Origin of the sequence: Pseudomonas extremorientalis, from assembly GCF_024584605.1 — a bacterium.
GTDB lineage: Bacteria > Pseudomonadota > Gammaproteobacteria > Pseudomonadales > Pseudomonadaceae > Aquipseudomonas > Aquipseudomonas extremorientalis.
In genome coordinates this window covers 4929818-5158865 of sequence record NZ_CP089519.1, presented here as the reverse complement: position 1 = coordinate 5158865, position 229048 = coordinate 4929818, and the positions used below count along the sequence as shown (strand labels likewise).

General features: G+C 60.6%; 220 protein-coding genes, 1 tRNA gene and 5 pseudogenes (2 of these 226 cut by a window edge). 126 read left to right on the top strand and 100 right to left on the bottom strand.

The window, feature by feature from the left end:
• Both LUU92_RS23280 and gap read right to left on the bottom strand, forming a co-directional pair.
• Positions 1–379, bottom strand: partial view of an RNA polymerase sigma factor gene (locus LUU92_RS23280; protein WP_016975497.1) — the 5' portion only. It extends 140 nt beyond the left edge of the window; the window shows 379 of its 519 coding nt (coding positions 1–379); the start codon lies at positions 377–379; its stop codon lies beyond the left edge, outside the window.
• A gap of 151 nt (positions 380–530) precedes the next feature.
• Positions 531–1532, bottom strand: a complete 1002-nt coding sequence (gene gap, locus LUU92_RS23275) for a type I glyceraldehyde-3-phosphate dehydrogenase (RefSeq protein WP_257102702.1) — start codon at positions 1530–1532, stop codon at positions 531–533.
• 221 nt (positions 1533–1753) lie between these two features.
• Here gap and edd point away from each other — a divergent pair, with 221 nt between their 5' ends.
• The 4 genes from edd to LUU92_RS23255 all read left to right on the top strand — a co-directional run bounded on the left by edd (position 1754) and on the right by LUU92_RS23255 (position 6826).
• Positions 1754–3580 carry a phosphogluconate dehydratase gene (gene edd / locus LUU92_RS23270; protein WP_071489320.1) on the top strand — a complete coding sequence of 609 codons (1827 nt, stop codon included), beginning with the start codon at positions 1754–1756 and terminating at the stop codon, positions 3578–3580.
• Positions 3577–4533 (top strand): glucokinase, encoded by a 957-nt coding sequence (locus tag LUU92_RS23265; RefSeq protein WP_071489321.1) that lies wholly within the window; start codon positions 3577–3579, stop codon positions 4531–4533. The genes edd and LUU92_RS23265 overlap by 4 nt, the downstream gene beginning before the upstream one ends.
• Before the next feature lie 99 nt (positions 4534–4632).
• Positions 4633–5367 carry a response regulator gene (locus LUU92_RS23260; protein ID WP_058423302.1) on the top strand — a complete coding sequence of 245 codons (735 nt, stop codon included), beginning with the start codon at positions 4633–4635 and terminating at the stop codon, positions 5365–5367.
• Positions 5357–6826, top strand: coding sequence for an ATP-binding protein (locus tag LUU92_RS23255; RefSeq protein WP_071489322.1), 1470 nt, complete (start codon positions 5357–5359; stop codon positions 6824–6826). The genes LUU92_RS23260 and LUU92_RS23255 overlap by 11 nt, the downstream gene beginning before the upstream one ends.
• A gap of 59 nt (positions 6827–6885) precedes the next feature.
• Here the strand turns inward: LUU92_RS23255 and LUU92_RS23250 are convergent, their stop codons facing one another.
• Entirely contained in the window at positions 6886–7815 is a 930-nt protein-coding gene (locus LUU92_RS23250) for an AraC family transcriptional regulator (RefSeq protein ID WP_222540357.1), read from the bottom strand.
• A 327-nt stretch (positions 7816–8142) separates the two neighbouring features.
• Between LUU92_RS23250 and LUU92_RS23245 the strand changes: the two genes are divergently transcribed.
• Both LUU92_RS23245 and LUU92_RS23240 read left to right on the top strand, forming a co-directional pair.
• Positions 8143–8484 carry an antibiotic biosynthesis monooxygenase family protein gene (locus tag LUU92_RS23245; RefSeq protein ID WP_010208042.1) on the top strand — a complete coding sequence of 114 codons (342 nt, stop codon included), beginning with the start codon at positions 8143–8145 and terminating at the stop codon, positions 8482–8484.
• Between the two features lie 9 nt (positions 8485–8493).
• Positions 8494–8772 (top strand): hypothetical protein, encoded by a 279-nt coding sequence (locus LUU92_RS23240; protein WP_083351504.1) that lies wholly within the window; start codon positions 8494–8496, stop codon positions 8770–8772.
• A 125-nt stretch (positions 8773–8897) separates the two neighbouring features.
• Here LUU92_RS23240 and LUU92_RS23235 read toward each other — a convergent pair whose 3' ends face one another.
• On the bottom strand, positions 8898–9530 hold the full coding sequence (locus LUU92_RS23235) for a flavin reductase family protein (protein ID WP_092246825.1): 633 nt from the start codon (positions 9528–9530) through the stop codon (positions 8898–8900).
• A gap of 160 nt (positions 9531–9690) precedes the next feature.
• Between LUU92_RS23235 and LUU92_RS23230 the strand changes: the two genes are divergently transcribed.
• Positions 9691–10446, top strand: a complete 756-nt coding sequence (locus LUU92_RS23230) for a COG4705 family protein (RefSeq protein ID WP_071489326.1) — start codon at positions 9691–9693, stop codon at positions 10444–10446.
• Between the two features lie 53 nt (positions 10447–10499).
• On the opposite strand, the gene LUU92_RS23225 is transcribed toward LUU92_RS23230, so the two are convergent.
• The 4 genes from LUU92_RS23225 to LUU92_RS23210 all read right to left on the bottom strand — a co-directional run bounded on the left by LUU92_RS23225 (position 10500) and on the right by LUU92_RS23210 (position 16908).
• The gene (locus tag LUU92_RS23225; RefSeq protein WP_257102701.1) at positions 10500–11819 is read right to left on the bottom strand and encodes an MFS transporter; all 1320 of its coding nucleotides are present in this window, start codon (positions 11817–11819) and stop codon (positions 10500–10502) included.
• A 284-nt stretch (positions 11820–12103) separates the two neighbouring features.
• Positions 12104–13429: a two-component system response regulator MifR gene (gene mifR / locus LUU92_RS23220; protein ID WP_071489328.1), complete on the bottom strand. Its 1326-nt coding sequence runs from the start codon at positions 13427–13429 to the stop codon at positions 12104–12106.
• Positions 13423–15189 (bottom strand): two-component system sensor histidine kinase MifS, encoded by a 1767-nt coding sequence (locus LUU92_RS23215; protein ID WP_257102700.1) that lies wholly within the window; start codon positions 15187–15189, stop codon positions 13423–13425. Before LUU92_RS23215 ends, mifR begins: the two co-directional genes overlap by 7 nt.
• A gap of 195 nt (positions 15190–15384) precedes the next feature.
• Positions 15385–16908, bottom strand: a complete 1524-nt coding sequence (locus LUU92_RS23210; protein WP_027605509.1) for a fumarate hydratase — start codon at positions 16906–16908, stop codon at positions 15385–15387.
• Positions 16909–17124: 216 nt separating this feature from the next.
• Between LUU92_RS23210 and LUU92_RS23205 the strand changes: the two genes are divergently transcribed.
• Both LUU92_RS23205 and LUU92_RS23200 read left to right on the top strand, forming a co-directional pair.
• Positions 17125–18057 carry an iron-sulfur-binding ferredoxin reductase gene (locus LUU92_RS23205; RefSeq protein ID WP_071489330.1) on the top strand — a complete coding sequence of 311 codons (933 nt, stop codon included), beginning with the start codon at positions 17125–17127 and terminating at the stop codon, positions 18055–18057.
• 30 nt (positions 18058–18087) lie between these two features.
• Positions 18088–18837, top strand: coding sequence for an enoyl-CoA hydratase (locus LUU92_RS23200; RefSeq protein ID WP_257102699.1), 750 nt, complete (start codon positions 18088–18090; stop codon positions 18835–18837).
• A 161-nt stretch (positions 18838–18998) separates the two neighbouring features.
• Here LUU92_RS23200 and pyk read toward each other — a convergent pair whose 3' ends face one another.
• Complete coding sequence (gene pyk, locus LUU92_RS23195; RefSeq protein ID WP_071489332.1) at positions 18999–20450, bottom strand: pyruvate kinase; 1452 nt, start codon at positions 20448–20450, stop codon at positions 18999–19001.
• 173 nt (positions 20451–20623) lie between these two features.
• Here pyk and LUU92_RS23190 point away from each other — a divergent pair, with 173 nt between their 5' ends.
• A complete protein-coding gene (locus LUU92_RS23190) occupies positions 20624–20998 on the top strand; it encodes a tol-pal system YbgF family protein (RefSeq protein ID WP_071489333.1) in 375 nt (124 codons plus the stop codon).
• A gap of 224 nt (positions 20999–21222) precedes the next feature.
• A complete protein-coding gene (locus LUU92_RS23185; RefSeq protein WP_071489334.1) occupies positions 21223–21582 on the top strand; it encodes a PilZ domain-containing protein in 360 nt (119 codons plus the stop codon).
• 76 nt (positions 21583–21658) lie between these two features.
• On the opposite strand, the gene LUU92_RS23180 is transcribed toward LUU92_RS23185, so the two are convergent.
• The 6 genes from LUU92_RS23180 to LUU92_RS23155 are packed head-to-tail and all read right to left on the bottom strand — an operon-like array spanning position 21659 to position 28341.
• Positions 21659–22990: a DUF58 domain-containing protein gene (locus LUU92_RS23180; protein WP_257102698.1), complete on the bottom strand. Its 1332-nt coding sequence runs from the start codon at positions 22988–22990 to the stop codon at positions 21659–21661.
• A 7-nt stretch (positions 22991–22997) separates the two neighbouring features.
• The gene (locus tag LUU92_RS23175) at positions 22998–23993 is read right to left on the bottom strand and encodes an AAA family ATPase (protein ID WP_071489518.1); all 996 of its coding nucleotides are present in this window, start codon (positions 23991–23993) and stop codon (positions 22998–23000) included.
• Positions 23990–25159, bottom strand: a complete 1170-nt coding sequence (locus LUU92_RS23170; RefSeq protein ID WP_257102697.1) for a DUF4350 domain-containing protein — start codon at positions 25157–25159, stop codon at positions 23990–23992. The genes LUU92_RS23175 and LUU92_RS23170 overlap by 4 nt, the downstream gene beginning before the upstream one ends.
• Entirely contained in the window at positions 25156–26685 is a 1530-nt protein-coding gene (locus LUU92_RS23165) for a DUF4129 domain-containing protein (RefSeq protein ID WP_071489372.1), read from the bottom strand. The genes LUU92_RS23170 and LUU92_RS23165 overlap by 4 nt, the downstream gene beginning before the upstream one ends.
• Positions 26672–27652, bottom strand: a complete 981-nt coding sequence (locus LUU92_RS23160) for a stage II sporulation protein M (protein ID WP_257102696.1) — start codon at positions 27650–27652, stop codon at positions 26672–26674. The genes LUU92_RS23165 and LUU92_RS23160 overlap by 14 nt, the downstream gene beginning before the upstream one ends.
• Positions 27649–28341, bottom strand: coding sequence for an RDD family protein (locus LUU92_RS23155; protein WP_257102695.1), 693 nt, complete (start codon positions 28339–28341; stop codon positions 27649–27651). The genes LUU92_RS23160 and LUU92_RS23155 overlap by 4 nt, the downstream gene beginning before the upstream one ends.
• Positions 28342–28508: 167 nt before the next feature.
• On the opposite strand from LUU92_RS23155, the gene sbcB reads away from it, so the two are divergent.
• The gene (gene sbcB, locus LUU92_RS23150; RefSeq protein WP_257102694.1) at positions 28509–29936 is read left to right on the top strand and encodes an exodeoxyribonuclease I; all 1428 of its coding nucleotides are present in this window, start codon (positions 28509–28511) and stop codon (positions 29934–29936) included.
• Positions 29937–30024: 88 nt separating this feature from the next.
• Here sbcB and mvaT read toward each other — a convergent pair whose 3' ends face one another.
• On the bottom strand, positions 30025–30399 hold the full coding sequence (mvaT, locus tag LUU92_RS23145) for a histone-like nucleoid-structuring protein MvaT (RefSeq protein ID WP_016970296.1): 375 nt from the start codon (positions 30397–30399) through the stop codon (positions 30025–30027).
• Positions 30400–30751: 352 nt separating this feature from the next.
• On the opposite strand from mvaT, the gene purU reads away from it, so the two are divergent.
• Together purU and LUU92_RS23135 are read left to right on the top strand one after the other, a co-directional pair.
• The gene (gene purU, locus LUU92_RS23140) at positions 30752–31600 is read left to right on the top strand and encodes a formyltetrahydrofolate deformylase (protein ID WP_071489376.1); all 849 of its coding nucleotides are present in this window, start codon (positions 30752–30754) and stop codon (positions 31598–31600) included.
• A gap of 86 nt (positions 31601–31686) precedes the next feature.
• Positions 31687–31857: a hypothetical protein gene (locus LUU92_RS23135; protein WP_165447918.1), complete on the top strand. Its 171-nt coding sequence runs from the start codon at positions 31687–31689 to the stop codon at positions 31855–31857.
• Here LUU92_RS23135 and LUU92_RS29310 read toward each other — a convergent pair whose 3' ends face one another.
• Complete coding sequence (locus LUU92_RS29310; protein ID WP_371322068.1) at positions 31858–32622, bottom strand: methyl-accepting chemotaxis protein; 765 nt, start codon at positions 32620–32622, stop codon at positions 31858–31860.
• A 93-nt stretch (positions 32623–32715) separates the two neighbouring features.
• Positions 32716–33747 (bottom strand): annotated as a pseudogene (locus LUU92_RS29305) (HAMP domain-containing protein); the annotation flags it as partial.
• A 204-nt stretch (positions 33748–33951) separates the two neighbouring features.
• Here LUU92_RS29305 and LUU92_RS23125 point away from each other — a divergent pair.
• Positions 33952–35430 (top strand): helicase HerA-like domain-containing protein, encoded by a 1479-nt coding sequence (locus LUU92_RS23125; RefSeq protein ID WP_071489523.1) that lies wholly within the window; start codon positions 33952–33954, stop codon positions 35428–35430.
• 4 nt (positions 35431–35434) lie between these two features.
• Here LUU92_RS23125 and LUU92_RS23120 read toward each other — a convergent pair whose 3' ends face one another.
• On the bottom strand, positions 35435–35890 hold the full coding sequence (locus LUU92_RS23120; protein ID WP_071489378.1) for a DUF721 domain-containing protein: 456 nt from the start codon (positions 35888–35890) through the stop codon (positions 35435–35437).
• Positions 35891–36193: 303 nt separating this feature from the next.
• Here LUU92_RS23120 and secA point away from each other — a divergent pair, with 303 nt between their 5' ends.
• From secA to LUU92_RS23105, 3 genes are all read left to right on the top strand, one after another.
• Positions 36194–38929, top strand: coding sequence for a preprotein translocase subunit SecA (gene secA / locus LUU92_RS23115; protein WP_071489379.1), 2736 nt, complete (start codon positions 36194–36196; stop codon positions 38927–38929).
• Between the two features lie 123 nt (positions 38930–39052).
• Positions 39053–40270 carry a bifunctional glutamate N-acetyltransferase/amino-acid acetyltransferase ArgJ gene (gene argJ, locus LUU92_RS23110; protein ID WP_071489380.1) on the top strand — a complete coding sequence of 406 codons (1218 nt, stop codon included), beginning with the start codon at positions 39053–39055 and terminating at the stop codon, positions 40268–40270.
• Positions 40271–40283: 13 nt separating this feature from the next.
• Positions 40284–41228, top strand: a complete 945-nt coding sequence (locus tag LUU92_RS23105) for a Nudix family hydrolase (protein WP_071489381.1) — start codon at positions 40284–40286, stop codon at positions 41226–41228.
• Positions 41229–41355: 127 nt separating this feature from the next.
• On the opposite strand, the gene LUU92_RS23100 is transcribed toward LUU92_RS23105, so the two are convergent.
• From LUU92_RS23100 to LUU92_RS23090, 3 genes are read right to left on the bottom strand one after another with little or no spacing between them, the layout of a single operon-like run.
• Positions 41356–41934, bottom strand: coding sequence for a cob(I)yrinic acid a,c-diamide adenosyltransferase (locus LUU92_RS23100; protein ID WP_071489382.1), 579 nt, complete (start codon positions 41932–41934; stop codon positions 41356–41358).
• A 2-nt stretch (positions 41935–41936) separates the two neighbouring features.
• Entirely contained in the window at positions 41937–43973 is a 2037-nt protein-coding gene (locus LUU92_RS23095) for a sensor histidine kinase (protein WP_071489383.1), read from the bottom strand.
• Positions 43974–44019: 46 nt separating this feature from the next.
• Complete coding sequence (locus tag LUU92_RS23090; RefSeq protein ID WP_257102693.1) at positions 44020–44937, bottom strand: putative 2-dehydropantoate 2-reductase; 918 nt, start codon at positions 44935–44937, stop codon at positions 44020–44022.
• 123 nt (positions 44938–45060) lie between these two features.
• Between LUU92_RS23090 and LUU92_RS23085 the strand changes: the two genes are divergently transcribed.
• Complete coding sequence (locus tag LUU92_RS23085) at positions 45061–45546, top strand: YajQ family cyclic di-GMP-binding protein (RefSeq protein WP_071489385.1); 486 nt, start codon at positions 45061–45063, stop codon at positions 45544–45546.
• Between the two features lie 135 nt (positions 45547–45681).
• On the top strand, positions 45682–46524 hold the full coding sequence (locus tag LUU92_RS23080) for a mechanosensitive ion channel family protein (protein ID WP_092246869.1): 843 nt from the start codon (positions 45682–45684) through the stop codon (positions 46522–46524).
• Positions 46525–46718: 194 nt separating this feature from the next.
• Here the strand turns inward: LUU92_RS23080 and LUU92_RS23075 are convergent, their stop codons facing one another.
• On the bottom strand, positions 46719–48017 hold the full coding sequence (locus LUU92_RS23075; RefSeq protein WP_257102692.1) for an OprD family porin: 1299 nt from the start codon (positions 48015–48017) through the stop codon (positions 46719–46721).
• Positions 48018–48762: 745 nt separating this feature from the next.
• Here LUU92_RS23075 and LUU92_RS23070 point away from each other — a divergent pair.
• Together LUU92_RS23070 and LUU92_RS23065 are read left to right on the top strand one after the other, a co-directional pair.
• Positions 48763–49188 carry an HIT domain-containing protein gene (locus tag LUU92_RS23070; RefSeq protein ID WP_071489388.1) on the top strand — a complete coding sequence of 142 codons (426 nt, stop codon included), beginning with the start codon at positions 48763–48765 and terminating at the stop codon, positions 49186–49188.
• 3 nt (positions 49189–49191) lie between these two features.
• Positions 49192–49398 carry a SlyX family protein gene (locus tag LUU92_RS23065; RefSeq protein WP_015885618.1) on the top strand — a complete coding sequence of 69 codons (207 nt, stop codon included), beginning with the start codon at positions 49192–49194 and terminating at the stop codon, positions 49396–49398.
• A gap of 68 nt (positions 49399–49466) precedes the next feature.
• Here LUU92_RS23065 and LUU92_RS29050 read toward each other — a convergent pair whose 3' ends face one another.
• The gene (locus tag LUU92_RS29050) at positions 49467–50069 is read right to left on the bottom strand and encodes a cold-shock protein (protein WP_058423272.1); all 603 of its coding nucleotides are present in this window, start codon (positions 50067–50069) and stop codon (positions 49467–49469) included.
• A 414-nt stretch (positions 50070–50483) separates the two neighbouring features.
• On the opposite strand from LUU92_RS29050, the gene LUU92_RS23055 reads away from it, so the two are divergent.
• From LUU92_RS23055 to nadA, 20 genes are all read left to right on the top strand, one after another.
• Positions 50484–50957 carry a Dps family protein gene (locus tag LUU92_RS23055; RefSeq protein WP_071489389.1) on the top strand — a complete coding sequence of 158 codons (474 nt, stop codon included), beginning with the start codon at positions 50484–50486 and terminating at the stop codon, positions 50955–50957.
• A 180-nt stretch (positions 50958–51137) separates the two neighbouring features.
• Complete coding sequence (locus LUU92_RS23050) at positions 51138–51482, top strand: ribbon-helix-helix domain-containing protein (RefSeq protein ID WP_092246880.1); 345 nt, start codon at positions 51138–51140, stop codon at positions 51480–51482.
• A gap of 163 nt (positions 51483–51645) precedes the next feature.
• The gene (locus tag LUU92_RS23045) at positions 51646–51867 is read left to right on the top strand and encodes an FmdB family zinc ribbon protein (protein WP_003209804.1); all 222 of its coding nucleotides are present in this window, start codon (positions 51646–51648) and stop codon (positions 51865–51867) included.
• A gap of 107 nt (positions 51868–51974) precedes the next feature.
• On the top strand, positions 51975–53750 hold the full coding sequence (aspS, locus tag LUU92_RS23040; RefSeq protein WP_071489391.1) for an aspartate--tRNA ligase: 1776 nt from the start codon (positions 51975–51977) through the stop codon (positions 53748–53750).
• Between the two features lie 136 nt (positions 53751–53886).
• Complete coding sequence (locus LUU92_RS23035) at positions 53887–54633, top strand: YebC/PmpR family DNA-binding transcriptional regulator (protein ID WP_071489392.1); 747 nt, start codon at positions 53887–53889, stop codon at positions 54631–54633.
• Positions 54634–54790: 157 nt separating this feature from the next.
• The gene (gene ruvC / locus LUU92_RS23030) at positions 54791–55315 is read left to right on the top strand and encodes a crossover junction endodeoxyribonuclease RuvC (protein WP_016975450.1); all 525 of its coding nucleotides are present in this window, start codon (positions 54791–54793) and stop codon (positions 55313–55315) included.
• Positions 55316–55381: 66 nt separating this feature from the next.
• Positions 55382–55993 (top strand): Holliday junction branch migration protein RuvA, encoded by a 612-nt coding sequence (ruvA, locus tag LUU92_RS23025; protein ID WP_003175802.1) that lies wholly within the window; start codon positions 55382–55384, stop codon positions 55991–55993.
• Complete coding sequence (gene ruvB, locus LUU92_RS23020; RefSeq protein WP_003193867.1) at positions 55994–57052, top strand: Holliday junction branch migration DNA helicase RuvB; 1059 nt, start codon at positions 55994–55996, stop codon at positions 57050–57052.
• Positions 57053–57191: 139 nt separating this feature from the next.
• Positions 57192–57647, top strand: coding sequence for a tol-pal system-associated acyl-CoA thioesterase (ybgC, locus tag LUU92_RS23015; protein WP_025854760.1), 456 nt, complete (start codon positions 57192–57194; stop codon positions 57645–57647).
• A 1-nt stretch (position 57648) separates the two neighbouring features.
• Positions 57649–58344 carry a protein TolQ gene (gene tolQ / locus LUU92_RS23010; RefSeq protein ID WP_015885609.1) on the top strand — a complete coding sequence of 232 codons (696 nt, stop codon included), beginning with the start codon at positions 57649–57651 and terminating at the stop codon, positions 58342–58344.
• Between the two features lie 23 nt (positions 58345–58367).
• Entirely contained in the window at positions 58368–58820 is a 453-nt protein-coding gene (gene tolR / locus LUU92_RS23005) for a protein TolR (protein ID WP_161793227.1), read from the top strand.
• Positions 58820–59893 (top strand): cell envelope integrity protein TolA, encoded by a 1074-nt coding sequence (tolA, locus tag LUU92_RS23000; RefSeq protein ID WP_034109149.1) that lies wholly within the window; start codon positions 58820–58822, stop codon positions 59891–59893. Before tolR ends, tolA begins: the two co-directional genes overlap by 1 nt.
• A gap of 17 nt (positions 59894–59910) precedes the next feature.
• Positions 59911–61191, top strand: a complete 1281-nt coding sequence (tolB, locus tag LUU92_RS22995; protein WP_071489395.1) for a Tol-Pal system beta propeller repeat protein TolB — start codon at positions 59911–59913, stop codon at positions 61189–61191.
• Positions 61192–61246: 55 nt separating this feature from the next.
• Positions 61247–61747 carry a peptidoglycan-associated lipoprotein Pal gene (gene pal / locus LUU92_RS22990; RefSeq protein ID WP_003209827.1) on the top strand — a complete coding sequence of 167 codons (501 nt, stop codon included), beginning with the start codon at positions 61247–61249 and terminating at the stop codon, positions 61745–61747.
• Between the two features lie 6 nt (positions 61748–61753).
• Positions 61754–62584, top strand: coding sequence for a tol-pal system protein YbgF (gene ybgF / locus LUU92_RS22985; RefSeq protein WP_058423266.1), 831 nt, complete (start codon positions 61754–61756; stop codon positions 62582–62584).
• 166 nt (positions 62585–62750) lie between these two features.
• Complete coding sequence (gene queE, locus LUU92_RS22980) at positions 62751–63398, top strand: 7-carboxy-7-deazaguanine synthase QueE (protein ID WP_058423265.1); 648 nt, start codon at positions 62751–62753, stop codon at positions 63396–63398.
• Positions 63399–63414: 16 nt separating this feature from the next.
• Positions 63415–64089, top strand: a complete 675-nt coding sequence (gene queC, locus LUU92_RS22975; protein ID WP_257103876.1) for a 7-cyano-7-deazaguanine synthase QueC — start codon at positions 63415–63417, stop codon at positions 64087–64089.
• Between the two features lie 63 nt (positions 64090–64152).
• Positions 64153–64228 (top strand) — tRNA-Lys (locus LUU92_RS22970).
• 318 nt (positions 64229–64546) lie between these two features.
• Positions 64547–65833 carry an OmpP1/FadL family transporter gene (locus LUU92_RS22965; protein WP_257102691.1) on the top strand — a complete coding sequence of 429 codons (1287 nt, stop codon included), beginning with the start codon at positions 64547–64549 and terminating at the stop codon, positions 65831–65833.
• Between the two features lie 241 nt (positions 65834–66074).
• Positions 66075–67133, top strand: a complete 1059-nt coding sequence (nadA, locus tag LUU92_RS22960) for a quinolinate synthase NadA (protein WP_060754176.1) — start codon at positions 66075–66077, stop codon at positions 67131–67133.
• A 4-nt stretch (positions 67134–67137) separates the two neighbouring features.
• Here the strand turns inward: nadA and LUU92_RS22955 are convergent, their stop codons facing one another.
• The 12 genes from LUU92_RS22955 to arcD (LUU92_RS22900) form a co-directional block, all read right to left on the bottom strand.
• Entirely contained in the window at positions 67138–67626 is a 489-nt protein-coding gene (locus tag LUU92_RS22955; protein WP_071489399.1) for an RDD family protein, read from the bottom strand.
• Between the two features lie 96 nt (positions 67627–67722).
• A complete protein-coding gene (locus tag LUU92_RS22950; protein WP_071489400.1) occupies positions 67723–67938 on the bottom strand; it encodes a cold-shock protein in 216 nt (71 codons plus the stop codon).
• Positions 67939–68330: 392 nt separating this feature from the next.
• Positions 68331–69455, bottom strand: coding sequence for a glycine cleavage system aminomethyltransferase GcvT (gene gcvT, locus LUU92_RS22945; RefSeq protein ID WP_071489401.1), 1125 nt, complete (start codon positions 69453–69455; stop codon positions 68331–68333).
• 39 nt (positions 69456–69494) lie between these two features.
• Positions 69495–70871 carry an L-serine ammonia-lyase gene (locus LUU92_RS22940; protein ID WP_257102690.1) on the bottom strand — a complete coding sequence of 459 codons (1377 nt, stop codon included), beginning with the start codon at positions 70869–70871 and terminating at the stop codon, positions 69495–69497.
• Between the two features lie 160 nt (positions 70872–71031).
• Positions 71032–73872, bottom strand: coding sequence for an aminomethyl-transferring glycine dehydrogenase (gene gcvP, locus LUU92_RS22935; RefSeq protein ID WP_257102689.1), 2841 nt, complete (start codon positions 73870–73872; stop codon positions 71032–71034).
• Positions 73873–73882: 10 nt separating this feature from the next.
• A complete protein-coding gene (gene gcvH / locus LUU92_RS22930) occupies positions 73883–74266 on the bottom strand; it encodes a glycine cleavage system protein GcvH (RefSeq protein WP_010208126.1) in 384 nt (127 codons plus the stop codon).
• Between the two features lie 368 nt (positions 74267–74634).
• Positions 74635–76146, bottom strand: a complete 1512-nt coding sequence (gene gcsR / locus LUU92_RS22925) for a transcriptional regulator GcsR (protein ID WP_071489404.1) — start codon at positions 76144–76146, stop codon at positions 74635–74637.
• A 111-nt stretch (positions 76147–76257) separates the two neighbouring features.
• The gene (locus tag LUU92_RS22920) at positions 76258–76620 is read right to left on the bottom strand and encodes a DUF5064 family protein (protein ID WP_058423256.1); all 363 of its coding nucleotides are present in this window, start codon (positions 76618–76620) and stop codon (positions 76258–76260) included.
• Between the two features lie 18 nt (positions 76621–76638).
• Positions 76639–77568 (bottom strand): carbamate kinase, encoded by a 930-nt coding sequence (gene arcC, locus LUU92_RS22915; protein WP_071489405.1) that lies wholly within the window; start codon positions 77566–77568, stop codon positions 76639–76641.
• 156 nt (positions 77569–77724) lie between these two features.
• Positions 77725–78735: an ornithine carbamoyltransferase gene (locus LUU92_RS22910; protein WP_058423254.1), complete on the bottom strand. Its 1011-nt coding sequence runs from the start codon at positions 78733–78735 to the stop codon at positions 77725–77727.
• 12 nt (positions 78736–78747) lie between these two features.
• Positions 78748–80004 carry an arginine deiminase gene (gene arcA, locus LUU92_RS22905; RefSeq protein ID WP_071489406.1) on the bottom strand — a complete coding sequence of 419 codons (1257 nt, stop codon included), beginning with the start codon at positions 80002–80004 and terminating at the stop codon, positions 78748–78750.
• Positions 80005–80024: 20 nt separating this feature from the next.
• The gene (gene arcD / locus LUU92_RS22900) at positions 80025–81452 is read right to left on the bottom strand and encodes an arginine-ornithine antiporter (RefSeq protein ID WP_071489407.1); all 1428 of its coding nucleotides are present in this window, start codon (positions 81450–81452) and stop codon (positions 80025–80027) included.
• Positions 81453–81888: 436 nt separating this feature from the next.
• Here arcD (LUU92_RS22900) and arcD (LUU92_RS22895) point away from each other — a divergent pair, with 436 nt between their 5' ends.
• Both arcD (LUU92_RS22895) and LUU92_RS22890 read left to right on the top strand, forming a co-directional pair.
• Complete coding sequence (gene arcD / locus LUU92_RS22895) at positions 81889–83316, top strand: arginine-ornithine antiporter (RefSeq protein ID WP_071489408.1); 1428 nt, start codon at positions 81889–81891, stop codon at positions 83314–83316.
• Positions 83313–84176 carry a DNA-3-methyladenine glycosylase family protein gene (locus tag LUU92_RS22890; RefSeq protein ID WP_257102688.1) on the top strand — a complete coding sequence of 288 codons (864 nt, stop codon included), beginning with the start codon at positions 83313–83315 and terminating at the stop codon, positions 84174–84176. The genes arcD (LUU92_RS22895) and LUU92_RS22890 overlap by 4 nt, the downstream gene beginning before the upstream one ends.
• A gap of 115 nt (positions 84177–84291) precedes the next feature.
• Here the strand turns inward: LUU92_RS22890 and LUU92_RS22885 are convergent, their stop codons facing one another.
• From LUU92_RS22885 to LUU92_RS22875, 3 genes are all read right to left on the bottom strand, one after another.
• Positions 84292–85641, bottom strand: a complete 1350-nt coding sequence (locus LUU92_RS22885) for a CoA transferase (RefSeq protein ID WP_257102687.1) — start codon at positions 85639–85641, stop codon at positions 84292–84294.
• Between the two features lie 40 nt (positions 85642–85681).
• Positions 85682–87025, bottom strand: a complete 1344-nt coding sequence (locus LUU92_RS22880) for a sensor histidine kinase (RefSeq protein WP_071489411.1) — start codon at positions 87023–87025, stop codon at positions 85682–85684.
• A gap of 68 nt (positions 87026–87093) precedes the next feature.
• Positions 87094–87558 (bottom strand): LTXXQ domain protein, encoded by a 465-nt coding sequence (locus LUU92_RS22875; protein ID WP_071489412.1) that lies wholly within the window; start codon positions 87556–87558, stop codon positions 87094–87096.
• A gap of 356 nt (positions 87559–87914) precedes the next feature.
• Here LUU92_RS22875 and LUU92_RS22870 point away from each other — a divergent pair, with 356 nt between their 5' ends.
• On the top strand, positions 87915–88397 hold the full coding sequence (locus LUU92_RS22870) for an ImmA/IrrE family metallo-endopeptidase (protein ID WP_071489413.1): 483 nt from the start codon (positions 87915–87917) through the stop codon (positions 88395–88397).
• Entirely contained in the window at positions 88394–88810 is a 417-nt protein-coding gene (locus tag LUU92_RS22865; protein WP_071489414.1) for a hypothetical protein, read from the top strand. Before LUU92_RS22870 ends, LUU92_RS22865 begins: the two co-directional genes overlap by 4 nt.
• Positions 88811–88867: 57 nt before the next feature.
• On the opposite strand, the gene LUU92_RS22860 is transcribed toward LUU92_RS22865, so the two are convergent.
• From LUU92_RS22860 to LUU92_RS22845, 4 genes are all read right to left on the bottom strand, one after another.
• The gene (locus tag LUU92_RS22860; RefSeq protein WP_071489415.1) at positions 88868–89545 is read right to left on the bottom strand and encodes a response regulator transcription factor; all 678 of its coding nucleotides are present in this window, start codon (positions 89543–89545) and stop codon (positions 88868–88870) included.
• A 7-nt stretch (positions 89546–89552) separates the two neighbouring features.
• Entirely contained in the window at positions 89553–89960 is a 408-nt protein-coding gene (locus tag LUU92_RS22855) for an SH3 domain-containing protein (protein ID WP_071489416.1), read from the bottom strand.
• A gap of 106 nt (positions 89961–90066) precedes the next feature.
• Positions 90067–90366: a YciI family protein gene (locus LUU92_RS22850; protein ID WP_071489417.1), complete on the bottom strand. Its 300-nt coding sequence runs from the start codon at positions 90364–90366 to the stop codon at positions 90067–90069.
• 1 nt (position 90367) lies between these two features.
• On the bottom strand, positions 90368–90964 hold the full coding sequence (locus LUU92_RS22845; protein ID WP_071489418.1) for a septation protein A: 597 nt from the start codon (positions 90962–90964) through the stop codon (positions 90368–90370).
• Positions 90965–91051: 87 nt separating this feature from the next.
• Here LUU92_RS22845 and LUU92_RS22840 point away from each other — a divergent pair, with 87 nt between their 5' ends.
• The 5 genes from LUU92_RS22840 (at position 91052) to rluB (ending at position 95706) form a co-directional block, all read left to right on the top strand.
• Positions 91052–91915, top strand: a complete 864-nt coding sequence (locus LUU92_RS22840; protein WP_071489419.1) for a PHP domain-containing protein — start codon at positions 91052–91054, stop codon at positions 91913–91915.
• 13 nt (positions 91916–91928) lie between these two features.
• Complete coding sequence (locus LUU92_RS22835) at positions 91929–92558, top strand: L-threonylcarbamoyladenylate synthase (RefSeq protein ID WP_016975422.1); 630 nt, start codon at positions 91929–91931, stop codon at positions 92556–92558.
• Positions 92559–93377, top strand: a complete 819-nt coding sequence (locus LUU92_RS22830; RefSeq protein ID WP_028617720.1) for a segregation and condensation protein A — start codon at positions 92559–92561, stop codon at positions 93375–93377.
• A 12-nt stretch (positions 93378–93389) separates the two neighbouring features.
• Complete coding sequence (gene scpB, locus LUU92_RS22825) at positions 93390–94307, top strand: SMC-Scp complex subunit ScpB (RefSeq protein WP_071489421.1); 918 nt, start codon at positions 93390–93392, stop codon at positions 94305–94307.
• A gap of 187 nt (positions 94308–94494) precedes the next feature.
• Positions 94495–95706: a 23S rRNA pseudouridine(2605) synthase RluB gene (rluB, locus tag LUU92_RS22820; protein WP_010208149.1), complete on the top strand. Its 1212-nt coding sequence runs from the start codon at positions 94495–94497 to the stop codon at positions 95704–95706.
• 193 nt (positions 95707–95899) lie between these two features.
• Here the strand turns inward: rluB and LUU92_RS22815 are convergent, their stop codons facing one another.
• Both LUU92_RS22815 and LUU92_RS22810 read right to left on the bottom strand, forming a co-directional pair.
• Positions 95900–96859, bottom strand: a complete 960-nt coding sequence (locus tag LUU92_RS22815) for a CgnE/CgnB domain-containing protein (RefSeq protein WP_071489422.1) — start codon at positions 96857–96859, stop codon at positions 95900–95902.
• Between the two features lie 73 nt (positions 96860–96932).
• Complete coding sequence (locus tag LUU92_RS22810) at positions 96933–97070, bottom strand: hypothetical protein (protein ID WP_163034543.1); 138 nt, start codon at positions 97068–97070, stop codon at positions 96933–96935.
• A 638-nt stretch (positions 97071–97708) separates the two neighbouring features.
• On the opposite strand from LUU92_RS22810, the gene LUU92_RS22805 reads away from it, so the two are divergent.
• From LUU92_RS22805 to arfB, 3 genes are all read left to right on the top strand, one after another.
• Entirely contained in the window at positions 97709–99130 is a 1422-nt protein-coding gene (locus LUU92_RS22805; RefSeq protein WP_257102686.1) for an amino acid permease, read from the top strand.
• 101 nt (positions 99131–99231) lie between these two features.
• A complete protein-coding gene (locus tag LUU92_RS22800; protein ID WP_071489424.1) occupies positions 99232–99915 on the top strand; it encodes a pentapeptide repeat-containing protein in 684 nt (227 codons plus the stop codon).
• Positions 99916–99927: 12 nt separating this feature from the next.
• On the top strand, positions 99928–100341 hold the full coding sequence (gene arfB / locus LUU92_RS22795; RefSeq protein ID WP_071489425.1) for an alternative ribosome rescue aminoacyl-tRNA hydrolase ArfB: 414 nt from the start codon (positions 99928–99930) through the stop codon (positions 100339–100341).
• Here arfB and LUU92_RS22790 read toward each other — a convergent pair.
• From LUU92_RS22790 to LUU92_RS22775, 4 genes are all read right to left on the bottom strand, one after another.
• Positions 100338–101534 (bottom strand): MFS transporter, encoded by a 1197-nt coding sequence (locus tag LUU92_RS22790; protein WP_071489426.1) that lies wholly within the window; start codon positions 101532–101534, stop codon positions 100338–100340. The two genes, arfB and LUU92_RS22790, sit on opposite strands and share 4 nt — an antisense overlap.
• A 104-nt stretch (positions 101535–101638) precedes the next feature.
• Positions 101639–101821, bottom strand: a complete 183-nt coding sequence (locus LUU92_RS22785) for a hypothetical protein (RefSeq protein WP_071489427.1) — start codon at positions 101819–101821, stop codon at positions 101639–101641.
• A gap of 73 nt (positions 101822–101894) precedes the next feature.
• The gene (locus tag LUU92_RS22780) at positions 101895–102026 is read right to left on the bottom strand and encodes a hypothetical protein (protein ID WP_257102685.1); all 132 of its coding nucleotides are present in this window, start codon (positions 102024–102026) and stop codon (positions 101895–101897) included.
• 147 nt (positions 102027–102173) lie between these two features.
• Complete coding sequence (locus LUU92_RS22775; RefSeq protein ID WP_071489429.1) at positions 102174–102485, bottom strand: Mpo1-like protein; 312 nt, start codon at positions 102483–102485, stop codon at positions 102174–102176.
• Between the two features lie 160 nt (positions 102486–102645).
• Between LUU92_RS22775 and LUU92_RS22770 the strand changes: the two genes are divergently transcribed.
• Positions 102646–103704, top strand: coding sequence for an AraC family transcriptional regulator (locus LUU92_RS22770; protein ID WP_071489430.1), 1059 nt, complete (start codon positions 102646–102648; stop codon positions 103702–103704).
• Here the strand turns inward: LUU92_RS22770 and LUU92_RS22765 are convergent.
• From LUU92_RS22765 to LUU92_RS22735, 7 genes are all read right to left on the bottom strand, one after another.
• Positions 103661–105115 (bottom strand): TrkH family potassium uptake protein, encoded by a 1455-nt coding sequence (locus tag LUU92_RS22765; protein ID WP_071489431.1) that lies wholly within the window; start codon positions 105113–105115, stop codon positions 103661–103663. The genes LUU92_RS22770 and LUU92_RS22765 overlap by 44 nt on opposite strands.
• A 176-nt stretch (positions 105116–105291) precedes the next feature.
• Positions 105292–106635 (bottom strand): imelysin family protein, encoded by a 1344-nt coding sequence (locus tag LUU92_RS22760; RefSeq protein ID WP_071489432.1) that lies wholly within the window; start codon positions 106633–106635, stop codon positions 105292–105294.
• A gap of 128 nt (positions 106636–106763) precedes the next feature.
• A complete protein-coding gene (locus LUU92_RS22755; RefSeq protein ID WP_257102684.1) occupies positions 106764–108815 on the bottom strand; it encodes a putative bifunctional diguanylate cyclase/phosphodiesterase in 2052 nt (683 codons plus the stop codon).
• Between the two features lie 160 nt (positions 108816–108975).
• Positions 108976–109191 (bottom strand): hypothetical protein, encoded by a 216-nt coding sequence (locus LUU92_RS22750; RefSeq protein ID WP_071489434.1) that lies wholly within the window; start codon positions 109189–109191, stop codon positions 108976–108978.
• Between the two features lie 129 nt (positions 109192–109320).
• On the bottom strand, positions 109321–109917 hold the full coding sequence (locus LUU92_RS22745; RefSeq protein ID WP_003212997.1) for a superoxide dismutase: 597 nt from the start codon (positions 109915–109917) through the stop codon (positions 109321–109323).
• A 178-nt stretch (positions 109918–110095) separates the two neighbouring features.
• Positions 110096–110695 (bottom strand): LysE/ArgO family amino acid transporter, encoded by a 600-nt coding sequence (locus LUU92_RS22740; RefSeq protein WP_092246970.1) that lies wholly within the window; start codon positions 110693–110695, stop codon positions 110096–110098.
• A gap of 5 nt (positions 110696–110700) precedes the next feature.
• Positions 110701–111102 carry an ACT domain-containing protein gene (locus tag LUU92_RS22735; protein WP_071489436.1) on the bottom strand — a complete coding sequence of 134 codons (402 nt, stop codon included), beginning with the start codon at positions 111100–111102 and terminating at the stop codon, positions 110701–110703.
• Positions 111103–111200: 98 nt separating this feature from the next.
• Between LUU92_RS22735 and LUU92_RS22730 the strand changes: the two genes are divergently transcribed.
• The 10 genes from LUU92_RS22730 (at position 111201) to LUU92_RS22685 (ending at position 122240) form a co-directional block, all read left to right on the top strand.
• The gene (locus LUU92_RS22730; RefSeq protein ID WP_071489437.1) at positions 111201–112094 is read left to right on the top strand and encodes a LysR family transcriptional regulator ArgP; all 894 of its coding nucleotides are present in this window, start codon (positions 111201–111203) and stop codon (positions 112092–112094) included.
• A gap of 52 nt (positions 112095–112146) precedes the next feature.
• Positions 112147–113145: an NAD-dependent epimerase/dehydratase family protein gene (locus LUU92_RS22725; RefSeq protein ID WP_071489438.1), complete on the top strand. Its 999-nt coding sequence runs from the start codon at positions 112147–112149 to the stop codon at positions 113143–113145.
• Between the two features lie 114 nt (positions 113146–113259).
• Complete coding sequence (locus LUU92_RS22720) at positions 113260–114105, top strand: ATPase (RefSeq protein WP_257102683.1); 846 nt, start codon at positions 113260–113262, stop codon at positions 114103–114105.
• Positions 114106–114220: 115 nt separating this feature from the next.
• Complete coding sequence (locus tag LUU92_RS22715) at positions 114221–115480, top strand: D-mannose isomerase (RefSeq protein WP_222540333.1); 1260 nt, start codon at positions 114221–114223, stop codon at positions 115478–115480.
• A 104-nt stretch (positions 115481–115584) separates the two neighbouring features.
• Positions 115585–116871: an ABC transporter substrate-binding protein gene (locus LUU92_RS22710; protein ID WP_257102682.1), complete on the top strand. Its 1287-nt coding sequence runs from the start codon at positions 115585–115587 to the stop codon at positions 116869–116871.
• An 80-nt stretch (positions 116872–116951) separates the two neighbouring features.
• A complete protein-coding gene (locus LUU92_RS22705) occupies positions 116952–117860 on the top strand; it encodes a carbohydrate ABC transporter permease (protein ID WP_071489442.1) in 909 nt (302 codons plus the stop codon).
• Complete coding sequence (locus tag LUU92_RS22700; RefSeq protein ID WP_102591868.1) at positions 117853–118698, top strand: carbohydrate ABC transporter permease; 846 nt, start codon at positions 117853–117855, stop codon at positions 118696–118698. The genes LUU92_RS22705 and LUU92_RS22700 overlap by 8 nt, the downstream gene beginning before the upstream one ends.
• A gap of 2 nt (positions 118699–118700) precedes the next feature.
• Positions 118701–119861: an ABC transporter ATP-binding protein gene (locus LUU92_RS22695; protein WP_071489444.1), complete on the top strand. Its 1161-nt coding sequence runs from the start codon at positions 118701–118703 to the stop codon at positions 119859–119861.
• Positions 119862–119945: 84 nt separating this feature from the next.
• Positions 119946–121292: a carbohydrate porin gene (locus LUU92_RS22690; RefSeq protein WP_257102681.1), complete on the top strand. Its 1347-nt coding sequence runs from the start codon at positions 119946–119948 to the stop codon at positions 121290–121292.
• Positions 121293–121394: 102 nt separating this feature from the next.
• Entirely contained in the window at positions 121395–122240 is an 846-nt protein-coding gene (locus LUU92_RS22685; RefSeq protein ID WP_071489446.1) for a D-hexose-6-phosphate mutarotase, read from the top strand.
• A 123-nt stretch (positions 122241–122363) separates the two neighbouring features.
• Here LUU92_RS22685 and LUU92_RS22680 read toward each other — a convergent pair whose 3' ends face one another.
• On the bottom strand, positions 122364–123224 hold the full coding sequence (locus LUU92_RS22680) for a MurR/RpiR family transcriptional regulator (RefSeq protein WP_170856097.1): 861 nt from the start codon (positions 123222–123224) through the stop codon (positions 122364–122366).
• Positions 123225–123442: 218 nt separating this feature from the next.
• Here LUU92_RS22680 and zwf point away from each other — a divergent pair, with 218 nt between their 5' ends.
• From zwf to LUU92_RS22665, 3 genes are read left to right on the top strand one after another with little or no spacing between them, the layout of a single operon-like run.
• On the top strand, positions 123443–124909 hold the full coding sequence (gene zwf / locus LUU92_RS22675) for a glucose-6-phosphate dehydrogenase (RefSeq protein WP_071489447.1): 1467 nt from the start codon (positions 123443–123445) through the stop codon (positions 124907–124909).
• On the top strand, positions 124896–125609 hold the full coding sequence (pgl, locus tag LUU92_RS22670; protein WP_071489448.1) for a 6-phosphogluconolactonase: 714 nt from the start codon (positions 124896–124898) through the stop codon (positions 125607–125609). Before zwf ends, pgl begins: the two co-directional genes overlap by 14 nt.
• Positions 125610–125626: 17 nt before the next feature.
• Entirely contained in the window at positions 125627–126292 is a 666-nt protein-coding gene (locus tag LUU92_RS22665; RefSeq protein WP_026013852.1) for a bifunctional 4-hydroxy-2-oxoglutarate aldolase/2-dehydro-3-deoxy-phosphogluconate aldolase, read from the top strand.
• A 94-nt stretch (positions 126293–126386) separates the two neighbouring features.
• Here LUU92_RS22665 and LUU92_RS22660 read toward each other — a convergent pair whose 3' ends face one another.
• Positions 126387–127562 carry an aminotransferase class V-fold PLP-dependent enzyme gene (locus LUU92_RS22660; RefSeq protein ID WP_257102680.1) on the bottom strand — a complete coding sequence of 392 codons (1176 nt, stop codon included), beginning with the start codon at positions 127560–127562 and terminating at the stop codon, positions 126387–126389.
• 9 nt (positions 127563–127571) lie between these two features.
• Positions 127572–127808: a DUF3820 family protein gene (locus LUU92_RS22655; protein WP_010208204.1), complete on the bottom strand. Its 237-nt coding sequence runs from the start codon at positions 127806–127808 to the stop codon at positions 127572–127574.
• A 205-nt stretch (positions 127809–128013) separates the two neighbouring features.
• On the opposite strand from LUU92_RS22655, the gene LUU92_RS22650 reads away from it, so the two are divergent.
• Complete coding sequence (locus LUU92_RS22650; RefSeq protein ID WP_010208206.1) at positions 128014–128481, top strand: ferritin-like domain-containing protein; 468 nt, start codon at positions 128014–128016, stop codon at positions 128479–128481.
• Between the two features lie 63 nt (positions 128482–128544).
• Here LUU92_RS22650 and LUU92_RS22645 read toward each other — a convergent pair whose 3' ends face one another.
• Positions 128545–129015, bottom strand: coding sequence for a MaoC family dehydratase (locus LUU92_RS22645; RefSeq protein ID WP_010208208.1), 471 nt, complete (start codon positions 129013–129015; stop codon positions 128545–128547).
• A 57-nt stretch (positions 129016–129072) separates the two neighbouring features.
• Positions 129073–130017: an alpha/beta hydrolase gene (locus LUU92_RS22640; RefSeq protein ID WP_222540328.1), complete on the bottom strand. Its 945-nt coding sequence runs from the start codon at positions 130015–130017 to the stop codon at positions 129073–129075.
• 254 nt (positions 130018–130271) lie between these two features.
• Between LUU92_RS22640 and fadD2 the strand changes: the two genes are divergently transcribed.
• The 10 genes from fadD2 (at position 130272) to LUU92_RS22590 (ending at position 141344) form a co-directional block, all read left to right on the top strand.
• Positions 130272–131960 (top strand): long-chain-fatty-acid--CoA ligase FadD2, encoded by a 1689-nt coding sequence (fadD2, locus tag LUU92_RS22635; protein ID WP_071489451.1) that lies wholly within the window; start codon positions 130272–130274, stop codon positions 131958–131960.
• A 395-nt stretch (positions 131961–132355) separates the two neighbouring features.
• Positions 132356–134047, top strand: coding sequence for a long-chain-fatty-acid--CoA ligase FadD1 (gene fadD1, locus LUU92_RS22630; protein ID WP_071489452.1), 1692 nt, complete (start codon positions 132356–132358; stop codon positions 134045–134047).
• 307 nt (positions 134048–134354) lie between these two features.
• Positions 134355–134591, top strand: a complete 237-nt coding sequence (locus LUU92_RS22625; protein WP_071489453.1) for a hypothetical protein — start codon at positions 134355–134357, stop codon at positions 134589–134591.
• Positions 134592–134659: 68 nt separating this feature from the next.
• On the top strand, positions 134660–135868 hold the full coding sequence (locus tag LUU92_RS22620) for a YcaO-like family protein (RefSeq protein WP_306459257.1): 1209 nt from the start codon (positions 134660–134662) through the stop codon (positions 135866–135868).
• 13 nt (positions 135869–135881) lie between these two features.
• Positions 135882–136550: a TfuA-like protein gene (locus LUU92_RS22615; RefSeq protein ID WP_257102678.1), complete on the top strand. Its 669-nt coding sequence runs from the start codon at positions 135882–135884 to the stop codon at positions 136548–136550.
• Positions 136551–136557: 7 nt separating this feature from the next.
• Positions 136558–137364 carry an aKG-HExxH-type peptide beta-hydroxylase gene (locus tag LUU92_RS22610; RefSeq protein WP_257102677.1) on the top strand — a complete coding sequence of 269 codons (807 nt, stop codon included), beginning with the start codon at positions 136558–136560 and terminating at the stop codon, positions 137362–137364.
• Complete coding sequence (locus tag LUU92_RS22605) at positions 137325–137600, top strand: MoaD/ThiS family protein (RefSeq protein ID WP_222540325.1); 276 nt, start codon at positions 137325–137327, stop codon at positions 137598–137600. The genes LUU92_RS22610 and LUU92_RS22605 overlap by 40 nt, the downstream gene beginning before the upstream one ends.
• A gap of 1 nt (position 137601) precedes the next feature.
• Entirely contained in the window at positions 137602–138765 is a 1164-nt protein-coding gene (locus LUU92_RS22600; RefSeq protein WP_071489458.1) for a ThiF family adenylyltransferase, read from the top strand.
• Positions 138762–140081, top strand: a complete 1320-nt coding sequence (locus LUU92_RS22595) for an MFS transporter (protein WP_071489459.1) — start codon at positions 138762–138764, stop codon at positions 140079–140081. The genes LUU92_RS22600 and LUU92_RS22595 overlap by 4 nt, the downstream gene beginning before the upstream one ends.
• Before the next feature lie 12 nt (positions 140082–140093).
• Complete coding sequence (locus tag LUU92_RS22590) at positions 140094–141344, top strand: cupin-like domain-containing protein (protein WP_257102676.1); 1251 nt, start codon at positions 140094–140096, stop codon at positions 141342–141344.
• A gap of 44 nt (positions 141345–141388) precedes the next feature.
• Here LUU92_RS22590 and LUU92_RS22585 read toward each other — a convergent pair whose 3' ends face one another.
• On the bottom strand, positions 141389–142105 hold the full coding sequence (locus LUU92_RS22585; RefSeq protein ID WP_257102675.1) for an autoinducer binding domain-containing protein: 717 nt from the start codon (positions 142103–142105) through the stop codon (positions 141389–141391).
• Between the two features lie 148 nt (positions 142106–142253).
• Complete coding sequence (locus LUU92_RS22580) at positions 142254–142631, bottom strand: hypothetical protein (protein WP_016973105.1); 378 nt, start codon at positions 142629–142631, stop codon at positions 142254–142256.
• 200 nt (positions 142632–142831) lie between these two features.
• On the opposite strand from LUU92_RS22580, the gene LUU92_RS22575 reads away from it, so the two are divergent.
• The 3 genes from LUU92_RS22575 to def all read left to right on the top strand — a co-directional run bounded on the left by LUU92_RS22575 (position 142832) and on the right by def (position 144683).
• Positions 142832–143017 (top strand): CsbD family protein, encoded by a 186-nt coding sequence (locus LUU92_RS22575; protein ID WP_071489461.1) that lies wholly within the window; start codon positions 142832–142834, stop codon positions 143015–143017.
• A 169-nt stretch (positions 143018–143186) separates the two neighbouring features.
• A complete protein-coding gene (locus LUU92_RS22570) occupies positions 143187–144140 on the top strand; it encodes a YihY/virulence factor BrkB family protein (RefSeq protein ID WP_058423207.1) in 954 nt (317 codons plus the stop codon).
• A 3-nt stretch (positions 144141–144143) separates the two neighbouring features.
• Positions 144144–144683 (top strand): peptide deformylase, encoded by a 540-nt coding sequence (def, locus tag LUU92_RS22565; protein WP_071489462.1) that lies wholly within the window; start codon positions 144144–144146, stop codon positions 144681–144683.
• 70 nt (positions 144684–144753) lie between these two features.
• Here def and LUU92_RS22560 read toward each other — a convergent pair whose 3' ends face one another.
• On the bottom strand, positions 144754–145572 hold the full coding sequence (locus LUU92_RS22560) for a class I SAM-dependent methyltransferase (protein ID WP_257102674.1): 819 nt from the start codon (positions 145570–145572) through the stop codon (positions 144754–144756).
• Positions 145573–145631: 59 nt separating this feature from the next.
• Positions 145632–146069: a GNAT family N-acetyltransferase gene (locus LUU92_RS22555; RefSeq protein WP_071489464.1), complete on the bottom strand. Its 438-nt coding sequence runs from the start codon at positions 146067–146069 to the stop codon at positions 145632–145634.
• A 301-nt stretch (positions 146070–146370) separates the two neighbouring features.
• On the opposite strand from LUU92_RS22555, the gene LUU92_RS22550 reads away from it, so the two are divergent.
• From LUU92_RS22550 to LUU92_RS22510, 9 genes are all read left to right on the top strand, one after another.
• Positions 146371–147300: a fatty acid desaturase gene (locus LUU92_RS22550; protein ID WP_257102673.1), complete on the top strand. Its 930-nt coding sequence runs from the start codon at positions 146371–146373 to the stop codon at positions 147298–147300.
• A gap of 9 nt (positions 147301–147309) precedes the next feature.
• Complete coding sequence (locus LUU92_RS22545) at positions 147310–148101, top strand: phosphate/phosphite/phosphonate ABC transporter substrate-binding protein (protein ID WP_257102672.1); 792 nt, start codon at positions 147310–147312, stop codon at positions 148099–148101.
• A gap of 108 nt (positions 148102–148209) precedes the next feature.
• Positions 148210–148719, top strand: coding sequence for a sigma-70 family RNA polymerase sigma factor (locus LUU92_RS22540; RefSeq protein ID WP_071489467.1), 510 nt, complete (start codon positions 148210–148212; stop codon positions 148717–148719).
• A complete protein-coding gene (locus LUU92_RS22535; protein ID WP_257102671.1) occupies positions 148716–149660 on the top strand; it encodes a FecR domain-containing protein in 945 nt (314 codons plus the stop codon). The genes LUU92_RS22540 and LUU92_RS22535 overlap by 4 nt, the downstream gene beginning before the upstream one ends.
• A gap of 115 nt (positions 149661–149775) precedes the next feature.
• Positions 149776–152412: a TonB-dependent receptor plug domain-containing protein gene (locus LUU92_RS22530; RefSeq protein ID WP_257102670.1), complete on the top strand. Its 2637-nt coding sequence runs from the start codon at positions 149776–149778 to the stop codon at positions 152410–152412.
• Between the two features lie 31 nt (positions 152413–152443).
• Entirely contained in the window at positions 152444–153457 is a 1014-nt protein-coding gene (locus LUU92_RS22525; RefSeq protein ID WP_071489470.1) for an ABC transporter substrate-binding protein, read from the top strand.
• Positions 153457–154383: an aliphatic sulfonate ABC transporter substrate-binding protein gene (locus LUU92_RS22520; protein WP_257102669.1), complete on the top strand. Its 927-nt coding sequence runs from the start codon at positions 153457–153459 to the stop codon at positions 154381–154383. Before LUU92_RS22525 ends, LUU92_RS22520 begins: the two co-directional genes overlap by 1 nt.
• 56 nt (positions 154384–154439) lie before the next feature.
• The gene (locus tag LUU92_RS22515) at positions 154440–155444 is read left to right on the top strand and encodes an ornithine cyclodeaminase family protein (protein WP_071489472.1); all 1005 of its coding nucleotides are present in this window, start codon (positions 154440–154442) and stop codon (positions 155442–155444) included.
• Complete coding sequence (locus LUU92_RS22510; protein WP_257102668.1) at positions 155441–156871, top strand: aromatic amino acid lyase; 1431 nt, start codon at positions 155441–155443, stop codon at positions 156869–156871. The genes LUU92_RS22515 and LUU92_RS22510 overlap by 4 nt, the downstream gene beginning before the upstream one ends.
• Here LUU92_RS22510 and gstA read toward each other — a convergent pair.
• Positions 156811–157413, bottom strand: a complete 603-nt coding sequence (gene gstA, locus LUU92_RS22505) for a glutathione transferase GstA (protein WP_093125380.1) — start codon at positions 157411–157413, stop codon at positions 156811–156813. The two genes, LUU92_RS22510 and gstA, sit on opposite strands and share 61 nt — an antisense overlap.
• Before the next feature lie 96 nt (positions 157414–157509).
• On the opposite strand from gstA, the gene LUU92_RS22500 reads away from it, so the two are divergent.
• The 3 genes and pseudogenes from LUU92_RS22500 (at position 157510) to LUU92_RS29295 (ending at position 159849) form a co-directional block, all read left to right on the top strand.
• On the top strand, positions 157510–158379 hold the full coding sequence (locus tag LUU92_RS22500) for a LysR family transcriptional regulator (protein ID WP_257102667.1): 870 nt from the start codon (positions 157510–157512) through the stop codon (positions 158377–158379).
• Between the two features lie 150 nt (positions 158380–158529).
• Positions 158530–159306, top strand: a pseudogene (locus tag LUU92_RS29300) (PAS domain-containing protein); the annotation flags it as partial.
• Positions 159280–159849, top strand: coding sequence for a methyl-accepting chemotaxis protein (locus LUU92_RS29295; protein ID WP_371322067.1), 570 nt, complete (start codon positions 159280–159282; stop codon positions 159847–159849). The pseudogene LUU92_RS29300 and the gene LUU92_RS29295, both read left to right, overlap by 27 nt.
• Before the next feature lie 39 nt (positions 159850–159888).
• Here LUU92_RS29295 and LUU92_RS22485 read toward each other — a convergent pair whose 3' ends face one another.
• From LUU92_RS22485 to gntR, 6 genes are all read right to left on the bottom strand, one after another.
• On the bottom strand, positions 159889–160386 hold the full coding sequence (locus LUU92_RS22485) for a hypothetical protein (protein ID WP_071489477.1): 498 nt from the start codon (positions 160384–160386) through the stop codon (positions 159889–159891).
• Positions 160387–160543: 157 nt separating this feature from the next.
• Positions 160544–160963, bottom strand: a complete 420-nt coding sequence (locus LUU92_RS22480) for a hypothetical protein (RefSeq protein WP_170289475.1) — start codon at positions 160961–160963, stop codon at positions 160544–160546.
• A 146-nt stretch (positions 160964–161109) separates the two neighbouring features.
• On the bottom strand, positions 161110–162519 hold the full coding sequence (locus tag LUU92_RS22475; protein WP_257102666.1) for an MFS transporter: 1410 nt from the start codon (positions 162517–162519) through the stop codon (positions 161110–161112).
• 77 nt (positions 162520–162596) lie between these two features.
• The gene (locus LUU92_RS22470; protein ID WP_071489479.1) at positions 162597–163229 is read right to left on the bottom strand and encodes a glutathione S-transferase family protein; all 633 of its coding nucleotides are present in this window, start codon (positions 163227–163229) and stop codon (positions 162597–162599) included.
• 229 nt (positions 163230–163458) lie between these two features.
• Positions 163459–163890 (bottom strand): hypothetical protein, encoded by a 432-nt coding sequence (locus tag LUU92_RS22465; protein ID WP_071489480.1) that lies wholly within the window; start codon positions 163888–163890, stop codon positions 163459–163461.
• Between the two features lie 214 nt (positions 163891–164104).
• Complete coding sequence (gene gntR, locus LUU92_RS22460) at positions 164105–165136, bottom strand: HTH-type transcriptional regulator GntR (protein ID WP_257103875.1); 1032 nt, start codon at positions 165134–165136, stop codon at positions 164105–164107.
• A 211-nt stretch (positions 165137–165347) separates the two neighbouring features.
• Between gntR and LUU92_RS22455 the strand changes: the two genes are divergently transcribed.
• Both LUU92_RS22455 and LUU92_RS22450 read left to right on the top strand, forming a co-directional pair.
• Entirely contained in the window at positions 165348–165881 is a 534-nt protein-coding gene (locus LUU92_RS22455; RefSeq protein WP_071489482.1) for a gluconokinase, read from the top strand.
• Positions 165882–165966: 85 nt separating this feature from the next.
• Positions 165967–167319: a GntP family permease gene (locus LUU92_RS22450; protein WP_058423189.1), complete on the top strand. Its 1353-nt coding sequence runs from the start codon at positions 165967–165969 to the stop codon at positions 167317–167319.
• A 139-nt stretch (positions 167320–167458) separates the two neighbouring features.
• Here LUU92_RS22450 and alaC read toward each other — a convergent pair whose 3' ends face one another.
• Complete coding sequence (gene alaC / locus LUU92_RS22445; protein ID WP_257102665.1) at positions 167459–168670, bottom strand: alanine transaminase; 1212 nt, start codon at positions 168668–168670, stop codon at positions 167459–167461.
• 196 nt (positions 168671–168866) lie between these two features.
• On the opposite strand from alaC, the gene LUU92_RS22440 reads away from it, so the two are divergent.
• Entirely contained in the window at positions 168867–169349 is a 483-nt protein-coding gene (locus LUU92_RS22440) for a GyrI-like domain-containing protein (RefSeq protein WP_071489484.1), read from the top strand.
• A 60-nt stretch (positions 169350–169409) separates the two neighbouring features.
• Here the strand turns inward: LUU92_RS22440 and LUU92_RS22435 are convergent, their stop codons facing one another.
• Complete coding sequence (locus LUU92_RS22435) at positions 169410–169910, bottom strand: GNAT family N-acetyltransferase (protein WP_257102664.1); 501 nt, start codon at positions 169908–169910, stop codon at positions 169410–169412.
• 149 nt (positions 169911–170059) lie between these two features.
• On the opposite strand from LUU92_RS22435, the gene LUU92_RS22430 reads away from it, so the two are divergent.
• From LUU92_RS22430 to LUU92_RS22420, 3 genes are read left to right on the top strand one after another with little or no spacing between them, the layout of a single operon-like run.
• The gene (locus LUU92_RS22430) at positions 170060–170479 is read left to right on the top strand and encodes a YybH family protein (protein ID WP_071489486.1); all 420 of its coding nucleotides are present in this window, start codon (positions 170060–170062) and stop codon (positions 170477–170479) included.
• Positions 170480–170521: 42 nt separating this feature from the next.
• Positions 170522–170866: a YciI family protein gene (locus tag LUU92_RS22425; protein WP_016978318.1), complete on the top strand. Its 345-nt coding sequence runs from the start codon at positions 170522–170524 to the stop codon at positions 170864–170866.
• Entirely contained in the window at positions 170863–172077 is a 1215-nt protein-coding gene (locus LUU92_RS22420; RefSeq protein WP_257102663.1) for an RNA polymerase sigma factor, read from the top strand. Before LUU92_RS22425 ends, LUU92_RS22420 begins: the two co-directional genes overlap by 4 nt.
• Before the next feature lie 6 nt (positions 172078–172083).
• Here LUU92_RS22420 and LUU92_RS22415 read toward each other — a convergent pair whose 3' ends face one another.
• Positions 172084–172938, bottom strand: coding sequence for a LysR family transcriptional regulator (locus tag LUU92_RS22415; RefSeq protein WP_071489488.1), 855 nt, complete (start codon positions 172936–172938; stop codon positions 172084–172086).
• 89 nt (positions 172939–173027) lie between these two features.
• Between LUU92_RS22415 and LUU92_RS22410 the strand changes: the two genes are divergently transcribed.
• Positions 173028–173471, top strand: a complete 444-nt coding sequence (locus tag LUU92_RS22410) for a multidrug/biocide efflux PACE transporter (protein ID WP_071489489.1) — start codon at positions 173028–173030, stop codon at positions 173469–173471.
• A 2-nt stretch (positions 173472–173473) separates the two neighbouring features.
• Here LUU92_RS22410 and LUU92_RS22405 read toward each other — a convergent pair whose 3' ends face one another.
• Entirely contained in the window at positions 173474–174232 is a 759-nt protein-coding gene (locus LUU92_RS22405; protein WP_071489490.1) for an SDR family NAD(P)-dependent oxidoreductase, read from the bottom strand.
• A gap of 106 nt (positions 174233–174338) precedes the next feature.
• On the opposite strand from LUU92_RS22405, the gene LUU92_RS22400 reads away from it, so the two are divergent.
• Positions 174339–175235: a LysR family transcriptional regulator gene (locus LUU92_RS22400; RefSeq protein WP_257102662.1), complete on the top strand. Its 897-nt coding sequence runs from the start codon at positions 174339–174341 to the stop codon at positions 175233–175235.
• On the opposite strand, the gene LUU92_RS22395 is transcribed toward LUU92_RS22400, so the two are convergent.
• Positions 175232–176149, bottom strand: coding sequence for a LysR family transcriptional regulator (locus LUU92_RS22395; RefSeq protein WP_071489492.1), 918 nt, complete (start codon positions 176147–176149; stop codon positions 175232–175234). The two genes, LUU92_RS22400 and LUU92_RS22395, sit on opposite strands and share 4 nt — an antisense overlap.
• Before the next feature lie 120 nt (positions 176150–176269).
• Between LUU92_RS22395 and LUU92_RS22390 the strand changes: the two genes are divergently transcribed.
• The 3 genes from LUU92_RS22390 to LUU92_RS22380 are packed head-to-tail and all read left to right on the top strand — an operon-like array spanning position 176270 to position 178935.
• Positions 176270–177028, top strand: a complete 759-nt coding sequence (locus tag LUU92_RS22390; RefSeq protein WP_071489493.1) for a 5-oxoprolinase subunit PxpA — start codon at positions 176270–176272, stop codon at positions 177026–177028.
• Positions 177029–177085: 57 nt separating this feature from the next.
• A complete protein-coding gene (locus LUU92_RS22385; RefSeq protein WP_071489494.1) occupies positions 177086–177964 on the top strand; it encodes a 5-oxoprolinase subunit B family protein in 879 nt (292 codons plus the stop codon).
• Entirely contained in the window at positions 177961–178935 is a 975-nt protein-coding gene (locus LUU92_RS22380) for a 5-oxoprolinase subunit C family protein (RefSeq protein ID WP_257102661.1), read from the top strand. The genes LUU92_RS22385 and LUU92_RS22380 overlap by 4 nt, the downstream gene beginning before the upstream one ends.
• Positions 178936–179062: 127 nt before the next feature.
• Here the strand turns inward: LUU92_RS22380 and LUU92_RS22375 are convergent, their stop codons facing one another.
• The gene (locus LUU92_RS22375; RefSeq protein ID WP_071489496.1) at positions 179063–180679 is read right to left on the bottom strand and encodes an inorganic phosphate transporter; all 1617 of its coding nucleotides are present in this window, start codon (positions 180677–180679) and stop codon (positions 179063–179065) included.
• A 233-nt stretch (positions 180680–180912) separates the two neighbouring features.
• Positions 180913–181935, bottom strand: coding sequence for a transporter (locus tag LUU92_RS22370; RefSeq protein ID WP_058423173.1), 1023 nt, complete (start codon positions 181933–181935; stop codon positions 180913–180915).
• Positions 181936–182198: 263 nt separating this feature from the next.
• Between LUU92_RS22370 and LUU92_RS22365 the strand changes: the two genes are divergently transcribed.
• Positions 182199–183827, top strand: a complete 1629-nt coding sequence (locus LUU92_RS22365) for a methyl-accepting chemotaxis protein (protein WP_257102660.1) — start codon at positions 182199–182201, stop codon at positions 183825–183827.
• 47 nt (positions 183828–183874) lie between these two features.
• Here LUU92_RS22365 and LUU92_RS22360 read toward each other — a convergent pair whose 3' ends face one another.
• Positions 183875–184183: a PepSY domain-containing protein gene (locus tag LUU92_RS22360; protein WP_071489498.1), complete on the bottom strand. Its 309-nt coding sequence runs from the start codon at positions 184181–184183 to the stop codon at positions 183875–183877.
• A 155-nt stretch (positions 184184–184338) separates the two neighbouring features.
• Between LUU92_RS22360 and LUU92_RS22355 the strand changes: the two genes are divergently transcribed.
• Positions 184339–185202: a sterol desaturase family protein gene (locus LUU92_RS22355; protein WP_222540306.1), complete on the top strand. Its 864-nt coding sequence runs from the start codon at positions 184339–184341 to the stop codon at positions 185200–185202.
• Here LUU92_RS22355 and LUU92_RS22350 read toward each other — a convergent pair.
• Together LUU92_RS22350 and LUU92_RS22345 are read right to left on the bottom strand one after the other, a co-directional pair.
• Positions 185194–185847 carry a helix-turn-helix domain-containing protein gene (locus LUU92_RS22350; protein WP_257102659.1) on the bottom strand — a complete coding sequence of 218 codons (654 nt, stop codon included), beginning with the start codon at positions 185845–185847 and terminating at the stop codon, positions 185194–185196. The genes LUU92_RS22355 and LUU92_RS22350 overlap by 9 nt on opposite strands.
• Positions 185848–186975, bottom strand: a complete 1128-nt coding sequence (locus LUU92_RS22345; RefSeq protein WP_071489501.1) for a glycerophosphodiester phosphodiesterase family protein — start codon at positions 186973–186975, stop codon at positions 185848–185850.
• A gap of 232 nt (positions 186976–187207) precedes the next feature.
• Here LUU92_RS22345 and LUU92_RS22340 point away from each other — a divergent pair, with 232 nt between their 5' ends.
• Positions 187208–187531 (top strand): DUF2025 family protein, encoded by a 324-nt coding sequence (locus LUU92_RS22340; protein WP_071489502.1) that lies wholly within the window; start codon positions 187208–187210, stop codon positions 187529–187531.
• Between the two features lie 169 nt (positions 187532–187700).
• Here LUU92_RS22340 and LUU92_RS22335 read toward each other — a convergent pair whose 3' ends face one another.
• Positions 187701–188396, bottom strand: coding sequence for a CTP synthase C-terminal region-related (seleno)protein (locus LUU92_RS22335; protein WP_173668594.1), 696 nt, complete (start codon positions 188394–188396; stop codon positions 187701–187703).
• An 80-nt stretch (positions 188397–188476) separates the two neighbouring features.
• On the opposite strand from LUU92_RS22335, the gene LUU92_RS22330 reads away from it, so the two are divergent.
• Complete coding sequence (locus tag LUU92_RS22330) at positions 188477–189355, top strand: LysR family transcriptional regulator (protein ID WP_071489527.1); 879 nt, start codon at positions 188477–188479, stop codon at positions 189353–189355.
• Here LUU92_RS22330 and LUU92_RS22325 read toward each other — a convergent pair.
• From LUU92_RS22325 to LUU92_RS22310, 5 genes and pseudogenes are all read right to left on the bottom strand, one after another.
• Positions 189352–189870, bottom strand: a complete 519-nt coding sequence (locus LUU92_RS22325) for a DUF1003 domain-containing protein (protein ID WP_058427265.1) — start codon at positions 189868–189870, stop codon at positions 189352–189354. The genes LUU92_RS22330 and LUU92_RS22325 overlap by 4 nt on opposite strands.
• A gap of 76 nt (positions 189871–189946) precedes the next feature.
• Positions 189947–190384 (bottom strand): annotated as a pseudogene (locus LUU92_RS29290) (methyl-accepting chemotaxis protein); the annotation flags it as partial.
• A gap of 159 nt (positions 190385–190543) precedes the next feature.
• A pseudogene (locus LUU92_RS29285) lies at positions 190544–191176 on the bottom strand (PAS domain-containing protein); the annotation flags it as partial.
• Positions 191177–191527: 351 nt separating this feature from the next.
• Positions 191528–192586 carry a diguanylate cyclase gene (locus LUU92_RS22315; protein ID WP_071489505.1) on the bottom strand — a complete coding sequence of 353 codons (1059 nt, stop codon included), beginning with the start codon at positions 192584–192586 and terminating at the stop codon, positions 191528–191530.
• Between the two features lie 191 nt (positions 192587–192777).
• Positions 192778–193404 (bottom strand): TetR/AcrR family transcriptional regulator, encoded by a 627-nt coding sequence (locus tag LUU92_RS22310; RefSeq protein ID WP_071489506.1) that lies wholly within the window; start codon positions 193402–193404, stop codon positions 192778–192780.
• Between the two features lie 123 nt (positions 193405–193527).
• On the opposite strand from LUU92_RS22310, the gene LUU92_RS22305 reads away from it, so the two are divergent.
• The 3 genes from LUU92_RS22305 to LUU92_RS22295 all read left to right on the top strand — a co-directional run bounded on the left by LUU92_RS22305 (position 193528) and on the right by LUU92_RS22295 (position 197087).
• Positions 193528–194577, top strand: a complete 1050-nt coding sequence (locus LUU92_RS22305) for an MBL fold metallo-hydrolase (protein WP_222540302.1) — start codon at positions 193528–193530, stop codon at positions 194575–194577.
• Between the two features lie 384 nt (positions 194578–194961).
• Positions 194962–195438: a hypothetical protein gene (locus LUU92_RS22300; protein WP_231999525.1), complete on the top strand. Its 477-nt coding sequence runs from the start codon at positions 194962–194964 to the stop codon at positions 195436–195438.
• Between the two features lie 110 nt (positions 195439–195548).
• Complete coding sequence (locus tag LUU92_RS22295) at positions 195549–197087, top strand: amidase family protein (RefSeq protein WP_257102657.1); 1539 nt, start codon at positions 195549–195551, stop codon at positions 197085–197087.
• Between the two features lie 158 nt (positions 197088–197245).
• On the opposite strand, the gene LUU92_RS22290 is transcribed toward LUU92_RS22295, so the two are convergent.
• The 7 genes from LUU92_RS22290 to argH all read right to left on the bottom strand — a co-directional run bounded on the left by LUU92_RS22290 (position 197246) and on the right by argH (position 204080).
• Positions 197246–197626, bottom strand: a complete 381-nt coding sequence (locus LUU92_RS22290; protein ID WP_071489508.1) for a helix-turn-helix domain-containing protein — start codon at positions 197624–197626, stop codon at positions 197246–197248.
• Between the two features lie 94 nt (positions 197627–197720).
• The gene (locus LUU92_RS22285) at positions 197721–198668 is read right to left on the bottom strand and encodes a hypothetical protein (RefSeq protein WP_257102656.1); all 948 of its coding nucleotides are present in this window, start codon (positions 198666–198668) and stop codon (positions 197721–197723) included.
• A gap of 54 nt (positions 198669–198722) precedes the next feature.
• Positions 198723–199892 carry an MFS transporter gene (locus LUU92_RS22280; protein ID WP_257102655.1) on the bottom strand — a complete coding sequence of 390 codons (1170 nt, stop codon included), beginning with the start codon at positions 199890–199892 and terminating at the stop codon, positions 198723–198725.
• A gap of 148 nt (positions 199893–200040) precedes the next feature.
• Positions 200041–200862: an ABC transporter substrate-binding protein gene (locus tag LUU92_RS22275; protein ID WP_071489511.1), complete on the bottom strand. Its 822-nt coding sequence runs from the start codon at positions 200860–200862 to the stop codon at positions 200041–200043.
• Positions 200863–200887: 25 nt separating this feature from the next.
• Positions 200888–201652, bottom strand: coding sequence for an amino acid ABC transporter ATP-binding protein (locus tag LUU92_RS22270; protein WP_010208290.1), 765 nt, complete (start codon positions 201650–201652; stop codon positions 200888–200890).
• Positions 201653–201676: 24 nt separating this feature from the next.
• Entirely contained in the window at positions 201677–202555 is an 879-nt protein-coding gene (locus tag LUU92_RS22265; protein WP_093513948.1) for an amino acid ABC transporter permease, read from the bottom strand.
• A 97-nt stretch (positions 202556–202652) separates the two neighbouring features.
• The gene (argH, locus tag LUU92_RS22260; RefSeq protein WP_257102654.1) at positions 202653–204080 is read right to left on the bottom strand and encodes an argininosuccinate lyase; all 1428 of its coding nucleotides are present in this window, start codon (positions 204078–204080) and stop codon (positions 202653–202655) included.
• A gap of 193 nt (positions 204081–204273) precedes the next feature.
• Between argH and LUU92_RS22255 the strand changes: the two genes are divergently transcribed.
• Positions 204274–205233 carry a LysR family transcriptional regulator gene (locus LUU92_RS22255; RefSeq protein ID WP_222540297.1) on the top strand — a complete coding sequence of 320 codons (960 nt, stop codon included), beginning with the start codon at positions 204274–204276 and terminating at the stop codon, positions 205231–205233.
• A gap of 188 nt (positions 205234–205421) precedes the next feature.
• Positions 205422–205625 (top strand): AbrB/MazE/SpoVT family DNA-binding domain-containing protein, encoded by a 204-nt coding sequence (locus tag LUU92_RS22250; RefSeq protein ID WP_071489515.1) that lies wholly within the window; start codon positions 205422–205424, stop codon positions 205623–205625.
• 40 nt (positions 205626–205665) lie between these two features.
• On the opposite strand, the gene LUU92_RS22245 is transcribed toward LUU92_RS22250, so the two are convergent.
• The 4 genes and pseudogenes from LUU92_RS22245 to LUU92_RS22230 form a co-directional block, all read right to left on the bottom strand.
• Positions 205666–206307, bottom strand: a complete 642-nt coding sequence (locus tag LUU92_RS22245) for an HAD-IB family hydrolase (protein WP_038846731.1) — start codon at positions 206305–206307, stop codon at positions 205666–205668.
• A 52-nt stretch (positions 206308–206359) separates the two neighbouring features.
• Positions 206360–206527, bottom strand: a pseudogene (locus LUU92_RS29280) (HNH endonuclease); the annotation flags it as partial.
• 62 nt (positions 206528–206589) lie between these two features.
• A complete protein-coding gene (locus LUU92_RS22235; RefSeq protein WP_093529834.1) occupies positions 206590–207840 on the bottom strand; it encodes a ribonucleotide-diphosphate reductase subunit beta in 1251 nt (416 codons plus the stop codon).
• Between the two features lie 552 nt (positions 207841–208392).
• Positions 208393–208662, bottom strand: coding sequence for a DUF2790 domain-containing protein (locus tag LUU92_RS22230; protein ID WP_092242420.1), 270 nt, complete (start codon positions 208660–208662; stop codon positions 208393–208395).
• Between the two features lie 413 nt (positions 208663–209075).
• Between LUU92_RS22230 and acs the strand changes: the two genes are divergently transcribed.
• From acs to LUU92_RS22195, 7 genes are all read left to right on the top strand, one after another.
• Complete coding sequence (gene acs, locus LUU92_RS22225) at positions 209076–211031, top strand: acetate--CoA ligase (RefSeq protein WP_071490555.1); 1956 nt, start codon at positions 209076–209078, stop codon at positions 211029–211031.
• 651 nt (positions 211032–211682) lie between these two features.
• Positions 211683–212468, top strand: a complete 786-nt coding sequence (aotJ, locus tag LUU92_RS22220; protein WP_092242426.1) for an L-arginine-binding protein AotJ — start codon at positions 211683–211685, stop codon at positions 212466–212468.
• Positions 212469–212560: 92 nt separating this feature from the next.
• Positions 212561–213250, top strand: coding sequence for an ABC transporter permease (locus LUU92_RS22215; protein WP_010208305.1), 690 nt, complete (start codon positions 212561–212563; stop codon positions 213248–213250).
• Positions 213247–213945, top strand: coding sequence for an ABC transporter permease (locus LUU92_RS22210; protein WP_058426872.1), 699 nt, complete (start codon positions 213247–213249; stop codon positions 213943–213945). The genes LUU92_RS22215 and LUU92_RS22210 overlap by 4 nt, the downstream gene beginning before the upstream one ends.
• Position 213946: 1 nt before the next feature.
• The gene (locus tag LUU92_RS22205; RefSeq protein WP_257102653.1) at positions 213947–215059 is read left to right on the top strand and encodes a succinylglutamate desuccinylase/aspartoacylase family protein; all 1113 of its coding nucleotides are present in this window, start codon (positions 213947–213949) and stop codon (positions 215057–215059) included.
• Positions 215060–215086: 27 nt separating this feature from the next.
• Positions 215087–215851 carry an ABC transporter ATP-binding protein gene (locus LUU92_RS22200; protein ID WP_003214336.1) on the top strand — a complete coding sequence of 255 codons (765 nt, stop codon included), beginning with the start codon at positions 215087–215089 and terminating at the stop codon, positions 215849–215851.
• A gap of 146 nt (positions 215852–215997) precedes the next feature.
• The gene (locus tag LUU92_RS22195) at positions 215998–216978 is read left to right on the top strand and encodes a GlxA family transcriptional regulator (RefSeq protein ID WP_071490552.1); all 981 of its coding nucleotides are present in this window, start codon (positions 215998–216000) and stop codon (positions 216976–216978) included.
• A 9-nt stretch (positions 216979–216987) separates the two neighbouring features.
• Here LUU92_RS22195 and LUU92_RS22190 read toward each other — a convergent pair whose 3' ends face one another.
• Positions 216988–222885, bottom strand: coding sequence for a dermonecrotic toxin domain-containing protein (locus LUU92_RS22190; RefSeq protein ID WP_257102652.1), 5898 nt, complete (start codon positions 222883–222885; stop codon positions 216988–216990).
• Positions 222886–223171: 286 nt separating this feature from the next.
• Between LUU92_RS22190 and LUU92_RS22185 the strand changes: the two genes are divergently transcribed.
• The 5 genes from LUU92_RS22185 to astB form a co-directional block, all read left to right on the top strand.
• Positions 223172–224392, top strand: a complete 1221-nt coding sequence (locus LUU92_RS22185) for an aspartate aminotransferase family protein (RefSeq protein WP_071490550.1) — start codon at positions 223172–223174, stop codon at positions 224390–224392.
• A 188-nt stretch (positions 224393–224580) separates the two neighbouring features.
• A complete protein-coding gene (gene aruF / locus LUU92_RS22180) occupies positions 224581–225600 on the top strand; it encodes an arginine/ornithine succinyltransferase subunit alpha (protein WP_003175655.1) in 1020 nt (339 codons plus the stop codon).
• Between the two features lie 51 nt (positions 225601–225651).
• Entirely contained in the window at positions 225652–226677 is a 1026-nt protein-coding gene (gene astA, locus LUU92_RS22175) for an arginine N-succinyltransferase subunit beta (RefSeq protein ID WP_222540293.1), read from the top strand.
• Positions 226674–228143: a succinylglutamate-semialdehyde dehydrogenase gene (gene astD / locus LUU92_RS22170; RefSeq protein ID WP_162276407.1), complete on the top strand. Its 1470-nt coding sequence runs from the start codon at positions 226674–226676 to the stop codon at positions 228141–228143. Before astA ends, astD begins: the two co-directional genes overlap by 4 nt.
• 84 nt (positions 228144–228227) lie before the next feature.
• A protein-coding gene (gene astB / locus LUU92_RS22165; RefSeq protein WP_257102651.1) for an N-succinylarginine dihydrolase crosses the window boundary here: on the top strand, positions 228228–229048 show its 5' portion. Its footprint extends 526 nt past the window's final position; only the first 821 of its 1347 coding nucleotides appear in the window; the start codon lies at positions 228228–228230; its stop codon lies off the right edge, out of view.

Below are 229048 nucleotides of genomic sequence, written 5' to 3'. Positions count from 1 at the left end.
AGATCTGCTGCTGGCGGGCGCTCAACTGGCCCAGGCTGACGCTCAAGGCCTCGAGCATTTGCTCGGCCTGGGTGGCATCTTCGGGCGTGCTGATGGGGGCGGCGACGCTTTGCAGGACGTCCAGCGGGACATCTTCCTGCAGCGTGCGTGCCTGGATCCTGCGCGCGCGCAGATGATCCAGCGCCAGGTTGCGCGCGGTCTGATAGACGAAGGGTTCAAGGTGATCGATCGGCCGCTCGCTGAGGGCCCGGGTGACGCGCAAGTAGGTTTCCTGCAACAGGTCCTCGGCGGTGCTGTGGTTATTGACCATCCGCTGCAAGGTGCGAAGCAGAATCACCCGTTGGGTGAGAAAGACGTGGTTGAAGCGAGATTGGCTCACAGTGCTACCAGACCGATTTGCAGTTAATGATAATGCTTATCATCAACTCAAATGGCAAGTGGCTATTTTCCTTATGCGCGACACAAACCAGTGTGGGAGGGGCAAGCCCCCTCCCACACAAGCCCCTTCACAAGGTCCCGCACAGCTCACATTACTCGGCGTTGCACAGCGCCAGGCAGTTATCCAGCATGCGGTTGGAGAAGCCCCACTCGTTGTCGTACCAGGCCAGCACTTTCAGCAATTTACCGCTGACCTTGGTGTGATTGGCATCGAAGATCGACGACAGCGGGTTGTGGTTGAAGTCACTGGAAACCAGCGGCAGGGTGTTATAGCCGAGGATCTTCGAGTGCTGGCTGGCTTCTTTGAGCAGCGCGTTGACTTCTTGCGCCGTGGCTTCTTTCTTCAGTTGTACGGTGAGGTCCACCAGCGACACGTTGATCACCGGCACCCGCACCGCCATGCCGGTCAGCTTGCCCGCCAGCTCCGGCAGCACCAGGCCTACCGCTTCGGCGGCGCCGGTCTTGCTCGGGATCATGTTCTGGGTGGCCGAACGCGCGCGGTACGGGTCGGTGTGGTAGACGTCGGTCAGGTTCTGGTCGTTGGTGTAGGCATGGATGGTGGTCATCAGGCCGCTCTCGATACCCAGCTCGCGGTGCAGTACTTGAGCCACAGGTGCCAGGCAGTTGGTGGTGCACGAGGCGTTGGAGATGATCTGGTGGGATTGACGCAGAATGTCATGGTTGACGCCGTAGACCACGGTGGCGTCCGCGCCCTTGGCCGGTGCCGAGATGATCACCTTGCGTGCGCCGGCGTTAATATGGGCGGCAGCCTTGTCACGGTCGGTGAACAGGCCGGTGCATTCGAACACCACGTCGATCTTGTGCGCGGCCCAGGGCAGGTCGGCCGGGTTGCGAATGGCACTGACGGCAATCCGGTCGCCATTGACGGTCAGGCTTTCCTGATCGTGGGCGACCTCTGCTTCGAAAGTGCCATGCACGGTGTCGTATTTGAGCAGGTGGGCATTGATCGAACTGTCGCCCAGATCATTGATGGCGACGATCTGCAAATCCTGGCGGTAGCCTTGGGTATACAGTGCGCGCAGGACATTACGGCCGATACGGCCAAAACCATTGATTGCGATACGAAGAGTCATTGGAAAGTGCCTGTCGTCGATTTGTTGTAAGAATTACAAGATTATTCGCATAAAAATAGAAAACAAGCCTTTTTAGTGGCAATATTTTGTTCAATCTACAACGAGTGACCTGAATCAACTGGTCCGATGATCCAAACGACTCCCTGCCATCCCATGCGCTGCGGGCGTTTGATCAGCATAGACACTCAGGTCGCCACATCCGTTAGCCTGGAGTTCTACACATGCATCCCCGCGTCCTTGAGGTCACCGAACGGCTTATCGCTCGCAGCCGCGCCACCCGCGAGGCTTACCTTGCGCTCATTCGCGGCGCAGCCAGCGACGGTCCGATGCGCGGCAAGCTGCAATGCGCCAACTTCGCCCACGGCGTCGCCGGTTGCGGCACTGAAGATAAAAATAGCCTGCGCATGATGAATGCCGCCAACGTGGCAATTGTTTCGTCATATAACGACATGCTCTCGGCGCACCAGCCGTACGAACATTTCCCTGAACAGATCAAGAAAGCCCTGCGTGAAGTCGGCTCGGTCGGCCAGTTCGCCGGCGGCACTCCCGCGATGTGCGACGGCGTGACCCAGGGCGAGCCCGGTATGGAGCTGAGCCTGCTCAGCCGTGAAGTCATCGCCATGTCCACGGCGGTAGCGCTGTCCCACAACATGTTCGACGCGGCCTTGATGCTGGGCATCTGCGACAAGATCGTCCCCGGCCTGATGATGGGCGCGCTGCGCTACGGCCACCTGCCGATGATCTTCGTACCGGGCGGGCCGATGCCGTCGGGCATTTCCAACAAGCAGAAGGCCGATGTGCGCCAGCGCTATGCCGAAGGCAAGGCCACCCGCGAAGAGCTGCTGGAATCGGAGATGAAGTCCTACCACAGCCCCGGCACCTGCACCTTCTACGGCACCGCCAACACCAACCAGTTGCTGATGGAAGTCATGGGCCTGCACCTGCCGGGCGCCTCGTTCGTCAACCCGTACACGCCGCTGCGTGATGCGCTGACCCGCGAAGCCGCGCACCAGGTCACGCGCCTCACCAAGGCCAACGGCAACTTCACGCCGATCGGCGAGATCGTCGACGAGAAATCCATCGTCAACTCCATCATCGCGCTCAACGCCACCGGCGGCTCCACCAACCACACCCTGCACATGCCGGCCATCGCCATGTCGGCGGGCATCATCCTCACCTGGGACGACATGGCCGACCTTTCCGAGGTGGTGCCGACCCTGTCCCACGTGTATCCCAACGGCAAGGCCGATATCAACCACTTCCAGGCGGCGGGCGGCATGTCGTTCCTGATCCGTGAACTGCTCGAAGCCGGCCTGCTCCACGAAGACGTCAACACCGTGGCCGGCAAGGGCCTGAGCCGCTACACCCAGGAACCGTTCCTGGTGGACGGCGAGCTGATCTGGCGCGACGGTCCCATTGAGAGTCTCGACGAAAGCATCCTGCGCCCGGTGGCCCGTGCGTTCTCGCCCGAGGGCGGCCTGCGCGTGATGGAAGGCAACCTGGGGCGTGGCGTGATGAAAGTCTCAGCCGTGGCCCTCGAGCACCAGATTGTCGAAGCACCCGCCGTGGTCTTCCAGGACCAGCAGGACCTGGCCGATGCGTTCAAGGCCGGCCAGTTGGAAAAAGACTTCGTCGCCGTGATGCGCTTCCAGGGCCCGCGTTCCAATGGCATGCCGGAATTGCACAAGATGACGCCGTTCCTCGGTGTGTTGCAGGACCGTGGCTTCAAGGTCGCGCTGGTAACAGACGGGCGTATGTCGGGCGCGTCGGGTAAGATCCCCGCCGCGATTCACGTCAACCCCGAAGCCCAGAGCGGCGGGCCACTGGCGCGGGTGCAGGATGGCGATATCATTCGTGTGGATGGCGTGAAGGGCACCCTGGAGCTTAAGGTGGACGCCGAAGAATTTGCAGCGCGTGCGCCTGCCACGGGCCTGTTGGGTAACAACGTGGGGGCCGGTCGCGAGCTGTTTGCATTTATGCGCTTGGCCGCAAGCTCCGCAGAGCAGGGCGCCAGCGCCTTTACCTCTGCCTTGGAGACGCTTAAGTGAAGTTAGCGCTGGTCGGTGACATCGGGGGCACCAATGCCCGTTTTGCGTTGTGGCGGGATCAGGAACTGCATTCGATCCGCGTGCATGCCACGGCGGATCATTCCAGCCCTGAGGCCGCTATCAAGGTTTACCTCAAGGAGGAAGGCCTGGAGATCGGGGACATCGGCGCGGTGTGTCTTTCCGTCGCTGGTCCGGTGAGCGGAGATGAATTTAAATTCACCAACAACCACTGGCGCCTGAGCAAGACTGCGTTTTGCAAGACATTGCAGGTGGATGATCTGCTGTTGGTCAATGATTTCTCGGCCATGGCCCTGGGCATGACCCGCCTCAAGCCCGACGAATTCCGCGTGGTCTGCGAGGGCACGCCGGAGCCGTTGCGGCCTGCGGTGGTGATCGGTCCGGGCACCGGGCTGGGTGTCGGTACTTTGCTGGACCTGGGCGGTGGCCGTTTTGCGGCGCTGCCGGGGGAGGGCGGGCACGTCGACCTGCCGCTGAGCAGCCCACGGGAAACCCAGCTGTGGCAGCACATCTACACCGAGATCGGGCATGTCAGCGCTGAAACGGCTTTGAGCGGTGGCGGGCTGCCACGTCTGTACCGGGCGATCTGTGCGGTCGACGGCCATGCGCCGGTCCTGGAAACCCCCGAAGCCATCACGGCCGCCGGCCTGGCCGGTGACCCGGTGGCGATGGAAGTGTTGGACCAGTTCAGCATCTGGCTGGGCCGCGTAGCCGGTAACAATGTGCTGACCACCGGCGGACGCGGTGGTGTGTACATCGTGGGCGGGGTGATACCGAGGTTTGCCGACTTCTTTATCCACAGCGGTTTTGCCAGGAGCTTTGCTGACAAAGGCTGCATGAGCGACTATTTCAAGGGTATTCCGGTGTGGTTGGTGACCGCGCCGTATTCCGGATTGACCGGGGCTGGCGTCGCGTTGGAGCAGGCTTTTGCATAGGGACTGATGGCCCTATCGGGGCAAACGCATTCCAATGTGGGAGGGGGCTTGCCCCCGATGAGGCCATCAATAACACCCCATAACAACAAGGAGGACCCCGTGAGCGTAATCAGTAAATCGATCCTCCTGGTCGATGACGACCAGGAAATCCGCGAATTGCTGCAGACCTACCTCAGTCGCGCCGGTTTCCAGGTGCGTGGGGTGCCGGATGGCGCGGGGTTCCGCCAGGCGATGAACGAGGCACCGTGCGACCTGGTCATCCTCGATGTGATGTTGCCGGACGAAGACGGTTTCAGCCTTTGCCGCTGGATCCGCCAGCACCCGCGCCAGGCGCAGGTGCCGATCATCATGCTCACCGCCAGTTCCGACGAGGCCGACCGTGTGATCGGCCTGGAGCTGGGCGCCGACGACTACATCGGCAAACCCTTCAGCCCTCGCGAGTTGCAAGCGCGGATCAAGGCCTTGTTGCGCCGTTGCCAGTTCGGCCAGGAGCGCAGCAGCGGCGGCGATGTGCTGGTATTCGATGAGTGGCGGCTGGATATGATCAGCCACCGTCTGTTCCATGTGGACGGCGAAGAAGTGATCCTCTCCGGCGCGGATTTTGCCCTGCTCAAATTGTTTCTCGACCACCCGCAGCAGATCCTCGACCGCGACACCATCGGCAACGCCACCCGGGGGCGTGATCTGATGCCGCTGGATCGCATCGTCGACATGGCTGTCAGCCGCCTGCGCCAACGCCTGCGCGACACCGAAAAGCCCCCTCGTCTGATCCGCACCGTGCGGGGCAGTGGTTATCAACTGGCAGCCAGCGTGGTTGCCGGCAATGTCCACTGAGCCGTTGACCGAACGCCGCCGGCGCTTCCCGGTACCGCGTTCGCTGCTGGGGCGCATGCTGCTGCTGACGCTGCTGGCGGTGCTGTTCGCCCAGGCGCTGTCCAGCGTGATCTGGGTCTCGCAATTGCGCGCCACCCAGCTCGAAGGCCTGGTCACCAGTGCCCGCAGCCTGGCGCATTCGATGACCGCCAGCGTGAGTTATTTTCGTTCGTTACCGGTGGCGTATCGGCCGCTGGTGCTCGATCAACTGCGCAGCATGGGTGGCACGCGTTTTGTGGTGACGCTCAATGATCGCCCGCTGGACATGGCCATCCTGCCGCAGACCCCGCGTAAACAGGCAGTGCTTGAAGCGGTGGATGAGGTGCTGAAGCAGACCCTGGGCGCCGATGTGCATATGTCGGTGGAGTTCGTCAGCGCCGAAGACCTGCGCATCTTCAATGCCGGCCTGAAACTCGATGAGCTGCCGCGTTCCTGGGCGCACTACGCGCTGACCCTGGAACCGGTGAACCCGCCGGTGCTGGTCACCCAGATCCAACTGGCCCAGGGCGAATGGCTGTACATCGCCTCGCTGTTGCCCGAGCCCTACACCAGCCTTGAAGAACAAGGCCTGCCGTCCCAGCAGGTGTGGTTTATCGTGCTGACCAGCGGTTTCCTGCTGCTGTTCATCGGCCTGCTGGTGCACTGGCAAAGCCGGCCGCTCAAGCGCTTGGCGCGGGCGGCGCGGGACATGTCCCTGGGCGCCGACGTGGAGCCGGTGGCCGAAGGTGGCGGCAGCGAAGTGGTGGAAGTGGGCCGTGCTTTCAACGCCATGCGTGAGCGCATCAGCCGCTACCTGACCGAGCGCAGTCAATTGTTCAGTGCGATTTCCCACGACTTGCGCACACCGATCACCCGCCTGCGCCTGCGCGTGGAACTGCTGGAAGACGAAAACCTGCAAACCAAGTTCGGCCGCGACCTGGATGAACTGGAGTTGCTGGTGAAGGGCGCGCTGCAATGCGTGAAGGACACGGATATCCACGAGAACATCGAGCCGGTGGACCTCAATCATGTGCTCGAATGCCTGGTGGAGCCTTACGTGGCACCCAACGGCAACGGCCGGGTCACGCTGGACGGTGCTGCCCTGGCGGCGTATCCGGGCAAGCCGCTGGCGCTCAAGCGCTGCATCGGCAACCTGATCGACAATGCCTTGAAGTATGGGCAGAACGCCCATCTGCACATCGAGGACGATGGCGCGGAGTTCGTCCTGCATGTGGACGACGAGGGGCCCGGCGTGCCGGAGCAGCGCCTGGAACAAGTCTTCGAGCCACACTTCCGCCTCGCCGGGCAGCAACAGGGTTACGGCTTGGGCCTGGGGATTGCGCGCAACATTGCGCACAGCCATGGCGGTGAAGTGAGTTTGCAGAATTTGCGTGAGGGTGGCTTGCGCGTGACCCTGCAGCTGCCGCGCGGATTAGACTGAACACAAGCGGTCCAGTGTGGGAGGGGGCACGCCCCTCCCACATGTTGATCGTCATTGGCTCAGATGCTCTGGCGCAACCGGGCCAGGTCACGCAACGGCGGTGCGCCAAACAATCGGCTGTATTCCCGGCTGAATTGCGATGGGCTTTCATACCCCACCCGATACCCTGCCGCCGACGCTTCCAACCCTTCGGCAATCATCAAGCGCCGTGCCTCCTGCAAGCGCAACTGCTTCTGGTATTGCAACGGGCTCATGGCGGTGATCGCCTTGAAACGGTGGTGCAAGGTCGAGACGCTCAGGTTCACTTCCTTGGCCAGGTCATCGATGCGCAGCGGTTGTTCGTAGTTGCCGTTCAACCACTTGATCGCCTGGCTGACCCGATGGCTCTGACTGTTGGCCACGGCGATTTCATACAGCCGATAGCCCTGCGGCCCACGCAATAGTCGGTAAAGAATTTCGCGGTTGATCAACGGCGCGAGCATGGTGATGTCTTTCGGCGTATCCAACAGGCGTGCCAGTCGCAGTACGGCGTCCAACAGTTGGCCATCAATGCGGTCGACGTACATGCCGCGAGAAGTCGGGCGCGATGGCACGCCCATCGGGCCAGCCTCGGCAATCAGCGCCGTGAGCTGCGCCGGATCGATATTGATGCGCACTGACAGGTTCGGGTCCTGCGGCGTGGCATCGATGATCCGCCCGGCCACCGGCATCGCTACCGAGAACACCAGGTAGTTGAGCGGGTCGTAGGCAAAGATTTCGTCGGCCAGGCGTACTTCCTTGCTGCCACTGGCGAGGATGCACAGGGCCGGTTCCACCAGCACCGGCATGAAGTCGCGCGGGGTGTTGTGGCGGTTCAGAAACAGGGTGGTGATGGCCGTACCGTAGGAACCGTCCTCCCAGGTATGCCGGTGCACGATGCTGGCCAGTTCGGCGCGCTGTTTTTCCATCTCGGCGTCGAGGGGAATGGCTGTATGTTCGGGCGACGACATGGAACGTCCTCTACTGGCTACTTCGATGGGTTCAGCTTAGCGGCGGCTTTTCAAACAGTGTTACGTCGATTCTGCACAATCCTTGCCTGATCCTGCGATACATCGTGAATCAGGCAATCGCGGCACCTGTCATCTCCCTGAAACAAGGCCTCGGGCCATGGAATAAACCTCTGTGCCAGACGTCCCTCCTACGCTTCTCGCAGGATTGTGCAATAAGCCGACAGGAATTGACTAACCGCGTGCCGACTCGCGCCGTTATCTTTGATCCTGTGGCAACACGCCCTCACAGTGCTTGCCGAGCATCACTTCTCAACGGGAGAGTCGAACATGTCCACCCCCATTCCCGCGAGCCATATGGCCTTTATCCGCGCCCGCACCGGGTGCAGCACCGAACTCGGTGCACGCTTGAGCAGTTTGATCGAACCGGGCCGCCAGGCTCAGGGTTGCCTGCAGTTCTCGTTGCAGCATTCCCAGGTTGATCCTGATGTGTGGTTGATCTCCGGTTTCTGGAGCAGCGAGCAGGCGATGAGCGCCTACTTCAACTCCCCGGCGCTGATGATCTTCACCGAGCTGTTGAACGACATGGTCGTGCGCAGCATGGACTTCCAGACCTTCACTGATGCATCCGCCGCACACGCCTACGGCGAGTACCTGCAACTCGCCGGCTGAAGGTCTAGAATGGCCGACTTTCCATTGGCCAGGACCTGCAACATGGCACGTAAACAATTTGCCCACCACGAAGCCGTATCCGCCGTAGTACCGGGTGAAGGGGGCTACAGCGCCGCCGTTGCCGTCAAGGCACTGGATGGCATGGGCGCCCCGCAGTTTCACAAGATCCTTGACGGACAGACGTTCAAGACGGCCTCCGATGCCGACGATGCAGCCACTGTGCAGCTTGAACGGCTGACGGGCGTGGACGAAGAGGGTCAACTGACCTGGGCGAGCGCCGCCAACTGAGCAACACCGACAGTCCAATGTGGGAGGGGGCTTGCCCCCGATAGCGGCGTGTCATTCAACAAAGACGTTGAATGTGCCGATTGCCATCGGGGGCAAGCCCCCTCCCATGTTTTATTGTCTTTCAGTCAGGGTTTGCTGGCGCCTGGGCGATACATCCTGAACAGGGCTTCTGGCCCCAACTGAAAGTAATCCGCCGGTCCGCCACCGCGCAGGATCGGCTCGGCGGCGGCGGTATCGTAGATGCCATCCTTGAGCAGCCACTTGGCAATGTGCACTGCGACCACCTCGCCGAGCACCAGCCAGCTCGGCACCAATGCCTTGTCGGCACGTTGCAGCTGAATGATCTGCGTCACCTTGCATTCGAACGAGACCGGGCTTTCGCCCACCCGCGGCACACCAACGATCTTCGAGGCCACCGGCGTCAGGCCGGCCAATTCAAACTCGTTCACCTCAGGTGAGACGGCAGCACAGCTCTGGTTCATCTGCTCGGCCAACGGGCGGGTGGCCAGGTTCCACACAAACTCGCCGGTCTGTTCGATGTTGTTCAGGCTGTCTTTGCGCCCGACGCTGGAAAATCCAATGATCGGCGGAATGTAGTTGAACGCATTGAAAAAACTGTAGGGCGCCAGGTTCAGGTGACCTTCGTTGTCATGGGACGAGATCCAGCCGATCGGCCGTGGACCGACGATGGCATTGAACGGGTCGTGGGGCAGACCGTGGCCGTTGGCGGGTTCGTAGAAGTGGATATCGTCAGGCATGGCCGGGGTTCCTGCAGTGGTCGTCGATGAAGTGGCCATACTATGGAATTTTCATTCATCGCCCACCTATTTTTCACAGCTCCACCGTCAGTCTGCGCCCACTGTCGACAACCCAATAAGTCGGCCTATTGAGAGACTGAGCTTTGGAGCCTTCCCCCTTATGAATAAACTTCCTCAGATCACCCTGGCGTTCTGGGTCATGAAAATCTGCGCGACCACCTTGGGCGAAACCGCCGGGGATTTGCTGTCGATGACCCTGGATGTCGGTTATGCCATCAGTTCGATGATGCTGATCAGCGTGTTCCTGATCACCTTGGTGACGCAACTGCGCTCGAAAACCTATAACCCGGTGCTGTACTGGATCGTGATTCTGTCCACTAGCACCGCAGGCACCACGATGTCGGATTTCATGGACCGCACCTTGGGGCTGGGTTATGCCACGGGCTCCATGATCCTGATCGCGATCCTGATGATCATCTTCGCGTTGTGGCACCTCAGCGGCGATTCGCTGAACGTGAACAAGGTGCAGACCTTCCGGGGTGAGTTGTTCTACTGGATGGCCATCCTGTTCTCCAACACCTTGGGCACCGCGTTGGGCGATTTCCTGGCAGATGACTCCGGGCTGGGCTTTGCTGGCGGCGCCTTGTTGATCGGCTCGGCGATTGCGGCGGTGGTGGCACTCAAATACTTCACCAGGATTTCTTCGGTGCTGTTGTTCTGGGTGGCGTTTGTACTGACCCGGCCGTTCGGCGCGACCTTGGGTGACTTCCTTACCAAGCCCCATGAAAAGGGCGGGTTGGACTTCGGCACCATCGGTTCGTCGGCAGTGTTGGCGGCGGTGTTGGTGGTGATGATTGCGGGGGCGTCGTACGCGCAGCGGCGGTACGGACGTAAGACGATAGCTGAGTTGTCCTGATTCAACCTGTGGGAGGGTTTGCCCTCTCCCACAGGGTTGACTGCAACTGACGTTTAGTCGGTGGTAATGCGCGAGTGCTTGCGGGTGTCCTTCATGGTCACGTAGACCACCAGCGACACCGCGATGCACGCCGTCACGTACCAGTAATAACCGGTTTCCATGCCGATGCTCTTGAACCACAGCGCGATATATTCAGCGGTGCCGCCGAAGATCGACACCGTCAGCGCATACGGCAGGCCCACGCCCAGGGCGCGGATTTCGGTGGGGAACAGTTCGGCTTTCACCACGGCGTTGATCGAGGTGTAGCCGCTGACGATGATCAGCGCCGCCATGATCAGGAAGAACGCGCCCCACCAGGTCTGGATGGTATGCAGGGTGGTGAGGATCGGCACGGTGAACAGCGTACCGAGTATGCCGAAGGCGATCAGGATCGGCCGCCGGCCGATTTTATCCGACAGCCCGCCGACGATGGGTTGCAGGCACATGAACAGGAACAGCGTCGCCGCCGAGATGGTGGTGGAGTCGGAAATGCTCATGCCGACGGTGTTCACCAGGTACTTCTGCATGTAGGTGGTGTAGGTGTAGAACGCCAGCGTACCGCCCATGGTCAGGCCGACCACGGTCAGCAGTTCCTTGGGGTGGCGCATCAAGGTGCGCATTGTGCTTTCCTTGGCCTTTTCCTTTTTGGTGAACGACTCGGTTTCTTCCATGCCGCGCCGCAGGTACAGCGCAACCACTGCGCAGAGTGCGCCGATGGCGAACGGGATACGCCAGCCCCAGGCATACAGTTGTTCGGTGGTCAGCAGTTGTTGCAACACGATCAGCACCGCCAGGGCGATGAGCTGGCCGGAGATCAGCGTCACGTACTGGAAGCTGGAGTAGAAACCACGACGTTGCTTGGTCGCCATCTCGCTGAGGTAAGTGGCGGAGGTGCCGTATTCGCCGCCGACCGACAGCCCCTGCAGCAAACGGGCAAATACCAGCAGGATCGGCGCACCGATACCGATGATTTCATAGCCCGGGCTCAGGGCAATCAGCAGCGAGCCGAAGCACATCAGGTAGACCGAGGCCATCAGGGCTTTTTTACGGCCGACCTTGTCGGCGTACAGGCCCATCAGCCAGCCACCGATCGGGCGCATCAGGAAGCCCACGGCGAAGATCGCGGCGGTGTTGAGCAGTTGGGCGGTGGTGTCGCCTTTGGGGAAGAAAGTCTTGGCGAAGTACAGCGAAAAAGCGGCGTAGACGTACCAGTCGTACCATTCGACCATGTTGCCGACAGAACCACTGAAAATCGATTTGATGCGGCTGGAGGTAGTGCGCTCTTTTGCCGGCGCGGCCGCCGACCCCAGAGGCAGGGCGTTGGAGTTATCCATTGAAGGATCCTTCATCTAGTTGTTTTTATGGAGCGGCGCGTGCGCAGCCTGGGTCGAGCTATAGCAGGAGCTGTGCCAGGTGTATGAAGGCCCGGAACAGAGGGGTTTGAGGATTTATTTGAGCGAAAAACCGCTGATGATTTGCAGGCGGTGGGCGGAAATCCGCTTATGGCTGTTGTTCTCATCGGGGGCAAGCCCCCTCCCACACTTGAATGTGTTCACAGATCAAAATGTGGGAGGGGGCTTGCCCCCGATAAGGCCTGGCAGTCAACGCAAAGGTTGGCCTAGAGAAACATCTCCCGCACCAACCCATGGCGCTGCATCTTCTCATTGAAGGTGCGCCGTGGCAGTTGCAGCTCGGCCAGTACCGCCTTGATATCGCCTTTGTGTCGGGTCAGCGCGGCTTTCAGGCAGTGGGCTTCGAAGGCCTCTTGCTGCGCGGCCAGGGACTGTCCGGCCTCGATGCCCTCCGGCTCCGGGTCGCCCAGGCCCAGCACCTGGCGTTCGGCGACGTTGGCCAACTCGCGCACGTTGCCCGGCCAGTCATGGCTGAGCAAGCGCCCCAACTGCGCGCCGCTCAATGGCTCGACGCTGCGGCCCAGGCGTTCGGCAGCACTTTGTGCAAAATGATCGAACAGCAACGGGATATCTTCGCGGCGCTCGCGCAGGGGCGGCAGGCGCAATTGCGCGACGTTCAATCGATACGCCAGGTCTTCGCGAAAGCGCCCGGCGCGGGCCTCTTCCAGCAGGTCCGGCTTGGTGGCGGCGATGATGCGCAGGTCCACGTGGATGCTCTGGTTGGAGCCCAGCCGCTCCAACTTCTGCTCCTGCAGCACACGCAGCAATTTCACCTGTTGGGCCAGCGGCATGCTTTCGATTTCATCGAGGAACAGCGTGCCGCCGTGGGCGTATTCCAGCTTGCCGATGCGCTTGCCCTGGGCGCCGGTGAACGCGCCGCTTTCGTGACCAAACAGCTCGGCCTCGAATAACTGTTCCGGGATCGCCGCGCAATTGAGCGCCACGAATGGCTTCTTCGCACGTGGACCAAAATCATGCAGGCAGCGCGCGACCATCTCCTTGCCACTGCCGGTCTCGCCACGGATCAGCACGTTGACCGGCAGGCTCGCCAGGTCCAGCACCTGGCGGCGCAAGGTCTGCAAACCCCGGGACACGCCCAGCAGCGTCGATTCCAATTGCGCCCGGTGGTCGGCCTGCTGATGCAGGCGACGGTTTTCCAGGATCAAGCCACGTTTGTCCAGTGCACGGCGCAGGCTGTTGAGCAGGGCGTCGGGGCTGAAGGGTTTTTCGAGGAAGTCATAGGCGCCGTCGCGCATGGCTTCGACCGCCATCGGTACATCGCCATGGCCGGTGAGCAGGATCACCGGTAAATCGGCATCACGGCGCCGCACTTCAGCCAGCAGTTCCAGACCGCTGAGACCCGGCATGCGCACGTCGCTGAGGATTACGCCGGGAAAATCCCTGGGCAGCTGCGCCAGGCATTCTTCGGCGCGGCCGAACAACTGCACTTCAAAGCCTGACAGGCTCAACCATTGCTCGACGGCCGTGCGGATGCTGGCTTCGTCATCGACCACAATCACCGCGTTCAACATAGGTCGGGCGTCTCCAGCGCGATGGGCAAGGTCAGGGTAAAGACTGCGCCGTCGCCCCGGTTACCGGCGATCAGGCGACCGCCCAATTCGTGCACGATAGCGTAGGACACCGCCAGCCCCAAGCCGAGGCCGTCTCCCACCGGCTTGGTGGTGAAGAACGGGTCGAACACGCTGCTCAGGTGTTCTTCGGCAATCCCGCCGCCGCTGTCGCTGACCGTGAGTTGCCAGAGTTGCTGGTCGGCGTGCAGGCGGATTTCCAGGCGTTTGCGCGGTTTGTCGGCCATGGCGTCGAGGGCGTTGCGTAACAGATTGATCAGCACCTGTTCCAGGCGGATCGCATCACCGCGTACCCAGGCGGGGCGGGCCAGGTCCAGCACCACGCCGATGGCCTCATCGCGCAGGCGTGCGTCGAGCAGGTGCAGGGATTGGTCGACCACCGTGGCCAAGTCCAGGCGTTCGCGCAGGCCACTCGGGCTTTTGCGCGCGAAGGTCTTGAGGTGGCCGGTGAGCGCGGCCATGCGTGTGAGCATATCGTCCAGCGGCGTTAGGGCCTGGTAAGCGTCGTCAATGCGGCCGTGATCGAGCAGCAGGCGCAAGGTGGCCAACTGCATGCGCTGGGCGGTCAGTGGCTGGTTGATTTCGTGGGCGAGGGCGGCGGACATCTGCCCCAGCGCCGCCAATTTGGCCGATTGCACCAGGCCATCCTGGGCGGTGCGCAACGCCTGGGTGCGTTCTTCCACCAGTTGCTCAAGCTCCTCGCGACTGCGCTGGCGCAAGCGGGCCAGGCGCCAGCGTTGGGTCAGGAACAGCACCAGGAACACCAGCGCCAGCCAGGAACCGGCGGCAGCGAGCCCGGCGTTGCGTTGGTCCTCAAAGGCGAATTGGGGTTTGCGCAGCAGGTGCAGGGTCCAGCCTTCGGCTTTCAGGGGCAGCGATTCCCAGATGTAGTTGGCATTGCCATCCGGGCCGTTGACGCGCATCAGGTGGCTGTTTTCGTCAAAGCGCTGCAGGGTCTGGGTTTCCAGCGCCTGCAGTTGTTTTTTGTCGTATTGGCGGGTGGCTTTCAGCTCGGCAAGGTCGTTGGCCGATAACGGTCGCAGGTTGCGATAACGCCAGCCGGGCTGGTTGGCGATAAACACGATGCCGCGCGCATCGCTGACCAGCAGCAGGTCATTGCCCTGGGCCCATTCGCGTTCGAGCTCGGGGAACTCCAGCTTGACCACCATGGCGCCGAGGAACTGCTCGTGTTCATCCAGCACGGCGCTGGAGAGGAAATACCCTGGGATGCCGGTCGTCACCCCTACCGCATAAAAACGCCCGGTGCCCTGGCTCAGGGTCTGGCTGAAGTACGGCCGGAACGCGTAGTTATGGCCCACGTAACTGCTCGGCAGGTTCCAGTTGCTGGCGGCGACCGCCAGGCCGGTGCGATCCATCAATTCCAGGGTGGAGGATTGCGCGGCCCCATTGATGCGTTCGAGCTTGCGGTTGAGCACGTCCTGGGTGGCGGCGTCCAGCGGGCCTTTCAACGCGCTGATCATTTCCGAGTCCAGCGCCAGCACGGCGGGTAGCGCACGGTAGCGTTCGATCAGGGTGTGCAACGAGCTGGCATAGAGTGCAAGTTGCTGATTGGCACGGGCGGCATCGTCCACCAGGGCCTGGCGTTCAGCGTGGCGGGTGGCCAGGGCTGCGGCCAGCAGTGCGCCAGCGATGATCAGCAGCGAGTAGAAGGTCAGGCGCAGGGCGCGCGGGATCACGATCATACGGTGATGGGTAGGCACGGTAAGGGGAGTGCACCATAGCATGCACGACGTTTATGTTGGGGCAAGCCCGCTCGCCACAACAAGCCCAGTGGTCACAGAAAGCCCAGAGGTCACAACCGCCGCGTTTTCCACAGGCCATAAAAAAGGCGACCGGGCCATGGGCCGCAGTCGCCTTTATGTTTGGAGGGGAAGCGCTTACTGCACTTCTACCGCCAGGCTTTCACTGATCTTTTTCTGCCAGATGGCAGGACCGGTGATGTGCACGGACTCGCCCTTGCTGTCGACAGCAACGGTGACCGGCATGTCTTTCACGTCGAACTCGTAGATCGCTTCCATGCCCAGTTCGGCAAACGCGACAACACGCGACTTCTTGATGGCTTGCGCCACCAGGTAAGCAGCGCCGCCGACGGCCATCAGGTACACGGCCTTGTGGTCCTTGATCGCTTCGATCGCAGTCGGGCCGCGTTCGGATTTGCCGATCATGCCCAGCAGGCCGGTTTGTTCGAGGATCTGGCGAGTGAACTTGTCCATCCGCGTAGCGGTGGTCGGGCCTGCCGGGCCAACCACTTCTTCGCGCACCGGATCAACCGGCCCGACGTAGTAGATGAAGCGACCTTTCAGGTCCACCGGCAGGCTTTCGCCCTTGTTCAGCATCTCGACCATGCGTTTGTGCGCGGCGTCGCGACCGGTGAGCATCTTGCCGTTGAGCAACACGGTTTCGCCTGGTTTCCAGCTCTGCACTTCTTCCGGGGTCAGGGTGTCGAGGTTGACGCGACGGGCCGACGGGCCGGCTTCCCAGACGATTTCCGGGTAGGCATCCAACGGTGGCGCTTCCAGCGACGCCGGGCCCGAACCGTCGAGCACGAAGTGTGCGTGGCGGGTGGCGGCGCAGTTGGGGATCATGCACACCGGCAGGGACGCGGCGTGGGTCGGGTAGTCCATGATCTTCACGTCGAGCACGGTGGTCAGGCCACCCAGGCCCTGGGCGCCGATGCCCAGTTGGTTGACCTTCTCGAACAGCTCCAGGCGCATTTCTTCGATACGGTTCTGCGGGCCGCGCTTTTTCAGCTCGTGGATGTCGATGGATTCCATCAACACTTCCTTGGCCATCACCGCAGCTTTCTCGGCGGTGCCGCCGATGCCGATACCCAGCATGCCCGGTGGGCACCAGCCGGCGCCCATGGTCGGAACGGTCTTGAGCACCCAGTCGACGATCGAGTCGGACGGGTTGAGCATGGCCATTTTCGACTTGTTCTCGGAGCCGCCGCCCTTGGCCGCCACGTCCACTTCCACGGTGTTACCCGGGACGATGGAGTAGTGGATGACCGCCGGGGTGTTGTCCTTGGTGTTTTTGCGCGCGCCTGCCGGGTCGGCGAGGATGGATGCACGCAGGACGTTTTCCGGCAGGTTGTAGGCGCGACGCACGCCTTCGTTGATCATGTCGTCCAGGCCCATGGTGGCGCCATCCCAACGCACGTCCATGCCCACGCGCACGAACACGGTGACGATACCGGTGTCCTGGCAGATCGGACGATGGCCGGTGGCGCACATGCGCGAGTTGATCAGGATCTGGGCGATGGAATCACGGGCTGCTGGCGATTCTTCGCGCAGGTAGGCTTCGTGCATGGCCTGGATGAAATCAACGGGGTGGTAGTAGGAAATGAATTGCAGGGCGTCGGCAACGCTCTGAATCAGGTCGTCTTGCTTGATCACGGTCATGAGTCGCGCTCCTCTATAAGGGAACATTCAATAAAGGTGGGCCCAGTGTTGCATCGGTCGGCTGGGGCCACCTTTCCAAGGCACGCCAAAGTGGTGCAGGCGCGACGCTAAAAAGGCGCGGCAGTATAACCCGGCGCGGTGGCCGATACACCCGACTATGGTCAAACTGTCGCAGGCATGATTCCCTGTGCGCGCCCCTTGTGATTGAGTCCTTATATGCCTGAACTGTACGTCGGCGAACACCATTGGTCGGTAGCCCCCGGCAGCAACCTGCTGGATGCCTTGAACCTGGCGGGTGTGGCCGTGCCCTACAGTTGCCGCGCCGGCAGTTGCCATGCTTGCCTGGTGCGGTGCCAGGGCGAGGTCGAAGACAAGCAGCCCGAGGCCCTGAGCCCGGCGCAGCGCCAGGACGGCTGGCGGTTGGCCTGCCAGTGTCAGGTCAGCGGCGACCTGCGGGTCGAAACGTTTGACCCGACGCGTGACGGCTTGCCGGCCCAGGTAGTGGGTGTCGATTGGCTGAACCCGAACGTGCTGCGCCTGCGCCTGCAACCAGAGCGAGGTTTGCGTTACCGGGCTGGGCAGCACCTGGTGTTGTGGGCCGGGCAAGTGGCGCGACCGTATTCCCTGGCGAGCTTGCCCCAGGAAGATCCATTCCTGGAGTTTCATCTCGATTGTCGCCTGCCCGGCGAATTCAGCGATCTTGCCCGGCAGTTGCAGGTGGGTGATCGACTGCGCCTGGGGGATTTGCGCGGCGGTGCGCTGCAATATGATCCGGACTGGCAAACACGGCCATTGTGGCTGCTGGCATCCGGCACTGGGTTGGGGCCCCTGTGGGGCGTGTTGCGTGAGGCGCTGCGCCAGGATCACCAGGGCGCCATCCGCGTCATTCACCTGGCCCATGATGCCGAAGGCCATTATCTGGCCGAGCCCTTGGCTGCGCTGGCTGCACAGCATCCCAACCTGTCGGTGGAACTGTGGACGGCGGCGCAGGTGGCCCAGGCATTGGCGCAACTGCGGCTTGTTTCGCGGCAAACGCTGGCCTTACTCTGCGGGCACCCGGCCAGCGTCGAGGCGTTTTCCAGGCGCCTGTTCCTGGCGGGATTGCCGCGTAATCAGCTGCTGGCCGATGTGTTCTTGCCCCGCGGTTGAGCGCTGAATGTTCCAGCCGCGAGATTTGCCATGACCGATGCCATCCAACAGTTGCGCGAACGCAGGGCGTTGATCCTGCAGTTCAATCGTCCCGACAAGAAGAACGCTCTGACCCGCGCCATGTACACGCAATTGGCCAATGCACTGGAGCACGCCGACGCGGATGCCGATATCCGCTGCGTGCTGATCCAGGGCAGCAGCGAGTGCTTCACGGCCGGCAACGACATCGGTGATTTTCTCGAACAGCCGCCCAGCGACCTCGACAGCCCACCGTTTCACTTCATGAAAAGCCTGCTCAACTGTCGAAAACCCGTAATTGCTGCGGTGGCGGGGTCTGCGGTGGGTATTGGTACAACCCTGCTACTGCATTGCGACCTGGTGTACATCAGCCGCGATGCGCGTTTGCGCATGCCGTTCGTCAACCTGGGGTTGTGCCCGGAGTTTGGCTCGAGCCTGATCTTGCCGAGGTTGCTGGGGCACGCAAAAGCCGCCGAACTGTTGCTGTTGGGTGAGGGATTTACCGGCGAACAGGCAGTGGCCTGGGGGCTTGCCACTGAAGCGCTGGGCAACGGCGAGGCGGCGCTGGCCAAGGCGCGGGAAGTGGCCGAACGGTTTGAGACCCTGGCGCCGGGTGCGGTGCAGGTGACCAAGCAGCTCATGAAAAGTGTGGATCGCGAGCAGTTGCGCCAGGTGATCGAGGAGGAGGGTGCCTTGTTCACCCAGCGGTTGAAGTCGCCGGAGGCGATTGCGGCGCTGTCCGCGTTTATCACCCGGCGATGAACGTGTGGTGGTTGATCGGGCTTCATCGGGGGCAAGCCCCCTCCCACCTTTGGTCGGCGGCGCGGTCAAGATGAGGTCCTTTGGCATCACACAACCGCTTCCCTGAAATGCAAAAAGCCCCGCCATTTTCATGGCGGGGCTTTTGTTTTTCAGCGTGTCACTCAGACCTGCGGGTCGCCCACGTGCAGGATCTTCATGCCATTGGTGCCACCGGTGGTGTGGTAGCTGTCGCCTTTGGTCAGGATGACCCAGTCGCCTTGCTCTACGACGCCGCGCTTGACCAACTCGTCGATTGCCTTCTGGCTGACTTCGTTCGGTGCCAGTGAAGCCGGATCAAACGGAACCGTGTACACGCCACGGAACAGCGCCGCGCGTGCCTGTGCTTCACGGTGCGGGGTGAACGCGTAGATCGGCACCGAGGAACGAATGCGCGACATGATCAACGGCGTGTAGCCACTTTCGGTCAAGGCGATGATCGCCTTTACACCGGGGAAGTGGTTGGCGGTGTACATGGCGGCCAGGGCGATGCTCTGGTCGCAGCTTTCGAACTCTTTGCCAATACGGTGGCTGGAGGTCTTGCTGGTCGGGTGCTTTTCAGCGCCGAGGCAGATACGCGCCATGGCTTGCACGGCTTCCAGCGGGTACGGGCCGGCGGCGCTTTCAGCCGAGAGCATCACGGCGTCGGTGTAGTCGAGCACGGCGTTGGCCACGTCGGACACTTCGGCACGGGTCGGCATAGGGTTCTGGATCATCGACTCCATCATCTGGGTTGCCACGATCACCGCTTTGTTGTGGCGGCGTGCGTGCAGGATGATCTTTTTCTGGATACCGATCAGCTCGGCGTCACCGATTTCCACGCCCAAGTCGCCACGGGCAACCATCACCGCGTCTGAAGCCTTGATCAGGCCGTCGAGGGTTTCGTCGTCGGCCACGGCTTCGGCGCGTTCGATCTTCGCCACCAGCCAGGCGGTACCGCCGGCTTCGTCGCGCAGTTTGCGAGCGTATTCCATGTCGGCGGCATCGCGCGGGAAGGACACGGCGAGGTAGTCCACTTCCATTTCGGCGGCGAGCTTGATGTCAGCCTTGTCTTTTTCCGTCAGGGCCGGTGCCGTCAAGCCACCGCCACGACGGTTAATGCCTTTGTGGTCGGACAGCGGGCCGCCGATGGTCACGGTGCAGATCAACTCGGTGCCGGTGGCGGTGTCGACGCGCATGACCACGCGGCCATCGTCCAGCAGCAGTTCGTCACCGACGCCGCAGTCCTTGACCAGGTCCGGGTAGTCAATACCCACGACTTGCTGGTTGCCTTCGGTCAGCGAGTGGCTGGTGGAGAAGGTGAAGGTGTCGCCGATTTTCAGCTCGATCCGCTTGTTGGCGAACTTGGCGATGCGGATTTTCGGACCTTGCAGGTCACCCAGCAGTGCCACGAAGCGGCCGTGCTTGGCAGCCAGGTCACGCACCAGCTTGGCGCGAGCCTTGTGCTCGTCCGGGGTGCCGTGGGAGAAGTTCAGACGGGCAACGTCCAAACCAGCCAGAATCAGCTGTTCGAGGACTTCCGGCGAGTTGCTGGCCGGGCCAAGGGTGGCGACGATTTTGGTACGACGGACGGACATGCACAGACTCCTGAGTTCAAGCGCTGAGGAAGGCTACTATGCTCTTTCGTTGTAGTCATTGTTCGTTTGCACTACTTATCGACGATTGCCTTGTTTTCGCTGCGGCTGGATACGAACATCCTTGAAGATTTTTAACGAGGGGTCGATACACTGCACAAGACAGGAGAACCCTCATGCGAATTTTGCTCATTGCTGCCCTGGCCGTCAGTGTTGTCGGCTGCACCCGTTGGTCGATGGACCACCATTTGAACAATGCCTACCGCGCCTACAAGGTCGGCGATTGCGAGCGTGTCACCCTGGAGTTGTCCCAGGTCGACCGTGAAAGCCGCACGCGCCGCTATGTGCAACCGGAGGTATCGATGTTGCGCGGGCAATGCCTTGAACGGCAGAAACTGTTCGTCGATGCGGTGCAGACCTATCAGTTCATCATCAATCAGTACCCGTCGAGTGAGTACGCCTATCGTGCTCGTGCGAGGCTCGATACCTTGCAGCAGTTGGGGCATTACCGCGGTGCAAGTGTCGCCCAGCCGCGTCCCGCTTCATTGTGATGATAATCGCCATTTCATAACTGGCCTGTTGCCAGTCTTGGGCTATCCTTTGAATGTTCGTTTGTACAAGTTTCTATGCAAACGAATGTGGGCCCGGACTCGGTAGCTGTTCTGGCGACGGACTATTGCCCGTTGTCTTACCGAGATCCATGGAGAGCGGGTTTTATTACTCGTTCCGAATCACTGGCACGGCCGCGTTATGGCCACTGGATGGCGATCTCACCATGTTTACCGACCGACGGATCGAGCGGCATCAGCTACCTTACTTCCTGCAAGTGTTTAACCGTCTCACCGACAAGCCCATCGGTTTTTTGGGCAATGTTTCGGAAGACGGGCTGATGTTGATCAGCCAATTGCCCATGATGGTCGACGTGGATTTCGAGCTGCGCTTGAAGATTCCGGAGGCTGACGGCACCTTTTATCCCATTGATCTCACGGCTACCTGCCTGTGGAGCCACGAAGATATCAACCCGCAGCATTACGATTCCGGGTTCAGTGTGCTGCAGGCCCCGGAGGAGTATGGGCAATTGATCAACGTCTTGTTGCATTACTTCAGTTTTGACCCCTTGCAGGCTTCGGCCTAGCTACAACGCACTGTCGACCCGGTTCAGAGGGATTTACCTCTACCGTGGTCGAGTGTGGTTTTTCAGAACGCTTTTCTCAGAAAGCGCCGGCTTTCTTCCAGCCCAGGTAGCGTGTCACCAGTGCGGGGCCCAGCTCGGATGGCAAGGTGTCCAGGACGGATAAGCCATGTGCGTTCAGGCGGTCATGCAGCTCGTCCCGTGTGTTGAGGTAGTCGATGGTGCCGCTGTAGGCCAGGGCTTCGGGCAAGGTTTGCACGGGGGTTTGACGCAGTTGGTCGAGTACCTCCTCGCGCAAGCTGGCCACCAGCACCTTATGTTGACGACTGATGCGTTTGACGGCCGTCAACAGGGCTTCATCGTCCTCGTCCCGCAGGTTACTCACCACAATGACCAAGGCTCGACGCTTCTGCCGGGCCAGCAGTTGGCTTGCCGCCGCCTGGTAATCGGCGGTCCGTCGGGTGGTGTCCAGGTCGTACACCGCATTGAGCAACAGGTTCAACTGGCTAATGCCCTTGACCGGCGCCAGGTAGCGCGATTGGTCACCGGCAAAGGTGCACAGCCCCACGGCATCGCCCTGGCGCAAGGCAACATAGCTGAGCAGCAGGCACGCATTGAGGGCGTGGTCAAAATGAGACAGTTCGTCATCCTGGCTTCGCATGCGCCGGCCGCAATCAAGCATGAACACGATTTGTTGGTCGCGCTCATCCTGGTATTCACGGGCGATGGGGGTGCGTTGTCGGGCGGTGGCTTTCCAGTCGATCTGTCGCAGGCTGTCGCCTTCGCGAAACTCACGTAGTTGATGAAATTCCAGCCCCAGACCGCGCCTTTGACGTTGACGAACGCCCAATTGGCTCAGCCAGTTGTCCACACCCAGCAGTTGGGCGCCGTAGAGCCGAGCGAAATCCGGGTAGACGCGGGTGGAATCGCTCACTTCGATAAGGCGTCGTGCCGCCCACAGCCCCATAGGGCTGGGCAGATGTATTTCGCAACGGCTGAAACTGAAATGCCCGCGCCGCAGGGGGCGAAGGCGGTAGCCCAGTTCGCTGCGTTCACCGGGATACAAGGTTATGGGTTGAGGCATGTTCTCCACGCTCAGCCCGTCGGGGGAATGATCGAATACCTGCACCGTCAGCGGCTGTGGGAAGTCGTGCTCCAGAGCCAGGCGGATTTCGCCCCAGCGTCCCAGCGCCAGGCTGCCGGGCATCTGCCGTTGTACATGCGGAGATGGACGGCGATGCAATCGTACGGCGTCCAGCATGGCCAACAGAAATAACGCCAGGAGTAATCCCCAGACGACTGAGTGCAAGGTGTCCGGTACTGTGAGCTGCAATGCTGCCGCAGTGCCCAGCAAAATGCCCATACCCAGCAATGCGCCAAGCCAGTTCAACAGCAGACGGGTCGGTTTCATGGGCGAGTCACTGCCGGGGTGCCGGAATCTGATCCAACAACTGCCGGAGCACCTGGTCGACCTCCAGCCCATCGATATCCAGCTCTGGGGCGATACGTACGCGATGACGCAGTACTGCCAGGGCGCATCCCTTGATATCGTCCGGTGTTACAAATTCACCACCGCGCAACAAGGCGCGGGCACGGGCGCCGCGGACCAGGTCGATTGAGGCGCGCGGTCCGGCACCGATCGCCAGCCCTGGCCAGCTGCGTGTAGCGCGTGCCAGGCGCACGGCATAGTCGAGCACCTGTTCATCCAGGGCAAGGTCACTGGCAACCTGCTGCAGTTGCAGCACATCTTCGGCCTGCAATACGGTGCGCAATGGGTGTACAGCCAGCATGTCGGCCCGCGACGAGCGGGTGACTTCGCGCACCATCTCCAGTTCCTGCTGCGCGTCGGGGTAATCCATGCGCACCTTGAGCATGAAGCGATCCAGTTCCGCCTCCGGCAGGGGGTATGTGCCTTCCTGTTCGATGGGATTCTGTGTCGCCAACACCATGAACGGTTGGCCGATGGGCAGCGCCTCGCCTTCGAGGGTCACCTGCCGTTCCTGCATGGCCTCGAGCAAGGCTGCCTGGGTCTTGGCTGGAGCACGGTTGATTTCATCGGCCAGCAACAAGTGGGTGAACACCGGCCCCTTGCGCAGCTTGAACTGTTCGGTATGCAGGTCATACACGGCGTGGCCTGTGACGTCGCTGGGCATCAGGTCCGGGGTGAACTGGATACGCGCGAAATCGCCCTCGAAGCAGCGTGCCAGGGCGCGCACCAGCAAGGTTTTGCCCAGCCCTGGCACGCCTTCGAGCAGCACGTGGCCACCGGCGATCAGTGCGGTCAGGACGTCTTCGATCACCGAATCCTGGCCAATCACTGCCTTGCGCAACTCAGTGCGCAGGGCTTGGGCTTGCCCACTGGCGCGTTGCAGGGCTTCACTGGTCAAGGCAGTGGTGCTTGGGAAATCACTCATAAGGCATTCCTGAGGGTTTGCAGGCACGCCACCTGTCGGCTGAAATCGGCGCTGGAAAGCCGTTTTGCCGGGAGTGGGCCAAGGGCCTGGTTGATGACGTGAGAGGGTTGGCGCGTCAGGTGTTCAAGCACGCGGCGCTGTTCTGCGTTGTCGAGGCGTTCAAAACCGGGGTGGCGGCGTCGGGCCGCACGCAAGATATCGCGTTGCAAGGCCTGCAGCAGGGTGCCCTGGCCGCTGCGCCGCAGCAGGAAATCGGCACTGGCTTTCAGGTGTTCCTGCAATTGGCGACGCGCGGGGGATGCAGGGGCCCGAATCGGGCCTTGACGCACGCCGGCCCGCCAAAGTCCCAAGGCGACGAGGGCAGTGAGTGCCACCAGGGCTTGGGGGAAATACCGCATCAGCAAGGTGAACAGGTCGTCGAAGTCGCTGTTGAACAGCAAAGTCACGGCGGTGCCCTGGTTCAGGTACCACAGCAGCCAGGCGTTGTCGTGCTTGCCGATGTTCGGGGTTTTCCACGGGTCGCTGTCCGTGATCACTGTGACGCTGCCTTCCCCAAGGTCGAGCTGCATCAGGTGGCTGGCCCTTGCGCTGTTGGCGGAGAATTGAGCCAGGTGCTTGGGGTCGGTCAGGTTGAAATCTGTGTCGAAACTGAAATAAGCCGGTGCGGTTTCATTGTCGACATAGAGTTTGGTCAGGTCCCGGGCTTTCTTGCTTGAGGGCTTTTTGAGGGAAGTGGCAGGTTCTTCAGGTTCGTCACTCAGTGTCTGGTGAATCTGCAGGCGATCGAGCAGCAGGTCACCGCTTTTGCCAGTCTCTTCATCCCACAGCGCCTCGGCGACCAGCAACAGATGGCCGCCTGACCTGGCCCACTCCAGCAACTGTTCTACCTGGCGTGGCGACATATTACTGCGCTCGCCGAGCAGCAGTAGGCTGTTGCCCTTGGAGGGCAAGGTGTCCAGCTGTTTCAGGTTATAGGCATGCTCTACGGTCAGGCCTTGTTGGCGCAGAAAGTGTTCGGCTGCCAGGTAAGGATTGGCCAGCGCCTCTGGCGAAGGACCACGATCTACCACTTCGTCATAGGGAGTCGCCTTGCTCCATACGTAGTAACCGCCCGCGCCAAGCAGGCACGCCAGTAATAACCCCACCCATCGTAATGGCCGATTCATGAATTGCTCCCTGGGCTGAACAGGGCGCGCCAATCACTGCATAGTTTCTGCTGGGCAGGCAGCGGAGGCAGGCGGTGACCATAAGCGAGGTTTTGCCAATGCCGGGTCAGTTCATCACTGAAGGCCAGCAGCTGTGGTTGCTGCAACTGGTGTACACGTGCCAGGACCTGGCCTTCGGTATCAGCGCTTTTCAATGGCAGGTTGAAATCATGCAATAACCGGCTGAGCAGGCCTCGATACAGCAGGGCGAGGGCTACCCTGGGTTGGGTGGCCCATAGCTGTTCGGCGGCGCCGGCAACGTCGTCGGGCAAGGTCTCGGTACCCAGTTCAAGACCGAACAATTGCGTGGGCAGCGGTTTGGCAACCTCTGTCTCACGCGGCCCGCGCCGGCTGACGAAGGTGTGCAACCAGTCTCGGTAACGCCACGCGAGCATGATCAGGCTGCCGATGAAAACGCCCCACAGTAGAACTTCCAAGCCTTGGGCGATGTGCTTGAAGGTATCGCTGTTGAGGTTGTCCAGCAGCGCCTTCAGCCAATCGGGAAGTCTGCCGTCACTGTGTGTTTTGTTTTTACCGGCTGGCTTTTCTTCGCCAAACCGATAACGGGTTACGGTTTCCGGGTTCTTGAAGGGCGGTTTGTCCAGCAGCGATTTGATGGATTGGCTCGCGCTCGGGGTACTCAGCGGTTTGGAGGGACTGGAAGCTTCGGCCATGACAGGAGGGCTGAGAGGCAGCAGCATCAGTCCGATCATCAATAACAACAGCGGGGCCACATTGCTCAGGCGCTGACGAAGGCGTCGGAAGACCAGCTCCAGGTCCCAGGCTTCCAATACGGTGCGACGATTAAGGTAGAGGCTGAAGCCGCATGCGACATAGATGGGTTCCCAAAATATCAGCAGCAAGACATAGAATGCGTTGCCCAGGTGCTCCAGCCATAACCCTTCCGAACTTGTCGCCAATAACAGGCGCTGCCAGTCCCAATCCATCTCGAGGTTTTGTGGGATGAACAGATAGAACAGTGCCATGCAGCCGAACCACAGGCCTATTTCCAGGTGCATTCCGATGATGGTGAGCCAGCGCGCGGCTCCGGCATTGCGTTGCTGCAACACGCCCAGGCGTTTCTGGCGTGCCGGGCCGTCCAGGCCTTCGAGTTGGCTCACCGGCATTACAAAGCTGCGGCTCAGGCTCAGCCGTCGCCAGGTCAGGCTGGCCAGCAGTTGACCCTTGAGGAGGAGCGGCCACTGGCGTACAGCGTGCTTGATAGTGGGCGTTTCACCAAACAGGGCCTTGGACAAAATGTACAGCGGCAAGCGGTCGAAGGCCGGCTTGAGCCACCAGAACAGAAATATGGCGGTGGACGGATACTGCCACAGCAGGGCTGTAAGCAAGGCGAACACAGGTACGGTGACCAATGCCCAACTGCCCATCAATAGCACGCGATGCTCCCGTGCCATCAAGGCGCCAAGATCCATGGCTTCCCAGGCAGTACGCGGCCGGATGACCACGCTGGCATCAGTCAGGCGCATGGCGATTCCTTCCCGCAAAGCCTAGGTAAGTGCCCACCAGCAGCCACAGAACAGCGCCCACCAGGTATTTGACCCACGGGGTTATCACGGTGGTGGATGACCAATAAGCCTCGATGAACGCTGCGATCAGCAGGAAAATCATGACACCGCAGAGCATTTGCACGCTCTTGCGTGCAGCCAGCCGCAATGATTCACCACGGGTCAATTGTCCCGGAGCGATCAGTGCCCACCCCAACTGCAAGCCTGCGGCCCCGGCGAGGGCGATCGCGGTCAGTTCGAATGCGCCATGGCCGATGACGAATGACCAGAAGGTCTGGCCATAGCCGATCTCGGTCAGGTGACCGGAGACCGCACCGATGATGAGGCCGTTGAAAATCAGAAAGAACACGCTGCCCAGGCCGAACACTAAACCGGCGGCAAACGTCTGGAACGCGATACCGATGTTGTGCATCACGTAGTAGCCGAACATCATCCAGTCTTCGCTCGATGCACGCTCGGCGGCGCGGCCCAGGCGGCTGGCATCAGGGTCGTACATGCCCTGCATCTCGGCCACCTGTTGCGGGCTGACGATGCTGTAGATCAGGTCGGGAAACAGGTAGACCAGCAGGGCAATACCCACCAGGCTGCCAAAGAACAGCAGGCTGGCGATCAGCACAAAACGCCACTGCTCCCGTACCAGCCGAGGAAAATCGGCGAGTACAAAGCTCAGCGCATTCGCCGCCAGTTGGCTGCGATGACGGTAGAGTTGTTGGTGGCCGCGCAGGGCCAGTTGTTGCAATGGGTCTACCAGATAGCTGCTGTAGCCGCGTTCCTGGGCCAGGGCCAAATGCTGGCACAGGCGTCGATATTGATGAGGGAAATCGGCCACGTCACCGGCCTTGGCCTGGCCTTGCTCCAGCTGTGTGAGCTGCTCGGCGAAGGCTCGCCATTGGCGCTGGTGACGGCTTTCGAAAAGGCTCTGTTTCATGCTGGCCCCAGCAGGCCACGGGCCACGCCATTGAGTTGTTCCGCAGCGCGGGCGGGGGATACCTGCAAGGGGGCGGCAAGAATCGAGGCCAATTCGTGAACGCGCTCGGTGGACAGTTCCCCCTGGCGTTCCGCGAAACCAAGGATCGCCCGTTGTTCGCTCAAATCCAGGGCGAAGGGCAGGCGCAGGGCCGTCGCTTGAGGAATCCGAGGGCGTACCAGCGGCTGTTCACGGTAGATCACCAGAGTCCCGGCGGCCAGGTCGCCCAGGCGCTTGAAATGGGGGTGCTGCAGGCAACTGATCGCGCCGAGGCAGTAGCCGAACGGCAGCATGTCGACAAACCGCAGCAGGTTGCGGATCAGTGATGCGGACCAGCCAATCGGAGTGCCGTCATCTTGTACGACACGCAACCCCATGACCTGCTTGCCGGGTGAGCAACCCTGGTTGAGCACATCGAACAGCACCATGTACCACCAACTGATCAGGAACAGCAGCAGCGCTCCCAGGCCGATACCGACGTTGCCAAGCAAGGCCAATGGCACCAGCAGAACGCCCATGACCACCGCGCGTACGCCCAGGTCGAAGGCAAAGGCGAGCATGCGCGGCACCAGGCCGGCCGGGCGCAGGGGCAGGTCGATGCCCTCCGGGGTCTCGATCTGGTAGCGGGTGTCCAATGGGGCTGACGGCATCGCGATCCTTGGCAGTGCAGAGTGGCTGGAAGACACGGATGCTAGCAGTGTCGGGGATGGAAGCAACCACTCAAGATTTTGCTGGATGTTTGTACAGTGTATTTGGTGCTGGTCGCGGACGCCTTCCAGCGCCTAGACTTTGTCGATCTTCAGTACAGGAACAGCCCGTGACCTCCATTTTCTGGTACGACTATGAAACCACCGGCATCAACCCGCGCAGCGATCGCCCTCTTCAGGTAGCCGGAATTCGTACCGACCTTGAACTCAACGAGATCGGCGCGCCGGTCAATCTCTATTGCCAGCCCAGCGACGATATCCTGCCGCACCCCATCGCCTGTGCGATCACTGGAATCACGCCCGCAATACTCGCGGAAAAAGGCTTGGCCGAGGCTGACTTCATGACTCGGGTGCACACTGAACTGGCCGTCCCGGGTACATGCGGCGCCGGTTACAACACGCTGCGGTTTGATGACGAGATGACGCGCTACAGCCTCTATCGAAATTTTTTCGACCCCTACGCACGAGAATGGCAGGGGGGTAACAGTCGCTGGGATTTGATCGACGTGGTTCGCACCGCCTACGCCCTGCGCCCGGAGGGCATCGAGTGGCCGCAGCAGGATGGGCGTGTCACGCTCAAGCTGGAGCGGCTGACCGAAGCCAATGGTATCGACCATGGCCAGGCACACGATGCGTTATCCGATGTGCGTGCCACGATTGCATTGGCTCGGCTGGTACGTGAGAAACAGCCCAAGTTGTATGAATGGCTGTTTCAACTGCGCAGCAAGCAACGGGTGATGGACCAGGTGCGTCTGCTGCAGCCGATGGTGCATATTTCCGGGCGTTTTTCTGCCGAACGTCATTACCTGGGGGTGGTGCTGCCGCTTGCATGGCACCCGCGTAATCGCAATGCATTGATTGTCTGTGACCTTGGACTCGACCCGCAGGGGCTGCTGGACCTTGATGCCGATACCTTGCGCCAGCGTCTCTACACCCGCCGTGACGATCTGGCCGACGGTGAACTGCCGGTCCCCCTCAAATTGGTGCATATCAATCGCTGCCCCGTGGTGGCGCCCATGAATGTGCTGCGCGCAGAAGATCGTGAGCGTCTGCACTTGGACATGAGTATTTATCAGGAGCGGGCGCTGCGGCTAACTGACGCACAGGAACTTTGGCGCGATAAGTTGGCGGCCATTTACGCGCACGAAGACTTCACGCCGAGTTCGGACCCTGAGCAACAGCTTTACGACGGTTTTATCGGAGACCGTGACCGGCGTTTATGTGAACAAGTCCGAACGGCTGAGCCTGCGCAATTAGCGCGCCAGCAGTGGCCTTTTGATGACGAGCGTTTGCCTGAATTATTGTTCCGCTACCGAGCGCGCAACTTCCCCGATACGTTGAACAGCGAGGAGCAACTGCGCTGGAAACTTTTCTGTCAGCAACGTTTGTCGAGCCCGGAATGGGGCGCACCGAATACCCTTGAGGCGTTTGAACAGGCTCGGCGTGAGTTCGCTATAAGTGCTACACCGTTGCAGTCCCAGGTGCTGGAGCAATGGCAGGAGTATGCGGACTCTCTAGCAACCAGAATGAATCTGTAGTCGGTTTTGCAGACTATGCAGACAATAAAAAACGCCAGCAAGCTGGCGTTTTTTATGTGTAACGGCTCAGGCGCAAGCCTGGTGAGGCTTAGCCCAGCAGGGTAGCCCAACCTTCAACTACGTCACCGCCCCACTTGGCTTTCCACTCTTTCAGCGTTTTGTGGTTGCCACCTTTTGTTTCAATCACTTCGCCGTTGTGCGGGTTTTTGTACTGTTTGACTTTGCGGGCACGCTTGGTACCGGTAGTTTTTACGGCGCCGCGTGGAGCCTTAACTTTCGACTCTGGATCCAGCAGCGCAATGATGTCACGCAGGGATTTGGAGTATTCACCCATCAGGGCGCGCAATTTACCTTCGAATTCCAGCTCGGTTTGCAGTTTGTCGTCTTGGGACAGGTTCTTCAAACGGGCTTGCAGCTCTTTGATAGCTTCTTCGGTGGCACGGTATTCGTTGATCAGAGACATGTGGACTACCTTATGTAGAGCGCTGATTGACAGGGATAGTGGCCCAATAATAGTCAGGCGGTTTGCCCAAGTAAACATTTAAGGTCGCATTTATGTGAATTACTTTGAATGTTTGTAGCAATGCTATGCATTCGAGTTAATTACCAGGGCGTAGACCCTAAGATAAATCTGCTTGAAAAGCGGGAGCAGCCCTGGCGTGGCGCAACAGCCTCATATATGGAGTGGTAAAACCATAGGCTATTAAGGGACAAGGCTGTGGGGCGATGATCAGAATAAACGTTAACGAGTACTGCAGTTTTCCTGCGCAATCGCTAGAATGGCGGCCTTTGCGAAGTTCTGGAGTTTTCCCCTAATGCGCACTTTTCGGCTGGTGATTGCTTGCCCGGACCGGGTCGGCATCGTTGCCAAAGTCAGTAACTTTCTGGCCTCCCACAACGGCTGGATCACCGAGGCGAGTCATCACTCGGACAATCTCAGCGGTTGGTTCTTCATGCGTCACGAGATTCGTGCCGATTCGCTGCCTTTTGGTCTTGATGCCTTCCGCGAAGCGTTTGCGCCGATCGCCGAAGAGTTTTCGATGACCTGGCACATCACCGACACCGAGCAGAAAAAACGCGTGGTGTTGATGGCCAGCCGCGAATCCCACTGCCTGGCCGATTTGCTGCACCGCTGGCACAGTGATGAACTGGACTGCGAGATCGCTTGCGTGATTTCCAACCACGACGACCTGCGCAGCATGGTCGAGTGGCATGGCATTCCGTATTACCACGTGCCGGTCAACCCGCAGGACAAGGAGCCGGCGTTCGCCGAGGTTTCCCGCCTGGTCAAGCAGCACGAGGCTGACGTTGTGGTGCTGGCGCGCTACATGCAGATCCTGCCGCCGGAACTGTGCCGCGAATACGCCGGCAAGGTGATCAACATTCACCACAGCTTCCTGCCGTCGTTCGTAGGGGCCAAGCCTTACCACCAGGCTTCCCTGCGGGGCGTGAAGTTGATCGGCGCGACTTGCCACTACGTCACCGAGGAGCTGGACGCCGGTCCGATCATCGAGCAGGACGTGGTGCGTGTCAGCCACAGCGACAGCATTGAAGACATGGTGCGTTTCGGTCGTGACGTCGAGAAGATGGTCCTGGCCCGAGGCCTGCGCTACCACCTGGAAGACCGCGTGCTGGTGCACGGCAACAAGACAGTGGTGTTCTGACCGACCTGTTGTGATTGAAGAATGAAGGGCCTGGGCGTTAAATCGTTCCAGGCCCTTTTTGTTTGCGCGCCTTTGAGGATTGAGCGATGAGTGATCCGTTGGACAAAGCCACGTCAAAAGCCCCCGCTACGTTGGGGGAGGGGTGTTTGAGTCGATATGACCCGGATGACCTGGACAGCGAGGACGGCACCGAATTTCCCGGTGCCGCCGAGTTGTGGGAGCAAGAGCAGGCCAGGTCCGAGCCTGAGGACTGCTGATCAAATCCGGAAACTACCGACCAATTGCTTCAACCGTGCCGCTTGTTGCTCAAGGTCGGCACATGCTCGCAGCGTGGATTGCAAGTTTTCCACCCCTTCCTGATTGAGGGTGTTGATCTCGGTAATGTCCATGTTGATCGACTCCACCACTGAAGTCTGTTCCTCAGTCGCGGTGGCGACCGACTGGTTCATGCCGTCGATCTCGCCGATGCGCTGGGTCACGCTGTTCAGGCGTTCGCCGGCCAGGTTGGCGATGTCCACGCTGTCGAGGCTATGGCGCTGACTATCACTCATGGTACTGACCGAATCCCGGGCGCCGACTTGCAGTTCCTCGATCATCTTCTGCACTTGCTGCGCAGATTCCTGCGTGCGATGCGCCAGGTTGCGCACTTCATCGGCAACCACCGCAAACCCACGGCCCGCTTCCCCGGCACGTGCCGCTTCAATGGCAGCGTTTAACGCCAGCAGGTTGGTTTGCTGGGAAATACTGGTAATGACTTCGAGAATCTGGCCAATATTCACCGTCTTGCTGTTAAGCGCTTCGATATTGCTGCTGGAAGCGCTGATCATCGCTGACAGCTGATTCATCGCCTTGATATTGCGCTCGACCACTTGCTGGCCGTCCTCAGCCAGATGCCGCGCATCGCTGGCCTGATGGGACGCTTGCGCGGCATTGCGCGCAATTTCCTGGGCGGCTGCGCCCAATTCATTGATGGCGGCGGCGACACTGTTGGTACGGTTGGCCTGCTCGTCGGAGTTGACCATCGACGAGTTGGACGCGCTGACCACCCGCAGTGCTACCTCATTCACAAGTTCGGTGGCTGAGGACACCTCGCGGATCGACGTATGAATACGCTCCACGAAGCGGTTGAACGCGTTACCCAGTGTGCCGAACTCATCATGATTCTGGATGGTCAGGCGACGGGTCAGATCGCCTTCGCCATCGGCAATATCCTGCATGGCGCGGGTCATCACATGCAGCGGTTGCATCAATACGCGGATAAGCATGCCGAGCAGGGCAATGATGATCACCACGGCGATAACCGTGGCTATTACCGCCGAAGTGCGGAATTCGCTGAGCATGGCGAAGGATTTGTCTTTATCTACTGAAATACCGACGTACCAGTTCACCGAGGGCAGGCCCTTGATCGGTGTAAAGGTCACGATGTTGTCCTTGCCGTTGGCCTCGACTTCGCTGAAGTCAGGGCTGATCTTCGGTGTATTTTTTGGATAAACGTCAGCCAGGGTTTTCATCACCAGGTTTTTGTCCGGGTGTACCAGTACCTTGCCATCGGCGCTGACCAGAAACGCGTAGCCCATGCCGCCGAAGTCCAGCGCGCCAATGTTATCCACCAGGGTTTGCAGGCTCAGGTCGCCACCCACTACGCCGATGCTCTGAGCGCCTCGAGTGCTGGGGGTAGCCACGGAGATGATCAATTTGCCGGTGGCCGCATCGATATAGGGTTCGGTCAGGGTTGAGCCGTTGCTGCTTTGGGCGCCCTTGTACCAGGGCCGCACACGCGGGTCGAAACCATCCGGCATCTTGGTGTCGGGGCGGATGGTAAAGGCGCCCTGACTGTCGCCGACGTAGGTCGCCATAAATGAGGACGTCAGGGTTTTCTGTTCCAACAGGCCGGCAACCGCAGACGGCTCGGGGTTGATGGCGATGTTTTGTGCGGCGTTTTCCACCAGCGCAATACGCCCGCTCAGCCAGGTTTGAATGTTGCTGGCGGTGACGTCGCCCATTTCATGCAGGTAGTTGTTGAGGTCGTCGCGAATGGCGTTGCGTTGCAGGTAGTCGTTGTAGAGGGTAAACAGCGCGAAAGCCGCGATGACGATAAGGGAGGCTGCAAGCAGGATTTTGTGGCTGAAGCGCAGATTTTTATTCATGGCTTGTAGGGTCCGCTAAGGTCTTAATATCCAAGGCGCGTCCTTGTGGGATGCGCAAAATGACAGCGTCAAAAAAGGTGTGATACTTCTTGTAGTAGCTCTGGTGGTCCAAGTAGGAACTATCTGACCTATTTTTAGACTTTGTGGGTCTCACATCTGCCTGTATCGACCTGGCGACACTAAAGATTAACCATGGGTGACGAAATGCCTGACTCCTCGCAACTGCTTATCGGTGCCGATCTTTCCGGCCAGCCCATCGCCCAGGCCATGCGGTTGGCCAATCGCCACGGGTTGATCGCCGGTGCCACCGGCACGGGCAAGACCGTTACATTGCAACGCCTGGCGGAAGCCTTCAGTGACGCCGGCGTGGCGGTGTTTGCCGCGGACATCAAAGGGGACCTTTGCGGCCTGGGCGCCGCAGCGAACCCGCAAGGCAAGGTCGCCGAGCGCATCGCCGGCATGCCTTTCCTGAACTACACGGCCAAGGCTTATCCGGTCACGCTGTGGGATATCCACGGGCAGTCCGGTCATCCATTGCGCACCACCATCAGCGAGATGGGCCCGTTGTTGCTCGGTAGTCTCCTGGAGCTCACTGACAGCCAACAGTCGGCGCTTTACGCAGCGTTCAAGGTGGCGGATCGTGAAGGCTTGCTGTTGCTGGACCTCAAGGACCTCAAGGCACTGCTTAATCACTTGCGCTATCACCCGGAATTACTGGGTGAAGACGCGGCGCTGATGACCACCGGATCCAGCCAGGCCCTCTTGCGGCGCCTGGCGGTGCTGGAGCAACAGGGCGCTGAAGCCTTGTTTGGCGAACCGGCCCTGCAGTTGGAAGACATCCTGCAACCCACCAGCGATGGGCGCGGGCGCATCCATCTGCTGGACGCCAGCCGCCTGGTGCACGAGGCGCCGAAGGTGTATGCGACGTTCCTGCTGTGGCTGTTGGCGGAGCTATTCGAGCAACTGCCCGAGCGTGGCGATGCAGACAAGCCGCTGCTTGCACTGTTTTTTGATGAAGCTCATTTGTTGTTCACCGATACGCCCAAGGCCTTGCAGGAGCGCCTGGAACAGGTGGTGCGGCTGATTCGCTCCAAAGGCGTCGGTGTGTATTTCGTCACTCAATCGCCAGGCGACCTGCCGGATAGCGTGTTGGCCCAACTCGGCCTGCGCATCCAGCATGGCTTGCGGGCGTTCACCACCAAGGAACAGAAATCCCTGCGCGCCGTAGCGGATGGGTTTCGGCCAAACCCTGCATTTGATGCCTTGTCGGTATTGACGGAACTGGGCACAGGTGAGGCCTTGGTGGGCACCTTGCAGGAAAAAGGCACGCCGGAAGTCGTCCAGCGCGTTTTGGTGGCACCGCCGCAATCACGGATAGGGCCGCTCAGCGAAGCCGAACGCGCCGCGTTGGTAGCCAGCTCGCCGCTGCAGGGGCGTTATGACAAGCCGATCGACCGGGAGTCCGCTTACGAAGTGCTGATGTCACGCAAGGCGCTTGGCCCGACCGAAGAAACCAGGCCGACCAACGACGAGCCGAGTTTCACCGACAGGGCCGGTGCATTTCTGGGCACCACGGCAGGCAAGGCGCTGAAATCGGCGATGCAGCAGGCCGCCAATCAGATGGGACGGCAACTGGTGCGTGGTTTGTTGGGATCGTTGCTAGGCGGCAGCAAGCGCAAATAGAGATTCAGGGTTTGGGCCTGGCGTGGGCTGCCAGCCGCTCAAGTGCAGCGCGCAAGGCGGGGTTACTGATCCCGTCGGCTGTTGCCTGAATGGTTTCGGCGGCATTCGTCGACAGGTCGTGAGTATGCTCCACCACGGCAGGCAGGGTGGTGGGCGGTTGTACCTTGAACTGGATGCGCGTCAGGCCGGCGAATTCATCAAAGGCCATCAATTGACGTTGCAGGCGTTTTTGCTGATAACGCAGACGTGTCGCCCAATGGCCATCTGTGACAATTAGCAGCAGGTTGCCTTCGCGCCAGGACGCTACGCGGCAGTGTTCGCGCGCGGCCGGTTGCAGCTGGCTTTCAAGCAGGCGTTGCAGGCGGCCCAGGCGTTGCGCATGGCCGAAGATGGCTTTCAGCGGCTTGGCATCACGAAGCAACACCGCAGGCGCGCGGGCTGGTGAGGGGCGAAATGCCATTATTGGACACCTTAAGTAACAGAGCTGCCATCTTAGCAGAAAGCCCCCGTACGCCCCAGGCGCTGCATCCATGGGTTTTGTTCGTGAAATCAATCGGTAACTTCTGCGCTCCATGGGTTGAAGTTCCGGTAAAAGCCCTTATTTTAAACAAGCCCTCTCACCGCCCCATGCCAGCATCGGGGAACAACGCCACTTTCCTCACCCACGATTCCGGGTAGAATGCGCGTTCGCATGCGGCCGTGAGGGCTGCTCGGGCCACTCACGGTGCGCCCTCCATCCCTATGTGTGGAAGAACCTGCCGATATGTTTGCGCCTTTGTTAAAGAAACTTTTTGGAAGCAAGAATGAGCGCGAAGTCAAACGCATGCTCAAGACGGTGCAGCTGGTCAATGCCCTCGAAGAGCAGATGGTTGCCCTTTCGGACGAGCAATTGCGCGCCAAGACCCAAGAGTTCAAGGCCCGCATAGCCAAAGGTGAAACCCTCGACAAACTGCTTCCCGAAGCCTTTGCGGTCGCCCGTGAAGCCGGTAAGCGTGTCATGGGCATGCGCCACTTCGACGTCCAGTTGATCGGCGGCATGACCTTGCATGAAGGCATGATTGCCGAAATGCGCACCGGTGAAGGCAAGACCCTGGTGGCGACCCTGGGCGTTTACCTCAACGCACTGTCCGGCAAGGGCGTGCACGTGGTGACGGTGAACGACTACCTGGCTCGCCGCGACGCCAACTGGATGCGCCCGCTCTATGAATTCCTCGGCCTGACCGTCGGCGTGGTAACGCCGTTCCAGCCGCCGGAAGAGAAGCGCGCTGCCTATGCCGCCGACATCACCTACGGCACCAACAACGAATTCGGTTTCGACTACCTGCGCGACAACATGGCGTTCAGCATGGAAGAAAAATTCCAGCGCGAACTCAACTTTGCCGTGATCGACGAAGTCGACTCCATCCTCATCGACGAAGCCCGTACCCCGCTGATCATCTCCGGCCAGGCCGAAGACAGCTCGCGCCTGTATACCGAGATCAACAAGTTGATCCCGCGCCTGGAGCAGCACATCGAGGAAGTGGAAGGCGTGGTGACCAAAGAAGGCCACTTCACCATCGACGAGAAGACCCGCCAGGTCGAACTCAACGAAGCCGGTCACCAGTTCGTCGAAGAAATGCTGACCCAGATCGGCGAGCTGGCCGAGGGTGAAAGCCTGTACTCGGCGCACAACCTGGGCCTGTTGACCCATGTGTATGCCGGCCTGCGTGCCCACAAGCTGTTCCATCGCAACGTCGAGTACATCGTGCAGGACGGCCAGGTCGTGCTGGTCGACGAGCACACCGGCCGTACCATGCCGGGTCGCCGTCTGTCCGAAGGCCTGCACCAGGCCATCGAAGCGAAGGAACACCTCAACATCCAGGCTGAAAGCCAGACGTTGGCGTCCACCACCTTCCAGAACTACTTCCGTCTTTACAACAAACTGTCCGGCATGACCGGTACGGCCGACACCGAAGCGTTCGAATTCCACCAGATCTACGGTCTGTCGGTGGTGGTTATCCCGCCGAACAAGCCACTGGCGCGTAAGGACTACAACGACCTGGTGTTCCTGACCGCCGAAGAGAAGTACGCGGCGATCATCAACGACATCAAGGACGGCATGGCCAAGGGCCGTCCGATCCTGGTGGGTACCGCCACCATCGAGACTTCCGAGCATGTGTCCAACCTGCTCAACAAGGAAGGCATCGAGCACAAGGTCCTCAACGCCAAGTTCCACGAAAAAGAAGCCGAGATCATCGCCCAGGCCGGTCGTCCGGGCGCACTGACCATCGCCACCAACATGGCGGGTCGTGGTACCGACATCCTGTTGGGCGGCAACTGGGAAGTGGAAGTCGCGGCCCTGGACAACCCGAGCCCCGAGCAGATCGCCCAGATCAAGGCCGACTGGCAGAAGCGCCACCAGGCCGTGCTGGAATCCGGCGGCCTGCAGGTGATCGCTTCCGAGCGTCACGAATCGCGCCGTATCGACAACCAACTGCGTGGCCGTGCCGGTCGCCAGGGTGACGCCGGTTCCAGCCGCTTCTACCTGTCCCTGGAAGACAGCCTGATGCGCATCTTCGCCTCGGACCGCGTGAAAAACTTCATGAAGGCCCTGGGCATGCAGTCCGGTGAAGCGATCGAGCACCGCATGGTGACCAACGCCATCGAGAAGGCGCAGCGCAAGGTTGAAGGCCGCAACTTCGATATTCGTAAGCAACTGCTCGAGTTCGATGACGTCAACAACGAACAGCGTAAAGTGATCTATCACATGCGTAACACGTTGCTGGCCGCCGACAACATTGGCGAGACCATCGCCGATTTCCGCCAGGACGTGCTCAACGCCACCGTCAGCGCACACATCCCGCCACAATCCCTGCCTGAGCAGTGGGATGTTGCCGGCCTGGAAGCAGCGTTGAAGAGCGACTTCGGTGTCGACTTGCCGGTCCAGCAGTGGTTGGACGAAGACGACCATCTTTACGAAGAAACCCTGCGCGAAAAACTGATGGCCGAATTGCTGGCCGCGTACAACGAGAAAGAAGAGCAGGCGAGTGCCGAAGCACTGCGCACCTTCGAGAAGCAAATCGTTCTGCGCGTGCTGGACGACCTGTGGAAAGACCACCTGTCGACCATGGACCACCTGCGTCACGGCATTCACCTGCGCGGTTACGCCCAGAAGAACCCGAAGCAGGAGTACAAGCGCGAGTCGTACACGCTGTTCTCCGAACTGCTGGATTCGATCAAGCGCGATTCCATCCGTGTGCTCTCCCACGTTCAGGTGCGTCGCGAAGACCCGATCGAGGAAGAAGCCCGCCTGCGTCAGGAAGCCGAGGCACTGGCTGCGCGCATGCAGTTCCAGCACGACGAAGCACCGGGCCTGGAAGCCCCTGAGGTATTGGGCGAAGAGATCGATGTGGCCCTGGCTCAAAGCCCGGTGCGCAACGAACAGAAGCTGGGTCGCAACGAGCTGTGCTGGTGCGGCTCGGGCAAGAAGTTCAAACACTGCCACGGCCAGATCGAATAAGATTTCCGCCTGACGCTGCAACACCCTGCGCCGCGACCGGCTCCTGCCGTCGCGGCGTTTTGCCATTAATTTCACCGTCGCTCACGACGGCACAGACATCACCCATTTTTAAGGAGCGCATTCATGGCTGTTGGTCTTGGTCCTTTGCCCACGTTGCACCCGGTTGCCGGTTTTGAACTCGGTATCGCTTCGGCCGGCATCAAGCGCCCGGGGCGCAAGGATGTGGTCGTGATGCGTTGCGCCGAAGGCTCGACCGTTGCTGGTGTGTTCACCCTCAACGCGTTCTGCGCCGCGCCGGTGATCCTGGCCAAGCAACGCGTGGCCGGTACCATCCGCTACCTGCTGACCAACACCGGTAATGCCAACGCTGGCACCGGCGAGCCAGGTCTGGTAGCGGCGGCGCGTACCTGCGCCAAGCTGGCCCAACTGACCGGCGTGGACGCCAGCCAAGTGCTGCCGTATTCCACCGGCGTGATCGGTGAGCCATTGCCCGTCGAAAAAATCGAAGGCGCGCTGCAAGCCGCATTGGACGACCTGTCTGTGGATAACTGGGCAGCCGCCGCCACCGGCATCATGACCACCGACACCCTGCCAAAAGGCGCCAGCCGCCAGTTCGTGCACGACGGCGTGACCGTCACCGTGACCGGCATCAGCAAGGGCGCGGGCATGATCCGTCCAAACATGGCCACCATGCTCGGCTACATCGCCACCGACGCCAAAGTCTCCCGCGACGTGCTGCACAGCCTGATCCTGGACGGCGCCAACAAGTCGTTCAACCGCATCACCATCGATGGCGACACTTCGACCAACGACTGCTGCATGCTGATCGCCACCGGCCAGGCCAACCTGCCGGAGATCACCGAGGCCAGCGGCCCGCTGTTCGCCGCGTTGAAGCAGGCGGTGTTTGAAGTGTGCATGGACGTGGCGCAGGCCATCGTGCGGGACGGCGAGGGCGCGACCAAGTTCGTGACGGTTGAAGTCAACGGCGGCGCTAACCACCAGGAATGCCTGGACGTGGGTTACACCGTGGCTCACTCGCCACTGATCAAGACCGCGCTGTTCGCCTCTGACCCGAACTGGGGCCGTATCCTGGCGGCCGTCGGCCGCGCCGGTGTGCCGGACCTGGACGTGAGCAAGATCGATGTGTTCCTGGGCGATGTGTGCATTGCCAGCCGTGGCGCCCGTGCTGAAACCTACACCGAAGCCCAGGGTTCGGCGGTGATGCAGCAGGAAGAAATCACCATCCGCATCGAGTTGGGTCGCGGCGAATGCAGCGAAACCATCTGGACCACCGACCTGTCCCACGAGTACGTGAAGATCAACGCGGAATACCGTACCTAAGAGGATAAGCGCGGTGAAACGAGTGCATGTAGCAGCAGCGGTGATCCGCGGTGTCGACGGCAAAATCCTGCTGGCGCGCCGCGCCGATACCCAGCATCAGGGCGGCCTCTGGGAGTTTCCCGGCGGCAAGGTGGAAGCCAATGAATCGGTAGCCGGCGCACTGTCCCGCGAATTGCAGGAAGAGCTGGGCATCCAGGTCACCACGGCGCGACCGCTGATCAAGGTGCAGCATGACTACCCGGACAAGCAGGTGTTACTGGATGTCTGGGAAGTCTCGGCTTTTACCGGTGAGCCCCATGGCGCCGAAGGGCAACCGCTGGAGTGGGTGGCGCCCCGGGATCTGCTCAACTACGAGTTCCCGGCGGCTAATGCACCGATCGTTGCGGCTGCGCGTTTACCTGCCGAGTACCTGATCACCCCGGGCGAACTGGAAACCCCGACGTTACTGCGGGGTATTCAGAAAGCCATTGCTGGCGGCATCAAGCTGGTGCAACTGCGCGCGCCCAACGGCTACGACCCCAAATACCGCGACCTTGCGGTGGATGCGGTGGGCCTGTGTGCGGGCAAGGCTCAGTTGATGCTCAAGGGGCCGTTTGAATGGCTGGGGGATTTTCCTGCGGCCGGTTGGCACATGACCTCGGCGCAATTGCGCAAATACGCCAGCAAGGGGCGCCCGTTGCCGAAGGATCGCTGGCTGGCTGCTTCCTGCCATAACGCTGAGGAATTGGCTCTGGCAGAAATGATGGACGTGGATTTTGTCACGCTGTCGCCGGTGCAACCGACCCAGACCCATCCTGATGCGCAGCCGTTGGGTTGGGAGCAGGCCGCAGAGCTGATCCGTGGGTTCAGCAAACCGGTGTTTCTGTTGGGCGGGGTTGGACCCGCCGAGCGGGAGAAGGCTTGGGAGGCCGGGGCCCAAGGTGTCGCAGGGATTCGCGCGTTCTGGCCTGAGATTTGAGGCTGTTCTGACCGGCCTTATCGGGGAGGCAAGCCCCCTCCCACATTCGACCGAGTTCTACCGTTGGAATGCGGTCAAATGTGGGAGCGGGCTTGCTTGCGAAGGCGTCAGATCAGGCGCTGGATAATCAGTGGGGTTTAGCGGCAGCCTGCCATAAAACCTCGGCCACGCCCTGGCGCCTTGCAATCACCCGCGCCGCCACAAACAGCAAATCCGACAATCGATTGATGTACGCCAACCCCACCCCTTCCAACGGCTCGATCGCATTCAACTGCTGACACCGCCGCTCCGCACTGCGCGCCAGGCTGCGGCACATATGGGCCTGGGCGATCAACGCCGAGCCTCCGGGCAGGATGAAGTTCTCCAGCGGTCCCACTTCTTCATTCCAGCGGTCAATCGCCGCTTCCAGCCGGTCCACTTCCGCCGCATTCAACGCCTTGTACACCGGCATCGCCAACTCGCCCCCCAAGTCGAACAAGCGATGCTGGCAAGGCGTAAGCACCTCGATCACATCCTTCAGTTCCGGATGTTTGCCACTCTGTTCTTCCAGGCTGGCCAGTAACAAGCCCAACTGGCTGTTCAACGTATCAACCTCGCCAATGGCCTCCACCCGTGGGTGATCCTTGGGCACGCGGCGGCCGTCGCCCAGGCCGGTTTCGCCCTTGTCGCCGGTGCGGGTGTAGATTTTCGACAGGCGAAAGCCCATGTTCATTGCTCCAGTTGGGTGAGTTCGTAAGGCGGCAGCTGGCTGCCGGCCAGGGGTAAGCGCAAGGTAAAGCAGGTGCCCTGACCGAGGGTGGAGTGCACTTCCATCTGACCTTTGTGGTTGTTGGTGATGATGAAATACGACACCGACAGTCCAAGCCCGGTGCCCTGGCCGATTTCCTTGGTGGTGAAGAACGGCTCGAAGGTGCGTTTGCGCACGTTTTCGCTCATGCCGATGCCATTGTCTTCCACCTGGATCTCCGCCCACGGCGGGTTGAGGCGGGTGCGCAGGATGATGCGCCCCGGTTCGCTGTCGTCTTCACGCAGGTGGATGGCCTGGGCTGCGTTTTTCAGCAGGTTGAGCAGGACCTGTTCGAGTTCGTTGGCGGTGCCGGGCACCGGACCCAATTGGGGATCGAACTGGCGGATGATCGCCTGGCCCTTGAAGTCAAAGCCGATGGCCAGGTCGAAATCGTTACCGGCGATCTCCACCGCCTGGTCGATCAATGCTGGCAAGTCGCAAGGCGCCATCTGCCGATTGCTGCGGCGACTGAAACTGAGCATATGGGTGACGATCTTCGCCGCCCGCGCCCCGGCCTGCTGGATGCCGTCGAGCAACTGCGGCACTTCGCGGCTTTGCAGGTAGCGGTTGACGGTCTCCAGCTCGATACCCACCTGTTCCGCGTGTTCCAGGTTCTTCGGCAAGTCGGGGGACAAGCGGCGGCGGATGTTCTGCACGTTATGCAGGATCGCGCCCAGCGGGTTGTTGATCTCGTGGGCCATGCCGGCGGCCAGGCCGCCGACGGAGAGCATTTTCTCTGACTGCACCATCATTTCTTCCAGAGACAGGCGCTGGGTGATGTCATCGATGCGGATCACCACGCCACGTCCGGCACCGCCCATCAGCGGGTAAAACGTGAGGGCATAGTGCTTGGCTTCGTCGTCCTTGAACCAGGTGACGCGTTCGATGCGCTCCACCGTGTGTTGCTCGACCGCCGCCCTGATCTGCGGCAAGTAAGGCTTGAGCGGCTGGAAGGCCAGGTAGATCGGCTGATTCAGGGCTTCATCCAGGCGCGTGCCGGAGAGGGCGCTGGCTTCCTGGTTCCATTGGGTGACGTAGAGCTGTTCATCCAGGGCGATCAAGGCCGAGGGCATCGAGTCGATGATGCTGTTCAGGTAATTCTGGAAACCGGTGAGCTTTTTCTCGATCTTGCTGCGGACCTGGACTTCCAGCTCCAGCTTGCGGTTGGTGTGGCGCGTCTCCTCGGCCAAGCCTTGGGCCTGGTCGTACGCCGCCTGGGAGTCGTCCCGTGCACGCTTGAGCTGCTGCTCTCGGGCTTCGATGCGCGACAGCATGGTGTTGAAGGCTTCGGCCAGGCTGCCGATTTCATCGCGGTTACCGCGACCGGCACGCAGGGCGTAGTTCTCTTCGCGGGTGACCTGGCGCGACAGTTCTTCCAGCTCGTGGATCGGCCGGGTGATCAGGCGTTTGATCTGGCGGGCGATGACCAGCCACAACAGTACGCTGAAAATCAGGATGCCCAGGCTGGCTGTCAGCGTGCCGGTGTAGAACGCCACTGGCAGCTCGCTGCTGGCCACCAGCAGCAAATGCCCGGACGGTTGGCCGGCGCGAGGCAGGGTGATGACTTGGTTGCTGCGAAACTCGGTGACACGCCAGGCCTCGATATGCCGGTAGTTATCGGGAAGGTGCAGGCGGTCACCGTGTTGCATCTGCGCTAAACGGTTGCCGTCGCCGTCATACAGGGCGGCGGCGCGCAGCGGCGAATAGCTGGTCAGTTCATTGAGCAATGCGTCGGCCTTGGCCGGCGATTCGAGGGCCTCGGCGGCGAGCGCCGGGTTGGACACCAGGCGGCCGATGGCCTGCAAGGCCTGGGGCGCCATGCTTTCCTGGGAAATCCAGTAGGCGGCGCTGATAAAGGTCAGGTTGGCCACCAGCAGTACGGTGGTCAATAGCACCAGCAGGGCGGCCAGCAGTTTCTGCCCGACCGGTAGGTTTTCAAGACGCTGGCGCAGCGGCATCAGGGTTTTCCCAGGTGATAGACAGGCGGGCAGGGTAGCGCGTGGTTCAGTCGCGGGGCAATCCGCGTGCAAGCAACTGCTCGACCAGGCGCACTTGCAACTGTTGAAGGTGCGGCAGGTTCAGTTGGTGACGGGCAGCCGCCTGGCAAGCATAGCCCAATAGGTAGCTGATTTCGGTGCGGCGGCCGGCGGCCACGTCCTGGTACATGGAGGAGTAGTTCGCGGCGGTGGCCTGGATCACCCGTTCCACCTCGTGTTGCAGGTCCAGCGCGGCGGCGGGCTGGCCGCAGCATTCCAGCAGTTCGCCGAGTTCGGCGCACAGGGTGGCGACTTCGCACTGGTGGGCCTGTAGCTCGCCATTGCGGCACTGATACAGCACGGTCAGCGGGTTGATGGCGCAATTGAGCGCCAGTTTGCTCCAGAGCCGCGTGAGGATGTCGGTGCTCCAATCGTGGGGGATGCCGGCGGCGTGCAAGTCGTCGAGCCACAGCGGCGGGGTAGGGTGGCCCGCATCGCCCAGCCAGGTGTAGCCATGGCCGGCGAACACCACGCGCCAGTCGCCGTCGCGAAACGCGCCTTCGGTGCTGGAGGCGAAGATGCAGCGGGCCTGGGGCAGTTGCGCGGCGACGGCATCCTGGCTGCCCAGGCCGTTCTGTAACAGGATTAGTTCGGCGTCCAGTGCAAGGCGGTGTTGCAACTGTGCGACGGCGGCTTGAGCGTCGTAGGCTTTGCATGCCACCAGCAGGCGATGAATCGGCCCCGGACTGTCAGCTGTTTCGCCGATCACCGGGTAGGTGTGTGCTACACCTTGTTCCACCAGGGTCAGCCCCTTGGCTGCCTGATAACTGGCCAAGCGCGCTTCATCGCGCAGGATCAACCGTACGGGCACGCCAGCGCGCGCCAGGCGAGTGGCCCAAAGGGTGCCCAGGCTGCCGGCGCCGAGAATATGCCAGGTGGTCGACATCAGTTTTTGCTCCGTAGGGTCGCCCGCAGCGAACGGGACGAAAGAACCGCTATAATGCCCCGGCATTTTAGCTTGGGCGCGCTCCATCTCTACTGAGCCCGCCCCTTATATTGGAGATATGACATGCCTTCGTTCGACGTGGTATCCGAACTGGACAAACACGAAGTCACCAACGCCGTCGAGAACGCCGTCAAGGAGCTGGATCGCCGCTATGACTTGAAAGGCAAGGGCAGCTTCGAATTCAAGGAAAAAGAGCTGACCGTCAACCTGACCGCTGAAGCCGATTTCCAGCTGGAAGCGATGATCGAGATCCTCAAGCTGTCGCTGGTCAAGCGCAAGATCGATGTGCAGTGCCTTGAAGTCAAGGACGCCTACGCCTCCGGCAAACTGATGAAGCAGGAAGCCGTGCTCAAGGAAGGCATCGACAAGGAGCTGGCGAAGAAGATCGTCGCCCACATCAAGGACGCCAAGCTGAAAGTCCAGGCCGCGATCCAGGGTGAACAGGTACGCGTTACCGGCAAGAAGCGTGACGACCTGCAAGAAGCCATCGCGGCCCTGCGCGCCAAGACCTTCGACATGCCGCTGCAGTTCAATAACTTCCGCGACTGATGGCACATTGGGGAACCTGTGGGCGTTTTTGACGTCCCACGCCCCACAACCTGCGCCTACTATTGAGCCCTCCTGGGCTCAATTGCATTTATGGCCACTCGATACGCCGAACATCCGGTAACCAGGAGAATGTAGATGGATTTCAATGCTGAAGTGGATCACCTGATCAAGACCTCAGAGTCGTGGCTGCCGATGATCATGGAATACGGCAGCCGGTTTTTGCTGGCGGTGGTCACCCTGGCCATCGGTTGGTGGCTGATCAACGTGTTGACCCACCGCGTGGGACGTTTGCTGGCAATGCGCAATGCCGACCTGGCCCTGCAACACTTCATTACCAGCCTGGCGAACATTGCGCTCAAAGTCATGCTGGTGGTCAACGTGGCCTCGATGATCGGCGTGGCAACCACCTCGTTCGTAGCCGCGATTGGTGCCGCCACCCTGGCCATCGGCCTGGCCTTGCAAGGCAGCCTGGCGAACTTTGCCGGCGGCGTGCTGATTCTGCTGTTCCGCCCGTTCCGCATTGGTGACTGGATCGAAGCCCAAGGCACCTCGGGTACCGTCGACAGCATCCAGATCTTCCACACCGTGCTGCGCACCGGCGACAACAAGACCGTGATCATCCCTAACGGCAGTCTGTCCAACGGCCTGATCACCAACACCAACCGCCAGCCGACCCGCAAGGTGGTGTTTGATGTGGGTGTGGACTATGAAGCCGACCTGCAGAAAGCCCGTGAAGTGCTGCTGGAGCTGGCGAAGGATCCGCGCGTACTGGCCGATCCGGCCGCCGTGGCGGTGGTTTCGACTTTGGGCGACAGTTCGATCACCGTGTCCCTGCGTTGCTGGACCAAGACGGCGGATTATTGGGATGTGATGTTCATGTTGAATGAACTGGCGCGTGACCGTTTGAAAGCGGCGGGGATTGATATTCCATTTCCGCAGCGGGTTATTCGTGTGATGCAGGAAACAGCTGCCAAGTAATGGCAGTTAGTAGTCTTGAACTTGGCTGTGAGGTCAAGTTTGAAGCGTTGAAATTGATCTAGTTAGTTAGCTTGCTAGTTATTTTTGCCGCTGAAACATTACAGCCATAAAAAAAGCCGCTTCCTTGTTAATTAAAGGAGCGGCTTTTTGCTTAAGGCCTAGGCCTTAATTCATCGTTGTAATCAAACCATCAATTACAAGATGCTCAGCGGATATTGTGCTATCAGACGCAGTTCGTCGAGAGACGGCGAGCCATAGACATTGTCGGACGAGCGATAGGTCGCTTGGCGTACACGCAGGCTCAGGTCCTTGGCTGGGCCGCTCTGAATCACGTACTTGGCTTCGATGTCGCGTTCCCACTCTTTGCCGTTGTTGGTGAGGTTGGTGTTAGCACCCTTACCCGTTACGTAGCGAGTCATGAAGCTCAGGCCAGGAATGCCAAAGGTCGCCATGTTGATGTCGTAGCGAGCCTGGTAGGACCTTTCGTCTTCAGCGTTGAAGTCGGAGCGGGCGATGGAGTTGGCCAGGAAAATCGTGCCGCCGCCGTCTACGCCGTAGCCGTAGTCACCGTCACCACTAACTTTCTGGGCTGCCAGCGTGAATGTGTGAGCACCGATGGTGTACGCACCTTGCAAGCTGAATGCGCGGTTGTCGAGCTTGGTGGTACCGTCTTTTGCTGCGCGTTGCAGGCCTGCGCCATCGCTTTTGGTGTCGTAAATGTTGAAGTCGACAGCCACAGACTGATCATCGCTAAGTGCATGGGTCCAGTTCACGTTGGCGTAGATTTTTTTCCAGTAGTCTTCCACTTTCGAGTAGTAGAGGCTGGTGGTGAACTCTGGAGACCAGGCGTAGACGCCGCCCACGAAATTGGCATCACGCAGGCCACGGCCCGTGTTTAGCTCCGAACTGGCGATACTGTCCCGGTAGGTATGGTCTTGGGCAACGATCGAGGTGAAGTGACCGGCTTCCAGTTTCAGGTCTTTGATTTCGTTGCTGGTGATGGAGATACCTTGCGGCAGTTCCGGGAGCAAACGGCTGTCATCGGAAGCAAACACTGGGGCAGTGGTGTATTGATCACCGACTTTTAGCACAGTGTTGGAAATACGGAATTTGACCGCAGCGCCACCCTTGGAGTAGTCGTCTTGTGCGCGGCCATCTGAGCCGTTAGGGAACAGGCCGGTGCCGGCACGGCCTTTGCCGCTGTCGAGTTTGACGCCCAACAGGCCAATTACATCAACACCGACCCCAATGGTGCCTTGGGTGTAGCCCGAACTGAACAGGCCATGGAAACCAAGACCGGTCTCTTCGCGGCGGCTCTGAGTGCCAGGCGCGTTGTTACGGAAGTCACGGCTGAAGTACAGGGTACGAGTCAGAATGCTGGCGGTACTGTCCTCGATAAAGCCCTTGGAATCGTCCTGGGCGGACGCCATTGCGAACTGCGAGGTGCCTGCTGAAACAGCCAGGGCGATCATGCTCCACTTCATCACGCGCATCGTGATTTGCTCCTTTGGTTTTAGGAAGAGTACTGCCGTCCCACCTGTATTTTTATCTGGGCGGCTCTTTCTTTTATGTGTCGGCGCAAAGTTATATCACGCAGACCCTATTGACGATACTTACCCATCTATCCTTTCAGCTTCTTTACGAGGCTGTCGTAAATTGCTAGCTCCATGTCGCAAATCCACAGTCCTGTTGTAACCGGACTGACAACTTCAATACTGTTTCCAAACCCTTTTCAAAGTTTGAACGCTTCCTTGATACGCATTGAAACGCTGCTGTTCTTTATCGCGAAACACCTGCTTCCAATCGGGTGTCGTTGCCGACGATGCAGGTGTCAATGCAACAAGCGTGCACAAAGCGGTAACCGAATGTCATTTTTTCGTGAAAACCGTTCCGCTCCTGTAAAAACCGCATAAGTACGGGCTTTTTACACCGTTTGGTTTGGGCTTGACGCGGCTGTGTTACCCCTGTTCGGTGGTACATAAAACCTGTGCGCGGGAAAAACGTTACCGGTTCACCCTCATGAGTGGGTAATTGGCGGATCCCTTTGAGGCACAAGTGGGTCATTTTGGTGCGTCCCGGTGAGGCCCGGTTTAGCGTAGCTCAAATATTCGACCGCCTCGAAAGAGTGCATGTTTTTTCATCACTGGCGCCGGCGCTTTCCTGCATTCGCCGTGAAGCCGTGCGCATTCGAAGGTATGCTGGGCGCCTGAACCTGACTTGCCGAACGGAGTGCCCGCGGTGTTCGCCCTAGATCAACGCCTGCAACAAGACACACTGGTCATCGGGGACTTCCCGCTGTGCCGCCTGCTGCTGTCCAATGACTCAAACTACCCGTGGTTCATCCTGGTGCCACGCATCAACGCTATCAGCGAAGTGTTTCAACTGGATGTCGCCGACCAGCAGCGTTTGTGGCAAGAGACGACTGCCCTGGCCCAGTTGCTGAATGAAGGCTTGGCCGCCGACAAGATGAACATCGGCGCCCTGGGCAATGTGGTCAGCCAATTGCACGTGCATGTGATCGTGCGCAAGCGCGACGATGCTGCCTGGCCGGCGCCGGTATGGGGCAAGCATCCGGCGCAGCCTTACACCGATGAGCAAGTCGCTGCCATCCGCGCCCGTCTGCGCGAGCTGTTGCCTGCCGACTTCATTTTCAACCAGGGCTGAATCATGGACCTGCAAGACCGCGTCACCGACCTGGAAAGCCGCCTGGCCTTCCAGGACGACACCATCGAGACCCTCAATGACATCCTCGTCACGCAGCAGCGTGCTGTAGAGCGCCTGCAATTGCAGATGACTGCGCTGCTCAAGCGCCAGGAAGAAATGGGCGGCCAATTCGAAACCTCCGAAGAAGAAGCGCCGCCGCCTCACTATTGATAGCCACGCATAAAAAAACCGCGACCCAGCCAGGCTGGATCGCGGTTTTTTTGCTGCGAACGCAGGTATCAGCGGCGCGGCAGTGCAGCGATCACGTCTTCGGCCTGCAGGCCTTTGTCGCGATTCATCACGGAGAACTCCACGCGCTGGCCTTCCACCAGGACGCGATGGCCTTCGCCGCGAATGGCCCGGAAGTGGACGAAAATATCGTCGCCCGAATCACGGGAAATAAAGCCGAAGCCTTTGGATGTGTTGAACCACTTGACGGTACCGGTATCCCGATTGGTCATGTCGTAGGTTTGCGACGAGGCCGCAGGGGACGAACGGTAGAAGCTGATGGCCAGGTGAAGAACGATGGCGACCACAGCGATCACCAGGCTGAGCAGGATGGCCGGGTGGCCGCCGACTTCAGGCATGGGTGCCAGGAGGGTGAGGGTTTGTACGACAACGGTCAGTACCAGCAGCGCGCTGACCAGGTTTTGCAGTTGATGTCGCGGGCCTTTGTTCCAGTAAGGGATCACCGGTGCCAGCGTCAGGTTAAGAAGGCCGAACATGGCCAGGTACAGAGCGTCGTGTTGTTCCAGATACGGCAGGCTTTCAGGCTGCAGGCTCGGGATAAAGGACAGCAGCAAAGCTGCAACGCCCGTTAGCAGGTGGACGATTTTCAACATTTTGATTAACTCACGTTAAGACGGATCACAAGGAAGAGCTGACTGGCACGGTTCGCTTCTGAACAATGGGAGGCGTTGGGCACGTGCGCGGGGTATCAGCCTATGTCGCTGCCGCAGAAAGTAACGGCGACGACACGCTGTCTATTTAACAGCAAAGGCTGTGCCTACTCAAATCAAGCATTTCGGGGTATTGCAAGGGCGATGGCATTTCTGCAGCAAACGCTTGTCCTAGACACGTGCAGGTTTTTCAAACGGCCAGCAGAGAAATTTCCTACCTGCCTCAAAGGCTTGGGCTGCCCCGGTCGGCAGGGCGCATCGTGGCGAATTGCCGCGCCGGGCTGCGCATCACCGGCACTCTTGCTAGAGTGGTCCTGCACCTGATCAATGAATGCTTGTCAATTGAAGGGGATAAACATGGCAATCGATATCGGTATCAGTGAAGAAGATCGTAAATCCATCGTCGACGGGCTTTCGCGACTGCTTTCCGATACCTATGTTCTGTATCTGAAAACCCACAACTTCCATTGGAACGTCACGGGCCCCATGTTCCGCACGCTGCACTTGATGTTCGAAGAGCAGTACAACGAACTGGCCCTGGCCGTGGACTCCATTGCCGAGCGTATCCGTGCCCTGGGGTTTGCTGCGCCGGGTGCCTACTCCATCTATGCCCGTCTTTCTTCCATCAAGGAGGAAGAGGGCGTGCCCAGTGCCGAAGAGATGATCAAGCAGTTGGTGGCTGGCCAGGAAGCGGTCACCCGCACCGCGCGCGGTATCTTTCCACTGCTCGACAAGGTCAGCGATGAGCCGACGGCCGACCTGCTGACCCAGCGTATGCAGGTGCATGAGAAAACCGCGTGGATGCTGCGGTCCCTGCTTGAAAATCAGTAAACGCTGACCTTGAGTGGCGCCGCCCTGGCGCCGCTCGCTTGTTTCCGCGCATTTCCTGGCGTTGTCCTACGTCGAACAACTCCGCGTCTTCTGGCTGCCTGCCGCTCCCTGCTGTTTTTATAGGGCATTGCCCAATGGGACGACCCATGGGCGGTTGTTTGGCAATGGAGTGTCAGGTGTATGTCACGCGGAGTCGGTAATGGAGTGATGGAAACCGGTGGTTTCCATAAGATAAAGATCGACCCTTTTGCAAAAGGGTTCGATATGGGACTGGCCAAGCCGCTGTCCCGGTCGGTGAGGCTCAATGGTTTTTCCACGTGCCTGCGGCTGGAGCAAATCTATTGGAATATCCTCACGGAAATCGCCAGGATCAATGCCTGTTCAGTCAGTGCGTTGCTGTCTTATGTCGATCGGGAAGTACACTTGCGTTATGGCGGTGTGAAGAACTTCAGTGGGTTGGTCAGGGTGGTGTGCGTGGTTCATGTCCTCAAAGGGCGTTTTGACCCTGCGTGCTCACCAGGATAGCCACCGGGCTTCGGGGCCGGCCCTCCATCATGGCGGGCAGGGCCCTGGGCAGAATGCCGGCTGCGCTGCCTCGATTTACCAGATATAATCCCGCGCTTTGCTACGCATGCTGCGGACCCGTAGGGCAGGCGTGGCGCAGTAACGAAATCGCCGAGACATCGCCATGCCCATGTACGACTACCAATGTGCTTCCTGCGGTCATCAGTTGGAAGCCATTCAGAAGATCAGCGCAGCGCCGTTGGTCGATTGCCCAGCCTGCCAGGCGCCTGAGCTCAAGAAGATGTTGTCCATGCCGGGCTTCCGCTTGAGCGGCAACGGCTGGTACGAGACCGACTTCAAGACCGGCTCGAAGAAGAACCTGGCCGGCGGCGACAAAGCAGACTGAGTTGAACTCTACGCGCAGGCTCCTGCATTATCCGTCCCCTGCTTTAATGTACGGTGACGAGGCAGGCCTCCACCGAATTTCGAATTACGAGAAGTGAAACCACTACCATGATGCGCAGCCACTATTGCGGCCAACTGAACGAGACCCTGGAAGGTCAGGAAATCACCCTTTGCGGATGGGTTCACCGTCGCCGCGACCACGGCGGGGTGATCTTCCTCGATATCCGTGATCGTGATGGTCTGGCCCAGGTGGTGTTCGACCCGGATCGCGCCGAAAGCTTCGCCGCCGCCGACCGCGTGCGCAGCGAATACGTCGTGAAGATCACCGGCAAGGTTCGCCTGCGTCCGGCGGGTGCCGTGAACAAGAACATGGCGTCCGGCGGCATCGAAGTGCTGGGCTATGAGCTGGAAGTACTGAACGAGTCGGAAACCCCGCCGTTCCCACTCAACGAATACTCTGACGTGGGCGAAGAAACCCGCCTGCGCTATCGCTTCCTGGACCTGCGTCGTCCGGAAATGGCCGAGAAGCTGCGTCTGCGTTCGCGCATGACCACCAGCATCCGTCGTTTCCTCGACGAAAACGGCTTCCTCGATGTCGAAACCCCGATCCTGACCCGGGCCACCCCCGAAGGCGCGCGTGACTACCTGGTGCCTAGCCGCACCCACGCCGGTTCCTTCTTCGCCCTGCCGCAGTCGCCTCAGCTGTTCAAGCAACTGCTGATGGTCGCCGGCTTCGACCGCTACTACCAGATCGCCAAGTGCTTCCGCGACGAAGACCTGCGCGCTGACCGCCAGCCTGAATTCACCCAGATCGACATCGAGACCAGCTTCCTCGATGAAAAAGAGATCATGGGCCTGACCGAACAGATGATCCGCAACCTGTTCAAGGAAGTGCTGGGCCTGGAGTTCGGCGACTTCCCGCACATGACCTTCGAAGAAGCCATGCGCCGCTACGGTTCCGACAAGCCAGACCTGCGTAACCCGCTGGAACTGGTGGACGTGGCCGACCAACTCAAAGAAGTCGACTTCAAGGTGTTCAGCGGTCCGGCCAACGACCCTAAATGCCGCATCGCCGCCCTGCGCGTGCCTGGCGGCGCGAGCATGCCGCGCAAGCAGATCGACGACTACACCAAGTTCGTTGGCATCTACGGTGCCAAGGGCCTGGCGTATATCAAGGTCAACGAGCGCGCCAATGGCGTTGACGGCCTGCAATCGCCGATCGTGAAGAACATTCCGCTGGACAACCTGAACGCGATCCTCGATCGCGTCGGCGCAGTCGACGGCGACATCGTGTTCTTCGGCGCCGACAAGGCCAAGATCGTCAGCGAAGCCCTGGGCGCGCTGCGCATCAAGCTGGGTCACGACTTGAACCTGCTGACCTGCGAATGGGCCCCGATGTGGGTCGTTGACTTCCCGATGTTCGAAGAAAACGACGACGGTAGCTTCAGCGCCTTGCACCACCCGTTCACCGCGCCGAAATGCTCGCCGGCCGAACTGGAAGCCAACCCGGCTGGCGCGCTGTCCCGCGCGTATGACATGGTATTGAACGGTACCGAGCTGGGTGGCGGTTCGATCCGTATCCACCGCAAGGAGATGCAGCAAGCGGTGTTCCGCCTGTTGGGCATCAACGAAGCGGAACAGGAAGAGAAGTTCGGCTTCCTGCTCGACGCCCTGAAATACGGTGCGCCGCCCCATGGTGGCCTGGCGTTCGGCCTGGACCGCCTGGTGATGCTGATGACCGGCGCCCAGTCGATCCGTGAAGTGATCGCCTTCCCGAAAACCCAGAGCGCTGCGGACGTCATGACCCAGGCGCCAGGTGTGGTGGATGCCAAGGCATTGCGCGAGCTGCACATCCGTCTGCGCGAGACGCCGAAGGCTGAGTAAGGCTGCTGCGTGAAAGCGCACTGAGGTTTACGCAGTCAAAAAAGGCGCATCTTCGGATGCGCCTTTGCGTTACAAGGGTTGCATTCCGCCTGGGGCGGAATTGATAAGGTTTCTAGAGAATTTTTGGAGTTGTGTTATGGCTGGCCATTCCAAGTGGGCGAACATCAAGCACCGCAAAGAGCGTCAGGATGCCAAGAAAGGCAAGATTTTCACTAAATGGATCCGCGAGCTGACCGTCGCGGCCCGCCAGGGTGGGGGTGATCCAGGCTCCAACCCGCGTCTGCGCTTGGCGCTGGACAAGGCCCTTGGCGCGAACATGAGTCGCGACATCATCGACCGCGCCGTGGCCCGCGGTGCCGGCGCTGCCGATACCGACGACATGGTCGAGCTGAGCTACGAAGGCTATGGCCCGGGTGGCGTGGCCGTGATGGTCGAGTGCATGACCGACAACCGCAACCGTACTGCCGCCGCTGTGCGTCATGCATTCAGCAAATGTGGTGGCAACCTCGGCACTGACGGTTCGGTGGCCTACCTGTTCGAGCGCAAGGGGCAGATTACCTTCGCGCCGGGCACCGATGAAGATGCGCTGATGGAAGCGGCGATGGAGGCGGATGCCGACGATGTGGTGACCAACGAAGACGGTTCCATCGACGTGTTCACTTCGTTCGCCAGCTTCTATGCGGTGCGCAATGCCCTGGAAGCGGCCGGTTTCAAAGGTACCGACGCGGAAATCGTGATGCTGCCGACCACCAGCGCCGAGCTGGACCTGGACGGTGCGCAGAAAGTGCTGAAGATGCTGGATATGCTCGAAGACCTGGATGATGTGCAGAACGTGTATTCCAACGCCGACATCCCTGAGTCTGTAGCCGAACAGCTAGGCTGAAGGACGATGTAGATCAAAAAGTGGGAGGGGGCTTGCCCCCGATGACAGTGTGTCAGTTACGTATAAATCGACTGATTCACCGCTATCGGGGGCAAGCCCCCTCCCACATAGGGTCTTCTCTGTGTCAAAAAATGTGTTTACCCAACCCGCAGGCGTTATGACTTTAATCCTAGGTATCGACCCCGGTTCGCGCATCACCGGTTTTGGCGTGGTGCAACAGACCCCGCGTGGCTGCGTGTACGTGGCTTCGGGCTGCATCCGCACCGGCGCGGGCGAGTTGGCCGAGCGCCTGCAGATCGTTTATCGCGGCGTGCGTGAGGTGATCCAGACCTACGGGCCGGTGACCATGGGTATCGAAAAGGTGTTCATGGCAAAGAATGCCGACTCCGCGTTGAAGCTTGGCCAGGCCCGTGGCGCCGCCATCGTTGCCGGCGCCGAGGAGGGCATGGAAATCGCCGAGTACACCGCCACCCAGGTCAAACAGGCCGTGGTCGGCACCGGCGCGGCGAACAAAGAGCAGGTGCAGATGATGGTCATGCACATGCTCAAGCTCACTTCAAAACCGCAGATCGACGCCTCGGACGCCCTGGCTATTGCCATTTGCCATGCGCACACTCGCTCAAGTTTACTGCCTCACGGCCTGGGCACGGCACGCAGTCGTGGCGGGCGCCTGCGTCTCTGATAGCATCAGCGCAATCGTTATTTCCGGTCGGGCCTTGCTCTGACCCTAGCTTTAAGGATCTGAACCGTGATTGGACGCTTGCGCGGCACTCTGGCTGAGAAACAGCCGCCGCACCTGATTCTGGATGTAAATGGGTTGGGGTATGAGCTGGAAGTGCCCATGACCACCTTGTATCGCCTCCCGTCGGTCGGTGAGCCGATTACGCTGCATACTCACTTGGTGGTGCGTGAAGATGCGCAATTGCTCTATGGTTTCATTGGCAAGCGTGACCGTGACTTCTTCCGTGAACTCATCCGCCTGAATGGCGTAGGGCCGAAACTGGCCCTGGCGTTGATGTCGAGCCTGGAAGTGGATGAGCTGGTGCGTGCCGTTTCGGCCCAGGACACCTCGGCGCTGACCAAGGTGCCAGGCGTCGGCAAGAAGACCGCCGAGCGCCTGCTGGTGGAACTCAAGGACCGCTTCAAGGCCTGGGAGGTCGTACCGAGCATGTTCGCCCTTGTACCGAACCAGCCGGACATGCCGGCCGGCCAGGTGGCGAGCGCCGAGAGCGATGCGGTCAGCGCGCTGATTTCCCTGGGTTACAAACCCCAGGAAGCCAGCAAGGCCGTATCGGCCATCAAGGACAAGAACCTGAGCAGTGAAGACATGATCCGCCGCGCCCTGAAGGGAATGATTTAAGTGATTGAAGCTGATCGTCTGATTGCAGCCACCGGCCCGCGCGACCGTGAAGAGGTCCAGGACCGCGCTATCCGCCCCCTGAGCCTGGCCGAATACATTGGCCAGCCCACCGTGCGCGAGCAGATGGAATTGTTCATCCAGGCTGCGCGTGGGCGCAGTGAGTCCCTGGACCACACGCTGATCTTCGGCCCACCGGGCCTGGGCAAGACCACCCTGGCCAACATCATTGCCCAGGAAATGGGCGTATCGATCAAGTCCACCTCCGGCCCGGTGCTGGAACGTCCGGGTGACCTGGCGGCGTTGCTGACCAACCTTGAACCGCACGATGTGCTGTTTATCGACGAGATCCATCGGTTATCCCCGATCGTCGAAGAAGTGTTGTACCCGGCCATGGAAGACTTCCAGCTCGACATCATGATCGGCGAAGGCCCGGCTGCCCGCTCGATCAAGCTCGACCTGCCGCCGTTCACGCTGGTCGGCGCTACAACCCGCGCAGGGATGCTGACCAACCCACTGCGAGACCGTTTCGGCATTGTTCAACGTCTAGAGTTCTATAGCACGGCTGATCTGGCGACCATTGTCAGCCGTTCGGCGAGCATTCTCGGCTTGCCGCTGGACCCGGAAGGCGCGTTTGAAATCGCCCGTCGGGCCCGCGGCACGCCGCGGATCGCCAACCGCCTGCTGCGACGCGTGCGAGACTTTGCCGAGGTGCGGGCCAAGGGGCACATCACCAAGGCCGTGGCCGACCTGGCCTTGAACCTGCTGGACGTGGATGAGCACGGCTTCGATCACCAGGATCGACGTCTGCTCCTGACCATGATCGAGAAGTTCGACGGTGGCCCGGTGGGCGTCGACAGCCTGGCGGCGGCCATCAGTGAAGAGCGCCACACCATTGAGGATGTGCTGGAACCGTACCTGATCCAGCAGGGCTACATCATGCGCACGCCAAGGGGCAGGGTGGTGACGCGTCACGCCTATCTGCACTTTGGGTTAAACATTCCGTCACGATTGGGCGAGATGCCCGTAGTAGACGAATTCCTCGATGCAGTGGACGATTAAAAACCTATAGCCAGTCGATTTATCCGAGGTTTGTGCTGTCCTAGTGGCTGGCGTCGTCATTCAGTCGTTAGAAATGTTTCAGACAATGAAAAAACAGTTGCCCAGCCGGATTGGCAACCTGAGGAGTAAGCACTAGAGTATGCGCGCGCAAAACGGGGATCAGTCGTTCGCACATCGCTGTCGCGTTTATTACGAGGACACCGATGCCGGCGGCATCGTGTATTACGTCAATTACCTCAAGTTCATGGAGCGGGCTCGAACCGAGCGGCTACGGGAGCTGGGCTTTGCCCAATCCGAGCTGGCAGGGGAGGACCTGTTATTCGTCGTGCACTCCAGCGAGGCGCGGTATCACGCGCCGGCGCGGCTGGACGACGAATTGTTGGTCAGCGCTGAAGTAATCGAATTGAACCGTGTCAGCCTGCGTTTCAAGCAGCAGGTCAGGCGGGCAACGGATGCAACGCTGCTCTGTGAGGGGCAGTTCCTGGTGGCCTGTGTGCGCACCAATAGCTTGAAACCCCGGGCCATTCCCGAAGCTCTACGTGCGGCCTTTGCCGACGTAAGCGGCGCGGGTAAACAATCAAAGCAGGAGATTTAGCGTGGAACCTACCGTCGTCGACCATTCCTCCATGTGGAGCCTGGTCAGCAATGCCAGTGTTGTGGTTCAACTGGTCATGCTGACCCTGGTAGCCGCATCGGTTACCTCTTGGGTCATGATTTTTCAGCGCAGCAACCTGCTGCGTGCCGGTCGACGTGCCCTGGAGAGCTTTGAAGAGCGCTTCTGGTCGGGTATCGACCTGTCCAAGCTGTACCGCCAGGCCGGCAGCAACCCGGACCCGGACTCGGGCGTCGAGCAGATCTTCCGCGCCGGCTTCAAGGAATTCTCCCGTCTGCGCCAGCAGCCAGGCGTTGACCCGGAAGCGGTGATGGAAGGTGTGGCACGTGCCATGCGCGTGGCCATTTCCCGCGAAGAAGAAAAGCTTGAGCAAAGCCTGCCGTTCCTCGCCACCGTCGGTTCCGTGAGCCCGTACATCGGTCTGTTCGGTACCGTGTGGGGGATCATGAACTCCTTCCGTGGCCTGGCCCAGGCTCAGCAAGCGACCCTGGCCACCGTGGCACCGGGTATCGCCGAGGCCCTGATCGCCACCGCGATCGGCCTGTTTGCCGCTATCCCCGCAGTAATCGCCTACAACCGCTTCGCTGCCACCAGCGAAACGTTGATCGGTCGTTACTACACCTTCGCCGACGAGTTCCAGGCGATCCTGCACCGTAAAGTGCACACCAGCGAAGAATAAGCAGGTAATTCCCAATGGCTTTAATCGCTCGAGCTCGCAAAAAGCGCAAGCCGGTCGCCGAGATGAACGTAGTGCCTTACATCGACGTGATGCTGGTGCTGCTGGTTATCTTCATGGTGACCGCGCCGATGCTCAACCAGGGCGTGAAGGTTGATTTGCCCAAGGTTTCCAGTGAAGCCTTGCCGCAAGACAACAACACTCAAGTCCTGACCATTTCGATCAAGGCTGACAAGACCTATTACTGGAATCTTGGCAGCGAAGTCGACACGCAGAAGCAGCAAGACAAGGCTCTCACTTTGCCTGCGATGACCGATGCGGTGACCAAGATCATTCGCTCCGGCAACGAAGGCGGCAAGCACACCCAGGTGTTCATCCGTGGCGACAAATCGGTCGACTACGGCTCCGTCATGGGCGCCATGGGCGGGCTGCAGAAGGCCGGCGTGGGTAACGTTGGCTTGATTACCGAGGCGCCCTGATGCAGCAACAGCGAGAGCCGTCCGCCTCGGAAAGCTACTTCTGGCCTAGCGTCTGGGCGATTGCGCTGCATGTCCTGGTGTTTGGCATGCTGTTCGTCAGCTTTGCCATGACCCCGGACCTGCCGCCAGCCAAGCCGATCGTGCAGGCGACCCTGTATCAGCTGAAATCGAAAAGTCAGGCCACCACCCAGACCAATCAGAAGATTGCGGGTGAGGCCCAGAAGTCGGCTGCGCGCCAGACTGAAGTCGAACAGATGGAACAGAAGAAGGTCGAGCAGGAAGCGGTGAAGGCGGCTGCGGAACAAAAGAAAGAAGAGGCGGCTCAAAAGGCCGAGGAATCGAAAAAGGCTGACGAAGCCAAGAAGGCTGACGAGGCGAAAAAGGCTGATGAAGCCAAGAAAGCCGAGAAAGCTGCCGAAGCGAAAAAGGCCGAAGAGAAACAATTGGCTGATATAGCCAAGAAGAAATCTGAAGAAGAAGCCAAGAAGGCTGCCGAAGAAGAGGCCAAGAAAAAGGCCGCTGAAGACGCCAAGAAGAAAATAGTCGAAGACGCGAAGAAAAAAGCCGCCGAAGACGCCAAGAAAAAAGCTGAAGCAGACGAGGCGAAGAAAAAAGTCGCCGACGACGCGAAGAAGAAAGCTGCCGCCGACGCCCAGAAGAAAAAGGCCCAGGAAGCAGCGCGCAAATCCGCCGAAGAGAAGAAGGCCCAGGCCTTGGCAGATTTGCTCTCCGACACGCCGCAGCGTCAGCAAGCCTTGGCCGATGAACGTGGTGATGAAGTCGCGGGCAGTTTCGACGATCTGATTCGGGCACGGGCAGCGGAAGGCTGGACACGTCCACCTTCGGCGCGCAAAGGCATGACAGTAGTGCTGCAGATCGGCATGTTGCCGGACGGTACGGTGACTTCGGTCAGCGTGGCCAAGTCCAGTGGTGACGGTTCGTTCGACAGTTCGGCGGTTGCCGCAGTCAAGAACATTGGCCGGTTGACCGAGATGCAGGGAATGAAACCAAGCGACTTCGCTCCCTATCGTTCATTCAAGATGACATTCACACCTGAGGATCTAGCCTTGTGAGAAACCTTCTTCGAGGAATGCTTGTCGTTATTTGCTGTATGGCAGGGATAGCGGCGGCGGATGAAAAGAACATCCTGGTTACCAGCGGTAGTGATCGGGCCACTCCGATCGCAGTAGTACCGTTCGGCTGGCAGGGCGGCAGCGTGCTGCCGGACGACATGGCCCAGATCGTCAGTGATGACCTGCGCAACTCCGGCTATTACGCACCGATTCCAAAAGGCAACATGATCAGCCAGCCTACCCAGGCCAGCGAAGTCATTTTCCGTGACTGGAAAGCAGTGGGCGCGCAGTACCTGATGGTCGGCAATATCACGCCGGCCGGTGGTCGTCTGCAAATCACCTACGCCTTGTTCAACGTGGCGACCGAGCAGCAGGTCTTGACCGGCAGCGTCTCGGGCACGGCCGAGCAGATCCGCGACATGGCCCACTACATCTCGGACCAGTCGTTCGAAAAACTCACCGGTATCAAGGGGGCTTTCTCGACGCGTCTGCTGTATGTAACGGCTGAGCGTTTCTCCGTAGACAACACTCGTTACACCTTGCAGCGTTCGGACTACGACGGTGCTCGCGCTGTGACCTTGCTGCAATCCCGTGAGCCAATCCTGTCGCCGCGCTTCGCGCCGGACGGCAAGCGTATTGCCTACGTGTCTTTCGAGCAGAAGCGTCCGCGTATCTTCGTCCAGCACATTGATACTGGCCGTCGTGAGCAGATCACCAACTTCGAAGGCCTCAACGGTGCGCCGGCTTGGTCACCGGATGGTTCGCGCCTGGCGTTCGTGCTGTCTAAAGACGGCAACCCGGACATCTACGTGATGAACATGGCTTCACGCCAGATCACTCGCGCAACCAGCGGCCCAGGTATCAATACCGAACCGTTCTGGGGCAAGGATGGTTCGACCATCTACTTCACCTCTGACCGTGGCGGCAAGCCACAGGTCTATAAGGCGAATGTGAATGGTGGTGGTGCAGAGCGCGTTACTTTTATCGGTAACTACAACGCCAACCCTAAGCTTTCGGCTGATGAAAAGACGTTGGTGATGATTCACCGTCAGGATGGTTTCACTAATTTCCGGGTTGCGGCCCAGGATTTGCAGCGCGGAACCGTAAAAATCCTTACAGATACCAACCTTGATGAGTCAGCCACTGTTGCGCCCAACGGCACCATGGTAATCTACGCCACCCGCCAGCAGGGCCGGGGAGTCTTGATGCTCGTGTCCATTAATGGACGCGTAAGGCTCCCGCTTCCTACCGCACAAGGCGAAGTCAGAGAACCATCCTGGTCCCCTTACCTGAACTGACGCGGCGCTACAAAAAGATTTGCTTAACACACTGGGGTTCATTAGGAGTTTCACGATGGAAATGCTGAAGTTTGGTAAGTTTGCTGCTCTGGCTCTGGCTCTGTCCGTAGCCGTTGGTTGCTCGTCTAAAGGCGGCGACAATGCCGGTGAAGGCGCAGCTGTTGATCCAAACGCTGGTTACGGCGCTAACACTGGTGCGGTTGACGGCTCCCTGAGCGAAGAAGCTGCTCTGCGCGCTATCACCACTTTCTACTTCGAATACGACAGTTCGGACCTGAAACCAGAAGCCATGCGCGCTCTGGACGTTCACGCGAAGGACCTGAAAGCTAACGGCGCTCGCGTTGTTCTGGAAGGTAACACTGACGAACGTGGTACTCGTGAGTACAACATGGCACTGGGCGAGCGTCGTGCGAAAGCCGTTCAGCGCTACCTGGTACTGCAAGGTGTTGCTCCAGGCCAACTGGAACTGGTTTCCTACGGTAAAGAGCGTCCAGTTGCTACTGGCCACGACGAGCAGTCCTGGGCTCAAAACCGTCGCGTCGAACTGCGTAAGTAATTCGTCATGCGAACGTGCCGTCGTGCTCTGACTGTATTGGCTCTCAGCCTCGCACCGCTTGCGGTGTGGGCTGCGGTTCCTGTGGAAGATAGCAACTCTGGCTATAACAATAGCGGGAGCAGTTATCCGCCAGCGGGTTATGGCACGAACGGCGCCTATGCGGGGGGAGCGGCTACGTCCGCTCCCTCGGCACAGGGCGAACTGTTCAACCAGCTGCAACGCATGCAGGATCAAATCGCGCAGCAGCAAGGCGCTATTGAGGTACTGCAAAACCAGGTGAACCAGCTCAAGCAAGAAGGCCTGGAGCGTTACAAGGATCTTGATCAACGTATTGGAGCCGGCGTTCAACCTGCCGCAACTCCTGATAATTCTTCTGCCGGTGGCGCGCCTAGCGCTGCTGCCGGTGCAGCAGCAGGGGCGGCTGCCAGCCAAGCCCCTGCCGCGAGCAGCGAACCGGGTGATCCGGCGAAGGAAAAGCTGTATTACGATGCAGCCTTCGACCTGATCAAAGCCAAGGATTTCGACAAGGCCAGCCAGGCCTTTACCGCTTTCCTGCGTAAATACCCGAACAGCCAATACGCGGGCAACGCCCAGTACTGGTTAGGTGAAGTCAACCTGGCAAAGGGTGATCTACAGGGCGCGGGCCAGGCATTTGCCAAGGTCAGCCAGCTGTACCCCAAGCACGCCAAGGTGCCGGACTCGCTGTACAAACTCGCTGACGTAGAACGCCGCCTGGGTCATACCGACAAGGTCAAAGGTATTCTGCAACAGGTGGTGGCCCAGTATCCGGGGACTTCCGCTGCCCAGTTGGCCCAACGGGACTTGCAGCGCTTGTAAGCGATGTTTTACCCGTTTAGAAGAAACCCGCGCCTTGCGCGGGTTTTTTCGTTAGAATCCACGCCCTTTCATGAAACACGCTTTTTGGGGTCTACGCGTTGGCGGGGTCCCTCAAAGTGCCTGACGGAGGCGGACAGCCTGTTTAGCTGTTACGCCCGTGGCGACTATGCAAGACACATTACGTATTACCGAAGTTTTTTACTCGTTGCAGGGTGAAACGCGGACGGCCGGCCTGCCCACAGTATTTGTGCGCCTGACCGGTTGCCCCTTGCGTTGCCAGTACTGCGACAGCGCCTACGCCTTCAGTGGTGGCACGGTGCGCACCCTCGATGACATCCTGGAGCAGGTTGCCGGCTACAAGCCGCGCTACGTTTGTGTGACCGGCGGTGAGCCGCTGGCCCAGCCAAATGCCATCCCATTGCTCAAGCAGCTGTGTGACGCCGGTTACGAGGTCTCCCTGGAAACCAGTGGCGCCTTGGATATCTCTGCAGTTGACCCCCGCGTAAGCCGGGTAGTCGACCTCAAGACCCCCGATTCCAAGGAATCGCATCGCAACCGCTACGAGAACATCGAGCTGTTGACGGCCAACGACCAGGTCAAGTTCGTCATCTGTTCGCGTGACGACTACGACTGGGCGAACTCCAAGCTGATTCAATACGGGCTGGACCGCCGTGCAGGCGAAGTGCTGTTCTCACCAAGCCACCATGACCTGAATGCACGTGACCTCGCCGATTGGGTGGTTGCGGACAATCTGCCGGTGCGCCTGCAATTGCAGTTGCATAAATACCTTTGGAACGACGAGCCAGGACGCTGATATGACTGAACACACCATGGATCAAAAACGCGCGGTAATCCTGCTGTCCGGCGGCCTTGACTCCGCCACGGTGGTTGCCATGGCGCAGGCGCAAGGCTACAGCTGCTACACCATGAGCTTCGACTACGGCCAGCGTCACCGTGCCGAGTTGAACGCTGCGGCCCGCGTCGCCCGCGACATGGGCGTGGTCGAACACAAGGTGATTGGCCTGAACCTCAACGGCATCGGTGGCTCAGCACTGACCGACAGCAGCATCGATGTGCCAGAAACCCCCGGTGAAGGCATCCCGGTGACCTACGTGCCGGCACGTAACACGGTGTTCCTGTCCCTGGCGCTTGGCTGGGCAGAGGTGCTTCACGCTCGCGACATTTTCATCGGCGTCAACGCGGTGGATTATTCAGGTTACCCTGACTGTCGTCCGGAGTTCGTCGAGTCGTTCGAACGCATGGCCAACCTGGCGACAAAGGCCGGCGTAGAAGGGCAGGGCTTCCGTATCCTGGCGCCGCTGCAAAACCTGAGCAAGGCTGACATCGTGAAGGCAGGCGTAGGACTTGGCGTCGATTATTCGCTGACTGTTTCCTGCTACCAGGCAGACGATGACGGCCGTGCTTGTGGGAAATGCGACAGCTGCAGACTGCGTGCAGAAGGCTTCCACGCCGCCGGAATTACTGACCCAACGCGTTATTTCTGATTTATTTCAAATAAGGTGTTGAATAATCCTTAGAAATCAGTATTATACGCGCCACCACACAGCGGGTCGTTAGCTCAGTTGGTAGAGCAGTTGGCTTTTAACCAATTGGTCGTAGGTTCGAATCCCACACGACCCACCATTTTTGGCGGTTTAGAAAATCCGGAAGGCCCACGCAAGTGAGGATTTCCGGGTTTTTTTTTTGCCTGCCTGAAAACCCGACAGCCCCAGGCCAACGAAAAGCCTGGGGCTTTTTTGCATCTGCGCGAGGTTGATGCTATCGCCGAAACCCATGGGTCACAATCGGGTTTCAAGGTCATTACTGGAAACGAAAAAACAGGCAAAGTCTTTGAAATGCATAGAATTGTCCGACAATCCTGCGCATGAAAAACTCTTCATAAACCGGCCGCTCGAACGTTGGTAGCTTCCTCATCGCTGCCCCACAATTCGAGTCCTAATAATGAATAACAAAACTCTTAAAGGCGCCTTGGCGCTCGCCGTTTCCCTTGCCTCAACCCCGTTGTTCGCCGGTGGTTTCGCGCTCAATGAACAAAGCATCAGTTCAATGGGCACGGGCTACGCAGGTCGTTCCTCCTCCGCTGAAGACGCCAGCACGGTGTTCGGCAACCCCGCCGGCATGTCGCGTCTGAAACAGAATGAAGTCAGCCTCGGCGCGACTTACCTCGATGCCAAATCCAACATCAGGGACGCCAGTTCCTCGCAGTTCGGTGCCAACAACCCAGGCACCAATAAGGGCGACATGGTGCCCGGCATTGCCGTGCCGATGGGCTACCTGGTCACGCCCATTGATGAGCACTGGGCGTTCGGCCTGGGTATCTACGCGCCGTTCGGCCTGGTGACCGACTATGAGCACAGCTTCCAGGGCAATGGCTTTGGCAACAAGAGCAAGGTCCAGGTCATCACCGTGCAGCCGACGGTCAGCTATGCCTTCAACGACAAAGTGTCGGTGGGCTTTGGCCCGACCTTCAATCGCATCAGTGGCGAGCTGGATTCCAATGTGCCGCTGGGTGGCGGAGCCGGCGAAAGCGTGAAGGTCAAAGGCGACGACAATGCCACCGGGTTCAATGCCGGTCTCCTGGTGCAGCCTCTTGAAAGCACGCGCATCGGTGTGACCTATCACTCGCAGGTGGTCTACCACCTCAGCGGCAAGACCCATGCGTCCGGTTTGATTTCCGATGCCTTCGACGGTGGGCCGCAAAAGTATGACGCCAGCCTGGATGTGACTACGCCCTCTTCGGTGGATTTCTCGGTAACCCATCAACTCAATGATGACTGGACCTTGTACCTCGGCAGCACCTACACCCGTTGGAGCCAGTTGAAGAAGATCACCATCAACAACGACGGGGTCTCCGACCTCACCGCTCAATTCGGTGGCCTGGGCTCGATCACCGAACAACAGCATTGGCATGACACCTGGTCCCATGCCATTGGTGCGGCTTATCGGGTCAACAAAGAACTCGTACTGCGGACCGGTTTCTCGGTGGACCAGACGCCTACCAACAACACCGACCGCTCCGTTCGAATTCCTACGGGGGACCGCACTGTTTTCAGCTTGGGTGCTGGCTGGACGCCCGTCGATAACCTGACCTTCGATGTGGCGTATTCCTACCTCAAGGAAGAACCGATCAAGGTGCGGCAGAACCTTTCCCAGGTTGGCCTGACTTACGATGCCAAATATGAAAACAGTGCCAACGGGTTTGGTGGCTCGGTGACTTACCGTTTTTGATAAAAAAACCGGCGGTAAATACGGGAAGCCCCATGTGGGGCTTCCCGTTTTTTTGCCCGACGCAGGCGCACGCGAACACCAGATTAGGCTTTTGAAACCATTCGATATTCTGTAGCCTTGCCGAGCTTCACCTTAACCCGTGCTTGATGAACACAATCACTTCGTCCGGCGGCGCCCGAAGGGCTCCAGAGCCGGTGGTACACTCGACTTTCGCGCAACTGCGCCTGCAGGTCTTGCGAACATGACGCAAATTTCCGAACGCCTTCTGGTTCAAGCCCACCTCGACGCCAAGCAGCCCAAGGCCCTCAGCGCCGATGAAGAGGCGAGCCTGCGCACTGCCATCGCCGCCGAGCTCAAGGCTCAGGATGCGGTGCTGGTTGCCCACTTCTACTGTGACCCGGTGATCCAGGCTTTGGCCGAAGAAACCGGTGGCTGTGTCTCAGACTCCCTGGAAATGGCGCGCTTCGGCGCCGCTCACCCGGCCAAGACCGTGTTGGTCGCCGGTGTGCGTTTCATGGGCGAGACCGCCAAGATCCTCACCCCTGAAAAACGTATCCTCATGCCCACCCTGGAAGCCACCTGCTCCCTGGACCTGGGCTGCCCCGTCGATGAGTTCTCGGCGTTCTGCGACCAGCATCCCGAACGCACCGTGGTGGTGTATGCCAACACCTCGGCGGCGGTCAAAGCCCGGGCGGATTGGGTGGTGACGTCAAGCTGCGCGCTGGAGATCGTCGAAAGCCTGATGGACAACGGCGAGACGATCATCTGGGGGCCGGACAAACACCTGGGCACTTACATCCAGCGCCAGACCGGTGCCGATATGCTGCTGTGGGACGGCGCCTGCATCGTCCACGAAGAATTCAAATCCAAGCAGTTGGAAGACATGAAGGCGCTGTACCCGGATGCGGCCATCCTGGTGCATCCGGAATCGCCGACATCGGTGATCGAGCTGGCGGATGCCGTAGGCTCGACCAGCCAGCTGATTGCCGCGGCCCAACGCCTGCCGAATAAAACCTTTATCGTCGCCACCGACCGCGGCATCTTCTACAAGATGCAGCAACTGTGCCCGGACAAGGTCTTCGTCGAGGCGCCTACCGCCGGCAATGGTGCGGCGTGCCGCAGTTGCGCGCATTGTCCGTGGATGGCAATGAACACGCTGGAGCGCACGTTGCAGTGCCTGCGTGAAGGCAGTAACGAGATATTCGTCGAGCCTTCGGTGATCCCGCAGGCTGTGCGTCCGCTCAAGCGCATGTTGGACTTTACCCAGGCCGCGCGCTTGAAGCTGGCGGGCAACGCCTGAGTCGCTACTTTTTCTGTTTGGGGATACGAACCAGCTGGCTGTCGGAATAGATGTCATGCCAGCTGCGTTTGCGTTTATCAAACAGCGACCAGATAAACCCCAGCCCTACGCACAACCACGACGCAATCGACACCACGAAGCGCAGCAACGCCTGCCACAGGCTGATCCGTGAGCCGTCAGCGTTCTGCACGCGTACGCCCCACACCTGCATGCCCAGGGTCTGGCCGGAATGAGTCCAGAACTTGGCGAAGAAGCCGAACAGCACAAATAAAAGGATCGTCGACAGCAACGGGTCGCCATCCAGCGCGCCGGATTCGGTGAGGGTGCGCATCCTGGCTTCACCAACAAACGCGATCCAGATCAGCTTGTAGATAAACGCGGTGACGATCAGCAGTGCGGTGCATAGCAGGAAATCATAGAACATCGCTGCCAGGCGACGGCCCAGGCCAACGGCGGGGAATTCGCCTTGCGGGCTCAGCAGGGGTTTCGACATGGCAGGGCTCTCTTATGAAAAAAAGCCATTTTACGAGCAAATGCACATAAAAAAGCCCCTGATGTCACCATCAGGGGCTTTTTGTCGCAGAAGAACTCAGTGGCTTTCTGCTTGTACTTCGTCAGCCTGCATGCCTTTCTGGCCTTGCACAGCAACGAATGTCACTTTCTGGCCTTCTTTCAGGCTCTTGAAGCCGTTGCCCTGAATAGCGCGGAAATGCACGAACAGATCCGGACCGCTTTCTGGAGTGATAAAACCAAACCCTTTCTCGTCGTTAAACCACTTGACGGTACCGCTCTGACGTTCAGCCATTTTCTTATTTCCTTGACGCTAAAAATTAATGACAGCCCCTTTCGCATGAAAGAGTACTGGGCTGGGTTGCAGGAAAGTAAGAGACGTCGAACGGGTTGTAGCGGACTTCTTCAGCTACTGCCCAGGTCCAGGTTCCAAGCGACCCATGCAAACACAGTGGGCAAACTCTACGCCAACTAATAGAGAAAAAACAAGCCCTGCCAAAAGCCCAGGTTTTGCTGGGGCTCATGACACTTTGTTGAACAGTGTGGAACTGACTTATTCGATAGAGTTGGTCACTTGTTATAGGTTGATCCCTCTATAAAAGACTATCGGAAGTGCACTGTTTTATGGCGGTTGCGTTACAGATTAGTGCACGTTAACGCAACCTCGTTACTTATAGAAACAGTCAATCAGCCACGATAGTAACGTTGTGGCACAAATGGCATTTTACTTACACGAAGTGGCACCTTTTTCCCACGCACCAGCGCGGAGACTTCGGTATCCAGTGCAATAAAAGCGCTGTCCAGGTAACCCATGGCGAGCGGGCCGCCGAGGGTCGGGCCGAAACCGCCGCTGCACACGCTGCCGATCACGGTGCCGTCTGCGTCGACAATTTCCGCGCCTTCACGCACGGGTGTGCGCTCCTGTGGCAGCAGGCCTACACGTTTGCGGCTCACGCCGGTTTGCTGCTGGGTGAAGATCTGGTCGGCGCCAGGGAAGCCACCGGCACGTGCACCGTCGGCACGGCGGGCCTTCGAGATAGCCCACAACAGGCTGGCCTCGATGGGGGTGGTGTCGGTGTTCATGTCGTGGCCGTAGAGGCACAAGCCGGCTTCCAGGCGCAACGAATCGCGGGCACCCAGGCCGATGGCCTGTACTTCGGTCTCGGCCAGCAGGCTGCGCGCCAGGCTTTCGGCATTGGCGGCAGGTACGGAGATTTCGAAGCCGTCTTCACCGGTGTAGCCCGAACGGCTGACATAGCAGTCCACGCCCAGCAGGCGCAGGGCGGCGAATTGCATGAAGGTCATCTTGGTGACTTCCGGTGCCAGGCGCGCCAGCACCTTGACCGCGGCCGGGCCCTGCAGCGCCAGCAACGCACGCTCTTCGAACAGCGGCTCGATGGTGCACCGGTCGCCGATGTGTTGGCGCAGGTGCGCGAGGTCCTGATCCTTGCAGGCGGCATTGACCACCAGGAACAGTTCGTCGTTACCCAGGTTCGCCACCATCAGGTCATCGAGAATGCCGCCCTGCTCATTGGTGAACATCGCGTAGCGCTGCATGCCCACCGGCAGGTCGATGATGTCGACCGGCACCAGGGTTTCCAGGGCCTTGGCAGCGTTGGCGCCGGTGAGGCGGATCTGGCCCATGTGGGACACGTCGAACAAACCGGCTTGATCACGGGTGTGCAGGTGCTCCTTCATCACGCCCAGCGGGTATTGCACTGGCATGTCGTAGCCGGCGAAGGGTACCATGCGTGCGCCCAGTTCGAGGTGCAGGGCGTGCAGAGGGGTTTTCAACAGGGTTTCGGTGGACATATTCAGCTCCTGAAAAACGTGCTGGCGCGCTGTTAGGCGTCAGCACTCGATAATGTTGACCGCCAAACCGCCACGGGCGGTTTCCTTGTATTTGCTTTTCATGTCGGCGCCGGTCTGGCGCATGGTGCGGATCACTTTATCGAGGGACACAAAGTGCTGCCCATCGCCGCGCAAGGCCATGCGCACTGCGTTGATCGCCTTGACCGAGCCCATGGCATTACGCTCGATGCAGGGCACCTGCACCAGTCCGCCAATCGGGTCGCAGGTCAGGCCGAGGTTGTGTTCCATGCCGATTTCGGCGGCGTTTTCCACCTGGGACACGCTGCCGCCCAACACTTCACACAACGCACCGGCGGCCATGGAACAGGCCACGCCGACCTCGCCCTGGCAGCCGACCTCGGCGCCGGAGATCGAGGCGTTTTCCTTGTACAGAATGCCGATGGCGGCCGCCGTGAGCAGGAAGCGCACTACGCCATCCTCATTCGCGCCGGGAATGAAGCGCATGTAGTAATGCAGCACCGCCGGCACAATCCCGGCCGCACCATTGGTGGGCGCCGTGACCACGCGCCCGCCGTTGGCGTTTTCTTCGTTGACCGCCAGGGCGTAGAGGTTGACCCAATCGAGCACCGACAACGGATCGCGCAACGCCGACTCCGGGTTCTTGCACAACTGGCGATGCAGGGCCGCCGCGCGACGCTTGACCTTCAATCCACCGGGCAGAATCCCTTCGTTGCGGCAACCGGCGTCCACGCAGTCCTGCATCACCTGCCAGATCTTCAGCAGGCCGGCGCGGGTTTCCGCTTCCGGGCGCCAGGCGCTTTCATTGGTCAGCATCACCTGGCTGATGGACAGCCCATAGGTGGTGCAATGGCTCAGCAGGTCCTTGGCGTGCTTGAACGGGAAGGTCAGGGGGGTGGCGTCTTCGACAATCCGGTCGGCACCGGCGGCGTCTTCGTCCACCACAAAACCGCCGCCGACCGAGTAGTACTCGCGGCTGCGGATCTGGATATGGGCGGCGTCGAAGGCACGGAAAATCATGCCGTTGGGATGGTAGGCGAGGGGTTTGCGAATCATCGCCAGGTGTTCTTTCTCGTTGAACGCAATGCGGTGTTCACCGAGCAGGTTCAGGTGGCCGTCCTTGCGCATCTGCGCCAGGCGTGTTGCCACGGTTTCGGTATTCACAGTGTCCGGGTGTTCGCCTTCCAGGCCCAGCAGTACGGCTTTGTCGCTGCCGTGGCCTTTGCCGGTGGCGCCCAGCGACCCATAGAGTTCCACCTTGACGCAGGTGGTGGCGCTCAGCAGGTTGTCACGCTTGAGACCCTCGACGAATCGAGCGGCCGCACGCATCGGGCCGACGGTGTGGGAGCTGGAGGGGCCAATGCCAATCTTGAACAGGTCGAACACGCTAAGGGACATGGTTGTTCTCCGGTTTCTTATTATTTTCTGAAAGTTGACTCGATCTAGTGTGGGAGGGGGCTTGCCCCCGATGACAGTGTGTCAGTCAGCTTATCTGTGGCTGATGCACCGCAATCGGGGGCAAGCCCCCTCCCACATTTGTACCCAATGTATCCTTTGGTTATGCGTAGCTCTCGATCGACGGGCACGCACACACCAGATTTCGGTCACCAAACACGTTGTCGACACGCCCCACCGGCGGCCAGTACTTGCCTTCGATCAACGATGGCACTGGATACACCGCCTGTTCGCGGGTGTAGGGGTGGGTCCACTCACTTACCAGTTCAGCTGCGGTGTGGGGTGCGTTTTTCAGCGGGTTGTCGTCCTTGTCCAGCGTGCCGTTCTCCACTGCGCGGATTTCTTCGCGGATGGCGATCATGGCGTTGCAGAAACGGTCCAGTTCCTCCTTGGATTCGCTTTCGGTCGGCTCGATCATCAAGGTGCCGGCCACTGGGAACGACATGGTCGGCGCATGGAAGCCGAAGTCGATCAGGCGCTTGGCCACGTCATCCACGCTGATGCCGCTGCTGTCCTTCAGCGGGCGCAGATCCAGGATGCATTCGTGCGCCACCAGGCCGTTGCTGCCGGTGTACAGCACCGGGTAGTGCTCTTCCAGGCGACGGGAAATGTAGTTGGCATTCAGGATCGCCAATTGCGAAGCGCGCTTGAGGCCTGCGCCGCCCATCATGCTGATGTACATCCAGGTGATCGGCAGGATGCTCGCGCTGCCGAACGGCGCGGCGCACACCGCGCCTTCCTTGCGTTCCATGGCCGCGTGGCCGGGCAGGAACGGCGTGAGGTGCGACTTGACGCCAATCGGGCCGACGCCCGGGCCGCCACCGCCGTGGGGGATGCAGAAGGTCTTGTGCAGGTTCAGGTGGGACACGTCGCCGCCGAACTTGCCCGGGGCGCACAGGCCGACCATGGCGTTCATGTTGGCACCATCGATGTACACCTGGCCGCCGTTGTCGTGAATGATGCCGCAGATTTCGCGGATGCCTTCTTCGAACACGCCGTGGGTGGACGGGTAGGTGATCATCAAGGCCGCAAGGTGCTCGCGGTGCTCGATGGCCTTGGCGCGCAGGTCTTCGATGTCGACGTTGCCACGTGCGTCGCACGCGGTGACGACCACGCGCATGCCGGCCATGTTGGCGGTCGCCGGGTTGGTGCCGTGGGCCGATGACGGGATCAGGCAGATGTCGCGACGTTCCTCGCCACGGCTCTGGTGGTAGGCGCGAATGGCCAGGAGGCCGGCGTACTCACCCTGGGAACCGGCGTTCGGTTGCAGCGAGATCGCGTCGTAGCCGGTGGCCGCGCACAGCATGGCTTCCAGCTCGGACGTCAATTGCAGGTAGCCGGCGCTTTGTTCGGCTGGGGCGAATGGGTGCAGGGCGCCGAATTCGGCCCAGGTCACCGGAATCATTTCGCTGGCGGCGTTGAGTTTCATGGTGCACGAGCCCAGCGGGATCATGGTGCGGTCCAGCGCCAGGTCCTTGTCGGCCAGTTTGCGCAGGTAGCGCATCAGCTCGGTTTCCGAGTGATAGCGGTTGAACACCGGGTGGCTGAGCACAGGCGACTGGCGCAGCAGGGCGGCAGGTAGGGTGCTGTCTACGCTGTCGTTGAAGGCCGGCAGGGACTTGCCGTCGGCGAAGATCGACCACAGGGCTTCGATATCGGCCTGGGTGGTGGTTTCGTCAACCGAAATACCCAGGCGCTCGGCGTCCACCACGCGCAGGTTGATGCTTTGTGCGCGGGCAGTGTCGTGCAGGGCGGCGGTCTTGGCGCCAGTGTTCAGGGTAATGGTATCGAAGAAGTTGGCTTGTTCGACGGTCAGGCCCAGGGCGGTCAAGCCCTTGGCCAGGATCGCCGTCAGCTGGTGCACGCGCCGGGCAATCTGGGTCAGGCCCTTAGGGCCGTGGTACACGGCGTACATGCTGGCGATGTTGGCCAGCAGCACCTGGGCGGTGCAGATGTTCGACGTGGCTTTCTCGCGACGGATATGTTGCTCACGGGTCTGCATGGCCAGGCGCAGGGCCGGCTTGCCGAAACGGTCGACGGACACGCCGACCAGACGGCCCGGCATGTCGCGCTTGAACGCATCCTTGGTGGAGAAGTACGCCGCATGCGGGCCACCAAAGCCCAGCGGCACGCCGAAGCGCTGCGCGCTGCCGATGGCCACGTCGGCGCCGAACTCACCCGGTGGGGTCAGCAGGGTCAGGGCCAGCAGGTCGGCGGCCACGGCCACCAGGGCATTGGCGGCGTGGAAGCGCTCGGTCAGTTCGCGGTAGTCGAACACGTCGCCGTTGCTGGCCGGGTATTGCAGCAGGGCGCCGAAGAATGGGCTGACGTCGGTCAGTTCACGCTCATCGCCGACGACCACGTCGATGCCCAGCGGTTCGGCACGGGTGCGCAGCACGTCGAGGGTTTGCGGGTGGCTGTGGATCGAGGCGAAGAAGGCGTTGCTGCTCTTGTTCTTGCTCAGGCGCTTGCAGAAGGTCATGGCTTCGGCGGCGGCGGTGGCTTCGTCGAGCAGGGAGGCGTTGGCGATCGGCAGGCCGGTGAGGTCGCTGATCAGGGTCTGAAAGTTCAGCAGCGCTTCCAGGCGGCCTTGGGAAATTTCGGGCTGGTACGGGGTGTAGGCGGTGTACCAGGCCGGGTTTTCCAGGAGGTTGCGCAGGATCGGCGACGGCGTGTGGCAGTTGTAGTAGCCCTGGCCGATGTAGGTCTTGAACAGTTGGTTCTTGCTGGCGATGGCCTTGATCTTGGCCAGGGCCTCGGCTTCGCTGAGGCCGTCTTCCAGGCCGAGCACGCTGGTGCCCTTGATGCTTTCCGGGATCACGCTGGCGCTCAGGGCTTCCAGGGAGTCAAAGCCCAGGCTGGCGAGCATCTGCTGCTCGTCTTCGTGGCGCGGGCCGATATGGCGGGCGATGAATTCGTTGGCGGTGGTGAGATTAACGGTCATGGCGCGCTCCTCAAGCTTCAGCGTTGGCTTTGATCAGGCGATCGTACGCGTCCTGATCCAACAGTTTAGCGACTGCCCCGGCATCGGCCGGTTTAAAGCGGAAGAACCAACCTTCGCCCATCGGGTCTTCGTTGACCAGTTCCGGGCTGCCGTCAAGCTTGTCGTTCACTTCGAGGACTTCCCCGTCCAGCGGCATGTACACGCCGCTGGCGGCCTTGACCGATTCCACGGTGGACGCTTCAGCGCCCTTGTCGTAGGCCTGCAACTCCGGCAGTTGCACGAAAACCACATCACCCAGCGCGTTCTGCGCAAAAGCGGTGATACCCACGGTGACGCTGCCGTCGGCTTCGGCGCGCAGCCATTCGTGATCTTCAGTGAAACGCAACTCGCTCATGGAAACTCCTCAGGGCCAGATTCGTCTGGTGGACGGGATTGGAATAATGGGGAGTTGCTTAGCAATATCGCGGCCAACGTGATTAAACCGTTGTAAATCAATAGCTTGATAAAATCGATTATGAGGATATGCATGTTGGCTGTAGCGATTTCGCTACAGTTGGGCCTGTGAAAAAAAGCCTATGTGGATCAAAGCCTTGCATGGCGCGTAAAAAACAGGGTTGTAGCGATATCGTTACGCTGTAGCGCTTTCAGTACAGCGGATGTCGTTCTCAGACCAAAATCTGTAATGCGGTCGACGTTTGGAATGCTGCCAATGCGGGAGGGGGCAAGCCCCCTCCCGCATTTGACCTCTAACGACCCAGCCAGTCAGGGCTTGCCGGTGGGAATGCCGTACTTGCGCAGACGATGGGCAATCGCCGTATGGGAAGTCTGCAAGCGGCTGGCCAGTTGGCGAGTCGAGGGGTAGCTGGTGTAGAGGGTTTCCAGCAGGTTGCGCTCGAAGTCTTCCACTGCCTGTTCCAGGCTGTCGATTTCGCCGTCGCTCTGGCGCGCCACCGAGGTGCCAGCGATGTCGAGGTCGCCGATGTCCACCAGGCTACTTTCGCAGATCGCTGCGGCGCGGAAGATCACGTTCTGCAACTGGCGTACGTTGCCCGGCCAGCGGTTGCCCAGCAGCGCCGGGTAAGTGCCGGGCGCCAGGCGGCAGACCGGGCGCTGGATCTGCGCACAGGCCTGCTGCATGAAATAGCGGGCCAGCAACAGGATGTCCTGGCCGCGTGCGCGCAGGGGCGGTACTTCGACGTTGAGCACGTTGAGGCGGTAGAACAGGTCTTCGCGGAAGGTGCCTTCGCTGACCATCTTCTCCAGGTCGCGGTGGGTGGCGCTGAGGATGCGCACATTGACCTTCACTTCACGGTCGCCACCGACACGCCGGAAGCTGCCGTCATTGAGAAAACGCAGCAGCTTGGCCTGCAAGTACGGCGACATCTCGCCGATCTCATCGAGGAACACCGTGCCCTGGTTGGCCAGTTCCATCAGCCCCGGCTTGCCACCGCGTTGCGCGCCGGTAAAGGCACCGGGCGCATAGCCGAACAGTTCACTCTCGGCGAGGTTTTCCGGTAGCGCCGCGCAGTTCAAGGCCAGGAACGGCGCACTGTGACGTGCACTGATGGCGTGACAGGCACGCGCCACCAATTCCTTGCCGGTGCCGGTCTCACCCTGGATCAACAGCGGCGCATCCAACGCCGCCACGCGCTGAGCGCGCGCCTTTAGGGTGCGGATCACCGGCGACTCGCCAAGCAGCGCGTCAAAGCCCTCCGCATGATCATGGTGCAGCGCCGACAGTTGTTCACCGATGCGGTTGGGTTGGTAGAGGGTGAGCAGGGCGCCCGCGTCAGTGATCGGCGTGGCGTCCAGCAGCAGGGTCTGACCGTTGACGCTGATCTCGCGCAGCGGCAAGCGAAAGCCCTGTTCCAGCAAGGTGTCCAGCAGCGTAGGGTCGTTGAACAGTTCGCTGATGCTTTCGCCGGCCGGTTCGCGGCCATACAGGGCAATCAGCGCCGGGTTCGCGAGCAGGATCTTGCCCGCGCTGTCCAGCGCCAGCACCGGGTCGGTCATGGCGGCCAGCAGGGCGTCGAGTTGCAGGTGACGGCGTTGGCCGGGGAGGATGTCCACCACGGTCACCGCCTGCACGCCGTGCACGCTGAACAGCGCGTCGCGCAGTTCTTCGAGCACATCGGCGCTGAGGGTCGGCGCGTCGATGTAGACGTTGGGCGGCACCATCTCCACCGCATCCAGATTGAGATTGCGCCCACCGAGCAGGGCCAGGACTTCCTGGGTAATGCCGACGCGGTCGATGAAGCTGACGTGGATACGCATGGGGCGCTAACGATTCTGGGGAGCTGGAGGCGGCAAGTATGCCTTGCAGATGTTGGAGATCAAAATGTGGGAGGGGGCAAGCCGCCTCCCACCGTTGAAGCTGAGTGACCTTTATTCCAGGTGTTCGGGTTTGATCGGGTCCCCGGCCTTCACATCCAATTGATGCCGCACATCCTCGAACATCAGGTCGTACTGCTTGTGCATCGAGCCGTTCAATACCGCAACCTTCGGCATCCCATACTTCTGCGCGATGTTCATCGCATGCCGCGCAAAGTCGAACGCCTGGTCCTTGGGCAGGAAGAACTCTTCCTTGAGGTCCTTGCCCTGCACCGAGCCATGCAGCTTGAACAGCATGCCCTTGCCCTCCTTTGGGTCCTGGCTGACTTCGTAGTCGATGCACAGGTTGTAGCTGTAGTCCTGGGCATTCAGTGCGTGACGTTCAACGTGCAAGTGACCGGGTTCAAAGGTGGCCATAGGCGTCTCTCCTCTACTTCACAGATAGGTGATGCCAGGTGTTGCCGTGCTGATGCGGGTGCCGGCGCTGCCCTGGACGATGGCTTCGATGTCCGAGAGTGAACCGATGACGGCGGTTTTGCCAGTCTTGCGGGCGAACTCGCAGGCCGCTTGCACCTTGGGCCCCATGGAACCGGCGGCGAAGCCGAGCTTTTCCATTTCGTCGGGATGGGCCTGGCCGATGGCTTTCTGGGTCGGCTTGCCGTAGTCGATGAAGGCCGCGTTGACGTCGGTGGCGATCACCAGCAAATCGGCGTCCAGTTGCGAGGCCAGCAGCGAAGAACACAGGTCTTTGTCGATCACGGCCTCAATCCCGCGCAGCTTGCCGTCTTCGCCATACATCGTCGGGATGCCGCCGCCGCCAGCGCAGATCACGATAGCGCTTTTTTCCAGCAGCCACTTGATCGGGCGGATTTCAAAAATGCGTTTGGGCCGTGGGCTGGCAACAACGCGACGGTACTTGTCACCATCCGGCGCAATGGCCCAGCCTTTTTCGGCGGCGAGTTTCTCCGCTTCGGCCTTGGAATACACCGGGCCGATGGGCTTGGTCGGGTTCTTGAAGGCAGGGTCCTTGGCGTCCACTTCCACTTGGGTGAGCAGGGTGGCGAAGGGCACCTCGAAGTCCAGCAGGTTGCCCAGTTCCTGTTCGATGATGTAGCCGATCATGCCTTCGGTCTCGGCGCCGAGCACGTCCAGCGGGTACGGTGACACCTGGGTGTAGGCCGCCGCCTGCAACGACAGCAGACCGACCTGCGGGCCATTGCCGTGGGCGATCACCAGCTCGTTGCCGGCATGGATCTTGGCGATCTGTTCGGTGGCGATGCGGATATTGGAGCGCTGGTTGTCCGCGGTCATGGGTTCACCACGGCGCAGGAGGGCGTTGCCGCCCAGGGCTACGACGATGCGCATACAAAATGTCCTTCTGAAAGTTCTGATGAAGGAACGCGGTCAATGTGGGAGCTGGCTTGCCTGCGATAGCATCACTGCAGCCTTCTTGAAAGACCGAGGTGCCTGCATCGCGGGCAAGCCCGGCTCCCACGTTTGTCCTCATTGCCAACTAGAGGTTTAGATATCTGCGAGTGCCGACACCAGAATCGCCTTGATGGTATGCATGCGGTTTTCCGCCTGCTCGAACGCGATGTTGGCCGGCGACTCGAACACCTCTTCAGTCACCTCCACGCCATTGGCCAGGTTCGGGTACCGCGCGGCGATGTCCTTGCCCACCTTGGTTTCGCTGTTGTGAAACGCCGGCAGACAGTGCATGAATTTCACCCGAGGGTTGCCCGAGGCTTTCATCATCTTGGCGTTGACCTGGTACGGCAGCAGTTGCTCGATGCGCTCGTCCCACGCTTCCACCGGCTCGCCCATGGAGACCCAGATATCGGTGTGGATGAAGTCCACGCCTTTCACTGCTTCCTTCGGGTCTTCAGTGATGGTGATGCGTGCGCCGCTTTCTTCGGCAAACGCCTGGCATTGCTTGATGAAGTCCGCGTGCGGCCACAGCGCTTTCGGTGCGCCGATGCGCACGTCCATGCCCAGCTTGGCGCCGATCATCAACAGCGAATTGCCCATGTTGTAGCGCGCGTCACCAAGGTAGGCGTAGCTGATGTCATGCAGCGGCTTGTCGCTGTGTTCGCGCATGGTCAGGGTGTCGGCGATCATTTGGGTCGGGTGGAATTCGGCGGTGAGGCCGTTGAACACCGGCACGCCGGCGAACTTGGCCAGCTCTTCGACGATTTCCTGCTCGAAGCCACGGTACTCGATCGCATCAAACATGCGGCCGAGCACGCGGGCGGTGTCTTTCATGCTTTCCTTGTGGCCGATCTGCGACGACACCGGGTCGATGTAGGTGACGTGGGCGCCCTGGTCATGGGCCGCGACTTCGAACGCGCAGCGGGTGCGGGTCGAGGTTTTTTCGAAGATCAGCGCGATGTTCTTGCCCTGCAGGTGCGGACGCTCGGTGCCGGTGTATTTGGCGCGCTTGAGGTCGCGTGAAAGGTCCAGCAGGTAGTGCAGTTCGCGGGTGGTGTGGTGCATCAGCGACAGCAGGCTGCGGTTGCGCATATTGAAAGCCATGATGGAATCTCCTTAATAGTCGATAGGGTCGCGGATGATCGGGCAGGTCATGCAGTGGCCGCCGCCACGCCCGCGGCCGAGTTCACCGGCGCTGATGGTGATGACTTCCACGCCGGCCTTGCGCAGCAGGGTGTTGGTGTAGGTATTACGGTCGTAACCGATCACCACGCCAGGCTCCACGGCCACCACGTTGTTACCGTCATCCCACTGTTCGCGCTCGGCGGCGAAGCTGTTGCCGCCGGTCTCGACCACGCGCAGTGCCTTGAGGTTGAGGGCTGCGGCCACGGTTTCGAGGAAGTTGGTTTTCTCGCGTTGGATGTCGATGCCGTGCGGCTTGCTCTCATCCGGGCGCAGGGTGAACGGCACGATCTGGTTGACCACTTCGGGGAAGACGGTCACCAGGTCGCGGTCGCAGAAGCTGAACACGGTGTCCAGGTGCATCGCCGCGCGGGATTTCGGCAGGCCGGCGACGATCACGCGCTCCACGGCCTTGTTCTTGAACAGGTTGCGCGCCAGTTGGCCGATGGCCTGGTGGGATGAGCGCTCGCCCATGCCGATCAGTACCACGCCGTTGCCGATCGGCATCACGTCGCCGCCTTCCAGGGTGGAGGCGCCGTGCTCCTGGTCGGGGTCGCCGTACCAGATCTGGAAGTCCGCGTTGGTGAACTCGGGGTGGAATTTATAGATGGCCGAGGCCAGCAGGGTTTCCTGGCGTCGCGCCGGCCAGTACATCGGGTTCAGCGTCACGCCGCCGTAGATCCAGCAGGTGGTATCGCGGGTGAACTGGGTGTTGGGCAGCGGCGGCAGGATGAAGCTCGAATGCCCGAGGAAGTCGCGGAACATCTCGATGGTCTTGCCGCCGAAGCTGCTCGGCAGGTCGTCGGCCGACACGCCGCCAATCAGGTACTCGCTGATTTTGCGCGGCTCCAGGCTGCGCAGCCAGGAGCCGACTTCATCGACCAGGCCGAGGCCAACCGTGTTGGCGGTGATCTTGCGCTCCAGAATCCAGTCCAATGCTTCGGGGATGGCGACGATGTCGGTGAGCAGGTTGTGCATTTCCAGCACATCAATATCCCGCTCGCGCATCTTGGTGACGAAGTCGAAGTGATCGCGCTTGGCCTGGGCCACCCACAGCACGTCATCGAACAGCAGTTCATCGCAGTTGTTGGGGGTCAGCCGCTGGTGGGCCAAACCTGGGGAGCACACCATGACTTTGCGCAGTTTGCCGGCTTCGGAATGTACGCCGTACTTCACTTTTTCCGTGGTCATTACAGATCCTCCAGTCAGAATTACAGAGTCAGGAAGCCGTCGTAGAGGCCATAGGCAGCCACCAAGGCGCCAATGACTACTGCGGCGAAAATCAGCTTCTCGACGTTGGTGAAAATCGGTTTGCCCAGTTCATGCTTGGCCTTGGCGAACAGGATCACGCCGGGGGCATACAGCAGGGCGGAAAGCAGCAGGTATTTGACGCCGCCGGCGTAGAGCAGCCAGACCGCATAGACCAGCGCGATAGCGCCGATGAACAGATCTTTCTTGCGCTCGGCAATGGCGTTTTCGTAAGTCTCGCCGCGTACCGCCAGCAGCAACGCGTAGGCCGCCGACCACAGGTAGGGCACCAGGATCATCGAGGTGGCGAGGTAGATCAGCGACAGGTAGGTGCTGGCGGAAAACAGCGTGATCACCAGGAATATCTGCACCATGGCGTTGGTCAGCCACAGGGCGTTGGCCGGTACGTGGTTGGCGTTCTCCTTGCGCAGGAACTCCGGCATGGTGTGGTCCTTGGCGGCGGCGAACATGATCTCCGCACACAGCAGCACCCACGACAGCAGTGCCCCCAGCAGCGAGATGATCAAACCGACGCTGATCAGCACCGCGCCCCAGTGGCCTACCACGTGCTCCAGCACGGCGGCCATCGACGGGTTCTGCAGCTTGGCCAGTTCCGGCTGGGTCATGATCCCCAGGGATAGCACGTTCACCAGCATCAGGAACAGCAGCACGGTGATAAAGCCGATCACGGTGGCCTTGCCCACGTCGGAGCGTTTTTCCGCACGGGACGAGAAGATGCTCGCGCCTTCGATGCCGATGAACACCCACACGGTGACCAGCATCATGTTGCGCACCTGGTTCATCACACTGCCCAGGTCGGGGTTTTTCACGCCCCAGATGTCGGCGGTGAAGATGTCCAGCTTGAATGCGAACAGCGCGATCAGCACGAACAGCACCAGCGGCACGACCTTGGCGACGGTGGTCACCAGGTTGATGAACGCCGCTTCCTTGATCCCGCGCAGCACCAGGAAATGCACGGCCCACAGCAGCACCGAGGCACCGATCACCGCAGCCGGCGTGTTGCCTTCGCCGAAAATGGGGAAGAAGTAACCCAGGGTGCTGAACAGCAACACGAAGTAACCCACGTTGCCCAGCCACGCGCTGATCCAGTAACCCCAGGCGGACGAGAAACCCATGTAATCGCCGAAACCCGCCTTGGCGTAGGCGTACACGCCACCGTCGAGGTCGGGCTTGCGGTTGGCGAGGGTCTGGAACACAAAAGCGAGGGTCAACATGCCGATGGCGGTAATTACCCAACCAATCAATACCGCGCCGACATCGGCACTGGCGGCCATGTTTTGCGGCAGTGAAAAGATCCCGCCGCCAATCATCGAGCCCACGACAAGTGCAACCAGTGCGCCGAGTCGTAGTTTTCCGGGAGATTCAGACATCGCATAACTCCAATGCAGGAGAAGAGAGACCACAGAATAAATCCGTGCGCTAATCAAACAGCTGACTCAGATCACTTCATTGGCACATTCCATTGTGAATTAATGACTTAGGGTAGAAGTTCGTGGGCGATGCAAATCCTCGGGAAAGCTTGGCGCAGAGCCATCTATCCCTTTTTGATTAATCATTTGGCCAAATCTATGGACGTTTGAAGCTAGTCCGTATTCCTGAATGTGCAAACTTTTTGAACGATGTTTTACGAAGTCTCAGCCCCGGGCGTATTTAAATTCTAAATACGCCTGAACGGGACGACCTGACATGCCATTGTGTTATGAGCTCGTCTGTTTTATCGCCTTCACTAATAACCGCTACACTCGCTGAGTTAATTAGCCGAGTGCACGGTTGTCAGCTCAAGTTGCTGTTCATTCAGGAGTGTTCATGTCTCAACCGGCCCAGAAACTGCGTCTTGGTGCCCTGATTGCCTTGGTGGTGGGGTCGATGATCGGCGGCGGGATTTTTTCCTTGCCGCAAAACATGGCCGCACGCGCCGAGGTGGGGGCCGTGTTGATCGGCTGGGCGATCACCGCGGTCGGCATGCTGACCCTGGCCTTCGTGTTCCAGACCCTGGCCAATCGCAAGCCCGAACTGGATTCGGGCGTGTATGCCTACGCCAAGGCCGGGTTTGGTGACTACATGGGGTTCTCCTCGGCCTGGGGCTACTGGATCAGCGCGTGGATGGGCAACGTCGGTTACTTCGTGTTGCTATTCAGTACCCTCGGCTACTTTTTCCCGGTGTTCGGCCAGGGCAACACGCCGGTGGCCATCGGCTGCGCATCATTGTTGCTGTGGGCCGTGCATTTCCTGGTGCTGCGCGGGATCAAGGAGGCAGCGTTCATCAACCAGATCACCACGGTGGCGAAGATCGTGCCGTTGCTGATGTTTATCGTGATCGCCGCCGTAGCGTTCAAGGCGGATATCTTCACTCGCGATATCTGGGGCCTGGGCAACCCGAATATGGGCAACGTGGTGGACCAGGTGCGCAACATGATGCTGGTCACCGTGTTTGTGTTTATCGGCATCGAGGGCGCCAGTGTGTACTCGGCGCGGGCCGAGAAACGCTCGGACGTGGGCCGCGCCACGGTGATCGGTTTTCTGGGCGTGCTGGCCCTGCTGGTGCTGGTGAATGTGTTGTCCCTGGGCATCATGAGCCAGCCGGAACTCGCGCAATTGCAAAACCCGTCCCTGGCCGGTGTGCTGGAGCATATCGTCGGCCCCTGGGGTGCGATGGCGATCAGCATCGGCCTGGCGGTGTCACTGCTCGGCGCCTTGTTGTCCTGGGCGCTGCTCTGTGCGGAAATCCTCTACGCCACGGCCCATGACAAGACCATGCCGGCGTTCCTGAAAAAGGAAAACGCCAACCAGGTGCCAGTCAACGCGCTGTGGCTGACCAATGTGATGATCCAGGTGTTCCTGGTGATCACGCTGTTTTCCCACAGCACCTACACCACCCTGATTTACCTGGCCTCGTCGATGATCCTGGTGCCCTACCTGTGGTCGGCGGCGTATGCCGTGTTATTGAGCGGGCGCGGCGAAACCTACGAAGATGCCCACGGCCAGCGCTTGAAGGACTTGCTGGTGGGCCTGATTGCACTTGGCTACGCCGTGTGGCTGCTCTACGCCGGGGGCTTGAAGTACCTGCTGCTGTCGGCGCTGTTGTATGCGCCGGGGGTGATCCTGTTTGCCCTCGCCAAGCGTGAGCAGCGCCAGCCCTTGTTTACCCACATGGAAAAAGGCATTTTCAGCTGTGTGATCACCGGCGCGGGGCTGGCGGCGTATGGGCTGTACAGCGGGGTATTGTCGTTGTGAGGCTGACGTATCAGCCGCCTTATGATTGGGCGGCGATGGTGGGTTTTCTGGCGGCGCGGGCGATTACGGGTATGGAGACCGTAGAGGCCGGCATTTACCGGCGCAGCATCAGCGTGGGTGGCCGGCATGGCTGGCTCAGCGTCGCGCCGGGCGCGGGTGACTGGTTGGACGTTGCGGTGGATTTTCCGGAGGCGGCGGCGCTGCCCGAGATCGAGCGGCGCGTGCGCAACATGTTTGATCTGGATGCCGAGCCTCAACGGCTCAACCCGCAATTGGCCACGGACCCCTTGATGGCGCAGTTGGTCGCGGCCCGTCCCGGCCTGCGTGTGCCGGGCACCTGGGACGGTCTGGAGTTGGCGATTCGTGCAGTGCTGGGCCAGCAGATTACGGTGGTGGCTGCGATTCGCCTGGCAGGCAAGTTGGTGGCGCAGTATGGCCAACTGCTGGAGACGCCGTACGCCGGTATCACCCATGTGTTCCCCGCGCCCGAGGTGCTGGCGGCGGCGGACCTGGCCACCTTGGGCATGCCGAAGGCGCGTGGGCGGACCTTGTCCGGTGTCGCGCAGGCGCTCCTGGATGACCCTGAGGTGTTCGAACCCAAGGCCAGCCTCAAGGAAGGTGTGGCGCGCTTGGTGGCGTTGCCGGGGATTGGCGACTGGACCGCGCAGTACATCGCCATGCGCCAGATGCGTGAGGCGGATGCATTTGCGTCGGGGGATATCGGGTTGATCAATGCGCTGGCGGCACTGGAAGGAGGGCCGGTGTCGGCGCGACAGTTGCTGGCGCGGGCCGAGGCGTGGCGGCCGTTGCGGGCGTATGCAGCGCAGCATCTCTGGACGTCGTTGCAGCGCTCAGATTGATGGTGCCTGTACTGGCCTCATCGCCGGCAAGCCAGCTCCCACACTTGACCGAATACAACCTTTGGAATGTGGTCAAGATGTGGGAGGGGGCTTGCCCCCGATGGCGATAGTCGAGTCACCACTGCGCTCGGTGTGAACCCAGTTCCCCAGCCGGCAGATCCCATTGCAACGGCGTGCCGCTGATAGTCACCGGCGGCAACAATCGATGCGCCTGGCCCCAGGCCGTCTGTTCCACTACCAGGCCTTGATCGCTCGGTTGCTCGGCCCGCAACGCCGGCTGCTCCGGCACTTGTCCGGCGTCCACCAGCAACTTCGCCGTACGCGCCAGCGACAACAGCGCCGACCCACCACGGCCGGATTTCAATCGCTCACTGAGTGCCTGAATCGCACTGGCCGCCATCAAATACCCGGTGGCGTGATCCAGCGCCTGCAATGGCAGCGGCACCGGTTTGTCCGCTTGTTTCCAGGCCATGCCCGCGGCGGCAATCCCGCTGCTCATCTGCACCAGGCTGTCGAAACCCCGGCGATTGCGCCACGGGCCGCTCCAGCCGTAGGCGTTGAGGCTCACGTCGATCAGGCCGGGGGCGAGGGTTTGCAAGTCACTGGCGCTGTAGTCCAGTTGTTCCAGGGCGTCGGCACGGTAACCGTGGAACACAATGTCAGCGTCCTTGAGCAGGCGTTCGAAAACCTCGCGGTCTTGGGCGCTTTTCAAGTCCAGGCGGGCGCAGCGTTTGCCCAGGGTCATTTCCGGCACCACGCCGGGTTCGTTCCAGGTCGGCGAGTCGATACGCAATACATCCGCACCCAACCCTGCGAGGAAGCGGCTGGCCACCGGGCCGGCCAGCACGCGGGTCAGGTCCAGCACCTTGAGGCCCGCCAGCGGCCGCGCCACCGAGCCGAGCCAGGGCTTTTTGACGGAGGTTGCAAAGGTCTGGCGCTGCACCAGGGCTTCGGCATTGACGGCCAGGCCCTGAGGGTGGGTTTGCCAGGCTTGCCAGGTACGCATCTGCGCGGCACAACCGCCTTCATCGACAATCGCCTGTTCCAGTTCGGCGGTATTCCAAGTGGCAACTTTGTTGGCCATCGCGATGCGATCAGCCACCTTGCCCAGTACCCGTTCGGCGGCGGCGCGGTGGTGGGGGGCGTTGGTGTGCAGGCGAATCCAGCCATCGGCGCTGGCGTAGTCACCGGCCACCGGGTCCCACAGCGGCGGGGTCTCCCAGCCTACCGGACGAATCGAAGACGAGAACCAGAAGGACGCGAGTCGCCGGTCTACGCTGACGCCGGGAAGGCGCCCGGTCTGTTGCTGGATCAACTGGGCCACGGCCTGGCCGGCCGCACCGATACTGGCAACGGCCAGGTCCGTGACGGCAAAGGCCGAGGGCAGGGCGCCGGCTTCGGTGCTGGTCAGCGGCGTGCGCGGTAGATCGAGTGCGGCTTGGATGGGAGTCAACAGGTCAGTCATCAATGGCCCTCCTTGAGAGAAGGGCCACTATAGAAGATCATCAGGCCGGTGTGGCAATCCCGGGTTCCAGCGGCAGGTCGATACTGGCGATAAAACCGCCTTGGGCGTGATTGGCCAGGAACAGGCTGCCACCATGGCGCTCGGCGGCGCGACGGGCAATCGCCAGGCCCAGGCCGTGACCTTGTGCGGTCTGGCCTGGGGCGCGGTAGAACGGTTCGCCCAATTGGCTCAGGTGTTCGGCGTCAACGCCGGGGCCGTGGTCGCGCACGCTGATCACAATATGCTCGCCGTGAAGGTGGGCGTGCAGCTCGATCGGCTGGCCCGGCGGGTTGAAGCGCTGGGCGTTGCGCAGCAGGTTGTCCACTGCCCGTTCGATCATGGTCGGCCACCCCTTGAGATGCAGTTCGGGATCGGTGGTGAGCTGCACCACCTGGTCGGGCGCGCTGAGTTGGGCGTCCTTTTGCAGGGTCTTGAGCAACGGGTTGAGGTCGATCTCTTCGGCGCTGGCGTTATCGGCATCGACGCGGGCCAGCACCAGGATCTCGCTGATCAGTGCCTCCAGGCGATCACATTCGCGGGTCAGGCGAGGCCAGAGTTTTTCCCGTTCTTCGGGGCTGGCGCGTTCGGCCAGGGCCAGGGCGATGCGCAGGCGGGCCAGCGGCGAACGCAGTTCATGGGACACGTCGCGCAGCAACTGGCGCTGGCTGCCGATCAGGCTTTGCAGGCGCGCGCCCATGCGGTTGAAGTCGGTGGCCAGCACGCCGAATTCATCGCGTCGGTTGGCCAGCTGCGCCAGGCTGTTTTGCTGGTAGGTGGCTTGCCCCAGGTCATGCACGGCGCCGCGCAGTCGGCTCAAGGGGCGCGTGATGGACAGCGTCACGAACAGGCTGAACAGGGTCAGCACCACCAAGGCGATGACCAATGCGCTCAACGGCCATGTCAGGCTGCTGCGATGCCATTCGTCCAGTTCCGGGTGCGGGATGCGGTAGATCAACAGGTAAGTGTCGCCGGTCTTCTCACTGGTGTATTCAGCGGTCAGGCGGCGCCAGGGCAGGTGGCTGTCCTTGCTATCGTTCTGGCGGGCTTCAAAGGCGGCGGCGCGGCGGGGAAAGGTGCCGCGCACCACCGGCTCGCCGCTTTCGTTGAGCACCTGCACGTCGATGTGGTACTGGCGTTTGCGCTGTTGCAGCAAATCCTGGGCAGCGTCCTCACCCTGGGTTTCGTAGAGTTGGGTCCACTCTTCGGCCAGGTTGTTGAGGCCTGGGTGACGGCTGAGAATCCAGGCATCTTGATTGAGCATATGCCCAAGCAGGATCGACAACCCGGCAACCAAGGCGATGGCCAGCCAGAAACTGGCCAGGATGCGCCAGAACAATGAACGCACAGGAAACCCTCAAGCAGGAAAAGCCCAGTGGCGGGGGCCACTGGGCTGGGAGCGTTAACGCGGGGGCATTATTGCGCTTTTTGCGGCTGTTGCGCTTTCCAGGCCTGGAATTCCTTCCATTCGGCGCGGCGCTGTTCCTGCTGCTTGATGATCTCGTCGAATTTCTTCTGCTGGTCAGGCTTGAGTACGGCGCGGATATCCGCCTGGGTTTTCTGCTTGCCGGCGGCGATTTCGTCCTGCATGGCCTTCTGGTCAGCAGCCGGGAGCTTGTCCAGGTACTTCCTGGTCAGGTCCTTGCGAGCGTGCCACTGGTCGCCCATCAATTTGCGGATCTGCTCGCGCTGTTCCTTGCTCAGGTCCAGTTGGCTGAAGGGCCCGCCTTTGCCACGCGGACCGTGTTCGCCGCCGTGACCCGGGCCACCCATCATATGGCCTTCAGGGCCGCCCATCGGGCCTGGGCCTTCGGGCATTGCCGCCATGGCAACGGTCGGCAGGGCGGCGGCGAACATCAAAGCGATAAGGGTCTTGCGCATGGTGATTCTCCTGTCTCTATTCCGGTGAGTCCGGATGTGAGTAGATTAAGGCGATCAAGGTCAGCGGCGGTCAGGTGTGGGTAAAGCTTGGGTAAAGAGGGTTTTGGGCTGAGTTGACAAAACTGCCGATAGCTATAGGAAAAGAGGGGCTCACTCAATTGCTACAGCATGCCTTAAGGGAGTTGGCGTGTGGTCGCGATGACTGTATAAATGAACAGTTTTTTCGATGGGGTCCTGAATGCTAAATATTTTTAACCTGTCAACTACAATTTGACGGGGTCTATCGACTTGTTCAGACTTCGATCTCATTTCTGACCCCGTCAAACTACCGTTCCAGCCATCTATAAGGAGGCCGCATGGAGTACCGAACTGCAGACGACGTCCTGCGTGCCCATTGGAATGGTCGGTTGCCGGTGAACCCGATAGCCATTGCCGAGGCAATGGCTATCGAGGTGAAGGCGCTTGCACCTTTTGAACCGGATACCTGGCGACCGAATGAAAGCGGCCATTACTCCTTCCGGGACGGCGCTCCGCTGATTACTTACAACTTCATGGATGCGCCGGTAAGGCAGCGTTTCACCATTGCGCACGAGATTGGTCACCATGTGCACGGAGACCTGGACGCACCTCGAGATACTTCCGAGCAGTTCAGTGCCAAGTCCAGGGACCCGAAAGAGATCGCAGCCAATCGATTTGCCGCTGCTCTGTTGATGCCTGCCGCGCTGGTGAAACATATGGTGCTTGAGCAGCGCGTCACAGACATCGTAAAGCTGGCCAATGCTTTTGGTGTGTCGACGGCAGCAATGGAATTCAGGCTGAAGGCGATTGGGCTTTTATGATGGACACCAGCGACGACCTGGCGGGAGGGGAGGCTGATAATCCTGGCCTGATCAGCGACTATCTGCGCAGAGAGTCCTGGCGCTTCAGGTGGGAGAAGCGACTGACGACCGTCACCGTGGTATTGATCTTGTTGTTTTACGTAGCGCTGTTGGGCTTTGTCTTTTTGGGGAACATTCGCGTCTCGGTAGGCGCCTGGTATTTTTTCAGCGCCGTGCGTCCGCACAGTACGGGTGATATTCCGATCATCGTGGCCCTCTCAACCGTCCCGACCCTGCTGTTGATCGCGCTGCTACGGTATTTCCACCACCGGCCCAAATCTGATCCAGATGATTTGCAGGCACCACTGCCCATCAGTGTCGAAGCGGCGAAAGCGATCATCAAGGCGACGACCGACGCGATGAAAACCCCTTGAACAACAAGCCCAGCCTGCCAGCTGGGCTTTTTGCATCAGCACGGAACCCGCGTGTTTTTACAGGCTGTAGTAGTAACCCCGACTGCGCAACGCCACGATGCGTGGCCGTCCGTCCGGGTGCGGGCCGATTTTTTTGCGCAGGTTGCTCACGTGCATGTCCAGGCTGCGATCGTAAAGGGTCAACTTGCGACCCAGGGCGATCTGCGCCAGTTCCTGTTTGTCCAGCGGCTCGCCGGGCTGGCGCAGCAAGGCTTCCAGCAGGCGGCTTTCGGAGACGGTGAGGGAAAATTCCTGTTCATCGATGCTGACCACGCCGCGCACCGGGCTGAAACACAGGTCGCCCAATTCGAGCTGGGTGGACACGGCGGCCGGGTGGCTGCGGCGCAGCACGGCGCGCAGCCGGGCGGTAAGCTCGCGTGGGTCGCAGGGCTTGGCCAGGTAATCGTCGGCGCCCAGTTCCAGGCCGAGGATGCGGTCCAGCGGTTCGCCGCGTGCCGAGAGCATCAGCACCGGCAGCTCCGGGTGGTCGTTGCGCAATTGCTTGAGCAGTTCCAGGCCGCTGCCGTCGGGCAGCATCACGTCGAGTACCACCGCGGCCGGGGCGCTGTCAGCCAAGGCTTTGCGGGCGCTCAAGCCGTCATGGCAGGCACGCACCTGGAAGCCTTCCTGGCTCAACCAACTGGTCAGCAGCTCGCAGAGCTCCTGGTCATCATCTATCAGTAACAGCTCGCTCATGACTCACTCAATTTAGCCATTGTCGACGGCGACGGTGCCCACCGCTGGCGAAGATCCCGCACAGCAAGGCGATCAGCGCGACGGCCCCACCGGTGACGAACCATTGTTGCTGCTCGGTCAGCCATCGGGTCAAGGCGCCGCCCTGTGTTTCTTTGAGTTGCTGGGCCAGGCGTTGGTTCTCTTGGCGAAGGCGACTCAGTTGGGCGCTTTCGCGGGTAGCCTCTACGTTTTGCAGTTGCTTGCTCAATTCTTCACGCTGGTGTTCGCTTTCTTTCAACCGCTGCTGCAACTCGGTGATCTGGGCGCCGGCACTCAAGGACAGAGGCGTGGAACTGCCGGTGTTCGAGGTTTCTTCAGCGTGGGCCGTAGCCCCGATCATTACCACTGCCAACAGACACAACTGACGTAAGCGCATCGGAACTCCTGATTCCACACGAATATTCAGAACGTTGTCGGCAGGTTACCGAGAATAATGAGCAATTAGGAGCGCGCCGAACCGATTAGATTCGGCGTGGCCGTTATCAAGGCAGGACTTGCTTGAACGGCTTGATCACGACGTCGGCGTAAACGCCGGCAGCTACGTAAGGATCAGCCTTGGCCCAGGCCTGGGCATCGGCCAGGGAGGCAAACTCGGCGACGATCAGGCTACCGGTGAAACCGGCGTCGCCTGGGTCGTTGCTGTCTACCGCAGGGTGTGGACCCGCCAGCACGATACGGCCTTCGGCCTGCAGCTGCTTGAGGCGTTCGACATGGGCCGGGCGCACGCTCAGGCGTTTTTCCAGCGAGTCGGCAACGTCGGTGGCAATGATGGCGTAGAGCATGTCAATCCTCGGTTTTCGGGGTGGTAGGGGCGACGTCATGCAGGTGGCGCGACAGGTAGATACCCTGGCCGACCAGGAACAGCACGGTCATGGCCAGGCTGCCGAAGACCTTGAAGTCGACCCAGTAGTCCTGGAAGGTAAAGGCCACGAACAGGTTGGCGGCGCCGCAGAACAGGAAAAACACGATCCACGCAACGTTCAAGCGTGTCCACACCGGATCCGGCAGGGTCAGCGCGTGTCCCATGATCCGCTTGATCAACAGGCGGTCACCGATGAAGTGGCTGCCGATAAAGACCAGGGCGAACAGCCAGTTCACCACCGGTGCTTTCCATTTGAGGAAGGTTTCGCTGTGGAACGCCAGGGTCAGGCCGCCGAATACCAGGCATGCGACCAGGGTGAGCCATTGGCTTTTTTCCAGCTTGCGCTGGGAGATGAAAATGGCGCCGTAGACGACGATAGAGCTGATGATCAGTACGGCGGTGGCGCTGTAGATGCCCCCGAACGAGAACGCATGACCGGCGATTTCGATGACCCTGGGGTCGAGCTTGGTAACGATGAAAAACAGCAACAGCGGGATGAAGTCGATGAATTGTTTCACAGTAAGAGCCAGAAGCTGGATGTGGCGGCATAATAACAAACATCCTTGGTAGCGAAAGCGCCAGCTGACTTGAGGTTACAGATCCCCGTGAATGTTGATTTGCACTGCCACAGCACGGCCTCCGACGGTGCCCTGGCGCCCGCGGTACTGGTTGCGCGTGCGTTTGAAAAAGGCGTGCGAGTCCTGGCGTTGACCGACCACGACACCCTCGAAGGCCTCGACGAAGCCCGGGAAGCCGCGCATGCCTTGGGCATGCAGTTGGTCAACGGTGTGGAATTGTCCTGCACCTGGGGCGGCGCCACCATTCATGTGCTCGGCTACGGTTTTGATCAAAAAGCCCCGCCTTTGGTTGAAGCCATCGCCCAACTGCACGATGGCCGCTGGCTGCGGTCCGAAGAAATAAGCCGCAAACTCGGCCTCAAAGGTATGTCCGGTGCCCTGGACGGCGCCCGCGCCATCCAGCAGGAACTGGGTGACAGCGGTAACGCACCGGCCCGGCCGCACTTTGCCGACTGGATGGTACGTGAAGGTTTTGTAAAGGACCGCGCCGAAGCGTTCCGCAAATGGCTGGGCGCCGGCAAGTTGGGGGATGTGAAGCAACACTGGCCGACCCTGGAAGACACCGTCGAGACCCTGCGGGCCTCCGGGGCCTGGGTCAGCCTGGCCCATCCCTGGCACTACGATTTCACCCGCAGCAAGCGCCGCAAGCTGATTGCCGACTATATTGGAGCGGGCGGCCACGCAATCGAAGTGGTCAACGGGCATCAACCCGCCGAACAGGTCGGCAGCCTGGCGATTCTTGCCCGCGAATTTGGTCTGCTGGTCAGCGCCGGCAGTGATTTTCATGGCCCAGGCGGCTGGTCCGAGATCGGCGAGTATCGCCCCGTCCCGGAAGATTTGCCGCTCTTGTGGGGGCGATTCAAGCATGACCCCATTATTGCCACCGTCTGAACAGGTAGAACACGTGAGTCAATTCTTCCAGATTCATCCGGAAAACCCCCAGGCGCGCCTGATCAAACAGGCCGTCGAGATCATCCGCGCCGGCGGCGTGGTGATCTACCCCACCGACTCGTCCTACGCCATCGGTTGCCAGATCGGCGACAAGGGTGCGGTCGAGCGGGTAAGACGCCTGCGTCAGCTGGACGACAAGCACAACTTCGCGCTGATCTGCAGCGACCTGTCCCAGTTGGGGCTGTTTGCCAAGGTCGACACCGGCACCTTTCGCCTGCTCAAGGCGCACACGCCGGGGCCCTACACCTTTATTCTCAACGCTACCCGCGAAGTGCCGCGCCTGCTGCTGCACCCCAAGAAGCGCACCATCGGCCTGCGGGTGCCAGAGCACCCCATTGCCCTGGCGCTCCTCGAAGAGCTGGGTGAGCCGTTGATGAGCGTGTCGTTGATCATGCCGGGTGAAGACGAGCCGCTGTACGATCCTTACGAAATGCGCCGGCTGTTGGAAAAGCACGTCGACCTGATCATCGACGGCGGCTACGGCGGCAACAAGGCCTCCACCGTGATCAACCTGGCCGACGGCGAACCCGAAGTGATCCGCGTAGGTTGCGGCGACCCGGCTCCGTTCATGGTCGAGGCCTGAATGTCGGCCGTGGAAACCGTCGACAGCCAGGCGGGGGCCCAGCAGGAACTGCCGTTTGCCATGGTGTATGGCCAGGCGGTCATGGAAATGCCCCTGGACCTGTACATTCCGCCGGACGCGCTGGAAGTCTTTCTTGAGGCGTTCGAAGGCCCGCTGGACTTGCTGCTGTACCTGATCCGCAAGCAGAACATCAACATCCTCGACATCCCGGTGGCAGAGATCACCCGCCAGTACATGGGCTATGTGGAGTTGATGCAGTCGGTGCGCCTGGAGCTGGCCGCCGAGTACCTGGTGATGGCTGCCATGCTCGCCGAGATCAAGTCGCGCATGCTGTTGCCGCGTTCGGAGACGGTGGAAGCCGAAGAAGACGACCCACGCGCGGAACTGATTCGCCGCCTGCAGGAGTACGAACGCTTCAAGGCCGCCGCCGAAGGCATCGATGGCTTGAGCCGGGTGGGCCGCGACGTGGTTGTGCCCAAGCTGGATGCCCCCGAGGCCCGTGCGCGCAAACTGTTGCCGGACGTGAGCCTGGAAGAATTGCTGATGTCCATGGCCGAGGTGCTGCGCCGTGGCGATATGTTTGAAAGTCACCAGGTCAGCCGTGAGGCGCTGTCCACCCGCGAGCGCATGAGCGACGTACTGGAGCGCCTCAAGGGCGGCGGTTTTGTGCCGTTTGTCGAGCTGTTCACCGCCGAAGAAGGGCGCCTGGGAGTGGTGGTGACGTTTATGGCGATCCTCGAACTGGTCAAGGAGTCCTTGGTCGAGCTGGTCCAGAATGAGCCTTTTGCGGCTATCCACGTGCGGGCGCGAGCCGAATAACGAGCTGAATCGATGAATCTGACTGAACCCCGCGAACTGGCACCGCTGCTGGAAGCTTTCCTACTGGCGTCGGGCAAACCGCAATCCCTGGAACGCTTGTTCGAACTCTTTGAAGAAGCCGAACGCCCCGAACCGCCGGTGTTCAAGAAGGCGCTGGAGATTCTGCGCAAGTCCTGCGACGGTCGTGCGTTCGAACTGCGCGAGGTGGCGTCGGGTTATCGCCTGCAGATTCGTGAGAAATTTTCCCCTTGGGTGGGCCGCCTGTGGGAAGAGCGCCCCCAGCGCTACTCGCGGGCGATGCTGGAGACCATGGCGCTGATCGCCTATCGCCAGCCCATCACCCGGGGCGAGATCGAGGACGTGCGGGGCGTGGCGGTCAACAGCCACATCGTCAAGACGCTGCTGGAGCGCGAGTGGATCCGCATCGTCGGTTACCGTGACGTGCCCGGCAAACCGGCGATGTTTGCCACCACCAAGGTGTTCCTCGACCATTTCAACCTGAAAAACCTCGACGACCTGCCGCCGCTGGCCGAATTGCGCGAGATGGAAGCCGAGCCGGTGCTCGACTTCGACGACGCCCCCGTCCCGGCCGGCCTGCAGGAACTGGCCGACGCCACCGCCGAGCCGGAAGAGCCGAAGGACGAAACCAGTTTCCATACCTTGCTGCTGGAACTGGACGACATGGAGCAGGGCATCAAGACCGACTTTGATGACTTGTTGCGTGACGGTGCGACTGAGGCAGAACCCCAGGAAACCGATCCCGAGCCAGAACCCGACCCTGAAGAAGACATCCTCGGCGTCGCTGAAGCCCGCGAAAAACTCCTGGCCGCCGTCGCCGCTCTCGAACAGCCGCCGTTGAGCGAGGAAGAAGACGAAGCCCGGGCCCTGGCCGAAGCCATCGAGGCCGAGCGTCGCCAGTTCGAAGATTGACACGGATCCCACATGGCTCACCGGTCGGCGGAAAAACCGACTGCCGGCCACTAATCGACTAGTCTCTGATGCGCAACGCGCGCCATGCGCGTATGATTCGCGACCCTTTGCCGAGCTATTCGGCCAAAGCCCCGCTTTCAACACTCTTCAGGCCATGCCTGAATCGACCCACCGGGAGGTGCTTAAGATGAACGACAAAGACCAGAACGACAGCCAGGAAATCGGCCCAGCAGGCGAAAAACTGCAAAAGGTGCTGGCGCGTATCGGCGTGGGCTCGCGCCGCGACGTCGAAGCCTGGATCACCCAGAAGCGCATCAAGGTCAACGGCGTCGAGGCTACCCTCGGCCAGCGCGTCGACCTGCACGACGCAATCACCATCGATGGCAAGGTCATCAAGCGTGAAGAGGCCGCCGAATCGGTGCGCCGCGTGATCATGTACAACAAACCCGATGGCGAGATCTGCACCCGTGACGACCCGGAAGGCCGTCCGACCGTGTTCGACAAGATGCCCAAGCCCAAAGAAGGCCGCTGGATCAACATCGGTCGTCTGGACATCAACACCACCGGCTTGCTGATGTTCACCACTGACGGTGAGCTGGCCAACCGCCTGATGCACCCGTCCTACGAGATGGACCGCGAGTACGCCGTGCGTGTACGCGGTGAAGTCGATGACGAGATGATCGAGCGCCTCAAGGCTGGCGTGGTGCTGGAAGACGGCCCGGCCAAGTTCACCGACATCAAGCAGGCACCGGGTGGCGAAGGTTTCAACCACTGGTACCACTGCGTGGTGATGGAAGGCCGTAACCGTGAAGTGCGTCGCCTGTGGGAATCCCAGGGCCTGGTGGTCAGCCGCCTGAAGCGCGTGCGTTTCGGTCCGGTGTTCCTCAACTCCGACCTGCCGATGGGCCGCTGGCGCGAAATGAGCCAGTACGAAGTCGACATCCTCAGCGCCGAAGTCGGCCTGACGCCGGTGGCGATGCCGCAGATGAACGCCAAGAGCAAAGACAAGCTTGAGCGGATGCAGCGTAAATCGTCGCGCCCGGTGGCGCGCACCGAGCGTGTTGCCCGCACCCTGCGACCTGCGTTGAATGCACCTGCGACTGGCGGTCGTATCTCCCGAGAGCCGCAGATCGAAGGTGAACGCCGCCCAACCGCGCCGTCGCGTCAGGAAGGCGAGCGTGCGCCGCGTGCACCGCGTCCGGCCCCGGCCGGTGGTCGCAGCAACCGAGGTGAAGCGGATCGCCCAGCCGACAACGCCAGCACCAAGCGTCCAGCCAAGCCGGCGGCGAACAAGCGCCCTGGCCCGAAACTGGTCGCGGACGAGCCGTCTGGTAAGCGCCGTGGCGCACCGGCCGGTTCCGGCCAGCGTCCTGGTTTTGGTCGCAAGAAGCCGCAGTGATTTGATCGCCGCATAAAAAACGCCAACCCTCGGGTTGGCGTTTTTTTTATCTGAATTTGAAATGCATTCAACTGTGGGAGGGGGCTTGCCCCCGATAGCGGTATGGCAGCCACCACATACATCAACTGACCGACTGCCATCGGGGGCAAGCCCCCTCCCACATTCAGATTTTCAGCGTTGGTTAACGCTTTGCTCAGAACGCAAAGGACCCGTCAAACACCGGCTTGTCATCCAGCGCCAACACCCCACTGGCAAAGATCAGATCCAGATGATGGCTGCCTTTCTGCCCACCTCCCAGTCCCAGGTGCAACCCGCAATGGCGCTCCTCGAACCCGGCGTTGCGCGCATACAGGTCCTTCACCCCTTCATTGGTACCAATCCCCAACTCTTCCACACGCCGGTTCGACGGATTGGCATTCAGGTACTTGTTGAAATCATCGGCCAACCCCGGCACTTCACTGGCCACGCTGCAGATGGTCGAGTTCTCGATCCACAGCTCCAGCGGTGACTCCAGCACGCCGTATTTGCGTGCGAACGGGATGGTGCTGAGAAAGGTGCCGACAAACCGCACCTGGCCATTGATCGCTTCGCTGTGGGTGGCGATCTCACCCGGCGCCAGGTCGTGGTTGCCGACGCCGTTGATATTGGTCCACTTCTTGATGCTGCTCATTGGCGCTTCCAGCCGCGAGCCATGTTTGTCGGTAAAGCTCAGCACGTTGGCCTGGGACATGCGCCGAATCAGCGTGGCGTTGAGGTCGGCGATGCGCTGCGGCTCGACGCTGAAGGTGTCGTAGAAATAGTCGCCGTAATCCTTGAACAGCAGGGATTTTTTCCAGTGTTCGGCCATCACGCCCTGCAGGGCACGGATGAAGTCCGGGCCTTCGGCGCGTGGGTTGGGCAGGGTAGAGGAATCGTAGAGAAACAGGTACAGGTCGCAGGCTTCGATGGCTGTGGCCAGGGTGTCGCTGGCGGCCAGGTCCAGGCGCTGCACCTGGAAGTTGAAACGCGCGGCGCTGCCCTGGGTGATCGCCTGGGCGATGGCGTCGTAGCGCTCGGTATGGCCCAGCAGCACGGTGGGGCGGCTCAGGCCACTGAGGGCCGGATGGTGCGCGAGGTAGTAGAGAAAGTGTTCGACGGCGCGGGCCTTGTCCATGACGTACATCCTTCTGTGCCTTGGGTAAGGGAGCAGGTGCCGTGCACGGCACCTGCCGGGAGCGTGCCGGCTTTTAGAAAGGCCACATCGCGGTGCCAAATGGCACAACGGCGTCAGCTTGCATCATTTCAACGGCGGCGTCATGGGTCGGTGCTTCAAACCAGTCGTCGAGTTGCAGTTCGGTTTCCAGGTCGTTTTCCAGTGCTTGCATGGTGTATCTCCTAGAGGACGGTGTTTGAGAACGGCTTGCCAACGGGCTTCGTGGGCAAGTGGAAAGAACCTAGGAGAGAGTGTTTCAAAATGCAAAATTTTTATTGACACGGTTTCATTTGGATTTTTTGTTCTGTTTTCCCGGTTTGATTTTTTCTTCAGGAAAAACAGACAGCTGGCGCTGCTGAATTGCGGGAAATTTCTGACCGCCATTTTTTATTCAGATCACAGCTGTAACGTGAATTTTCCATGCTGTAACGATTAATTTACGCGCAAATCACAACATTGTTGGCCGATTCTTTCCTGTAAGGATTACCTGACAGATCGTCGCACTCGCCTTGAGCAGGCGGCCCCAAGCTGTCGAGCGGTGTACAATGCGCCGCGTTTTACTGTGACCCCCTTGCGTATCCACGCAAAAGGCCAAGACCTCAGGGTTTACCCACCCTGATCACTCCGCCTGGCCACGAGCCGGACGGGTTCGATTTCGTCACAGATAAAAACAAACAGGTGACGCATGACCGTAAGAAAGACGCTGTACTCCTGGTGCCTGCGCTGGGGTTTGAGCGGCGCTGCTTGAGTCGTTGATTCAACGCAGCAACCTGCAATCAAAATTCTCAAACCTTGCGTGAGACCCTTTTCATGAGTGGACCCCATTCCTCTTCAGGCGAGCTGAAACGCGGCCTGAAAAACCGGCATATCCAGCTGATCGCCCTCGGTGGCGCCATCGGTACCGGCCTGTTCCTCGGCTCGGCCGGGGTGCTCAAATCCGCCGGGCCGTCGATGATCCTGGGTTATGCCATCTGCGGCTTCATTGCCTTCATGATCATGCGCCAGCTTGGCGAAATGATCGTCGAAGAGCCGGTCGCCGGTTCCTTCAGCCACTTTGCCCACAAGTACTGGGGCGGTTTCGCCGGCTTCCTGTCGGGGTGGAACTGCTGGATTTTGTACATCCTGGTGGGCATGTCGGAACTGACCGCCGTCGGCAAATACGTGCACTACTGGTGGCCGGAGATCCCGACCTGGGTCTCGGCCGCGGCGTTCTTCGTGCTGATCAACCTGATCAACCTGGCCAACGTCAAAGTGTTCGGTGAGGCCGAGTTCTGGTTCGCCATCATCAAGGTGGTGGCCATCGTCGGCATGATCGCCCTGGGCAGCTACCTGCTGGTCAGCGGCAGCGGCGGGCCACAGGCCTCGGTAACCAACCTGTGGGACCACGGCGGTTTCTTCCCCCACGGTGTCGGCGGATTGGTGATGGCCATGGCGATCATCATGTTCTCCTTTGGCGGCCTGGAAATGCTCGGTTTCACCGCTGCCGAGGCGGATAAGCCACGCACCGTGATCCCGAAGGCGATCAACCAGGTGATCTATCGCATCCTGATCTTCTACATCGGCGCCCTGGTGGTGCTGTTGTCGCTGACGCCGTGGGACAGCCTGCTGGAAACCCTCAACGCTTCCGGTGATGCCTACAGCGGCAGCCCGTTCGTGCAGGTGTTCTCGATGCTGGGCAGCAACACCGCCGCGCATATCCTTAACTTTGTGGTGCTGACGGCGGCGCTGTCGGTATACAACAGCGGCACCTACTGCAACAGCCGCATGTTGCTGGGCATGGCCGAGCAGGGCGATGCGCCCAAGGCATTGGCCAAGATCGACAAGCGCGGCGTGCCGGTGCGTTCCATCCTCGCCTCGGCGGCGATCACCCTGGTGGCGGTGTTGATGAACTACCTGATTCCGCAGCACGCGCTGGAACTGCTGATGTCCCTGGTGGTGGCCACGCTGGTGATCAACTGGGCGATGATCAGCTTCTCCCACTTCAAATTCCGCCAGCACATGAACCGCACCGGCCAGGTGCCGCTGTTCAAGGCTTTGTGGTACCCCTACGGCAACTTCGTTTGCCTGGCGTTCGTGGTGTTCATCCTGGTGATCATGCTGATGATTCCGGGCATCCAAGTGTCGGTGTATGCGATTCCAGTGTGGGTGGCGTTTATGGCGGTGTGTTATGGGATCAAGAACAAACGCAAGGCACGTGCGGCCGTGAGCACAACGGGGGCAGTTCTGGAGTAGGACCTTTCCTCAAACAGCAGACCCGGCGCCGTGCCGGGTTTTTTGTTTGGGTGAGCAGGTTAGAATCGCCCCTGGTTTTTTCGAGCGTGCCCGGAGGTCCCATGCAACACATCGATATCGACGGCGGCGCCTTTCAGCGTGATGAGTTGGAAGACCTGATTGACCAGCACTCCGGCCCCTTGCGCCTCACTGGCGTGGACTTGAGCGGCGCCGATCTGTCGCGCATGACCCTGGATCATTGGGTGTTCGAACGCTGCATCCTGGTCCAGACTTCTTTCTTGGGGGCTCGCCTGGAAGGCACGCTGTGGAAAAGCTGCCGTGCCAGCCTTGCCATTTTCGAAGCGGCCAACCTGCTGGAAGCGCAATTCCACAACTGCGACCTGAACAACACCCGCTGGCAGCGCAGCAAGCTTTCCCAGGCCAGTTTTGAACACTGCAAGTTGACCGGCGCCAACTTCACCCATTGCGCCTCGTTGGGCCTGAGTTTCAGCGAAACGCGGCTGAACAGCGCTTTTCTGTCTGGATTGTCGTTTGCGCGGACCGTACTGAATAACCTGGATTTTTCCGACAGCGATTTGTCTGATGCCGACTTTCGCAAGGCTGAGCTGATCGATTGCAGCCTCGCCCATGCTCGCATCAATGGCGCCAACTTTGCCGACGCCGACCTACGCGGTGCGGATTTGAGCGGGTTTCGCCTCAATGATGCCAAACTGTTCAAAGGCGCCGTGATTTCCAAAGCCCAGGCGTCGATGCTCTTGTCTGAGTTGGGCTTGTCCGTTGCCTAAGGTTTTTGATTGATGCTGGTAATTTCCAACAACGTGCACCTGCCGGATGCCGAGGTCGAGCTGACCGCTATCCGCGCCCAGGGCGCTGGTGGGCAGAACGTCAACAAGGTGTCGAGCGCCGTGCACCTGCGCTTTGATATTCCCGCATCGTCGCTGCCGGACTTCTACAAGGAACGGTTGCTGGCGCTGCGTGACAGTCGCATTACCAGCGAAGGCGTGCTGGTGCTCAAGGCGCAACAATACCGGACCCAGGAGCAGAACCGCGCGGATGCGCTGGAGCGCCTGGTGGAGTTGATCCTCAGCGCTACCAAGGTGGAGAAAAAGCGCCGCCCGACCAAGCCGACCCTGGGCTCGAAAAAGCGTCGCCTCGAATCCAAGACCAAGCGCGGCAGCATCAAGGCTGGGCGTGGCAAGGTCGATTTTTAGTCGCCGCGTGCCTCACGGGCTTTCGGCGCTTGTCGGTACAGGTAAACACTGAGCAGCAAGCCACCCAAGGCGGCGAGGGCGGCGAACAGGAAGATCGACGCAAAGCCAAACCCCGCCGCCACGGCACCGGCGAGCGGGCCGGTGATGCCCAACGACAGGTCGATAAACAGCGAGTAAGCCCCCACCGCCGAGCCTCGGCTGGACGCCGGTACCAAGTTGACGGCTTCGACGCCCAAGGCGGGAAACACCAGGGAGAAGCCAAACCCGCTCAACGCCGCGCCGGCCAGGGCCAGGCTGGCATCCGGGGCGAGCCATAGCAACAGCAGGCCGAGGATCTCCACCGACAGGCAGGCAATCGCCACGCGAAACCCGCCGATCCGGTTGATCAGGTTGCCGAACAGCAGCCGTGCACCGATAAAGCTGGCGCCGAACAGGCTCAATGCCCACACCGCGTTATCCCAGTGCTGGGTGGTGTAGTACAGGGTGATGAAGGTCGCGATGGTGCCAAATCCAATCGAGCCCAGCGCCAGCGCGCAGCCGTGGGGCAATACCCGGCCCAGCACATTCATGAAGGGCAGGCGCACGCCGGCCACGATCGGTGCGGCGACCTTGTTCCAGGCCAACAGCAGGCCGACGATGGCCAGCAGGATGATGCTGACCCCCATGCTCCACAACCCGAAACTCTTCACCAGCACGACGCCCAACGGTGCACCGACCGCCAGTGCGCCGTAGCTGGCGATGCCGTTCCAGGAAATGACCTTGGCGGTGTTCTGCGCGCCGACCCGGCCGATGCCCCAGCCGATGGCGCCCGAGCCCACCAGGCTTTCCGCGCTGCCCAGCACCAGGCGGCCGATCAACAGGCTGCCCAGGCTCAAGGCCGGCAGGCTGGAGAACCACGCAGCGAGCAGCATGAACACGCCGCTCAGGCCGCAGCCGGCCAGGCCGATCAGCACGGCGCGCTTGCTCCCCAGGTTGTCGATGATCTTGCCCGCGTACGGGCGGCTCAGCAGGGTAGCCAGGTATTGCACACTGATCACCAGGCCGGCAATCACCGCGCCGTAGCCCAGTTCACTGTGGACATAGCCCGGCAACACGGCCAGGGGGATGCCGATATTCAGGTAGCCGATGAAGGTGAACAGGACGATGGAAACAACTTGCAGCGTGACCGCCATGGGGCGCTGGGTATCGAGCATGGGAGGGGTCCACTGTCGCAGCAGGTAAAGATAGGTTGCTAATGATACCGGTGGTTTGCTTCGCGCAGGGCGCTAAAACACAAAAACCTCGGATCAAAAAGACCTCAGGCGCGCGCAGGGGCCAGCAGTTGGGTGGTGACCAGGGCGGCCAGCGCGTTTTCCTGGGTGCCGAAACGCTTGAGCAGTACGGCCTGTTTCTCCGCGCTGAGGCGGTTCCACACCTCGACCATCTGCAGGGCTGCGTCGAGTACAGCGGTGTCCGGGTTGTCGGGGAGGGTATCGGTCATGGCGGGGCCTCGATTCATTCAGGCAGTGTGGAAAGCGCTTAACGTTGCGCTTTCCACACGGTCTGGTACGGCGTCAGTCCTGGCTTTTGCTGTCGACTGGTTTGGCTTCTTTTTTGGCCTCAGGCTGTTTATCGCTGGCCTGCTGCGGTGTTGGCTGCTCTGTAGGGTGCAGGCTTGGGAAGGGGAGATTAGGTATCTCGTGCATCGTCGTCGCTCCTCGCAAGGTCTGTTTTTTCAATCGCAGGTGATTCCGCGCTCTCAAAAAGCCTTGGCAGGATACAGCACCGCAAATGACAAAAAGATTTTTATGTCGCCGGATGCAGGAACTTTCATCGTTTAAACGGTCGTTCGCCTAGAACGGCACCTTGCCCAGAATCATGTCGCGGTACATCACAAAGTCCCCCAACAAGCTGTAAAACGGGTGCTGAAAGGTCGCCGGGCGGTTCTTTTCGAAGAAGAAGTGGCCGACCCAGGCAAAGCTGTAGCCGGCAATCGGCAACGCGACCAGCAAGCCCAACGAACCCCGGCCGATGGCATACGCCAGAATGCCGATTACCAGCGTGGTACCGATGAAATGCAGGCGCCGGCAGGTACTGTTGGCGTGCTCGGCCAGGTAGTAGGGGTAGAACTCAGCAAAGCTATTGAATCGCTTGATGTTTTCCACAGTGGCTGGCCCTTTGATTGTTATGCCGCCCAACAGATGTTCGGCGGGGAGCTTATTTGAGTCTAGAGTGATCAGTAGTAACAGCCAGTGACAATAGATGCCACTTTAGTATCCTTGGCTTCCTGGCTGTCGTTTGAGCCTGCTTTATTAAGAAGACGCCATGAGCGAACGAACAACTTCTGCAAGCTGGGCGATGGGGATAGTCAAGGCACTGGAAATGGACGGCCTGGATTGCCGCGCCTTGTTCAGGCAACTGGGCCTGGACTACGCCGCCCTGAATGACCCCGATGCGCGGTTTCCACAGGATTGCATGACCCGCCTGTGGCAGCGCGCGGTGGAGCTGTCGGGCAATCCGGCGATCGGTCTGAACATGGGCAAAGTGGTGCGGCCGGCGTCGTTTCATGTGGCCGGCTATGCGCTGATGTCCAGCAACACCCTCGCCGAGGGTTTTATGCGCCTGGTGCGTTACCAGCGCATCATCGCTGAAAGTGCCGACCTGAGTTTCCGACTGATCCCCGAAGGGTATGCGCTGATTCTGACGGTGCATGGCGATCACCTGCCGCCGACGCGGCAAAGCGCCGAAGCCTCGCTGGCCAGTGCCCTGGCGTTGTGTGGCTGGCTCACCGGCCGCACCCTGCAGCCGCGCAAGGTGGTGCTGCAAGGTGATCAGCCGGCGGACCTTGGCCCGTACAAACAAGCCTTCCACGCACCCCTGGAGTTCAACGCGCCCTACGACGCGTTGATTTTCGAGCGGGCCGACATGGAAGCGCCGCTGCCCACGGCCAACGAGGCCATGGCGCTGTTGCATGATCGATTTGCCGGTGAATACCTGGCGCGTTTCTCGGAAAGCCGCGTGACCCACAAGGCGCGGCAAGTGCTGTGCCGGCTGTTGCCCCAGGGCGAGCCCAAGCGTGAAGTGGTGGCGCAGACGTTGCACCTGTCCCAGCGCACCTTGCAGCGGCGGCTACAAGAGGAGGGCACCAGCTTCCAGACCCTGCTCGACGACACCCGACGCGAACTCGCCGAGCAATACCTGGCACAGCCGAGCATGACCTTGCTGGAAATCGCCTACCTGTTGGGTTTTGCCGACCCGAGCAACTTCTTCCGTGCGTTTCGTCGCTGGTTCGATGCCACGCCCGGCGAATACCGGACGCGGTTGTTGGAAACCTCGGTTGTCAGTGACGCCAAAAAGCCGGAATACACAGAACAAAGACCGTAATGATCTCGAGTCGACCGAGCAGCATGCCCAATGACAGGATCCATTTGGCCGCATCCGGCAGGCTGGCGAAGTTGCCCGCCGGGCCGATGGTTTCCCCCAGGCCCGGGCCGACACCGGACACCGTGCTGGCGGCGCCGGTCAAGGCGGTCATCCAGTCCAGGCCCAGCAGCGACAACGCGAGGGCGATGGCGCAGATGGTGATGGCAAAGAAAAACGAAAACGTCAGGATCGAACGCACGATCTCTTCATCCAGGCGGTGGCCGTTGTACTTTTGCTTGATCACCGCGCGCGGGTGAATCAGCTGGTTCAAGTTGGCCTTGAGCAGGATGTAGGCGACCTGGAAACGGAAGATCTTGATCCCGCCGGCTGTCGAGCCCGAGCAACCACCGATAAACCCCAGGTAGAAGAACAGCATCAGTGAGAAGTTGCCCCACAGGCTGTAGTCCCCCAACGCGAAACCGGTGGTGGTGACCACCGAGGTCACGTTCAACGCCACATGGCGCAGGGCATCGAGCCAATGCAGGTTGGTGGTCCACCAGTACCAGGTACCGAGCACCAACCAGGTCACGATCAGCAAACCGAGCAAGCCTTGTACCTGCTGATCCTTGATCAGTGCCTTGCGGTTGCCGCGCAACGTGGCCACATACAGGGTGAACGGCAGGCTGCCGAGAATCATCACCACCACCGCCACCCAGTGCACCGCCGGTTGTTTCCAATGGGCCAGGGACTCATCCGAGGTGGAGAAGCCGCCGGTGGAAATCGCCGACATTGCGTGGTTGATTGCATCGAACAGGCCCATGCCCGCCCACCAGAACGCCAGGCTGCCAAGGATGGTGATACCCACGTAGGCCGCCACGATCAGCCGCGCCACCATGTGCGAGCGGGGCATGACTTTTTCCGAGCGGTCCGAGGACTCGGTCTGGAACAGGCGCATGCCACCGATGCGCAGCAGCGGCAGGATCGCTACCGCCATGCCGATAAAACCGATACCACCGAGCCAGTGCAGCAGCGAGCGCCACATCAGGATGCCAGGCGACAGGGTGTCCAGGCCGCTCAACACCGTGGAGCCGGTGGCGGTGATGCCGGACATGCTTTCGAAGAACGAGTCGGTGTAGCTGATGTGCTGGGTCAACAGAAAGGGCAGCGCGGCGAAGACACACACCACCACCCAGCTGCTGACGGTCAGCAGGTACATGTCCCGCGGGCGCAGGTGCACATGCTCGGGGCGACCGGGAATCACCAGGGCCAGGCCGGCGAGAAAGGTGATCATGCTGGCCCACAGGAACGAAGGCAGGTCGCTGGTGCGTTCGAAAATCACCAGGGTGGCCATGGGCACGACCATGGCGATCGCGAGGGTGATCAGGAAGATGCCGATGATGAAACCGATGATACGCAGGGTCGGCAACGCCATGAAATTCGCTCGAGGTAGGGCAGAGGCGCCATTCTACCTGGGGTGCAAGGCATGTAAACCGGGGTTTGAGGCAATGCAGTCAAATGTGGGAGGGGGCTTGCCCCGATGGCGGTGTGTCAGTAAACATGTGCTTCACTGACACACCGCTATCGGGAGCAGGCCCCCTCCCACCTGGATCAGAACTCGTGATCAGCGTTATCCGGGTTCAGGTCGCTGATACCCAGCTTGCCCGCTGCCGCTTCGATCGAGCCAGTCTGCTTGACCAGTGCGGCGATGGCGTCGCGCACGATCTGGTTGCCTGCGTCATTGCCGGCTGCGATCAACTGGTCGTAGTGCTCACCCTTGTTGGCGTGGTCCACCATGACCTGGATCTTCGCTTCGGTTGCCGCCAGGTCCGCTTTCAAGGCGGTGTCGGCAGCCGGGTCGGCCTTGGCCACCAGGGACGACAGGCTGGCGCCGGTCATTTTGGTGCCGTCGACGCGGGTGTACTCGCCCAGGTAGACGTTGCGGATGCCCTTGGCGTCGTAGAAGTGCGAGTTGTGCGTGTTGTCGCTGAAGCAGTCCTGTTCGTCTTCCGGCGAGTTGGCTTCCAGGGACACCTTCATGCGCTCACCGGCCAGCTCGCCCAGGGACAGGCTGCCCATGCCGAACAACATTTTGCGCAGGCCGTCGGTGGCAGGTTCCGCCTCCAGGGTGGCGCGGTAGTTGTCTTCGACGTTGGGTTTCCAGTTGCCGACCATTTCTTCCAGGTCGCTGACCAGCAGTTGGGTCACGGCACGCAGGTAAGTGCGGCGGCGCTCGTTGTGGCCACCGGTGGCACCGTCGCCCGTCAGGTAGTCCGACGCCGGACGGTTGCCGGCGCCTGGGCCGGTGCCGTTCAGGTCCTGGCCCCACAGCAGGAATTCGATGGCGTGGTAGCCGGTGGCGACGTTGGCTTCGGAACCGCCCAGCTCATTGAGGCTGGCGAGTTTTTCCGGCGTGATGTCCTTCACGTCGACCTTGTCTTCGCCGACCTGGATCTGGGTGTTGGCAATGATATTGGCGGTGGCGCCCGGGTTGCCCAGGGCGTGTTCGTAGGACTTGTCGACGTAGTCGATCAGGCCTTCGTCCAGCGGCCATGCGTTCACCTGGCCTTCCCAGTCGTCGATGATGGTGTTGCCGAAGCGGAACACTTCGCTCTGCAGGTACGGGACGCGGGCGGCGATCCAGGCGGTACGTGCGGCTTTCAGGGTTTCGTCGTTCGGCTTGGCGAGGAACGCGTCGATCGCGGTTTGCAGGGTTTTCGCGGTGGACTCGGCATCGCTGTAGACCGCAAATACCATGTCTGCGTAATGCGCGACCACGGCCTTGGCGGCCGCTTCGTCGACCTGGCCGGCAGGGGTGGCAGCCGCTGGAGCGGTAGTGCTGGCAGCCGGGGTCGGCGCCTGTGGCGCTGCGGCCTTGTCTTTACCTTCGCCACAGCCGGCGAGAGAAATGGCAATGGCCAGCAGACTGGCGGTGGCCAGGGGCATACGAATCATGGCGAACATCCTGCTTCGGTTGTTGATGGGGCGCGCGGGGGGAGCGCAAAAACTGCGACATAATGCGAAAGATTTGCATTTTGTGTAAAGGGTTATACGCGGGAAATATTCAGTATCGTTTTGGCCGGTCAAAGAATGACGGCGTTGTTACGCTCCGACTGCTTGAGAAATGCCGCCAGCTCCCTGGCCTGCAAGGGTTTGCTGTAGTAGTAACCCTGACCCTCATGGCAGCCCTCGGAGATGATGTAGGCCTCCTGCTCAGCGGTTTCCACGCCTTCGGCGATCACCTGCATGCCCAGGCTTTTGCCCAGTTGGATGATCGCGCGCACGATGGTGGCATCGTCGTCATCGTCCAGCAGGTCCTGGACGAAGCTCTTGTCGATCTTGATCTTGTCCAGGGGTAGGCTTTTCAAGTAGCTGAGGGATGAGTAACCGGTGCCAAAGTCATCAATGGCAATCAACGCCCCGGAACGACGCAGGCTCAGCAGATGCTGGGCCGCGGTGCTGATGTCTTCCATCAGGCCGGTTTCGGTGACTTCCAGTTCGAGGCTGCGCGGCGGCAGGCGGTAGATCTGCATCAGGTTATTGACCACCCGTGGCAGTTCGGTGTGGTGCAGTTGCACGGTGGACAAATTGACCGCCATGCGCAGGTCGGTGAAGCCCAGGTCGTGCCATTCGCGCAATTGCCGGCAGGCCTGGTCCAGTACCCATTCGCCAATCGGAATAATGGTGCCGTTCTGCTCGGCCAGCGGGATAAACAGGTCCGGCGGTACCAGGCCATGCTCTGGATGCTGCCAGCGGATCAGCGCCTCCACACCGACCACGCGGTGATCGCGGTAGCTGATCTGCGGTTGGTACACCAAATGGAATTGGTTGCGACTGAGCGCTTCGCGCAGGTCTTTTTCCAGCTCGCGGCGGCGGCGCATTTCGCTGTCGACGCTGGCGATATAGAACTGATAACGGTTGCGCGAACGGGTCTTGGCCAGGGTCATGGTCTGTTCGGCTTTTTGCAGCAGCTTTTCGGTGCTGTCGCCGTCTTCCGGGAACAGGGTGATGCCGATGGTGGCGCGCAGGCGGATGCCTTCGTGGTCGAGAGCGAACTCCGCCTCCAGGTCGTCCAGAATGCTTTGTGCCAGCTCGGCGGCCTCGTAAGGCTGGTCGATATCGGCCTGCACCAGGGCGAACTGGTCGCCGCCCAGTCGGGCGAGTGCGCCGAGGCGGCCGCTGTGGGCACGCAATCGGTCGGCCAAGGCCAGCAACAATTTGTCACCGGCCTGGTAGGTGAACTGTTCGTTGACGCTCTTGAAGTCATCCAGCCCCACGCACAATACCGCTACGCGCCGTTGTCGACGGCCGGCGTCGATGAGAATCTTGTCCAGTTGCTCCTGCAGTTTCTGGCGGTTCGGCAGGCCGGTCAGGAAGTCGTACTGGGCCATGCGCAACAGGCTGCTTTCGGCCTCATGACGCAAATGGGTGTTACGTTCGATGGATTCGAGCAATTGGTTGGCGGTGTTGATCCACAGCCCCAACTCGTTGCGCTCGTGGCCCTTGAGCTGCGGGATCTTGTGTTCGCTGGGCCGGTCCGGGTTGATCGACGTCAGGTGCTCGATGATCCGTGACAGCGGCTTGGTCAGCAGCCAGTGATAGACCAGGTACAGCACCAGGCCCATGGCCAGGGCGCGCAACACCCCGGAAATGAAGATGATCACCGAGTTGACGATAAAGCCCTGGCCATAAGTCGCGGTGTCGAGGGTGATGCTCAGGTCGCCGTAATACTCGCTGTAGGGGCCTTTGCCCACCAGCGCCGTGGTGAAGGTGCGTTCCCGGCCAAGAATCAGGTCAGTCAACCAGCGGCTGGGCGCTTGCTGCAAGGCACGGCTTTTTTCTGCCAGCATGGTTTCGTTGGGGTGGCCGATGGACGCCATGCGCACGGCGTCATCCTGGAACAGGCCCTCAATCACTTGCATGCCCATCTCGCGGTCCAGGCTGTAGACGGCCTGGGTCGAGGGGTCGCGAAACATGTCGAGGATGCGCTGGGCATCGCCGGCTACGGCTTGGCGTGTCTTGTAGGCATCAAAGACGATCTGCGCCACGCTCAGCACGACGCCCACGATCAATGCCGACAGCAGCACAACCCGTAGCAACTTCACCGACAAGCTGTTCTTGAGTTCCAGCTTCAAAGGGTCATTCCTTGTTCCATGCGGGTAGCCTCAATATGCCATGAGTATTGGCAATCTGGTGAGGGCAGTCAAAGGAACATTGGGGTTAACCGGGTTTGAAGGAGGGGAGCGAGGCGGATTGCTGTCCGCCCGCCCGTTACGAGCCGCGGCGGCGGGTCGTTTAAAACTTCAGCGTGCGGTTTCCTAATTCCAGTGTGTTCGAATAATCAACCGATTTTTTGGTGGGTTCGAAAGCCTGGTCAAGCATTTTCCCCAAAGTCTTGGCTGCCACGTCAGCAAAGGGTTGGGCAAGCGGTAAGAGGGACTTGGTGATGTCGCCAGCGGTTTTAACAACGTCGCCAACGATAGGCAGAGCTGCGAGTGCGCCAATGGTCATTGTGATTTCTCCGACAGATAAGAGAGGCTGATTCCTCCAGAGACTGCGTGGCAAAGGCCTGTCACTCAGTTCCATCACGCACAAAAAAGCCCGGCATTCGCCGGGCTCTTTTTTTACTGCAAGCAGTGCTTAGGCAGTGAAGGTCTTGCCTTCGAACTGCTCAGCCACGAACTTCCAGTTGACCAGGTTCCAGAACGCTTCCACATACTTTGGACGCACGTTGCGGTAGTCGATGTAGTAGGCGTGTTCCCACACGTCGCAGGTCAGCAGCGGGGTGTCGCCGCTGGTCAGCGGGTTGCCGGCGCCGATGGTGCTGGCCAGGGCCAGGGAACCGTCAGCCTTTTTCACCAGCCAGCCCCAACCGGAGCCGAAGGTGCCGACGGAGGTCTTGGTGAACTCTTCCTTGAACTTGTCGAACGAACCGAACGCCGCGTTGATGGCTTCAGCCAGCGCGCCGGTAGGTTGGCCGCCGGCGTTTGGCGCCAGGCAGTTCCAGTAGAAGGTGTGGTTCCAGACCTGGGCAGCGTTGTTGAAGATACCGCCCGAAGAGGATTTGACGATCTCTTCCAGGGTCTTGCCTTCGAACTCGGTGCCTGGCACCAGGTTGTTCAGGTTCACGACATAGGTGTTGTGGTGCTTGTCGTGGTGGTATTCCAAGGTTTCCTTGGAGATGTGCGGCTGCAGGGCATCGTGTGCGTAGGGCAGCGGCGGCAATTCGAAAGCCATGATAAATCTCCTAATCAGGTCAGTTGCGGTGAGCGCAAGGCCGATCACGGGCGGCCAAACAAGCGCCGGGGAGTTTGTACTCTTTGCGGCGCAGGGTCAGGATCATAGCACCGGGGTTGTGGCAAAACCACGCAACAACTGTGTGGGATAGAGGTTCCAGAGCGTTTTGGAATATTCCTCAGGCACTGATCAATTGATAGGCCACGCTGAACATCATCACCGCCACCAACAGGTCCAGCAGGCGCCAGGTGGCCGGGCGTGCCAGCCAGGGTGCCAGCCACGCCGCGCCGAGCGCGAGGGTTGCGAACCACAGCAGCGACGCACTGGCCGCGCCGGCGACGTAGGCGCCCGGTTCGGTTTGTTGGGCGCCGAGCGAGCCGATCAGCAACACGGTGTCCAGGTACACGTGAGGGTTGAGCAGGGTGACGGCCAGCGCGCTCAGCAGCACCGCGCGCAGCGAGCGCACCTGCAGGTTGCCGCCCTGGTCCAGGCTCTGTTTCGAACAGGCCCGGCGGAGTGCGCAGGCCCCGTACCAGATCAGGAAAGCCGCGCCGCCCCAGCGTGCGATCGCCAGCAGTATCGGGCTCTGCGCCAGCACTGTCGCCAGGCCGAATACCCCGGCGGCCACCAGCAGCGCATCGCACACCACACACAGCGCTGCCACGGGTAAATGATGTTCACGGCGCAGGCTTTGCGCCAAGACAAAGGCATTCTGGGTGCCGATGGCCATGATCAGGCCGAGGGCGACCAGCAAACCATTCAGGTAGCTTTGCCACATAGGGTCTACTCCGCGTTTGCCGCCAGTTGCTGCAACACGTGCATGGCACGCTGGGCATCGGCACGGCCGACGAACAGGTGGTCGTGGTAATAGCCGGCAATCACGTTGCAACTGATGCCGGCCTTGCCCAAGGCACTGGCGAAGGCGGCGGTCAGGCCCACGGCCTCCAGGGCCGAGTGCACATTCAAGGTGATCCACGCGGCGACGTAGTCGAAGGCCAGCCCTGCCTGTTCCGCTTGTTGGCGTTCGACGATCAGGGTCAGGCCTTCTTGTTCGCGGAAGCTGCCGATCACCTCGCAACCGGCAGGGATACGCTGATCAGGCAGGGTGCAGAATACGTAGTCGCCGTCATTCAGATGAGGGCTCATGCTGCGCAGCAGGGTAGCCAGGGCGGTTTCGCCAGCCATGGGAGGTTCCTTATAAAGAGAGAAGCGATGCTGGCTATTCTCATCGCGCAGGCTGTATAAGAAAAACCAATATTGCTGATCGCTCATTAGAGAAACTGATGTTCGACTATAAATTGCTTTCCGCTCTGGCGGCGGTGGTGGAGCAGGCGGGCTTCGAGCGCGCCGCCCAGGTGCTGGGGTTGTCGCAGTCGGCGATCTCCCAGCGCATCAAGTTGCTGGAGGCGCGTATCGGCCAGCCGGTACTGGTGCGGGCCACGCCGCCGACACCCACCGATATCGGCCGTCGCCTGCTCAACCATGTGCAACAGGTGCGCCTGCTGGAGCGCGACCTGCAAAGCCAGGTGCCGTCCCTGGATGAGGAAGGCATGCCCGAGCGCCTGCGTATCGCGTTGAACGCCGACAGCCTCGCCACCTGGTGGGCCGAGGCCGTCAGTGGTTTTTGCGCCGAGCAGCATCTGCTGTTGGATCTGGTGGTGGAGGACCAGACCGTAGGCCTCAAGCGCATGCGCGCCGGTGAAGTGGCTGCCTGTATCTGCGCCAGCGAGCGCCCGGTGGCCGGGGCACGTAGCCTGCTGCTGGGGGCCATGCGTTATCGCGCGTTGGCCAGCCCGGCCTTTATTGCCCGGCACTTTCCCGACGGCGTGCGCGCCGACCAACTGGCACGCACCCCGGCATTGGTTTTTGGCCCGGATGATTTCCTGCAACACCGCTACCTGGCATCCCTCGGCGTGGATGGCGGCTTCGAGCACCATTTATGCCCATCGTCCGAAGGCTTTATTCGCCTGACCGAAGCGGGCCTGGGTTGGGGGCTGGTGCCGGAATTGCAGGTGCGCGACCAACTGCAAAAAGGCCTCTTGGTCGAGTTATTGCCAGATAAGCCCATCGATGTGCCGTTGTACTGGCATCATTGGCGCAGTGGCGGGCAACTGCTGGGCTTGTTGACCGACCATCTGGCCCAGGCATGCGGGCAGTGGTTGGTGCCGTTGGAGTGATGGCGTGCGTCAAGGCAACAGCGATGAAAAACGAAAGCACACGGGGTAATACATGAAGATTCTGGTCACCGGCGCAAGCGGCTTCATCGGCGGGCGCTTTGCGCGTTTCGCCCTGGAGCAGGGCCTGGACGTGCGGGTCAACGGGCGACGTGCCGAAGGTGTGGAACACCTGGTCAGGCGCGGCGCCGAGTTTATCCAGGGTGATTTGAATGACGCCGACCTGGTACGCGATCTCTGCCGCGATGTCGAAGCCGTGGTGCATTGCGCCGGCGCCGTCGGGCTGTGGGGCAAGTATCAGGACTTTCATCAGGGCAATGTGCTGGTCACCGAAAATGTCGTCGAGGCCTGCCTCAAGGAGCGCGTGGGCCGTCTGGTGCACCTGTCGTCGCCGTCGATCTATTTCGATGGGCGCGATCACCTGGGGCTGACTGAAGAGCAAGTGCCCAAGCGCTTCAAGCACCCCTATGCCGCCACCAAGTACCTGGCCGAACAGAAGGTGTTCGGTGCCCAGGAGTTCGGCCTCGAAGTAGTGGCCCTGCGTCCGCGCTTCGTCACGGGCGCCGGTGACATGAGTATCTTCCCGCGCCTGCTGAAAATGCAGCGCAAGAATCGCCTGGCCATCGTCGGCGATGGTCTGAACAAGGTCGACTTCACCAGCGTGCACAACCTCAACGAAGCGCTGCTCAGCAGTTTGCTCGCCACGGGCTCGGCGCTGGGCAGGGCCTACAACATCAGCAACGGTACGCCAGTGCCGGTGTGGGATGTGGTGAACTACGTGATGCGCCAAATGGAGTTGCCGCAGGTGACGCGGTATCGGTCCTACGGTTTGTCCTACAGCGTGGCGGCACTCAACGAAGCGTTTTGCGCGATGTGGCCCGGTCGTCCCGAGCCGGCGTTGTCGCGCCTGGGCATGCAAGTGATGAACAAAGATTTCACCCTCGACATCAGCCGCGCCAGGCATTATCTGGACTACGAGCCCAAGGTCAGCCTGTGGACCGCCCTCGACGAGTTTTGCAGTTGGTGGAAGGCCCAGGACCCTGGGTTGAAGTAAGCACACAACAGGCAACACTTCGGGAACCGAATTCGGCGTTCCGGGTCGATCAGGGCGTCGGGAACGCGGTTTATACTCCCGTCGCTCGCCACCTCACCGATTCAGGGTTGATACATGCGCAACGATGCTAAAGACGATTTCGACAACGTTCCCAGCCTGCGGGCGGATGTCGGGGATGACGATGACTTCGAACCTACCCCGGCCACCTCAGTGCGTTCGCGTAACACCAAGGTGGTCAAGGTCAAGAGCGCCAGCACCGGCCCGTTGTGGGCCTTGATCGGCGCGCTGCTGATCGCCTTTGCGGGTCTGGCCTGGTGGAGCTTCCAGCAGATCTCCCTGATGGGCCAGCAGTTGGTGGCCACCCAGGAGAGCTTTGCGCGCATCAGCGAAGAAGCGGCGGGGCGCCTGCAGGATATTTCCGGCAAGGTGGTGGCCAGCGAGGCCAGCGTCAACAACGGCAGCGAAGCGCTGAAACTGCAGATCAAGCAGCTTGAAAGCCAGTTGCTTGAGCAGGGTAAACAGCAGATCGGCGTGGCCGGCCAGGCCACCGAGCTGGACAAGCGCCTGACGCAAATGACCGCCAGCACCACCGACCTATCCAACGCCAACAGCAAGCTGCAAGGCCAGGTCCAGGCGTTGACCGACGCCGTGGCGACCCTAAAGGCGGCGCAGGTTGACGCCGGCAAGCGCGATACCGAGATCAAGGAACTGGCCGCTGATGTGGCCGCCTTGAAGAAACAGGGCAACCCCAGCGCCGCCATCGCCCGGATCGAACAGGACCTCGTGGTGCTCAAGAGCGCCCAGGACAACGCGTCGGCCAACAGTGATGCGCCTACCAACAAGGAGTTCGACGTGTTCCGCATCCAGACCACGCGTAATATCACCACCTTGCAGAGCCAGGTGCAGAACCTCAACCAACAACTTAACGCGCCGGCGAGAGTTACCCCGCTCGGGCAATGAGGTCTCTTGTAGAAATGTCACCACTCGGTGACATTTCCCATCCCCTTCGTTACTTGCTCCCAGTGCGCCCTTGTTTAGACTCCGGTCATCCCACAAACAATAATAAGGGCCACCCATGACCACCCAACCACTGCCTGCCAGCAGTTGGCTGAACGCGCCTGCCCATCACGCCTGGCTCGCTGCCGAAGGCCAGCGCCTGCTGGCGTTTGCCAAGGCGTCTCGACTGCCCGATGGCTTTGGCAACCTGGACGACAAAGGCCGGCTGCCGGCCGATGCCCGCGCTGAAACCATGAACACCGCCCGCATGACTCACAGTTTCGCCATGGCCCACGCCATGGGGTTGCCTGGCTATGCCGAACTGATTGAACACGGGGTTGCCTCCCTCAACGGCCCGTTGCGCGACAGTGAGCATGGCGGCTGGTTCGCCGCACCCCACGCCGTCGACGGCAACCGTGGCAAGGCCGCGTACCTGCACGCCTTCGTGGCCCTGGCCGCCAGCTCTGCAGGGGTGGCGGGCGCTCCCGGCGCGCAACACTTGCTGAATGACGCCATCCATATCATCGACCAGTTCTTCTGGAGCGAAGAGGAGAGCGTGATGCTCGAGTCCTTTGCCCAGGACTGGAGCGGCGTCGAAGCCTATCGCGGCGCCAACAGCAACATGCACGCCACCGAAGCCTTCCTCGCCCTGGCCGATGTGACCGGCGATACACGTTGGTTGGACCGTGCGCTGCGGATCGTCGAGCGCGTGATCCATACCCATGCCGCCGGCAACCAGTTCATGGTGATCGAGCATTTCGATACAGGCTGGCAACCCTTGCTCGGTTACAACGAAGACAATCCCGCCGATGGCTTCCGCCCCTACGGCATTACCCCCGGCCATGGCTTCGAGTGGGCGCGGCTGGTGCTGCACCTTGAGGCCGCGCGCCTGCAAGCCGGGCTCGCCACCCCCGAGTGGCTGGTGACCGACGCCAAAGGCCTGTTCGCCAGTGCCTGCGAGTACGCCTGGGCGGTGGATGGTGCCCCCGGCATCGTCTACACCCTCGACTGGAACCACCGCCCGGTGGTACGCGAGCGCCTGCACTGGACCCATGCCGAAGCCAGCGCCGCTGCCCAGGCCTTGCTCAAACGCACCGGCGAATCGCATTACGAAACCTGGTACCGGCGCTTCTGGGAATTCTGCGAAACCCACTTCATCGACCGCATCAACGGCAGCTGGCATCACGAACTCAGCCCGCATAACCAACCCAGCAGCAAAATATGGGGCGGCAAGCCGGACCTGTACCATGCCTGGCAAGCGGTAGTGCTGCCTGCACTGCCCTTGGCACCCAGCATGGCCAGTGCCATCGGGGCTGGGCGCTATGTCACCAACTGGTGACATTTGTGCATCCCTTTGTTACCTGCGCCTCAAAAAACCCTGTTTAAACTCCGTGCAGCGCAAGCCTAAGACTTGCATGCATAACAACAAGAAAAGGTACTCAGATGAACGCGATTAATCGCCTCGCCGTCGCTATTTCCATTGCCTCGTTGTTTCCCCTCAGTGCATTTGCCGCCGACTCGAAAGGGACGGTTGAAGTTGTGCATTGGTGGACCTCGGGTGGTGAGAAGGCGGCTGTAGATGTCCTGAAGGCCCAAGTTGAGAAAGACGGCTTCACCTGGAAAGACGGTGCCGTCGCAGGTGGCGGTGGCGCCACGGCCATGACCGTGCTGAAAAGCCGCGCAGTCGCCGGCAACCCGCCAGGCGTTGCCCAGATCAAAGGCCCCGACATCCAGGAATGGGCGTCCACCGGCCTGCTCGACACCGACGTGCTCAAGGACGTCGCCAAAGAAGAAAAGTGGGACTCCCTGCTCGACAAGAAAGTCTCCGATACCGTGAAGTACGACGGTGACTACGTTGCCGTACCGGTCAACATCCACCGCGTGAACTGGCTGTGGATCAACCCGGAAGTCTTCAAGAAAGCCGGTATCACCAAGAACCCGACCACCCTCGAAGAATTCTACGCCGCTGGCGACAAGCTGAAGAAAGCCGGCTTCATTCCGCTCGCCCATGGTGGCCAGCCTTGGCAGGACAGTACCGTGTTCGAGGCGGTGGTGCTTTCTGTGATGGGCGCCGATGGCTACAAGAAAGCCCTGGTCGACCTGGATAACGCTGCACTGACCGGCCCGGAAATGGTCAAGGCCCTGACCGAGCTGAAAAAAGTCGCGACCTACATGGACGCCGACGGCAAAGGCCAGGACTGGAACCTCGAAGCAGGCAAGGTCATCAACGGCAAGGCCGGCATGCAGATCATGGGTGACTGGGCCAAGTCCGAATGGACCGCCGCCAAGAAGGTCGCCGGCAAAGACTATGAGTGCGTAGCCTTCCCGGGTACCGACAAAGCCTTCACCTACAACATCGACTCCCTGGCGGTGTTCAAGCAGAAAGACAAAGGCACTGCGGCGGGTCAGCAGGACATTGCCAGAGTCGTGCTGGGTGAAAACTTCCAGAAAGTGTTCAGCATCAACAAGGGTTCGATCCCTGTGCGTAACGACATGCTGAGCAAAATGGACTCGTACGGCTTCGACTCCTGCGCCCAGACCGCTGCCAAGGACTTCCTGGCAGACGCCAAGACCGGCGGCCTGCAGCCAAGCATGGCGCACAACATGGCCACGACCCTGGCGGTGCAAGGTGCATTCTTTGACGTCGTGACCAACTACATCAACGACCCGAAAGCCGACCCGGCCGACACCGCCAAGAAACTCGGCGCTGCGATCAAGTCCGCCAAGTAACGGTTGACCTTATGGGGGGACTCCCTTGCCCCCCATAAGGCGTGTTCCTGTAGTCCTTTTTCCCTGTACTGGATTTTCCCATGAGTTCTGTTGCTGTGTTCAGCAAAGCCTCGCCGTTCGATGCACTGCAGCGCTGGCTACCCAAACTGGTGCTGGCGCCCAGCATGTTCATCGTGTTGGTGGGCTTCTACGGCTACATCCTGTGGACGTTTGTACTCTCGTTCACCAATTCCACGTTCCTGCCAAGCTACAAATGGGCGGGCCTTGCGCAATACGCGCGGTTGTTCGACAACGACCGCTGGTGGGTGGCGAGCAAGAACCTGGCGGTGTTTGGCGGGATGTTCATCGGCATCACCCTGGTGATCGGGGTGACCCTGGCGATCTTCCTCGACCAGAAAATCCGTCGTGAAGGCTTTATCCGCACCATTTACCTGTACCCGATGGCACTCTCGATGATCGTCACCGGTACGGCCTGGAAATGGCTGCTCAACCCAGGCATGGGCCTGGACAAACTCCTGCGTGACTGGGGCTGGGAAGGCTTCCGTCTCGACTGGCTGATCGACCCGGACCGCGTGGTCTACTGCCTGGTGATCGCCGCTGTATGGCAAGCCTCGGGCTTTATCATGGCGATGTTCCTCGCCGGCCTGCGTGGCGTCGATCAGTCGATTATCCGTGCCGCCCAGATCGACGGCGCGAGCCTGCCACGCATCTACTGGAGCGTGGTGCTGCCCAGCCTGCGTCCGGTGTTCTTCAGTGCGGTGATGATCCTGGCGCACATTGCGATCAAGAGCTTCGACCTGGTGGCGGCAATGACCGCCGGCGGCCCGGGCTACTCGTCCGACCTGCCTGCCATGTTCATGTACTCGTTCACCTTCAGCCGTGGCCAGATGGGCATGGGTTCGGCCAGTGCGATCCTGATGCTCGGTGCGATCCTGGCGATCATCGTGCCTTACCTCTACTCCGAGCTGAGGACCAAACGTCATGACTAGTCTCGCCTCCAAATCACCTGTCAGCCTGAGTCGCATCGCGATCTACGCGGTGCTGATCCTCGCCGTGCTGCTGTACCTGGTGCCGCTGGTGGTGATGCTGCTGACCAGCTTCAAAACCCCGGAAGACATCAGCACCGGCAACCTGCTGAGCTGGCCGACCGTGGTCACGGGCATCGGCTGGGTCAAGGCCTGGGCCACTGTGGACGGTTACTTCTGGAACTCGATCAAGATCACCGTTCCGGCCGTACTGATCTCCACCGCCATCGGTGCGTTGAACGGCTATGTGCTGTCGTTCTGGCGCTTCAAAGGCTCGCAGTTGTTTTTCGGCCTGCTGTTGTTCGGCTGCTTCCTGCCGTTCCAGACCGTGCTGCTGCCAGCGTCGTTCACCCTCGGCAAGATGGGCCTGGCCAGCACCACCACCGGCCTGGTGTTTGTGCACGTGGTCTATGGCCTGGCGTTCACCACACTGTTCTTCCGTAACTACTACGTGAGCATCCCGGACGCGCTGATCAAGGCGGCACGCCTGGACGGTGCGGGTTTCTTTACCATCTTCCGTCAGATCATCCTGCCGATGTCGACGCCGATCATCATGGTCTGCCTGATCTGGCAGTTCACCCAGATCTGGAACGACTTCCTGTTCGGCGTGGTGTTCTCCAGCGGCGACTCCCAGCCCATCACGGTGGCGCTGAACAACCTGGTCAACACCAGCACCGGGGCCAAGGAATATAACGTGGATATGGCGGCGGCGATGATCGCCGGGCTGCCGACCCTGCTGGTCTATGTGATCGCAGGCAAGTATTTCGTGCGCGGCCTCACGGCCGGCGCGGTCAAGGGGTAATCATGGCTACGCTTGAACTTCGCAATGTAAACAAGACCTATGGCGCCGGCCTGCCCGACACCTTGAAGAACATCGAACTGTCGATCAAGGAAGGCGAGTTCCTGATCCTGGTCGGCCCTTCAGGGTGCGGCAAATCCACGCTGATGAACTGCATCGCCGGCCTTGAGACCATCACCGGCGGCGCGATCATGATCGGCGACCAGGACGTGAGCGGCATGAGCCCCAAGGACCGGGACATCGCCATGGTGTTCCAGTCCTACGCGCTGTACCCGACCATGAGCGTGCGCGAGAACATCGAGTTCGGCCTCAAGATCCGCAAGATGGCCCAGGCGGATATCGACGCCGAAGTGGCACGCGTGGCCAAGCTGCTGCAGATCGAACACCTGCTCAACCGCAAGCCGGGCCAGCTCTCCGGCGGCCAGCAACAGCGCGTGGCCATGGGCCGTGCCCTGGCGCGTCGGCCGAAGATCTACCTGTTTGACGAGCCGCTGTCCAACCTCGACGCCAAGCTGCGCGTCGAGATGCGTACCGAAATGAAGCTGATGCACCAGCGCCTCAAGACCACCACGGTCTACGTGACCCACGACCAGATCGAAGCGATGACCCTGGGCGACAAAGTGGCGGTGATGAAGGACGGCATCATCCAACAATTTGGTACGCCGAAAGAAATTTACAACGACCCGGCCAACCTGTTTGTGGCAAGCTTTATCGGTTCACCTCCCATGAACTTCGTTCCTATGCGCCTAAAACGCAAGGAAGGTCGTTTGGTCGCGCTGCTCGACAGCGGCCAGGCCCGTTGCGAATTGCCATTAGGCATGAACGACGCAGGTCTGGAGGACCGTGATGTGATTCTGGGCCTGCGCCCGGAGCAGATCGTGTTGGCGGCGGGTGAGGGCAATGGCTCGTCGAGCATTCGTGCTGAAGTCCAGGTCACCGAACCGACCGGTCCGGACACCCTGGTGTTCGTGCAGCTCAATGACACCAAGGTCTGCTGCCGTTTGGCGCCGGATGTGGCGCCCCAGGTCGGCGAGACCCTGACCCTGCAATTTGATCCGGCCAAGGTATTGCTGTTCGACGCCAACACTGGCGAACGCCTAGGCACTGCTTCTTCATTGCCCGCACAGGGGCATGCCGACAACGTGGCCCAATTCAAAGGCCGCTGAAGCAGCTAAGTTGTTGTTTCAAATAAAAAAGTAACCCGCGTTAGATAAAAACAGTTTAATAACAATAAAGACGAGGATGTAGGGATGAAAAAGCAACACAACAACACTCGGCTGATCTGCCAAATGTCAGCTGCAGCAGCCCTGGTTTTGTCCGCCAATGCGATGGCGGCCGATGCATTCAGTGCTGATTCGAAGTGGATGACCGGCGATTGGGGTGGTGAGCGTACCAAGCTGATCGAGCAAGGTATCGACATCAAGGCTGACTACGTTGGGGAGATGGGCTACAACGCCAAGGGCGGTTACAACCACGACAAGACCGGTCGCTACTCTGACCAGTTCGGTCTCGGCGTGGCACTCGACCTGCAAAAACTGTGGGGCTGGGATAACACCCAGGCCAAGATCCAGTTGACCAACCGTAATGGCCAGAACATCTCCAACGACCGCATCGGCGATCCGCGTGCCGGCACCTTGAGCTCGTCTCAAGAAGTGTACGGCCGTGGCCATATGGTGCGTCTGACCCAGTTCTGGATCCAGCACCAGATGTTCGACAACAAGTTGGACGTGAAGCTTGGTTACTTCGGCGAAGGCGAAGACTTCAACACCTTCCCGTGCGACTTCCAGAACCTGTCGTTCTGCGGTTCGCAAGTGGGTAACTACGTCAACACCTGGTACAACTGGCCGGTCAGTCAGGCCGCGATCCGTGTGAAGTACAACATCACGCCTGAGCTGTATGCGCAGATTGGTGCGTACAACCAGAACCCCTCGCAGCTCGAGCACGGTAATGGCTTCAAGCTCAGCGGCAGCGGTACCAAGGGCACCGTGATCCCGGTGGAATTGGTTTGGTCGCCGAAGGTCAACAACCTGCCGGGCGAATACCGTGTGGGTTACTACAAGAGCGCGGCTGATGCCTCTGACGTCCGTGAAGACATCAACGGCAATGATGCTGCGACCACCGGCGCCGCCTACCGTACCCGCAGCAGCAAGAAAGGCTACTGGTTCGTTGCTCAACAGCAACTCACCACCCATAACGGCGATGCCTCCCGCGGCCTGAACATCGCGGCCAACGCCACCTTCCACGATAAGGAAACCAACCTGGTCGACAACTATCAGTCGCTCATGCTGGTGTACAAGGGCCCATTCGACGCGCGTCCGAAAGATGACGTCGGCATTGGTGTCGCGCGCCTGCACGTCAACGATGACGTGAAGAAAAACTCTGAACTGCTCAACGCCGCCAATGGTGTGAGCGACTATGACAATCCTCTCTTCACGCCGATCCGTGAGACCGAGTACAACGTTGAACTCAACTACGGCTTCCACGTCACCAACTGGCTGACCGTGCGTCCTAACCTGCAATACGTTGTCCAGCCTGGCGGCGTGGACAAAGTCGACAACGCGTTGGTGGCGGGCCTGAAAATTCAGTCTACGTTCTAACGCTGTTGCGATAAGCTCCTTCTCTCTGTGCGCATTTTGCGGGTAGCCATGGCTACCCGCTTTTTTTGGGTCGCACTGTGAAGACAATCAGGACCGTGGCACATGCATGAGCAACCGCTGCAACGCTTTTTCAAATCCCTGCGCGAGCGTCCGGTGTTCGCCTGGGAGCGTTTTCAGATGCGTGATGTGTTGGTGATCGATCATCCGCTGTGCCAGGCGGTGTTCAGTCGCCAGGGCGCGCAATTGCTGCACTTTCAGCCTACCGGCCAGAAACCATGGTTGTGGTGTGCCGCCAAGTGGCCGCAAGTCGGCGCCATCCGTGGAGGCGTGCCGGTGTGCTGGCCGTGGTATGGCCGCCACCCGAGTGAAAATGCCTGGCCATCCCATGGCTGGGCGCGCTTGATCGACTGGAAATTGCTCGACAGCAGCACTGACGACGACGGTGTGCGCCTGCACTGGCAATTGCAGCTGTGCGACTGGCAGGTCGACCTGCACGCGCACCTGGGTGAAACCTTGGAGCTGCGCCTGAGCACCGAGCATCAGGATGAGTTGCCGTGCCAACTGAGCCATGCATTGCACGCTTACTGGCGTATTGGTCATGTTGATGAGATAGCGCTGTCTGGGCTCGACGGTGCGCAAGGTTACGACCAGCTCAACCGGCAGGTCTGCCAGCAGGAGGGTGAGTTGCGGGTAGAAGGCGGTTGCCAGCGGGTGTTCCAGCACGAAGGCGAATTGCAACTCAAGGACCACGCCTGGCAGCGCGAACTGTGCATCGACACCGGCGACAGCGCCGACACGGTGGTGTGGCATCCGGGCAGCCGCCCGCTGTTGGGCGTGAGCTTCAACGAGGCGTCGGGGTTTGTGTGCGTGGAGTCGGCGATGGCCGGGGCGAGCCTGGCGCCGGGGGAGAGGGCGCATTTGAGTTTGCAGGCCAGGGCTGGGGTTTAGCGGGGTGGTTGATGGCCTCATCGGGGTGCAAGCCCCCTCCCACATTTTGAATGTATTCACAGGTCGAAGTGTGGGAGGGGGCTTGCCCCCGATGAGGCCAGTACAGCCAACACAAAGGCCGGCTCAGTTGAATTCATCCCCCACCGGATACCGGCTGTCATTCAAGCTCTCTTTGATCTTGCGCAAATGCGGCTGGAAATCCACCCCGCGACGCAAGGTCATGCCGGTGGCCAATACGTCCAGCACCGTCAACTGGATGATCCGCGAGGTCATCGGCATGTAGATGTCGGTGTCTTCGGGCAGTGGAATGTTCAGGCTCACCGTGCTGGCCTTGGCCAGCGGCGAGTTTTCGGCGGTCACGCCCAACACTGAAGCGCCGTTTCCACGGGCGATGCGCGCCACTTCCACCAGCTCACGGGTACGCCCGGTGTAGGAAATGATCACGAACAACTCGCCGGTGTGTGCCACCGAGGCGATCATGCGCTGCATCAGCACGTCGGCATGGGCGGTGACCGCCAGGTTGAAGCGGAAGAACTTGTGCAGCGCATCCATCGCCACCGGGGCCGAAGCGCCCAGGCCGAAGAAGTGGATCTGCCGCGCCTGGATCAACAGGTCCACGGCCTTGCTGATCAGGGCCGGGTCCAGGGCCTGGCAGGCGCTGTCGAGCGACGCGATGGCGCTGCCAAAGATCTTCTGGGTGTAGGCCTCGGGGTTATCATCGGCTTCCACTGCGCGGCTGACATATGCCGCGCCGCTGGCCAGGCTTTGCGCCAGCTGCAATTTCAGTTCAGGGTAACCGCTCACGCCGAACGAACGGCAGAAACGGTTGACCGTCGGTTCACTGACCGAGGCGGCCTGGGCAAGGGCGGCGATGGAGAAGCGGGTCGCCTGCTGCGGGTTGAGCAGGATGACCTCGGCAACTTTTTTCTCGGCCTTGTTCAATTCTTCGAGGCGGTTCTGGATCTGTTCCAGAAGATTTCGCACGCGGTCCATTCAGTCTTTCCTTCGGGCGACGATGCAAATTAGGGTGGCAACCAATCGACGAGTGGCCTTTTGCGGTGGCCTATCCTACTGAGGGTAGCTGAACACCACCACTCGGAATGCGTATTTCGGGAAAATGTTGTGGTTATTACTACATTTTTCCTTGAGTGATGCCTTGAAAAAAGGTATTTGTAGCTTAACTTGATAAAAGAACAAACATCATGCCTTCGATAACCGTAGAACCCTGCACCTTTGCCCTGTTTGGCGCCTTGGGTGATCTGGCGCTGCGCAAGTTATTTCCTGCCCTCTATCAACTCGATGGCGCCGCGCTCCTGCACGACGACACGCGCATCCTGGCCCTGGCCCGCGAAGCCGGTTCCGAGCAACAGCACCTGGCGCACATTGAAAAAGAACTGCGTAAATACGTCGGCAAGGAACTGGACGAAACTATCGCCCAGCGTTTCCTGGCGCGCCTGACCTATGTTCACGTCGACTTCATGAAAGCCGATGACTACGTGGCCCTGGCGGAAATCGCCGGCACCGAACAACGCTTGATCGCCTACTTCGCCACACCGGCGGCGGTGTACGGCGCTATCTGCGAGAACCTGTCCAAGGTCGGCCTGGCGGACAACACCCGCGTGGTGCTGGAGAAACCGATTGGTTCGGACCTGGAGTCCTCGCGCAAGGTCAACGACGCCGTGGCCCAGTTCTTCCCGGAGAACCGCACCTACCGCATCGACCACTACCTGGGCAAAGAGACCGTCCAGAACCTGATCGCCCTGCGTTTCGCCAACAGCCTGTTCGAAACCCAGTGGAACCAGAATTACATCTCCCACGTGGAAATCACCGTGGCCGAGCAGGTCGGTATCGAAGGCCGTTGGGGCTACTTCGACAAGGCCGGCCAGCTGCGCGACATGATCCAGAACCACTTGCTGCAGCTGCTGTGCCTGATCGCCATGGACCCGCCGGCGGACCTGTCCGCCGACAGCATCCGTGACGAGAAGGTCAAGGTGCTCAAGGCCCTGGCGCCGATCAGCCCGGACGGCCTGACCACCCAGGTGGTGCGCGGCCAGTACATTGCCGGCTACAGCGCCGGCAAGCCGGTGCCGGGGTACCTGGAAGAAGAGAACTCCAACACCCAGAGCGACACCGAGACCTTCGTTGCCCTGCGTGCCGATATCCGCAACTGGCGTTGGGCCGGGGTGCCGTTCTACTTGCGCACCGGCAAGCGCATGCCGCAGAAGCTGTCGCAGATCGTCATCCACTTCAAGGAACCGTCCCACTACATCTTTGCCCCCGAGCAGCGCCTGCAGATCAGCAACAAACTGATCATCCGCCTGCAACCGGACGAGGGCATTTCCTTGCGCGTGATGACCAAGGAGCAGGGCCTGGACAAGGGCATGCAACTGCGCAGCGGCCCGTTGCAATTGAATTTTTCCGACACCTACCGCAGCGCCCGTATCCCGGATGCCTACGAGCGGTTGTTGCTGGAAGTGATGCGCGGCAATCAGAACCTGTTTGTTCGCAAAGATGAAATCGAAGCCGCGTGGAAGTGGTGTGACCAGCTGATCGCCGGGTGGAAAAAATCCGGTGATGCGCCCAAGCCGTACGCGGCCGGGTCCTGGGGGCCGATGAGCTCGATTGCACTGATCACGCGGGATGGGAGGTCGTGGTATGGCGATATCTGATTTGAAACTGCCCCAGGGCGTAACCCCTCACGAGTACCGCACCCCGGTGCTGTTGGCCGAAGGCCTGGCCAATGACGTCGCCGAGCAACTGCGCACGGCCATCAGTGCCCGTGGCGAAGCGACCCTGGTGGTATCCGGTGGCCGCAGCCCCGTGGCGTTTTTCCAGCACCTGGCCAAGCAGGGCCTGGACTGGTCCAAGGTCACCATCACCCTGGCCGACGAGCGCTGGGTGCCGGTGGAACATGCTGACAGCAATGCCGGCCTGTTGAAGCAGCACCTGCTGCAAGGCCCGGCGGCCAAGGCCAGGTTCTTGAGCCTGTACAGCGCCGCGGCCAATCTTGAAGACGCAGCCGAGCAGGCCGATCGCCTGCTGGCCGAATTGCCAGCCATTGACGTGCTGGTGCTGGGCATGGGCGATGACGGCCACACCGCATCGCTGTTCCCCGACAGTCCCAATCTGGGCGAAGCGTTGAAGGCCGACGGTACCCGCCGTTGCTGGCCGATGCTGGCGCCGACCGTGCCGCACCAGCGCCTGACCATGAGTCGCGCGCTGCTGGCCACGGCGAACTACACCGTACTGTCGATTTCCGGCAGTTCGAAATTGACCACCTTGAGCGCCGCGCTGGCCAGCGATGACGTCGCTGCCATGCCGATTCGCGCGTTTCTGCAACCTACATTAGAGATTTACTGGTGCCCATGAGCCAAGGATCAGCCGCTATGAAAAGCCCTCAACCGACCGTGTCCATGGCGGATAAAGTTGCCCTGATCGACAGCCTCTGCGCCAAGGCGCGGATCCTGCCGGTGATCACCATCGCCCGCGAACAGGACATCCTGCCGCTGGCCGATGCCCTGGCAGCCGGCGGTTTGACCGCACTGGAAGTGACCCTGCGTTCGGAGTTCGGCCTCAAGGCCATTCAGGTACTGCGCGAACAACGCCCTGAACTGTGCACCGGTGCCGGCACCGTGCTGGACCGTCACATGCTCGAAGCAGCCGAAGTGGCCGGCTCGCAATTCATCGTCACCCCCGGCATCACCCGCGACTTGCTGGAAGCTTCGGTACACAGCCCGATCCCGCTGCTGCCGGGCATCAGCAATGCCTCCGGCATCATGGAAGGCTATGGCCTGGGTTATCGCCGCTTCAAGCTGTTCCCGGCGGAAGTCAGCGGCGGCGTGGCGGCGATCAAGGCCTTGGGCGGCCCGTTCGGCGAAGTGAAATTCTGCCCGACCGGCGGCGTGGGCCCGGCCAACATCAAAAACTACATGGCGTTGAAAAACGTGATGTGCGTGGGCGGTAGCTGGATGCTCGACCCGGAATGGGTCAAGAACGGCGACTGGGCCCGTATCCAGGAAGTTACCGCGCAGGCGCTGGCCCTGCTGGATTGATCTGCTTTTACTGAATCGTTGTTGCTGTGCTTGACGGCATTTTTGCGGTGCACTTGGTCGGTGTACCGCTTTTTTTTGTCTGTAGAAAAGGCGCTTAGCCGACGCTCAACTCGGTGATGGCTTTGATCAGCACGGCGATCTCGGTTGCCGACGTCACCAGCCCCGGTGTCACCCGGATACAGGTGCCGAACGACGCACCGGTTCGGGTAGTGACAAACAGGTTGTAGTCCTTGAGCAGTCTATCGACCATCGCCTGCTGATCCCGCCCGCTGAACTTGAACGCCGTAATCCCGCAATACACCCTCGGATCATCCGGCGTCAGCACCTCGATCCCCGGCAATGCCCGCACTTGGCTGACCCACAGGTCCCGCAGGTAATTCACCCGTGCGCCTTTTGCCGCCGAGCCACCTAATTGGCGATGCTCTTCAAACACCAGCGGCAAGGTCATCAGCGCCGGAAAGTTCGGCGTGCTGTAGGACGTACGCGCACGCACATCGGTGGCGGGGTAGTGAAACTCACCCATGTCCGGGTCGATATCGGCCAGGCGCTCCGGGGCGATGTACAGGAAGCCCAGGGTCAGTGGCGCGCCGATCCATTTGTGCAGGTTGAAGCCGGCAAACTGAATGCCCAGCTCGGCCAGGTTGAACTCGATCTGGCCCAGGGCATGGGCACCATCGAGGATCACGTCCACGCCATGCTCACGCGCCGCCCTGGCGACCGCTTCGACGGGCATCACCAGGCCGGTGCGGTGGGTGACGTGGGTCAGCGCCATCAGCTTCAGACGTGGGTACTGGACGAACGCATCAAGATACGTCTGCACCAGGCTGTCGAAACTGGCCGGGTGTACGTGGGACAGTTCGATCACCTCCACCCCGCGAACGCCGGCCAGCCAACGCATGGCACCCTTGACCGTGTCGTACTCCAGGTCACTGATCAGCACCTGGTCGCCCGGTTGCAGGCGGTTGTAGTTGCGGATCAGTGATTGCAAGGCTTCGGTGGCGTTGCGGGTAAAGGCCACCGACTCCGGGGCCACATCAATCAGCTCGGCCAGTTGCCGACGAATCTCGACGTTCTCGCCTCGCTCGAAGCGCTGGCGCACATGCAGCGAATTGCTCTGGTTGATAAACGCAACCTGATCCAGGTAATGGGATTGCACCGTTCGGCTCATACGCCCGAAGTAACCGTTTTCCAGGTTGATCGGGCCGGGTTCCAGGGCGTAGCGCTCGGAAACAGCCTGCCAATGTTGTTCGTTGTCAGCATTGCGTGGCATTGGGGGCTCTCAATGGCGCGGGGCGGGTTTGCCGTGTTTGGCGCGTAGCGGTTCGAGCAATTCAGACAACCCGTTGCTGTCGATTTCCTGCATCAACGCCAGCAGACCACCCAGTTCGCCGTGGGGGAAACCTTCACGGGCGAACCAGTTGAGGTAGGGGCCGGGCAGGTCGGCGATGATCCGTCCCTTGTATTTGCCGAAGGGCATTTCGCGGGTGATCAGCAGTTCGAGTTTTTCGGGATTCATGAAGGCTCGGAGGGTTGAGTCGAGACCTTGGAAAATACAGGCATTCTGCATGAAGGCCAAATGACAGATCATGCAAATAACATACATACAGATGGTTCAATTAATCTTAAGTTATTGAAATATATATTGATTTTGTTTTTTGGAAACCTGGCACGGGCGCTGCAATCACTAAGACAACCTTCTAACCCGTACAAGGAATTGAAAAATGACTGACATCAATAAAGAATCGATCTCCGTACTGAACGACCTGATCGAAACCAGCATCGACGGCCAAAAGGGTTTCAAGGAGTGCGCTGAAGACATCAAGCACCCAGAGCTCAAAGCCCTGTTCGCCAAGCGTTCCGCTGACTGCGCCACCGCTGCCGCCGAGCTGAAAACCGCCGTGCGTGCCCTGGGTGGCGATCCGGAAGATTCCGGCAGCGTTGCCGGCGCTTTGCACCGTGGTTGGGTCGACGTGAAGTCGATGCTCACCGGTAAAGATGAAGAAGCGGTGCTGAACGAAGCCGAGCGCGGTGAAGACCACGCACTGAAGGCTTACAAGGAAGCGATCGAGAAGATCAACAAGCACAACCTGCTGGGCATTCGTGACTTGGTTGAGCGTCAGTACCACGGCGTGCAACGCAACCACGACCAGGTGAAAGCCCTGCGTAACCAGGCTCGCGCTCAGTCGTAAGCCCTGCGCTGTAAAAGAATGTGGGAGGGGCTTGCCCCTCCCACATTTTTTTTTGCGCAGACTTTAGCCAATGCTGATCGGCGGCAACTCGGTCAGCGTCACCACCTGCTGCTTGCGCGGCGCCAGGATTTCCGCCTCGCCATCCACTACCAACTCATCGCGCTGGTTGAACACGCGTGTGGCGATGCGCACGCGGAACTTCGGCAGCTTCTCGAGGATTTCCAGGCGCACGGTCAGGGTGTCGCCGATTTTCACTGGCTTCTGGAAGCTCATCTGCTGGCCGATGTAGATCGTGCCCGGCCCAGGCAGCTCGCAGGCAACGGCCGCGCTGATCAGGGCACCGCTGAACATGCCGTGGGCGATACGCTCCTTGAACATGGTCGCCTTGGCGTACTCGGCATCCAGGTGCACCGGGTTGTGGTCGCCGGACATGGCGGCGAACAGCTGGATATCACGCTCTTCCACCAACTTGCTGTAACTGGCGGTCTGGCCGACTTCGAGGGCTTCGTACGGGGTGTTGGTTACCTGGGTCATCTAAACGTGCATCCTGTGGCTAATCGGTAATTTAACTGACTGATTTTAATCGAAAATTTATTCGCATCGCGTCGGTCTGCGCAAGATCAGGGCCTGGTCGAGCCAGCTCAGTACATCCGCCGTGACTTCATCACGGTTGGTTTCGTTGAACACTTCATGGCGCGCCTGCGGGTAGATATTCAGTTGCAGGTGCTGGCAGCCCGCTTCACGCAGGGCGTCGGCCAGGCTGTTGAGACGCTTGCCTTCGCTCACCGGATCACATTCGCCGCCCATCACCAGGATGGGCAGGCCCGGGTCGATCTGCGCGAGATTGGACGCTTTGCTGATTTGCTGCAAGCCGCCGAGCAAGTCGATCCACAGCTGGTTGGTGCAGCGGAACCCGCACAGCGGGTCGTTGATGTACTTGTCCACCTCCGCCGGGTCGCGACTGAGCCAATCGAAAGCGGTGCGATTGGGTTTGAACGCCTTGTTGAACGATCCAAACGACAGGAAATCGATCAGCGCACTGCGCCCGCGCAATCCCTGGCGCAGTCGTTCGATCCGTGCGATCAATCGCGCCGCGCGGTACAGCGCCACCGGCTGGAAATTCGAACCGCTGAGAATCGCCCCATCCAGGCTGGCACTGTGGTGCAGCAGATAGGCCTGGGCGATATAGCTGCCCATGCTGTGCCCTAGCAGGATGATCGGCAACCCCGGCTGCTGCTGGCCGATGTGCTGGTTGAGGCTGGCGAGGTCGCCCACCACCTTGTTCCAGCCGTCGTGCTCGGCGTACAGGCCCAGGGTGCCTTCGTCGGCGGTGCGGCCGTGACCCCGTTGGTCCGGCGCATATAAACCGTAGCCAGCGTCGCACAGGGCCTGCGCCAGGCGCGCATAGCGCCCGCTGTGCTCGGCCATGCCATGGGACAGCATCACCAGCGCCCTGGGCGGACCGTCGGGCATCCATTGATTGACGTACAGGCGGCTGCGGTCATTCGCGGTCAGCCAGAAGGAGGTGTGGTTCATGGCGGTTCCTTTGCTCAAGGTCTGCTCAAGGTCTGCTCAAGGTCTGCTCAAGGTCTGCTCAGCGTCGTTGCAGTGTATAGCTCATCCGCACGGCTGCGTCTGATCAGTGCGAAGCCTTGTAGGAAGATTCACGCAATTAATGACGCTCTTTCCTGTATTTGCCTGGTTGGCCATAGCTGCTAACGTCCCCAAAGCTCCGCTTTTCATAGCAGTCAGAAAGCGGCCGGACACACTCAGGTAAGAGGACAAGAATAATGCAACCTGATTTCTGGAATGACAAACGCGCAGCGGGCGTTCCCAACGACATTGACCTCTCTGCCTACAAGTCGGTGATCGAAGTCTTCGAGCGCTCCTGCAAGGCCTTCGCCGACCGTCCGGCATTCAGCAACATGGGCATCACCCTGACCTACGCCGAACTGGAACGCCAGAGCGCCGCGTTCGCCGGCTACCTGCAGCAGCACACCGACCTCAAGCCGGGCGAGCGCATCGCGGTGCAGATGCCCAACGTGCTGCATTACCCGATTGCGGTGTTCGGCGCCTTGCGCGCCGGGCTGATCGTGGTCAACACCAACCCGCTTTACACCCCGCGCGAGATGCGTCACCAGTTCAAGGACGCCGGCGTGCGTGCGCTGGTCTACCTCAACCTGTTCGGTTCGCGGGTACAGGAGGTGTGCAGCGACACCGAGATCGACTACCTGATCGAAGCCAAGATGGGCGACTTCATGCCCGCCGCCAAAGGCTGGCTGATCAACACGGTGGTCGACAAGGTCAAGAAGATGGTGCCGGCCTACGACCTGCCGCGCGCGGTGTCATTCAAGCGCGCCCTGCATATGGGCGCGGGCCTGGGCGTGACCCGCCACCCCGTCACACTGGACGACATCGCGGTGCTGCAATACACCGGCGGCACCACCGGCCTGGCCAAGGGCGCGATGCTCACCCATGGCAACCTGGTGGCGAACATGCAACAGGTGCGCGCCTGTATGTCCCAGACCGGCGATGACGGTCATCCGCTGATCAAGGAAGGGCAGGAGGTGATGATCGCGCCGCTGCCGCTTTACCATATCTATGCCTTCACGGCGAATTGCATGTGCATGATGGTCTCGGGCAATCACAACGTGCTGATCACCAATCCGCGAGACATCGGCGGCTTCATCAAGGAACTGAAAAAGTGGCGGTTCACCGGGCTGCTGGGGCTCAACACGCTATTTGTGGCGTTGATGGACCACCCGGACTTCAAGACCCTGGACTTCTCCCACCTCAAGCTCACCAATTCCGGCGGCACTGCGCTGATCAAGGCCACGGCTGAACGCTGGCAGCAGATTACCGGTTGCGCGATTGGCGAGGGTTATGGCCTGACAGAAACCTCACCGGTGGCCAGCACCAACCCCTACGGCAGCAAATCCCGCCTGGGGACGGTGGGCATTCCGGTGCCGGGCACGGCGATGAAAGTGATCGATGATCAGGGTGTCGAGCTGCCATTGGGCGAGCGCGGTGAACTGTGTATCAAGGGCCCGCAGGTGATGAAGGGCTACTGGCAGCAGCCGGCCGCCACCTCCGAGGCGCTGGACGCCGAAGGCTGGCTCAAGACCGGTGATATCGCGGTGATCGATGACGATGGCTTTGTGCGCATCGTTGACCGTAAGAAAGACTTGATCATCGTCTCGGGCTTCAACGTGTATCCCAACGAAATCGAGGATGTCGTGATGGCCCACCCGGCGGTGGCCAACTGCGCGGTGATCGGCGTGCCGGATGAACGCACGGGGGAGGCGGTGAAGCTGTTCGTGGTGGCGCGTGCCCAAGGGGTGAGCCTTGAAGAGTTGAAGGCATACTGCAAGACCAACTTCACGGGGTACAAGGTGCCCAAGCACATCGTGTTGCGCGACTCGTTACCGATGACGCCGGTGGGCAAGATCTTGCGGCGTGAGTTGCGCGATATCGCTTGAGCTGAAATATGCTGAAAAAAAAGTGGGAGGGGGCTTGCCCCCGATGGCGGTGGGGCAGTCACCAGATGCGTAGACTGAACCACTGCCATCGGGGGCAAGCCCCTTCCCACATTTGTACTGTGTTGTTCTGAAAGCCCCGTTCCAGAGCCATCTATGCCGCTATTTCAGCTTGGTTTAAAGTGTGACCAAATATTGTAGGACAGTCGTGTTTATGACCGTGACCCCCTCTTTTGGCTCTAGGCGGCCTTTGGCAAAGCTGCTACTCTCGGCGCGCTTTGTGACGTCTCGGCCTGCTTGAAAGCGCCAGATTCACCTAAAAAAACATACACCAATAATAATCGCATCAAATGCGATGATGAATTCGCGTCGCTGACGTCGCTGAGGAGTGGGCTTCCATGAACGAAGACTTTTGGAAGGATAAGTACCCCGCCGGGATTGCCGCAGAAATCAATCCAGACGAGTATCCGAATATTCAGGCGGTACTGAAGCAGTCCTGCCAGCGCTTCGCCAACAAACCGGCTTTCAGCAACCTGGGCAAGACCATCACCTACGGTGAATTGTACGAACTGTCCGGCGCCTTCGCCGCGTACCTGCAACAGCACACCGACTTGAAGCCCGGCGACCGAATCGCGGTGCAACTGCCCAACGTCCTGCAATACCCGGTCGCCGTGTTCGGCGCCATCCGCGCCGGCCTGATCGTGGTCAACACCAACCCGCTGTACACCGCGCGGGAAATGGAACACCAATTCAACGACTCTGGCGCCAAGGCCCTGGTGTGCCTTGCCAACATGGCGCACCTGGCGGAAAAGGTCGTGCCCAAGACCGCCGTCAAGCATGTGATCGTCACCGAAGTCGCCGACCTGTTGCCGCCGCTCAAGCGCCTGCTGATCAACAGCGTTATCAAGTACGTGAAGAAAATGGTCCCGGCCTATCACCTGCCCAAGGCGATCAAGTTCAACGACGTGCTGGCCAAGGGGCACGGCCAACCGGTCAGCGATGCCAGCCCGGCCAGCAGCGATGTGGCCGTGCTGCAATACACCGGCGGCACCACCGGCGTCGCCAAGGGCGCGATGCTCACCCATCGCAACCTGGTCGCCAACATGTTGCAGTGCAAGGCGCTGATGGGCTCCAACCTAAATGAAGGCTGCGAGATCCTGATCACGCCGCTGCCGCTTTACCACATTTACGCGTTCACCTTTCATTGCATGGCGATGATGCTGATCGGCAACCACAACATCCTGATCAGCAACCCGCGCGACCTGCCGGCGATGGTCAAGGAACTTTCGAAGTGGAAGTTCAGCGGCTTTGTCGGCCTGAACACGCTGTTTGTGGCGCTGTGCAACAACGAGGCGTTCCGCAAGCTGGATTTCTCTGCGCTGAAAGTCACCCTGTCCGGCGGCATGGCCCTGCAACTGGCGGCGGCCGAGCGTTGGAAGGCCGTGACCGGCTGTGGCATCTGCGAAGGCTACGGCATGACCGAGACCAGCCCGGTGGCCACGGTCAATCCGATCCAGCATATCCAGATCGGCACCATCGGCATCCCGGTGCCGTCCACCGTCTGCAAAGTCATCGCCGACGACGGCACCGAACTCGCACTGGGTGAAACCGGCGAGCTGTGCGTCAAAGGTCCGCAAGTGATGAAGGGCTACTGGCAGCGCCAGGACGCCACCGACGAGATGCTCGACAGCGAAGGCTGGCTCAAGACCGGTGATATCGCGATCATCCAGCCGGACGGCTACATGCGCATCGTCGATCGCAAGAAAGACATGATCCTGGTCTCGGGCTTCAACGTGTACCCCAACGAGCTGGAAGACGTACTGGCGGGCCTGCCGGGCGTGCTGCAGTGCGCGGCCATTGGTGTGCCGGACGAGAAGTCCGGGGAGCACATCAAGCTTTTTATCGTGGTCAAGCCGGGTGCCACCCTGACCAAGGACCAAGTGATGGAGCATATGCGCGCCAATGTCACGGCCTATAAAGTGCCCAAGGCTGTCGAGTTCCGCGATGCCCTGCCGACCACCAACGTAGGCAAGATCCTGCGGCGTGAGCTGCGTGACGAAGAATTGAAAAAGCTGGGCGTTAAAAAGTAAAAAGTCACCCGTTTCATGCAAACCCGTACTTCAGTGAAGTACGGGTTTTTTATTGGCTGCTGTTTGTTCGAGTGCTTGTGTTGATTGGTTGCATAGGGCCACTACTGCGGCGAATAGATATACAAATCGGCCTTTTTTGCCCCTCTGTACATAAATGCAAAAGTTGCCGGTGTACCGACTTTCCGCCAGCCCTGTTGGACGTGCGCGCCTATTGAACCGATTTACACCCGTGGACCTACCAAATCTTGTAGTTGAGCGTAATCGCCATGTGCTCTAAAACTCTCAGGGCTGTTTTAGGGGCGACACAATGTCGCATTTGTTTATTGAATGCGTCAGCCCCCGAAAAGTGATAGCCGATAACGGCATTCAATTATTCGAGGAAATCACTATGAATAATGCAACTAACGAAACATTCGCACTTGATGCTTCTGCTGTAGATGCGTTTGCCGACATCCTGAACGATGAAGGTCAAATGCGTGCTGGCTTCGTTATTCACGAATCCAACAACAATATCTCCGCTGATATTGAAGACGCCGGTAAGTAACACGCTGCGTGCTATTCGATTGTTCGGATAGCACGCAACTAGCGATCAGTATTTCAACGGGCTTCTTTATGTATCGCATGACCTCAAGTTTGCGTAAGGCCTCATTGTCCGACACGTTGACCCACGCCAGGAAACTTGCCGTGGAGTTTGGTATCACGCGTGTCACCAATACCACGTGGCTGGACAAGATTGGTATTCCCGTATTTGCCAGTATTCGACCCGATGCGGTTGAGGGCTCGCTCTGTGTCAGTGCCGGGAAAGGCATGCGCATGGAAGAGGCACGCGTGGGTGCCTACATGGAGGCCATCGAGTTTGCCATCGCCGAATACCGCAATAGAAACATCGACGTATTTGTCTCCACGCCTCGCAAGGTCGCGGCACAAGCCGGCTTTGTCCACGATTTCGTTGATTTCTGCCCGATCCTCGGGGCGCCGATCGATCCCGACGGGCCCTTGGCGTGCGTCCATGCGCAGGACATCGCCACCGGACAGACCTTCGCCGTACCGGCCGAGCTGATTTTTTCACCGTTCAGCGAAAACCAGGGGCAGCGTATTTTCGGCACCAGCACCAACGGTCTGAGCTCTGGCAATACCGTGGACGAGGCCAGCGTGCATGGCATCGCCGAAATCGTCGAGCGCGACGTGCAAGCGTTCAATTTCATGAAAGACACCTCGCGCCTGATCTTGCGCGATTGTGCGGTGCAAACCCTGGACCCGTTGTTTACCAGGGTCGAGGCCGCCGGATTGAGCGCCGTCGTACGCTACACCCCCAGCGTGATCGGGCTGCCCTATGTCCAGGGGTTCATCATGGAACCGTCCGACGATGCGCCCATTGCCATCTCTTGCGGTTCGGGCTTGCACCTGTGTCGCGACATTGCTGCCGTTCGGGGACTCGCCGAGGCCGCGCAGTCACGGCTTTCCTACATACACGGTGGCCGGGACGATCTGATCGAGCGTTTCAAGTATTTCAGCGCGAGCGATCGCCAGGCAGAGCTTGACGCCGTTGCGCGCTTGCGCGGTCACGTCAACGACGCGCACCAGGCCATTGCCTACTCCGACATCGAGGATGCCAACGCGCAGATCCATAGCATTGATTCAGCGTTGGAATGCCTGCTCGATCGCCTGCGCAGCGCAGGGTTTGGCCAGGTGCTGCGGGTGGTGCTGAGTAAAAATGATTCACCGTTGGCGGTGGTCAAGATCGTTATCCCAGGCATGGAGTCGTTCCAGCCGGCACTCAAGCGCGCAGGTCCTCGCCTGTCCCGCTATATCGCACGCTAGGGTAGGAGCACGCATGAAGCTGCATTTATTCGTAGGGCCTACGGCATCCGGGATGGAGCAGGTCTTGGCCGGGCACGCTGACGTAGTGGTGCATGCGCCGGCCAGGCGCGGTGACATCCAGGCCCTGGTCGCACAGAACCCGCAGCCGGGCTGTATCGCCATCGTGGATGGTACGTTCCACAGCTTCCCTTCCGTAGGGCATATCGAAATTCGCCGTGCGATCCAGAATGGCTGGCAGGTATGGGGCCTGGCGTCCATGGGGGCGATCAGGGCCGGCGAAATGCGCTTTCTCGGCATGCAAGGCTATGGAGTTGTTTATGGTCATTACCGTGACGACCCGGAGTTCGACGACGATGAGGTCACGCTGGTGCATGAAATTGACGCACCCTATCGCGCGATGTCCGAGCCACTGATTCATCTGAGGGGGTTCGTCAGCGCCCTGCAGGACCAGCAGAAGATTTCCACGCATCATGCACAGGCCATCATTCAGGATCTCAAGGAACGCTGGTACGCCGAGCGAACCTTGTCGCGGTTGAAGAAACTGTTGTTGGCGACCGGTCAGATGACGCGCCAGGACGTGGATGAGGCCCTGGGTGGCTTCAACGGATACCGCGTCAAAAGCCAGGACTTGCAAGGCTTCCTGGCCTCTCGCTGCTGGCGCGCCGAAGAAGCGGTGGGTTGAGCGGCTTATGACCCCGGACACGTTTTTCCACACGATTGGCGGCCTGCCTTTTATCAATGAAGGTGTGCGGCCGGCGACCTTGCTGACCGCTGTTGCCTGTAGCCGTCGTAACGCGGCGCCGCAGGCCCATGACGCGTTGACCGATTACCTGGAGCCGGTCAATGCCCGTGCGCTGTTCAAGCGCTTGGCCGCCAGCCAGGTCGAGGAATTCGACTCGACAGCCTGTTCGGCCGTGGAGCAACAGAGCATCCAGTCCGCCACGGCCAACATCTGCCAGGTGAGCCCCGCCTGGCGCAGCTTTTTCAACATTCCCATTCGCTACTGCAAGTTGTTGCAACCCATGAGCAGCTCCACCAGTGCGTTGATCCCCCAGACCATTTACCTGGGCGAACAAGCCTTCGACTCGGCCATTCCCCTGGAAGAAACCCTGGTGCATGAGCACGCGCATATCTGGCTGAACTTCGTGATGGAGGTTTATGACCTGCAAACGTCGCAGGCGCCCAGGGACTATGTGCTGCCATCGGGCACCCGTGGCAAGACGTTGCGTGGCGTGATGGCGGCCGCGCACTTTGCCGCCGCGGCCTTGAGGTATTACCGCGATGTGTCCGGCGCGGCGGCAGGCACCCCGCGCCAGGTGTACCTGCAACGCTATCTGGCCGGTTGCCTGGAGATTGCCGCCGAACGCCCGTATTTCACGCCGATGGGCCGCTTGGTGTTCAACGCACTGAGTGACTGCCATCACGACCTGATTGTGTCCTCGCAAGGAAACCCGACATGCCCCAAATCGTTATTGCCAGCCAGTTCGCCGACCTGACCAATGGTCGGAAAACCTGGACGCTGCCCTGTGCAAACGCTCTGCAACTGATGGAAGGCCTGCGCGCTGACGAGCCCCTGCTGTATAGCGCCATCGTCGAAGGCGAATACCGCCTCAAGCCTTTTATCAGCCTGGTGATCGATGACATCCCTTACGCCGATGAAGAACAGTGGAGTGAAATCCCCCTGAGCGCGCATTCCACTGCCCTGATCATCAGCGCTGTGGCGGGAGGCTGATATGAGCGACGAACGCTTCAGCGGCGACGAACAGGCCCACTACGCGCGGCATTTTCTGGTCAAGGGCTTTGGCCCCGAAGGCCAGGCCCGTCTCAAGGCTGGCAAGGTGCTGGTGGTGGGCGCTGGAGGGCTTGGCTGCCCCGCGCTGATGTACCTGGCGGCGGCCGGTGTCGGTCACATCGGCATTGTCGAGGATGACACCGTCGACGTCAGCAACCTGCATCGGCAGTTATTGTTCGGCGTTGGGGACATCGGCGCGCCCAAGGGAGCCGTGGCTCGGCAGAAGCTGCTCGATAACAACCCGCACATAGACATCCGGCATTTCGCCGAACGGCTCAGCCAAAGCAACGTACTGGCCTATGTGCAAGGCTATGACGTGATTGTCGATGCCACGGACAACTTCACCACCAAGTATCTGCTCAACGATGCGTGCTACCTCGGTGGCAAACCCCTAGTGTATGCCTCGATCAGCCAGTTCGAGGGGCAGGTGGGTGTATTCAACCTGACGGATGCCGAGGGGCGGCGCTCGACCAACCTGCGCGATATCTTCCCTGAACCACCCCCGGCCGGCCTGGCGCAAAATTGCGGCGAGGCCGGTGTGCTGGGTGTGTTGCCGGGGATTGTCGGCTCGATCCAGGCGCTGGAGGCGATCAAGATCCTGGCCGGAGTGGGCGAGCCGGCGGCCAACCGCTTGATGTTGTTCGATGCCTTGAGCCTGCACCTGCGCCAGGTGTCTGTGCGTCACCGGGCGAGCAACCCCTTGAGCGGCGAGCGGCCTTCGATCCTCCAGCCCCGTGAAATTGAAGCGAGCTGTGCGGTGGCCGTCGGCGAGCGGTATGCCATTTCCCCACTGGCGCTGGAGCGACGGTTGCGCAGTGATGTTCCCGTGCAATTGATCGATGTACGGGATGAGCACGAGCATCTGGCGATTTCCTTGGGCGGGATCAACATGCCCTTGAACCAGTTGCCACAGCGCCTGGCCCAGGCGGCGCCCGCCGTCGACACGGTGATCTACTGCAAAAGTGGTGTGCGCAGCTTGAAAGCCCTGAGCGCGATCAACGCCATAGTCGGTGACGGGCAATGCCGCAGCCTGACCGGAGGGCTGGATGCCTACCTGGCCGCCGGTTGCCTGGCGCGGTTGAGCCGTGATGGGGTGCCGCAATGAGTGGCTCGTCCCTCAATGGCCTGGGGCGCGATTTCTACCTCATCCAATGGGCGGCCTTCCTCAACGCCGTGGGCACGCGCTGTGGGCAGTTTGCGATCGCCTGGTGGGTGCTGGGCAAGACCGCGAATCCGCTGACCTTTGCGGGCTTTGTTGCGGTTGCGACCCTGGCGGATGTGCTGTCGCGTGCCCTGTTTGGCTGGTTGGGCGACCACTATGATCGCCATCGCCTGCTGGTGGGCTGTTACGTCCTCAGCGCAGCGACCACGCTGGTCCTGGCGGGCCTTGGCACACTGGACCTGTACCTGCCCTGGCTGATCGCCGGTTGCCTGGCCGTGTCGGGCGTTGCCATCGGCATCCGCGATCCGCTCCAGATGAGCCTGACGCCGGCCCTGGTCGCTACCCACAGGGTCAGCGATGCGGTGCGGCTGAGGAGCATCGTCGGTTCTTCGTCGGCGTTAATGGGACCATTGGCCGCCGGCATTCTACTGGGGCCGCTGGGGGTCTTGGGCACGCTCTGGCTCAACGCAGCGGCAGTGCTGGTGGCGTTGGTGCTGATCGGCATGGTCAGGACGCCTGCCGCCAACCCTGTGGGGGGCGCGCGACAGCTTTCCTATCTGACGGCCTGGTACACACGCACCCGTGAAGGCTTCACCGCTCTCTACCGGGTCAAGCCTGAATGGAACCTGAGCCTGCTGGCGTTCATCGTCAACTTTTCGTTGTACCCGCTGTTCGCCGTGCTGTTTCCGGTGTTGATCAACCGCTATTTTCCGCAGGACCTGTGGTTGATCGCCGTGACGGAAGGCGCTTTTGCAGTGGGGTTGCTGCTCGGCAGCCTGTTTCTGGTCAAGCGGGCCAACGGGCGCTGGGGCAGGCCCGGCGTCGTATTTGCCGGTTTCCTGCTGGTCGGGTTGGCGATGCTGGGCTGTGGACTTTTCAGTCAGTTTTTCCACGCCCGGCCCGGTTGGTTCGCCAGCGTCACCGTACCCCTGTTGTTCATCGGCGGGGTTGGCCTGGTCATGGTCACGGTCAACACATCGACGGTGCGCATGCTGGCCACGCCCGACAATTACCGCAACCGGATCGGTTCGGCGACCTCGTTTGTTTCCGGCATGGTCATTCCGTTTGGCGCGCTGGTAGGAGGGGCATTTTCCGGCGCGCTGGGCGTGAGCTACGCAATGGCCGCGTTGGGTTTGCTCATTGTCCTGGCCGTTGTCCCGTGCATGTTCAGTGCTGCCCTGGTGCGTGTCTTGGGCATGAGCGATGACCAGATCAAAAACGTCTACAAGGATTTTTACCCAGATGCTTTCCCGGACTGAAGGTGACGAACGATGACTGCCACGATCCGCGCACGTGTGTGCAACGCTAACAATACGCCGACGGTGCCGGCGGTTTTCTGGGAGCGTTTCGTCAGTCTCTCCCAGGACAAGTCCCTACCGGTGGTGATGGGGCAGGACGTACTGAGCGAGCCGCTCATGAACCTTGAGGACGTTTTTGAACTGGCGCGCAACGTGGTCGAGTCAGGCGACATGACCGTCAATGCGGACGGCCAGATGCTCAAGCAACCGGCAGTGCCCGGGTTTCCCCAGGCATTTGACGGGTTCGAGCAGTTTGTCCGGGACTTTGCCGCCCTCAATAACGCTGAGGGCATCACGTTCACCCGCGACTACTGCCTGAAGCATTCCAGTACCGTGGCCACCCGGTTGCGCGCATTCACTCACGGTTACATTGAGCGCTACGGCATGCCTTATCCGGGGGCCAACGCGGTCTTTATCGGTGGGCGCTACCGTTCCACATGGATCGGCCTGCATAACGATTCGTGCGATACCTTTTTGTTTCCGTTGTATGGCCGCAAACGCATGATGATCTGGCCGCCGGCGTATTTCGATGAAATGGCCCTGGAGAAAAAGTCTGCGTTGAATGGTGTGTGCTTCGGCCATATCGACGTCAGCCCCTATGTCGGCGATGCCACGATTTATGAGGTCGAGGCCGGTGAGATTTTATTCATTCCCGCCGGTTGGTGGCACTACAACAAATTGGAGACGTTGGAAACGACTCTCACCGTGTCGGTGGGCATGTTCAGTCACGGTACGGCGCAGGGCTTCTGTGAAAACCCGATCAAGGCAGCCATTGCCTCGAGCGCCGGTAGTGCCCAGACCGGCGCTATCACCCCTGTGCCCGGTGGCGTGTTCGACTCGTTGGCCGATGTAGAACTGCCGGTGCAGGTTGCCAGGTTTGTCGACACAATCCGGGATAACAGCAAAATCCAGATGCTGCTCAAGTTGTCTGCCAACGGGATTATTCGTGATCGCGCCGTGGGGCGCTCGGCCGTGGTGGATTGGTCGCAGGCCAGGTTCCAGGCAAGAGCCGATAGCCCGTTGTACCTGCTGGCACTGAATGAACAGGCAGGATTGCTGTTTGCGGCCGGGGCGATGTTGCGAGTGCAGGAGTTGAGTGCCGTGCGTGACTTGATCGGCGTATTGCAGGGGGCGGGGCCGGTGCGGGTGCAGGCCGATGGGGATGAGGTGCAAAACGTGGTGCGCTGGCTGTATGAGCAGGCTGCCATTGATACGTTTGCGTGACAGGCGGCTGGCGTAGCTGCTGACTTCAGCTACGCCGCTATAGCCTATATGTGGCCTTGGGCTACTGCATAGGTGACCGCCTGAACTCGATTGCAGGCCCCCATTTTCTTTTGAATGTTGCGCAGGTGGAAGTTCACCGCATCGGCGGTCACATTTAATATGCGGCCTATTTCTTCCGATGTTTTTCCATCAGCGGTCCAGCGCAGCACTTCTTTCTCTTTTTGTCCAAGTTCGATATCCAACGTATTGGCCAGCGCATCTTCCAGTTCGAAGATGCGGTAGCCAACGGTTTCGGAGAAAGCTTTGATTAACGGTTTGAGCGCTTCCCACTCGGGGTCTTGAATAGAGGTGTTTTTTCTGGCCAGGGAAAGTAACGCGATATAGCCACGGGCATTGAAAGAGGGTTGGGTGATGCCAAAGTTTAGTTCGAAGGCTTTGGCATCTGTCCACAGTTGCGGACACGTCTCAAACAAGGCACTGCACCAGCGCACAGGCTCAGACGAGACTTTGCAATGGCGTATGGTCGGGTCAATGACCGTATAGTTCTGTTCTTTATATCGATGCAGCCATTGACCGGGGTAGTTGCCAAATACATGGATCTTCGGACGCGTGAAGGGCGTGGTTTCACACACGGAGTAGGAGAAGAATTCGAAGCCTAGTGTGTGGCTGAATAACGAGGCTGATTCAATAAATTCCTCAAGGGTTTGAGGTGTTTCAGCGCGCTGATTGAGTTGTCGTATCCATGACAAATACCGCTCCATATACCGAACTCTCCATTTTCGAAAAATGCAGGCCAGTATAGTTACATTTTGAAATATATGTAAGCAAGAAGGTCTCGCGACGGCGTCAATACAGTCGCGAGATCACTTCAGGCATTCATTAGTTGGGCAGGGTTTGCGGCACAGGCAATTAAAGGGCGAACTGCGCGAAGCTCACGCCAGCCCCGGCAGGGCGCACATCTTTCAAGAACGAGTCCTTGTCCGCGCTCAGCTCCAGGGTGATCTCAGGCTTGCGCTTGCCCGCATTGCGCACCACCAGGCCTTCGAGCTTTTCACGCAGGAACACTGTCGGCACCTTCAGGTGCAGCAACTGGTCGGTCTCGGCGTTGTGCATCAACAGGTGGATCCACTCGTACTGGCCCACGGCAATCCGGCCCACCGGCAGGTCGAACCACCAGATGTTGCGCTTGCGGTCCAGGTCGGTGAAGTGGCAGTTGTTGACGCCGAGTACGGCACCGCCCAGTTCGGTGTTTCTGCGGGCGATGGCCTGTGCTTTATTGAGTTTCATAACCTTCCTACGGGATCTGTGCTTCAGCGTTACAGCCTGAATGTGCCGGGCATTCTCGTGGGTTGGCCGCAAAACATAAAGCCAAACCTGCGGTCGGCGATGAAATGCCTGACGAAAATAATTGAAACTCTGCCGAACGGCCCCGGGTCAATCTTTAGGTAATGACCAAAACCCTTTGATTGTTCTTTCGGAGAAATACCATGGGCAGCACAGCGGATAAGGCAAAAGGCTTGAAAGACCAGGCCGTCGGCAATATCAAGCAAGGCGTCGGCAAAGTCACCGGTAATGACAAACTGCGCGCTGAAGGCGTGGTGCAGGAAAAGAAAGGCCAGGTGGAAAAAGCCGTCGGCGATACCAAGGACGCGGTAAAAAAAGCGACCAAATAGGCCTGCTTTTGCGCAACCTGACGGCCATCCACGGATGGCCGTTTTTATGTCACATGGCGTGATTAAAGTTTCGAAATTGTTTCAAGGTCGCCAAATAGGCTACCTTGATGTAGAAAACGGCCCCTGAGTCGCCCACAAACTCAACCTTTATGCGGCGAAAGGAGACGCTATGATTTTTCCGGTTCTCGATGGTCTGAAGCTGCATAAAGTGCTGTTGCGTACCGTCAAGGAATTCGTCGATGACGAAATGCCCACCTACGCTTCGGCACTGGCCTACCAGATGCTGTTCTCGCTGTTCCCCTTCCTGCTGTTCCTGATTGCCCTGATCGGTTTCCTGCACCTGCCGGATTTCTTCACCTGGCTGCGCCTGCAATCGGAGTTGGTGTTGCCGCCCCAGGCCCTCGAGCAGGTCAACCCGGTGATCGACCAGTTGCAGCAATCCAAGGGTGGCCTGCTGTCGGTGGGTATCGTGATTGCGCTGTGGACCGCCTCGGCCGGTGTGCGCCTGATGATGAGCGCGATGAACGCCGCCTACGACGTGGTGGAAGGTCGGCCGATCTGGAAGCGCTTCCCGCTATCGATTTTCTACACCGTCGGCATCGCCGGTATGTTGCTGGCCGCGGCCGCGCTGATGGTACTGGGCCCGCAAGTGATGGAGTGGCTGGCCGGGCAGATCGGCATGCAGGAATTCGTTGTGACCCTGTGGACCATCCTGCGTTGGCCGTTGATCGTGATTTTGCTGATGTTCGCCGTGGCCCTCATGTACTACGTGATGCCGGACGTCGAGCAGAAATTCCGCTTCATCACCCCAGGCTCCGTGCTGGCGGTGGTGGTGTGGATCGTCGCGTCCCTGGGCTTTGGCTACTACGTCAAAACCTTCGCCGACTACAACGCAATGTATGGCAGTATCGGTGCGATCATCGTGCTGCTCCTGTATTTCTATATTTCCGCCGCCGTGTTGCTGCTGGGGGCGGAAATGAACGCGGTGATCGAACACATGTCCGCCGAAGGCAAGGACCCGGGTGAGAAGGAATTCGATCAGTCCGCGCCGCCTGTCGGCGAAAAACAGCACGTCTCCGGCCTCGGCCGGGACCACTCCAAGCCCACCCCTGACGAAGTCTGATCGATGATCCGTGAAATCCTGAAAATGGGCGACGAGCGCTTGCTGCGTATCGCGCCTCCGGTTCCGCCGGAAATGTTCGACAGCCCCGAGCTGTGGCAATTGATCGATGACATGTTCCAGACCATGGAACACGTGGGCGGCGTAGGCCTGGCCGCACCGCAGATCGGCGTAGACCTGCAATTGGTGATCTTCGGCTTCGAGGCCAGCGAACGTTACCCGGACGCGCCACCGGTGCCGCAGACGATCCTGATCAACCCGTTGATTACCCCCCTCAGCCCGGTGTTGGAAGAGGGGTACGAAGGTTGCCTGTCCGTACCCGGTATGCGTGGTGCGGTGGACCGCTATCAGCAGATTCGCTATGAAGGGTTTGATCCCAAAGGCGAGCCGATTGTGCGGTTTGCCGACGGTTTTCATGCGCGGGTGGTGCAGCATGAGTGCGATCACCTGATCGGCCGGTTGTACCCGTCGCGGATCACCGACTTCAGCAAGTTCGGGTTTATCGAGGTGATGTTCCCGGACATGGACCCCACCGCCGACGACTAACTCTCAGACATACTGAGATCACCCTGTGGGAGGGGGCAAGCCCCACAGGGTGACTGTATTTCAAGGCGGGTTATTGGGTCGGTTTGACGAACCGCAACGTCATCCGATCCGACTCGCCAATCGCCACATACTTCGCCTTGTCCTGCTCCCCCAATTTCAACGTCGGCGGCAACGTCCACACGCCTGCCGGGTAATCCTTGGTGTCCTTCGGGTTGGCATTCACCTCGCTCTGTCCCGCCAGCTTGAACCCGGCATCGGTCGCCAGCTTCACCACCTGGGCGGTGGTCAGGTAGCCGCTGTCCTTGATTGCCTGCAGATCCGCCCCGTCCTTGGCCCGGTGATCTTCCACACCCAGCACACCGCCCGGTTTCAGTACCCGGTAGAACGCACTGAACGTCGCCGGCGCGGTGCCTGCCGCTACCCAGTTATGCACATTGCGAAACGTCAGCACCGCATCCGCCGAAGCGGGTTTGCCGAATACCGGCGCCTTGGGATCGAACTCCACCACCGAGGCCTTGCCGTAGCGCGTAGGGTCGGCCGCGAATTTCTTCTTCAGGTTCTCTTCCGACGTGCGCGCGTAAGCGCTGCTGCTCGCGGCCTGCACGGCGGCGATGTACTGCCCGTGATCCTTTAGCAGCGGCGCCAGTACTTCGCTGTACCAGCCGCCGCCCGGGGTGATCTCGATCACGGTTTGCCTGGCGCCCAGGCCAAAAAACTCCAGGGTCTGTTGCGGGTGGCGATAGCCGTCGCGGGCACTGTTGGCCGGGTCGCGCCAACTGCCGGCCAGCACGCTTTGGTACTGCCGGGCGCTGATCGGTGCGTCGGCGGCCTGGCTCAAGGCCGGGGTGAGCAGGGCGGTGAGGGAGAGAGCTGCGAGCGTCGTTTTCATGATCATCCTGGAAAGGGCCATTGTGCCGCCGAGGCTAGCATGGGCCCTGTACATGCTGATCACACATTATCGGTGGTCGACCTCACCAAACGATCTAAGCCCATCGCGATCATCGGTTTGTTGCGCTTGTAGCGCACCAGCCGTTCGTTGAGCGACTGCGGCAGCAGCGTGTCCTGGGTGAAGCCCATGCGCCGGTACATCCCTTCCAGTTCCGGATGGCACAGCAACCACAACGTACCGTTCACATCGGCCGCAGCCGCCGTGATCAGCCGCGCCGCCAAGCCTTGGCCGCGATAGGCCGGGTCAACGAACACCCCGGTCAACCACTGCCCGCCAACCACGGGCGTGAGGCACAGGCCGGCGACAATCTCGCTGTCGCGCGCCACCCACAAGCGCCCGCCCTTGAGCGCTTTCATCGACGAATTGTGGCTGCGGTAAAACTTGTTCAGCAGGGGCCACAAGGGCTCGGCCAGCGGTTCGATGTGCAATGGGGGCATGGTCTTCAGGCAGCGTGATCAAGGGCCGGGGATTATAAACGCCTTGTGCGAGGCAATAGGTGGTATACCCATGACTGCATCCCCTTAAAGTGGAGTACGCATCATGGCCAAAGGTATGGATTCAAAGAAAGCCGCGAAGAAAAAACCGGCGAAGACCGCGGATGAAAAACGCGCCGACAAGAAAGCCAAGAAAACCGAGACAGGCCTGTTCGGTCACTGAGTTACAAGCTTATAGCCAAACGTTCTGCAAGATTTTCCCGCGCCATTGCACAGAGCAGGAAACACCTGCTCTGAGCTGCCGATGGCCCACTACCTTGATCCTGCCCAACGCCGGGAAATCGAAACCCTGGCCCAATGCTTTACCGCCAGAACCGAATGGCCGACCTGGCTGCTGTTGATCGGCGTATACGCCGGCTGGTTTGCCGTGATCCTTGGCAGTCACTGGCTGGGCCCGTGGTTGAGCACACTGCTGTTGATCCCGCTCGTGACGCTGTGGTTGTCGGTCCAACACGAACTGCTCCACGGCCATCCCACCCGTTCGCTGCTGCTCAATAAACTTCTCGGCTATGCACCCTTTGCCGTGTGGTACCCCTACACGTTGTACCGCGACAGCCACCTGCTGCACCACAACGACGAAGACTTGACCCTGCCGGGCATCGATCCGGAAAGCCGCTACCTCACCCAGCAGCAATGGGACCACAGCTCGCTGTTCGAACGCGGCGTGCATGGGGTGACCAAGACCGTGCTCGGTCGCTTCCTGCTTTCTGCCCCTTTGGCGATTGGCCGCCTGATCCGCCACGAATGCCAGCGCCTGCCCCAGGTATGGCCGATGTGGCTGGCCCACGGTGCCGTCACCATGCTGATGTTGATATTCATCGCCCACTACAGCGCGCTGTCGGTGGGGCATTACCTGCTGCTGGTCAGCGTGCCGGCCTTGTCCCTGGCCTCGATCCGTTCCTACTATGAACACCGCCCGCACCCCCGGCCCGAGCAACGCAGCGTGCTCAACGAAGCGTCCTGGCCGTGGACCTGGCTGTTCCTCAATAACAACCTGCACCTGGTGCACCACGATTTGCCGAAACTGCCCTGGTACTTGCTGCCCACGGTCTACCGTGCCCGGCGTGAACAATGGATCGCGCGCAGCGGCGGCTTCCTGGTGCAAGGCTACGGCCACTTGATCGGCCGCCACGGGCTCAAGGCCATCGACAGCCCCCGGCACCCCTTTGCGTGAGAGACGAGCATGAGTGAGCACTACGCCGAACTGCTGATGTATGTCGCGCCCGAGCCGATCCGGCAGGCCAACCAACAGTGGCTGGAGCGCATCCTTGAACACCTCGGACTGTGCCGTCTCAATGCCGATCATCTGGACTTGCCGGGCCTGTGGCTCGCCCCCGAATTGCTGGTGACCCAAACCTGCGGTTATCCACTGATGACCCAATTGCGCGGCCAGGTCCGCGTGATCGGTCGACCGCGCTATGAGCTGCCCCACAGCAGCCGGGGCGAACATTTCAGCCTGTTGCTGACCCGCGACGACAACCCGCGCCACCCTCTGGCGGACTTCTACAACAGCCGTGGCGTGATCAACGGCCACGACTCCAACAGCGGCATGAACCTGTTGCGCGAACGCCTGGCGCCGCTGCAGCGCGACGGGCGTTTCTTCGCCAGTGTCGGCATCAGCGGCGCCCATCGCGAAAGCCTGCGCTGGCTGCGCGAAGACCGTGCCGACCTCGCCGCTATCGACAGCGTGACCTACGACTACCTCGCCCGCTTCGCGCCGCAAGAGGTGGCGGGGCTGCGCATCGTCACCCACAGTGCGCCGAGCCCGACCTTGCCCTACATCGGCCCGCCGGGCTTGAGTGATGAACAGGTGGTTCAGATCCGCCGGGCGATGAACCAGGCGTTGCAGGACTTACCCGAGGTGGCCGAGACACTGGGCTTGCATGAAGTATTCCCCGCCAGCGAAGACGACTACGCGGTGCTCTTGACCTACCAGGATCAGGCCGTCAACGTCGGCTATCCTGTACTTCAATAGAGTTATATAAAAATACCTTTTAAATATTATTAAAGAATAAGCAGCCTTGCTAGGATCGCTCCACCGGAACACCGGACATAACGTGCAACCCTCTCAAATGGAGCCACTATGTCCGGCGCCGACACTTCTCACAGCGATTACGTGGGCGGATTGTTCCGCAGTCATTACGACTGGCTGTGCAGCCGTTTGCACCGCCATCTCGATTCCCGCGCCCACGCCGAAGACATTGCCGCCGACACCTTCGTCCAGCTCCTGAGTGCGCCGGGTGTGGTGCCGATCCGCCAGCCCCGCGCCTTGCTCACCACCATCGCCCAGCGCCTGATGTACCAGTTGTGGCGCCGTCGTGATTTGGAGCGCGCCTACCTCGAAGCGCTCGACCATGACGAGACGTGCACCGCACCGTCTGCGGAGGCGCTGGCACAAATGCTCGAAGCCCTGCACGCCATCGACCAGCTGCTCGACGGCTTGCCGGCCAAGGTCAAGGCGACCTTTTTGCTTTCGCAACTCAATGGCCTGACCTACCCGGAAATCGCCGCCGAGCTGGGGATTTCCCAGCGTTCGGTCAGCGACTACATGACCCGCGCCTTCAACCGTTGCCTGCGGCTGTGCCTGGAATGAACGACGACCTGATCAACGACGCCACGCGCTGGTACGTGCTGCTGCGTTCCGGCCAGGCCACGGCGGGCGACTGGCAGCGCTACCAACTCTGGCGTGCCGCCGACCCACGCCATGACGCGTTGTGCCGGCAGTTGGAAACGCGCCTCGGCGTGTTCCAGATTCCCCAGGCACAAGGGGTCAGCGGCCAGCTGTTGCAGCAGGCATTGGACGCACCGTCCAGCCGTCGCCAGGTGTTACAGGTCGCGCTGGTCGGTGCTGGTGTGGCTGCCGGCGCGACTTGGTTGGCCAAGCCGCTGGGTGTGCCGTTGGCGGACCTCACGGCGGATATCCGCACCGGCACCGGCGAGCGCCGCACCGTCACGTTGGACGACGGCAGCGAGCTGTCGCTCAACGCGCAAAGCGCGGCGGATATTCAGTTCGACCCACAACGGCGCCTGGTGCGCCTGCGCGAAGGCGAGTTGCTGGCCAGGGTGGCTGGCGATCGCATTCGGCCTTTTATGATCCAGACCGACCAGGCGCGTTTGCGTGCCTATGGCAACCGCCTCCTGGTGCGCGAGCGGGCAGGGCAGGGCCAGGTCGTGGCGCTGAACGGCGCGGTGGAAATCGACAGCCAGAACGGCGAGCGCCTGCAACTTGCCGCCGGCCATGAGGTGCACTACGACCGTGCCGGTTTCGGCCCGGTGCAGGCCAGCTCCTCCGGAGCCACGGCCTGGGTCGACGGCTTCCTGCAAGTGCGCGACCGCCCGCTGTCTGAAGTCATCGAGGCGCTGCGGCCTTACCACAATGGCGTGTTGCGCCTGGACCCCTCCGTGGCGGGCCTGCGTGTCAGCGGCCTGTACCGCTTGGACAACCCTCAGCAAATCCTCGATACCCTGGCGCGCACCCTGCCGATCCACATCACTCGCCGCACCGGTTTGTGGGTGAACGTCAATGCCGCGTGACCTTGGTTCTATCGACATAACCAAACGATCTGCAAGTTTCCCCCCGGCCGTGCCACATCACTCCCGTAAGCGCTGCGGGGAGCAGCGTTCTCGAGTTTCCTTGGGGGGAGCCAAAGTGAGTCAGTTCAACCGTTTGCCGCGTCGAACCTTTGCCCTGGTGCCGTTGGCCAGTCTGTTTTTCACGTTCGCCGCCAGTGCCGAAGAGGCGCGCCAGGTCTACCATATTGCCCCTGGCCCGTTGGATGAAGTACTGCTCGATATCAGCCGGCAAAGCGGCCAAGTGATCTCGTTCACGCCACAGTTGGCAAACTATTCTTCGTCCAGCGTAGACGGTTCGCTGTCGGCGCAACAGGCCGTCGACGCCGCACTGAAGGGCACCGGCCTGCACGTCCAGGTCAGCCCGGACGGCGCGTTCATCATCAAGGAAAGCGCGAGCAACAACGCCATCCGCAACGTCAAGGCCCAGACCAGCGCCGCCCAGGCCCCGACCCTGGACCGCGTGGTCGCCATCGGCACCCGGCGCAGTGACGCCACGGCCCTCACCAGCGCCGCGCCGGTGGATGTGATCAACGCCGAAGAACTCAAGCAGACCGGCGCCACCAGCCTCAACCAGGCTTTGTTCCAATTGCTGCCGTCGTTCAACTTTCCGCAGAACCAGAGCGCCACCCGTGGCCAGAACCCCAAGGGCGCATCCCTGCGCGGGCTGGCCCCGGACCAGACGCTGGTGCTGATCAACGGCAAGCGCCGCCATGCTTCGGCGGTGGTGAACATCTCCGGTGGCGTGCCGTTCATTGGCGCGCAGCCGGTGGACCTGGACATGATCCCCATCAGCAGCATCGACCACGTCGAAGTGCTGCGCGATGGCGCCTCGGCGCAATACGGTTCGGATGCGGTGGCGGGCGTGGTCAACATCGTGCTCAAGGAGCGTGACAGCGGCGGCCAGGTCAACACCCAGCTGGGCAAATACGCCCAGGGCGACGGCTTCAGCAAGACCACCGATGGCTGGTACGGCCTGGGCTTGCCGGGGGATGGTTTCCTCACGCTGAGCTTCAACACCCTCAACAACAAACCCACCGACATTGGCGACAAATATGTCGCCGACGGCCAACTGCAAGACCCCCGCTGGGGCGGTGCCGGGCGCGATAAATTCAACCTGGCGGCGAATGCCGAAATCGGCCTGAACGACCAGTGGCGGCTCTACAGTTTCGCCACCTTCGGCCAGGACAAGTCGGTGAACAACACGCCGCCGCTGCTGGCCAACAACCCGAACAACGTGCCGGGCATCTACCCCAACGGCACCATTCCCAAGTACCGCTACCGCTATGAGGACGGTGCGCTGACCGTCGGCACCCGCTACGAAGACGAGACCCTCGGCCGCTTCGACCTCAGTGCCACCTACGGACGCGACCAGCACGATGAACTGGCCTTCAACACGGTCAACCCCAGCTACGGCTTGAACAGCCCGACCAAGTTCGACGTGGCCACCCTGGTCAACGAGCAGACCAACCTCGGCCTGGATTACGCCAAGGATCTGGACGTCAACTGGTCGAGCCATCCGCTGACCGTCTCGGCGGGCATTGCCTACCGCCATGAGCAATATCGGCTGGAAGAGGGCGACTACGAGTCTTACTCCTTTGGCGGCATCAACGGCGTGCAGGTCGGAGCGGTGCAAGCCTCCGGGCTCACGCCGGATGACGCCGGCACCTACAAGCGTGATGTCGGCGGTGTGTACTTCGGCCTCGAACATCAGCTCACCGATAAATTCCAGATCGGCCTGGCCGGGCGTACCGAGCACTACTCGGACTTCGGTTCGGCCACCACCGGCAAGCTCTCGGCGCGTTATGACTTCACCCCGCAGGTGGGCCTGCGCGCCACGGTGAACAACTCCTTCCGCGCACCGACCCTGGGCCAGATCGGCACGTCGTGGACCACCACCACCAACGTCGACATCAACGGCAACCCGGTGTTGACGCGCATGCTGCCCGCCGACAACCCGGCCGCCCGTGCCCTGGGCGCCGAGCCGCTCAAGCCCGAGAAGTCCACCAACTACTCCCTGGGCCTGGTGCTGCGGCCGGTCGAAAACGCGTCCCTGACCATTGACGCTTACCAGATTTCGATCCGTGACCGCCTGCTCTACAGCGGCGGCATTTCCGGGCCGCGCGCCGAACAGATCCTGCAGCAGGCCGGGTTTGGCCAGTACACCTGGGCGCAGTTCATGACCAATGCGGCCAATACGCGCACGCGGGGTGTCGACATCGTCGGCAAGTACAACCTGGACCTGGCGCAGTACGGCGCATTGAGCCTGTCGGCCGGTTACACCAAGGCGCGCACCACGATTGAGAAGGTCCACGAGAACCCCAACGGGTTCGACATCCTCACCCGCGAAGCCCGTGGTTTCCTCGAACACGGTTACCCCGAAGACAAGCTGGTGCTCGGCGCCACCCACCGCATCGGCGCCTGGACCATCGCCCTCAGCGAAACCCGCTACGGCGAGTACCGCAAATACGCCGCCAGCGCAGCCAACGCCCAGTACGACCAGACCTTCGCCGCGCAATGGAACACCGACCTGGACGTGAACTACGCGTTCACCCAGCAACTGCGCCTGTCGATCGGCGCCAACAACCTGTTCGACAGCAAACCCGACGACTTCAACACCCGCCTGCGCCAGACCCCGGGCCAGCAGTACAGCTACCTGTCGCCGTCGGCGCCGGAAGGGGCGTTCTACTACACGCGGCTCAGTTATGACTTTTAACGAACATCACCGCACAACTATGAGGTTGCCGATGAAGCATCTGAAGAAACTCCTGGGCGGCGGCCTGCTGGCTCTGAGCCTGCTGTCCCCAACCGTCCACGCCGCCGAAGCCGTCAAACCCATCCACTTCGGTGACATCACCTGGGAAAGCGGCAGCCTGATCACCGAGGTGCTGCGCCTGATCGTCGAGAAGGGCTACGGCTTGCCCACCGACACCCTGCCCGGCAGCACCGTGAGCCTGGAAGCCGCCCTGGCCAAGGACGATATCCAGGTGATCGGCGAAGAGTGGGCCGGGCGCAGTCCGGCGTGGGTCAAGGCGGAAAACGAGGGCAAGGTGTTCGGCCTGGGCGACACGGTCAAAGGCGCTACCGAAGGCTGGTGGGTGCCGGAGTTCGTGATCAAGGGCGATACGGCACGCGGTATCAAGCCCCTGGCGCCGGACCTGAAGTCGGTGGCCGACCTGCCGCGCTACAAGGATGTGTTCCGCGACCCCGAAGATCCGAGTCGTGGGCGCTTCCTCAACAGCCCCACCGGCTGGACCTCGGAGATCGTCAACAGCCAGAAACTCAAGGCCTACAAACTCACTGACAGCTTCGTCAACTTCCGCACCGGCTCCGGCGCGGCGCTGGATGCCGAAGTGGCGTCGTCGATCCGCCGTGGCAAGCCGGTGTTGTTCTACTACTGGTCGCCGACGCCGCTGCTGGGCCGGTTCAAGCTGGTCAAGCTGGAAGAGCCGCCGTTCAACGCTGATGCCTGGAAGACCCTGTCCGACGCGAAAAACCCCAACCCCATCGGCACCCGCTCGATGCCGGCACGCCTGGCGATTGGTGTGTCGGCGCCGTTCAAGGCGCAGTACCCGCAACTGGTGAGTGTGTTTGAAAAGGTCGACCTGCCGATTGATCTGCTCAACGGCATTCTCGGCGACATGAGCGAGAAACGCACGCCGCCCCGCCAGGTGGCTGAAGCGTTCCTCAAGGACCATCCAGACGTCTGGCAACAATGGGTGCCGGCGGATGTCGCGGCCAAGGTCAAGGGAGCGCTCTGATGCTTAAAGTCTTCGCTGCAGCTGTACTTTCGTTGATCACCAGTCACGTGCTGGCGGCCGAGCCCTCCACCTTGCGCATCGGTTACCAGAAAAGCTCGGTGAGCATGGTGTTGGCCCGTGAGCACAAACTCTTCGAAGCGGCGCTGCCCGGCACCCAGGTGCAGTGGATCGAATTCCTCGGTGGCCCGCCGCTGATCGAAGCGCTGAATGGCGGCAGCCTGGACATCGGCAATATCGGCGACATCCCGCCGATCTTTGCCCAGGCCGCCGGCATCGACTTGCAATACTTTGCCGTCGAGCCCAACGAGGGCAAGACCGAAGCGGTGCTGGTGCCCAAGGCCAGTCCGGTGCAGAGCGTGGCTGAACTGAAGGGCAAGCGCGTGGCGCTGCTCAAGGGCTCCAGCGCGCACAACCTGTTCCTCAAAAGCCTGCTGCGCGCCGGCCTGCAATGGAAGGACGTGAACGTGGTGTACCTGTCGCCGTCCGATGGTCGTGCTGCGTTCGAGCAAGGCAAAGTCGATGCCTGGGTGGTGTGGGACCCGTACTACTCCGCCGCCGTGGTCGACGGCTCCGCCCGTGTGCTGGGTGACGGCCAGGGCCTCAACCCGGCCGGCAGTTTCTTTGTGGTCAGCAGCCCGTTTGCCAAGCAGTACCCGCAGTCCATCGGCACGATCATCCAGACCCTGGGCAAGGCGCAGCGCCTGTCCCTCGACAAGCCCGAAGAAAGCATCGCACTGATGGCCAAGACCCTGGGCCTGCAACCGGCGGTGGTGAAAAGCTACTTCGAACACCGCTCGCCCGCGCCGATCCGGCCGCTGCAAACCTCGGACGTCGCGACCCAGCAACGCACGGCGGACCTGTTCTTCGCCAACGGCCTGATCCCGAAAAAGGTCGACGTGCAGCAAGCCGTCTTCAAAGCGCCATGAATGTGTGGTGAGCGGGCTTGCCACAACCACAAAAGCCCTTAATCAGTGAGCAGACCATGCAACCGATCTACATCGATTTTCTCAACGGCCTCGACATCGACGAACTGGGTCTCTCCAACGATGAAATCCTTAGCGCCATCGAAGCCAGCCTGGCGATCCAGGGCCGTGGCGAGGCGGTGATCGAGCCGCGTACCCACCTGATTCCCGGTGGCGAGATCAACGGCCACTTCAACGTGCTGCGCGGTGTGCTTGGCGGCGCTATCGGTTATGCCGGGGTCAAGGTGGTAGGGGATTTTGTCGACAACTATCGCAAGGGCCTGCCCTCGGAACTGGCGATTCTCAACCTGCTGGACCCGGCCACCGGCATTCCCAGGGCCATCCTGGATGCCTCGGCGATCACCGATATGCGCACCGGCGCGGTCACGGCCATCGGCGCCAAATACCTGGCCCGGCCCGACAGTAAGGTGCTGGCGCATATCGGCGCGCGCGGCACGGCCTACTGGAACGTGCGCCTGCTGGATCACCTGTTCGACTTCGACGAAATCCGCGTGCACTCGCGCCGCAGTGAAAGCCGCGAGGCCTTTGCCGAAGGCCTGCGCCGGGACCTGGGTAAACCGGTGATCGTCACCGACGATTGGGAGTCCGCCGTGCGTGGCGCCGACATCGTCGTCGAGGCCTCGCGCCTGGACCAGCCCGAACCGCTGCTGCGCACCGAGTGGATCAAACTCGGCGCCTTCGTGGTGCCCTACGGCACCATGAGCGCGGTGGAGCTGTCGCTCACCGACATCATGAGCAAGTTGGTGGTGGATGATTGGGGCCAGTGCAAGGGCGGTCTGTTCGGTTCGTTGCGTGCCCATGTCGATGCAGGAAAACTCAGCGCCGAGACCCTGCATGCCGAGTTGGGCCAGATCGTGGCCGGCTTGAAGAATGGCCGGGAAACCCCCGAGGAAACCATCCTGTTCTGGCATCGCGGGCTGAGCCTCAGTGATATCGCATTGGGCCATGCGCTGCTGGAGAAATCCAGGCGCCTGGGCATCGGCCAGCGGTTGCGCTGGGCATGATTCACTTCGACCCCCAAGGCTTGGTACTGGCGGATTTGCTGGCGATTGCGCGGCAGGATATACCGGCGGATTTCAGTCAATCGGCACGTCAACGTATCGACGAAGGCCATCGGCTGCTGGTGAAACTGGCGGCTGACGGCACGCCGATCTATGGCGTCAACACCGGCCTTGGCGCGGCGTTGGATACGCCGGTGGCGCCGGTGCAGGCGAGCATTCCGTTGGGGCGTGCGGTGGGGGTGGGGCGCCTTGCCAATCGCCAGGAGTTGCGCGCCATCACCGCCACGCGCCTGGCCGGGTTGGCCCAGGGTCGCTCGGGGATTTCACCGGCAGCGGCGCAGGCATTGCTGGACCTGCTCAACTCAAGCGTCGAGCCCGAGGTGCCGTTGCTGGGTTCCCTGGGCGAAAGCGACCTGGCGCCGTTGTCGCACCTGAGCCTGGCGCTGACGGTGCCTTTGACCGGTAAGGATGGCTTGGCGCTGGTCTCGGCGAATGCCGCCAGCGTTGGGCTCGGTGCGTTGCTGGTGGCTGAGGCGCAGCAGGCGTTGGAGGCTGTGCTCGCGGCGCTGGCGTTGTCGTGTGAAGGCTACCGCGCCAATCTCAGTGCGTTCCAGCCATGGGCCTCACGCCTGCGCCCGGCCCCGGGGCAAACCGAGCAATCGGCGGCGCTGTTGCGCTTGCTGGCGGGGGGCGAGTTGGCGGACAGCCCACGTCGCCTGCAAGACCCACTGAGCTTTCGCTGCGCCACGGTGGTCCAGGGCGCGGCGCAGCAGGCGTTGCACCAGTTGCATGAGCTGATCGAACTGGAACTGCGCAGCGGCGCGGACAATCCGGCATTGATCAGCGAGGAAGCGCTGGTGTTGGCCACAGCGAATTTCGACAGCACGCATCTGGCGCTCGCCGCAGAAGGGCTGGGCCTGGCGCTGAATCGAGTGGCGGCGTGCGGTGCAGAACGCATCGCCAAGTTGCTCTCGCCTGGCTCCAGTGACTTGCCGCGCTTCCTGATCACTCAACCGGGTCATGTCGGCATGGCCGCGTTGCAGCGCACCAGTTCGGCGCTGGTCGCGGAAATCGGGCACTTGGCCAATCCGCTGCCGGCGGTGAGCGTGCCGGTGGCGGATCGTGTCGAAGACTATGCGGGGCAGGCCTTGGCGGTGGTCGACAAGACCCGGCGGTTGGTCGAGCGGGTCGTGTGGCTGGCCAGCATCGAGCTGATCGTCGCGGCGCAGGCGGTGGACCTGCGGGGTGCGTTGCGATTGGGGCAGGGCTCCGGGCAGATCCATGCCGCGGTGCGCAGCCAGGTGGCGCACCTGGATCAGGATCGCTCGGGCTCGGTGGATGTGTTGGCGCTGAGCCGCTTCATCTCAACTCATGGGTTTTCAGCGGCCAATGCGGCAACCACCGCAGGTCGCTCACCCACCCGTTGCTGAAACGCCGCCAGCGCCGGCCACCGGCCCAGGTCAATTGCGTGAAACGCGGCCCAGCGCAGCACCACGAACAGGTAGGCATCCGCCACCGAGTAGTGCGACCCCAGCAGGTAATCCTGGCGCTCCAGCGTTTGCACCAGCACCGCGAAACGCTTGAAGAGTGTGGCCTCGAACAGCGCACGCACGTCGCCCTGGATCGCGTCGTTGAAGAACACCGCCAGGCCGCCATGAATCTCGGTGGCGATAAAATTCAGCCATTCCTGCAAACGCACCCGCTCCCAGCTGCCATTGGCAGGGGCCAGGCCGGCGGCGGGTTTCAGGTCGGCGAGGTATTGCAGGATCGCGCTGGCTTCGGTCAGTACCTGGCCGTTGTCCAGTTTCAGGGCGGCGACGTAGCCCTTGGGGTTGATCTGCAGGAAGTCCTCACCCTCGGCGGTGGTCTTGGCCTGGTTATCGACCAGCACCAGGTCGAACGGCAACGCCAATTCGCGCAACACGATATGCGGGGCGAGGGAACAGGCGTGAGGGAAGAAATACAGTTTCATCTGGGGCAGCTCCGTTGAATTTGCGCCAGTCTCGCGGGCGTGGCACCGTGCGTAAAATTAAACCTTCAGACCCCTGCCATAAGGACAGCTACTGCCATGATGAACCTGATGCACTGGCGCCTGCTGGTGGCCGTGGCCGATCACGGCAGCATCACCGCCGCCGCCGAGCGGGTAGGCATGACCCAGTCCGCTGCCAGCCAGGCCATGGCCGGCATGGAGGCGACGTTGGGCGCGCAACTGTTCACCCGTGAACCGCGCAAGACCTTGCCTACGGCGTTGGGCTTGAGTGTGATCGAACAGGCGCGGGTGATGCTCGGTGCCTTGCAGGCGATCCGCAGCACTGTGGACGAAGCCAGGCCCATGCTGCGGGGGACGATTCGCATCGCCAGTTTCCCGAGGGTGCTGGCGACGTTTCTGACACCTGCGTTGCAGCGTTTTGCGCAGCTCTATCCCGGCATCGAGGTCACCACCCTGGATGTCACCGACAACGAAGTACTCACCCTGCTCGACACCGGCCTCATCGACCTGGGCGTGGTGCTCAACCCCGCGCCCGAGCGCAATGCCACCGTGTTGGGCCGTGACTTATGGATGGCCGTGCTGCCAGCGAACCATGCCCTGGCGCAACGCCCGGCTGATGCGTGTGTGTCGCTTGAGGAGTTACTGGAGCAGCCTTTCGTGCTGGCCACCGGTGGCTGTACCGCCAATGCGCGCAGCCTGGGGGCCGCAGCGGGGCTGACCCTGCGGGATATCCGCGTGGAAGTGCGCGAATGGAACAGTGCCTTCAGCCTGGTGCGCGAGGGGGTTGGTGTCACGCTGGTGCCGGAAATGGCCCTGCCTATCCAGCGTAAGGGGCTGCGGGTGATGGCACTGAAGATGCCGCTGCACCGTGAATTTGCCTTGGTCGGTACGCCAAATCGTCCACCTTCAGCCGCCGCCCGTGCATTGTTAGAAATGCTGGCTGAATAGTGGCTTGCAGAGTGCCAAGCCCTGTCTATGCTCATCCATAACCGTTGATGACGCTTGGTATATAAAGCGATTTGGATGGTTTGCGACTGTATTCGATCCGTGAATGGAATGCGCCCCGCCAGGCGCTGGTAATTGAAGGGTGATCCGAACATGTTCAACCTCCACCACAAATCCGACCTGCAGCAAATCGAACGTTTCTCCTGCGCCCTGTCCGAATCCAACGCCAAGCTCGCCGCCATCAGCCGTTCCATGGCCATGATCGAATTCGACCCTGGCGGCGTGATCCTCGACGCCAATGACAACTTCTGCAAAACCATGGGCTACAGCGTTGAAGACATCCGCGGCAAACACCACCGCATCTTTTGCGACGAGGCTTACACCCACACCGACGCCTACGCCAAGCTATGGCACGACCTGGCGCGGGGCGAGGCGCTCAGCGGCACCTTCATGCGCTTGAACAAGCACGGTCAGGAAGTGTGGCTCGAAGCCAGCTACATGCCGGTGCTGGACAAGGACAATCACGTGCAGAGCGTGATCAAGGTCGCTTCGGATATTTCCGCGCGGGTTCACCATGAACATGAAAACCAGAGCCTGATCGATGCCATTAGCCGTTCCATGGCGGTGATCGAGTTCACTCCCCAGGGCCAGATCCTCAACGCCAACGAAAACTTCCTGAAAACCGTGCAGTACTCCCTGGATGAAATCGTCGGCCAGCACCACAGCCTGTTCTGCCATCGCTGTGACGTCGAGTCGCCAGCCTACAAGGCGTTCTGGGCGTCCCTGAACCGCGGCGAGTACCACTCGCACCGTTTCGAGCGCAAAGACAAATACGGCAAGACATTGTTCCTGGAGGCGTCCTACAACCCGATCTTCGACGCCAGCGGGCGCCTGTACAAAGTGGTGAAGTTCGCCAGCGACATTACCGACCAGGTCACCACCCTGCGCAACGCCGCCGACTCGGCTCACGCGACGTCAGTGCAAAACGATGTCTGCGCGCGCAAGGGCTCGGAGGTGGTGCAGCAGACCGTGCAGATCATTGAAGAAATTTCCAACGACCTGAACCAGGCGGCGCAGAGCATTGATGCGGTGAACAAGCAATCGGACATCATCGGCAGCATTGTGCAGACCATCCGCAGTATTGCCGAACAGACCAATATGCTCGCGCTCAATGCGGCGATTGAAGCGGCGCGGGCGGGCGAGCATGGGCGCGGCTTTGCGGTGGTGGCCGATGAAGTACGCAGCCTCGCGGCACGGACCAGCCAGGCGACGGTGGAGATTGTCGATGTGGTGCGCAAGAACCACGACCTGTCGCTGAGCGCGGTGTCGAGCATGCAGTCGAGCTTGAGCCGCACGGGGCTGGGGGTGGAACTGGCGAATGAGGCGGGGCAGGTGATCCTGGAAATCCAGGAAGGGTCACGGCATGTGGTGGATGCGATCGGGCAGTTCAACTCGACGTTGCAACTGCAATAGCCTGCAGGAGCGCGTTCGCTCCCGCAGGGGCGGATGGCGTCAGATCGCAGCCAGGGTTTCTTTGACTGTCTGCGCCTGCGGCTCAGCGGTTTTCGCCGCTACTTGCTGTTCTTGCTGCTGCTTCAGGCGTTCAGCCACCTGTTTGGAAATAGCGTCCTGCTTTTCCTGGGACATGTTCTGCACATCCGCCTCGGTCAAACCCTGCTCCTTGAGCAATTGCTCGCGGATACGCTCGGCCGGGGATTTGCTCATGTAGTCCGTGAACTCGGCACGTGCGCCGGAGGTGGCGCTGGTAGCCGGCACATCCGAGGTCGCCGCGCTGGTCTGCAACTGCACACGGGTCTTGGCGAAGGCTTCGTCGATGCGGTCAGCGGCCTTGTCCAGTTCCTTCTGCGCGGCCGGCACGGTCACGCTTTGCTGCGCGGCCTGCAGGGCACCGCTGTACAGCGCGCTGGCGGCGGCGTTGGCGGGGTCCATGTCGGGCCGTTTGATCTGTTGAACGGTCGACACGGCTTGGGTGTTGTTGTTAACCAGCATGATCGGTCACCTGTGGAAATGTGCGGTGCCACAGGTGGAGCAAATAGCGTGCCGATGATAGAAGGGGCGATATCAAAGGGCTTGGTGAGTTTAAAGCGGCAATTGATGGCCCTGGACAGGCCACCTTTTGCCGCCGGCAATGCGGTTGTTGATTGCCTCATACCCAACGGATGTCGAACGAGCCCTTGAACGTATGTACTACCCCGTCGACGAGGGCTAGAAAGTCGAACGATCCCGTTGCGTGAGCCTGGGGTTCATCAAAGGTCAAGTCGAGAGTGCCGCTTTGTGAAGGATAAGAAGTTCTTAGGCCGCCACTCGTCTGGCGAAAATATCGGACTTCCACGGTATTGGGCCATGGCAGTGGCAGGCTGATCGGACTTGAGGGCGGCGAAGCTGGAAACAGGATTTGAATGCCCATGAAGCCGCCGCCAGGCGCGGGCTGCAGACCGTCGAGCGTAACGTCTCTCGATTGACGATAAGTGACGGTGTGAGTGTCGATGCTACCTTCGAAAGTTGAGGATTTAAGCCATCCCTCCGAGGCCCTTTCGTTGCTATCGATAGTGCTGCCCTGTGTCATGTCCCGCTCCTTATTAACTATTCAATGACAGTCCGTGATGGCTGCCTACTGAGCAGTAGAGCGTGGGGGAGGCGGAACGGTCTACTGTCATACTTGACAGTTTTCCCCTTTGTGCAGACAAACGGTCGCTTGCCTTCGCGACATATTCAGTGAGCAATGTTTTCCAGCGCCAGGTTCCGCGTACGCGGCCCGAACCAACTGATGGTGATCATCACGATCAGCATGCTGCTGGCAATGAATGCCAGTACCCCAGGCGTGCCCAGATGCTCGAGGATAAAACCGATCAACAAGCTGCTGAACACCGTGGACAAACGGCTGAACGAGTAACAGAAACCCACCGCCCGTGCGCGGATGTTGGTGGGGAACAGCTCACTCTGATAGGAGTGGTAGCTGAAGCTCAGCCAGGCGTTGCAGAAGGTGATCATCACCCCGCAGATCACCAGACCCACCGCCGTGGTTTGCAGGGCGAACAGGCTGCCGAAGATCATCGCGCCCAGCGCCGATCCGACGATTTGCCATTTGTTTTCAAAGCGATTGGCCACCTTCACGAATAGCAGCGGCCCCAACGGGTAGGCGAGGGTGATGATGAAGGCGTAGAGCAAACTGTGGGTCACGCTGACGCCCTGGCCGGACAGCAACGCCGGCAACCAATTGCCGAAGCCGAAGAAGCCGATGGCCTGGAACACATGAAACACGATCAGCATCAACGCGCGGCGGCGATACGGCGGTTGCCAGATATCGGCAAAGCGGCCACTGCCTTGCACGCTGACGGCTTGCGGCTCGGGTTCGTCCAGCGGTTTGCCGTGGTCTTTCTGGCAGCGTGCTTCCAGGTTGCCCATGATCGTCCCCGCTTCTGCGAAGCGGCCCTTTTGCGCAAGCCAGCGCGGTGACTCTGGCAGGCGCTTGCGCAGTTGCCAGATAAACAGCGCAAACACCGCACTGCTCAGCACCACCCAGCGCCAGCCCGACACGCCGAACGGCGCTTGCGGCACCAACCACCACGACATCAATGCCACCGCCGGCACCGACAGAAACTGGATGAAAAACGCAAAGGCAAACGCCGAGCTGCGCATGCGCTTGGGCACCAGTTCCGAGAGGTAGGCGTCGATGGTCACCAGTTCAATACCCAGGCCGATCCCCACCAGGAAACGCATGCCGATGATGCCCAGCGCTGACGTTTGAAGCCCCATCAACACGGTAGCGACGGTGTACCAGATCAACGCAAAGGTGAAGATCGCCCGGCGCCCGAAGCGGTCGGCGATGGGGCTTAGCAGGCTGGCGCCAAGGAACAGACCGAGAAAGGTCGCCGAGGCGAAGGCGGCCTGATCCGAGAAGCCGAACACACCCTCGCTGCCGGTGTGGAAAATCCCGTCGCTGATCAGGCCGGGGCTGATGTAGGCGGTCTGGAACAGGTCATACAGCTCGAAAAAACCACCGATGGACAGCAGCGCGACCAGGCGCCAGACGGTGGCGACGGCGGGCAGGCGGTCAATGCGTGCGCTGATGTGGGCGGCGCGGATCGGGTCGATGCCGTCGGTGCTAGAGAGTACGGGCATGGGAAAACTCAATAAGTGATCGGAATCTCGACTGTTTGAAACGCGCCATCCTGGGGATGCTTTCTCTCGCAGCGTGCTCAGTTATGGCCGTCGAGGGCAAAGGTTTTGAAGCCGGAGCGCTGGCTGAGGCGCTGGTAATACGCTTGCACCGCAGGATAGTCGGGATGCGCCAGTGGGGCGTTGTGCCAGCGGTGCACCGAGAGGCCGATGAGGATGTCGGCCAGGGTGAACTCATCGCCCGCGACGTAGGCGTCGGTCTTGAGCAACTGCTGTTCGAGCAGGCCCATCTTGTCATTCCACGCTTGCACGCCAGCCTGGATGCGCTGCGGGTCCTGGTAGTCCGGGTTCTGGCGCACCAGCGCATGGAACGCATAGCCCCACGACGGATTGAGTTCGGTGGCTTGCCAGTCCATCCATTGCTCGACGCGCGCCCGTGGCGCGGGTTCGGCTGGGAGCAGGTCGTGGCGTTGGTAGAGGCCGACGAGGTAGCGGCAGATGGTGTTGGACTCCCACAGCACGCCGTGGTCGTCGATCAGCACCGGCACCTGGGCGTTGGGGTTCAGGGCGAGGAACTCAGCGGATTGAGTGGGCTTGAAGCCGATGCCCCAGTCTTCGCGCTGGTAGTCAATGCCCAGTTCCTGGCAGGTCCAGAGTACTTTGCGCACGTTGATGGAAGAGGTGCGGCCCAAGATTTTCAGTGAGTGTCCCATGGTGCTTCCCTGGCGGTCGAGAACGGCCAATTTAGCAGGGGGCGAGAGTTGGATGATAGCGTCAGTATCAGGGCAGCGCTGTGCTTAATGAAACAGCGTCCCTGCGGCGCAAGTAATAAAAGTCGTGTAAGACGCAGGAGAACATGAAGCAGCAACCTTGGATGGGCAGCAGGAGTTTTTAGTGGCTGCGCGCTCCCGCTGGCCCAGATATTACTTGGTGGCTAGTGCATCATTTTTTAGGGCCGGTAGAAATGAAGCTGCCATTTTTTACTTCACCAGTCACTGAATCTTCTAATTTGAAATGGAAGTTCGCGTTTACTTCACTGTTAGCGAGATCGATACTTAGCACGTTTATCTCTCCAGTCTGGGCCGAATAAAAATACTCAGTGCCAGCAATTTCGCCGCTAACAGTAGCGTAAATCTGAAGCGATGGTGCTCCGATTGGGTATCTTCCGACGGTAGTATTGTGAGGGAGGTAGAGTGATACGTGGTGGTACTCCTCGTTCGAAATGATCTGCGTGCCCGAGAAAACTATGTGGCTACCTAGGTCGTGAGTATCGCAATCACGCGTATCAATATGATAGTTAACACCATCGATGATTCCATCGGCGGTGAGTTGCCCATCGACGTCACCGTTCCAGCGTTTAGTTGAGGTTCTCATTGTATGATCCCTGTTCAATGGAGTGTGTAGGCGTGCGCAATGCACATTTACGCGTCCAGTTATAGGTCTCGAGTTTATGGTCGTCTACTGTCAATGTTGACAGGTCGGGAGAGGAAACGCCGGATTCTCGAAGAGACCAGCATTGCCAGCCTGGACCTTCCAGAGCGGGCCGCAATTTGCCACCCGCAGACCTTGGCGCTCCTTTCCGGACGTCCTAGGTGCTTTCCCGCACCTGAAGTTCAAACCCCATATCCACCACCGGCTTGGCGATTTTGCTGCCCGCCATGATCGTCAGCAAATGCTCCGCCGCCCGCCGACCAATCGCTTCCCTTGGTGTACTGATACTGCTCAGGCGCGGCACCATGAACGACGACGCCGGTAAATCGTTGAAGCCCAGCACAGCCACGCGCTCCGGCACCTTGATGCCATGGCGCATGGCCTCCAGCAGGGCGCCCTGGGCCAGGTCGTCGTTGCCGAAAAAGATCGCATCCACGTCCGGATGGGTTGCCAGCAACTGCAGGAACAATTCACCTCCCAGGCCGACTGAGGAAGGGCGCGGCGTCAGTAGTTCCAGCGCCGGGTCGTACAGGCCGGCCTGTTGCAGCGCCCGGCGGAAACCTTCACCGCGCAGCAGCGTGCGTTGGTCCAGTTGCGCGCCGATATACGCCAGGCGCTTGCGCCCACGGGACAGCAAGTGCGCCGCCGCTGTCTCACCCGCCGCCAGTTGCGAGAAACCCACGCAGTTCACCCCGGCGTTGGGGTCCAGGTCCATCATGTACACGCAAGGCACGTTGCTGGCCTCGACCATTCGTCGGGCGCTTTCGGTGCGATCAAAGCCGGTCAGCAACAAACCCCGTGGCTGATAGGCCATGTAGTTGCGCAACAGGTTTTCTTCTTCGTCGCGGGAATAGTGGGAATTGCCGATCAGCACTTCGAAGCCCTTGGGCCGCAGAACCTGGTGGATGGCTTCGAGGGTTTCGATAAACAGCAGGTTGGACAACGACGGCACCAACACCACCACCGAGTGGCTCTGGGCCGAGGCCAGGGCGCGGGCGGCGGGGTTGACCACATAGTTCAGTTCGGCGGCGGCCTGCTGTACTTTCTCCACCAGTTCGGTGGCGACGGTACTGATGCCGCGCAGGGCGCGGGAGGCGGTAATCGGGCTGACGCCGGCCAGGCGGGCGACTTCGTTAAGGGTCGGGCGACCCGTGGTGCGCATTTTTTTATCGTTCTTGGAGGTCATCAGGCGGCTTGCCAAACAAAAATCGAGGCACTAAGGTAGCGCTGTCTCCAAGTAGCTGCAAATGCTTGAACGCTGGGTTGCCTGATCCGGTTCAAATGATTGGAGAGGATGCACGCGTCACTCCATAAAAATGACAAGACGGCGCGGGAAAGCCTGTTTTTGCACTAGCCTTACAGCGTGCAAAGGTAGCGCTATCTGCGTCCTGAGGTGTTTCATGAGTCAACCTGTTACCGCCCTGGTCATCATGGGTGTCGCCGGCTGTGGCAAGACCAGTGTCAGCGAGGCCCTGTGCCGCTTGAACGGCGCCACCGCGATCGAAGGCGACAGCTTTCACCCCGCCGCCAACATCGAAAAGATGAGTGCCGGCCACCCCCTCAACGACGACGACCGCGCCGGCTGGCTCGACATCCTGTGCGATGAACTGCGCCGTTCGCTCAAGGCGGGCGAGCATCCTGTGCTCACCTGTTCCGCCCTCAAGAAGAAATACCGCGACCACTTGCGCGAAGCCGCCCCAGGTCTGGGTTTTGTGTTCCTGGAACTGACCCGTGAAGTGGCGGCCGACCGAGTGTCCCATCGCCCCGGGCATTTCATGCCGGCCAGCCTCATAGACAGCCAGTTCGCCACCCTTGAATCGCCCAAGGGCGAGCCGCTGACCCTGGCCCTCAATGCCAGCGAAGACAGCGTCGAGCAGTTGGCCGAGCAGACCAATGCCTGGTGGCTGCAACACGGCTTTGAACCAACCCATTGATTTTTTGCCGGAAAAGATAGCGCTGTCCCCGGCAGGAAATTCAACACCCGCTTTAATAACAACAACAAACAGGAGAGACCCCCCCATGTTTGGCATGTCCCACGAGTCCTACCTGCTGCTAGACGCAGTGGTTACCATCATCGGGTTGATCGTTCTGATCACCAAGTTCAAGGTGCACCCGTTCATTGCACTGATCATCGCGGCCGGCTTCCTCGGCCTGACCTCGGGCATGCCCGTGGACAAGATCATCAAGGCGTTCCAGGACGGCTTCGGCGGAGTGCTCGGCTTTGTCGGCATCATCCTCGCGCTGGGTACGATGCTCGGCAAGATGATGGCCGAATCCGGCGGTGCCGATCAGATCGCCCAGACCCTGATCCGTGCCTTCGGCAAAGAGAAGGTCCAGTGGGCCATGATGTTCGCTGCGTTCCTGGTGGGCATCCCGCTGTTCTTCGAGATCGGCTTTGTGCTGCTGATCCCGCTGGTGTTCATCGTCGCGCGCCGTACCGGTGTGTCGCTGATCAAGATCGGCATTCCGTTGCTGGCCGGCCTGTCGGCGGTACACGGCCTGGTGCCTCCGCACCCGGGCCCGCTGCTGGCTATCGGCGTGTTTGGCGCGGACATCGGCAAGACCATTCTCTACGGCCTGATCGTCGCACTGCCGACAGCCATCATTGCCGGCCCGATCTTCGGTACGTTCATCGCCAAGTACATCCCGGGCAACCCGTCCCAGGAACTGGTCGATCAACTGGCCCGCGAGCCTGAGAACAAAGACCTGCCGAGCTTCGGCATTACCCTGGTCACCGTGCTGCTGCCGGTGTTCCTGATGCTGCTGAAAACCTTCGCCGACATCGCGTTTGCCGAAGGCAACGTGGTACGCAACTGGATGGACATGATCGGTCACCCGATCACCGCCTTGCTGCTGGCGTTGCTGCTGTCGCTGTACACCTTTGGCCATCGCCAGGGCATCCACTCCAAGCAGATCCTCAAGCTGCTCGACGCCAGCCTCGCGCCGACCGCCGCGATCATCCTGATCATCGGCGCCGGTGGTGGCTTCAAGCAGATGCTGGTGACCAGCGGCGTGGGCGATGTGATCGGCCACATGGCGGTGAACGCGCAGATCAACCCGATCCTGCTGGCGTGGCTGGTGGCGGCGGTGATCCGTGTGGCGACCGGTTCGGCTACCGTCGCGACCATTACCGGCGCGGGTATCGTGGTGCCGGTGGTGGGGATGATTCCGGGGGTTAACCGTGAGCTGCTGGTGCTGGCGACGGGGGCGGGCTCGTTGATCCTGTCTCACGTCAACGATGCGGGGTTCTGGCTGGTGAAGCAGTACTTCAACATGACCGTGGCCGAGACGTTCAAGACGTGGACGGCGATGGAGACCATTCTGTCGGTGGTGGCGTTGATTTTCATCATGCTGCTGTCGCTGGTGGTCTAAGCCACACCGCGGAACAAATGTGGGAGGGGGCTTGCCCCCGATAGCAGAGTGTCAGTCACCGCATCTGGTGACTGATCTACCGCCATCGGGGGCAAGCCCCCTCCCACAGTTTTGACCACATTCCTACCGGTAGATTGGGTCAGGCTTTAGTGACCAACCCATCCGCGCGAAACATCCCGCGAATCCCGCGCACCGCCTGGCGAATCCGATCCTGGTTCTCGATCAGCGCAAAGCGCACGTGATCATCGCCATACTCGCCAAATCCAATCCCGGGCGACACACATACCTTCGCCTCCAGCAGCAATTTCTTGGCAAATTCCAGCGAGCCCAGGGCGGCATACTGCTCGGGAATCTTGGCCCAGACGTACATCGACGCCTTGGGGGTCTCCACCATCCAGCCCAGCTCATGCAGGCCCTTGACCAGCACATTGCGGCGCTGGCGGTACTGCTCGGCGATGTCCTTCACGCACTGCTGGTCGCCTTCCAATGCAGCAATCGCGGCGACTTGCAGCGGGGTAAAGGTGCCGTAGTCGTGGTAGCTCTTGATCCGCGCCAGGGCGTTGACCAGTTCCGGGTTACCCACCATGAATCCGATGCGCCAGCCGGCCATGTTGTAGCTCTTGGACAGGGTGAAAAACTCCACCGCAATGTCCTTGGCGCCCGGCACTTGCATGATCGACGGGGCTTTCCAGCCGTCGTAGACGATGTCGGCGTAGGCCAGGTCATGCACCACCAGCACGTCGTACTGCTTGGCCAGGGCGATCACGCGTTCGAAGAAGTCCAGCTCCACGCACTGCGCGGTAGGGTTGGACGGGAAGCCCAGGATCATCATTTTCGGCTTGGGGATCGAGCCGCGAATCGCCCGTTCCAGCTCAGCGAAGAAGTCCACGCCAGGCACCAGCGGCACTGAACGCACCTGGGCACCGGCAATCACCGCACCGTAGATGTGGATCGGATAGCTCGGGTTGGGCACCAGCACCGTGTCGCCCTGGTCCAGGGTGGCGAGCATCAAGTGCGCCAGGCCTTCCTTGGAACCGATGGTGACGATGGCTTCCGACTCGGGGTCGATGTCCACTTCATAGCGGTCCTTGTACCAGCGCGAAATCGCCCGGCGCAGACGCGGAATGCCTTTGGAGGTGGAGTAGCCGTGGGTGTCTTCACGCTGGGCGACGGTGACCATTTTCTCCACGATGTGGGCAGGCGTGGCGCCGTCAGGGTTACCCATGCTCAAGTCGATGATGTCTTCGCCGCGCCGACGCGCAGCCATCTTCAGCTCGGCAGTGATATTGAAAACATACGGGGGGAGTCGATCTATGCGCGCAAAGCGGCGCGGCGAACCTTGGTCGGCCATTGTTGCCTCGAGAGTACGTAAGCGCCCGGAACCGTCCGAGCGACGTCGGCCACTGCGGTGGCCTGCGGGGCAGACAATACGGTCGATGATGGCCAGTTGTCCAGATGCGTAGGAAAATTTTCTGCATGGAGTAGCGCATGGATATGCCCCTATACTCGATACGGGTTTGTTCCCTCATAAGAAGGAGACTGTTCGTATGGATCAGCAGACAAAACAACCGTTGGAGCCACGCATGGAAGCAGGCAAGGCCCTGGTGATTGCCGGTGTACAGGGGCGTTATTCGAAGGCCACCGTGGGCGATATTCCCAAATTGTGGGAGTTGTTCGACACCTGCATCAAGGACATCAAGAAGCGCGTCGGCGGTGTGACCTATGGCGTTTGCCATAACCCCAACCATGGCGAATTCGACTACATGGCGGGTGTCGAAGTCCCCAACAAGGGCGACGTGCCGAGCAACTTTGAATACATCGAAATTCCGCCGCTCAACTATGCCGTGTTCCCGCATTACGGGCCGGTGCAGGCGCTGGAACAGACGTACGAACGCATCATGTTCGAGTGGCTGCCGCACTCGGGCTACAAGGTGATGGGTGCGGATTTCGAACGCTACAGCGAGGATTTTGATGCGCGTAAGGGCACCGGGACGGTGGAGATCTGGTTGCCGGTGGGCGAAAGAGGCTGAAGCACTCGCCGATGTCACGTAAACAGGACATTAACGTCTGAAAGTCATGTTTACGTGACATCAAAGGGCTGGGTTAAACACCCTCTTCAATCTGCGCTCATACCCGATCCGCCCTTTATACGCCTCCCCGCTATCGACCCAACCAGCCGACAGATACAACCCCATCGCCGCCACATTGTCCGCGTCCACCGACAACTCCAGGCCCCTGATCTGCGGCCACGCAGCCAATGCCGCCGCCGGCAGCGCCTGCAAGCACGCCTTCCCAAACCCGCGCCCTTGTTGATGCCGATCGACCTGCAACGCATGCAGGGTCGCGCTGTGCTCATCGGCCCAATGGGGCAGGCACGGTGGGCGTTTGAGCAGCAGGAAGGCCACCGGGATTTCATCGGCGAGCAGGGCGAAGCCTTTGATGGCACCGGTGCTGGGATTGACCAGCAGGCTGTTCAGCGCACAGTAGATATCGCCGGAGTACGGCAGTTGCTCGGGATGCACTTGCAGGGTGTCGAGTTGCTGTTTCTGCACAAGGCTCAGCGTCTCATAGGTGACGAGGCGGGTTTCCATCGGTGGCGCATCCGAAATCCTACAAAGAGGCGTGGATTCTAGCGGGTTTGCCGAAGGCGAAATTATTTTTAAGCGGGGTGTCGATTTGTCGGCGGGCCATTCGACCAAGGGTGTCTTCCGTGATGTTTTCCAACCCGAGGAGTATCGCCATGAGCACTGCCATCAACACCCTGATCGAACAATGGAAGCAAGCTGTCACCGCCAAGGATGTCGACAAGATTGTCAGCTTTTATGCCGAGGATATCGTCGCGTTCGACGCCGTTGGCGCCCTGCAATTCAAAGGCAAGGCCGCTTACCAGGCGCACTGGAAGGCCTGCATGGAGTTCTGCCCCGGCCCCGGCGTTTTCGACTTTCATGAGCTGCATATCGTAACCGGAGAAGACAGCGCCTTTGCCCACTGGCTCGCCCACTGTGGTGGCGCCGGGCCGGATGGCGTGCTCAAGACGTGCTGGATGCGGGTCAGCGCCGGTTACCAGCGCATCAACGGGCAGTGGAAGGTGGTGCATGAGCACTGGTCCGCGCCTTTTGACATGGAAACCGGCGCCGGTCTGTTCGACCTGAAACCTTGACCTGCGCGATCTATAGTCAGTAGTCCGAAAACGGAGAACGCCATGAAATACCTGTGCCTGATCTACAGCAACGAACAGGTGCTGCACACCTCGCCGGACAGCCCCGCCGACCCGGAGTGCTTCGCCTACGCGCAGTCCGTGCAGGCCAGCGGTCGCATGCTGGCCGCCGAGCCGTTGGAGTCGGTGAGCACCGCCACCACCGTGCGCATGCGCAATGGCAAGCTGTCGATCACCGACGGGCCGTTTGCCGAAACCAAGGAACAGCTCGCCGGCTTCTACCTGATCGAGGCCCGTGACTTGAACGAAGCGATCCAGGTGGCTGGCGGTATTCCGGCCGCCCGGGTCGGCAGTGTAGAAGTGCGTCCCGTGCGTGAATTGAATCTGTGACTGCAACAACCTCGGTCGATACCCTTTACCGCAGTGAATCACGTCGGGTTCTCGCAACGCTGATTCGCTTGCTGGGCGACTTCGACCTGGCCGAAGAAGCCCTGCACGACGCGTTTTTCGTCGCCGTGCAGCGCTGGCCCCTGGACGGTGTGCCGGCCAACCCAAGGGCATGGCTGGTGTCGACCGGGCGCTTCAAGGCCATCGACCGTCTGCGCCGCCAGGCGCGGTTTACCCCGTTGTTGCAGGAGCAGGCCGACACGCTGGAAGCGGCTGACTGGAGCGATCAAGACGTGGAAGACGACCGCCTGCGCCTTATTTTCACCTGCTGCCACCCAGCACTGGCGGCAGATGCCCAGGCGGCGCTGACCCTGCGTGAGATCTGCGACCTCACCACCGAGCAAATCGCCCGGGCGTTCCTGGCCACGCCGGCGACCATCGCCCAGCGCATCGTGCGCGCCAAGGGCAAGATCCGCGAGGCGAAAATCCCTTATCAAGTGCCGTCCAGGGAGGCGCTGCCGGAGCGTTTGGATGCGGTGCTGCGGGTGATTTACCTGGTGTTCAACGAGGGGTATTCGGCGTCCATCGGTGCCGACCTGACCCGCGAGGAGTTGACCCGCGAAGCGATTCGCCTGGGGCGCCTGCTGATGGAGTTGTTGCCCGAACCGGAAGTCATGGGCCTGCTGGCCTTGATGCTGCTGCACGAGTCCCGCTGCCCGGCGCGCACCTCGGCCGAGGGTGAGTTGGTGCTGCTGGCTGAGCAGGATCGCTCGCTGTGGGACGCCTCGTTGATTGCCGAAGGTTGTGCCCTGGTCGAGCGCGCGCTGGGCACACGGCGCTTTGGTCCGTATTGCCTGCAGGCCGCCATCGCCGCGGTGCATGCCGAAGCGGCGCGTGCCGATGAGACGGACTGGCCGCAGATCGTCGGGCTCTACGATGTATTGCTCAGGGCCGTGCCGTCACCGGTGATCGAACTGAACCGCGCCGTAGCCCTGGCCATGCGCGATGGGCCGTTGGCGGGGTTGCAGCAGGTGGAGGGCATTCTGGCACGCGGCGAGTTGCTGGATTACCACTGGGTGCATTCGGCGCGGGGGGAATTCTGCCGGCAACTGGGGCGCGTCGAAGAGGCGCGCGCCGCCTACGCAAAAGCCCTGTCGCTGACCCAGCAGGGCCCGGAACGACGTTTCCTCGAACAACGTTTGCAAAACCTGTAGGCGGTGTCATTCGAGCATTTGACTGAGCATCCAACTGCCCGCCGGCCCGGGTGGGTGTTGTCGCGACCACAACGCATCCACCGCCACCGAGCGTGGCCAACCCCGAACGTTGAGTTCAACCAGCTCGGCATTGCCAAAGCGCTCCACCAACCAGCGTGGTAACTCCGCCCAGCCGAAACCGAGTTGAGCCATCTCCATCAGCATCAGAAAACTCGGCGCCGACCACACCCGGCCCATGGGGCGTGTCTCGTTGGGGCTGATGATGCTTGCCAGGCGCAGTTCCCGGTGTTGTTGCAGGGCTTGCGAGTCGATGTTTTCTACGCGCGCCAATGGGTGAGTGGGGGCGACGAACAGTGCGATTTCCGTGCGTTCGGCCACGGGCGAGTGGGTCAGGTCGGGCGGGTAGATGTGCTGGGCTTCGATCAAGGCAATCTGTGCACGGCCGCTCTGCACCAGGGCGATCAGGTCTTCACACTCGGCGATCAGCCATTCCAGTTCAAGGTCCGGGTAGCGATGTTCAAAGGCCTTGAGGGCGATCTCGAAGCGTTCCGACTGATACGTATCGGACATGGCGATCGTGACCTTCGGCTCCAACCCCTGGGACAACTGGCTCGCCGCCAGTTCCAGGCGACTGCTGGCCTCCAGCACCTGTTCGGCGCGTTGCAGCAGCACATGGCCGGCCGGGGTCAGCGTCGGCTTGCGGCTGCTGCGGTCGAACAGCACCACATCCAGGTCAATCTCCAGGCTCGCCACGGCCGCACTGACGGTGGACTGGCTCTTGCCCAGCTTGCGTGCCGCCGCCGAAAACGAGCCTTGGGTGGCGGCCTGGACAAACGCTTGCAGCACTTCGTGGGAGGCCATGACTATCGCCTTGATCGATGGTTATTAGTTATGAAGTATCGATTCAAAGGGTAATCATGGCAACCATCGTCCGTCACAGAGCACAGGTTATGAGCCCTACCAAGTCGATTACTGAACGCGTTTGCCAGGCCCTGGGTTTTGAAGGCCTGGCGTTGTTGATCTGTACGCCGCTGCTGGTCTGGATCACCGGCAGGCCGGCCCTGGAAATGGGCGCAGTGACCCTGGGCCTGAGCCTGTTGGCGCTGACCTGGAACGTCATCTTCAACAGCCTGTTCGACCGCCTCAAGGTGCGCCTGCAACTGTCCAACGGCGGTTGGACGCGGGTGTTGCATGCGCTGATGTTCGAAGGCGGGCTGATCATCGTCGCCGTGCCGCTGATCGCGGCGTGGCTGAACATCAGCCTGATGCAGGCGTTCATGCTCGACATCGGCGTGTTGCTGTTTTTCCTGCCGTACACCTATGTGTATCACTGGGGGTATGACGTGATCCGGGAAAAAATCATCAACAGAAACGCGCCTGCAGGTTATGTGTGAAATCAGAGGAACATGCCGCCTGAGGCTTCGATGCGTTGCCCGGTGATCCAGTGGCTGCCATCGGCCAGCAGGGTCGAGATCGCCCCGCCAATGTCGTCGGGCAAACCGGCGCGACCCAGGGCGGTGTTGTTGGCCACCATCGCATTCACATCCGGGTTGTCGCGCACGGCGCCGCCGCTGAAATCCGTGGCAATGGCGCCAGGGGCCAGGGTGTTCACGCTGATCCCGCGCGGGCCCAGTTCCTTGGCCTGGTAGCGCGACAGCACTTCCACCGCACCTTTCATCGACGCATAAGCCGCATACCCCGGCAGGCTGAACCGCGCCAGGCCGCTGGAAATATTGAGGATGCGCCCACCATCGCAGATCAGCGGCAGCAATTTTTGCGTGAGGAAAAACGGCGCCTTGAAGTGGATCGCTACCAATTGGTCGAACTGCGCTTCGGTGGTCTCGGCAAAACTGGCGTGGGCGCCGATACCGGCGTTGTTGATCAGAAAGTTGAAGTGATCCTGTGCGAACACATCCTTTAGCAGGGTGCCGACTTCGCCGACAAAGGCATCGAAGCGGTCGCTCTGGCTCACATCCAGTTGCAGCATGGCGGCGCGGCCACCCAGGGCCTGGACCTGCTCGACCACCGTCTGGGCTTCAGCCGCCGCGCTGTGGTAGGTGCCGATGATGTCGACGCCCTGGGCCGCCAGGTGCAGCGCGGCGCTTTTGCCCAGGCCACGGCTGGCGCCGGTGATCAGTGCGATTTTACGGGGCATGGTGCAGTCCTCTCAGGTGATTAGTGGGACTGAGTGTATTTATTCGTCCGTAACGTGATAAACAGCGCCATACCGGAATCACTGGCCGGATAAGGCGAACAATCCCATGAATAAACTTGAGCTGTTGCGCACCTTCGTGCGCGTCACCGAACTGTCGAGTTTTACCCAGGCCGGCGAGAGCCTCGGCCTGCCGCGCTCGACCGTGTCCGAGCATGTGCAAGCCCTGGAAGAACTGCTCGGCGCGCGCCTGTTGCAACGCACCACGCGTAAGGTGCAGGCGACCCAGGACGGCCGGGTTTTGTATGAGCGCAGCAAGGACCTGCTGTCGCATATGGAGGAGTTGGAGGGGTTGTTTCGCCAGGCTGAGGCGCAACTGAGCGGGCGCATCCGGGTGGACATGCCCACCGTGATGGCGAGGGAGTTGATCCTGCCGCGCTTGCCCGAATTCATGGACGCGCATCCGCTGATCGAGCTGGAGATCAGCAGTTCCGACCGCCAGGTGGACCTGATCGCCGAAGGCTTTGATTGCGTGTTGCGTGTCGGTGCCCAGCCGGATCAAACGGTGGTCGCACGAAAAGTCTGCAGCATGCCGATGGTCAACTGCGTAAGCCCGGTCTACCTGCAACGCTATGGCTCGCCGATGACCCTGGCGGACCTGGCGCAGCATCAACTGGTGCATTACGTGCGGCCGCTGGGGTCACGTTCGGCGGGCTTCGAGTACCAGCAGGGCAACAAGGTGCACCGCGTGCCGATGGCCGGGCGGGTCACGGTCAACAGCACAGATGCCTATCAGGCTGCCTGCCTGGGTGGTTTCGGGATTACCCAGGTGCCGTTGCTCGGTATCCGCGAGTTGCTGGAGCGTGGCGAACTGGTCAGCGTCCTGCCGGATTACCCGGCTCCCCCGTTGGACGTGTCGCTGCTCTATGCCGGGCAACGGCATTTGCCGCAACGTGTGCGGGTATTCATGGAGTGGCTGGCTGCGACGTTGCAAGCCCAGCTCTAACGCCGTGCCGACAATTGCTGCGGTGCCAGGAACGCGTCGTGGAAGTAATCGCGCACCGCCTGCATCGCCGGGGTGAACGCGCGTTCGCGGTGCCAGGCCAGACCCACGCTCATCGGCGTGACGGGGTCGGTGACGGTGAGGGTTTCGATGCGCTTGCCTTCCAGGGACCAGGGCCGATGCACCAGGTCGGACAGGATCGCCACGCCGCTGCCATTGGCGACCATGCTGCGCACCGCTTCCACCGAACTGGTGCGCAGCCGCACCTGGGGCGTTTGCCCGGCCTGTTCCCAATAGCGCATAGCGCTGTGTTCGGCCTCGTCGACGGTGAGCAGGATGTAGGGTTCCCGGGCCACATCGGCCAGGCTCACGGCGCCGCGCTCGCACAGCGGGTGGTGGCTGGGCAGCCACAGGCGGCGTTCCGAGTTGAACAAGATCTCCGAGACGATAGCCGGGTGGGTAAGGTTGGCGGTGAGCACCACCGCCATGTCGAACTGGCCGTCGAGCAAACCCTGTTCGATGGCCTGGCGTTCCTGCTCGAAGACCTCGATGGTCACGTCCGGGTGCCAGTGCTCCATGCGCTGCAAGTGGTGCGGCAGGAAGTAGCCGAGCACCGTGTAGCTGGCCGCCAGGCGCAGCACGCCGCTGGCGCGGTAGTCGGGCAGCGGGCTGTTCAGCGCGTCATCGACACTGCGCAGGATCACATAGGCGCGGTTGAGAAAATGCCGCCCGGCGTCGGTCAGGTTCATGCCCTGGGCCGAACGCACGAACAGTTGCACACCGAGCATGCCCTCCAGCTCCTTGATCGCCGTGGTCACCGCCGACTGGGAGATGTTCAGGTGGATGGCCGCCTGGGAAATCTGGCCGATCTCGGCGGTGGCGACAAAGTAGCGGACTTGGCGCAAGGTCAGGGACATCGGCCTCTCCAAAACGTAGGATTATCTGATTTTCAGAAGATGGGTCATCTGATAATAGATCTTCCCAAGGGGTCAAGGGGCAGCCTACTTTTCCTGCATCACTTAGGCGGAGCGACTTCGATGCAGGCAGTGGATTTCAATTCGGACATGGGCGAAGGCTTCGGCCCCTGGACCATCGGCGATGGCGTCGACGCTGAGCTGATGGCCTACATCAGCTCGGCCAATATCGCCACCGGCTTCCACGCCGGCGACCCCGGCACCATGCGCCGCACCGTCGAGCGGGCCAAGCAATTGGGCGTGGGCATCGGCGCGCATCCTGGCTTCCGGGACCTGGTCGGCTTTGGCCGCCGCCATATCAACGCTCCGGCCCAGGAGCTGGTGGACGACATGCTCTACCAGCTTGGTGCTCTGCGGGAAATTGCCCGCGCCCAGGGCATGACCCTGCAACACATCAAACCCCACGGCGCGCTGTACATGCATCTGGCCCGCGACGAAGAAGCCGCGCGCCTGCTGGTGCAGAACCTGCGCATCATCGAGCCGACGCTGCTGCTGTACTGCATGCCCAACTCGGTGATCTGGCGTGTCGCGCAGGAGCTGGGACAGCCGGTGGTCCGGGAGTTTTATGCCGACCGTGAGTACGATCTGACCGGCTCCATCGTGTTTACCCGCAATGTGCGGGCGCTGGACCCGGCGACGGTGGCGGCGCGCGTCCTGCGGGCCTGTCAGACGGGACTTGTGCGAACCGTGGAAGGCGAAGACCTGTTTATCGAATTCGACTCCATCTGCCTGCACAGCGACACCCCCGGTGCGCTGGAGCTGGTGGAAGCCACCCGCGAAGCGCTGGACCAAGCGGGCATCACGGTCAAGACACCACAATAAAAATCATCGCCTTATTTTTTCGCCTGCCTTTCTACAATGATTCCAAGAGGAACAGACATGGCTGAAACGTCCCCCATCCGCTACAGCTTCGGCGGTGATGAACACCTGTTTGCCGAGGTCAGCGACAGCATGTCCCTGGAGGCTTTTTTCAAGGGCATGGCGGTGACCCGCGCGGTGGAGCGCCTGGCGCTGGAAGGCGTGCTGGATGTGTGCCTGGCCAACGCATCGTTCCAGATCCGCTTCGACCCCGACCGCATCGCGCCCCACGTATTGCTCGACGCGGTGCAGACCGCCGAAGCCCAGGCCGTGGCCGAACGCACGCTGCACACGCGCATCATCGAAATCCCGGTGCTGTACAACGACCCGTGGACCCATGAAACCCTCATGCGTTTTCGCGACCGCCACCAGGACCCCAGCGGCACCGACCTGGAATATGCTGCGCGCATCAATGGCCTGGCCGATGTCGACGCGTTTATCGCTGCCCACAGCGGTGCGCCGTGGTTTGTGTCGATGGTCGGGTTTGTCGCGGGCTTGCCGTTCATGTTCCAGATGGTCGAGCGCGAGCGGCAGTTGCAGGTGCCCAAGTACCTGCGCCCGCGCACCGACACGCCGAAACTCACCCTCGGCCATGGCGGCTGTTTTGGTTGCATCTACTCGGTGCGCGGTGCCGGCGGTTACCAGATGTTCGGCGTGACCCCGGCGCCGATCTATGACCCGGCGCAGCAGTTGGCCTACCTCAAGGAGCACATGGTGTTCTTCCGGCCTGGCGATATCGTGCAGTTCAAACCCATGGACCGTGACGCCTACGACCGAGCGGTGGCCGAGGTGGACGCAGGACGTTTCGACCTGCGTATCCGCCCGGTGGAATTTTCCCTCGACGCTTTTCTCGCCGACCCCATTGGCTACCCGAAAACCCTGCAGGAGGCGCTGGCATGATCAAGGTCCTCAAACCCGGCCTCGCCACCTCCGTGCAAGACCTTGGCCGCGAAGGTTACTACCACCTGGGCATCCCGCCGTCGGGTGCGTTGGATCAATACGCGTTGAGCGCGGCCAACCACCTGGTGGGCAACCCGGTGGGCGCGGCGGGTCTGGAATGCACATTGATCGGCCCTGAACTGCAGTTCCAACAGGATGCGCTGGTGGCCCTCAGCGGCGCCTTGATGTCGCCGCGCCTTGACGGTGAAGTGGTGCACCAGGACACCGCGTTCCAGGTGCGCGCCGGGCAGGTGTTGCGCTTTGAATTTCCCAAGGCGGGGGCGCGGACTTACCTCGCGGTGGCCGGTGGCATTGATGTGCCGCTGGTGCTCGGTAGCCGCTCGACCTACACCCTCGGCGCGCTTGGCGGCTTTCAGGGTCGGCGCTTGCAGGAAGGCGATGAATTGCCCATCGGTGAAGTCAGTGGCACGGGGCGCCCGGGCAACAGTCTGCCGATGGCGTTGCGTCGCTCAGTGGGTGGGGATATCACCCTGCGCGTGGTGCCGGGGCTGTATTACGAGCGCCTCACGGATGCGGCAAAAAGCAGCTTTTTCGCCGAGCCCTGGACCGTGGGTTCCGAAGCCGACCGCATCGGCTATCGCTTCAAGGGCGGCAGTGCGTTGAGCTTCCAGCCACGGGAGCAGCCGTTTGGCGCGGGGTCGGACCCTTCGAACATCGTCGACAGTTGCTACCCGATCGGTTCGATCCAGGTGCCGGCTGGCTTGGAGCCGATTGTATTGCACCGGGATGCGGTGTCGGGCGGTGGCTACGCGATGATCGGCACGGTGATCAGCGCCGACCTGGATTTGATCGGGCAGATGCAACCGAACCAGCGGGCCGGGTTTGTGGCGGTGACGCTGGAGCAGGCGTTGGAGGCGCGGCGTGTCTACAAGAAGCGGTTGAAGATAATGTCCGGGCTGTTCGCAGGATAAAACTGCGGGAGGGGGCTTGCCCCCGATAGCGGTGGACCAGCCAGCTTATCTATAGCTGACCCCCTGCAATCGGGGGCAAGCCCCCTCCCACATTTGGTTCTCTGTTCACTTTTGCTTTGGTTTTGTGTCAGAAAAGTTGGGTGAACAGCCAGTAGAGGCTGCCGGAAAGCAGAATCGCCGCCGGCAACGTCAGCACCCACGCCATCGCCAAGTTGCGGATCGTGCGCATCTGCAACCCACCCCCGTTCGCCACCATGGTTCCCGCCACACCCGACGACAGCACATGGGTGGTCGACACCGGCAACCCATACATGTCTGCCGCGCCGATGGTCAGCATCGCTACCATCTCCGCCGAGGCGCCCTGTGCGTAAGTCAGGTGGGTCTTGCCGATCTTCTCGCCCACGGTCACCACGATGCGCTTCCAGCCAACCATGGTGCCCAGGCCCAGGGCGATGGCCACGGCGATTTTCACCCACAACGGAATAAAGCGCGTGGAATTGTCGATCTGTTGCTTGAACAGTTGCAGCTTGCCCTGGGTGTCGGCGTCGAAGCTGCCAACCTTGCCCTTGTCCATCAGGCGAATGGTTTCGCTGGTCAGGTACATGTCGTTACGCACGTTGCCGACGGCTTCGGCAGGCACCTTGGCCAGGGAGCCATAACCTTTGACTTCATCACCGATCTGCCCGGCGAGGGCGGCGAGGGCGGGGACCAGTTCCGGGGTGGCTTCCTTGGTGCGCACGTAGGTGGAGAGGATCGGGCGCGGGTCACCGGTCAGCGCTTGTGGGGCACTTTTCACCAGGGCGACCTGGGTGACTTCGGCCACTGCCGCGAACTGCAGCGACTGCTCGGCCGGCATGGTGCGGTTCAGCGCGTAGGCCATCGGCAAGGTGCCCACCAGGATCAGCATGATCAGGCCCATGCCTTTTTGCCCATCGTTGGAGCCGTGGGCAAAGGACACGCCGGTGCAGGTGGCGATCAGCATGCCGCGGATCCACCACGGTGGCGGGGTGTCGCCCTTGGGCGCCTTGTACAGCGCGCGGTTCTTGACGAAGGCGCGCAGGGCCAGCAACAGCATCGCCGCAAACGCGAAGCCGATCAGCGGCGACAGCAGCAAGGCGTAACCGATCTTGATCGCCTGGCTCCAGTCCACACCGCTGGTACCGTCACGCCCGTGCATCAAGGCATTCGCCACGCCCACGCCGATGATCGAACCGATCAGCGTGTGGGACGACGACGCCGGCAAGCCCAGCCACCAGGTGCCGAGGTTCCACAGGATCGCGGCGATCAGCAGGGCGAAGATCATCGCAAAGCCGGCGGAAGAACCCACCTGCAGAATCAGCTCGACCGGCAGCAACGCAATAATCCCGAACGCCACCGCGCCGCTCGAAAGCAGCACGCCGAGGAAGTTGAAAAAGCCCGACCACACCACCGCAAAATGCGGCGGCAGCGAGTTGGTGTAGATCACCGTCGCCACGGCGTTGGCGGTGTCGTGGAAGCCGTTGACGAACTCGAAACCCAAGGCGATCAACAGCGCCACACCCAGCAGCAGAAACGGCGTCCAGGTGGTGAGCTGGGCGCCCATTTCATGCATGTCGTGCATCAGGCTGTAGGCGGTGAACAACAGGCCCATGGCGAGTACGGCGAAGAAGATGATCACCGTCACCAGGCCGGGTTTCTTGTCCAGCCTGGGCTTGGGCGCAGCGGGTGAGGCGTGGGTGGAGGCAGTCAGGGAAGGGGTGGCCATGCCGGGGCATCCAGTGTGGGGAGGATGTCGTTCATAGTCATTGCAGAATGTTACAGAGATGCTGCCATAGGTCAGTGTTTGATGGAATTGGGATAGCCGCTGATCCTGTATACGCCGCAGAAACTATGTGGGAGGGGGCTTGCCCCCGATTGCAGTGGGTCAGCTGAAGACAACCTGCCTGATCTACCGCTATCGGGGGCAAGCCCCCTCTCACATGTCAACTGCGTTCCAGTTCAGTAGTCTTTGCGCTTCCTGAAGGCCCACCGCCCGGCAATCAAGGTAAAGGTCGCCACCAACGCCACCAGGATCCAGAAGCCTTCCGGGTCCTGCGAAAGCGGCACACCCCCCACGTTCATGCCGAAAAAACCGGCGATGATGTTGATCGGCAACGCCAGCACCGTCACCACGGTGAGGGTGAACAGTGTGCGGTTGCTCTGCTCGTTGAGGTTGGCGGCGATCTCTTCCTGTAACAGCTTGATGCGTTCGCCCAGGGCCATCAGGTCGTTGATGATCAGCGCAAACTCCTCGGTGGATTTGCGCAGTTCTTTCACGTCCTCTTTTTGCAGCCATTGCGGCGGGCGGTTGAGCAGGCGCAGCAGCGAACCCGGTTCCAGCGCCAGCAGGCGTTGCAGGCGCACCAGCACCCGGCGTGCCGCCCCCAGTTCAGCGCGGTTGGTGGACAGCCGTGACGAGAGCAATTGGTCCTCGATATGGTCGACGCTGATGCTGGTCTTGCGCACGATCTGCGTCAGCACTTCACCCTGGTCACGCAGCAAGTGCACGAGCAAGGCCAGCGGTGAGCGGAAGCTTTCACCGGCTTTCACTGACGAGCGCAGCTTGTCCACCGAGTGCAGCGGTTGCAGGCGTGCGCTGATCAACAGGCGGCTGCGGGCGCACACCCACAGCGTGGAAATGTCCGACGAGACCATGCTGCTGAAGTTGAACACCACGTCGTTGACCACCGCCAGCAAGGCCGAGTCAACATGTTCGATGCGGGTTGAGCGCGAACCTTCATGCAGGGCTTCGAAGAACTCTTCCGGCAGGTCCAGATGCGCCTGCATCCAGCGCTCGCATGCGGCGTGGGCCAGGTTCAGGTGCAGCCACAAAAACTCGTCCGGGTCGGCCGGCTGGCGCAAGGCCTGGAGGGCCGTGGCCGAATCGATCTGCTCGCCCTTTTCACCGGGGCGAAAACGGAAACCGTAAAGCAAGCCGAACAGGTCGGAATCCTGGTGGCTGTGGTCGATGCTGTGGTTCATGAGGGCTCGCAGGAAAAGCGCCTGTAGGAGATTTCACAGGTTCGCATGCGCGAATCATTGCAAGGGGATTTGACAGTTTTGTGACGGTTTTGGATTTATTTCGTTGCGGTGACATTTATTTGACCGCCTGTCAGGAACTGTTCAAGAGGCCTCTGGCCCGGCCGATTCAAGGTGTTAAGAACCGCTGTGGATCGGCGGTGCTTTTGATGACAGGGAAGTCGCCGTGTGTATGCACCACTTCCTTGTATCGAGGCTTTTCCCCGATGAATGTTTTGCGAACCTCATTGAGAGCACAAATCCTGTCGCTGCTCGGTGGCAGCCTGTTGGCGATGCTGTTGATCGCCCTGGCCTGTTTCAACTTCCTGTCCAATGGGGTGCAGAGCTATCGAAGTTTGATCGATGGGCCGTTGCTGACCTCACAGTTGATTGACGAGGCCAACCTGCAATTCAAGGTGCAGGTGCAGGAATGGAAAAACGTCCTGTTGCGCGGCAAGCAGCCCCAGGACATGGAGAAATACTGGGGCCAGTTCCAGGAGCGCCAGCGCGATGTGCAGGGCATTCTCACTCGGCTGGTCACCCAGACCGGCAGCGACCCGAGCCTGAGCCGACGCATCGAAACCCTGCGTCAGACGCACGAGCAACTCGGTGTGGCTTACCAGAAAGGCCGCGATGCCTACGTGGCGGCGGGGGGCGATGCCACTGCGGGCGACACGGCGGTAAAGGGCGTGGACCGCGCCGCCAGCGAGCAGATGAGTGCGCTGGTCGGTGACCTGCGCGAACAAGGCAGCCAGCAATCCAAGGCCATCAGCGCCTACGCCGAGCGCACCGTGCTGGGGGGGTTGGCGATCATGTTGCTGTCCGGTGTGCTGATCGGCTTGTTCAGCCTGTGGTTGATCAACCGCAACCTGATCCTGCCGATCCGCAGCCTGATCGACTACGTGACGCAACTGAGCCACGGTCGGTTCGCCGAGCGCGTAGCCAGCCGTCGCCAGGATGAGTTGGGGCACTTGGCCGCCGCCGCAAATACCTTGCGCGACTTTCTTGCCGAAACCTTCAGCCGCTTGCAGCGCAGCGCCAGCGACCTGGTCGGCGCCAGCGGCGAGTTGAACGCCATCGCCGGGCAGATGGCCACGGGCACCCACGATCAATTCAACCGCACCGACCAAGTGGCCACGGCCATGACCGAAATGTCCGCCACCGCCCAGGAAGTCGCGCGCCATGCCGCCAGTGCTTCCCGTGCGGCCGACGAGGCGGACCATTCGGCGCGGGAAGGCGGTGAGGTGATGAGAGTCACCATTGCCACCATCGGCCAGATGCGCAACGAAATCCTCAATACCGGCACCATCATCCGCCGCCTCGAAACCGACAGCGTACGCATCGGCAAAGTGCTGGAAGTGATTCGTGGCATCGCCGAGCAGACCAATTTGCTGGCGCTCAACGCGGCGATTGAAGCTGCGCGCGCAGGCGAAGCCGGTCGTGGTTTTGCCGTGGTGGCTGATGAGGTGCGCAGCCTGGCGCAACGCACGGCGGCGTCGATCATCGAGATCAACGGGATTATCGAGGCGGTGCAGACCGGTGCGGTGGACGCGGCTGAAGCGATTGTGAGCGGCCAGTCATGCAGTGATGAGAGTGTGGAGAAGGTCACGCAAGCCGGCGCCATGCTGGCTCACATCACCCAGGCGGTGGAGGCGATTCGCGACATGAACCGTCAGATTGCCACGGCAGCGGAGGAGCAGACGTCGGTGGCCGAGGACATCTCGCGCAACATCACGCAGATCACCACGGTGGCGACGGCCAACCTCGACAATGTGAAGCGCACCGAAGCGGCGAGCCATGACCTGCGTGGGTTATCGAGTGAGTTGAATGAGGTGACGGCGCGTCTGAGCGCCTGATCAGGCACAAAAAAAGCCACCCGAGGGTGGCTTTTTTTTAGTTCAAATCAAGTATCGAGCTTGTCTTCCAGCACGGCGCCGGTCTTGGCGTCGAGCTTCACTTCAAACTTCTTGCCGGCGGTGTCGGTCAGTTCGACTTCGTAGACCAGCACGCCACTGTTGTTATGGTCCAGCTCGGTGTCGTTGAGGGTGGCGCCTGGGTGTTTGGCCAAGGCAGCCGCGTTGAGTTTTTCGAAAGGCATCACGGCGCCAGACTTGAGCAGGCCTTCAATGTGGTCGGGGCGAACATCCGCCTGGGCCAGGCTGGCGGTCAGGGTCAGGGCGGTAGCGGCGAACAGAGCGGTCAAGGTTTTCATGGTGTGTGTCCTTCTTCGGTGAGCTGTTTAAGTGGCGCCAGATTAACCAGCGCAACTTAATTCACCCTTAATTAATTCAAACAGTTGCGCAGTTTGTTCAATCCACCAGACGCGGGGGATTTCATGCTGGAGGCTCACTTGAGGGGAGACTCGGCATGAAACGGTTAGTGAGTTGCATCTACGCGCCTGTATTTCTGTTCGGCTTTATCGGCTGCGGGTTTTGGCAGCCGCACGCGCTGATTCTGCTGTTCGTGATCGCGGTTGCAGTGTCATTCCTGGCAGAGCAGTGGCTGCCCTATGAACCGCAGTGGAATTGCAGCCTGGGCGATCGGCGCCGCGACACCGTGCACGCGCTGGTCAACGAAAGCCTGAATGCCCTGGGGTTGTTGATCCTGCCGGGGCTTACTGCGCTGTTCGCGTTTGAAGGTCTCTGGCCGCGCGGTTGGCCGCTGTGGCAGCAACTGCTGATGGCCATTGTGCTGGCTGATGCCGGTATCACCTTGATGCATTACGCCAGCCACCGCATTGCGCCGCTGTGGCGTTTGCATTCGTTGCATCACAGTGTGCAGCGCCTTTACGGTTTCAACGGTTTGATGAAGCACCCCTTGCACCAGATGCTGGAAGCCACGGCCGGGTTGCTGCCGTTGATCCTGCTGGGCATTCCCCTGGACGTGGCGCAGTTGCTGGCACTCGCGATTGCCCTGCAGTTGCTGTTGCAGCATTCCAATGTGGACATGCGCCTGGGGCCTTTGCGCTGGGTGTTCGCCTGGGCGCCGGTGCATCGGTTTCACCATATGAAATATGGGCACGCCGGGGATGTGAATTTCGGGCTGTTCTTTAATCTGTGGGACTGGTTGCTGGGTACTGCGTTTTACCGCGAGGGGTATCGCATGGGGGCGGGTGATCTGGGGATTGGCAGTCGGCCGGATTTCCCGGTGGGCTACGGGGCGCAGTTGCGTGATCCGTTCAGGCCGGTTGCCTTGAGCAAGGAGCCGTCCCTGCCGGACGAATTACGTTAACAGTTCAACGTCCAGCTGGCGCAATGACGCAGCTGCCGTGACCCCAAACAACTGCTTCATGGTCCGTGAGAAATGTGCTGAGTCGGCAAAGCCGGCACCGTGAGCGGCATCGGTCAGCGTGCCACCGGCGAGGGCCAGTTGCAGGGCGATGCGCAGCCGTCGCCACAGCACCAGGCGACGCACGGGCAGACCGAGTTGATGGGCGAACAGCCGCTCCAGTTGGCTCAAGGACAGGTGCGCGGCCTGGGCCAGGGCCTGGGCTGAGACCTTGCCGATGAGTTGTTGATCCAGTGCGGCCAGCGCCCGTTCCAGGCGTGAGTCCTCCAAGCTGCGTCGGGGGAGTTGATGCAGTGCATCCAGGGACAGGTCTGTATCCAGCAACGGGGCGATATCAAACACCGCCGGTTCGGCGTACAGCACCGTGACTTCACCTTGAGCGTCAAGAATGGCGTGGGTTTGACGCGAAGGGATAAACAGGCGATGGGCCGTGGTGATTTGGCCATCGAGGCTGACCGTGAACGGTGAGCCTTTGGAGACCATCAACTGATGGGCGTAGTGCGCATGGGGCGCTATGCGCCCCAGCTCGCCGACGATCAGGCCATAGTCACGCCCCAACCACAGGCGGCCTGACCATTCGGCCGTCACTCAGTACTTATAGTCGTTCAGCAGGTCTTGCACGCTGGACGACGGCCAGCGCTTGTAGAACTTCAGCAGTTCGGCGGCGCGGTTGGTGAAGATGCCATCGACGCCGGCCTTCATCACTTTGTCGAAGTCCACCGGCTCATCGACGGTGTAGACGTGCACCAGCAGGCCTTTGTCGTGGGTCAGCTTGTTCATCTCCGGTTTGACCAGGTCCGAATAGCTCTGGTCGCCGTGGTTGGTCAGCTCGGCCGATGGGCCGGTGCCGATGGCGCCGAGGCTCTTGGCTTCGTCGACCCATTTTTCGAACTCGGCGGCATCTTTCGGTTCCTGCTTGGCGTAGTAGGCGGCCTTGGTGGTTTCGCCGGACTCAGCGAACGTCTGCTTGTTTTTCGGCTCGATGCTGCCTTCACCCACCCACAACAGCAGGATCTTCGGGGTGTTGGGCATTTCTTTCTGCAGCTCTTTGAGGCTGGCAACCTCGAAGGTTTGCAGCACCACGCGGCCCTTGCCCTGGCCGACGCCGGTGTTGCTCTTGCCCAGCTTGGAGCCGGCGGAGCTCAGCCAGCCTTTATCCTGCAGCTTGTTCTTCAGGTCGGCTTCGATGCCCGGGAATTGCTTGGGCTCCTTGGTCTCGATGTACAGGCCGGGTTTGTGCGACGGGTTGCCTTCGGCGATCTTGATGATGTCGTCCAGGCTCTGGATTTTCAGGCCGACGAAGCCTGGACGCGCGCGGTCCGGGTAGGCGGCGTTGAACCAGCTGCCGGCGTCGAGGGTTTGCAGTTCTTTCCAGGTGAACTCGTTGGCCGGGGCGTCCTTGCGGTCGGGGAACTTGGTGGCCACGTCGGTGGTGCGCTGCAGGTTGTTGTCGTGCAGGGCGAACAGCACGCCGTCCTTGCTGCGCTGCAGGTCCATTTCCAGATAGTCGGCACCCAGGTCGCGGGCAATCTTGTAGGCCGCGGCGGTGGATTCGGGGGCGTCGTAGGACGCGCCACGGTGGGCGATCACGGCTGGGTACGGAATGCCTTCGTTGGTTGCCAATTCAGCCGGGCTGATCGGGTCGGCAGCCTGTGCCTGGCCAAGGCCGAGCATCAGGGCGAGCAGCAAGGCACTCTTGGTAAACGTGACAGGCATATGCGAAGTCCTTTCGTGGAGGTAGCTTTGAGAAGGCCTCCTTTTTAACAATTGATTGCGAAAGGCGCTATCACCAAACCGACATTAACGTGTGCACGCCTCGATTTTCTGCGTTTTTTTTGCAGGCATTGCAGTACTCTTGCCCGAAGCTGCCCCGTTAGAGGGCGGTACTTTGTGCCACGCGTGTAAACCATCTTTCCAGTCCCTGTGGGACTTTTCAGTGAGGTTTACCATGCGCATCACCTCCGAGCTTATCTGCCAGGCCGCCGACCAACTCCGTGGTTTTGTTGGCCTCAACCGCAAGACCGGCCAGTACATCGTGCGTTTCAGCGAAGACGCCTTCGGCATGGACGTGGCCGATGACGGCATCATTCCCACCGCCGAATTCGTCTGGCTGCCGGCCCCGGAGCAGACCATGACCCTGTCCCGCGAGCGCATCCAGTTGCTGCTGGATCAGAACATCGACGACCGTATCAACATCACTGAACCGTTGCGGGTGTATATGCGGCGGGTGGAGGTTCCGCAGATCAGTGCGTTGCGCAGTCTTGTAAGCTGATCCTGTGGTGAGCAGGCTTGCATGTGGTGAGCAGGCTCGTCCTGCGTTGGGCTGCGCAGCAGCCCCATCAAGACCGCAATGTCCTTTCAGGAAAACCGCAGCGGCTGGTTTGAGGGCCGCTTCGCGCCCCAACGCAGGGCAAGCCTGCTCACCACAACGAGCCTCTTGATCATGCTTGCTGGCAAGCCTTGAGCAGGGCAATCGCCAGGGGCGGGGTGATGCCTTTCAGCGCGGCGCGTTCGGGTTGGAACAGGGTGGCGACGAAGAACGGGTGGTCGAGCAGCTCCACGGCTCGCAGATCACCTGCCGAGTCATGGCCGCTGGGGATCAGGTCGCCTTCCAGCAGTGCGTCGAGAAACTCAGGGTTCACGCCGTAGCGGCAACGATAGCCTTCCTGCACATCAAGAGTGCCGTAGGCTTCTGCAATACGCGTGTAGGACACCAGGCGCACAGTGTCGGTGGCCTCCACCAGCGCACAACTCAGTGGCGCGATCACGGCGCGCCTGGCGTGCGGCGCCAGTTCGCCGTGCTCGGCATCCTTCCAGCCCAGTACGTTGCGCGCATATTCCAGCACCGTGTGCTGAAAACCGCCGCAGGTGCCGAGGAACGGCCGGCGTTGCTCGCGGGCAAAACGGATCGCCCGCAGTGCGCCATCGGTGTCGCGGTAGGGGCTGGCGGGGACGCACCAGAAACCATCGAAAGCGTGCAGTGACTGGGGCAGGGCATCGGTGTCGAGCCAGTGGACATGCACGCTCAGCCCCAGGGTCTCGGATGCCTGTTGCAAGGCCACGGGAATGGCTTGGTGGGCGATGACATCGGGGTTGTAATCGCCGATCAGGGCAAGGTGCAGAGGTGTGGTTTTCATCGTGTACATCCCATGGCTTGTGGTGTCCTGGAGCGCACTATAGATTGGCGTTCACGCAATCAATATTGGCGTTTGCCCATATGTTCAATGCAGCTACGCACTATTCACTCGATTACCCTGATTTGTCGCTGATCCTCGCGCTGGTGCGTGGCGGTACGCTCGCACGGGCGGCCGCGTTGTTGCGGGTGGACGTGTCCACGGTGTTCCGCGCGGTGCGGCGCCTGGAGGCGGCGCTGGGCCAGACATTGTTTGAAAAAAGCCGCACCGGCTACCTGCCCACCAGCCTGGCGAGCAACCTGGCGCAGCAGGCCGAGCGTGCCGAACAAGCGCTGGAGGCGGCGCGCATTGGCGTGGAGCAGGGCGGTGAGGTGATCAGCGGCACGGTGCGCCTGACCTGTACCGACTCCGTACTGCAAGGTCTGCTGTTGCCGGCCCTGGCGCAGTTCATGCCGCACTACCCGGCATTGACCCTGGAACTGAGCACCTCGAATGACTTCGCCAACCTCAGCCGCCGTGACGCGGATATCGCCCTGCGCCTGACCCGCACGCCGCCGGAACATCTGGTCGGCCGACGCCTGGGCAACGTGGCTTATCAGGTGTGCGCCAGCGCGGATTTTGCTCGTCAGCATGCCGGCCGCGAGTTGGCTGACCTGCCATGGATCGCCCCGGATGACTTCCTGCCCGACCACCCCACGGTCGCCTGGCGTCGCGAGCATCTGCCCGGTGTGCGTCCCAGTTATCGCTGCAACAGCATGTTGTCGGTCACCGAGCTGGTACGGGCAGGGTTGGGGGTGGCAGCCTTGCCGGACTTTCTATTGGGGGACGGCCTGCAATCGCTCGGCCCCGCGTTGGCAGGGCATGACACCGCGTTGTGGCTGCTCACGCGCCCGGACTGCCGAGCGTTGCGCTCGGTGGTGACCCTGTTCGATGAGCTGGGACGGCAGGTGCGATTGCCTTAGGTTTTTCGCACAAAATGCTCATGCATTTCGCAGGTCAGGCTTTCAATGTGCTCAGTCAGTTGTTTGGTCATTTCCGTGAGCCGGGTGTTTTGCTCCAGCAGTTCCAGTAACTGTTTGGTGGTCTGCGCCGCCTGGGCCTGGCGCTCGGTATTGGCGATCGCCAGGGCTTCACGGTGCTGCGCATCTGCATCGGACTGCGCCTTGTCGCGTGCGGCCTGGCGGGTCTGGGCCAGCAGGATCAGCGGCGCGGCGTAGGCCGATTGCAGGCTGAACGCCAGGTTGAGCAGGATGAACGGGTACACATCGAAATGCGTGATGCCGGTCATGTTCAGTACCACCCACAACACCACGATGGCGGTTTGTGCGCCAAGGAAGGTCGGCGTACCGAAGAAGCGCGCGAAGGCTTCGGCCTTGAGGGCAAAGGTGTCGTTGCCGAAGGTCGGCGCCAGGTGGGCGTGTGGGCGGTGGAAGCGCAGGTGGTCGACGGGGGTGGCTTCGGGCTTTTCTGGGGTCATGGCGGGCTCGGATCTCATGCTTGAAGAACAACCAGCACTATAGACCGAGCCCCCGGCACTCCGTATGAAGATCGGGTCAGTTGCCGCCACGCTCGTTGGCGAATGCACTCACCGCCTGCACCGCTTCGCTGGTGCCTTGGCGAATCTGCAGGATAACTGTGCCAGCCTGGTTGGCCATTTCAACGCCTTGGGCGGCGCGGTCGCGGGTGGCGTCCATGCTGTCGATGGCTTGTCGAGTTTCAGCCTGAATCATCGCGATCATGCTGGAAATTTCCGTGGTGGAGCCGCTGGTGCGCGCCGCCAGTTGCCGGACTTCGTCGGCTACCACGGCGAAACCACGGCCTTGTTCACCCGCACGCGCGGCCTCGATGGCGGCGTTGAGAGCCAGCAGGTTGGTCTGGTCGGCGATACCGCGAATGGTGTTGACGATGGCAGTGATCTGTTGCGAGCGATCACCGAGCTTGGCGATCAGTTGTGAGGAACCGTCGATGTCGGCAGAAATTTCGCGCATGCCGTTGGCTGTTTTCTGAATCACCTCGGCACCTTTTTCTGCCATGTCCTGAGTGCTCAAGGACAGGTGATAGGCCTGCGCCGCACTCTGCGCATCTGCCGCATGCTGTTGCACGCGGGCGGTGATGTCCGAGGCGAACTTCACCACTTTGCACAGCCGCCCGCTGGCGTCGTACACCGGGTTGTAGTTGGCTTCGAGCCACACGACCTGGCCGTTTTTATCCACCCGCTCGAACTGGCCGCTGAACATTTCCCCCTGGTTCAGGCGTTTCCAGAAGTCGCTGTAGGTTGAGCTGCTGGCCAGTGCCGCGCTGCAGAACATCCGGTGATGCTGGCCCTGGATCTGCGCCAGGGTGTAACCCATGCGCTGCAGGAAGTTGGCGTTGGCGGTGATGATGGTGCCGTCGAGGTTGAACTCGATCACCGCCATGGCGCGGCCAATGGCATCCAGTTTGGCATTGGCTTCGCTTTCGGCCTGCAGGCGCGGGGTGACGTCCATCGCGTACTTCACCACTTTGGTCACCTGGCCCGTGTCATCACGCACCGGGTTGTAGCTGGCTTCCAGCCACACCGACTGGCCATCCCCGGCCACCCGTTCAAAGGTGCCGGACTGGAATTGGCCATTCCGCAGGTTTGACCACAGTTGGCTGTACTCGGGGCTACGGGCGAAGGCCGGGGTACAGAACATTCGATGGGACTGGCCCTCTACCTGCTCGGCGCGGTAGCCCATGGTCTGCAGGAAATTGGCATTGGCGCGCAGCACATTGCCGGACAGGTCGAATTCGATCACCGCCATGGAGCGCTCGATAGCGTCCAGCAGGCTGGCCTGTTGGGCGATGGTGTGTTGCTGGGTGCTGATGGTTCTTTTATGTGTGTTGAATAGCATGTGCGGTGCTCGGGCAAGCAGACTCTGGGGGTTCCTTGGATATGCGCCTGCCCCCGTAAGGCGTACGCCACACGGTTGACTTGCTCATTGCCAGCTTCCTTGTGCTGACAGAGGGGGGGGGACAACGGGTTCAGAGTGATCAGCCTGACAAGAAGTTCGCCCGTGTGGGAGGACCTTTTTTGGGTAGGCGACCAGTGGTGGCATTATGCTTTCTTGTCGGGTGCTTTCTGGTCTTTTCAGACGAGGAGTCGTAGGACGACTTCAGGCGGAATGGGCGATCACTTCGTCGCTGACATTGACCCGGTTGCGCCCGGTGTCCTTGGCGGCGTACAGCGCGCGATCCGCTGCATTCAGCCACATCGCGGCATCGCTGAAGAAGGGTTGGAAATCGGCCAGGCCGATGCTCAGGCTGACCCGCAATTCGGGGATCTGCGGGTTGCGGTAATTGCTGAAAGTTTCGCGCATGCGTTCCATGATCTCCGCAGCCTGTTCCAGCGGCATTTGCGGAAGAATCACACAGAACTCATCGCCCCCGTAACGACCGGCCAGGTCGTTTTCCCGCAGATTGCGCCGCAACTCCAGGCTCAACTGCCGCAGTACCGCATCGCCGACGATATGGCCGTGGGTGTCGTTGATCTGCTTGAAGTGGTCGATGTCGATCAAGGCAATGGTGGCGTGGCTCCGCTGCTGCCGGCACTTGTGGAACTTGAGGTGCAGCAGGTCTTTCCAGGAACCGTGATTGAGCAGCCCGGTGAGGCTGTCGGTGCGGCTCAGGGCGCTGAGGGCGCGCTTGTGTTCGGACAGTTTGATTGCCAGTTGATAACAGACCATGCCGATGGCCATGGGGTAGAGCGTCAGCATCGGCAGGCAGGTGTAGACCTGCAGCAGGCTGACATCGGGGTTGAACCGGATGCCGAACAACGCGCCGGCCACGCCGATTCCAAGCCCCTGTGCGCACAGGCCACGCAGGAACAGGCGCTTGCCGCCGGCGGCGACGTTATTCATGGTCATCATCGACAGAATGGTCACGGCCGTCAGTGGCGTGAACTGCGTGGCGGCGGCCCAGAAGCCGCCGAGCAGCGAGTCATATAGCAGGTTGCGTTGTTCTGCCTGGTAGGGGTACTGCGAGCGGGCCGACAGTTGATACGCCACATGCGCCCAGGCAAACCCGTTGAACAGCAGGAGTGCCCACACCCAGCCCGGCATGGCGAGAGTGTAAAGGGCGCCGCTGACGCTGATACAGCCGATAGAAAGGCCGATGATCCTTGGCTTGTAGATACGCTTGGCAAATGAAAGCCCTTTGCCTTGTCTGTTTTCCATAAATTCCTGGGGCAGCTGTTTTTTGCAGATACGGTGGCGCGCGTTCGCTGGATCAACCGTTGATCGGATAATGCCTGTGAATATTGTCAGTTATTCGCGTGGGAATAATCAGTGTCCTTCCAGGCCATTTGCGCAAAACAGAGGGCGAATGCGTCAAAAGCGACCTGGAATGTCGCTCACACAACAGGTTTTTATGGCTGGCGGGGCAGGGTGACTTCGTAGCCGGCGAGGAACAGGTCGATGGCCGACTCGATCACGCTGGCCTGGTGGGCGGCATCCAGGGTGGGTTGGCCGAGGGTAATCTGTGGCCAGAAGGCGAAGGCCTTGAGCAGGCTCTGAATCTGGTGGGCGGCGAAGGCCGGGTCGGTGCAGTTGAGCCGGCCGTCTGCCTGGGCGGCGCGAACCCACTGGGTGAAGCCTTCTTCGCGCTGGCTCAGGCGGGTGACCATGTCTTGCGCACGTTCCGGCGAATGGATGGTGGCGGCGATGGCGACCCGGGCCAGGTCGAGGAAATTGGTGTCCGACATCATCTTCATCTTCGCCTCCAGCAACCCGCGCAGTTGTTCGCGCAATGGGCGGTCGCTGGCGTAACTGACGTCAAGTTGGGCAACGCTGCTGGCCCAGAGTTGATGAAGAATTTCTGCGAACAGTTCTTCCTTGCTGGGGAAGTGGTTGTACACGGTGCGCTTGGATACGCCGGCGGTGGCGGCGATCTTGTCCATGCTGGTGACCTCGAAACCGTTTGCGCGAAATTCGGCGATGGCCGCAGCCACAATGGCTTCGCGTTTACGGTCGGTGAGGCGTTGAGGGGCAGTCATGGGTGGGGCTCGGCTCTTGGAGGAAAATTACACTCGGTAGTTTACTTGCTCCGGGTTTTGTTGCAATCTTGAAACTACACTGTGCAGTGTAATTTATAAGCGATCCGTAGGAGTCACCCGGTAATGGCCACGATCTCGTCCCGTGTCGATTCTTCGCCAGCAGCGCCCAAGCAAGGCCAAGGGCACTTCAGCAACGATGCCCCCGTGCAGCACGGTGGCTTCGGCAAGACCTTGCGCATTTTCTGGAACATGCTGTTCAACAAACCCCGCAGCACGCGGCCGGTGGGGCCGATTCCGGTACAACCGCTGACGCGCGAGCAATTGCTGGCGGCCCCGGATCACAGCGTATTCCGCCTTGGACATTCCACCGTGTTGCTGAAAATGCGCGGTAAATTCTGGGTAACCGACCCGGTATTTGCCGAGCGCGCCTCACCGTTCAGTTGGGCCGGCCCCAAGCGCTTCCATCAGCCGCCCATCAGCCTTGAAGAGTTGCCGCCCCTGGAGGCAGTGATTCTTTCCCACAACCACTATGACCACCTTGACCGCAAGGCTGTCGTCCAATTGGCCGACAAGGCCCGTTATTTTCTTGCGCCGCTGGGCGTGGGCGACATCCTGGTCAAGTGGGGCGTGGATGGCAGCAAGGTGCGCCAGCTGGATTGGTGGCAGGGCACCGAGGTGGATGGCGTTCGGTTTGTCGCCACCCCTGCGCAACATTTTTCCGGGCGCGGTCTGTTTGATGCCAACCAGACCCTGTGGTGTTCCTGGGTGATGATCGATGGACCTCGGCGGATTTTCTTCAGCGGTGACACGGGTTACTTCGACGGTTTCAAACGCATCGGCGAACAGTACGGTCCATTTGACCTGACGCTGATGGAAACAGGTGCTTACAACGTCGACTGGCCCCATGTGCACATGCAGCCAGAGCAAACCCTGCAAGCGCATATCGACCTCAAGGGCCGCTGGTTGCTGCCGATTCACAACGGCACTTTCGACCTGGCGTTCCATGCCTGGCATGAGCCGTTCGACCGCATCATGGCCCTGGCCTGGGAGCGCAACGTGTCGATCACTACGCCGCAGATGGGGCAGGCGTTCAGCTTGAATCAGCCAGAGCGTGGAGGTGCGTGGTGGCTGGAGGTGGAAACCCAGGGGGCACAGGAACACCTCGCAGGCTGACGGAGGAGGCTATGGAAAAAGGAGTTTTCAAGCTGTTTCAGAGCTGCGACAGTTGCCAGGCAACGGTGCCATGATCCCCGGAAATTTATGTGTCGGGGGACGTATTTTATGGAGTGCAAGTGTAAGAAATATTGGCAGGCGGGGTTGCCCTGTCCGACGGGGCAACCGGTGTCTGCGCTTACTGACGCGTCAGCCCAGACAACGACAGCCCAAGAGCATACAAGTCCGCATGGTATCGTTTTCGGTGTCGATCCCCAGGCTCATGGCACCCGAGGGGGCGTCCCGATCCCGGGGTATGACGCCCCGGGACTTGCCCTCAAACCCCCGCGCGACCCGTCGCTGTCATTGATCGCATTGAGTGGTATTGACCCCTCGGGGCCGCTGATGGCTGAAGTCCCTCCCGTGCTGAACAACAGCCCCTTCACCCGCACTCAGGTATTGGTTGGCTGGCGCATAGGGTTTGCCAACCGTTACGTTGGACCAGGTGCAAGCGAGGCCGTCGACCACAGTCCTGCTTTCCTACAGGCCCTGGATACCTTGCGCTCGGCGGGCGCGCAACTGGTGGCGCTGGATGCCTTGCGAGGTGACAGGGCCAACCCATTCGTTGCGTGTACTCGCAATGAGATCGATGAGCGCGTCGGTGAGCATAGTCTTGATGCCCTTGTGTCCGAAAGTAAAAGCGCAGCGTTTCATGGCGCGTGCGCCAGCGGATATCCCGGAGTATACGAGCTGCTTGAGGGCGGGACGAAACTGTGGTTTTACGGTGCCCGTTGGGCCGGTGACCGCTTACTGGTACTGGTTCGGTTCTATCGTCGGTTACTGAAAGATTCCGTGTGGATGCCTACATCGAGTAGTGAATAATCGGACCCCGGAGCAGGATTAGCCTCAACGGTTGTACACGGGGGACTTCTTAGACTGATGTCGGGTTATCAACCGATAGCCTGACATTCAGTCAAGTAGTGAGGCAGTTTATGATCGGACCGATTATCGCAGGCGGATTAACAGACGGTGTGCTGCAGGCATTTTTGAATCAGCCGCAAGGCTTCAAGAGTGCCTTTCAAATGTCAGAGGAAATGGCAAAAGGCCAAGCCACTTCAGAATCGCTGGTGAACGACTCGCTGAAACAAATCGCCAATATTGATCGCGGGTTGCAAGGTGGCAACGCGTTTATAGAAATCAATCCCGATGCCCGCAAGCAGGCGCAAATGCGCGATCAGGAGCGTGCCAGAGGCGTCTCTTGTGGATATCTATACGGTGTTCCGGTTGCGCTGAAAGACGTTTTTGAAACCAAGGACCGTATGCAGACAAGTGCAGGTTCCAAGGCATTGGTGGGGGCTCCGGCTACAGCAAATGCCAAGGTCGTGGACAAATTGCTGAAGGCTGGCTCGGTGGTTGTGGGTAAAACCAACATGAGTGAATTTTCCAACTTCCGCTCTGAATTCCCCGTTGATGGGTGGAGTTCCCGAGGTGGCCAGACGCTCAACCCACATCGGTTGGGAGGCCAGGTGGCTGGGTCGAGTTCCGGTTCTGCTGTTGCGGTTGCCCAAGGGCATGTTCCTCTGGCGTTAGGGGTGGAAACCAGTGGTTCGATCATTACCCCGGCTGCCTACAATGGTGTTTTCGGTCTGAAAACCACGGTTGGACTGGTCAGTACTGAAGGTGTCATGACCAGTTCACGTATGGATACGATAGGCACCTTCACACGTAATGTCCGTGATGCGGCAGAGGCACTCAACGCAATGACCGAAAGCAGGCGCTACTCTGAAGGCCTGGGGTCTGACGCCTTGAAAGGCAAGAGAATTGGCTACACACCGCTGCCTAAACTATCTGAAGAGGATGCCAAAGACCCAGCGAAACGGGCAGACCAAAAGCACTATGAGGCTGCAATCGAAGTGTTGAAGGATACGGGCGCTATCTTGGTTCAGGTCGGACAATTGGATTCAGACATTACTGAACAAACCTACAAGGACTATGATCAAGCGTTGTTTGGAGACGTCAAACAACAACTGGAAAATTACCTGGCAGGTCGGGAGAGGTTGCCGGTCAAGTCGATCTCGGAACTGATAGCTTTCAACAAACGTCACTCGCAGTCAGGAGAGCCTGACCAGAGGTTTCTGGAAATGATCAACGATCTGAACGTGACCCAGGAGAGGCGCGATCAGTTGTGGCAGGATATCGTGCCGATTTTCCAGAAAAGCATCGATGATCCCATCAAGAAACACAAACTCGATGCCATGGTGTCGAACTTTCTTTCTCACAACTATTATTACGCTGCCGCCGCGGGCTACCCGGGCATGTCCATCCCGTCCGGGATGGATGATGAAGGTATGCCGACAGCGCTCTATTTATATGGCACAGCTAACAGTGAAGCGACCTTACTCTCGGCTGCTTATGTCTATGAACAAGCTTCCCCGTCGATCAAGGAACCCGCCTTTCTTCCGGGGACGCCCTTCTCGCGAGTACCCGTTGATACAGGCGCCACTATAGGGGAACCTACAAACCTCGCATAAGGTTGATTCAACCTCTGCTGGCAGATGCACAGCAGAGGTCCGCCTCCCTTGATCAACTCGAACCGTAGCGTAAGGCGGGTTTGCGATGTGACAGGTTTGGCCCCAGGGCCAGGGGCCCAAATTGATGCGCCGGGCACTGCAACTGCAGGCCTGAAGCGCTACACACCATTAGGTTGTGGCGTTGGTGAGTCAAGGGATGACGAAGTTGCGCCGATCAACCGAGAGATGATCCCTTGCGCCGCGTGTTCGGTTGTGGCGGTGTCAAAGCGGCGCGCACTCATCCCCCACCCCGGCGCAAACCCCGGGAAGAACACCAGCCCTTCAGCTTCCAACCGAAACGCCAATGCCAGGCGGGTTTCATCCCCCACGTCGTATTGATTTTCAAACTGTTGAACCGCTTCGACCGCCACGCCAGCCTGAATAGCCAGGTGTTCCCTGCTCCAGCCCAGCATCGCGCGCGCTTGCACGCTGTGTTTGGCGGTGAATTGATGCAGGACGATCTGCTGTTCTACGAAAGAGCTCATTGCCAGAGAGGACATGGGTTTTCTCCAGGATTCGACGGGGGAGGGCAAACTATACTGTGTTTTTGTACAGTTGTTTTGACCGCTCATCAACTGGATGTTCAACGACCCGTTATTCCACCCCTGGCGCCTCGCGAATGATCAGGTGATCCAGGTTCTCGATATTCGCGCTGAACACCCCGAACGTCTGCTCGGGGTTTTTCTTGCTCGGCACCTGTTTCAGCTCCGGCGTCACCCCATAGAAGAAGCAGTACAACGCCCGCTCACTGTCCACCGCCGCCTTGATCTGCTCCAGGAAAGCCTTGCGCTTGCGGTAATTCTCGATGAGTTTCTTGCTCAGGTAGACGTTGACCGAGTAGGGCTTCTTGTCGAGCCACGCCTTCTTTTCGAAATCGATGCGAAAGCTGCTGGTGTAGTCCTTGATTTCCTTGATCTTGCCCCAGTAGATCAGGCCCTTGTTGTCCTGCAGGTATTCGATCTTCTTGAAGAACGTCCAGTAGGTGGCGGTGTGGTCGCCGATCTTCAACGGCATGGACTTGAGCTTGTCCTTGTCGTCGATGTTGGACACATAGCATTCCACCGGGTGGGCGAACACGCTGGTTTTGTCTGGTGTGGTGTCGCTGGCGCCGTGGGAAACGGAGCTGCGGTCTGAGGGTGTCTTCGTTGGTTCTAGTGGCATGCTTCCTTCGGTGCCCGCCAACGGGGGCTTGCGCTCGTACTGGCGGCGTGTGAGGACAAATTCCGATGGGAAATTATCCTCACGCTCGTCATCACTTTCGCCGGCGGTGGTCTTGTGCGTGCTGGCGTAGCGGCAGCCATCGATGTGTTGGGTGCCGGTCTTGTTCTTGAAGTGCGGCGTGCGCAGGTAATTGACGTTTTTGGCGTTGAAGGTGCTCAGGGTATTGCTGGTATCAAACGCTGCCCGGCATTCGTCGTTGGGGCACAGGAAGCGATCCTTGTCGGAATCGAAGTCGGCGGTTTCGTCGAAATTCAGGTCTCGTACGTCGTAGATCGACAGCTTGTCATCGAGACTCAGGCTGTAGGCCGTATCGAATTTCATGGGGCTCGGGTCCGTGAGAGGTTTCGCTATTAATAGCGGGATCCTGGGTAAATATCAGCAAGAACCTGCTACCCGTCGTCCACTCAAGAAACACAAGGTGCCACCTACCGCAGTCAGTGCCCCCAACGCATAGAACATGCTGGCCGGCGTGGCATTGATCAGCAGATAGCCGCAAATCACCGGGCTCATTGCCCCGCCAAATGCCGCCAGGTTCTGCGCACCGTAGTAACTGCCGCGCAGCGCATCAGGTGCGATAGTGTCGATAAACAGGAACTCGGAGGGGTAGATGATCATCTCGCCCAGGGTGAACACGAACATTGCCAGACACCAGGTGACCAGGCTGTTTGCGAAACTGAAACCGATAAGCCCGGCAATGAACAGCAACGTACCTAGCACGATCCAATAGCGCAGTTGCTCACGCTTGAGGAAACGGCCGATCTGGTACTGCATCAAAATCACAGTGATGGCATTGCAGGCCAGTACCGCAGACAGAATCTTCAGCGCCTCGGCGGGTTTGTAGGCTACGAGCAAAAACTGTGACAGATACAACGTGTAGCGCCCATGGACAATAGTGCTCAGCAGGCTGCCGCTGGTAAATAGAATCAGCGTGCGGTCGTTGCGCAAGGTGCGCAGGGTGGTCAGGAAACTCAAGGGCTTGTTGCTGTCATCCCGTTGGGTGGGCGGGATGCCAATCATCAGGAACACGCTGCCAAAGGCGATCGCGCTGGCGATCAGGAACGGTGCCAGTTGCATATGGCCGGCAATCACGACGCCGACCATCGGGCCTGTGGCGTAGCCGACGTTGGTCAGTGTGTAGCGCAGGGAAAACACCTTGGCACGCTCGCCCACCGGCAGGTTCTCGCTGATGATGGCTTTTGAGCCAATCAGGAACAGCGCCGACGCCGCTTCGGTGATGACCAGGGTCAGGGTGGTGAGGTAGAGGTTGCTGGCAAAGGTCAGCAATAGAAAACCGATGGAGCTGGAGAGCATGGCCAGGATCAGCAGCTTGCGCTTTTCCAGGCGGTCGATGATGTAGCCACCGTACAGGCCCAGCAATGTCGCGATAAACACCGCGATGCCCATCAGCAAGCCGATGTCCTGCTGGTTCAGGCCCAGGCGGGTACTCAGCAACAGGGCCAGCAACGGGCTGGTCATGGCGCGGCTGACCACGATGGTCACCGAGCAAATCATCAGGCGGCGGATTACCAGGGAGTAGGTGGCCACGGTGGGGCGGGTGTCCTTGTTATCTTTGTGGACAACGAAAATCCAGGGTGGGAGGGGGCTTGCCCCCGATGGCGGTGGCTCAGTCACCAGATGCTTGGCTGATAAACCGCTATCGGGAGCAAGCCCCTCCCACATTGTTCAGATCGAGTTATTGGCCGGAGTTGATGGTGATTTTTTCGACCGCACCTTGCTCCAGGTCCCACTTCTTCAGGATCTTGCCGTAGGTGCCATCATCGATCATGCCCTGCAACGCTTCACTGATCGCCGTGACCAACGCCGTATTGCTCTTCTCAATACCCAGCCCTGTGAACTGCTTGGAAATCGCCAGGCCCACCGGCTTGTACTTGCCTATATCCAGCGACATCAGATAAGGAATGGTCTCGCTGCCTTGCATCGCCGCGTCCAGGCGGTTCTGTTGCAACTGCGCCCGTGCATCCGCCGAGCCCTCAGTGCCGATCACCACGATCGCCGGCTTACCCGCCACTTCGCAGTTTTCTTTGCTCCATGCGGCAATTTCCGACGGCCAGGTGGTACGGCGGCTGGTGCCGACTTTTTTACCGCACAGGTCAGTCAATTCCTTGAGGTCTTCGCGCTTGGCCAGGGTGTAGAACTGCGGGCCGCTGGTGAAGTAGTCGATGAAGGTCACGGCCTTCTGGCGTTCGGCGGTGTCGCTCATGCCCGACAACACGATGTCCACGCGCTTGGTGGTCAGGCCGCTGAGCATCTGCTCGAAGCCGGTTTCCTGCCACTTGATCTTCACGCCCAGGCGCTCGGCGAGGGCGTTGCCCAGGTCGAAATCCAGGCCGGTGATCTTGTTGGTGGCCGGGTCCTTGAAGTCCATCGGCGGGTAGTTCGGCACGATGGCCGCGCTGATCTCACCCTTGTCCTTGATTGCCGCCGGCAATGCCGCGAAAACAACGGAAGAGGCCATCAGGCCTGCGAGCAACGTGGGGATAACTATTTTCTTCATGGAGGCGTTCTCGTTTGTTTTTTAGTTAAGTGCGAACGGCAGAAATAAAGCTTTGGGTACGCGGGTTTTGTGGGCTTATTAGAATTTCTTCGGGGCTGCCGGCTTCCACAATCTGGCCGGCATCCATAAACACCATGCGGTTGGAGACCTCGCGGGCGAAGCCCAACTCATGGGTGACCACAATCATGGTCATGCCAGTGGTGGCCAGGTCGCGCATCACCGACAGCACTTCTCCTACCAGCTCCGGGTCGAGGGCTGACGTCGGTTCGTCAAACAGCATCAGCTTGGGGCGCATCGCCAGCGCACGGGCAATCGCCACACGCTGTTGTTGCCCGCCGGACAACTCCACCGGATAGGCATTGCGTTTGTCCGCCAGGCCGACGCGGGCCAGCAACTCCAGGGCGTCCTCGATGGCTTCCTTGGGCGAACGCTTGAGCACCTGGCACGGGCCTTCGATGATGTTTTGCAGCACGGTCATGTGCGGGAACAAATTGAAACGCTGGAACACCATGCCGGTGGCCAGGCGCTGGCGGGCAATCTGCGATTCATTCATCTCATGCAGCTTGTTGCCGACCACGCGGTAACCCACCAGTTCGCCGTCGACCCACAGGCCGCCCTTGTCGATTTTTTCCAACTGGTTGACGCAGCGCAGCAGGGTGCTTTTACCCGAGCCGGACGGGCCGATGATGCACATCACTTCGCCTTGCTCGACCTCGATATTGATGTCGCGCAGCGCGTGATACTGGTCGTAGTACTTGTTCAGGTTGACGGCCTTGACGATGCTTCTCATGGGGCAATTCTCCTCAACCCAGACTTACGAACGCTTGCCGGCGCCGCGGGCAAAGCGGCGCTCGAGGCGGCTTTGGCCAAATGAAAGAACAGTCACCACCGCCAGGTACCAGATGCCGGCCACAATCAGCAGTTCCATGACCCGGGCGTTGGCGTAATAGATGTTTTGCGCGTTGTGCAGCAGTTCCGAATACTGGATCACGCTGGCCAGGCTGGTCATTTTCACCATGCTGATGAACTCGTTGCCTACAGGCGGAATGATCACCCGCATGGCCTGCGGCAGAATGATCCTACGCAGTGCTTGCAGGCTCGGCATGCCGATGGACTTGGCGGCTTCATACTGGCCGGTGTCGACCGAGAGCAAACCGGCACGCACCACTTCGGCGGTGTACGCACCCTGGTTGATACTCAGGCCCAGCAGGGCAGCCACGAACGGCGTCATCAGGTCGACGGTGTCGATGCTGAACACGCCGGGAATCGCGATCACCGGGAAGATCAACGCCAGGTTGAACCACAGCAGCAGTTGCAGGATCAGCGGCGTACCCCGGAACAGCCAGGTGTAGGTGATGGCCACATAGCGCAGGATCGGGTTGGCCGACATACGCATGATCGCCGTGATCACCCCGATCACCACGCCCAGCACCATGGCCAGGATCGACATGACGATGGTGTTGACCAGGCCCCAGAGGATGGCCTCAGACGTGAGGAACTGCCCGATGTAGGACCATTCGATCTGGCCGTTGGCGAAGGCACGCAGCAATGCAGCCAACACGATCACGATCAAGGTGGCAAAAAACATCCGCCCGTAATAACGACGCGGCACGTGTTCGTACTGCGTGATATCGAACTGGTTCTCGGACAATTTGCGCTCGGCTGCCAAGCGCTCGGCCGGGGTTTGGTTCATGGTGAATCTCCAAAACTTACAACGCTCTAACTACTGTACGCGGTCCAAATGTGGGAGCTGGCTTGCCTGCGAAGACGCCAGCCCAAACACCGCAGATTTAAATCCGGAACCCCTGATAACTCTCTGCCCACTGCTGTTGAGTCGCTAATGCGGACTTCAACCGCCCAATCTGCTCCCGAACCCGCTCCGGCGCTGTTCCACCCCACCCACTGCGCGCCGCAATCGCCGCTTCCAGGGTCAGGCAGTCGCGCACTCCTGGTGTGAGTCGTGCATCCACCTCCGCCAACATCGCCGGCGAGGCTTCCCACAACTCAATCTCATGCTTCTCACAGGCCTGCACCAACGCGCCGGTAATCTCGTGGGCCTCTTTAAACGGCACACCACGGGTGGCCAACCAATCCGCCACCTCAGTCGCCAAGGTGAAGCCCATCGGCGCCTGACGCCGCAGCTCTTGTACCTGCACCTTCATGGTCGCGACCATTCCGGCCATCGCCGGCAACACCAGCAGCAATGTATCCACGCTGTCCAACACGCTGTGCTTGTCTTCACTCAAATCGCGGTTGTACGACAGCGGCAATGACTTGAGCGTCGACATCAAGCCGGTAAGGTTGCCAATCAACCGCCCAGCCTTGCCGCGCGCCAATTCGGCAATATCCGGGTTCTTTTTCTGCGGCATGATCGAGCTGCCGGTAGCGTAGGCATCGTCCAGCACCACCCAGCGAAATTGCCGCGAGGACCACAGGCAAAACTCTTCGGACAGGCGCGAAATATTCACCCCGAGCATGCCCGCCACAAACAGGAACTCCGCCACATGGTCACGGCTGGCCACCGCGTCGATGGAGTTTTCGCACGGCCCGGTGTAGCCCATTTCCTTGGCAGAATGCTCCGGTTGCCGCGCAATCGCCGAACCGGCCATTGCCGCTGCGCCCAGTGGCGACAACGCCGTACGCGCATCCCAATCCACCAGGCGTTGCACATCGCGCAACATCGACTGGGCATGCGCCAGCAAGTGGTGGGCGAACACAATGGGTTGCGCCTGCTGCAAATGGGTAAAACCAGGGCAGATGCTCTCCACATGCTGCTCAGCCTGCTCCACCAACGCCTGCTGCAAACCCAGCACCTCGGTGGTGATGGTGCGCGCATGGTCGCGTAGGAAAAGGCGCAGGTCATTGGCCGTCTGGTCGTTGCGCGAACGCCCGGCACGCAACTTGCCACCCAGGGCGCCGAGGCGTTCGGTCAGTACGCGTTCGATGAAGGTGTGCACGTCCTCGTCATCCAGGGTCGGATGCAGCGTGCCGGCGGCGAAATCTGCGCCAATACCGTCCAGCGCATCGAGGGTGCGCAGGGTTTCCGATTCATCCAGCAAGCCCGCGCGCTGCAACTCACGGGCATGGGCACGGGAGCCGGCCAGGTCGTAGGGTGTCAGGCGGAAATAGCGCTCAGGGCAACGCGACAACGCGGCCAATGCAGCAGACGGGCCGGTCTTGAAACGAGCGCCCCAAAGGCGGTCGGTGGGCTGGGACATGGTTGTTCCTCACGCTTGTTTTTAGAAGAGTCGGAGGCAGTAAAAATAAGTTTTCAACTAGACTGAACCAGCGTCTGACGCGCCGTATTCAAGGTTGCCAAGGGCGGATGTTTATGTTCATTATCGCCGCCTGGCTATGTTCAAGGATTGGGTTGAAGCCTGTTGAATATGGCACTTGAGGTCAACGCGTATTATGGAAACCCCACTTTCCACTTCTGGAAACCTGCCACCCAAACCCGGCACAAGACCGCCCCTGCAGTTGAGCGGGCTGGACTTCAAACTGCTGCGCGTGTTCATGGCCGTGGTCGAAGCCGGCGGCTTCAGCGCCGCGCAAAACGAGCTGAACGTGGGCCTGGCGGCGATCAGCAAACAGATCTCCGACCTTGAGATTCGCATCGGCATGCGCCTGTGCACCCGGGGTCGCGAAGGGTTTGGGCTGACCGAAGAAGGCAAGTTGGTGTATCAGGCGTCCATCGAGTTATTTACCTCGGTGGACAGTTTTCGCGACAAGCTTAGTTCGGCGCAGAACGAGCTTATTGGTGACCTTAGTGTGGGGGTTATTGATAACACGGCGTCCGACGTTAATTCCCCGCTCATTGCCGCGTTGGGGAAATTACATAGCGAATCGCCAAAGATTAGATTGCGCCTACATGCCTCACAATTGGACGAAGTTGAACGCGGCGTGGTGGAAGGGCGCTTGATCGTCGGCATCGTGCCGGTGTACCAGCGCCGTGAAGAATTCGACTATTTCCCGCTGTATGAGGAAAAGGCCCACGCTTACTGTGCCGTAGGACACCCACTCTTCGACGCAAACGACCTCACGCCCGATGTCTTGCGCCAATACGAAGTGGTGAACCATCGGTATGCGATCCACCGCGACAAGGCCAACTTCGTCAACTATGACAGCCAGTCCGCGTCGGCCTCACAAGTCGAAGCCGTCGCGATCCTGATCCTTACTGGCCGTTTCCTCGGCTTCTTGCCCGAACACTACGCCACGCCCTTGGTAAGAGAAGGGCGCCTACGGGCATTGTGCCCGGAGCAAGTGCACTTGAGCACCGCCTTCAACCTGATCCTGCGCCACAACGCCCCGCGCAGCCCGATGGTAAAAGCCTTTGCGACGGCGTTGGGCGTGGACCTCAAAGCCACGGCATAGACCTTCTGCCAAACAAGGATCTGGGCTCGGCGAAGATCAAATGTGGGAGCTGTCGAGCTTCGGCGAGGCTGCGAAGGGATCGAATCGGTTTCCCTGGCGAACCTGCCATTCGCATCGATACATTTTCCGCCTAGGCAACAAACAAGCTGGCTTGTATTGTCTTCAGCCAACCCAAAGGAGGGATGCTCATGACTCAAACAAAAAACAGCCCCCCAGCGGAAAGCACCTGGGACAGCTATTTTCTCCATGGCGAATCAGTGTCTGACGACTTTATGTCTGAGGATGATCGATTGGAGGTTCTGAAGTTGAATCAGATTGTTCAGGAGCGACTCGACGTCAGCGAAACACCCATTGGTGTGTCCCTCGAAGAACGAGATTTCGGGGCAACGTAATTCAATCTTTCAACCCCTAGCACCCCTTGCTAGTGCGCGACTACCGCAGCTGCTTGCGCTTCTTCTTCGCATGAAAATGCCGAAAATGCGCATCCTGCGCCGCCGCCAGCAACTCCCGATCCCCACGCGTATCGCCCCAGGCCCGCAGCCGATACTCGCCCAAATCCCCGTACACCGCCTCAAGCCGCAACACCTTGTTCTCACACCGGCAGTTATTCCCGGTGAGCTTGCCAGTCAACACCCCGTCGACCACCTCAAGCTCCGTGCCGATCAACTTGATCCCCAGCCGATTGGCAAACGGCTGCAACACCAATGCCGGCGACGCCGAACACAGCGTGACCTCCGCCCCGGAGCCCAACTCCTGCTCCACCGATAACACCCCTGTCGGCCGCATCAGCCGCGCCCAGGTCTTCTGGCAATACTCCTCGGCTTTCTGTTGCACCCATGCCTTCTCCACCCCGGTCATAAAGGTGCGGATCAACTGTGCCTTCAACTCATCCCGGCTGATCTGCCGCACCAGAAAGCGCAGCCCCGGCACCGCCAGCTTGACCATCCGGCCGTAGAACTCGCCGGGGCCAAAGGCAAACTTGAGGAAGGGCACGAAACTGTCGTGGTGGGTCAGGGTGCCGTCGAAGTCAAAGACGGAAAGTACTTTGGCGTCAGCGGGGCCGGCTTCGAGCATGTCTGGGTTCACGGGTTGGCCTCGGTCCTATCGGGTATTTTTTGAGTGTGCATCAGCTGTGACAGCGGGAGTCTACTCCCGTGCCAATCTTCCGACTTTGGCGTAAAGCCCTTCGGTGACAACGCTGATGGCAATTGGGGCACAAGGCTACAGCATTGGTGATGCGATCCGAACCCTTCTGGGCGAGGTGGTCAGCCTGATGTGCTTCAAGAAGTGGCAATTCACCGCGCACAAAAAAGCCCTGAACACGTCAGGGCTTCATGGGGTTGCTTGGCTCAGGAATCAATCCCAGCTCAGCGCGCCGCCAGTCTGGTACTCGATCACACGGGTCTCGAAGAAGTTTTTCTCTTTCTTCAAGTCCATGATCTCGCTCATCCACGGGAATGGGTTGGTGGTACCTGGGTACTCTTCCTTCAACCCAATCTGCGACAGACGACGGTTAGCAATGAACTTGAGGTAATCCTCCATCATCGCTGCGTTCATGCCCAATACACCGCGAGGCATGGTGTCACGAGCGTATTCAATCTCCAGCTGCGTCCCCTGCAGGATCATCTGGGTCGCTTCTTCCTTCATCTCGGCATCCCACAAATGCGGGTTTTCGATTTTGATCTGGTTGATCACATCGATACCGAAGTTCAGGTGCATCGACTCGTCACGCAGGATGTACTGGAACTGCTCGGCGACGCCGGTCATTTTGTTGCGACGGCCCATGGACAGGATCTGGGTGAAGCCGCAGTAGAAGAAGATGCCTTCCAGGACGCAGTAGTAGGCGACCAGGTTGCGCAGCAGCTCTTTGTCGGTTTCGACGGTGCCGGTTTCGAACTTCGGATCGGAGATCGAGCGGGTGTACTTCAGGCCCCAGGCGGCCTTTTTGGCGACCGATGGGATCTCGTGGTACATGTTGAAGATCTCGCCTTCATCCATGGCCAGCGATTCGATGCAGTACTGGTAGGCGTGGGTGTGGATCGCTTCTTCGAAGGCCTGGCGCAGGATGTACTGGCGGCACTCCGGGTTGGTGATCAGGCGGTACACGGCCAGCACCAAGTTGTTGGCGACCAGGGAGTCGGCGGTGGAAAAGAAGCCGAGGTTGCGCATGACGATGCGGCGTTCGTCGTCGGTCAGGCCTTCGGGGTTTTTCCACAGGGCGATGTCGGCGGTCATGTTGACCTCTTGCGGCATCCAGTGGTTGGCGCAGCCGTCGAGGTACTTCTGCCAGGCCCAGTCGTACTTGAACGGCACGAGTTGGTTGAGGTCGGCGCGGCAGTTGATCATGCGCTTTTCGTCAACGGCGACGCGGGCGGAGGCGCCTTCGAGTTCGGCGAGGCCTTCGGCGACGTCGAGTTTGTCGAGGGCGGCCTTGGCGCGGACGATGGCGGCGGAGTCACTGGCGGTGACGGCGCGGGCTTCGATGGCCGCGGCAGCGCCGGCACCGTCGAGGCGGTCCATGTTGGCTTCGGTGGCGTGGCCGGCGTTGGCGCCTTTGGTGGCTACTTCGCCTTCTTCTTCTTTGTCGAATTCGTCCCAGCTCAGCATGACGTGTCGTCTCCTGCGTGAGGGCTCAAAGGTGCCCGTGTGAAACCGGATGGTTGGGTGTTCACACGGCCCTGAGGCCGCGGTGGATCTTAAGGAATCGTTTGTTGCAGCTAGCGCACGCATTAAACGGAATAGGCTTACGGGTGCTCTGCGTGAGGCTTGAGGTGCGGAGCGGTGGTTGCTTGCTCCTGCGGGATGCCTCAGGTCTGGCTCTTCATCCCTGTGTAAAGGGATATTGCAGGCCCGATTTACCCGCGCATTGTAGGGGAAAAAAACCGGTTTGTGTTGAGGCGGATGGTCACGGAGAGCGGCCAGAATGACGTGTTTTTCGGCCAGAGTGCGGGTTTACAAGGCTTTGCTGGGGTTGGATTTTTTTGACGGGCGGTGGGATGTTTTTTGTGAGGGGAGGAGCGGCGTGGTGCGTCAGGCTTTTATAGGTGCGGTGTGGCAGCTAGCGCTATCGGGGGCAAGCCCCCTCCCACATTTAGGCGGGGTCGTTGCTTTGCCGCAAGAACGATTTCTTGCGGCGAATACGTTCAAACTAACAAGTGATTAGCCGTTAGAACAACCATTGCCCATCACGTGGTAATTAAGAATATGCCGCTGGCCCTGCGAGTCTTCATATTCCATCTTCACCGGTACCACTTCGCATACTTCCGGAATACTGCTCATGGACAGTACTTTTGCCACGTCCAGATGGGTGCTGTAAGTGTAGTCTTCAACGATTGGAGGGTTGCTGCCAGCTACGTCAGTCGGGGCTTCGTCGGCCAGGGCGGCGGTGGCGCACAAGCTGCTGAGGGCCATAACTACTAAAGCTTTCATTTCTCTATTTACCTTCTTCAGGGCGAAAGGGGTCACGGGGCCCTTGTGAGGCCACGTGTGTAACTCAAGAGTTGGGAAGTTCGGATTAACGTTGCCTTCGTGGGGGCTGTTGCGTTGTTAATCACTGCTGTATTTAACTAAAGTGCCGTGTTGGCGGAAGTGATTTTAGGCTCCCGGGTTATATTCATATACCCGTGCTTTTGATAAACACTATTGGCGGTTTTTGTAACAATCCGGTGGTAAAGCTTTTTTCACAAAGCCGCAAAGCGCCACAGCCCGCGGGCCAGAGCCGCAAACGGAGATATCAGGGCAATTTGTAGGGGCTTGTTACTACCATCGTCGAATGGTTCTATAGGGCTGCCCCGGCTACAACAGGGCCATACAAAAACAACTATGTCACCGAGGTAAGAAAGATGAGTGCGGCTTCCCTGTACCCCGTTCGCCCCGAAGTAGCAGCCAACACGCTGACCGACGAGGCGACCTACAAGGCCATGTACCAGCAGTCGGTGGTCAACCCCGATGGTTTCTGGCGCGAGCAAGCCAAGCGTCTTGACTGGATCAAGCCTTTCACCACGGTGAAGCAGACCTCTTTCGACGATCACCACGTCGACATCAAGTGGTTCGCCGATGGCACCCTGAACGTTTCCTACAACTGCCTGGACCGTCACCTCGCCGAGCGTGGCGACCAGATCGCGATCATCTGGGAGGGCGACGACCCTGCCGAGAGCCGCAACATCACTTACCGCGAGCTGCACGAAGAAGTCTGCAAGTTCGCCAACGCCCTACGTGGCCAGGATGTGCACCGTGGCGACGTGGTGACTATCTATATGCCGATGATCCCCGAAGCCGTGGTGGCCATGCTGGCCTGTACCCGCATCGGTGCGATTCACTCCGTGGTGTTTGGCGGTTTCTCGCCGGAGGCCCTGGCCGGTCGCATCATCGACTGTAAGTCGAAGGTGGTGATCACTGCTGACGAGGGCATCCGTGCCGGTAAGAAGATTCCGCTGAAGGCCAACGTCGACGACGCCCTGACCAACCCGGAAACCAGCAGCATCCAGAAAGTCATCGTGTGCAAGCGCACCAACGGCCAGATCAAGTGGAACCAGCACCGCGACATCTGGTACGAAGACCTGATGAAAGTGGCGGGCACAGTGTGTGCGCCCAAAGAGATGGGCGCTGAAGAAGCGCTGTTCATCCTCTACACCTCCGGTTCCACCGGCAAGCCCAAGGGCGTGCAGCACACCACCGGCGGCTACCTGTTGTACGCCGGCCTGACCCACGAGCGCGTGTTCGACTACCGCCCGGGCGAAATCTACTGGTGCACCGCCGACGTCGGCTGGGTCACCGGCCACACTTATATTGTCTACGGACCGCTGTCCAACGGCGCGACCACCGTGCTGTTCGAGGGCGTGCCGAACTACCCGGACATTACCCGGGTGGCGAAGATCGTCGACAAGCACAAGGTCAACATCCTCTACACCGCCCCAACCGCGATCCGCGCCATGATGGCCTCCGGCACCGCTGCCGTGGAAGGCGCCGATGGCAGCAGCCTGCGCCTGCTCGGTTCGGTGGGCGAGCCAATCAACCCGGAGGCCTGGGACTGGTACTACAAGAACGTCGGCCAATCCCGTTGCCCGATTGTTGATACCTGGTGGCAGACCGAAACCGGCGGCAACATGATGAGCCCGCTGCCGGGGGCTCATGCGCTCAAGCCGGGTTCGGCGGCACGGCCGTTCTTCGGCGTGGTGCCGGCATTGGTGGACAACCTCGGCAACCTGATCGAAGGCGCGGCCGAAGGCAACCTGGTGATCCTCGATTCGTGGCCAGGCCAGGCGCGTACCCTGTACGGCGACCATGACCGCTTTGTCGACACCTATTTCAAGACCTTCCGTGGCATGTACTTCACCGGTGACGGTGCGCGCCGTGACGAGGACGGTTACTACTGGATTACCGGCCGCGTGGACGACGTGCTGAACGTGTCCGGCCACCGCATGGGCACCGCCGAGATCGAAAGCGCCATGGTTGCCCACCCCAAAGTCGCCGAAGCGGCGGTGGTGGGGGTTCCGCACGACATCAAGGGGCAGGGCATCTATGTGTATGTCACCCTCAAAAATGGCGAAGAGCCCAACGAAGCGCTGCGCCTGGAGCTGAAAAACTGGGTGCGCAAGGAAATCGGGCCGATTGCTTCGCCGGATGTGATCCAGTGGGCGCCGGGCTTGCCGAAGACCCGTTCGGGGAAAATCATGCGGCGCATCCTGCGCAAGATTGCCACGGCTGAGTACGACGGGCTGGGGGATATCTCCACGCTGGCGGACCCGGGTGTGGTGGCGCATCTGATCGAGACGCACAAGACCATGAACGTCGCGTAAGGCGGGATAGTCGGATAAAGCCCCACCCGGTATAAGCCGGGTGGGGCTTTTTCGTGGGATCTTGAAACCAATGGAGATCAAATGTGGGAGGGGGCTTGCCCCCGATGGCAGTGTGTCAGTAGACATATTTGGCGCTGATCCACCGCTATCGGGGGCAAGCCCCCTCCCACATGGGATCTGCGGCAGATCAATAAATATCGGTTTTTCGTGTAGGGCGTTTCTGAATGTTACCGCGAGCGCTGAATGTGTAACCTCGCGCCCAAACCTGAGGCAATGCGCTACGCCTCTGCTCCGAAAAACCCCATTCCAGACACCCCTGGAAATAAGATTAAACGCCAGACTTGCCGTGCCAGAAGGGTTTGCGAATAATAGGCCCGCAATTTGCAGCGTCTACAGGTTTAATGTCTTTTGTCTCTGCATAAAATCCAGAGGCTGTCAATGAGCTGGAACCGCTTTCTCGGTGCTTCTGTAAATTGTTGTCGCATTGAGGAAATATCGGCTTCCAGCCTGTCGTTAGAATGCCGATCACTCGCTCGTCGTCTCCGGTGTTGAATCGGTGTCGGACGCAGCACCGCTATTCGGTTTCCCTTACGCCGCATCGTGGGCCATGGCTCATACTGCTGTTTTGCCCTATACCGATGGAGTCCCAAGATGAAGAAACTCGTGCTGTTGGGCGCCCTGGCGCTGTCCGTGCTGTCCATGCAGGCTTTCGCTGATGAAAAGCCCCTGAAGATTGGTATCGAAGCGGCTTACCCTCCGTTTGCCTCGAAGGCGCCGGATGGCAGTATCGTCGGTTTTGACTACGACATCGGCAACGCCCTGTGCGCAGAGATGAAGGTCAAGTGCACCTGGGTCGAGCAGGAGTTCGACGGCCTGATCCCGGCGCTGAAAGTGCGCAAGATCGACGCGATCCTGTCGTCCATGTCCATCACGGAGGACCGCAAGAAGTCCGTGGACTTCACCACCCGCTACTACCTGACCCCGGCGCGCCTGGTGTTGAAGGAAGGCACTACCGTCAGCGACAGCCTGGATGAATTGAAGGGCAAGAAAATCGGTGTGCAGCGCGGTTCGATCCACGATCGTTTCGCCAAGGAAGTCCTGGCTCCGAAAGGCGCCACCGTGGTGCCTTACAGCTCGCAGAACGAAATCTACCTGGACGTGGAAGCCGGTCGCCTCGATGGCACCGTGGCTGACGCTACCCTGCTGCAGGACGGTTTCCTGAAAACCCCTGCTGGCAAAGGCTACGCGTTCGTGGGCCCGGCGTTCACCGACGTCAAGTACTTCGGCGACGGCGTCGGTATCGCGGTACGCAAGGGCGACAAGGAAAACCTGGACCGCATCAACGCAGCTATTGCCGCGATCCGTGCCAACGGTGAGTACAAGAAAATCCAGGACAAGTACTTCGACTTCGATATCTACGGCGCTGACGCCAAGTAACTCGTCGCAGCGGTCTGTCCCAAATGGCGCAAGCAACAGAATTCCTGCGGTTTGCGCCATTTTTTCATCCCCCCTTTTCGAGGACCTGAATCATGTTGAAAGGCTACGGGGCCGTCATCCTCGATGGCGCATGGTTGACGCTTCAGCTCGCCTTGTCGTCCATGGCCTTGGCCATTGTTCTGGGTCTGATCGGGGTCGCGTTACGCCTGTCGCCGGTGCGCTGGTTGGCCTGGCTGGGTGACTTGTACTCCACGGTGATCCGCGGGATCCCCGACCTGGTGCTGATCCTGCTGATTTTCTACGGCGGCCAGGACCTGCTCAACCGCGTCGCGCCGATGCTGGGCTACGACGACTATATCGACTTGAACCCCTTGGCCGCCGGTATCGGCACCCTGGGTTTCATCTTTGGCGCCTACCTCTCGGAAACCTTCCGTGGCGCCTTCATGGCCATTCCCAAGGGCCAGGCCGAGGCCGGCCTGGCGTATGGCATGAGCAGCTTCCAGGTGTTCTTCCGGGTGATGGTGCCGCAGATGATCCGGCTGGCAATCCCCGGGTTCACCAACAACTGGCTGGTTCTCACCAAGGCCACTGCGCTGATTTCGGTGGTGGGCCTGCAAGACATGATGTTCAAGGCCAAACAGGCGGCAGACGCCACCCGCGAGCCTTTTACCTTCTTCCTCGCGGTGGCGGCGATGTACCTGGTGATCACCAGCGTGTCGTTGCTGGCCCTGCGTCATCTTGAGAAGCGCTACTCGGTAGGCGTAAGGGCGGCTGATCTATGATCTTCGACTACAACGTCATCTGGGAGGCCATGCCGCTGTACCTCGGCGGCCTGGTGACCACCCTCAAACTGCTCGCCATCTCGCTGTTCTTCGGCCTGCTCGCGGCCTTGCCCCTGGGCCTGATGCGCGTGTCCAAGCAGCCGATCGTCAATGGTGCGGCCTGGCTCTATACCTACGTGATTCGCGGCACGCCGATGCTGGTGCAGCTGTTCTTGATCTACTACGGCCTGGCCCAGTTTGACGCCGTGCGCGAAAGCTTCCTGTGGCCGCTGCTGTCCAGCGCCACCTTCTGCGCGTGCCTGGCGTTTGCGATCAACACCAGCGCCTACACCGCCGAGATCATTGCCGGCAGCCTCAAGGCCACGCCCAATGGCGAGATCGAGGCGGCCAAGGCCATGGGTATGTCGCGCTACAAGCTGTATCGCCGCATCCTGCTGCCGTCGGCCCTGCGCCGTGCGCTGCCGCAGTACAGCAACGAAGTGATCATGATGCTGCAGACCACCAGCCTGGCCTCCATCGTCACCCTCATCGACATCACCGGTGCCGCACGCACGGTGAACGCGCAGTTCTACCTGCCGTTCGAAGCCTATATCACCGCCGGCGTGTTCTACCTGTGCCTGACCTTCATCCTGGTGCGCCTGTTCAAGTTGGCCGAGCGCCGCTGGCTGAGCTACCTGGCGCCACGGAAGCACTGATATGGAACGTATCGATCACCGGTTGCCCTGGGGTCACCTGGGCTGCGAGCGCCAACTGAGCGTGTTCCGTTTCGGCAAGGGCGAGCGCAAGGCCTATATCCAGGCTAGCCTGCACGCCGACGAATTGCCCGGCATGCGCGCCGCGTGGGAGCTGAAAAAGCGTCTCGTCGAACTGGAACAGCAAGGTGCGCTCAATGGCGTGATCGAGCTGGTGCCAGTCGCCAATCCGATGGGCCTGGGCCAACTGCTGCAAGGCAGCCACCAGGGGCGTTTCGAGGTGGGCAGTGGCAAGAACTTCAACCGTGATTTTGTCGAGTTGAGCGAGCCGGTTGCCGCGTTGCTCAGCGGCAGGTTGGGTGATGACCCCCACGCCAATGTGCGTTTGATCCGTCAGGCGATGAGCGATGTGCTCCGCGCGTTGCCCGAGCCAAGCAGCCAGTTGCAAGGCATGCAGCGCATCTTGCTGAGCCACGCCTGCACCGCCGATGTGGTGCTCGACCTGCATTGCGACGCCGAAGCCGCACTGCACATGTATGCACTGCCGCAGCACTGGCCGCAGTGGCGTTCGCTGTCGGCGCATTTGAATGTGAAGGTCGGCCTGCTGGCGGAAGACTCCGGCGGCAGTTCGTTTGATGAAGCCTGCTCGCTGCCGTGGCTGCGCTTGTCCCAGGCGTTTCCCGCGGCACAGGTCCCGCTGGCCTGCCTGGCAACGACACTGGAGTTGGGTGGCCAGGCTGACACGGGCCGCGACGAAGCGATCTTCCACGCCGAAGGCATCCTCGCGTTCCTGGCCGAGCAGGGCCTGATCAAGGGCGAATGGCCGGCGCCACTGTACGAGCCGTGCGAAGGCCTGCCGTTTGAAGGCACCGAATTGTTGTTCGCGCCCCATGCCGGGGTGATCAGTTACCTGCGTAAAGCCGGTGATGTGGTCGAAAAAGGCGAGCCGATTTTTGAAGTGATTGACCCCCTGGAAGACCGCGTCAGCACGATCTGCGCGGGCACCTCGGGGGTGCTGTTTGCCGTTGAACGGCTACGTTATGCCCAAGCGGGTTTCTGGCTGGCCAAGGTGGCGGGGCGCGAAGCGCTGCGTCACGGGCGCTTGCTCAACGACTGACCACCTGTTTTTGTGAGAACCGACCGCATGTACAAACTTGAAGTCCAAGACCTGCATAAACGCTATGGCAGTCATGAAGTGCTCAAAGGCGTGTCCCTGGCCGCTGCGGCCGGTGATGTGATCAGCATCATCGGTTCCAGTGGTTCGGGCAAAAGTACCTTTTTGCGCTGCATCAACCTGCTGGAGCAACCCCACGCCGGCAAGATCCTGCTCAACAACGAAGAGTTGAAGCTGGTGGCCAACAAGGACGGCGCCATGAAGGCTGCCGATCCTAAACAGTTGCAGCGCATGCGCTCGCGCCTGTCCATGGTGTTCCAGCATTTCAACCTGTGGTCGCACATGACCGCGCTTGAAAACGTGATGGAAGCGCCGGTGCACGTGCTGGGCATGTCGAAGAAAGACGCCCGTGAAAAAGCCGAACACTACCTGGCCAAGGTCGGCGTGGGCCATCGCAAGGATGCGTTCCCCGGCCACATGTCCGGCGGCGAGCAGCAACGCGTGGCCATCGCCCGCGCCCTGGCGATGGAGCCGGAGGTGATGCTGTTCGACGAACCCACCTCGGCGCTGGACCCGGAACTGGTCGGCGAAGTGCTCAAAGTGATGCAGGACCTGGCCCAGGAAGGCCGCACCATGGTGGTGGTGACCCACGAAATGGGCTTTGCCCGTGAGGTGTCGAACCAGTTGGTGTTCTTGCACAAAGGCATCGTCGAAGAGCGTGGCAACCCGCGGGAAGTGCTGGTGAACCCGCAGTCCGAGCGCCTTCAACAGTTCCTGTCCGGCAGCCTGAAATAATGACCTCCTGTGAATAGGTAACCCCTGTGGGAGGGGGCAAGCCCCCTCCCACATTGGATATGCATCGTTTTTGAGATTTGTACTCGATTACGGGCTAGCATTGGCCCTTGTCTTCATTACTGTTACTGGCTTCGGATAGCACTCCCATGACCGCCCACAAAATTGGTTTCCTGATTTGGCCCAGCACAAAAGCCTTGACGCTTGCGCTGGCTGAGGAGGCCTTGCGCGTTGCCCAGCGGGTGCATCCGGAGGTGGTCTACGAGCTGTCGTTCCTGCAGGCCGAACCTCCCACTGACAATGCCTGGCAACTGCCGGGCGAGCCGTGGGCCGGCAAGCTCGAAGGTTTCCAGAAGCTGTTCCTGCTGGCGGATGAACCACCCACCGTCATTGCCTCGCAACTGAGCACGGCGCTCAAGCAGCTGGTTCGCGCCGGATGTGTGATCGGTGGTCTGTCGGCCGGTGTCTATCCGCTTGCCCAGCTCGGCCTGCTCGACGGCTACCGCGCCGCCGTGCACTGGCGTTGGCAGGATGATTTTGCCGAGCGTTTCCCCAAGGTCATCGCCACCAGCCATCTGTTCGACTGGGACCGCGACCGTCTCACCGCCTGCGGGGGCATGTCAGTGCTCGACCTGCTGCTGGCGGTGCTGGCCCGTGACCACGGCGCCGAACTGGCCGGCGCGGTCTCCGAAGAACTGGTGGTGGAGCGCATCCGCGAAGGCGGCGAGCGCCAACGCATCCCGCTGCAAAACCGCCTGGGCTCCAGCCATCCGAAGCTGACCCAGGCGGTGTTGCTGATGGAAGCCAACATCGAGGAACCGCTGACCACCGACGAAATTGCCCAGCACGTGTGCGTGTCGCGACGACAACTCGAGCGCATCTTCAAGCAATACCTCAACCGCGTCCCCAGCCAGTACTACCTGGAACTGCGCCTGAACAAGGCCCGCCAGATGCTCATGCAAACCAGCAAGTCGATCATCCAGATCGGCCTGTCGTGCGGCTTCTCCTCGGGGCCGCATTTCTCCAGCGCCTACCGCAACTTCTTCGGCGCCACCCCCCGTGAAGACCGCAACCAGCGGCGCAGCAGCAGCCCGTTCGAACTGTCGTCGGTGCCGTCGGAACGCGGCTGAATACAGGCTTCACTCTTCTTCCCGACCCAAGGGTGGGATCAGTGGGTTGCCCTCGGCGTCCTGCCTGGCGGCCTCGACATGGAAAGCAAAGCCTGTACGCCGGTAATACTCCCTGAGCAACGCCAGGCTGTGTGGCGACAACGGGTTGCCGCGCAGGTCTGAATCGCTGTCGAGGGTGTATGAAATTTCCAGGAGAGACGCCGGCAACTGTTCGATGTGGTTGTTGCTCAGGTCCAGGGTGTGCAACACCGACGACTCCTGGAACACCCCTTCGGGGACGTGATGCAGTTGAGCATTGCGCAGGTGCAGTGAGCTCAATTGACGAAGCTGGCTCACATCCGGTGCGTGGCCGAGGGGGTTGTTGCTCAGGTCGATGAACTCGATGTCTTTCAAGTCCTCGAGTGCGCGGGCACTTTGCGGTGAAAGCGCAATGTTGCATTCGGACAGGTCCAGGGAGGACAGCTTGGGCATGTTGAATATCGAGGTGGGCAGGGTTTGCAGTGAGCACTTGTTGAGGGTCAGTGTCTCCAGCTGGGGGAAGCTGCCGAGTGTGCCATCGACCTGGGTCGTGATGCCGTCGCCGATCAGTTCGAAAGTGGACACGTGATTAAAGCGCGCGCGCAGTTGCGGCAGGGCCCCGAGTATTGGGGTATCGAGTATCAAACTGTGGGTCACCTCTTCGTCCAGGCTCTCTTCGTCTTCGATGCTCTCAAAACGCCAGGCTTGCTCGAGCAGGGTCTTGAAATCCTGCCGGATCAACTGTTGTTCGGCGCGTGCCTGTTCATCCATCAGCGTGCCGAGAATCGGGTGATGGGTCGGGACATCCAACACCCATTCGTTGAGGTCGGTGCCCAATTGCCGGTATTCCTCTTCGAGCAGGCTGATTTGGTTGGTAACGGCGTCCATGTCGCCAGGCAGTTTGAAGATGAACCGATGGATTTCGCTGTCGACGAAGGTGGGGTAAAGCTGTTGGATACGTTCGCGCTCGCCAGGGTTGGCTTCTGCCTTGAAGAACTCGCCGGTGCGTTGGCAATAGGTCTTGACCTGTTCCAGCGTCGGCTTGGACAACGGATTTCCCGACAGATCAATGCCTCGCACCGCAGTGTTGGGCAATGTGAAGGCGGCAGGGGGCAGGTTTTCGATCGCATTGTTGCTCAGGTCCACCGTGACGTGCTGATCGCTGCGCAGCAGACCCGCCGGCACCTCGCGCAGACCGGTATTGCGCAACAGCACCCGGCGCAGGCTGGGCAATTGGCTGAAGTCGGGTGTGTGCGCCAAGGGGTTATGGTTCAGGTCCAGGAACGTCAGCTCCTTCATGCCTTCCAGGCCGTGCGCGGATGAGGCCGACAACATGATCGAACATCCGGGCAGGCTCAGGAATTCCAGGTGTTGCAGGCTGAGCAACGAGGCCGGCAGGTCCCCCAACGGTGCGTCCTGTATGGAGAGCGCGTGAACATTGGGAAAGCTGCGCAGGAACTGATCCAGGTGCAGGGGCCGTTGGTTGCCCTGTATGCGAAGCCCGCCGATGTGGTCGAACGTGATGCTCAGTTGCGGCAGTTCGCCTGCCAGGGTGGCGGGAATTTCCAGGGAGCCTACCTGGGTCTGCTGCGGGGTTTCGCGCCGCCAGCTTCGTTCCAGCAGGTCTTTGAGCGCCGCCCTGCGAGCCGTTTCCAGCTCGGGAAGCGCCGGTGCCTGGGCCCAGGCCTGCAACTTGTCCGTCAGTGTCTGGTAGTCGCCTGCCAGCCGTGCCAGCTCACGTCGTCCCGCTTCGATATCGCCGGGCAGGTTGAAGATGAATCGGTTGATCTGCTCTTCGCTGAATTTCGGAAACAACAGCTTGGCGTCGCGCCGGTCGGCCTGCAAGGCGCTGGCCTCGAAGCGGGTGCCGTGCCGCTGGTGATAGGCCTTGATCCTTTCAAGGGTTTCGCGGTTCAACGGGTTGCGCGAGAGGTCGAAGCGCAAGCTGGATTCAGGCGCAAGCTGGAAAATGCCATCTGGCAAGTGGCTGATCCGGTTGTTGCTCAACAGGGCGACTTGCAGCTCCGGATGGCTGAGCACGCCGGCCGGCAGGCGGTCGATATTGGTGCGCGACAAGTCCAGGGCGACCAGGTCAGGCATTGTTTCGACGCTGGGGACAAGACCCAACGGATTGCCGTGCAGGTCCAGCGAGCGCATCTGGTGCATGGCGGCCAACTGCGCCTGGCTTTGCGGGGTGAGGACGATCTGGCAGGTGTTCAGTTGCAGGGCGTTCAGGTCCGGCATCGACGTGATCTCCTGAGGCAGGCCCCGTAGAGGCGTGTTGATGACACTGAGTTGGCGCAGTTTGGGAAAGTGGCCCAGGAACGAGGACACCCCGCGCAAGTTGGCTGATCCGTTGAGGGACAGCAGAGAGACATGATCGAAATTGGCTTGCAGTCGTGGCATCTCGCCCAGGATGTTGCCATTGAGCTTGAGCGTGTGGCCGTCCCGCGCCGGGTCTTCGTAGTAGTTGTCGATCACTGTTTCACGCCGCCAGGCCGCTTTGAGCCGATGAGTCATCGCGGTGCGATTCTGTTTTTCCAGCTGGAGCTCCCACCGGTACAAGGCGTGTCCCGTCACCGGGTGATGGTGAGGGACATCGGCTTGCCAGGCCTGCAAGCCGCTGTCCAGTTGCGCATATTCCTCGGCCAGTTGCGCGAGCTTGGCTGCCGCTCCGCCGGGGTGTGCCTGCCAGTCTTGGATGAGCGCGTGCAACTGGCTGTCGTCCAGGCTTGGGTACAGGCTGCGTGCGCGCTGATGCAGACTCGCCGGACCACCCTCGATGGCGGGTTGGTGGGCGTAGCCGGCATCGTGACCGAGCAGTTGCAGGGTCTCGGTGGCCGGTTCGGGAGTGTCGCCCCCCAGCAGCACGCGCATTTCGTCGCGCGGCGGCGGGCGTTGGCGCAGGCGCTCGCGCAGTTCGTGGCCTTGATGAATGTCGATGTTCAGCTGCTCACGCTGGGCGTCAGGCAGGGCATGGAGAATGGCCGAGTACAGGTCGGTCTCGCCGCACAGGGGGCCTTTTTCGTCGTAGGCCACGTAGCGACCGCTGTCCAGGCGCACCAGGCTGCGGCGGATCGGTGCGTCGTCAGAGCCGACGCTGTGCCAGGCCTCGCCGTCGATGGACTGGTGCAGGGCTTGCAGGTTGATCTCCGTGGACCAGCCTGGCAGCACCCGCAATGCGCTCAAGGCCAGCAGGTCGGTGTCGAGGTTGACCTGTGAGTCCAGGTGCTGCCCTTCGTAGGCGCGGTTCAGGCGGACTTCGGTGAGCGCCGCCTGGGCCAACTGCGCCAGGCGTGGCGGTGTGCGCTGGGCGTGTAGCTCAAGCAGCTCTTCACCGGTGGCCTGGCCCAGCAATCGCTCGGCGACGGTGGCCGGCAAGCCGGGGGCTTCATCGGCCAACTGCCGGGCTTGGGGGTGTTCAGCGTGCTGCAAGGGCCCGTAGCGTGAGTCGAAAAGTGCGACGCGATGCTTGCGGGCGATCCCGGCAAGGGTTTTTCTCAGGTTGCGCGTGCGGGTTTCCAGGCTCAGTTGCGGGTCGCTGGCACGCTCGCCGAATTGTGCGCGGATCTCTTCCGGGGTCAGTGTCTGCAACACGGTCTTGAGCAGATCGCCGTTGCTCAGTTGCGCTTCGTGTATTTGTACCAGCGGCTTGGTCTGGTCGCCAAAGGTCCAGACCACGCGGCCCTGATCATCCAGAAAGCGCAAGCCCCGGGTGTGCGGCCAGGCGCCATTGGCGGTGAGCAATTGCAGCAGTTCCTGGGCGGCGATGCGGTTGTAGAGTGCCGGGTCATCGCTGCTCAGGCGTTCGATCAAGGTGTCCAGTTCCCGCTCGATCCTGAGTCGCGCCAGGGCATCATCCAACAGCGGCGGCAGCGGTTCGCTGTTGTGGTGCATCTTGCGCAGGATGGCTTCGTCGGTACCGCTCAGGGTCATGGCCAGTTGCCGGTCGGCGTCACTGAGGCCTTGCGCACGGTGGCCGAGACGGCCGAGCAAATCCGGGCCTTGCCATTGCAACGGCTGGTCGAGTTCGGTACGCCAGGTGCCCGCCTGGTTATGGATCAGCAGCGGTTGATAGGCGTCGGCCCGGCTCGGGTGCTTGAGCCGGTACTGTCCGTCTCCAGGAGACTTCTGCACGGCGTAAAACGAGCCTTCCAGCGGCAGGATCGATTCCTTGCGCACCGTATGCAGGCCCAGTTCGTCGATGCCCAGGTTCGGCGGCAACTGCAGGTTTTGCGCATAGGGGGCCAGGTCGGGTTTCCAGTAACGGCGGGCACCGCTGGCGAGGGTGACTGGTTTGAAGCGATCGATGAAGGCCAGTGTCTGTGGCGACATCAGCTTGCGCAACTCGGGTACGCCGATCTGCCCACCCGCCGTGAACAATCCCAGTTGAACCGCACTCTCCAGCAGGTTCATCAGGTGTGCGAAGGCCTCGCGGTCAAGTCCTTCAGCCCAGTCGACAATGCCTTCGAACACGTCGTCGAGCAGTTGATAGGCCATGTACGCGAGCATCAATTCCCCCAGCCCCGGAATAAACGGTGCGACCACCAGCAACGCTGCATTCACGATGGATGAAGCGACGTTGACGAAGCTGTCCCACAAGGCCCATCGCGCATTGCGATCCACGGTCGCGGTGGAGACGGCGAGGGTGCGGGCGTCGTTGAGCAACTGGTTGAGCCTGGACTGGTAGAGGTAGTCCCAGGGGGCGATGAGAATCGGGCTGGCGGTGAACTGCAATAACGGATCGTCGGTGGGGTCGGCGCGCCAGGGCGCCAGGCCGCTGCCGTATTCACTGGGATGCCAGGTGATTTTTTCCAGGCGTTGGCCCAGGTCGGCGAAAAACGCGCCGCGGTGCTCGTGGGCGACGAATCGGCTGAAGAACACCTGGTAATCGGCGGCGCGCAGTTGTCGGGTCAGCTCCTGCTTGAAGGCCAGGGGGGAGGGGTACTCCTTGAGCGGATGTTCCGGGTCGTCCGGCACATAGGCCACCATTCGTTGCACCGTGCGGGTGTTTTCGAGGTCCGGAGCGAAGAGCAGGATGCCGGTGAGGGGGGCCTCCATCATGCTGAAGTCATGTATATGCACGGCGCTTGAGCCAAGACGCATGCCGGAAAGCCCGTCGATCAGGCCTTCGATCAACCGTGCATAGTCTTCCTGGATGTCGCCCCGGATCCGCGCCAATTGTACCGCCGCACGCAGAGCGGCTTTTTGGCTGGCGTCGACCTTGGCTTGCAGCACCGCGCCGGCGACCGGGTGGTCGACGCCGAGTTGCTCGCGCAGGTAGCCCATGTAGCGCGCGCCGAGGTCGAGGTCACGACACAGTTGGGCGAACGCCGCGATGGGCAGGCGGCGCTTGATGGCGGGCAATGTGTCGAACTGGCCGTTGGCATCGGGTTGAGTGATGTAGGTGGAGTCCGGCTCATAGGCATCCGCCAGGGTCTCTTTGTGTTCGAAGTTATGCAGTGCGGCGTCCAGCAGGGACACGGTCCAGGCGCGCGCCCCGCCGGAACGTACCGTAAACCAGGGGATGGTCTGGGGGATGTAGAGGCGGATAAACGTGGTTTCCACATCCAGTTCAAGGCCGGATTGACGTTTCAAGGCGTCTTTGAGCAAGGGGATGGAGTAGGTCCTGGCGTCCTGGAGGTCCTTGAGGGCCAGGTCGACGCGGTTCTGTGCGTGCCAGTGGGCACCATTGAGCTGCCTGAGGGTTGCCTGTTGCGCAGCGTCGGTGGCGGGCAGGGGCAGGGGCGTGGCGTTTTTGAGGGCGGAGCGCTTGCTGGCGGACGCGTTGCCGAGCCAGGCCGGCAGTGCGCGGGTCAAGGGTTCGTAGTGGCGATCGGGATGGCTGCTTTGGGTGATTGCGGGTGCAGGGGGCGTTGGGGTCGTCATGCTCACATCCATGGAGGGCTTGAAAACCACGAGTTAATCAGTCACCTGCGCGCACCGGCCTTTAGATAGTTATGCCGAGCGTGCGCGCAGGTCTCACGTAATTGTGCGACAGCGTTTAAACTGCGCCATTGCGATGCTATTTGTCGCATTGGCGTAAACCCACGTAAAACGCGGGTTGGCGCTATAAGAAGTTGTCGCTTGGCGACAAGGCCCTACTGAAAACTGTCCTTACAATCCCTGCATCGCCCGCCAGTTCCAGGCAGGCGTTCCTCTTCAGGAGACTCCGATGTCCGTTGAGCAAGCCCCGGTGCAACGTGCCGATTTCGACCAGGTCATGGTTCCCAACTACGCACCTGCCGCCTTCATCCCCGTGCGTGGCGCAGGTTCCCGCGTGTGGGACCAGGCCGGTCGTGAGCTGATCGACTTTGCCGGCGGCATCGCGGTCAACGTATTGGGCCATGCCCATCCGGCGCTGGTTGGCGCGCTGACCGAACAGGCCAACAAGCTGTGGCACGTATCCAACGTGTTCACCAATGAGCCGGCGCTGCGCCTGGCGCATAAGCTGATCGACGCCACCTTTGCCGAGCGCGTGTTCTTCTGCAACTCCGGCGCCGAAGCCAACGAGGCCGCGTTCAAGCTGGCCCGTCGCGTCGCGTTCGACCGTTTCGGCACCGAGAAGTACGAGATCATCGCCGCGCTGAACAGCTTCCACGGCCGCACCCTGTTCACCGTCAACGTCGGTGGCCAGTCCAAGTACTCCGATGGCTTCGGGCCTAAAATCACCGGCATCACCCACGTTCCTTATAACGACCTGGCTGCGCTGAAAGCCGCCGTGTCGGACAAGACCTGCGCTGTGGTGCTGGAGCCGATCCAGGGCGAAGGCGGCGTACTGCCGGCCGAACTGGCCTACCTGCAAGGCGCCCGCGAGCTGTGCGACGCGAATAACGCCTTGCTGGTCTTTGACGAAGTACAGACCGGCATGGGCCGCAGCGGTCACCTGTTCGCCTACCAGCACTACGGCGTGACGCCGGACATCCTCACCAGCGCCAAGAGCCTGGGCGGCGGTTTCCCGATTGCGGCCATGCTCACCCGTGAAGACCTGGCCAAGCACCTGGTGGTCGGTACCCACGGCACCACCTACGGCGGCAACCCGCTGGCGTGCGCGGTGGCCGAGGCGGTGATCGACGTGATCAACACCCCTGAAGTGCTGGCTGGCGTGAACGCCAAGCACGACCTGTTCAAGGCGCGCCTGGAGCAGATCGGCAAGCAATACGGGATCTTCACCGAAGTGCGCGGCATGGGCCTGTTGCTCGGTTGCGTGTTGAGCGATGCGTTCAAAGGCAAGGCCAAGGACGTGTTCAACGCGGCCGAGAAGGAAAACCTGATGATCCTGCAAGCCGGCCCGGACGTGGTGCGTTTTGCGCCGAGCCTGGTGGTGGAAGACGCGGATATCCAGGAAGGCCTGGACCGTTTTGAACGTGCAGTGAAAACGCTGACTCAAGCCTGATACACACTTATTTGCCGGACCGTGTCATGTGGGAGGGGGCTTGCCCCCGATAGCGATGGGTCAGCCACCTGATTTATCAACTGACAGACTGCTATCGGGGGCAAGCCCCCTCCCACATTTGACCTGTGTTGAATCAGGAACTGTCCGGTATTTTTTCCTATGAGTTTTTCGAGTTAAGGAGTGACACCATGCTGGTGATGCGCCCCGCGCAAATGGCTGATCTGGGCGAGGTACAGCGTCTGGCTGCGGACAGCCCGATTGGTGTCACCTCCTTGCCGGACGACGTGGAACGCCTGAGCGACAAGATCGCCGCGAGCGAAGCGTCCTTCGCCGCCGAGGTGAGCTTCAACGGTGAAGAAAGCTATTTCTTCGTGCTCGAAGACACCGAGACCGGCAAGCTCGCCGGTTGCTCGGCCATTGTCGCGTCGGCCGGTTACTCCGAGCCGTTCTACAGCTTCCGTAACGAGACCTTCGTGCACGCCTCCCGCGAGCTGAAGATCCACAACAAGATCCACGTGCTTTCCCAGTGCCACGACCTTACCGGCAACAGCCTGCTCACCAGTTTCTACGTGGTGCCCGAGCTGGTCGGTTCGCCGTGGTCGGAACTCAATTCCCGTGGCCGCCTGCTGTTCGTCGCCAGCCACCCCGAGCGCTTTGCCGACTCGGTGGTGACCGAGATCGTCGGCTACAGCGACGAGAACGGTGACTCGCCGTTCTGGGACGCCATCGGCCGCAACTTCTTCGACCTCAATTACGCCGCCGCCGAGCGTCTGTGCGGGCTGAAAAGCCGCACTTTCCTCGCCGAGCTGATGCCGCATTACCCGATCTACGTGCCGCTGCTGCCGGACGAAGCCCAGGAAGCCATGGGCCAGGTGCACCCGCGTGCGCAGATCACCTTCGACATCCTGATGCGCGAAGGCTTCGAGACCGACCACTACATCGACATCTTCGACGGCGGCCCGACGCTGCACGCACGGGTATCGGGCATTCGCTCGATCGCCCAGAGCCGCGTGGTGCCGGTGAAGATCGGCGAGATGGTCAAGGGCGTCGGCCGCCAGTACCTGGTGAGCAACGCGCAATTGCAGGACTACCGTGCGGTGATGCTGGAGCTGGACTACGCGCCGGGTAAACCGGTGACGTTGGACCTGGCAGCGGCCGAGGCCTTGGGTGTTGGCGAAGGCGCGAGCGTGCGCCTGGTTGCGGTTTAAAAAGAGAGTTTCGCGGGTGGCTGACAACAGCGGCCCGTTCGAGGAGATAGCATGATCGTTCGTCCCGTACGCAGCAGCGATTTACCGGCCCTGATTGATCTGGCGCGCAGCACCGGCACCGGCCTCACCACCTTGCCGGCCAACGAAGAGCGCCTGACCCACCGCGTGGGCTGGGCGGAAAAAACCTTTCGCGGCGACGCCGGGCGGGGCGATGCCGACTACCTGTTCGTGCTGGAAAACGACGAAGGCCGTGTGGTGGGCATTTCCGCCATTGCCGGTGCCGTCGGCCTGCGTGAGCCCTGGTACAACTTCCGGGTCGGGCTGACCGTCAGCGCTTCCCAGGAGCTGAACATCTATCGCGAAATTCCGACGCTGTTCCTGGCCAACGACCTCACCGGCAATTCCGAACTGTGCTCGTTGTTCCTGCACGCCGATTACCGCAGCGGCCTCAACGGTCGCATGTTGGCCAAGGCGCGCCTGCTGTTCATCGCGGAATTCCCGCAGCTGTTCGGCAACAAGATCATCGCCGAGATGCGCGGGGTGTCCAACGACGCCGGGCGTTCGCCATTCTGGGAAAGCCTGGGTCGCCACTTCTTCAAGATGGAGTTCAGCCAGGCCGACTACCTGACCGGCGTGGGCAACAAGGCATTCATCGCCGAGCTGATGCCGAAGTTTCCGCTGTACAGCTGCTTCCTCTCCGAAGATGCGCGCAACGTGATCGGCAAGGTCCACCCGGACACCGAACCGGCGCTGAGCATGCTCAAGAGCGAAGGCTTCAGCTACCAGGGCTATGTCGACATCTTCGACGCGGGACCTGCGGTGGAGTGTGAGACCCAGAAGATCCGTGCCGTTCGCGACAGCCAGACACTGGTCTTGGCGATCGGCACCCCAGGTGACGACGCCACGCCGTTCCTGATCCATAACCGCAAACGCGAAGATTGCCGCATCACCGCTGCCCCGGCCCGCATGGCAGCCGGAACCCTGGTGGTCGACCCACAGACCGCCAAGCGTCTGCGCTTGGTGGTGGGTGATCAAGTGCGTGCCGTACCGTTGTCCGCTGCTCGGGAGTTGAAATAATGAATTCGCTGTATATCGCAGGTAGCTGGCTGGCTGGCCAGGGTGAGCTGTTTGAGTCGCGCAACCCGGTGACCCAACAGGTGCTGTGGGCCGGCAATGGCGCCACCGCCGAGCAGGTCGAATCCGCCGTACAGGCCGCGCGCCAGGCATTCCCGGCCTGGGCCAGGCGCCCGCTGGAAGAGCGCATCCACGTGCTGGAAACCTTCGCCGCCACCCTGAAACGTCGCGCCGACGAAATCGCCCGCTGCATCGGCGAGGAAACCGGCAAGCCGCTGTGGGAGTCGGCCACCGAAGTCACCAGCATGGCCAACAAGATCGCCATCTCGGTACAAAGCTACCGCGAGCGCACCGGCGAGAAGAGCGGCCCGCTGGGCGATGCCACCGCCGTATTGCGTCACAAACCCCACGGTGTGGTGGCGGTGTTCGGGCCTTACAACTTCCCTGGTCACCTGCCGAACGGGCATATCGTCCCGGCCTTGCTGGCGGGTAACACCGTGCTGTTCAAACCGAGCGAGCTGACCCCTAAAGTCGCTGAGCTGACCGTGCAGTGCTGGATCGAAGCCGGCCTGCCGGCGGGCGTGCTGAACCTGCTGCAAGGCGCGCGGGAAACCGGCATCGCCCTGGCGGCCAACCCCGGCATCGACGGGTTGTTCTTCACCGGCTCCAGCCGCACCGGCAATCATCTGCACCAGCAGTTCTCCGGGCGCCCGGACAAAATCCTGGCCCTGGAAATGGGCGGCAATAACCCGCTGGTGGTCGACGAAGTGGCCGACGTGGATGCGGCGGTCTACACCATCATCCAGTCAGCGTTTATCTCGGCTGGCCAGCGTTGCACCTGTGCCCGTCGCCTGTTGGTGCCGGAAGGCGCCTGGGGCGATACGTTGCTGGCGCGTCTGGTGGCGGTCAGCGCGACGATCGAAGTCGGTGCGTTCGACCAGCAACCGGCGCCGTTCATGGGCTCGGTGATTTCCCTTGGCGCCGCCAAAGCCTTGATGGACGCCCAGGAATTGATGTTGGCCAATGGCGCCGTAGCGCTGCTGGAGATGACCCAGCCACAGGACCAGGCCGCGTTGCTCACGCCGGGCATCATCGACGTGACCGGTGTGACCGAGCGCGAAGACGAGGAGCTGTTCGGCCCCTTGTTGCAGGTGATCCGCTACGCTGACTTCGAAGCGGCGATTGCCGAGGCCAACAACACCCAATACGGCCTGGCCGCGGGCTTGTTGTCGGATTCCGAAGCGCGTTACCAGCAGTTCTGGCTGGAAAGCCGCGCCGGTATCGTCAACTGGAACAAACAGCTGACCGGCGCCGCGAGCACCGCACCGTTCGGCGGGGTAGGGGCGTCGGGTAATCATCGTGCCAGTGCCTACTACGCGGCGGATTATTGTGCGTACCCGGTGGCCTCGCTTGAGACCCCGAGCCTGGTGGTGCCTGCCACGCTGACCCCCGGCATCACACTGATCTGAATGTGGGAGGGGGCTTGCCCCCCATTTTGATCTCTGTAGTACTGAAGATTGCCTATAAAAACAGATGTTCGTGGAGCCTCGCCGATGAAATCCTATGAAGTCAATTTTGACGGTCTAGTGGGGCCGACCCATAACTACGGCGGTTTGTCCTTCGGCAACGTCGCGTCCCAGAGCAACAGCCAGCAGCATTCCAACCCGAAGGAAGCGGCATTGCAGGGCCTGCAGAAAATGAAAGCCCTGATGGACATGGGCTTTGTACAAGGTGTGTTGGCGCCCCAGGAACGTCCTGACGTGGCCGCCTTGCGCAACCTGGGTTTTAGCGGCACCGACGCGCAAGTGATCCAGCAGGCGGCCAAAGACGCTATGCCGTTGCTGGTCGCGAGTTGCTCCGCGTCGAGCATGTGGGTGGCCAACGCCGCCACCGTCAGCCCGAGTGCCGATACGGCGGATGGTCGCGTGCATTTCACTGCCGCCAACCTCAATTGCAAGTACCACCGCAGCATCGAACACCCGACCACCAGTCGTGTGCTGGGGGCGATGTTTGCCGATCAGAAGCACTTCGCCCACCACGCCGCGTTGCCTGCCGTGGCGCAGTTTGGCGATGAAGGTGCGGCTAACCACACGCGTTTCTGCCGTGAGTACGCAGAGGCGGGCGTCGAGTTTTTCGTGTTTGGTCGCAGCGCGTTCGACCCTCGCTACCCGGCGCCCCAGAAGTACCCGGCGCGCCAGACCCTCGAAGCCTCCCAGGCCGTCGCGCGCTTGCACGGTTTGAAGGATGACGGCGTGGTCTACGCCCAGCAGAACCCGGCGGTGATCGATGCCGGCGTGTTCCACAACGACGTGATCGCGGTGGGTAACGGCGAAGTGCTGTTCTACCACGAGGACGCATTCCTCAATACCGAACA

Coding starts and splice junctions, on each gene's coding strand:
- gap (WP_257102702.1), bottom strand. CDS start 1,532: ATGACTCTTCGTATCGCAATCAATGGTTTTGGCCGTATCGGCCGTAAT.
- edd (WP_071489320.1), top strand. CDS start 1,754: ATGCATCCCCGCGTCCTTGAGGTCACCGAACGGCTTATCGCTCGCAGC.
- LUU92_RS23255 (WP_071489322.1), top strand. CDS start 5,357: ATGTCCACTGAGCCGTTGACCGAACGCCGCCGGCGCTTCCCGGTACCG.
- LUU92_RS23250 (WP_222540357.1), bottom strand. CDS start 7,815: ATGTCGTCGCCCGAACATACAGCCATTCCCCTCGACGCCGAGATGGAA.
- LUU92_RS23245 (WP_010208042.1), top strand. CDS start 8,143: ATGTCCACCCCCATTCCCGCGAGCCATATGGCCTTTATCCGCGCCCGC.
- LUU92_RS23240 (WP_083351504.1), top strand. CDS start 8,494: ATGGCCGACTTTCCATTGGCCAGGACCTGCAACATGGCACGTAAACAA.
- LUU92_RS23235 (WP_092246825.1), bottom strand. CDS start 9,530: ATGCCTGACGATATCCACTTCTACGAACCCGCCAACGGCCACGGTCTG.
- LUU92_RS23230 (WP_071489326.1), top strand. CDS start 9,691: ATGAATAAACTTCCTCAGATCACCCTGGCGTTCTGGGTCATGAAAATC.
- LUU92_RS23225 (WP_257102701.1), bottom strand. CDS start 11,819: ATGGATAACTCCAACGCCCTGCCTCTGGGGTCGGCGGCCGCGCCGGCA.
- mifR (WP_071489328.1), bottom strand. CDS start 13,429: ATGTTGAACGCGGTGATTGTGGTCGATGACGAAGCCAGCATCCGCACG.
- LUU92_RS23215 (WP_257102700.1), bottom strand. CDS start 15,189: ATGATCGTGATCCCGCGCGCCCTGCGCCTGACCTTCTACTCGCTGCTG.
- LUU92_RS23210 (WP_027605509.1), bottom strand. CDS start 16,908: ATGACCGTGATCAAGCAAGACGACCTGATTCAGAGCGTTGCCGACGCC.
- LUU92_RS23205 (WP_071489330.1), top strand. CDS start 17,125: ATGCCTGAACTGTACGTCGGCGAACACCATTGGTCGGTAGCCCCCGGC.
- LUU92_RS23200 (WP_257102699.1), top strand. CDS start 18,088: ATGACCGATGCCATCCAACAGTTGCGCGAACGCAGGGCGTTGATCCTG.
- pyk (WP_071489332.1), bottom strand. CDS start 20,450: ATGTCCGTCCGTCGTACCAAAATCGTCGCCACCCTTGGCCCGGCCAGC.
- LUU92_RS23190 (WP_071489333.1), top strand. CDS start 20,624: ATGCGAATTTTGCTCATTGCTGCCCTGGCCGTCAGTGTTGTCGGCTGC.
- LUU92_RS23185 (WP_071489334.1), top strand. CDS start 21,223: ATGTTTACCGACCGACGGATCGAGCGGCATCAGCTACCTTACTTCCTG.
- LUU92_RS23180 (WP_257102698.1), bottom strand. CDS start 22,990: ATGAAACCGACCCGTCTGCTGTTGAACTGGCTTGGCGCATTGCTGGGT.
- LUU92_RS23175 (WP_071489518.1), bottom strand. CDS start 23,993: ATGAGTGATTTCCCAAGCACCACTGCCTTGACCAGTGAAGCCCTGCAA.
- LUU92_RS23170 (WP_257102697.1), bottom strand. CDS start 25,159: ATGAATCGGCCATTACGATGGGTGGGGTTATTACTGGCGTGCCTGCTT.
- LUU92_RS23165 (WP_071489372.1), bottom strand. CDS start 26,685: ATGCGCCTGACTGATGCCAGCGTGGTCATCCGGCCGCGTACTGCCTGG.
- LUU92_RS23160 (WP_257102696.1), bottom strand. CDS start 27,652: ATGAAACAGAGCCTTTTCGAAAGCCGTCACCAGCGCCAATGGCGAGCC.
- LUU92_RS23155 (WP_257102695.1), bottom strand. CDS start 28,341: ATGCCGTCAGCCCCATTGGACACCCGCTACCAGATCGAGACCCCGGAG.
- mvaT (WP_016970296.1), bottom strand. CDS start 30,399: ATGTCTCTGATCAACGAATACCGTGCCACCGAAGAAGCTATCAAAGAG.
- purU (WP_071489376.1), top strand. CDS start 30,752: ATGCGCACTTTTCGGCTGGTGATTGCTTGCCCGGACCGGGTCGGCATC.
- LUU92_RS23135 (WP_165447918.1), top strand. CDS start 31,687: ATGAGTGATCCGTTGGACAAAGCCACGTCAAAAGCCCCCGCTACGTTG.
- LUU92_RS29310 (WP_371322068.1), bottom strand. CDS start 32,622: ATGGTCAACTCCGACGAGCAGGCCAACCGTACCAACAGTGTCGCCGCC.
- LUU92_RS23125 (WP_071489523.1), top strand. CDS start 33,952: ATGCCTGACTCCTCGCAACTGCTTATCGGTGCCGATCTTTCCGGCCAG.
- LUU92_RS23120 (WP_071489378.1), bottom strand. CDS start 35,890: ATGGCATTTCGCCCCTCACCAGCCCGCGCGCCTGCGGTGTTGCTTCGT.
- secA (WP_071489379.1), top strand. CDS start 36,194: ATGTTTGCGCCTTTGTTAAAGAAACTTTTTGGAAGCAAGAATGAGCGC.
- argJ (WP_071489380.1), top strand. CDS start 39,053: ATGGCTGTTGGTCTTGGTCCTTTGCCCACGTTGCACCCGGTTGCCGGT.
- LUU92_RS23100 (WP_071489382.1), bottom strand. CDS start 41,934: ATGGGCTTTCGCCTGTCGAAAATCTACACCCGCACCGGCGACAAGGGC.
- LUU92_RS23095 (WP_071489383.1), bottom strand. CDS start 43,973: ATGCCGCTGCGCCAGCGTCTTGAAAACCTACCGGTCGGGCAGAAACTG.
- LUU92_RS23090 (WP_257102693.1), bottom strand. CDS start 44,937: ATGTCGACCACCTGGCATATTCTCGGCGCCGGCAGCCTGGGCACCCTT.
- LUU92_RS23085 (WP_071489385.1), top strand. CDS start 45,061: ATGCCTTCGTTCGACGTGGTATCCGAACTGGACAAACACGAAGTCACC.
- LUU92_RS23080 (WP_092246869.1), top strand. CDS start 45,682: ATGGATTTCAATGCTGAAGTGGATCACCTGATCAAGACCTCAGAGTCG.
- LUU92_RS23075 (WP_257102692.1), bottom strand. CDS start 48,017: ATGCGCGTGATGAAGTGGAGCATGATCGCCCTGGCTGTTTCAGCAGGC.
- LUU92_RS23065 (WP_015885618.1), top strand. CDS start 49,192: ATGGACCTGCAAGACCGCGTCACCGACCTGGAAAGCCGCCTGGCCTTC.
- LUU92_RS29050 (WP_058423272.1), bottom strand. CDS start 50,069: ATGTTGAAAATCGTCCACCTGCTAACGGGCGTTGCAGCTTTGCTGCTG.
- LUU92_RS23055 (WP_071489389.1), top strand. CDS start 50,484: ATGGCAATCGATATCGGTATCAGTGAAGAAGATCGTAAATCCATCGTC.
- LUU92_RS23050 (WP_092246880.1), top strand. CDS start 51,138: ATGTCACGCGGAGTCGGTAATGGAGTGATGGAAACCGGTGGTTTCCAT.
- LUU92_RS23045 (WP_003209804.1), top strand. CDS start 51,646: ATGCCCATGTACGACTACCAATGTGCTTCCTGCGGTCATCAGTTGGAA.
- aspS (WP_071489391.1), top strand. CDS start 51,975: ATGATGCGCAGCCACTATTGCGGCCAACTGAACGAGACCCTGGAAGGT.
- LUU92_RS23035 (WP_071489392.1), top strand. CDS start 53,887: ATGGCTGGCCATTCCAAGTGGGCGAACATCAAGCACCGCAAAGAGCGT.
- ruvC (WP_016975450.1), top strand. CDS start 54,791: ATGACTTTAATCCTAGGTATCGACCCCGGTTCGCGCATCACCGGTTTT.
- ybgC (WP_025854760.1), top strand. CDS start 57,192: ATGCGCGCGCAAAACGGGGATCAGTCGTTCGCACATCGCTGTCGCGTT.
- tolA (WP_034109149.1), top strand. CDS start 58,820: ATGCAGCAACAGCGAGAGCCGTCCGCCTCGGAAAGCTACTTCTGGCCT.
- tolB (WP_071489395.1), top strand. CDS start 59,911: ATGCTTGTCGTTATTTGCTGTATGGCAGGGATAGCGGCGGCGGATGAA.
- pal (WP_003209827.1), top strand. CDS start 61,247: ATGGAAATGCTGAAGTTTGGTAAGTTTGCTGCTCTGGCTCTGGCTCTG.
- ybgF (WP_058423266.1), top strand. CDS start 61,754: ATGCGAACGTGCCGTCGTGCTCTGACTGTATTGGCTCTCAGCCTCGCA.
- queE (WP_058423265.1), top strand. CDS start 62,751: ATGCAAGACACATTACGTATTACCGAAGTTTTTTACTCGTTGCAGGGT.
- queC (WP_257103876.1), top strand. CDS start 63,415: ATGGATCAAAAACGCGCGGTAATCCTGCTGTCCGGCGGCCTTGACTCC.
- LUU92_RS22965 (WP_257102691.1), top strand. CDS start 64,547: ATGAATAACAAAACTCTTAAAGGCGCCTTGGCGCTCGCCGTTTCCCTT.
- nadA (WP_060754176.1), top strand. CDS start 66,075: ATGACGCAAATTTCCGAACGCCTTCTGGTTCAAGCCCACCTCGACGCC.
- LUU92_RS22955 (WP_071489399.1), bottom strand. CDS start 67,626: ATGTCGAAACCCCTGCTGAGCCCGCAAGGCGAATTCCCCGCCGTTGGC.
- LUU92_RS22950 (WP_071489400.1), bottom strand. CDS start 67,938: ATGGCTGAACGTCAGAGCGGTACCGTCAAGTGGTTTAACGACGAGAAA.
- gcvT (WP_071489401.1), bottom strand. CDS start 69,455: ATGTCCACCGAAACCCTGTTGAAAACCCCTCTGCACGCCCTGCACCTC.
- LUU92_RS22940 (WP_257102690.1), bottom strand. CDS start 70,871: ATGTCCCTTAGCGTGTTCGACCTGTTCAAGATTGGCATTGGCCCCTCC.
- gcvP (WP_257102689.1), bottom strand. CDS start 73,872: ATGACCGTTAATCTCACCACCGCCAACGAATTCATCGCCCGCCATATC.
- gcvH (WP_010208126.1), bottom strand. CDS start 74,266: ATGAGCGAGTTGCGTTTCACTGAAGATCACGAATGGCTGCGCGCCGAA.
- gcsR (WP_071489404.1), bottom strand. CDS start 76,146: ATGCGTATCCACGTCAGCTTCATCGACCGCGTCGGCATTACCCAGGAA.
- LUU92_RS22920 (WP_058423256.1), bottom strand. CDS start 76,620: ATGGCCACCTTTGAACCCGGTCACTTGCACGTTGAACGTCACGCACTG.
- arcC (WP_071489405.1), bottom strand. CDS start 77,568: ATGCGCATCGTCGTAGCCCTGGGCGGCAACGCCCTCCTGCGCCGTGGT.
- LUU92_RS22910 (WP_058423254.1), bottom strand. CDS start 78,735: ATGGCTTTCAATATGCGCAACCGCAGCCTGCTGTCGCTGATGCACCAC.
- arcA (WP_071489406.1), bottom strand. CDS start 80,004: ATGACCACGGAAAAAGTGAAGTACGGCGTACATTCCGAAGCCGGCAAA.
- arcD (WP_071489407.1), bottom strand. CDS start 81,452: ATGTCTGAATCTCCCGGAAAACTACGACTCGGCGCACTGGTTGCACTT.
- arcD (WP_071489408.1), top strand. CDS start 81,889: ATGTCTCAACCGGCCCAGAAACTGCGTCTTGGTGCCCTGATTGCCTTG.
- LUU92_RS22885 (WP_257102687.1), bottom strand. CDS start 85,641: ATGACTGACCTGTTGACTCCCATCCAAGCCGCACTCGATCTACCGCGC.
- LUU92_RS22875 (WP_071489412.1), bottom strand. CDS start 87,558: ATGCGCAAGACCCTTATCGCTTTGATGTTCGCCGCCGCCCTGCCGACC.
- LUU92_RS22870 (WP_071489413.1), top strand. CDS start 87,915: ATGGAGTACCGAACTGCAGACGACGTCCTGCGTGCCCATTGGAATGGT.
- LUU92_RS22865 (WP_071489414.1), top strand. CDS start 88,394: ATGATGGACACCAGCGACGACCTGGCGGGAGGGGAGGCTGATAATCCT.
- LUU92_RS22860 (WP_071489415.1), bottom strand. CDS start 89,545: ATGAGCGAGCTGTTACTGATAGATGATGACCAGGAGCTCTGCGAGCTG.
- LUU92_RS22855 (WP_071489416.1), bottom strand. CDS start 89,960: ATGCGCTTACGTCAGTTGTGTCTGTTGGCAGTGGTAATGATCGGGGCT.
- LUU92_RS22850 (WP_071489417.1), bottom strand. CDS start 90,366: ATGCTCTACGCCATCATTGCCACCGACGTTGCCGACTCGCTGGAAAAA.
- LUU92_RS22830 (WP_028617720.1), top strand. CDS start 92,559: ATGTCGGCCGTGGAAACCGTCGACAGCCAGGCGGGGGCCCAGCAGGAA.
- scpB (WP_071489421.1), top strand. CDS start 93,390: ATGAATCTGACTGAACCCCGCGAACTGGCACCGCTGCTGGAAGCTTTC.
- rluB (WP_010208149.1), top strand. CDS start 94,495: ATGAACGACAAAGACCAGAACGACAGCCAGGAAATCGGCCCAGCAGGC.
- LUU92_RS22815 (WP_071489422.1), bottom strand. CDS start 96,859: ATGGACAAGGCCCGCGCCGTCGAACACTTTCTCTACTACCTCGCGCAC.
- LUU92_RS22810 (WP_163034543.1), bottom strand. CDS start 97,070: ATGCAAGCACTGGAAAACGACCTGGAAACCGAACTGCAACTCGACGAC.
- LUU92_RS22805 (WP_257102686.1), top strand. CDS start 97,709: ATGAGTGGACCCCATTCCTCTTCAGGCGAGCTGAAACGCGGCCTGAAA.
- LUU92_RS22800 (WP_071489424.1), top strand. CDS start 99,232: ATGCAACACATCGATATCGACGGCGGCGCCTTTCAGCGTGATGAGTTG.
- arfB (WP_071489425.1), top strand. CDS start 99,928: ATGCTGGTAATTTCCAACAACGTGCACCTGCCGGATGCCGAGGTCGAG.
- LUU92_RS22790 (WP_071489426.1), bottom strand. CDS start 101,534: ATGCTCGATACCCAGCGCCCCATGGCGGTCACGCTGCAAGTTGTTTCC.
- LUU92_RS22785 (WP_071489427.1), bottom strand. CDS start 101,821: ATGACCGATACCCTCCCCGACAACCCGGACACCGCTGTACTCGACGCA.
- LUU92_RS22780 (WP_257102685.1), bottom strand. CDS start 102,026: ATGCACGAGATACCTAATCTCCCCTTCCCAAGCCTGCACCCTACAGAG.
- LUU92_RS22770 (WP_071489430.1), top strand. CDS start 102,646: ATGAGCGAACGAACAACTTCTGCAAGCTGGGCGATGGGGATAGTCAAG.
- LUU92_RS22765 (WP_071489431.1), bottom strand. CDS start 105,115: ATGGCGTTGCCGACCCTGCGTATCATCGGTTTCATCATCGGCATCTTC.
- LUU92_RS22760 (WP_071489432.1), bottom strand. CDS start 106,635: ATGATTCGTATGCCCCTGGCCACCGCCAGTCTGCTGGCCATTGCCATT.
- LUU92_RS22750 (WP_071489434.1), bottom strand. CDS start 109,191: ATGACCATTGGCGCACTCGCAGCTCTGCCTATCGTTGGCGACGTTGTT.
- LUU92_RS22745 (WP_003212997.1), bottom strand. CDS start 109,917: ATGGCTTTCGAATTGCCGCCGCTGCCCTACGCACACGATGCCCTGCAG.
- LUU92_RS22740 (WP_092246970.1), bottom strand. CDS start 110,695: ATGTGGCAAAGCTACCTGAATGGTTTGCTGGTCGCCCTCGGCCTGATC.
- LUU92_RS22735 (WP_071489436.1), bottom strand. CDS start 111,102: ATGGCTGGCGAAACCGCCCTGGCTACCCTGCTGCGCAGCATGAGCCCT.
- LUU92_RS22730 (WP_071489437.1), top strand. CDS start 111,201: ATGTTCGACTATAAATTGCTTTCCGCTCTGGCGGCGGTGGTGGAGCAG.
- LUU92_RS22725 (WP_071489438.1), top strand. CDS start 112,147: ATGAAGATTCTGGTCACCGGCGCAAGCGGCTTCATCGGCGGGCGCTTT.
- LUU92_RS22720 (WP_257102683.1), top strand. CDS start 113,260: ATGCGCAACGATGCTAAAGACGATTTCGACAACGTTCCCAGCCTGCGG.
- LUU92_RS22715 (WP_222540333.1), top strand. CDS start 114,221: ATGACCACCCAACCACTGCCTGCCAGCAGTTGGCTGAACGCGCCTGCC.
- LUU92_RS22710 (WP_257102682.1), top strand. CDS start 115,585: ATGAACGCGATTAATCGCCTCGCCGTCGCTATTTCCATTGCCTCGTTG.
- LUU92_RS22705 (WP_071489442.1), top strand. CDS start 116,952: ATGAGTTCTGTTGCTGTGTTCAGCAAAGCCTCGCCGTTCGATGCACTG.
- LUU92_RS22700 (WP_102591868.1), top strand. CDS start 117,853: ATGACTAGTCTCGCCTCCAAATCACCTGTCAGCCTGAGTCGCATCGCG.
- LUU92_RS22695 (WP_071489444.1), top strand. CDS start 118,701: ATGGCTACGCTTGAACTTCGCAATGTAAACAAGACCTATGGCGCCGGC.
- LUU92_RS22690 (WP_257102681.1), top strand. CDS start 119,946: ATGAAAAAGCAACACAACAACACTCGGCTGATCTGCCAAATGTCAGCT.
- LUU92_RS22685 (WP_071489446.1), top strand. CDS start 121,395: ATGCATGAGCAACCGCTGCAACGCTTTTTCAAATCCCTGCGCGAGCGT.
- zwf (WP_071489447.1), top strand. CDS start 123,443: ATGCCTTCGATAACCGTAGAACCCTGCACCTTTGCCCTGTTTGGCGCC.
- pgl (WP_071489448.1), top strand. CDS start 124,896: ATGGCGATATCTGATTTGAAACTGCCCCAGGGCGTAACCCCTCACGAG.
- LUU92_RS22665 (WP_026013852.1), top strand. CDS start 125,627: ATGAAAAGCCCTCAACCGACCGTGTCCATGGCGGATAAAGTTGCCCTG.
- LUU92_RS22660 (WP_257102680.1), bottom strand. CDS start 127,562: ATGCCACGCAATGCTGACAACGAACAACATTGGCAGGCTGTTTCCGAG.
- LUU92_RS22655 (WP_010208204.1), bottom strand. CDS start 127,808: ATGAATCCCGAAAAACTCGAACTGCTGATCACCCGCGAAATGCCCTTC.
- LUU92_RS22650 (WP_010208206.1), top strand. CDS start 128,014: ATGACTGACATCAATAAAGAATCGATCTCCGTACTGAACGACCTGATC.
- LUU92_RS22645 (WP_010208208.1), bottom strand. CDS start 129,015: ATGACCCAGGTAACCAACACCCCGTACGAAGCCCTCGAAGTCGGCCAG.
- LUU92_RS22640 (WP_222540328.1), bottom strand. CDS start 130,017: ATGAACCACACCTCCTTCTGGCTGACCGCGAATGACCGCAGCCGCCTG.
- fadD2 (WP_071489451.1), top strand. CDS start 130,272: ATGCAACCTGATTTCTGGAATGACAAACGCGCAGCGGGCGTTCCCAAC.
- fadD1 (WP_071489452.1), top strand. CDS start 132,356: ATGAACGAAGACTTTTGGAAGGATAAGTACCCCGCCGGGATTGCCGCA.
- LUU92_RS22625 (WP_071489453.1), top strand. CDS start 134,355: ATGTCGCATTTGTTTATTGAATGCGTCAGCCCCCGAAAAGTGATAGCC.
- LUU92_RS22620 (WP_306459257.1), top strand. CDS start 134,660: ATGTATCGCATGACCTCAAGTTTGCGTAAGGCCTCATTGTCCGACACG.
- LUU92_RS22615 (WP_257102678.1), top strand. CDS start 135,882: ATGAAGCTGCATTTATTCGTAGGGCCTACGGCATCCGGGATGGAGCAG.
- LUU92_RS22610 (WP_257102677.1), top strand. CDS start 136,558: ATGACCCCGGACACGTTTTTCCACACGATTGGCGGCCTGCCTTTTATC.
- LUU92_RS22605 (WP_222540325.1), top strand. CDS start 137,325: ATGCCCCAAATCGTTATTGCCAGCCAGTTCGCCGACCTGACCAATGGT.
- LUU92_RS22600 (WP_071489458.1), top strand. CDS start 137,602: ATGAGCGACGAACGCTTCAGCGGCGACGAACAGGCCCACTACGCGCGG.
- LUU92_RS22595 (WP_071489459.1), top strand. CDS start 138,762: ATGAGTGGCTCGTCCCTCAATGGCCTGGGGCGCGATTTCTACCTCATC.
- LUU92_RS22590 (WP_257102676.1), top strand. CDS start 140,094: ATGACTGCCACGATCCGCGCACGTGTGTGCAACGCTAACAATACGCCG.
- LUU92_RS22585 (WP_257102675.1), bottom strand. CDS start 142,105: ATGGAGCGGTATTTGTCATGGATACGACAACTCAATCAGCGCGCTGAA.
- LUU92_RS22580 (WP_016973105.1), bottom strand. CDS start 142,631: ATGAAACTCAATAAAGCACAGGCCATCGCCCGCAGAAACACCGAACTG.
- LUU92_RS22575 (WP_071489461.1), top strand. CDS start 142,832: ATGGGCAGCACAGCGGATAAGGCAAAAGGCTTGAAAGACCAGGCCGTC.
- LUU92_RS22570 (WP_058423207.1), top strand. CDS start 143,187: ATGATTTTTCCGGTTCTCGATGGTCTGAAGCTGCATAAAGTGCTGTTG.
- def (WP_071489462.1), top strand. CDS start 144,144: ATGATCCGTGAAATCCTGAAAATGGGCGACGAGCGCTTGCTGCGTATC.
- LUU92_RS22560 (WP_257102674.1), bottom strand. CDS start 145,572: ATGAAAACGACGCTCGCAGCTCTCTCCCTCACCGCCCTGCTCACCCCG.
- LUU92_RS22555 (WP_071489464.1), bottom strand. CDS start 146,069: ATGCCCCCATTGCACATCGAACCGCTGGCCGAGCCCTTGTGGCCCCTG.
- LUU92_RS22550 (WP_257102673.1), top strand. CDS start 146,371: ATGGCCCACTACCTTGATCCTGCCCAACGCCGGGAAATCGAAACCCTG.
- LUU92_RS22545 (WP_257102672.1), top strand. CDS start 147,310: ATGAGTGAGCACTACGCCGAACTGCTGATGTATGTCGCGCCCGAGCCG.
- LUU92_RS22540 (WP_071489467.1), top strand. CDS start 148,210: ATGTCCGGCGCCGACACTTCTCACAGCGATTACGTGGGCGGATTGTTC.
- LUU92_RS22535 (WP_257102671.1), top strand. CDS start 148,716: ATGAACGACGACCTGATCAACGACGCCACGCGCTGGTACGTGCTGCTG.
- LUU92_RS22525 (WP_071489470.1), top strand. CDS start 152,444: ATGAAGCATCTGAAGAAACTCCTGGGCGGCGGCCTGCTGGCTCTGAGC.
- LUU92_RS22520 (WP_257102669.1), top strand. CDS start 153,457: ATGCTTAAAGTCTTCGCTGCAGCTGTACTTTCGTTGATCACCAGTCAC.
- LUU92_RS22515 (WP_071489472.1), top strand. CDS start 154,440: ATGCAACCGATCTACATCGATTTTCTCAACGGCCTCGACATCGACGAA.
- LUU92_RS22510 (WP_257102668.1), top strand. CDS start 155,441: ATGATTCACTTCGACCCCCAAGGCTTGGTACTGGCGGATTTGCTGGCG.
- gstA (WP_093125380.1), bottom strand. CDS start 157,413: ATGAAACTGTATTTCTTCCCTCACGCCTGTTCCCTCGCCCCGCATATC.
- LUU92_RS22500 (WP_257102667.1), top strand. CDS start 157,510: ATGATGAACCTGATGCACTGGCGCCTGCTGGTGGCCGTGGCCGATCAC.
- LUU92_RS22485 (WP_071489477.1), bottom strand. CDS start 160,386: ATGCTGGTTAACAACAACACCCAAGCCGTGTCGACCGTTCAACAGATC.
- LUU92_RS22480 (WP_170289475.1), bottom strand. CDS start 160,963: ATGACACAGGGCAGCACTATCGATAGCAACGAAAGGGCCTCGGAGGGA.
- LUU92_RS22475 (WP_257102666.1), bottom strand. CDS start 162,519: ATGCCCGTACTCTCTAGCACCGACGGCATCGACCCGATCCGCGCCGCC.
- LUU92_RS22470 (WP_071489479.1), bottom strand. CDS start 163,229: ATGGGACACTCACTGAAAATCTTGGGCCGCACCTCTTCCATCAACGTG.
- LUU92_RS22465 (WP_071489480.1), bottom strand. CDS start 163,890: ATGAGAACCTCAACTAAACGCTGGAACGGTGACGTCGATGGGCAACTC.
- LUU92_RS22455 (WP_071489482.1), top strand. CDS start 165,348: ATGAGTCAACCTGTTACCGCCCTGGTCATCATGGGTGTCGCCGGCTGT.
- LUU92_RS22450 (WP_058423189.1), top strand. CDS start 165,967: ATGTTTGGCATGTCCCACGAGTCCTACCTGCTGCTAGACGCAGTGGTT.
- alaC (WP_257102665.1), bottom strand. CDS start 168,670: ATGGCCGACCAAGGTTCGCCGCGCCGCTTTGCGCGCATAGATCGACTC.
- LUU92_RS22440 (WP_071489484.1), top strand. CDS start 168,867: ATGGATCAGCAGACAAAACAACCGTTGGAGCCACGCATGGAAGCAGGC.
- LUU92_RS22435 (WP_257102664.1), bottom strand. CDS start 169,910: ATGGAAACCCGCCTCGTCACCTATGAGACGCTGAGCCTTGTGCAGAAA.
- LUU92_RS22430 (WP_071489486.1), top strand. CDS start 170,060: ATGAGCACTGCCATCAACACCCTGATCGAACAATGGAAGCAAGCTGTC.
- LUU92_RS22425 (WP_016978318.1), top strand. CDS start 170,522: ATGAAATACCTGTGCCTGATCTACAGCAACGAACAGGTGCTGCACACC.
- LUU92_RS22415 (WP_071489488.1), bottom strand. CDS start 172,938: ATGGCCTCCCACGAAGTGCTGCAAGCGTTTGTCCAGGCCGCCACCCAA.
- LUU92_RS22410 (WP_071489489.1), top strand. CDS start 173,028: ATGAGCCCTACCAAGTCGATTACTGAACGCGTTTGCCAGGCCCTGGGT.
- LUU92_RS22405 (WP_071489490.1), bottom strand. CDS start 174,232: ATGCCCCGTAAAATCGCACTGATCACCGGCGCCAGCCGTGGCCTGGGC.
- LUU92_RS22400 (WP_257102662.1), top strand. CDS start 174,339: ATGAATAAACTTGAGCTGTTGCGCACCTTCGTGCGCGTCACCGAACTG.
- LUU92_RS22395 (WP_071489492.1), bottom strand. CDS start 176,149: ATGTCCCTGACCTTGCGCCAAGTCCGCTACTTTGTCGCCACCGCCGAG.
- LUU92_RS22390 (WP_071489493.1), top strand. CDS start 176,270: ATGCAGGCAGTGGATTTCAATTCGGACATGGGCGAAGGCTTCGGCCCC.
- LUU92_RS22385 (WP_071489494.1), top strand. CDS start 177,086: ATGGCTGAAACGTCCCCCATCCGCTACAGCTTCGGCGGTGATGAACAC.
- LUU92_RS22380 (WP_257102661.1), top strand. CDS start 177,961: ATGATCAAGGTCCTCAAACCCGGCCTCGCCACCTCCGTGCAAGACCTT.
- LUU92_RS22375 (WP_071489496.1), bottom strand. CDS start 180,679: ATGGCCACCCCTTCCCTGACTGCCTCCACCCACGCCTCACCCGCTGCG.
- LUU92_RS22370 (WP_058423173.1), bottom strand. CDS start 181,935: ATGAACCACAGCATCGACCACAGCCACCAGGATTCCGACCTGTTCGGC.
- LUU92_RS22365 (WP_257102660.1), top strand. CDS start 182,199: ATGAATGTTTTGCGAACCTCATTGAGAGCACAAATCCTGTCGCTGCTC.
- LUU92_RS22360 (WP_071489498.1), bottom strand. CDS start 184,183: ATGAAAACCTTGACCGCTCTGTTCGCCGCTACCGCCCTGACCCTGACC.
- LUU92_RS22355 (WP_222540306.1), top strand. CDS start 184,339: ATGAAACGGTTAGTGAGTTGCATCTACGCGCCTGTATTTCTGTTCGGC.
- LUU92_RS22345 (WP_071489501.1), bottom strand. CDS start 186,975: ATGCCTGTCACGTTTACCAAGAGTGCCTTGCTGCTCGCCCTGATGCTC.
- LUU92_RS22340 (WP_071489502.1), top strand. CDS start 187,208: ATGCGCATCACCTCCGAGCTTATCTGCCAGGCCGCCGACCAACTCCGT.
- LUU92_RS22335 (WP_173668594.1), bottom strand. CDS start 188,396: ATGAAAACCACACCTCTGCACCTTGCCCTGATCGGCGATTACAACCCC.
- LUU92_RS22330 (WP_071489527.1), top strand. CDS start 188,477: ATGTTCAATGCAGCTACGCACTATTCACTCGATTACCCTGATTTGTCG.
- LUU92_RS22325 (WP_058427265.1), bottom strand. CDS start 189,870: ATGACCCCAGAAAAGCCCGAAGCCACCCCCGTCGACCACCTGCGCTTC.
- LUU92_RS22315 (WP_071489505.1), bottom strand. CDS start 192,586: ATGGAAAACAGACAAGGCAAAGGGCTTTCATTTGCCAAGCGTATCTAC.
- LUU92_RS22310 (WP_071489506.1), bottom strand. CDS start 193,404: ATGACTGCCCCTCAACGCCTCACCGACCGTAAACGCGAAGCCATTGTG.
- LUU92_RS22305 (WP_222540302.1), top strand. CDS start 193,528: ATGGCCACGATCTCGTCCCGTGTCGATTCTTCGCCAGCAGCGCCCAAG.
- LUU92_RS22300 (WP_231999525.1), top strand. CDS start 194,962: ATGGCTGAAGTCCCTCCCGTGCTGAACAACAGCCCCTTCACCCGCACT.
- LUU92_RS22295 (WP_257102657.1), top strand. CDS start 195,549: ATGATCGGACCGATTATCGCAGGCGGATTAACAGACGGTGTGCTGCAG.
- LUU92_RS22290 (WP_071489508.1), bottom strand. CDS start 197,626: ATGTCCTCTCTGGCAATGAGCTCTTTCGTAGAACAGCAGATCGTCCTG.
- LUU92_RS22285 (WP_257102656.1), bottom strand. CDS start 198,668: ATGAAATTCGATACGGCCTACAGCCTGAGTCTCGATGACAAGCTGTCG.
- LUU92_RS22275 (WP_071489511.1), bottom strand. CDS start 200,862: ATGAAGAAAATAGTTATCCCCACGTTGCTCGCAGGCCTGATGGCCTCT.
- LUU92_RS22270 (WP_010208290.1), bottom strand. CDS start 201,652: ATGAGAAGCATCGTCAAGGCCGTCAACCTGAACAAGTACTACGACCAG.
- LUU92_RS22265 (WP_093513948.1), bottom strand. CDS start 202,555: ATGAACCAAACCCCGGCCGAGCGCTTGGCAGCCGAGCGCAAATTGTCC.
- argH (WP_257102654.1), bottom strand. CDS start 204,080: ATGTCCCAGCCCACCGACCGCCTTTGGGGCGCTCGTTTCAAGACCGGC.
- LUU92_RS22255 (WP_222540297.1), top strand. CDS start 204,274: ATGGAAACCCCACTTTCCACTTCTGGAAACCTGCCACCCAAACCCGGC.
- LUU92_RS22250 (WP_071489515.1), top strand. CDS start 205,422: ATGACTCAAACAAAAAACAGCCCCCCAGCGGAAAGCACCTGGGACAGC.
- LUU92_RS22245 (WP_038846731.1), bottom strand. CDS start 206,307: ATGCTCGAAGCCGGCCCCGCTGACGCCAAAGTACTTTCCGTCTTTGAC.
- LUU92_RS22235 (WP_093529834.1), bottom strand. CDS start 207,840: ATGCTGAGCTGGGACGAATTCGACAAAGAAGAAGAAGGCGAAGTAGCC.
- LUU92_RS22230 (WP_092242420.1), bottom strand. CDS start 208,662: ATGAAAGCTTTAGTAGTTATGGCCCTCAGCAGCTTGTGCGCCACCGCC.
- acs (WP_071490555.1), top strand. CDS start 209,076: ATGAGTGCGGCTTCCCTGTACCCCGTTCGCCCCGAAGTAGCAGCCAAC.
- aotJ (WP_092242426.1), top strand. CDS start 211,683: ATGAAGAAACTCGTGCTGTTGGGCGCCCTGGCGCTGTCCGTGCTGTCC.
- LUU92_RS22215 (WP_010208305.1), top strand. CDS start 212,561: ATGTTGAAAGGCTACGGGGCCGTCATCCTCGATGGCGCATGGTTGACG.
- LUU92_RS22210 (WP_058426872.1), top strand. CDS start 213,247: ATGATCTTCGACTACAACGTCATCTGGGAGGCCATGCCGCTGTACCTC.
- LUU92_RS22205 (WP_257102653.1), top strand. CDS start 213,947: ATGGAACGTATCGATCACCGGTTGCCCTGGGGTCACCTGGGCTGCGAG.
- LUU92_RS22200 (WP_003214336.1), top strand. CDS start 215,087: ATGTACAAACTTGAAGTCCAAGACCTGCATAAACGCTATGGCAGTCAT.
- LUU92_RS22195 (WP_071490552.1), top strand. CDS start 215,998: ATGACCGCCCACAAAATTGGTTTCCTGATTTGGCCCAGCACAAAAGCC.
- LUU92_RS22190 (WP_257102652.1), bottom strand. CDS start 222,885: ATGACGACCCCAACGCCCCCTGCACCCGCAATCACCCAAAGCAGCCAT.
- LUU92_RS22185 (WP_071490550.1), top strand. CDS start 223,172: ATGTCCGTTGAGCAAGCCCCGGTGCAACGTGCCGATTTCGACCAGGTC.
- aruF (WP_003175655.1), top strand. CDS start 224,581: ATGCTGGTGATGCGCCCCGCGCAAATGGCTGATCTGGGCGAGGTACAG.
- astA (WP_222540293.1), top strand. CDS start 225,652: ATGATCGTTCGTCCCGTACGCAGCAGCGATTTACCGGCCCTGATTGAT.